213 protein-coding genes, 3 tRNA genes and 3 pseudogenes are annotated in these 197,673 nt (G+C 46.1%); 162 read left to right on the top strand and 57 right to left on the bottom strand.

The window, feature by feature from the left end; all coding sequences use genetic code 11:
* Positions 1 to 330 precede the first annotated feature (330 nt).
* Both JWV37_RS01085 and JWV37_RS01080 read left to right on the top strand, forming a co-directional pair.
* Positions 331 to 1,485, top strand: a complete 1,155-nt coding sequence (locus JWV37_RS01085) for a sensor histidine kinase (RefSeq protein ID WP_205457792.1) — start codon at positions 331 to 333, stop codon at positions 1,483 to 1,485.
* The gene (locus tag JWV37_RS01080; protein ID WP_205457791.1) at positions 1,478 to 2,164 is read left to right on the top strand and encodes a response regulator; all 687 of its coding nucleotides are present in this window, start codon (positions 1,478 to 1,480) and stop codon (positions 2,162 to 2,164) included. Before JWV37_RS01085 ends, JWV37_RS01080 begins: the two co-directional genes overlap by 8 nt.
* Here JWV37_RS01080 and JWV37_RS01075 read toward each other — a convergent pair.
* Positions 2,161 to 3,012: a biotin synthase gene (locus JWV37_RS01075; RefSeq protein ID WP_205457790.1), complete on the bottom strand. Its 852-nt coding sequence runs from the start codon at positions 3,010 to 3,012 to the stop codon at positions 2,161 to 2,163. The genes JWV37_RS01080 and JWV37_RS01075 overlap by 4 nt on opposite strands.
* Before the next feature lie 189 nt (positions 3,013 to 3,201).
* Here JWV37_RS01075 and JWV37_RS01070 point away from each other — a divergent pair, with 189 nt between their 5' ends.
* The 6 genes from JWV37_RS01070 to JWV37_RS01045 are packed head-to-tail and all read left to right on the top strand — an operon-like array spanning position 3,202 to position 9,282.
* On the top strand, positions 3,202 to 3,729 hold the full coding sequence (locus JWV37_RS01070) for an FmdE family protein (RefSeq protein WP_205457789.1): 528 nt from the start codon (positions 3,202 to 3,204) through the stop codon (positions 3,727 to 3,729).
* Between the two features lies 1 nt (position 3,730).
* Positions 3,731 to 5,287: an ABC transporter substrate-binding protein gene (locus tag JWV37_RS01065; protein WP_205457788.1), complete on the top strand. Its 1,557-nt coding sequence runs from the start codon at positions 3,731 to 3,733 to the stop codon at positions 5,285 to 5,287.
* Positions 5,288 to 6,226 (top strand): ABC transporter permease, encoded by a 939-nt coding sequence (locus JWV37_RS01060; RefSeq protein ID WP_205457787.1) that lies wholly within the window; start codon positions 5,288 to 5,290, stop codon positions 6,224 to 6,226.
* The gene (locus JWV37_RS01055; RefSeq protein ID WP_205457786.1) at positions 6,223 to 7,053 is read left to right on the top strand and encodes an ABC transporter permease; all 831 of its coding nucleotides are present in this window, start codon (positions 6,223 to 6,225) and stop codon (positions 7,051 to 7,053) included. Before JWV37_RS01060 ends, JWV37_RS01055 begins: the two co-directional genes overlap by 4 nt.
* The gene (locus JWV37_RS01050; protein ID WP_205457785.1) at positions 7,046 to 8,680 is read left to right on the top strand and encodes an ABC transporter ATP-binding protein; all 1,635 of its coding nucleotides are present in this window, start codon (positions 7,046 to 7,048) and stop codon (positions 8,678 to 8,680) included. The genes JWV37_RS01055 and JWV37_RS01050 overlap by 8 nt, the downstream gene beginning before the upstream one ends.
* Positions 8,681 to 8,694: 14 nt before the next feature.
* Positions 8,695 to 9,282 carry a TetR/AcrR family transcriptional regulator gene (locus JWV37_RS01045; protein ID WP_205457784.1) on the top strand — a complete coding sequence of 196 codons (588 nt, stop codon included), beginning with the start codon at positions 8,695 to 8,697 and terminating at the stop codon, positions 9,280 to 9,282.
* A gap of 24 nt (positions 9,283 to 9,306) precedes the next feature.
* Here JWV37_RS01045 and JWV37_RS01040 read toward each other — a convergent pair whose 3' ends face one another.
* The 7 genes from JWV37_RS01040 to JWV37_RS01010 form a co-directional block, all read right to left on the bottom strand.
* On the bottom strand, positions 9,307 to 9,750 hold the full coding sequence (locus JWV37_RS01040) for a hypothetical protein (protein ID WP_205457783.1): 444 nt from the start codon (positions 9,748 to 9,750) through the stop codon (positions 9,307 to 9,309).
* Between the two features lie 121 nt (positions 9,751 to 9,871).
* On the bottom strand, positions 9,872 to 10,258 hold the full coding sequence (locus JWV37_RS01035; protein WP_205457782.1) for an ACT domain-containing protein: 387 nt from the start codon (positions 10,256 to 10,258) through the stop codon (positions 9,872 to 9,874).
* A complete protein-coding gene (gene selB / locus JWV37_RS01030) occupies positions 10,258 to 12,096 on the bottom strand; it encodes a selenocysteine-specific translation elongation factor (RefSeq protein ID WP_205457781.1) in 1,839 nt (612 codons plus the stop codon). Before selB ends, JWV37_RS01035 begins: the two co-directional genes overlap by 1 nt.
* On the bottom strand, positions 12,093 to 13,430 hold the full coding sequence (selA, locus tag JWV37_RS01025; RefSeq protein WP_205457780.1) for an L-seryl-tRNA(Sec) selenium transferase: 1,338 nt from the start codon (positions 13,428 to 13,430) through the stop codon (positions 12,093 to 12,095). Before selA ends, selB begins: the two co-directional genes overlap by 4 nt.
* The gene (locus JWV37_RS01020) at positions 13,427 to 14,101 is read right to left on the bottom strand and encodes a response regulator (protein WP_205457779.1); all 675 of its coding nucleotides are present in this window, start codon (positions 14,099 to 14,101) and stop codon (positions 13,427 to 13,429) included. The genes selA and JWV37_RS01020 overlap by 4 nt, the downstream gene beginning before the upstream one ends.
* Positions 14,088 to 15,692 (bottom strand): sensor histidine kinase, encoded by a 1,605-nt coding sequence (locus JWV37_RS01015; protein ID WP_205457778.1) that lies wholly within the window; start codon positions 15,690 to 15,692, stop codon positions 14,088 to 14,090. Before JWV37_RS01015 ends, JWV37_RS01020 begins: the two co-directional genes overlap by 14 nt.
* Positions 15,692 to 16,846 carry an ABC transporter substrate-binding protein gene (locus tag JWV37_RS01010; protein WP_205457777.1) on the bottom strand — a complete coding sequence of 385 codons (1,155 nt, stop codon included), beginning with the start codon at positions 16,844 to 16,846 and terminating at the stop codon, positions 15,692 to 15,694. Before JWV37_RS01010 ends, JWV37_RS01015 begins: the two co-directional genes overlap by 1 nt.
* A gap of 173 nt (positions 16,847 to 17,019) precedes the next feature.
* Between JWV37_RS01010 and JWV37_RS01005 the strand changes: the two genes are divergently transcribed.
* From JWV37_RS01005 to JWV37_RS00915, 19 genes are all read left to right on the top strand, one after another.
* Positions 17,020 to 18,705 carry a 4Fe-4S dicluster domain-containing protein gene (locus JWV37_RS01005; protein WP_240331931.1) on the top strand — a complete coding sequence of 562 codons (1,686 nt, stop codon included), beginning with the start codon at positions 17,020 to 17,022 and terminating at the stop codon, positions 18,703 to 18,705.
* Between the two features lie 95 nt (positions 18,706 to 18,800).
* Positions 18,801 to 20,033: a 4Fe-4S dicluster domain-containing protein gene (locus JWV37_RS12875; RefSeq protein ID WP_205457776.1), complete on the top strand. Its 1,233-nt coding sequence runs from the start codon at positions 18,801 to 18,803 to the stop codon at positions 20,031 to 20,033.
* Positions 20,030 to 20,650: a TorD/DmsD family molecular chaperone gene (locus tag JWV37_RS00995; protein WP_205457775.1), complete on the top strand. Its 621-nt coding sequence runs from the start codon at positions 20,030 to 20,032 to the stop codon at positions 20,648 to 20,650. The genes JWV37_RS12875 and JWV37_RS00995 overlap by 4 nt, the downstream gene beginning before the upstream one ends.
* A gap of 75 nt (positions 20,651 to 20,725) precedes the next feature.
* Positions 20,726 to 20,935, top strand: a complete 210-nt coding sequence (locus tag JWV37_RS00990; protein WP_205457774.1) for a hypothetical protein — start codon at positions 20,726 to 20,728, stop codon at positions 20,933 to 20,935.
* Positions 20,936 to 20,950: 15 nt separating this feature from the next.
* Positions 20,951 to 23,764 (top strand): molybdopterin-dependent oxidoreductase, encoded by a 2,814-nt coding sequence (locus tag JWV37_RS00985; RefSeq protein WP_205457773.1) that lies wholly within the window; start codon positions 20,951 to 20,953, stop codon positions 23,762 to 23,764.
* A gap of 11 nt (positions 23,765 to 23,775) precedes the next feature.
* Positions 23,776 to 24,339 carry a formate dehydrogenase FDH3 subunit beta gene (gene fdh3B, locus JWV37_RS00980; RefSeq protein ID WP_205457772.1) on the top strand — a complete coding sequence of 188 codons (564 nt, stop codon included), beginning with the start codon at positions 23,776 to 23,778 and terminating at the stop codon, positions 24,337 to 24,339.
* A gap of 26 nt (positions 24,340 to 24,365) precedes the next feature.
* Entirely contained in the window at positions 24,366 to 25,265 is a 900-nt protein-coding gene (locus JWV37_RS00975; RefSeq protein WP_205457771.1) for a formate dehydrogenase subunit gamma, read from the top strand.
* Positions 25,266 to 25,627: 362 nt separating this feature from the next.
* Positions 25,628 to 26,377 (top strand): TorD/DmsD family molecular chaperone, encoded by a 750-nt coding sequence (locus JWV37_RS00970; RefSeq protein ID WP_205457770.1) that lies wholly within the window; start codon positions 25,628 to 25,630, stop codon positions 26,375 to 26,377.
* 80 nt (positions 26,378 to 26,457) lie between these two features.
* Positions 26,458 to 26,649: a twin-arginine translocation signal domain-containing protein gene (locus JWV37_RS00965; protein ID WP_205457769.1), complete on the top strand. Its 192-nt coding sequence runs from the start codon at positions 26,458 to 26,460 to the stop codon at positions 26,647 to 26,649.
* A gap of 15 nt (positions 26,650 to 26,664) precedes the next feature.
* Positions 26,665 to 29,502: a formate dehydrogenase subunit alpha gene (locus tag JWV37_RS00960; RefSeq protein ID WP_205457768.1), complete on the top strand. Its 2,838-nt coding sequence runs from the start codon at positions 26,665 to 26,667 to the stop codon at positions 29,500 to 29,502.
* Positions 29,503 to 29,512: 10 nt separating this feature from the next.
* Positions 29,513 to 30,112 carry a formate dehydrogenase FDH3 subunit beta gene (gene fdh3B / locus JWV37_RS00955; protein ID WP_205457767.1) on the top strand — a complete coding sequence of 200 codons (600 nt, stop codon included), beginning with the start codon at positions 29,513 to 29,515 and terminating at the stop codon, positions 30,110 to 30,112.
* A gap of 14 nt (positions 30,113 to 30,126) precedes the next feature.
* Entirely contained in the window at positions 30,127 to 31,026 is a 900-nt protein-coding gene (locus tag JWV37_RS00950) for a formate dehydrogenase subunit gamma (protein ID WP_205457766.1), read from the top strand.
* Between the two features lie 124 nt (positions 31,027 to 31,150).
* Positions 31,151 to 31,933, top strand: coding sequence for a formate dehydrogenase accessory sulfurtransferase FdhD (fdhD, locus tag JWV37_RS00945; protein ID WP_205457804.1), 783 nt, complete (start codon positions 31,151 to 31,153; stop codon positions 31,931 to 31,933).
* Positions 31,926 to 32,660 carry a winged helix-turn-helix domain-containing protein gene (locus tag JWV37_RS00940; RefSeq protein ID WP_205457765.1) on the top strand — a complete coding sequence of 245 codons (735 nt, stop codon included), beginning with the start codon at positions 31,926 to 31,928 and terminating at the stop codon, positions 32,658 to 32,660. Before fdhD ends, JWV37_RS00940 begins: the two co-directional genes overlap by 8 nt.
* A 47-nt stretch (positions 32,661 to 32,707) precedes the next feature.
* Positions 32,708 to 32,890, top strand: a complete 183-nt coding sequence (locus JWV37_RS00935) for a sodium-dependent tyrosine transporter (protein WP_205457764.1) — start codon at positions 32,708 to 32,710, stop codon at positions 32,888 to 32,890.
* Positions 32,891 to 32,981: 91 nt separating this feature from the next.
* Positions 32,982 to 33,566: a sulfurtransferase-like selenium metabolism protein YedF gene (gene yedF / locus JWV37_RS00930; protein WP_205457763.1), complete on the top strand. Its 585-nt coding sequence runs from the start codon at positions 32,982 to 32,984 to the stop codon at positions 33,564 to 33,566.
* Positions 33,567 to 33,687: 121 nt separating this feature from the next.
* On the top strand, positions 33,688 to 34,719 hold the full coding sequence (selD, locus tag JWV37_RS00925; RefSeq protein WP_205457762.1) for a selenide, water dikinase SelD: 1,032 nt from the start codon (positions 33,688 to 33,690) through the stop codon (positions 34,717 to 34,719).
* Position 34,720: 1 nt separating this feature from the next.
* Positions 34,721 to 35,506, top strand: coding sequence for an AraC family transcriptional regulator (locus tag JWV37_RS00920; RefSeq protein ID WP_205457761.1), 786 nt, complete (start codon positions 34,721 to 34,723; stop codon positions 35,504 to 35,506).
* Positions 35,507 to 35,647: 141 nt separating this feature from the next.
* On the top strand, positions 35,648 to 36,250 hold the full coding sequence (locus tag JWV37_RS00915) for a LysE family translocator (protein ID WP_205457760.1): 603 nt from the start codon (positions 35,648 to 35,650) through the stop codon (positions 36,248 to 36,250).
* On the opposite strand, the gene JWV37_RS00910 is transcribed toward JWV37_RS00915, so the two are convergent.
* The gene (locus tag JWV37_RS00910) at positions 36,245 to 36,550 is read right to left on the bottom strand and encodes a hypothetical protein (RefSeq protein ID WP_205457759.1); all 306 of its coding nucleotides are present in this window, start codon (positions 36,548 to 36,550) and stop codon (positions 36,245 to 36,247) included. The two genes, JWV37_RS00915 and JWV37_RS00910, sit on opposite strands and share 6 nt — an antisense overlap.
* Positions 36,551 to 36,706: 156 nt before the next feature.
* On the opposite strand from JWV37_RS00910, the gene JWV37_RS00905 reads away from it, so the two are divergent.
* Positions 36,707 to 38,032 carry an FAD-dependent oxidoreductase gene (locus tag JWV37_RS00905; protein WP_205457758.1) on the top strand — a complete coding sequence of 442 codons (1,326 nt, stop codon included), beginning with the start codon at positions 36,707 to 36,709 and terminating at the stop codon, positions 38,030 to 38,032.
* A gap of 9 nt (positions 38,033 to 38,041) precedes the next feature.
* Complete coding sequence (locus JWV37_RS00900; RefSeq protein WP_205457757.1) at positions 38,042 to 38,227, top strand: YgaP family membrane protein; 186 nt, start codon at positions 38,042 to 38,044, stop codon at positions 38,225 to 38,227.
* Positions 38,228 to 38,276: 49 nt separating this feature from the next.
* Here JWV37_RS00900 and JWV37_RS00895 read toward each other — a convergent pair whose 3' ends face one another.
* Positions 38,277 to 38,600: a c-type cytochrome gene (locus JWV37_RS00895; protein WP_205457756.1), complete on the bottom strand. Its 324-nt coding sequence runs from the start codon at positions 38,598 to 38,600 to the stop codon at positions 38,277 to 38,279.
* Positions 38,601 to 38,684: 84 nt separating this feature from the next.
* Positions 38,685 to 39,323 (bottom strand): Crp/Fnr family transcriptional regulator, encoded by a 639-nt coding sequence (locus JWV37_RS00890; RefSeq protein ID WP_205457755.1) that lies wholly within the window; start codon positions 39,321 to 39,323, stop codon positions 38,685 to 38,687.
* 94 nt (positions 39,324 to 39,417) lie between these two features.
* Here JWV37_RS00890 and JWV37_RS00885 point away from each other — a divergent pair, with 94 nt between their 5' ends.
* On the top strand, positions 39,418 to 39,921 hold the full coding sequence (locus JWV37_RS00885; protein ID WP_205457754.1) for a hypothetical protein: 504 nt from the start codon (positions 39,418 to 39,420) through the stop codon (positions 39,919 to 39,921).
* A gap of 219 nt (positions 39,922 to 40,140) precedes the next feature.
* Entirely contained in the window at positions 40,141 to 41,331 is a 1,191-nt protein-coding gene (locus JWV37_RS00880; RefSeq protein ID WP_369407629.1) for a methyl-accepting chemotaxis protein, read from the top strand.
* Positions 41,332 to 41,333: 2 nt separating this feature from the next.
* On the opposite strand, the gene JWV37_RS00875 is transcribed toward JWV37_RS00880, so the two are convergent.
* Positions 41,334 to 42,191 (bottom strand): SPM autocatalytic domain-containing protein, encoded by an 858-nt coding sequence (locus tag JWV37_RS00875; protein ID WP_205457753.1) that lies wholly within the window; start codon positions 42,189 to 42,191, stop codon positions 41,334 to 41,336.
* A gap of 179 nt (positions 42,192 to 42,370) precedes the next feature.
* Here JWV37_RS00875 and dbpA point away from each other — a divergent pair, with 179 nt between their 5' ends.
* Positions 42,371 to 43,717 carry an ATP-dependent RNA helicase DbpA gene (dbpA, locus tag JWV37_RS00870; RefSeq protein WP_205457752.1) on the top strand — a complete coding sequence of 449 codons (1,347 nt, stop codon included), beginning with the start codon at positions 42,371 to 42,373 and terminating at the stop codon, positions 43,715 to 43,717.
* Between the two features lie 38 nt (positions 43,718 to 43,755).
* On the opposite strand, the gene JWV37_RS00865 is transcribed toward dbpA, so the two are convergent.
* Genes JWV37_RS00865 through JWV37_RS00850 form a run of 4 tightly spaced genes read right to left on the bottom strand, consistent with a single transcriptional unit; the run spans position 43,756 to position 49,356 of the window.
* Positions 43,756 to 46,830, bottom strand: coding sequence for an efflux RND transporter permease subunit (locus JWV37_RS00865; RefSeq protein ID WP_205457751.1), 3,075 nt, complete (start codon positions 46,828 to 46,830; stop codon positions 43,756 to 43,758).
* Positions 46,824 to 47,792: an efflux RND transporter periplasmic adaptor subunit gene (locus JWV37_RS00860; protein WP_205457750.1), complete on the bottom strand. Its 969-nt coding sequence runs from the start codon at positions 47,790 to 47,792 to the stop codon at positions 46,824 to 46,826. The genes JWV37_RS00865 and JWV37_RS00860 overlap by 7 nt, the downstream gene beginning before the upstream one ends.
* Positions 47,789 to 48,973 (bottom strand): TolC family protein, encoded by a 1,185-nt coding sequence (locus tag JWV37_RS00855; RefSeq protein WP_205457749.1) that lies wholly within the window; start codon positions 48,971 to 48,973, stop codon positions 47,789 to 47,791. The genes JWV37_RS00860 and JWV37_RS00855 overlap by 4 nt, the downstream gene beginning before the upstream one ends.
* A complete protein-coding gene (locus JWV37_RS00850) occupies positions 48,973 to 49,356 on the bottom strand; it encodes a FixH family protein (RefSeq protein ID WP_205457748.1) in 384 nt (127 codons plus the stop codon). Before JWV37_RS00850 ends, JWV37_RS00855 begins: the two co-directional genes overlap by 1 nt.
* Positions 49,357 to 49,447: 91 nt before the next feature.
* Between JWV37_RS00850 and JWV37_RS00845 the strand changes: the two genes are divergently transcribed.
* The 5 genes from JWV37_RS00845 (at position 49,448) to JWV37_RS00825 (ending at position 53,352) form a co-directional block, all read left to right on the top strand.
* Positions 49,448 to 50,110 carry a response regulator transcription factor gene (locus JWV37_RS00845; protein WP_205457747.1) on the top strand — a complete coding sequence of 221 codons (663 nt, stop codon included), beginning with the start codon at positions 49,448 to 49,450 and terminating at the stop codon, positions 50,108 to 50,110.
* A complete protein-coding gene (locus JWV37_RS00840; RefSeq protein WP_205457746.1) occupies positions 50,067 to 51,266 on the top strand; it encodes a sensor histidine kinase in 1,200 nt (399 codons plus the stop codon). Before JWV37_RS00845 ends, JWV37_RS00840 begins: the two co-directional genes overlap by 44 nt.
* A 1-nt stretch (position 51,267) precedes the next feature.
* On the top strand, positions 51,268 to 51,780 hold the full coding sequence (locus JWV37_RS00835; RefSeq protein ID WP_205457745.1) for a YgjP-like metallopeptidase domain-containing protein: 513 nt from the start codon (positions 51,268 to 51,270) through the stop codon (positions 51,778 to 51,780).
* A gap of 304 nt (positions 51,781 to 52,084) precedes the next feature.
* On the top strand, positions 52,085 to 52,801 hold the full coding sequence (locus JWV37_RS00830; protein WP_205457744.1) for an Abi-alpha family protein: 717 nt from the start codon (positions 52,085 to 52,087) through the stop codon (positions 52,799 to 52,801).
* A gap of 146 nt (positions 52,802 to 52,947) precedes the next feature.
* The gene (locus JWV37_RS00825; RefSeq protein WP_205457743.1) at positions 52,948 to 53,352 is read left to right on the top strand and encodes a hypothetical protein; all 405 of its coding nucleotides are present in this window, start codon (positions 52,948 to 52,950) and stop codon (positions 53,350 to 53,352) included.
* Between the two features lie 325 nt (positions 53,353 to 53,677).
* Here JWV37_RS00825 and JWV37_RS00820 read toward each other — a convergent pair.
* Positions 53,678 to 53,775, bottom strand: a tRNA-Sec gene (locus JWV37_RS00820).
* Positions 53,776 to 53,863: 88 nt separating this feature from the next.
* Between JWV37_RS00820 and JWV37_RS00815 the strand changes: the two genes are divergently transcribed.
* Positions 53,864 to 54,442 (top strand): BON domain-containing protein, encoded by a 579-nt coding sequence (locus JWV37_RS00815; protein ID WP_205457742.1) that lies wholly within the window; start codon positions 53,864 to 53,866, stop codon positions 54,440 to 54,442.
* On the opposite strand, the gene JWV37_RS00810 is transcribed toward JWV37_RS00815, so the two are convergent.
* Together JWV37_RS00810 and JWV37_RS00805 are read right to left on the bottom strand one after the other, a co-directional pair.
* A complete protein-coding gene (locus tag JWV37_RS00810) occupies positions 54,426 to 55,181 on the bottom strand; it encodes an acyl-CoA dehydratase activase (protein WP_205457741.1) in 756 nt (251 codons plus the stop codon). The two genes, JWV37_RS00815 and JWV37_RS00810, sit on opposite strands and share 17 nt — an antisense overlap.
* Positions 55,182 to 56,501 carry a double-cubane-cluster-containing anaerobic reductase gene (locus tag JWV37_RS00805; RefSeq protein WP_205457740.1) on the bottom strand — a complete coding sequence of 440 codons (1,320 nt, stop codon included), beginning with the start codon at positions 56,499 to 56,501 and terminating at the stop codon, positions 55,182 to 55,184.
* Here JWV37_RS00805 and JWV37_RS12765 point away from each other — a divergent pair.
* Complete coding sequence (locus tag JWV37_RS12765; RefSeq protein ID WP_275898322.1) at positions 56,500 to 56,625, top strand: hypothetical protein; 126 nt, start codon at positions 56,500 to 56,502, stop codon at positions 56,623 to 56,625. The two genes, JWV37_RS00805 and JWV37_RS12765, sit on opposite strands and share 2 nt — an antisense overlap.
* A 75-nt stretch (positions 56,626 to 56,700) precedes the next feature.
* Here the strand turns inward: JWV37_RS12765 and JWV37_RS00800 are convergent, their stop codons facing one another.
* The 6 genes from JWV37_RS00800 to JWV37_RS00775 all read right to left on the bottom strand — a co-directional run bounded on the left by JWV37_RS00800 (position 56,701) and on the right by JWV37_RS00775 (position 64,169).
* Positions 56,701 to 58,566, bottom strand: coding sequence for a PhnE/PtxC family ABC transporter permease (locus tag JWV37_RS00800; RefSeq protein WP_205457739.1), 1,866 nt, complete (start codon positions 58,564 to 58,566; stop codon positions 56,701 to 56,703).
* Complete coding sequence (locus JWV37_RS00795; protein ID WP_205457738.1) at positions 58,556 to 59,326, bottom strand: phosphonate ABC transporter ATP-binding protein; 771 nt, start codon at positions 59,324 to 59,326, stop codon at positions 58,556 to 58,558. Before JWV37_RS00795 ends, JWV37_RS00800 begins: the two co-directional genes overlap by 11 nt.
* Complete coding sequence (gene phnD / locus JWV37_RS00790; RefSeq protein WP_205457737.1) at positions 59,316 to 60,197, bottom strand: phosphate/phosphite/phosphonate ABC transporter substrate-binding protein; 882 nt, start codon at positions 60,195 to 60,197, stop codon at positions 59,316 to 59,318. The genes JWV37_RS00795 and phnD overlap by 11 nt, the downstream gene beginning before the upstream one ends.
* Positions 60,198 to 60,406: 209 nt before the next feature.
* Positions 60,407 to 62,860: an efflux RND transporter permease subunit gene (locus tag JWV37_RS00785; RefSeq protein WP_205457736.1), complete on the bottom strand. Its 2,454-nt coding sequence runs from the start codon at positions 62,858 to 62,860 to the stop codon at positions 60,407 to 60,409.
* Positions 62,861 to 63,451: an MlaC/ttg2D family ABC transporter substrate-binding protein gene (locus tag JWV37_RS00780; protein ID WP_205457735.1), complete on the bottom strand. Its 591-nt coding sequence runs from the start codon at positions 63,449 to 63,451 to the stop codon at positions 62,861 to 62,863.
* A gap of 4 nt (positions 63,452 to 63,455) precedes the next feature.
* On the bottom strand, positions 63,456 to 64,169 hold the full coding sequence (locus JWV37_RS00775; RefSeq protein ID WP_205457734.1) for an MlaA family lipoprotein: 714 nt from the start codon (positions 64,167 to 64,169) through the stop codon (positions 63,456 to 63,458).
* A gap of 185 nt (positions 64,170 to 64,354) precedes the next feature.
* Between JWV37_RS00775 and JWV37_RS00770 the strand changes: the two genes are divergently transcribed.
* Positions 64,355 to 65,419 (top strand): rod shape-determining protein, encoded by a 1,065-nt coding sequence (locus tag JWV37_RS00770; RefSeq protein WP_205457733.1) that lies wholly within the window; start codon positions 64,355 to 64,357, stop codon positions 65,417 to 65,419.
* On the opposite strand, the gene rimK is transcribed toward JWV37_RS00770, so the two are convergent.
* The 4 genes from rimK to JWV37_RS00750 form a co-directional block, all read right to left on the bottom strand.
* Positions 65,416 to 66,339: a 30S ribosomal protein S6--L-glutamate ligase gene (rimK, locus tag JWV37_RS00765; protein WP_205457732.1), complete on the bottom strand. Its 924-nt coding sequence runs from the start codon at positions 66,337 to 66,339 to the stop codon at positions 65,416 to 65,418. The genes JWV37_RS00770 and rimK overlap by 4 nt on opposite strands.
* Positions 66,336 to 66,773, bottom strand: coding sequence for an ATP-dependent zinc protease family protein (locus tag JWV37_RS00760; RefSeq protein WP_205457731.1), 438 nt, complete (start codon positions 66,771 to 66,773; stop codon positions 66,336 to 66,338). The genes rimK and JWV37_RS00760 overlap by 4 nt, the downstream gene beginning before the upstream one ends.
* Positions 66,757 to 67,809, bottom strand: coding sequence for a succinylglutamate desuccinylase/aspartoacylase family protein (locus tag JWV37_RS00755; protein ID WP_205457730.1), 1,053 nt, complete (start codon positions 67,807 to 67,809; stop codon positions 66,757 to 66,759). Before JWV37_RS00755 ends, JWV37_RS00760 begins: the two co-directional genes overlap by 17 nt.
* A gap of 63 nt (positions 67,810 to 67,872) precedes the next feature.
* Positions 67,873 to 68,406, bottom strand: coding sequence for a thermonuclease family protein (locus tag JWV37_RS00750; RefSeq protein ID WP_205457729.1), 534 nt, complete (start codon positions 68,404 to 68,406; stop codon positions 67,873 to 67,875).
* 184 nt (positions 68,407 to 68,590) lie between these two features.
* On the opposite strand from JWV37_RS00750, the gene JWV37_RS00745 reads away from it, so the two are divergent.
* Complete coding sequence (locus JWV37_RS00745) at positions 68,591 to 68,908, top strand: SUI1 family translation initiation factor (protein WP_205457728.1); 318 nt, start codon at positions 68,591 to 68,593, stop codon at positions 68,906 to 68,908.
* Between the two features lie 19 nt (positions 68,909 to 68,927).
* Here the strand turns inward: JWV37_RS00745 and JWV37_RS00740 are convergent.
* The 3 genes from JWV37_RS00740 to dnaG all read right to left on the bottom strand — a co-directional run bounded on the left by JWV37_RS00740 (position 68,928) and on the right by dnaG (position 71,686).
* Positions 68,928 to 69,003, bottom strand: a tRNA-Ala gene (locus JWV37_RS00740).
* Positions 69,004 to 69,066: 63 nt separating this feature from the next.
* Positions 69,067 to 70,047 carry an argininosuccinate synthase domain-containing protein gene (locus tag JWV37_RS00735; protein WP_205457727.1) on the bottom strand — a complete coding sequence of 327 codons (981 nt, stop codon included), beginning with the start codon at positions 70,045 to 70,047 and terminating at the stop codon, positions 69,067 to 69,069.
* Positions 70,025 to 71,686, bottom strand: coding sequence for a DNA primase (gene dnaG / locus JWV37_RS00730; RefSeq protein WP_205457726.1), 1,662 nt, complete (start codon positions 71,684 to 71,686; stop codon positions 70,025 to 70,027). The genes JWV37_RS00735 and dnaG overlap by 23 nt, the downstream gene beginning before the upstream one ends.
* A gap of 59 nt (positions 71,687 to 71,745) precedes the next feature.
* Here dnaG and JWV37_RS00725 point away from each other — a divergent pair, with 59 nt between their 5' ends.
* The 6 genes and pseudogenes from JWV37_RS00725 to JWV37_RS00700 form a co-directional block, all read left to right on the top strand.
* Positions 71,746 to 72,783: a tetratricopeptide repeat protein gene (locus JWV37_RS00725; protein WP_205457725.1), complete on the top strand. Its 1,038-nt coding sequence runs from the start codon at positions 71,746 to 71,748 to the stop codon at positions 72,781 to 72,783.
* Positions 72,761 to 73,189: a ribonuclease HI gene (gene rnhA / locus JWV37_RS00720; RefSeq protein ID WP_205457724.1), complete on the top strand. Its 429-nt coding sequence runs from the start codon at positions 72,761 to 72,763 to the stop codon at positions 73,187 to 73,189. Before JWV37_RS00725 ends, rnhA begins: the two co-directional genes overlap by 23 nt.
* A 3-nt stretch (positions 73,190 to 73,192) precedes the next feature.
* Positions 73,193 to 73,879, top strand: coding sequence for a ribonuclease III (gene rnc, locus JWV37_RS00715; RefSeq protein ID WP_205457723.1), 687 nt, complete (start codon positions 73,193 to 73,195; stop codon positions 73,877 to 73,879).
* Entirely contained in the window at positions 73,876 to 74,949 is a 1,074-nt protein-coding gene (aroC, locus tag JWV37_RS00710) for a chorismate synthase (RefSeq protein WP_205457722.1), read from the top strand. Before rnc ends, aroC begins: the two co-directional genes overlap by 4 nt.
* Positions 74,950 to 76,971, top strand: a complete 2,022-nt coding sequence (locus tag JWV37_RS00705; protein ID WP_205457721.1) for a KAP family P-loop NTPase fold protein — start codon at positions 74,950 to 74,952, stop codon at positions 76,969 to 76,971.
* Positions 76,925 to 77,242 (top strand): annotated as a pseudogene (locus tag JWV37_RS00700) (chorismate synthase); the annotation flags it as partial. The gene JWV37_RS00705 and the pseudogene JWV37_RS00700, both read left to right, overlap by 47 nt.
* Before the next feature lie 32 nt (positions 77,243 to 77,274).
* Here the strand turns inward: JWV37_RS00700 and JWV37_RS00695 are convergent.
* The 9 genes from JWV37_RS00695 to JWV37_RS00655 all read right to left on the bottom strand — a co-directional run bounded on the left by JWV37_RS00695 (position 77,275) and on the right by JWV37_RS00655 (position 85,918).
* Complete coding sequence (locus tag JWV37_RS00695) at positions 77,275 to 77,943, bottom strand: outer membrane protein (protein ID WP_205457719.1); 669 nt, start codon at positions 77,941 to 77,943, stop codon at positions 77,275 to 77,277.
* Positions 77,944 to 78,053: 110 nt separating this feature from the next.
* On the bottom strand, positions 78,054 to 78,725 hold the full coding sequence (locus JWV37_RS00690; protein ID WP_205457718.1) for a response regulator transcription factor: 672 nt from the start codon (positions 78,723 to 78,725) through the stop codon (positions 78,054 to 78,056).
* A complete protein-coding gene (locus JWV37_RS00685) occupies positions 78,680 to 80,521 on the bottom strand; it encodes a 7TM diverse intracellular signaling domain-containing protein (protein ID WP_205457717.1) in 1,842 nt (613 codons plus the stop codon). The genes JWV37_RS00690 and JWV37_RS00685 overlap by 46 nt, the downstream gene beginning before the upstream one ends.
* A 77-nt stretch (positions 80,522 to 80,598) precedes the next feature.
* Positions 80,599 to 81,012, bottom strand: a complete 414-nt coding sequence (locus JWV37_RS00680) for a GNAT family N-acetyltransferase (RefSeq protein ID WP_205457716.1) — start codon at positions 81,010 to 81,012, stop codon at positions 80,599 to 80,601.
* Positions 81,009 to 81,989 carry a DUF2156 domain-containing protein gene (locus JWV37_RS00675; RefSeq protein ID WP_369407628.1) on the bottom strand — a complete coding sequence of 327 codons (981 nt, stop codon included), beginning with the start codon at positions 81,987 to 81,989 and terminating at the stop codon, positions 81,009 to 81,011. The genes JWV37_RS00680 and JWV37_RS00675 overlap by 4 nt, the downstream gene beginning before the upstream one ends.
* Positions 81,990 to 82,136: 147 nt before the next feature.
* Positions 82,137 to 82,622, bottom strand: a complete 486-nt coding sequence (locus JWV37_RS00670) for an ankyrin repeat domain-containing protein (RefSeq protein WP_205457715.1) — start codon at positions 82,620 to 82,622, stop codon at positions 82,137 to 82,139.
* A gap of 1 nt (position 82,623) precedes the next feature.
* Positions 82,624 to 84,051, bottom strand: coding sequence for a catalase (locus JWV37_RS00665; RefSeq protein WP_205457714.1), 1,428 nt, complete (start codon positions 84,049 to 84,051; stop codon positions 82,624 to 82,626).
* Between the two features lie 191 nt (positions 84,052 to 84,242).
* Positions 84,243 to 84,794 carry a ribonuclease HII gene (rnhB, locus tag JWV37_RS00660; RefSeq protein ID WP_205457713.1) on the bottom strand — a complete coding sequence of 184 codons (552 nt, stop codon included), beginning with the start codon at positions 84,792 to 84,794 and terminating at the stop codon, positions 84,243 to 84,245.
* A gap of 50 nt (positions 84,795 to 84,844) precedes the next feature.
* Positions 84,845 to 85,918 carry an ATP-binding protein gene (locus JWV37_RS00655; RefSeq protein ID WP_205457712.1) on the bottom strand — a complete coding sequence of 358 codons (1,074 nt, stop codon included), beginning with the start codon at positions 85,916 to 85,918 and terminating at the stop codon, positions 84,845 to 84,847.
* A gap of 63 nt (positions 85,919 to 85,981) precedes the next feature.
* Here JWV37_RS00655 and JWV37_RS00650 point away from each other — a divergent pair, with 63 nt between their 5' ends.
* The 80 genes and pseudogenes from JWV37_RS00650 to JWV37_RS00260 all read left to right on the top strand — a co-directional run bounded on the left by JWV37_RS00650 (position 85,982) and on the right by JWV37_RS00260 (position 153,450).
* The gene (locus tag JWV37_RS00650; RefSeq protein ID WP_240331930.1) at positions 85,982 to 87,538 is read left to right on the top strand and encodes a B12-binding domain-containing radical SAM protein; all 1,557 of its coding nucleotides are present in this window, start codon (positions 85,982 to 85,984) and stop codon (positions 87,536 to 87,538) included.
* A gap of 162 nt (positions 87,539 to 87,700) precedes the next feature.
* Positions 87,701 to 88,012, top strand: coding sequence for a 30S ribosomal protein S10 (rpsJ, locus tag JWV37_RS00645; RefSeq protein ID WP_205457711.1), 312 nt, complete (start codon positions 87,701 to 87,703; stop codon positions 88,010 to 88,012).
* Between the two features lie 10 nt (positions 88,013 to 88,022).
* Complete coding sequence (rplC, locus tag JWV37_RS00640; protein ID WP_205457710.1) at positions 88,023 to 88,601, top strand: 50S ribosomal protein L3; 579 nt, start codon at positions 88,023 to 88,025, stop codon at positions 88,599 to 88,601.
* The gene (gene rplD / locus JWV37_RS00635) at positions 88,598 to 89,212 is read left to right on the top strand and encodes a 50S ribosomal protein L4 (RefSeq protein ID WP_205457709.1); all 615 of its coding nucleotides are present in this window, start codon (positions 88,598 to 88,600) and stop codon (positions 89,210 to 89,212) included. Before rplC ends, rplD begins: the two co-directional genes overlap by 4 nt.
* A 2-nt stretch (positions 89,213 to 89,214) precedes the next feature.
* A complete protein-coding gene (locus tag JWV37_RS00630) occupies positions 89,215 to 89,496 on the top strand; it encodes a 50S ribosomal protein L23 (protein WP_205457708.1) in 282 nt (93 codons plus the stop codon).
* Between the two features lie 2 nt (positions 89,497 to 89,498).
* Entirely contained in the window at positions 89,499 to 90,329 is an 831-nt protein-coding gene (rplB, locus tag JWV37_RS00625; RefSeq protein ID WP_205457707.1) for a 50S ribosomal protein L2, read from the top strand.
* A 2-nt stretch (positions 90,330 to 90,331) separates the two neighbouring features.
* Positions 90,332 to 90,613 (top strand): 30S ribosomal protein S19, encoded by a 282-nt coding sequence (rpsS, locus tag JWV37_RS00620; protein WP_205457706.1) that lies wholly within the window; start codon positions 90,332 to 90,334, stop codon positions 90,611 to 90,613.
* Positions 90,614 to 90,623: 10 nt separating this feature from the next.
* On the top strand, positions 90,624 to 90,956 hold the full coding sequence (gene rplV / locus JWV37_RS00615; RefSeq protein WP_205457705.1) for a 50S ribosomal protein L22: 333 nt from the start codon (positions 90,624 to 90,626) through the stop codon (positions 90,954 to 90,956).
* Between the two features lies 1 nt (position 90,957).
* Entirely contained in the window at positions 90,958 to 91,656 is a 699-nt protein-coding gene (gene rpsC / locus JWV37_RS00610; protein ID WP_205457704.1) for a 30S ribosomal protein S3, read from the top strand.
* A gap of 2 nt (positions 91,657 to 91,658) precedes the next feature.
* The gene (gene rplP / locus JWV37_RS00605) at positions 91,659 to 92,084 is read left to right on the top strand and encodes a 50S ribosomal protein L16 (RefSeq protein ID WP_205457703.1); all 426 of its coding nucleotides are present in this window, start codon (positions 91,659 to 91,661) and stop codon (positions 92,082 to 92,084) included.
* The gene (rpmC, locus tag JWV37_RS00600) at positions 92,071 to 92,256 is read left to right on the top strand and encodes a 50S ribosomal protein L29 (protein WP_205457702.1); all 186 of its coding nucleotides are present in this window, start codon (positions 92,071 to 92,073) and stop codon (positions 92,254 to 92,256) included. The genes rplP and rpmC overlap by 14 nt, the downstream gene beginning before the upstream one ends.
* Before the next feature lie 12 nt (positions 92,257 to 92,268).
* The gene (gene rpsQ, locus JWV37_RS00595) at positions 92,269 to 92,520 is read left to right on the top strand and encodes a 30S ribosomal protein S17 (RefSeq protein ID WP_205457701.1); all 252 of its coding nucleotides are present in this window, start codon (positions 92,269 to 92,271) and stop codon (positions 92,518 to 92,520) included.
* Positions 92,520 to 92,888, top strand: a complete 369-nt coding sequence (rplN, locus tag JWV37_RS00590; RefSeq protein ID WP_205457700.1) for a 50S ribosomal protein L14 — start codon at positions 92,520 to 92,522, stop codon at positions 92,886 to 92,888. Before rpsQ ends, rplN begins: the two co-directional genes overlap by 1 nt.
* 2 nt (positions 92,889 to 92,890) lie before the next feature.
* A complete protein-coding gene (rplX, locus tag JWV37_RS00585) occupies positions 92,891 to 93,124 on the top strand; it encodes a 50S ribosomal protein L24 (RefSeq protein WP_205457699.1) in 234 nt (77 codons plus the stop codon).
* 3 nt (positions 93,125 to 93,127) lie between these two features.
* A complete protein-coding gene (gene rplE, locus JWV37_RS00580) occupies positions 93,128 to 93,679 on the top strand; it encodes a 50S ribosomal protein L5 (RefSeq protein WP_205457698.1) in 552 nt (183 codons plus the stop codon).
* A complete protein-coding gene (locus tag JWV37_RS00575) occupies positions 93,672 to 93,857 on the top strand; it encodes a type Z 30S ribosomal protein S14 (RefSeq protein ID WP_205457697.1) in 186 nt (61 codons plus the stop codon). Before rplE ends, JWV37_RS00575 begins: the two co-directional genes overlap by 8 nt.
* A 10-nt stretch (positions 93,858 to 93,867) precedes the next feature.
* Positions 93,868 to 94,263 carry a 30S ribosomal protein S8 gene (gene rpsH, locus JWV37_RS00570; RefSeq protein ID WP_205457696.1) on the top strand — a complete coding sequence of 132 codons (396 nt, stop codon included), beginning with the start codon at positions 93,868 to 93,870 and terminating at the stop codon, positions 94,261 to 94,263.
* An 80-nt stretch (positions 94,264 to 94,343) separates the two neighbouring features.
* Complete coding sequence (gene rplF / locus JWV37_RS00565; protein WP_205457695.1) at positions 94,344 to 94,880, top strand: 50S ribosomal protein L6; 537 nt, start codon at positions 94,344 to 94,346, stop codon at positions 94,878 to 94,880.
* A gap of 10 nt (positions 94,881 to 94,890) precedes the next feature.
* Positions 94,891 to 95,247 carry a 50S ribosomal protein L18 gene (gene rplR / locus JWV37_RS00560; protein WP_205457694.1) on the top strand — a complete coding sequence of 119 codons (357 nt, stop codon included), beginning with the start codon at positions 94,891 to 94,893 and terminating at the stop codon, positions 95,245 to 95,247.
* Positions 95,248 to 95,273: 26 nt separating this feature from the next.
* The gene (gene rpsE, locus JWV37_RS00555; RefSeq protein WP_205457693.1) at positions 95,274 to 95,717 is read left to right on the top strand and encodes a 30S ribosomal protein S5; all 444 of its coding nucleotides are present in this window, start codon (positions 95,274 to 95,276) and stop codon (positions 95,715 to 95,717) included.
* A gap of 21 nt (positions 95,718 to 95,738) precedes the next feature.
* Positions 95,739 to 96,137 carry a 50S ribosomal protein L15 gene (rplO, locus tag JWV37_RS00550; protein ID WP_205457692.1) on the top strand — a complete coding sequence of 133 codons (399 nt, stop codon included), beginning with the start codon at positions 95,739 to 95,741 and terminating at the stop codon, positions 96,135 to 96,137.
* 1 nt (position 96,138) lies between these two features.
* On the top strand, positions 96,139 to 97,401 hold the full coding sequence (secY, locus tag JWV37_RS00545; protein ID WP_205457691.1) for a preprotein translocase subunit SecY: 1,263 nt from the start codon (positions 96,139 to 96,141) through the stop codon (positions 97,399 to 97,401).
* On the top strand, positions 97,401 to 98,168 hold the full coding sequence (gene map, locus JWV37_RS00540) for a type I methionyl aminopeptidase (protein WP_205457690.1): 768 nt from the start codon (positions 97,401 to 97,403) through the stop codon (positions 98,166 to 98,168). The genes secY and map overlap by 1 nt, the downstream gene beginning before the upstream one ends.
* A gap of 8 nt (positions 98,169 to 98,176) precedes the next feature.
* The gene (gene infA, locus JWV37_RS00535) at positions 98,177 to 98,395 is read left to right on the top strand and encodes a translation initiation factor IF-1 (RefSeq protein ID WP_205457689.1); all 219 of its coding nucleotides are present in this window, start codon (positions 98,177 to 98,179) and stop codon (positions 98,393 to 98,395) included.
* A gap of 158 nt (positions 98,396 to 98,553) precedes the next feature.
* Positions 98,554 to 98,667 carry a 50S ribosomal protein L36 gene (gene rpmJ, locus JWV37_RS00530; protein WP_205457688.1) on the top strand — a complete coding sequence of 38 codons (114 nt, stop codon included), beginning with the start codon at positions 98,554 to 98,556 and terminating at the stop codon, positions 98,665 to 98,667.
* A 3-nt stretch (positions 98,668 to 98,670) separates the two neighbouring features.
* Positions 98,671 to 99,039, top strand: coding sequence for a 30S ribosomal protein S13 (gene rpsM, locus JWV37_RS00525; RefSeq protein ID WP_205457687.1), 369 nt, complete (start codon positions 98,671 to 98,673; stop codon positions 99,037 to 99,039).
* Between the two features lie 15 nt (positions 99,040 to 99,054).
* Positions 99,055 to 99,447 carry a 30S ribosomal protein S11 gene (gene rpsK, locus JWV37_RS00520; RefSeq protein ID WP_205457686.1) on the top strand — a complete coding sequence of 131 codons (393 nt, stop codon included), beginning with the start codon at positions 99,055 to 99,057 and terminating at the stop codon, positions 99,445 to 99,447.
* A 59-nt stretch (positions 99,448 to 99,506) separates the two neighbouring features.
* On the top strand, positions 99,507 to 100,133 hold the full coding sequence (rpsD, locus tag JWV37_RS00515; RefSeq protein ID WP_205457685.1) for a 30S ribosomal protein S4: 627 nt from the start codon (positions 99,507 to 99,509) through the stop codon (positions 100,131 to 100,133).
* 15 nt (positions 100,134 to 100,148) lie between these two features.
* Entirely contained in the window at positions 100,149 to 101,162 is a 1,014-nt protein-coding gene (locus JWV37_RS00510) for a DNA-directed RNA polymerase subunit alpha (RefSeq protein ID WP_205457684.1), read from the top strand.
* Positions 101,163 to 101,165: 3 nt separating this feature from the next.
* Complete coding sequence (gene rplQ, locus JWV37_RS00505) at positions 101,166 to 101,516, top strand: 50S ribosomal protein L17 (RefSeq protein ID WP_205457683.1); 351 nt, start codon at positions 101,166 to 101,168, stop codon at positions 101,514 to 101,516.
* A gap of 113 nt (positions 101,517 to 101,629) precedes the next feature.
* Complete coding sequence (locus tag JWV37_RS00500; RefSeq protein ID WP_205457682.1) at positions 101,630 to 101,908, top strand: NifU family protein; 279 nt, start codon at positions 101,630 to 101,632, stop codon at positions 101,906 to 101,908.
* Positions 101,905 to 102,480: a tetratricopeptide repeat protein gene (locus JWV37_RS00495; RefSeq protein WP_205457681.1), complete on the top strand. Its 576-nt coding sequence runs from the start codon at positions 101,905 to 101,907 to the stop codon at positions 102,478 to 102,480. Before JWV37_RS00500 ends, JWV37_RS00495 begins: the two co-directional genes overlap by 4 nt.
* Complete coding sequence (locus JWV37_RS00490; protein WP_205457680.1) at positions 102,477 to 103,775, top strand: UDP-N-acetylmuramoyl-L-alanyl-D-glutamate--2,6-diaminopimelate ligase; 1,299 nt, start codon at positions 102,477 to 102,479, stop codon at positions 103,773 to 103,775. Before JWV37_RS00495 ends, JWV37_RS00490 begins: the two co-directional genes overlap by 4 nt.
* An 85-nt stretch (positions 103,776 to 103,860) precedes the next feature.
* Positions 103,861 to 104,226 carry an aspartate 1-decarboxylase gene (gene panD, locus JWV37_RS00485; RefSeq protein ID WP_205457679.1) on the top strand — a complete coding sequence of 122 codons (366 nt, stop codon included), beginning with the start codon at positions 103,861 to 103,863 and terminating at the stop codon, positions 104,224 to 104,226.
* Positions 104,226 to 104,543, top strand: coding sequence for a YbaB/EbfC family nucleoid-associated protein (locus JWV37_RS00480; protein ID WP_205457678.1), 318 nt, complete (start codon positions 104,226 to 104,228; stop codon positions 104,541 to 104,543). The genes panD and JWV37_RS00480 overlap by 1 nt, the downstream gene beginning before the upstream one ends.
* A complete protein-coding gene (locus JWV37_RS00475; protein WP_205457677.1) occupies positions 104,527 to 105,564 on the top strand; it encodes a DUF7488 domain-containing protein in 1,038 nt (345 codons plus the stop codon). The genes JWV37_RS00480 and JWV37_RS00475 overlap by 17 nt, the downstream gene beginning before the upstream one ends.
* Positions 105,565 to 105,572: 8 nt before the next feature.
* A complete protein-coding gene (locus JWV37_RS00470) occupies positions 105,573 to 106,442 on the top strand; it encodes a polyprenyl synthetase family protein (RefSeq protein WP_371829332.1) in 870 nt (289 codons plus the stop codon).
* A gap of 14 nt (positions 106,443 to 106,456) precedes the next feature.
* The gene (tkt, locus tag JWV37_RS00465; protein WP_205457799.1) at positions 106,457 to 108,376 is read left to right on the top strand and encodes a transketolase; all 1,920 of its coding nucleotides are present in this window, start codon (positions 106,457 to 106,459) and stop codon (positions 108,374 to 108,376) included.
* On the top strand, positions 108,377 to 109,024 hold the full coding sequence (locus JWV37_RS00460) for an HAD family hydrolase (protein WP_205457676.1): 648 nt from the start codon (positions 108,377 to 108,379) through the stop codon (positions 109,022 to 109,024).
* On the top strand, positions 109,024 to 109,827 hold the full coding sequence (locus tag JWV37_RS00455) for an undecaprenyl-diphosphate phosphatase (protein WP_205457675.1): 804 nt from the start codon (positions 109,024 to 109,026) through the stop codon (positions 109,825 to 109,827). Before JWV37_RS00460 ends, JWV37_RS00455 begins: the two co-directional genes overlap by 1 nt.
* A 98-nt stretch (positions 109,828 to 109,925) precedes the next feature.
* The gene (locus JWV37_RS00450; RefSeq protein ID WP_205457674.1) at positions 109,926 to 110,768 is read left to right on the top strand and encodes an ATP phosphoribosyltransferase regulatory subunit; all 843 of its coding nucleotides are present in this window, start codon (positions 109,926 to 109,928) and stop codon (positions 110,766 to 110,768) included.
* A gap of 8 nt (positions 110,769 to 110,776) precedes the next feature.
* On the top strand, positions 110,777 to 112,027 hold the full coding sequence (locus JWV37_RS00445) for an adenylosuccinate synthase (RefSeq protein ID WP_205457798.1): 1,251 nt from the start codon (positions 110,777 to 110,779) through the stop codon (positions 112,025 to 112,027).
* A gap of 36 nt (positions 112,028 to 112,063) precedes the next feature.
* Positions 112,064 to 112,489, top strand: coding sequence for a flagellar export protein FliJ (locus JWV37_RS00440; RefSeq protein ID WP_205457673.1), 426 nt, complete (start codon positions 112,064 to 112,066; stop codon positions 112,487 to 112,489).
* On the top strand, positions 112,486 to 112,998 hold the full coding sequence (locus JWV37_RS00435) for a MotE family protein (protein ID WP_205457672.1): 513 nt from the start codon (positions 112,486 to 112,488) through the stop codon (positions 112,996 to 112,998). The genes JWV37_RS00440 and JWV37_RS00435 overlap by 4 nt, the downstream gene beginning before the upstream one ends.
* A gap of 82 nt (positions 112,999 to 113,080) precedes the next feature.
* Complete coding sequence (locus JWV37_RS00430) at positions 113,081 to 113,821, top strand: DUF4126 domain-containing protein (protein ID WP_205457671.1); 741 nt, start codon at positions 113,081 to 113,083, stop codon at positions 113,819 to 113,821.
* A gap of 113 nt (positions 113,822 to 113,934) precedes the next feature.
* Complete coding sequence (locus tag JWV37_RS00425; RefSeq protein WP_205457670.1) at positions 113,935 to 114,489, top strand: DUF507 family protein; 555 nt, start codon at positions 113,935 to 113,937, stop codon at positions 114,487 to 114,489.
* Positions 114,486 to 115,616 carry a glutamine-hydrolyzing carbamoyl-phosphate synthase small subunit gene (gene carA / locus JWV37_RS00420; RefSeq protein ID WP_205457669.1) on the top strand — a complete coding sequence of 377 codons (1,131 nt, stop codon included), beginning with the start codon at positions 114,486 to 114,488 and terminating at the stop codon, positions 115,614 to 115,616. Before JWV37_RS00425 ends, carA begins: the two co-directional genes overlap by 4 nt.
* A gap of 21 nt (positions 115,617 to 115,637) precedes the next feature.
* Positions 115,638 to 116,312, top strand: a complete 675-nt coding sequence (locus JWV37_RS00415) for a sulfite exporter TauE/SafE family protein (protein WP_369407627.1) — start codon at positions 115,638 to 115,640, stop codon at positions 116,310 to 116,312.
* On the top strand, positions 116,312 to 117,529 hold the full coding sequence (locus JWV37_RS00410) for a PAS domain-containing sensor histidine kinase (RefSeq protein WP_205457668.1): 1,218 nt from the start codon (positions 116,312 to 116,314) through the stop codon (positions 117,527 to 117,529). Before JWV37_RS00415 ends, JWV37_RS00410 begins: the two co-directional genes overlap by 1 nt.
* A gap of 29 nt (positions 117,530 to 117,558) precedes the next feature.
* The gene (locus JWV37_RS00405) at positions 117,559 to 118,242 is read left to right on the top strand and encodes a response regulator transcription factor (protein ID WP_205457667.1); all 684 of its coding nucleotides are present in this window, start codon (positions 117,559 to 117,561) and stop codon (positions 118,240 to 118,242) included.
* A gap of 133 nt (positions 118,243 to 118,375) precedes the next feature.
* Positions 118,376 to 119,842, top strand: a complete 1,467-nt coding sequence (gene ccoN / locus JWV37_RS00400) for a cytochrome-c oxidase, cbb3-type subunit I (RefSeq protein WP_205457666.1) — start codon at positions 118,376 to 118,378, stop codon at positions 119,840 to 119,842.
* Positions 119,843 to 119,856: 14 nt separating this feature from the next.
* The gene (gene ccoO, locus JWV37_RS00395; protein WP_205457665.1) at positions 119,857 to 120,522 is read left to right on the top strand and encodes a cytochrome-c oxidase, cbb3-type subunit II; all 666 of its coding nucleotides are present in this window, start codon (positions 119,857 to 119,859) and stop codon (positions 120,520 to 120,522) included.
* A 9-nt stretch (positions 120,523 to 120,531) separates the two neighbouring features.
* Positions 120,532 to 120,735, top strand: a complete 204-nt coding sequence (locus JWV37_RS00390; RefSeq protein WP_205457664.1) for a cytochrome c oxidase, cbb3-type, CcoQ subunit — start codon at positions 120,532 to 120,534, stop codon at positions 120,733 to 120,735.
* A gap of 30 nt (positions 120,736 to 120,765) precedes the next feature.
* Positions 120,766 to 121,620 carry a cbb3-type cytochrome c oxidase N-terminal domain-containing protein gene (locus tag JWV37_RS00385; protein WP_205457663.1) on the top strand — a complete coding sequence of 285 codons (855 nt, stop codon included), beginning with the start codon at positions 120,766 to 120,768 and terminating at the stop codon, positions 121,618 to 121,620.
* Between the two features lie 9 nt (positions 121,621 to 121,629).
* Entirely contained in the window at positions 121,630 to 121,842 is a 213-nt protein-coding gene (locus JWV37_RS00380; RefSeq protein WP_205457662.1) for a DUF4006 family protein, read from the top strand.
* A 105-nt stretch (positions 121,843 to 121,947) separates the two neighbouring features.
* Positions 121,948 to 122,568: a TPM domain-containing protein gene (locus JWV37_RS00375; protein ID WP_205457661.1), complete on the top strand. Its 621-nt coding sequence runs from the start codon at positions 121,948 to 121,950 to the stop codon at positions 122,566 to 122,568.
* Complete coding sequence (locus JWV37_RS00370; RefSeq protein ID WP_205457660.1) at positions 122,549 to 123,061, top strand: FixH family protein; 513 nt, start codon at positions 122,549 to 122,551, stop codon at positions 123,059 to 123,061. Before JWV37_RS00375 ends, JWV37_RS00370 begins: the two co-directional genes overlap by 20 nt.
* 42 nt (positions 123,062 to 123,103) lie before the next feature.
* Positions 123,104 to 125,431, top strand: a complete 2,328-nt coding sequence (locus tag JWV37_RS00365; RefSeq protein ID WP_205457659.1) for a PD-(D/E)XK nuclease family protein — start codon at positions 123,104 to 123,106, stop codon at positions 125,429 to 125,431.
* Between the two features lie 2 nt (positions 125,432 to 125,433).
* Positions 125,434 to 128,136 carry a RecB-like helicase gene (locus tag JWV37_RS00360; RefSeq protein WP_205457658.1) on the top strand — a complete coding sequence of 901 codons (2,703 nt, stop codon included), beginning with the start codon at positions 125,434 to 125,436 and terminating at the stop codon, positions 128,134 to 128,136.
* 79 nt (positions 128,137 to 128,215) lie between these two features.
* Complete coding sequence (gene rplM / locus JWV37_RS00355) at positions 128,216 to 128,641, top strand: 50S ribosomal protein L13 (protein WP_205457657.1); 426 nt, start codon at positions 128,216 to 128,218, stop codon at positions 128,639 to 128,641.
* Positions 128,642 to 128,643: 2 nt separating this feature from the next.
* On the top strand, positions 128,644 to 129,033 hold the full coding sequence (rpsI, locus tag JWV37_RS00350; protein ID WP_205457656.1) for a 30S ribosomal protein S9: 390 nt from the start codon (positions 128,644 to 128,646) through the stop codon (positions 129,031 to 129,033).
* 256 nt (positions 129,034 to 129,289) lie between these two features.
* Positions 129,290 to 130,333 carry a PstS family phosphate ABC transporter substrate-binding protein gene (locus tag JWV37_RS00345; protein WP_205457655.1) on the top strand — a complete coding sequence of 348 codons (1,044 nt, stop codon included), beginning with the start codon at positions 129,290 to 129,292 and terminating at the stop codon, positions 130,331 to 130,333.
* A 60-nt stretch (positions 130,334 to 130,393) separates the two neighbouring features.
* Positions 130,394 to 130,573, top strand: a pseudogene (locus tag JWV37_RS12635) (phosphate ABC transporter permease family protein); the annotation flags it as partial.
* A 117-nt stretch (positions 130,574 to 130,690) separates the two neighbouring features.
* On the top strand, positions 130,691 to 131,650 hold the full coding sequence (pstC, locus tag JWV37_RS00340; protein WP_240331934.1) for a phosphate ABC transporter permease subunit PstC: 960 nt from the start codon (positions 130,691 to 130,693) through the stop codon (positions 131,648 to 131,650).
* A 9-nt stretch (positions 131,651 to 131,659) separates the two neighbouring features.
* A complete protein-coding gene (gene pstA, locus JWV37_RS00335) occupies positions 131,660 to 132,826 on the top strand; it encodes a phosphate ABC transporter permease PstA (RefSeq protein WP_205457653.1) in 1,167 nt (388 codons plus the stop codon).
* Between the two features lie 9 nt (positions 132,827 to 132,835).
* Positions 132,836 to 133,609 (top strand): phosphate ABC transporter ATP-binding protein PstB, encoded by a 774-nt coding sequence (gene pstB / locus JWV37_RS00330; protein WP_205457652.1) that lies wholly within the window; start codon positions 132,836 to 132,838, stop codon positions 133,607 to 133,609.
* Between the two features lie 58 nt (positions 133,610 to 133,667).
* Entirely contained in the window at positions 133,668 to 134,357 is a 690-nt protein-coding gene (locus tag JWV37_RS00325) for an ABC transporter permease (RefSeq protein WP_205457651.1), read from the top strand.
* Positions 134,358 to 134,519: 162 nt separating this feature from the next.
* On the top strand, positions 134,520 to 136,019 hold the full coding sequence (locus tag JWV37_RS00320) for a peptide-binding protein (RefSeq protein ID WP_205457650.1): 1,500 nt from the start codon (positions 134,520 to 134,522) through the stop codon (positions 136,017 to 136,019).
* Positions 136,020 to 136,069: 50 nt separating this feature from the next.
* Positions 136,070 to 137,086: an OmpA family protein gene (locus tag JWV37_RS00315; protein WP_205457649.1), complete on the top strand. Its 1,017-nt coding sequence runs from the start codon at positions 136,070 to 136,072 to the stop codon at positions 137,084 to 137,086.
* Between the two features lie 8 nt (positions 137,087 to 137,094).
* Complete coding sequence (locus tag JWV37_RS00310; protein ID WP_240331929.1) at positions 137,095 to 137,889, top strand: mechanosensitive ion channel family protein; 795 nt, start codon at positions 137,095 to 137,097, stop codon at positions 137,887 to 137,889.
* Positions 137,890 to 137,974: 85 nt separating this feature from the next.
* Positions 137,975 to 138,640, top strand: coding sequence for an HAD family hydrolase (locus JWV37_RS00305; RefSeq protein WP_240331928.1), 666 nt, complete (start codon positions 137,975 to 137,977; stop codon positions 138,638 to 138,640).
* A gap of 122 nt (positions 138,641 to 138,762) precedes the next feature.
* Positions 138,763 to 142,317 (top strand): pyruvate:ferredoxin (flavodoxin) oxidoreductase, encoded by a 3,555-nt coding sequence (gene nifJ / locus JWV37_RS00300; protein WP_205457646.1) that lies wholly within the window; start codon positions 138,763 to 138,765, stop codon positions 142,315 to 142,317.
* Between the two features lie 179 nt (positions 142,318 to 142,496).
* On the top strand, positions 142,497 to 143,177 hold the full coding sequence (locus JWV37_RS00295; protein ID WP_205457645.1) for a response regulator transcription factor: 681 nt from the start codon (positions 142,497 to 142,499) through the stop codon (positions 143,175 to 143,177).
* Positions 143,170 to 144,816: an ATP-binding protein gene (locus JWV37_RS00290; RefSeq protein ID WP_205457644.1), complete on the top strand. Its 1,647-nt coding sequence runs from the start codon at positions 143,170 to 143,172 to the stop codon at positions 144,814 to 144,816. Before JWV37_RS00295 ends, JWV37_RS00290 begins: the two co-directional genes overlap by 8 nt.
* Before the next feature lie 51 nt (positions 144,817 to 144,867).
* Positions 144,868 to 145,659 carry a sulfate reduction electron transfer complex DsrMKJOP subunit DsrO gene (gene dsrO / locus JWV37_RS00285; protein WP_205457643.1) on the top strand — a complete coding sequence of 264 codons (792 nt, stop codon included), beginning with the start codon at positions 144,868 to 144,870 and terminating at the stop codon, positions 145,657 to 145,659.
* The gene (nrfD, locus tag JWV37_RS00280; protein ID WP_240331927.1) at positions 145,656 to 146,834 is read left to right on the top strand and encodes an NrfD/PsrC family molybdoenzyme membrane anchor subunit; all 1,179 of its coding nucleotides are present in this window, start codon (positions 145,656 to 145,658) and stop codon (positions 146,832 to 146,834) included. The genes dsrO and nrfD overlap by 4 nt, the downstream gene beginning before the upstream one ends.
* A pseudogene (locus JWV37_RS00275) lies at positions 146,821 to 149,718 on the top strand (molybdopterin-dependent oxidoreductase); the annotation flags it as partial. The gene nrfD and the pseudogene JWV37_RS00275, both read left to right, overlap by 14 nt.
* Before the next feature lie 251 nt (positions 149,719 to 149,969).
* Positions 149,970 to 150,983, top strand: coding sequence for a Fe(3+) ABC transporter substrate-binding protein (locus JWV37_RS00270; RefSeq protein WP_205457641.1), 1,014 nt, complete (start codon positions 149,970 to 149,972; stop codon positions 150,981 to 150,983).
* Positions 150,974 to 152,527, top strand: coding sequence for an ABC transporter permease (locus JWV37_RS00265; protein WP_205457640.1), 1,554 nt, complete (start codon positions 150,974 to 150,976; stop codon positions 152,525 to 152,527). The genes JWV37_RS00270 and JWV37_RS00265 overlap by 10 nt, the downstream gene beginning before the upstream one ends.
* Positions 152,524 to 153,450, top strand: coding sequence for an ABC transporter ATP-binding protein (locus tag JWV37_RS00260; RefSeq protein WP_205457639.1), 927 nt, complete (start codon positions 152,524 to 152,526; stop codon positions 153,448 to 153,450). Before JWV37_RS00265 ends, JWV37_RS00260 begins: the two co-directional genes overlap by 4 nt.
* On the opposite strand, the gene JWV37_RS00255 is transcribed toward JWV37_RS00260, so the two are convergent.
* From JWV37_RS00255 to JWV37_RS00245, 3 genes are all read right to left on the bottom strand, one after another.
* Positions 153,440 to 153,634, bottom strand: coding sequence for a hypothetical protein (locus JWV37_RS00255; protein ID WP_205457638.1), 195 nt, complete (start codon positions 153,632 to 153,634; stop codon positions 153,440 to 153,442). The two genes, JWV37_RS00260 and JWV37_RS00255, sit on opposite strands and share 11 nt — an antisense overlap.
* A 72-nt stretch (positions 153,635 to 153,706) precedes the next feature.
* Complete coding sequence (locus tag JWV37_RS00250) at positions 153,707 to 153,943, bottom strand: hypothetical protein (protein ID WP_205457637.1); 237 nt, start codon at positions 153,941 to 153,943, stop codon at positions 153,707 to 153,709.
* Between the two features lie 19 nt (positions 153,944 to 153,962).
* Entirely contained in the window at positions 153,963 to 155,747 is a 1,785-nt protein-coding gene (locus JWV37_RS00245; protein WP_205457636.1) for a Na/Pi cotransporter family protein, read from the bottom strand.
* 113 nt (positions 155,748 to 155,860) lie between these two features.
* Here JWV37_RS00245 and JWV37_RS00240 point away from each other — a divergent pair, with 113 nt between their 5' ends.
* The 3 genes from JWV37_RS00240 (at position 155,861) to luxS (ending at position 158,553) form a co-directional block, all read left to right on the top strand.
* On the top strand, positions 155,861 to 156,172 hold the full coding sequence (locus tag JWV37_RS00240) for a DUF2325 domain-containing protein (RefSeq protein ID WP_205457635.1): 312 nt from the start codon (positions 155,861 to 155,863) through the stop codon (positions 156,170 to 156,172).
* A gap of 76 nt (positions 156,173 to 156,248) precedes the next feature.
* Entirely contained in the window at positions 156,249 to 158,000 is a 1,752-nt protein-coding gene (locus JWV37_RS12970; RefSeq protein WP_205457634.1) for a methyl-accepting chemotaxis protein, read from the top strand.
* Positions 158,001 to 158,046: 46 nt separating this feature from the next.
* A complete protein-coding gene (luxS, locus tag JWV37_RS00230; RefSeq protein WP_205457633.1) occupies positions 158,047 to 158,553 on the top strand; it encodes an S-ribosylhomocysteine lyase in 507 nt (168 codons plus the stop codon).
* Here the strand turns inward: luxS and JWV37_RS00225 are convergent.
* Positions 158,536 to 158,916 (bottom strand): DUF1294 domain-containing protein, encoded by a 381-nt coding sequence (locus JWV37_RS00225; RefSeq protein ID WP_205457632.1) that lies wholly within the window; start codon positions 158,914 to 158,916, stop codon positions 158,536 to 158,538. The genes luxS and JWV37_RS00225 overlap by 18 nt on opposite strands.
* A 117-nt stretch (positions 158,917 to 159,033) precedes the next feature.
* Here JWV37_RS00225 and JWV37_RS00220 point away from each other — a divergent pair, with 117 nt between their 5' ends.
* The 6 genes from JWV37_RS00220 to JWV37_RS00195 all read left to right on the top strand — a co-directional run bounded on the left by JWV37_RS00220 (position 159,034) and on the right by JWV37_RS00195 (position 162,518).
* Positions 159,034 to 159,546: an ATP/GTP-binding protein gene (locus tag JWV37_RS00220; protein WP_205457631.1), complete on the top strand. Its 513-nt coding sequence runs from the start codon at positions 159,034 to 159,036 to the stop codon at positions 159,544 to 159,546.
* A 167-nt stretch (positions 159,547 to 159,713) separates the two neighbouring features.
* On the top strand, positions 159,714 to 160,415 hold the full coding sequence (gene dut, locus JWV37_RS00215) for a dUTPase (protein ID WP_205457630.1): 702 nt from the start codon (positions 159,714 to 159,716) through the stop codon (positions 160,413 to 160,415).
* Positions 160,415 to 160,576, top strand: coding sequence for a hypothetical protein (locus JWV37_RS00210; protein WP_205457629.1), 162 nt, complete (start codon positions 160,415 to 160,417; stop codon positions 160,574 to 160,576). The genes dut and JWV37_RS00210 overlap by 1 nt, the downstream gene beginning before the upstream one ends.
* A complete protein-coding gene (locus JWV37_RS00205; protein WP_205457795.1) occupies positions 160,513 to 161,136 on the top strand; it encodes an EI24 domain-containing protein in 624 nt (207 codons plus the stop codon). The genes JWV37_RS00210 and JWV37_RS00205 overlap by 64 nt, the downstream gene beginning before the upstream one ends.
* A gap of 76 nt (positions 161,137 to 161,212) precedes the next feature.
* A complete protein-coding gene (locus tag JWV37_RS12965; protein ID WP_240331926.1) occupies positions 161,213 to 161,767 on the top strand; it encodes a lysozyme family protein in 555 nt (184 codons plus the stop codon).
* Positions 161,768 to 161,870: 103 nt separating this feature from the next.
* The gene (locus JWV37_RS00195; protein ID WP_205457628.1) at positions 161,871 to 162,518 is read left to right on the top strand and encodes a ferritin family protein; all 648 of its coding nucleotides are present in this window, start codon (positions 161,871 to 161,873) and stop codon (positions 162,516 to 162,518) included.
* On the opposite strand, the gene JWV37_RS00190 is transcribed toward JWV37_RS00195, so the two are convergent.
* From JWV37_RS00190 to JWV37_RS00175, 4 genes are read right to left on the bottom strand one after another with little or no spacing between them, the layout of a single operon-like run.
* Positions 162,515 to 162,967 (bottom strand): acyl-CoA thioesterase, encoded by a 453-nt coding sequence (locus tag JWV37_RS00190; RefSeq protein WP_205457627.1) that lies wholly within the window; start codon positions 162,965 to 162,967, stop codon positions 162,515 to 162,517. The genes JWV37_RS00195 and JWV37_RS00190 overlap by 4 nt on opposite strands.
* Positions 162,968 to 162,996: 29 nt before the next feature.
* Positions 162,997 to 164,388: a sensor histidine kinase gene (locus tag JWV37_RS00185; protein WP_205457626.1), complete on the bottom strand. Its 1,392-nt coding sequence runs from the start codon at positions 164,386 to 164,388 to the stop codon at positions 162,997 to 162,999.
* Entirely contained in the window at positions 164,382 to 165,053 is a 672-nt protein-coding gene (locus JWV37_RS00180; RefSeq protein WP_205457625.1) for a response regulator transcription factor, read from the bottom strand. The genes JWV37_RS00185 and JWV37_RS00180 overlap by 7 nt, the downstream gene beginning before the upstream one ends.
* A gap of 1 nt (position 165,054) precedes the next feature.
* Positions 165,055 to 165,723 (bottom strand): phosphate signaling complex PhoU family protein, encoded by a 669-nt coding sequence (locus JWV37_RS00175; RefSeq protein WP_205457624.1) that lies wholly within the window; start codon positions 165,721 to 165,723, stop codon positions 165,055 to 165,057.
* A gap of 137 nt (positions 165,724 to 165,860) precedes the next feature.
* On the opposite strand from JWV37_RS00175, the gene olsF reads away from it, so the two are divergent.
* From olsF to JWV37_RS00155, 4 genes are all read left to right on the top strand, one after another.
* The gene (gene olsF / locus JWV37_RS00170; protein ID WP_205457623.1) at positions 165,861 to 167,576 is read left to right on the top strand and encodes a bifunctional ornithine lipid synthase OlsF; all 1,716 of its coding nucleotides are present in this window, start codon (positions 165,861 to 165,863) and stop codon (positions 167,574 to 167,576) included.
* Between the two features lie 59 nt (positions 167,577 to 167,635).
* Positions 167,636 to 169,372 carry a diguanylate cyclase domain-containing protein gene (locus tag JWV37_RS00165; RefSeq protein ID WP_205457622.1) on the top strand — a complete coding sequence of 579 codons (1,737 nt, stop codon included), beginning with the start codon at positions 167,636 to 167,638 and terminating at the stop codon, positions 169,370 to 169,372.
* Positions 169,373 to 169,461: 89 nt separating this feature from the next.
* Complete coding sequence (locus JWV37_RS00160) at positions 169,462 to 170,763, top strand: ATP-binding protein (RefSeq protein WP_205457621.1); 1,302 nt, start codon at positions 169,462 to 169,464, stop codon at positions 170,761 to 170,763.
* Between the two features lie 12 nt (positions 170,764 to 170,775).
* Positions 170,776 to 171,117 carry a MerR family transcriptional regulator gene (locus JWV37_RS00155; protein WP_205457620.1) on the top strand — a complete coding sequence of 114 codons (342 nt, stop codon included), beginning with the start codon at positions 170,776 to 170,778 and terminating at the stop codon, positions 171,115 to 171,117.
* On the opposite strand, the gene JWV37_RS00150 is transcribed toward JWV37_RS00155, so the two are convergent.
* On the bottom strand, positions 171,114 to 172,256 hold the full coding sequence (locus tag JWV37_RS00150) for a hypothetical protein (RefSeq protein WP_205457619.1): 1,143 nt from the start codon (positions 172,254 to 172,256) through the stop codon (positions 171,114 to 171,116). The two genes, JWV37_RS00155 and JWV37_RS00150, sit on opposite strands and share 4 nt — an antisense overlap.
* Positions 172,257 to 172,302: 46 nt before the next feature.
* Between JWV37_RS00150 and ciaB the strand changes: the two genes are divergently transcribed.
* From ciaB to JWV37_RS00100, 10 genes are all read left to right on the top strand, one after another.
* Positions 172,303 to 174,150, top strand: coding sequence for an invasion protein CiaB (gene ciaB, locus JWV37_RS00145; protein WP_369407626.1), 1,848 nt, complete (start codon positions 172,303 to 172,305; stop codon positions 174,148 to 174,150).
* A 51-nt stretch (positions 174,151 to 174,201) separates the two neighbouring features.
* On the top strand, positions 174,202 to 175,986 hold the full coding sequence (locus tag JWV37_RS00140; protein WP_205457618.1) for an EAL domain-containing protein: 1,785 nt from the start codon (positions 174,202 to 174,204) through the stop codon (positions 175,984 to 175,986).
* 281 nt (positions 175,987 to 176,267) lie between these two features.
* Positions 176,268 to 177,308: a tyrosine-type recombinase/integrase gene (locus tag JWV37_RS00135; RefSeq protein ID WP_205457617.1), complete on the top strand. Its 1,041-nt coding sequence runs from the start codon at positions 176,268 to 176,270 to the stop codon at positions 177,306 to 177,308.
* Positions 177,305 to 177,970: a hypothetical protein gene (locus tag JWV37_RS00130; RefSeq protein WP_205457616.1), complete on the top strand. Its 666-nt coding sequence runs from the start codon at positions 177,305 to 177,307 to the stop codon at positions 177,968 to 177,970. Before JWV37_RS00135 ends, JWV37_RS00130 begins: the two co-directional genes overlap by 4 nt.
* Positions 177,971 to 178,067: 97 nt before the next feature.
* Positions 178,068 to 178,262: a helix-turn-helix domain-containing protein gene (locus JWV37_RS00125; protein WP_205457615.1), complete on the top strand. Its 195-nt coding sequence runs from the start codon at positions 178,068 to 178,070 to the stop codon at positions 178,260 to 178,262.
* On the top strand, positions 178,259 to 178,561 hold the full coding sequence (locus tag JWV37_RS00120) for a hypothetical protein (RefSeq protein ID WP_205457614.1): 303 nt from the start codon (positions 178,259 to 178,261) through the stop codon (positions 178,559 to 178,561). The genes JWV37_RS00125 and JWV37_RS00120 overlap by 4 nt, the downstream gene beginning before the upstream one ends.
* Positions 178,558 to 178,848: a hypothetical protein gene (locus JWV37_RS00115; protein ID WP_205457613.1), complete on the top strand. Its 291-nt coding sequence runs from the start codon at positions 178,558 to 178,560 to the stop codon at positions 178,846 to 178,848. Before JWV37_RS00120 ends, JWV37_RS00115 begins: the two co-directional genes overlap by 4 nt.
* A gap of 1 nt (position 178,849) precedes the next feature.
* Complete coding sequence (locus JWV37_RS00110; protein WP_205457612.1) at positions 178,850 to 179,593, top strand: hypothetical protein; 744 nt, start codon at positions 178,850 to 178,852, stop codon at positions 179,591 to 179,593.
* Positions 179,583 to 179,996 (top strand): helix-turn-helix domain-containing protein, encoded by a 414-nt coding sequence (locus JWV37_RS00105; protein WP_205457611.1) that lies wholly within the window; start codon positions 179,583 to 179,585, stop codon positions 179,994 to 179,996. Before JWV37_RS00110 ends, JWV37_RS00105 begins: the two co-directional genes overlap by 11 nt.
* A 79-nt stretch (positions 179,997 to 180,075) precedes the next feature.
* Entirely contained in the window at positions 180,076 to 180,327 is a 252-nt protein-coding gene (locus JWV37_RS00100) for a hypothetical protein (RefSeq protein WP_205457610.1), read from the top strand.
* Between the two features lie 129 nt (positions 180,328 to 180,456).
* Here the strand turns inward: JWV37_RS00100 and JWV37_RS00095 are convergent.
* The 3 genes from JWV37_RS00095 to mraY all read right to left on the bottom strand — a co-directional run bounded on the left by JWV37_RS00095 (position 180,457) and on the right by mraY (position 182,836).
* Positions 180,457 to 180,532 (bottom strand) — tRNA-Phe (locus tag JWV37_RS00095).
* A gap of 46 nt (positions 180,533 to 180,578) precedes the next feature.
* Entirely contained in the window at positions 180,579 to 181,775 is a 1,197-nt protein-coding gene (gene murD / locus JWV37_RS00090; protein ID WP_205457609.1) for a UDP-N-acetylmuramoyl-L-alanine--D-glutamate ligase, read from the bottom strand.
* Entirely contained in the window at positions 181,772 to 182,836 is a 1,065-nt protein-coding gene (mraY, locus tag JWV37_RS00085) for a phospho-N-acetylmuramoyl-pentapeptide-transferase (RefSeq protein ID WP_205457608.1), read from the bottom strand. Before mraY ends, murD begins: the two co-directional genes overlap by 4 nt.
* 86 nt (positions 182,837 to 182,922) lie before the next feature.
* Here mraY and gpmI point away from each other — a divergent pair, with 86 nt between their 5' ends.
* From gpmI to JWV37_RS00060, 5 genes are all read left to right on the top strand, one after another.
* Positions 182,923 to 184,398, top strand: coding sequence for a 2,3-bisphosphoglycerate-independent phosphoglycerate mutase (gene gpmI, locus JWV37_RS00080; protein WP_205457607.1), 1,476 nt, complete (start codon positions 182,923 to 182,925; stop codon positions 184,396 to 184,398).
* Positions 184,399 to 184,440: 42 nt separating this feature from the next.
* Positions 184,441 to 185,184, top strand: coding sequence for a 3-oxoacyl-ACP reductase FabG (gene fabG, locus JWV37_RS00075; RefSeq protein ID WP_205457606.1), 744 nt, complete (start codon positions 184,441 to 184,443; stop codon positions 185,182 to 185,184).
* Positions 185,185 to 185,250: 66 nt separating this feature from the next.
* Positions 185,251 to 185,481 (top strand): acyl carrier protein, encoded by a 231-nt coding sequence (gene acpP / locus JWV37_RS00070; protein ID WP_205457605.1) that lies wholly within the window; start codon positions 185,251 to 185,253, stop codon positions 185,479 to 185,481.
* Positions 185,482 to 185,541: 60 nt separating this feature from the next.
* Complete coding sequence (locus JWV37_RS00065) at positions 185,542 to 186,750, top strand: beta-ketoacyl-ACP synthase II (RefSeq protein WP_205457604.1); 1,209 nt, start codon at positions 185,542 to 185,544, stop codon at positions 186,748 to 186,750.
* 9 nt (positions 186,751 to 186,759) lie between these two features.
* Positions 186,760 to 187,695 (top strand): acetyl-CoA carboxylase carboxyltransferase subunit alpha, encoded by a 936-nt coding sequence (locus tag JWV37_RS00060; protein WP_205457603.1) that lies wholly within the window; start codon positions 186,760 to 186,762, stop codon positions 187,693 to 187,695.
* 63 nt (positions 187,696 to 187,758) lie between these two features.
* Here JWV37_RS00060 and JWV37_RS00055 read toward each other — a convergent pair whose 3' ends face one another.
* The 4 genes from JWV37_RS00055 to mnmG all read right to left on the bottom strand — a co-directional run bounded on the left by JWV37_RS00055 (position 187,759) and on the right by mnmG (position 192,492).
* Positions 187,759 to 188,628, bottom strand: coding sequence for a c-type cytochrome (locus tag JWV37_RS00055; protein WP_205457602.1), 870 nt, complete (start codon positions 188,626 to 188,628; stop codon positions 187,759 to 187,761).
* Positions 188,628 to 189,872: a cytochrome b gene (locus tag JWV37_RS00050; protein ID WP_205457601.1), complete on the bottom strand. Its 1,245-nt coding sequence runs from the start codon at positions 189,870 to 189,872 to the stop codon at positions 188,628 to 188,630. Before JWV37_RS00050 ends, JWV37_RS00055 begins: the two co-directional genes overlap by 1 nt.
* 17 nt (positions 189,873 to 189,889) lie before the next feature.
* On the bottom strand, positions 189,890 to 190,393 hold the full coding sequence (gene petA, locus JWV37_RS00045) for a ubiquinol-cytochrome c reductase iron-sulfur subunit (protein ID WP_205457600.1): 504 nt from the start codon (positions 190,391 to 190,393) through the stop codon (positions 189,890 to 189,892).
* 236 nt (positions 190,394 to 190,629) lie between these two features.
* Positions 190,630 to 192,492: a tRNA uridine-5-carboxymethylaminomethyl(34) synthesis enzyme MnmG gene (mnmG, locus tag JWV37_RS00040; protein ID WP_205457599.1), complete on the bottom strand. Its 1,863-nt coding sequence runs from the start codon at positions 192,490 to 192,492 to the stop codon at positions 190,630 to 190,632.
* Positions 192,493 to 192,620: 128 nt separating this feature from the next.
* On the opposite strand from mnmG, the gene ribE reads away from it, so the two are divergent.
* From ribE to fliR, 7 genes are all read left to right on the top strand, one after another.
* On the top strand, positions 192,621 to 193,229 hold the full coding sequence (ribE, locus tag JWV37_RS00035; protein WP_205457598.1) for a riboflavin synthase: 609 nt from the start codon (positions 192,621 to 192,623) through the stop codon (positions 193,227 to 193,229).
* Positions 193,211 to 193,930 (top strand): peptidoglycan editing factor PgeF, encoded by a 720-nt coding sequence (gene pgeF / locus JWV37_RS00030; protein WP_205457597.1) that lies wholly within the window; start codon positions 193,211 to 193,213, stop codon positions 193,928 to 193,930. The genes ribE and pgeF overlap by 19 nt, the downstream gene beginning before the upstream one ends.
* Positions 193,905 to 194,183 (top strand): hypothetical protein, encoded by a 279-nt coding sequence (locus tag JWV37_RS00025; protein WP_205457596.1) that lies wholly within the window; start codon positions 193,905 to 193,907, stop codon positions 194,181 to 194,183. Before pgeF ends, JWV37_RS00025 begins: the two co-directional genes overlap by 26 nt.
* 124 nt (positions 194,184 to 194,307) lie before the next feature.
* Entirely contained in the window at positions 194,308 to 195,108 is an 801-nt protein-coding gene (gene rpsB, locus JWV37_RS00020; protein ID WP_205457595.1) for a 30S ribosomal protein S2, read from the top strand.
* Positions 195,108 to 196,172: a translation elongation factor Ts gene (gene tsf, locus JWV37_RS00015; RefSeq protein WP_205457594.1), complete on the top strand. Its 1,065-nt coding sequence runs from the start codon at positions 195,108 to 195,110 to the stop codon at positions 196,170 to 196,172. The genes rpsB and tsf overlap by 1 nt, the downstream gene beginning before the upstream one ends.
* Positions 196,173 to 196,223: 51 nt before the next feature.
* Entirely contained in the window at positions 196,224 to 196,865 is a 642-nt protein-coding gene (locus tag JWV37_RS00010) for an ABC transporter ATP-binding protein (protein ID WP_205457593.1), read from the top strand.
* 1 nt (position 196,866) lies between these two features.
* Positions 196,867 to 197,634 carry a flagellar biosynthetic protein FliR gene (gene fliR / locus JWV37_RS00005; RefSeq protein WP_205457592.1) on the top strand — a complete coding sequence of 256 codons (768 nt, stop codon included), beginning with the start codon at positions 196,867 to 196,869 and terminating at the stop codon, positions 197,632 to 197,634.
* Positions 197,635 to 197,673: the final 39 nt, after the last annotated feature.

Here is a 197,673-nt window from a genome sequence, read left to right as displayed (position 1 = left end):
GCGAAAATCGCGAATTCGCTCCAAGACCTCAGGGTGGTTTGCTACCACATCGCGCATCGCATCTTCAAGGGTAAGTGCAAAAGCAGAACCCGCAACCAGTGAGCTGGCAACCAGTGCCAAAGCATAACGTTTCATGTCACATCCTTCGTATTAAAATTAATTTTCTTGTGAGAAACTGACCGAATCTCATTATTGGTTCCTAATGAAATTATATAAATTTCAAACCACGTTTTGGTCACATTTTGTCTGATTCTACCTAATAATGATGAGAGTTTTCAAATTCGTATAAGAAATGATGAAATTAAGTTCAGGTATGCTACATTTTTCCCCATGAAACCCCAACCCCTTCAATCAAATTCTGAAATCATTACCGCCGCCAAAGAGCGCAGAAAGAAGATTCTTCTTGCGATGTATGTGATGACAATTGGCGTTTTTTTTATCCATAATCTTACTGATATTTACCGTGCTAACTATACCGTTATTCTTGTGCGTTCTATTATGCTTTTACTGATGCTCGTGGCCTTCATGCGACTGTACCAAAAACAACAGTACGAAAAGGCTTCCTATGCCATTTTGCTTATTTTGGGCATCACTACCGTTGGTATTTCTGTGATGGGGAAATTTGATGATTTTACATTGGGATTCATTCTTCCATTTATTTTGGGGGCTTTTTCATTGTTTAGCTGGCAAAAGGGCTTGTGCTTTAGTGGTGCGCTATTGACAGTGCTTGTGGGTATTTTGTGGTTTAACCCAACGCTTTTTGCCACAAGTTCTTTTTTGCAAAGTGAAACAGCCTTGCTTAATTTTTTGTTTGTGGTGATACTGATTATAGCGTTTGGGTTTTATTATGAAACAACACGGGTGGATGCGTACAAGCGTTTGATGAACCTGAGCCATAAAAAAGATTTGCTTTATAACGAAATTCATCACCGTGTCAAAAACAACCTTAACATTGTCTCTTCAATGCTTGCTATTCAAGCGGAAAAAGAAGACCAACGGGTGAAAGAGATTATTCATGTGAGCAAGGAGCGTATTGAGGCGATGGCGATGGTACATTCGATGTTGTATGTCTCTAGTGACATTGAAAAGGTAAATGCGCAATTGTTTATCGAGAAACTCTCTTCTACTATTGAGCGCACGATGGGTTTACATGTAAAGACCAAGTTTGCTGTTTCTCCCTTGGAACTTACACTCAATGAGGTAATGCCTCTTGGGCTTATCGTTAACGAACTTTTGACCAATAGTTTCAAGTATGCTTTTGAGGGTATGGCTAATCCTTGTGTTATCATTGCCTTAAAAGAGAACAATGGTGTGGTAGAATTTTTATACCAAGACAACGGAAAAGGCCAAGAGAAAGAGGAAATCAAAGGCATTGGGTTAAAACTTGTTGAGCTTAATGTGAGGCAACTCAAAGGAACAATGGCGCTTAGTCATAAAAAAGGGTTTGGGTGTCAAATTTGCTACAAAAGAAGTAATCATGTATAAGATTTTGATTGTGGAAGACGAGGCGATTGCGGCGGAATACTTGCGAATGGTGCTTGAAAAACGCGGGTGGAGCGTAGTGGGTGTGGTGGATAATGGTGCCGATGCCCTAGAGGCCATTCGTGAGTTTAGTCCCCATCTTGTGCTTATGGACATCATGATTCGTGGCCCAAAAAGTGGGTGTGAGGTGGCCATGGATATCCGAAGTATTAGCCATTGCTCCATTGTTTTTTTAACCGCTTATGCCAATGAAGAGATGATTAGGTATGCCATGGATGTGGAGGCGGATGGGTACATTGTCAAGCCCTATGATGAGAAGGAGATTATTGCAACCTTGTCGCTATTGAGTGCTAAGGCAAACCGCGGATTTGGATTAAAGGTGAGCAAAATTATCGGCGGGTTTTACTTTAACCATGAGACAAACCTTCTTTACAAGGAGACTGAAGTGGTCAAGGTGGGTCCCAAGGGATTGAAGCTGATTCAGCTTTTGTGCAACAACAAAAACGGCTGTGTGCGCTACGAGGCCCTTTATGCTGCCATGTGGGATGGGGAGATTAATCTCAAAAAATTGCAAATGGTTGTGTATCGTGTGCGGGAGGTTTGTGGTGTTGATTTTATCGAAAACATCAACGGAGTAGGGTACCGCATTAAACGTAACCACGCCCTAGAGCCTCCACGCTAAATTTCTTTGCACGCCCCTGCTATCTCAAGCCCGAGAGTTTTTAGGGCTTCGAGTTCCGCCTTGGCATCTTCGCCTTGGGTGGTGAGATAATCTCCAATGACCATGGCGTTTGCCCCATAGGAAAAAAAAGTGTAATTACCTTTGCCAAAAACCCGTTCACGTCCTCCTGCGAGCATTATTTTTTGGGCATTAGGGATGCATGTTCGGGCTAAGGAGATGATTTTTAGGGCCTCTTCTTGGGAGAGGGTGGGTTGAGAAATAGGCAGGGCAGGATTAGGGTGAAAAAAGTTCAAGGGCACGTTTTTAGGGTTTAGCGAGGCGATGGAAGTGAGTAAGCTCACGCGATCCTCTTCACTCTCCCCAACGCCAAAAATCCCCCCGCACACAAGGTCTAGGCCTACTTCGCCCACGTGTTTACATGTACGGTAACGTTCTTGCCACGTGTGGGTGGAGCACAGTGTGGGGTAAAAGGCTTCAGAGGTTTCGAGGTTGTGGTTGTATGCTTGCACGCCCGCGGCTTTAAGGGTGTACAAATCTTCAGGGTCAGCGACGACACCATTGCAGGCGATGAGTTTGAGGCCTAAGTCTAAATCGGTGATGGCTTTGGCTGCGTCACACACCAACGCGAGGGTTTTGGGCGTAAGAGACTTTCCAGAACTAACCAAGCAAAAGCCCGTCGCGTAGCGCTCTTTGGCGCGTTTTGCTTCGTAGATGATAGTCCCAATGGGTTTTTTGCTGTAGCGGTCGATGGTGGCGCCATGGGAGATACTTTGGGCGCAAAAGGCGCAATCTTGTTCGCACGCACCGCTTTTGATATTGGAAATAGCACACAAAAAAATAGAAGACATGGTGTTCCTTTGGCTTTACATGTAAGGCAAAAACAGGAGTGTAACAAATCTTCTCTAAAAGCTCCCCAAGGCCACAAAAATAGTGACGAAATAACAAAAAGAACAGGCATAAATATTATTTAAAATTAAGCAATAATACAGTGCCACCGCGTTAGCATTAGGCAAAAATTCGTCAATTAAGGAATGCAAATGAACGCGCGTTGGGAAAAGTGTGTGGATTTTCACGGGCACGAATGCCCCGGACTTGCTATTGGGTTTCGTGCGGTGGAGGCGGCGCAAACGTGGCTAGGAATGCAAGGCTTTAGCGCCGATGAGGAGCTTGTGTGTGTTACTGAAAACGATGCGTGTGGTGTGGATGCCATTCAAGTGCTTTTAGGGTGTAGTTTTGGCAAGGGCAATCTCATTTACAAAGACGCGGGCAAGCAAGCCTTTAGCTTTTTTGACCGCAAAAGAGATAAAAAAGGCCGCGTGGTGTTTCGCCGTCCGTTAGATCCAAACATGGACAGGGTTGCCATGCAAGCACATATCTTGGAAGCTCCCTTGGAGGAGGTGTTTGAACTCAAAACCCCCTCTTTTGAGCTTCCCAAGCCTGCCCGCTTGTTTACATCTTTGGTGTGCGAAGCGTGTGGCGAAAGCGCGGCAGAGCTGAAAATGCGTCTACAAGAGGGCAAAAAAGTGTGTATTGATTGTTTCTCTCACTACACCAGAGGTTTTTAAAATGACGAAAAAACTCCTCCTTTTTTTGGTAGTTTCGCTAGCCATGGCCCAAGTGCCAGAGGTGAAAATAGCAGACTCCCAAGGGGCATTTGGTTACCCCAACCCCTACCATCACTACCCCAGAGGTCCGGGCTACGTGCGCATGAGTTACGTGTTTGACACCTTGGTGTGGAAAGACAGTTCCGGGTTCACGCCCGCCCTTGCCAAAGCGTGGACATACGACGCGCAAAGCCAAAGCTTTGTGTTTGAGTTGCAAGAAAATGCCTTATGGCACGATGGCGCGCCTGTGAGTGCGGAGGATGTAGCCTTTACTATTGGGTATTTTAAGCAATATCCTTATTACTGGATAGACACCCGCGCGATTGCTTCAGTGGAAGTGGAGGGCCCGCACCGCGTGCGCATCACTCTTTCTACGCCTTACGCCCCTTTTCTTTCCGACATCGGTGGGACGATGCCCATCTTGCCCAAACACATTTGGGAAGGAGTGGAAGACCCCAAGGGCTTCTTGGATGCCAAGGCGTTTGTTGGTTCAGGGCCTTACATGTACAAGGATTTTGACAAGACAAAAGGGACGTATCTGTACGAAGCCTTTGGGGAGTATTATGGCGGGACGCCCAAGGTTAAACGGCTCATTTACGTCAAAACCGATAAGCCCTTAAGCGCGCTTTTGAGTGGCGGTGTTGACATGGCGACTATTCGCCCGCAAATGCTTTCTCAGGTGGAAAAAGTACCGCATCTTAAGGTCATCGAAGATGAGCGTTCGTGGAATAAAAAGCTCATGGTTAACCACCGCAAAGCCCCTTTTAACTCCGTGGCCTTTCGGCAAGCCTTGGCTTACGGCATCGACCGCGAACGGCTCATCGCCCAAGCCCATCAGGGTCACCCAAAGCTAGCCTCCCTAGGGCTACTTTCTCCTGACCATGCCATGGCGAACCCCTCTTTGCCAAGCTACGCCTTTAATCCCTCAAAAGCCCTTGCCTTGCTAGGAACCCTAGGGTACGCCAAAAACGCCAACGGGGTGTTAGAAAAAGAGGGAAAACCCTTACATGTAAGCCTTCTTTCTTCGAGCATCACCTCAGGAGGACAAGCAGGAAGCGACCGCGACGGGGAGATGATTGCCGCGTTTTTGCGCGACCTTGGGATGGAAGTTGAACTCATTGGGCTAGAACAAACTACGCTAGATGCCAAGGTCAAAGCGTGGGAATTTGACCTTGCCGTTTCAGGACACGGAGGCATCGCAGGAGACGCAAAAATCCTCAATGAGATGATTTTACCGTGGGGCGGGGCGGGTTCGGTAAACAGCGCGCGGTATGACGCCAACCCGAAGTTCAACGCCCTTTTAGAAGCGCAACTTTTAGAGATGGATGAAGCCAAGCGCACGGCCATGGTGCAAGAGATTCAACTCCTGCATGCGACCGATTTGCCTGCCATTCCTTTGTACTACCCTCGGGCACTTAGTGTGTACGACACCCGCAAAGGAGTAGCGTGGTTTTACACCCAAGGGGGCATTGCCAAGGGGATTCCCATCCCTCAAAACAAACGGGCCTTGCTTCCCTAAATGGCGCGCACCTTCCTCTCGTACGCCCTTGCCCTTGGGGTGATGGCGTACCTTTCCTATGGACTGCCTTTGTGGCTTCCAGGGGATTTTGCCACGGCGATGTATGCGAGCAGCGACGTCGTGCTTTCCCCCCAAGAAGAAGCCCGTTTGACTCCTGTGCCTCCTTCTTTTTTAGCGTATGTGGACGCGTTTATGCGCGGAGATTTTGGCCTTTCGTTGGCCTACGGTGTGCCGATTAGTACGCTGTTAGGAGAAGCCTTGCCGTGGACGCTTTTGCTTGGACTTTGCGCCTACCTTAGCTCTTTTGCAGTGGCCTTTGTTTTGGGGGTAGAGAGTGCTTTTAGGCGTGCAAGCAAGGTGGATAGGCGGTTGAGCGGGGCCATGGTAAGTTTGGATGGGGTGCCTGAACTGGTGCTTGGGGTGGTGTTTTTGCTCTTTTTTGGGGCCCATTTGGGGTGGTTTCCCCTGCAAGGAGCGCTCACACCCTACAGTGATAAAAGCGGGATAGCCCATGTCGCAGACGTGCTAGCCCACCTGTGTTTGCCTGCAATGACACTTTTTTTGGCCTCCTTGTCGGGGCAATTTTTACTGGTGCGGGTGAGTGTGTTGCACGTATTGCCCGCCCCTTTTGTCTCCTGCGCGCACCTGCGGGGGATTGGGCCGTGGCGGGTGCGGTATAAATATGTGGCCTTAAATGCGTTGCTTCCCATTGTAGTACGCTTTGGGTTTCGCCTTGCTTCGATGGTAACAAGCCTCATCGTGGTGGAGACGATTTTTGCTTACCCTGGGATTGGGTCTTTGCTGATGGACGCAGTTGCCAAGCGGGATGTGCCGGTGATTCAAGTGGTTGTGACGTTGCTCTCTTTGGGGGTGGTTGGGATGAGCGTGTTGCTTGAAGGGGTAGCGTTTTGGTTAAAACCCAAAGGAAACCGCGCATGAAAAGCGTGCTAAGGGAGCCATTTTTTAAGGTAGGTGTGGTGCTTTTTGGTGCGGTGAGCGCACTTGGCATATTGGCCTTGTTTTGGCTTCCTCATGACCCCCATGCCTTTGTGTTTGAACCCTTGGCACGACCTTCCTTGACCCATCTTTTGGGGGTCAATGACGCAGGCATGGATATTTTCTCAGAACTACTAGTAGCAGTGCAAAATACCCTTGTGTTTGGGGTGTGGGTTGCGGGCATTTCAGTGGGACTTGGAGCGGTTGTGGGGATGGCAAGTGGCTACTGGGGCGGTTGGATAGACGCGGTGCTCATGCGCTTGTGCGACATCTTAATCGCCTTGCCTTCGGTATTGGTGCTGTTGTTGGTGGCGAGCATTGCAAGGCCAAGTGGAATGGAACTAGGCGCGCTACTGGGCGTGCTTTCGTTTCCCATCGGGGCAAAGGTGGTGCGTTTTCAAACGGCGCACCTGAAAGAGACCTTGTATGTTGAGGTGGCGTTGCAGATGGGCGCGAGCGGGTGGTATGTACTCAGGCGCCACATCTTCCCCGCCCTTGCGCCACTCATTGGTTTTTCCTGTGCGGGACGGTTTCGTTTTGCGGTGATGGCCCAAGCGACCTTGGCCTTTTTGGGGTTGTTGAGTCCCAGTGAAAAATCCTTTGGGATGATGATACGCCAGGGGATGCAGTACTATTATCTGGATATTTGGTGGCATTGGATTTTCCCGCCCGTGGTGCTTTTAGGCATGGTGTTGGTGGGGGTGACCTTTGTGATTTTTAGCCTAGAGGGTGTGTTGGATGGGCGTGTAAAAGGGGTGTTGCGTGGTTGAATTTGTGGATTTTTCGCTGTTTTATGAAGAAGAACACCATCGGCTCATCGCCCTTGAAGGCCTTACATGTAAGGTTCAAAAAGGAACGATTACGGCGATTATTGGCGAATCGGGTGCGGGAAAAACGAGCCTCGCCAAAGCCCTCATGGCCCATCTTCCCTCGAACGCAACGGCGCAAGGAAGCCTTAAAGTAGACGGCGTTTCATGGCTTGACCAAGAAAGCGCCCAGCAGCGGCTGTTTCGCCAACGCCACATCGCCTACATGCCCCAAGGCGGCAGTGAAAACTTAAATCCGCTACTCTCGGTGGGCGCGCAATTGCGTGAAGTGATGGCACCACGCTTTACATGTAAAGGATTGCTTGAATCGGTGGGATTAAAGGAGGAGGTGCAAGAGCGCACCCCAAGGGAGCTAAGCGGTGGGGAAGTGTCGCGGGTGCTTTTGGCTCTTGCCCTTGCCAGTGATGCCCCTTGTGTGGTACTTGATGAGCCAACAGCGGGGCTGGATGAAACATCAAAAAGGTCTTTAGAACTGCTTTTTAATTCCTTGCGTGCACAGGGAAAAACACTCGTGCTTATTACCCATGATTTGGAGCTAGCCCACCGCGTGAGTGACGTGACGTGGGTGTTGTACCTTGGGCAGTTGCTAGAAGTGTTGCCCTCTGTGGAGTTGTTTGAGCGGGCGTTGCACCCCTATACGATTGCCCTTTCGCGGGTGTTTCCACGGATGGATCGGGCCAAAGACATCGTCAAAATCAAAGGCGAAGCCACCTTTCGTTTGGTGCATCGGCACGATGCATCCCATGCGCACACATCCACGCCTGAGCATGTACATGTAGAAGCTAAGGGATGTGTGTATGCACCCCGCTGTACCCAGCCTGTACGGCGGTGTTTTGAGGAAAAACCCCTTTTGAAGGGGACGCAAAATGGGGCGCACGCGTGCTATTTTGAGGGGATGCGCGTGTTGATAGCCCTAGAGGCGGTGGGTTTTGCGTACCCACGCAGCGACACGTTTGTGTTACAAAACTGCTCACTCACCCTCAAACGGGGAGAGATTGTCGCATTGGTGGGGGATTCGGGTTCGGGGAAGAGCACGGTGGCAAAACTCATGGCAGGAATGCTTGCCCCCAAAGAGGGCAGGGTGGTCATGGAAGAACCTTTGCGCGTGGGCATGGTGCATCAGCATCCCATGCAAGCACTAAACCCCCGTTTTAGCGCCTATGAGAGTATCGCGGAGCCGTTGGTATTGGGGCGGTTTCCTAAGGAGCGTTTGGACGCGCGGGTGCGGGAAGTGGCCCTTGCGTGTGGGCTTGGGGAGGATGGGCATGTGCTGGATTTATTGCCCCATAAACTCAGCCTTGGCACCTTGCAACGGGTGTGTATGGCGCGCGCATTGGCGAATTATCCTGATGTGATTATCGCTGATGAACCCACAAGTGCGCTAGACCCAAGTGTGCAAGCGCGCGTTATGAAGACACTTTTGGATTTACAGGTGGAAACAGGGGTTGGCGTTTTATTAATTACGCACAATCTTGCCCTTGCGCGGAAAATTGCTGATATAATAGCCTTACTAAAAAACGGAAGGCTCGTCTACGAGGGAGATATGCCCACAGGAGTAGGTGGTCTGTAACGGGGGAGTGCCACGTGAAGCCAAAGGCGGATAAGACAGAACAGATTTTAGAAGGGTCCTTGCGGCTGTTTTCACAAAAAGGGTTTTTTGCAACGACGATGCCCGACATTGCGCGGTTTCTTAGCATGAGTCCAGGAAATATTTACAACTATTTTGCCTCCAAAGAGGAGCTGGCAAAGGCAGTCATAACGTACTCGTCGAAGATTTTGGGCGAAGAAGTGCGTAAGATTAATGAGATGTCGGTGGATTCGGAAGAGAAGATTTGGCGCATTGTGGCGATTTATTTTAGCATGGTCAAAGACCGCCCTGAGCATATTGACTATTTTTTGAAAGTCTACTTGGCCAACAAAGAGATATTTTCTAGTAGCATGAAAGAGTTACTCTACGAGTCGGTGTTCATCCAAGAATTGCGGACGATGTTTGAAGAGGGGGTGTTAAAACGGGAATTGCGCAATCAAGACTTTTTCTCGGTTTTGGGCATTTTGGTGGGGACGATGGCAGGAGTGGCGTTCATGTTTAGCGAAGATTTGTTGGAAAATGACATCATGCACTACACCAAAAGCATTTCAGAAAACATCTACGAAGCACTGCGTTTAAAGTAGACGAGCACCCAAAGCGGGTGCACGCTAACTTAAGAGCGAGTAAAAAAGATAACTGACGATAAAGCCAAAAGCCGAAGCGGTGATGAGGGGTGCACCGTACAAAAAGGTGGCAAATACTTTAACTAAAATGCTGCGTTTGAATTTGATTACCAAGATGATGATAGAGCCCAAAAAAGCGGTGAGGAAGATATACAAAAAAACATCCGCAAGGGTGAGCCCTTGGGTGAAAAACCCTGTATAACTAAAAAACAGCGTAAAAATAAACACTCCGCCCATGTAGGCGACGACATTGTTTTGCGTCTCATAGCGGGCAAAACTTTCTGCAAGGTTTCCCTCTTTGGGCACAAAACCGTCGTGTTCGTGTTGCCGTTTTGCGGTGATGGCACGCTTTTCAAAATAGAGAAAAACAAGCAAACTTACCACAATTCCGATGCCAACCAAAGGAATAAGAGAGAGAATGTGCGCCATGTGTGTCCTTTTTGTAAAAATCGCCCGCAAGCGAGCATAAAAGAATCATACGCGAGTTAAGGTTAGGCAACTCTTGAATAAAAACATTACGTTTTTTTGAAAGCTTGGGTTTAAGATGTGCTTACATGTAAAGCTGTTTTAAACACCCCAGCGCGGCTTCTTTTTTTTCATACGGGACGAAAATATAGTCGTGATAGTAGCCCGCGACGACGTTGGCGCTGATGTCTTGGTAGGCTAGGGCGGTGGAGACGGTGGCGGTGAGGCCGACGGCTTCGAGGCTTGAGTGTACGTCGAGGCGAATGCACGCAAAAACGCCCTCATGCAAAAGCCCGTGGGCGAGGGAGCGTTCTAGGATGAGCGTGGTGCCCTCATACTCTTCAAACACCATGCGTGCTTGGGCTTTGAGGGCGTGGGGCGGACCCTGTTGGGTGCAAAACACGTACGCGCCCTCTTTAAGCACGGGCGAAAGGGCGGAGAGTAGCTTTTGCAACTCTTTTTCACCACGCATTATTTCAATTTTCGTGCCATGCCCTCTTTGACCACGTCGTCAAAATTATCGAGGTAGTCAAGGTAGGCGATGAGGTATTTGCGTGTGAGGCCAAAGTGGTCTTTGGCGTTTTTCACATCCACAAACCCTTCGTTTTTCATGATTTCCCGCAGGCGCGTCATCATGCTAGTAAGCGCTTCGGTAGTGACAAAAAGGTTGTGGGCTAGGCGCACTACTTTGCGCGCAGTGGTGAGGCGCTTGAGGGCGTCATCGCCTGTTTTGCGGTCGATGTCTAGGGCGTCGTAGATGTTATAAGGTGCCTCGGGAGACGCGCCCGCTTCTTTTAAGATGGCAAACATTTTGCCCTCCACGTGGGCGTCGATGTCTTCGATGTTTACACCCGCTTTGACATATACGCCGCCTTTTTGTTCGATGCATCCGCGCTCACACAGGCCGTCCAAGGCTTTTTGGGCGATGCCCACACTAGCCCAGACCAGTTTAAGGGAGATAGACGTGGCAGAAAGCAAGGCGTAGGGGTTTTTGGCGTAGATTTTTTCCACCATCTCTTCGAGTTCCTGGAGGGCAAAAAACGGGTAAATGACCAACCCTTTTTCATCCACAAAAATTTCCTTAGGCATGCCCTCAGTGATGGCTAGTGCCTCTTGGTGAGAAAGCCCAAAACGCTGATAGGCTGAGATGAGCCCAAACCCGTGTTTGTGCACTTGGCTAAGTAGCATAAACGCTATGGGCAAATCTTTGCGGTACAAGGCTTCAAGCAAAGGGATTTTCACGCGCTTTTTGATGGGGTCGTTGATGGCGTTGATGACCCGCCCGCCCGCGATGGTGTGGCCTGATTGGGAGAGGACAAAGGGTTCTTCAAAGGTTAAAAACAGTGGTTCTTTGAACTGTACCTTGGAAAACCCCTGAGCAAGTTCCACTTCGCCCTCGTAGTGTAGCACTGTGGCTTCGACTTGTTTGGCCCCTGCGTGAAAGGTGACTTTGGTGTTGTGGGGAAGCATTTGCCCCTCTAGGCATTCTACCCACACGTCCGCTACGTCAAAGCCCCGCACGTAGCCTTTTTGGGTTAGAAGTGTCCCTTTTTTGATGTCATGATGAGAGAGTGCGCCCAGATTTACCGCGGCCCGCTCGCCGACTTTGGCCACATCCACGTCTTCGCCGTGTACTTGCAAGTTACGCACGGTCGCCTCTTTAGCAAGCTCACACACCCACACTTTTTTGCCTACTTCCAGTTGGCCTTCAAGGACTGTTCCGGTGACGACCGTGCCGATGCCTTTGAGGGAAAAAGAGCGGTCCACGTAGTAGCGAAACACGCCACGGTCTGGACGTTTGGCGGAAGGCAAATCTAGCAGGGTTTGGCGAAGGGTATCAATGGTGTGGGGTTGATGAATGCTTGTTGGCAACAGAAGGCTTACATGTAAGTGTTTGTAGACGTTTAAATGGTCGCGCACAAGGAGGAGTTGGTTTTCAAGTTCGCCAGGACTCACGAGGTCGCATTTGGTCAAGGCAATGAGGCAATGCTTTACATGTAAGAGATTCAAAATCTGCAAATGTTCTACCGTTTGGGGTTTGATGCCCTCACGCGCGTCAATGGCCACGAGTGCCGCGTCAAATCCAAACGCCCCTGAAATCATCGTTTTAACAAGCTTCTCATGGCCTGGCACGTCGATAAAGGCGATGTTGGTGTCGCCCTCTTTGAGGTTGGAAAAACTGAGATCGATGGTAATCCCACGGCGTTTTTCTTCTTCGGTTTGGTCGCCTTCAAACCCCGTGAGGGCTTTGATGAGTGCTGTTTTACCGTGGTCAACGTGACCCGCGGTGCCAATAACTAACTGCTTCATGCGTTCAGTACCTTTTTACAAATCTCCACAAGGGGTTTTTCATCCTCTTTAAGCAGGGCGCGAAGGTCGAGCAAAAAGCGGTCGCGCTCAATGCGTCCGATGACGTGCCTTTCTCTAAAACGCCGCTCAAGTGCTGTGGCTTCACCCTTTACATGTAAGGCTACGGTAGGAATGGGACGGTTGGGCATGGTACCTCCGCCCACGTACGTTTGAGAATGCACTATGTCGCATTTTTCCGCGCCAATCTGGCGGCGCATTTTTTTGGCTAAGGCTTCAAGGCTCTTAACGTCGCGCAAAAGCAAATCAAGGGTGGGGATGAGGTGGGTTTCGCCCCCAAGGTAGGCTTTGACGGTTTCTTCTAAAAGGCACAACGTGAGTTTGTCTACCCGAAGCATCCGCAAGAGTTGGTTTTTTTTGAGACGGTCGATGAGGGCTTTTTTGCCCACGATGATGCCCGCTTGTACCCCGCCAAAGAGTTTGTCGCCACTAAAGCTCACCAGTGAGGGGTTGTGAACAAGAAGCTTGGGCAAGCTAGGCTCGGCGTGGCTTAAGCCATAGGGCAAGTCTGCTAAGTACGCACTGCCTAGGTCGTAGTAGTCCAATACCCCTTTTTCCTTGGCGAGTCCTACGAGCTCTTCCAAACTGGCCTCTTCGCTAAAGCCTTCGATGCTAAAGTTGGAGCGGTGGACTTTCATGAGCATGGCGGTGTGCTCAGTGAGGGCGTTGGTGTAGTCACTCAGGCGGGTTTTGTTGGTCGCGCCCACTTCCACGAGGGTGGTGCCGCTGTTACTCATGACTTCAGGGACGCGAAAACTTCCCCCAATCTCTACCAGTTCGCCCCGTGAAACGATGGTTTCCTTGCCTTTGGCAAAGGTGTTGAGGATGAGAAAAACCGCTGAGGCGTTGTTGTTGACCACGAGCACATCTTCCACGCCCAAGAGTTCGCGCAAATGGCGGCTTACGTGGGCGTAGCGCTCACCCCGTCGGCCTTTTTGCACGTCGTATTCGAGGTTGGTGTAGTGGGTCAAAGCGGCGGTTGCGCGGGTTAAGAGAACAGGACTAAGGCAACTGCGTCCAAGGTTGGTGTGGACGATGACGCCCGTGGCGTTCACAAGAGGCACGAGGGAGGGCGAAAGGCTCTCTTCCATGCGCGCGCAAATCTCTTGGACAAGGGCGTTTTCATCGACATGGGTCACTGTGCCCTCAAGAATGCCTTGGCGCAAGGCTTCCACGGCGGCTTTGACACAAGGCGCAAGGCGCGTAGGGTTAAACGAAGCAAAGGCGTCGTGGGCCATGAGTTTATCAATCTTGGGAAGGGAGCGAAGTAAGCTCATGCGGTAGCCTCCGGAGCAGGCAGTTCGCACTCGTCAAAGCGGTATTTTCCGTTTTGGACTTTGGTGAGGATGCCCAAATCCGAGAGTTGTTTAAAAAGTTTAATGACGGTAGGTTTGCTCACGTCCACGCGCTCCATGATGTCTGCGTAAGAGTAGTTAAGGATATTGTCATCATCGAGGTTTTTGATGATAAAGCGGATGAGTTCCACTTGTTTGCCATCGGTCACCGCGGAGATGGTTTTGATGATGTTGTAAGAGCGGTGAATCTCGCGGGATTGGATTTTGGGCAAGAGCACATCGTGCAAGGAGTTGAGCAGTTCTTTGATGTTGATGGGTTTGACGATGTAGTTTTCCACTTTGAGTTTGATGGCTTCTAGTAGATATTCCGTGTCGGTGTAAGCGGTGGTAAGAATGGCGGGCGTGTCGTAGCCTTTAGCTTTGAGCTCTTGCAAAAACTCAATCCCATTGCCGTTTTTGAGCAAGATGTCCGAGACAATCACATCTACCTTTTTGGTTTGGATGATTTCCATCGCCTCTTGACAGGTTTGTGCAGGATAAATGTGATGCACAAAATCCACAAGCACATCGGTGGTGTGTTTAAGAAGGTCAATTTCATCCTCAAGGTAGAGAATATTAAAACGCCCGAGGCATTCAAAATCACGACGGTTCATGGGATTCCTTTTTGTGGCGGGGGATGTGAATGGTGAACATGGCGCACCGGTAGAGGGTTTTGGTGCCCATTTTGTGGTAAATATTTTTACATGTAATGCTTCCTTGCATGTGCTCTTCAACAATCTGCTTAGACATGTACAGCCCAATGCCTGTGCCGACACTTTGGTGTTTGGTGGTGAAGTAGGGGTCAAAGATGCGCGGCAAGATTTTTTCATCAACGCCACCTGCATTGTCGATGACGCTGATTTGGTGTTCTGCGGGAGTGGATTTGACGTAGATATGGATTTTTTTTGGGGTGGGTTTTTTAGACAAGGCATCTTTGGCATTGTTGATGAGGTTTAAAAAGACGTGGCTTAGTTCGTTTTTAAAGCCAAAAATGCGTACATTTTCACTCATAAACAGCTGCAGTTCTACCTCTTCTTTTTCAAGCAAATAGTAGGAGAGGTCGATGGCTTTTTGGATGGACTCCTTGAGGTCAAATCCCCGCTTGCTTTTGTTGGGGTTAAAAAAGGTACGGAAATCATCTAAGGTTTCAGACATGCCATTGGCGAGCACTTGCGCATCTTTGACACGCTCTTCAATGAATGCGCCCGTGAGTTTGCCTGCCATGTGTTTGGTCTCAAAACTCTGGATAATCATGGTCAGTGCCCCAAGGGGTTGGCGCCATTGGTGGGCGATGTTTTGCAACATCTCTCCAAGGCTTGCCATGCGGGATTGTTGGAACATGATTTGGTCTTTTTTGCGGTTAAGTTCCACCTCTTTAGCTACGCGCTTTTCCAAAGAGCTGTTGAGGCGTTTGAGTGCTTTGGTTTTATCGTCTACTTTGGCCTCAAGGGTCGCGTTGAGATTTTTAAAATGGTTAATAAGCAGCACCGAGACCAAAAGGCTCAATGCGAAGACAAACCCAATGAGCAAAACAAGCATAAAAATACTGGTTCGGAAAATCCGCTCTGTACGGATTTTTTCGTTGATGGCCTCTTTAAGGTGTGAGGTGATGAGACTTGAGACATAAATACTCAACGCATTGATTTCCAAAAACGTCTCTTGAGTGAGACTGTGCGCAAGGGTGATATTTTGTGCATGGTAGTGGGTCAAAATTTCTTGTGTGCGCACATTGATGGTATCCATTTTTGCTTGAACTTTGGTGGTGATGCCTTCTTGGTAGAGGCTTTTGGGGGGCGGGTCTTTTACTAAAAGAAAAAAATTCAACCACGCACTGGCAAAGCGTGTAACGCCGCCAACTTGGTGGTTTAAGTAAGCATGGTAATTGCCCCATTGTTCGTCTACAATGTGTTTGGCTAGGCCAATTACCTCTGTGGCGTTGGCTAAACTGATTTGCCCCAAGCGAAGGTCATAGAGGGTGTCGTGAATGTTGACCGCATAAAGGTCTTTAATCTCTTCGATTTCTACCAGCGGCAGGGTGCGACGCTGAAAGAGGGTTTCGTAGTCATATTTGAGGGCAAAAATAGAGATAAACATCAAAAAGCCAATGCTCACCATGCCACCAGCAATGATGACAATCAAAATACGGGTTTTGATGGAAAAGGTAATGCGGTCAAGGTAGGCGTTAAAGGCAGTGTAAAAGCCCATTAAAAACTCTTTCGATGGATAATGTGAAACCCTTCTTCATACACAGAAAGATAGACGCTTGCATGCATGTAAAGGTGGCTAAAGCGCATAGGAATGTCGCCCAGGTCCACAAAGGTTTGATTGTTAAGTGTAGTAAGGAGCTTTCCTCTGGTAAGTGGGTCATCCACGCGTTTTAGGGCAAGAGTAAGTGCCTTGGCTGCCAAAAAGCTTTCAAAAGAAGCAAGAGAGGGTTTATTGAGCGGTGCGTAGCGTTCGAGTAAGCGGGTGTACTCAAGGGCGGCCGCAGAAGCCTTTGGGTCATAAGAGGGCACCACTTGTGAAAACAAAATATTTTTAGTTTTGCCACTAAGCTCCGCAACAAGCGCATCAGCATTGACAAAAGAGATGGGGCAAAAGATAACCGTGTTCATCCCATTTTCCTTAGCCTGTTGAATGAAATGCGCACTTGGCTTGTACGCCCCTACAACAATAATAGCCTCTGGACTGGAAGATTGAATTTCGTGCAAGGCATGGCGAATCGAAAGAGTATTGCGCTTGTATGTTCCTTCCCCCACAAGAGAGAGACTATAGGTGCCTAAAGCGTTGACCGTAGCAATGTAGCCCTCTTCGCCAAAAATGTCATTTTGGTAAAAAATGGCAAAACGCGTCAACCCCTGAGATGTGTGCAAGTGCTCTACAAGGGCGTTGATTTCTTCTTGGTAGCTGGTGCGAAAATTGACAATATTTGGCGCAGAGGCGTCGCGCAAAAAACTAGCTCCCGTATAGGAGGCGATGAGGGGAAGTTTGTTGAGCATAATCTCAGGTAGGATTTTTTTGATAGTGGGCGTGCCTACAAAACCAAAGAGCGCAAAAGCTTGGTCTTCGTAGAGGAGTTTTTGGAGGTTATGTGCGGTATTTTGGGGTTCGTATTTGTCATCGTAGTAGATAAATTCGATTTTTCTTCCTTTGATGCCGCCCGTGGCATTCACGTGTTCAAACCATGCGTTGGCCCCTGCGACAACTTCCGTGCCAAGTTCTTTATTAATACCCGTAAGAGGAAGGGAAGCGCCAAGAATAATCGGACCATCTTTAGGTTGAACGGACCAATATGCCAGACCACCAAGGCCTAAAAAAGTGAAGAAAAAGAGAAGTCTTAGGAAAGTATGGTTTACCATGTGCTTTACAACCTGTAAATGTGCAATTAATGAGGATTATAACACGCCTAAACTTCAATGAATCTAACGTCAATATCGTGGATAAATAAGACATTTTTACTCTCCTTAAGTGGCTCTTAATGTGCTAACTATTACAATTCGGTAAACATTTATTGACCAAAAGGATGCGGAGCATGCTGGCAAAAGAGTATGTCTATTATGACCATTTAAACCTCGAAATTCCCCTTCAAGACCACATTGAAGTGGTTAAAACCCCTTTATTAGGGGAGCAGTGTCTTGTTACTAATCACCCCGATGTTCCCTCTCACTTAGTTGCCCCTGAGATAGATTTTTACCTTCAACACTCCCAAGATTCACTTTTAGATAAAGCACTTAACGCTTCCACTCTTTTTGAAGCCCGCGCGTTGTGCTACGATTTTTCCCAAGATTCGGATTTTTCCCAAGAAGTGGGGAAAAACATTTTGCTTGTGGGCGAAGAAGAAGCTTTAAGCGACCTCAAGCAAGCACTAAAGGCTAAAGGTTTTGCTGTGTTGGTGGTGCATCCAAGCGAAGTGGCGATGATTGAAGGCCATTTAGGTGCTTTACATGTAACCCTTCGCCAAGAAGATGCGCTTCATGAAGTGGACGCAGACCAAATGGTATGGTTTGAGGCCCCTGAATTTGCTTTGCGCCAAAGCGGTGTATTGAATCCAGAAAAAAACGACATCGCACAGATTGTCGAAGCCATCGAAGCCAAAACAGGCACCCATACCTACAAAAACTTCATCACTTATGACCCTTCCATTTGCCAGTATCATGAGCGCCGCGAAGAGGTTTGCGGTAAATGCGCCGAAGTGTGCCCCACGGTAGCCATTGTTAAACTTGACGACACTAAACATTTGCAATTTTCCCACATCGACTGTCACGGTTGCGGTGGCTGTATCAGTGTGTGCCCTAGTGGTGCGGTTGAATACGCCCAAATGCCCCGCCGTGCGTTTTATGAGATTGCCAAACTTTACCAAGATAAAACCGCATTGATTATCCCCCGCAAAATGGGGCTAGATGCTTTACATGTAAGCCTCCCTCAAAACGTGTTGCCTCTAGGGATTGAGGGTGAGAAATTTCTACACGAAGCCCATTTATTGACCCTTTTGCAAGAAAGCGGAAGTTCGGTAGTGTTTTACACCGATTTTATCTCCAAGGGCACGGGTGATGTGATTTCCATTTTAAACCAAGCCTATGAAAAAATGTATGGTACTAAAGCGATTTATGTTGCCATGAATGAAGCCGAGCTTATCCAAGCCCTCCAAGAGGTTGGCCCCATTGAGGGCACGCGTCATGGCATCCAAGAAGATGGCTTGCGCAAACGCGAAATCTTCTCCGCGCGCCTTGCATGGGCAGTGGGTGAGGGGGATTATGGCACCATCCAAGCGGGTGAACATGTGCGCTATGGGACGATCAATATCAATGAAGAGGCTTGTACTTTGTGCCTAAGTTGCGTGGGAGCCTGTAACGTGCGTGCACTCACAGCACATACCTCAGATAACAGCTTGCGCTTTGATGCGTCTATTTGTACAAGCTGTGGCTACTGCGAGGCGACCTGTCCTGAAAAGGATTGCCTAAGCATGGAGCGGGGCGAAATAGCACTCAACAAAGGGTGGTTTGGCCAGCGGATTATGGCTAAAGACACCCTATTTGAATGTGTTAAGTGTGGCAAACCCTTTGCAACAAGTAAATCTGTAAACCGTATCGCGGCAATTATGGCGCCCCTGTTTGCAGGAAACGATACCAAGCTCAAAAGCCTTTATTGCTGCGGCGATTGCAAGCCAAAAGTGATGTTTGAGGATTATTTGAAAGAAAGAGAAAAGGCGACGCTATAACAAAATTTTGACGGAGCCACTAGGCCACCGTCAAAATTTTTTACCTACTAATATGCAAAATCTGCATATTAGACACTGTTTAAAAAAGGAGTGCTGTGTATCAGGTTAAATATCTCTTTGTGATGAATCCCGAAATCCCAACAAGCCTTGAAAATGGGGGCGAGATTATGGTGATGGACCATGAAGGGGCCCATTATGTCAACGCTTTTATATCCAACGAACCTTCCTTGGGCGAGGTGTACGCGCCTGAAATCAACTGGTACGTGCTTCACTCTAAGGCGAGCCAGTCTGAACAGCATGAGGTTATGGAGTTGCTTTATGATTTGCGTCAAATGCGCCACTCTCTTGGAGGAAAGCGCACCCAAAGCGTAACAGTTCCAAGAAGCGTCGCCATAATCGGCGATGAGGAGCTTGAAAGTGTGCAAAGCATAATAACCTTAACCCAATACTATTTTGATGATATCCGCTGTGTAAGTCCACAAAATTTAGAATCAATTGGCGGAAAATTGGGCTGTTTTGAATTAAGGCAAAATGAAGAAGAGATGGCTACATTTGGGCAAATTATTGTGTGCGATGAGAGTGCAAACGTGCCTCATCTTACAGGGGTTGAGTGGGTTGGCGAGTATCCAGAACCAGAATACCTTATGAAAAATTTGCGCAACAGGGCTGGAATTTTTAATTATCCAAACCTTATCCGTTACGATAGCACCCTTTGCGACACAAGTACCTGCCAAAAATGCCAAGAGATTTGCCCAGTAAAAGCCATTAGTGTCAATACTCTTTTGGATGAGGTTACTATAGCGCAGCTTGAGTGCACAAGCTGTGGAGAGTGTTTGCATGGTTGCCCGACAAGAGCGCTAGATTACATCCCCTTTACCCAAGCAATGCTTCAAAAAACAGTCCAAAAATGTGCCCATAAGCGCTTGGTTGTCATCCCTGCTTGGGCGTTAGAATCTTTAAGAGGGATTGCCTTGCCAGAGGGGATTGTGCCTGTGGTGGTGCAAGGATGCGGAGGGTTTAGTGATTGGCATTGGCTTGTAATGCTTCAAAACCTTGGGGTAAATGTGGTCGTGTATGACTCAAAACTTCCAGAATCTACCAAAAAAGCAATCTATTGTGTCAATGAATTGTACCGTCGGATTTATGACAAAAAGGCGATTTTGTGGGCAAAATCACCACAAGAATTTGAAGAAGCATTATCTAAAGAACAAGCTTTAGTAAAAATGAGTTTTGAGGAGACAAAAGAGCCTCAAGAGGACTTCGATAGACGCTTAAGTGCTTTGGTGCAAGCCTTACATGTAAAGAATGAAAAAGGAGTTAATGAATGAAATCTGTGCAAAAAGCACCAAGGGATACGCAAGCCATGTCTGGCATTGACCAAGCCCGCACACTCTACTATGACTTTTTTGCGGGGTGTTTTTTGTACCCTCTTTTGGAGGGGCGAGCTGGGTTGCTTCAAGAACAAATAGGACTATTTAAAAGCTCTCCATTAGAAGATGTGGTGGCGCAAAATTTTGAACGTTTGCACGAAGAGTTGGAAGCTAACGGTGTGGAAAATTTGCTCAAAGAGTATGATGATATTTTTATGATTCCCATGAAGGGTGAAATGGTTTTGCCCTATGTTTCCCACTATAAAGAGGGACGCTTAAATGGGGAAATTTTAGTTGATATTCGCCAAACACTCAAAGCCTTGCCCATAAGACGCAATGAAAAGATTTTTAAGGAGACGGAAGACCATCTGGGCTATCTTTTTTTAATGATGCGTTATTGCGTCGAAGGAAAAGCGTTTGTTGTGGAAGAACAAGAGATTTTCAATACATACATCTCTCCTGTGATAAAAACATTTATGGATGAGGTAAAAGAGCACTCTTTGGCTAACCACTACAAAGACATTATCCAGATTTTGGAGGGATTTATGGCTTTTGAAAGGGAGTATCTTAAATAGTAGGCAATGCCTACGCAAGGTTTTTTGGAAACTTTGTGTGGGTATTTCCCAAATCTTATAAAGGAGGTTACGCCCGTGGAACACCAACCAAATCCAAGACGGTCATTCTTGGTCAATGCAGGTAAAACAACCGTATTAGCAGCTGCTGGTACGTCGTTGCTTGCATCCCAAAGCTTGGGAGCTGAAAAATCTTCAGCTACAGTGGTTAAAGGCAGGTCTAAAAAAGTAGAAGTGTTGTATCAAAAAACACGTCACTGGGAAGATTTCTACAAAAATGCGTATTAACCTAAGGAGAAAAAGATGAGCGAAACATGGAGTAGTTGCGGCATCAGCAGAAGAAAATTTCTGAAGATGAGTGCGATCGCAGGCGCAGCAGGTGCTACACAAGCACTAGGTGCCGACCAATCAAAGGTGACAAGACCTGCTAGCGGGCAGGAATTGAAGGAAAAGTACCCCTCTTCACAAAAAGTACGAACCGTGTGCACCTATTGTTCAGTCGGCTGTGGAATTATAGCAGAAGTTGTAAATGGAGTTTGGGTTCGCCAAGAGCCAGCAGCAGACCATCCAGTAAGTATTGGTGGACATTGTTGTAAGGGCGCGGATATGATTGACCGCGTTAGAAGCGAAAAACGTCTTCGTTATCCAATGGAGAGAGTAAACGGTGAATGGAAGCGCGTCAGTTGGGACGACGCTATGAATAAAATCTCTAAAAAAATGCAAGGCTTACGAGACAAATATGGTCCAGATAGCATGATGTTTTTAGGTTCTTCTAAAGTTTCTGGGGAACAATCATACTATTTACGAAAATTTGCAGCATTTTATGGAACGAATAATATTGACACCATAGCTCGCGTTTGACATGCTCCTACAGTCGCCGGTGTGGCGAATACATTAGGGTATGGCGGCATGACAAACCACCTAGGCGATATCCAAAATTCTAAATGCGTCTTTATTATCGGTGCTAACCCAGCGGTAGCCCACCCTGTCGGCATGGTGCATATTTTGCGCGCCAAGGAAACGGGTGCAAAAATCATTGTGGTTGACCCTCATTACAGCCGAACAGCTGCCAAAGCAGACATATTTGCCAGAATCCGCCCAGGAACTGACATCGCTTTTATGTACGGCATGATTCGACATATCATCAAAAACAATCTTCATGACAAAGAGTACATCGCTCAGCGTGTGTATGGTTTTGAGGAGACAGTCAAAGAAGCAGAACAGTACACTCCTGAAGTGGTAGAAGACATCACAGGTGTACCAGCGCAACAACTCATCGAGATTACGGAAACCATGGCACGGGCAAAGCCTGCTACGCTCATTTACAACCAAGGATTGACCCAACATTCCGTGGGTACTGGAAATACGCGCCAAACGGCTATTTTGCAACTCATTCTTGGAAACCTTGGAAAACCAGGCGGTGGATGTAATATTCTCCGTGGACACGATAACGTTCAAGGTGCTTCAGATATGTCCAACCTTGCCCACTCGCTTCCAGGGTATTATGGTTTGGCTGAGGGTGCTTGGAAATATTTTTGCTCTAACTGGAAAGTGGACTACAAATGGATGCAATCACGGTTTAAAACCCCTGAAATGCTCCACAAAACAGGCTTTAGTGTGGCTACGTGGCGTTTTGGTGTTTTGGATGAAGGCAATGCCAAAAACAATACAGGCACGCCAGTCCGTGGTATGATGAATATGGGAAGCGGTCTTTCTGCAATCTCTTTAACAAATGTCACAAAAGAGGCAATGGAAAAGCTAGAATTATGCGTCATCATTGACCCGTTTGTAAACGACATGGCTGCCATCGCAGAAATGAAAAACAACCTTTTCATCCTTCCAGCGGCGAGTCAGATTGAAACCAGCGGAACCGTAACCTCCACAAACCGTGGTACTCAGTGGCGTCATAAAGTGGTTGAGCCTATGTATGAGTGCAAAACTGACCATGATATTTTGTTTGAACTCTCTAAAAAACTCGGTTTTTACAATGAATTAGTACGTGCAATGGGTGATGGTAAAGGCAATTTCCAATGGCCAGAAGATGCAACCCGTGAATACACCCAAGCGATTCGCAGTATTGGTTTGCAAGGCATCACGCCTGAACGCATCAAAGCCCAAAGCGAAAACTGGCACATGTTTGACTCCAAAACATTGCGAGGAACAGGACCATTTAAGGGCGAGTATTTTGGTCTTCCTTGGCCGTGTTGGACAGAAAAACACCCAGGCACTCCAATCCTTTATAACAATAGCATTCCTGCAAGCGAAGGCGGTATGGGCTTTAGAACCCGCTGGACGCCAAAGGCACCAAGCGGCGAAAGCTTGTTGGCAGATATTGCCGTTGTTGGTTCCTCTAATGGGGTAAAAGGCCACGACCATATTACGGCTGCCAACGTTGAACAAATCACTGGAACCACTCTAACTCCAGCAGAAAAAGAGAAAGTGCAAGGAAAGAGCTGGTCCACGGATATGAGCAATATTTTGGTTGAAAAAGCACTTCAAGCGGGTCTTTGTCCTTATGGAAACGGCAAGGCAAGAACCCACGTGTGGGAGTGGATTGACCAAGTTCCAAAGCATCGTGAACCGCTTCATTCGCCACGGCCTGATTTGATTTCTAAGTACCCAACCTACAAAGACCAAGAGAACCATTATCGTGCATTCATTAAATACGAAAGTCGCCAAAATGAGAAAGTTTGGGCAAAAGAGTACCCGCTTCAACTCCTTTCTGGCCGTGTTGTAGCGCACCTTGGTACGGGCACGGAAAGCCGTGCATCTTTGTACTTGGCAGAAGTTGAGCCTGAACCATTGCTAGAAATCCACCCAGACAAGGGCCATGAATTGGGTCTTAGAGATGGGGATATGGTGTGGGTTTATGGAACTACCGGACTGCGCATTAAAGTTAAGACCAAATTTAGCTACCGCGTGGCTTATGATACGGTTTCTATGCCATATACTTTCTCGGGCATTTACCAAGGCGAATCAATCGTGGGTCGCTATCCAAAAGGAATGGAGCCGTACGCCCTAGGCGAAGCGGTAAACACCATCATTAGTTATGGATTTGATATTGTAACCACAACACCAGAGACAAAATGTACACTCTGCCGTGTTGAGAAAGCTTAGGGGGGTGGGCCATGTCAACAACAAACGTTAAAATGGAATTTTACTGCGATGAGAATCGTTGTATTGAGTGCCATGGTTGTGATGTAGCGTGCAAACAAGCCCATCATCTCCCTGTTGGGGTAAACCGTCGTCGGGTAATCACGCTTGATGAGGGGATTATAGGCAAGGAGAGAACACTCTCTATCGCGTGCCAACACTGCACCGATGCCCCGTGCGAGCAAGTGTGTCCGGTGGATTGTTTCTATATCCGTGCGGATGGAATTGTACTGCACGATAAAGAGACATGTATCGGATGTGGTTATTGTCTGTATGCGTGCCCTTTTGGCGCACCGCAGTTCCCACGCTCTGGTGTGTTTGGAACAAAAGGCTCCATGGACAAATGTACATTTTGTGCGGGTGGCCCAGAAGAGACATTGAGTGATGCGGAATATAAACTTTACGGACAAAATCGTTTGGCCGAGGGAAAATTGCCTGTGTGCGTGTCTATGTGTTCCACCAAGGCGTTGCTAGCAGGCGATTCGGCTTCTGTTTCGGATGTTATTACAAAGCGCGTTTTGCGACGTGGAAATCGTTAGTGCTGCGGTGCACTAGAGGGGGTGGCATGAAAAATTCTTTACGCACTCTGCTCCTTCTCCCCCTAATGGTCTCAGCGGTATTTGCCGCTGAGAACCCCATCTGGGGCGAGGGACGCATCACAAATATCTTTGGCTACGGCAAAGAGGGAAGCACCGGTCTTGGTCCTTTGTTCACCCTTTTACAAAACCAATACTTTGTCCCTATCTTTTTAGCCATCATCGTAGGTGTGCCTGCGGTTTTTTTACTGCACTATTTGGTCATCGGCCCTAAGGTTTTTCCTCATGGGGGAAAGAAGATTAAAGTCTTCAGCCTTTTTAACCGTGTTATTCACCAAATTGCAGCCATTAGCTTTATCGTCATTATTCCTACGGGTATCGTGATGGTGTTTGGAAGTTTCTTTGGGGGAGGGTGGTTTGTTACTTTGTGCAAAGATTTGCACGGACTCTTTACCATTCCTTTTGCACTTGTCGTGATTCCTATGTTTTTCATGTGGGTCAAAGAAGCCATTCCAAATACTGATGACATCAAATGGATGATGATTCTAGGCGGGTATCTCTCTAAGGAGAAAAAGCCCATTCCTGCAGGTAAGTTCAACGCAGGCCAAAAGATGTGGTTCTGGATAGCAACCCTAGGCAGTCTTGTCATGGTCATTACGGGTGTAATGATGTACTTGCTTGACTTTGACATGAGCATGCTTGTGAGTCTAACAGGCCTTAGCCAGATTGACTTGCTACGCTTAGCGGCTATTTTGCACAACGTGGTAGGCTTTGCTGTGCTTGCACTGTTTATTACCCATGTGTACATGTCTATGTTCGCCATTAAAGGTGCGGTACATAGCATCATCGATGGCCACATGGAAGAAGAAGAAGTGCGGATATTGCACTCTTCGTACTACAAAAAGTTACAAAAAGAAGGAAAAATTTAACAAAATACTTTGATTTGTTTTTGTTATAATTTGTATTGACTCTGTCCAAAAATATGCAAAATTTGCATATTTTTGGACCATCGAACTATGGGGAAAAATAGAAAAATATAAATACAAAAAAACAAAAAAGAAAACCACTCTTAACCATCGTTTTTACCTTCGATGGGTAGAGAAAAACCCCTATAAAACCCCTATGAACAGGACTTTTTAGCTCTTTTATTAAGAAAGCTTTAATGGAAGAGTCCCTACAATTCGGTAAACAGCCATTGACCAAGTGGATGCGGTGCATGCCGTCAAAGGTAATACGATACTCTCCTTTGCATTTGCGTTCAAACGACCGTCATGGGCGTAAAGGTAAAATAATGATTGATAAAACTTCCACCAACAAAGCACGTGCCCTTTATTATGGTCTACTGAGCAAGTTTCTTGTGTATTCTACGGAGGCTAATCGTTTTGAAGGCGTTGACGATGCGTTGGCGGTTATTGGGACCAATCCCCTTGATGAGCATTCAGGTGCTGCGGCAAAAAGAGTATTAACCACACTGGACACGCAAGGAACGCAACCCTTAATTGAAGAGTACGACGCACTTTTTCATGCCTTTGTAGGACGTGTGATTCGCACTTCAGCCTCTTTTTATGAAGAGGGGCATGAGGCGGGTAAAAAACTGGTTGAGGTGCGTGGATTTATTGCTAAAACAAAAATCCGCCGCAATGAAGCCACCTTTAAAGACAACGAAGATACATTGCCTTTCTTGTTGACGTTTATGCACGATTTGGTTGCGTTGAGTGTTGAGGGACACAAAGAATACGACAACATTCAGCATTGTTTGTTTGAGCAAATCATCAACCCTTTTGTGGATGAAGTTGTCGAGGCACTCTTTACTCACAACAAAAGCGATGTTTACAAAGATGTAGCCATTTTACTTAATGCGTTTATGGAGTTTGAACGGCTCTATTTTGAAGTGGCAAAAGTGCCCAAAAAAGAGGCTAAAAAAACAAAGCAAGAGTTGGCAGATGAACAAGAGATGCAGCGTCGTGCGGCCAACAAAGCCAAGCGTGATGCAGAGCGTGCAGTTAAAGCATCTTGCGAGTCAGGAGTCTGTGACGCGTAACCTCAAGGGGTTACCTTTGCTTTACATGTAAGGCAAAGGTAACTTCTTCGCGAAGTTAAATTCATCATAAGGAGGATTGTATGGTCGAGGCAAGACGTGGCTTTTTGAAAAAAGCAGCGGTCGCTGGTGCTGTTACTGCTGTTGCAGCAGTTGCCGCTTCAGGAAAGCAGTCATACAGTTCGGGTGGTGTTGTTGTAGGGAAATCTCCAAAGACAGAGATTCTTTACAAAAAAACGCAGGCTTGGGAAGCATATTACCAATCTGCCAAGTAATCTAAGGAGAGTTCGATGCAAGAGAACGCAACACGTGTTCTAGCGCACAAAGTCGGGCGACGAAGCTTTCTAAAAATGGCCGCAATAGCGGGTGCATTTGGAGCAACGTCGGGCTTTGCAAGTAGCGGAGCAACACGAAGCGCAACCGAGGAAGAGGTTAAAAACCCATTCCCAGGTTCAAAATTAGTCAAGACCATTTGTACGTCTTGTTCAGTTGGCTGCGGTGTTATCGCCGAAGTTCAAAACGGTGTATGGGTACGCCAAGAAGTTGCCCAAGACCATCCTATCAGCCTTGGCGGTCACTGCTGTAAAGGCTCGGGAATGATCGATCTAGCACGTGCACAAACGCGTGTAAAATTCCCAATGGTCAAAGAAAATGGTCAGTGGAAGCGCATCAGTTGGGATGCAGCCCTTGATCAAATTTCTAAAAAAATGGCTGACCTTAAAAAAACAGACGGACCTGATGCGGTGCAATTTCTAGGCTCAGCAAAAATCAGTACCGAGCAAGCTTACTATTTTAGAAAGTTTGCAGCATTTTTTGGAACAAACAACACAGATCACCAAGCTCGAATCTGACATAGTGCAACAGTCGCCGGTGTGGCGAATACATGGGGTTATGGCGCTATGACCAACTCACTTGGAGATATCCAAAACGCAAAAGCTATTATTATTTTTGGTGCAAACCCAGCGGTAAATCACCCAGTAGGTTTTCAGCACTTTTTGAAAGCCAAAGAGCGCAACAATGCACAAATTATTGTTGTAGACCCTCGCTTTACACGAACTGCTGCAAAAGCAGATTTCCATGCAGCCATTCGTCCAGGAACAGATATCGCCTTTATGTACGGCATGCTTAACATCATTTTCCAAAACGGTTGGGAAGATAAAGAGCATATTGATAGCCGAACGTATGCTATGGACTTAATTCGCGAAGAAGCCAAAAAATGGACACCCGAAGTGGTGGAAGATGTCACAGGCGTCTCTGCAGAGAAATTAATTCAAATTACAAATGTGTATGCTAAAAACCGACCTGGTACACTGATTTGGGCGATGGGTTTAACTCAGCACAATATTGGTACAGGCAACACACGTCTCGCTCCAATCCTTCAGCTTGCTCTTGGCAACATGGGTAAAGAAGGCGGCGGTACTAATATCCTTCGTGGCCATGATAACGTTCAGGGTGCCACAGATATGGGTTGTTTGGCAGATAACTTGCCTGGTTATTATGGTTTGGCTGAAGGTGCTTGGAAATATTTCGCTTCCCAATGGGGTGTGGATTTTGACTGGCTTGTTTCCCAGCACAAATCAAAAGAGATGATGAGCAAACCTGGTTTCACCCTTGCCCGTTGGCATGAGGGCGCAACCGGTGGCGCAGACAGCACTGGCAACAATGCGGGCACACGCCTTAAAGCGCTTTTTGTTTTGGGTAATGGTATTACAGGTATTGCTCAGCAAGCAGAAATCAAAAAAGGGCTAGATGCTCTTGAGATGCTTGTTCTTGCAGACCCTTTTGTGAACGAAGCGGCTATTTTGACCGACAAGCAAGATGGCATATACCTTCTTCCTTCATCAACACAATTTGAGACCGAAGGTTCTGTAACGGCTACTAACCGAAGTGCCCAGTGGCGTTATAAAGTCATTGAGCCTTTGTATGAGTCCAAGCCTGACCATGAAATCATGTTTGAACTTGCCAAGCGCCTAGGCTTTTACGAGCAGTACACCAAAGCTATGCTCATGAAAGAGAACAAAAAAACCTTTACATGGCCTGATGATGCAACCGATGAAATCGCTCGCATTATTAAAACCATCGGCCTAACAGGCTGGACAGCCAAGCGTATCAAAAAGCATACGGACAACTGGCACATGTTTGATGAGATTTCAGGACGTGGCTTTGGCCCAATGAAAGGCGAGTACTATGGTCTTCCATGGCCTTGCTGGACAGAAACCCACAGCGGTAGTCCAATTCTTTATAACACCGACCGTCCTGTTGTTGAAGGCGGTATGGGCTTTAGAAACCGTTATGGCCTAGAGCACAACGGTGTAAGCCAGCTTGCAGGTCCTGCGGCTACAGTGAAAGGCTCCAAAGTCAAGGGCGGTTATCCAGAAATTACTAAGGATAACATCGAAGCAGTTCTTGGCATTAAGCTCTCAGATGCTGAAAAAGCAGCTATGGGCGCTAACTGGAAAGTAGATAAGAGCAATCTTATTGCGCAAAAATGTATGGAAGCAGGTGTTGCCCCTTATGGTAATGCCAGAGCGCGTTGTATTGTGTGGGAGTGGGAAAAACTTGACCACATGATGCCAATTCACCGTGAGCCGCTCCACTCGCCACGTACTGATTTGGCTAAAAAATACCCCTCTTTTGCTAATGATCGCAAAGGACATTACCGTGTAACAACAAAGTTTGCTTCGCTTCAGCAGAGCAAAGATTTTGCCAAAGAGTTCCCTATCAACTTGGTAACGGGACGTTTGGTTAACATGAATGGTGCAGGTATTGAAAACAGGGGCTCTAAGTACTTGGTTGAATTGACACCAGAAATGTTTGCGGATATTAACCCTGACTTGGCAGCAACGCATGGCATCCGAAACGGTTCGATGATGTGGGTACATTCACCTGAAGGTACGAAGATTAAGGTTAAGGCACGTTTTACACAGTCAGTACTGCCTGATCGCATCTTTTTGCCATTCCACTGGGCAGGGCATTTCCAAGGTAAGGATTTGACAGAGCGTTATCCTGAGGGCACCACGCCATATTCAAGAGGCGAAAGTGCAAATACGGTAACGAACTACGGGTATGACATTATTACACAAATCCCCGAAACCAAAGGCGGCCTCTGCCGCATCGAAAAAGCGTAGGGGGTGAGTCATGAGCGAAATTATGCAGCGAATGAAGTTTTACTGTGATGAGGCCCGTTGTATCGACTGCAACGGATGTAGCGTTGCGTGTGCGGAAGCCCACGAGCTTCCCGTAGGTGTAAACCGACGTAAAGAAATCACGCTTAATGAAGGGGTCGAGGGCAAAGAGTTCTCCCTTTCTGTGGCATGTATGCACTGTACCGATGCGCCATGTGAAGCGGTGTGTCCGGTGGATTGTTTCTATGTGCGAGAAGATGGAATCGTCCTTCACAGCAAAGAGACTTGCATTGGATGTGGCTATTGTCTATATGCATGTCCTTTTGGCGCACCGCAGTTCCCACGCGATGGTGCCTTTGGTACCAAGGGAGCTATGGATAAATGTACCATGTGTGCAGGCGGCCCAGAAGAGACTAACTCAGAAAAAGAGCGTCAACTCTATGGACAAAACCGCATTGCTGAGGGCAAAGTTCCTGTATGTGCGGCCATGTGTTCCACAAAAGCCTTGTTAGTAGGTGATGGTGAGTCTGTTGCTGAAATCTACCGCCAGCGCCTTGTTAGTAAAGGCAAAGGAACGCAAGGTATGCCTTATGGGTGGAGTACAGCGTACTAATGAAGGAGCAAAAGATGAAACACCGTCTTGGTGCTCTGCTCCTTCTCCCCCTAATGGTCTCAGCGGTATTTGCCGCTGAGAACCCCATCTGGGGCGAGGGACGCATCACAAATATCTTTGGCTACGGCAAAGAGGGAAGCACCGGTCTTGGTCCTTTGTTCACCCTTTTACAAAACCAATACTTTGTCCCTATCTTTTTAGCCATCATCGTAGGCGTGCCTGCGGTTTTTTTACTGCACTATTTGGTCATCGGCCCTAAGGTTTTTCCTCATGGGGGAAAGAAGATTAAAGTCTTCAGCCTTTTTAACCGTGTTATTCACCAAATTGCAGCCATTAGCTTTATCGTCATTATCCCTACGGGTATCGTGATGGTGTTTGGAAGTTTCTTTGGGGGAGGGTGGTTTGTTACTTTGTGCAAAGATTTGCACGGACTCTTTACCATTCCTTTTGCACTTGTCGTGATTCCTATGTTTTTCATGTGGGTCAAAGAAGCCATTCCAAATACTGATGACATCAAATGGATGATGATTCTAGGCGGGTATCTCTCTAAGGAGAAAAAGCCCATTCCTGCAGGTAAGTTCAACGCAGGCCAAAAGATGTGGTTCTGGATAGCAACCCTAGGCAGTCTTGTCATGGTCATTACGGGTGTAATGATGTACTTGCTTGACTTTGACATGAGCATGCTAGTAAGCCTTACAGGCCTTAGCCAGATTGACTTGCTACGCTTAGCGGCTATTTTGCACAACGTGGTAGGCTTTGCTGTGCTTGCACTGTTTATTACCCATGTGTACATGTCTATGTTCGCCATTAAAGGTGCGGTACATAGCATCATCGATGGCCACATGGAAGAAGAAGAAGTGCGGATATTGCACTCTTCGTACTACAAGAAACTTAAAGAAAAAGGCGAAGTGTAAGTCGCCTTTGCTTTACATGTAAGGGGCGGTGCCGGAGTGGGCGCTGCCTTTTTACACGGTTTTAGTAACTTACCTTAGGGGGTAATGTGCTAAGATTGCGTATTTTAAAAGAAGGAAACAGATGATGGAACCCGTATATACCACACAGATTACAAAAATCAAAGACGGCAAAAAAATAGAGACTGATGACACTCTTGTGCGTGAAATTAAACTCGAACTCATTGTTAATGGTGAACGCGTGGGTGCGGTGATGGCCACACCTGTAGACCAAGAAGCATTAGCGCTTGGGTACCTGATGAGTGAAAATATCATTGAAACATTTGATGATATTACACGCATGGAGCTGGTGAATGATGGCATGGGTGTAGAGATTGAAGCCAAAGTCAACGCCGCCAATATTGGCAAACTTAATGCTGAAGGGGTAGTCATTAGCGGTTGCGGGCGCGGCATGACAGCCAACATCGACCCCGAAGCCATTGAGGCAAAGGTCATTCACAACCCTTTAACTATCGAAGCAAGCCTTCTTTCAACGCAAATGAGCCAGTTCTATACCGAGTGTCCGCTGTATGAGCAAACAGGTTGTGTGCACACGGCCAAGCTTTTTCTTGATGAGAAAACCTTTTTTATCGGCGAAGACATCGCCCAACACAACACCATCGACAAAGCCATTGGCAAAGCGCGTTTAGCGGGTGCTGATGTTTCTAAAGCATTTTTGATGGTGAGCGGCAGACTCTCTTCAGAGATGGTCGCCAAAGCGGTCATGCACGGGATTCCTATCCTTGTCTCACGTACTGCGTCCACGTGTCTGGGACTCATGATTGCCAAGAAATTTAACCTTACATTGGTGGGCTTTGCCCGCAATGACCGCATGAACATCTACAACGCGCCGGAGCGCATCCATGTCTGAATTAGAGCGCCACATCAAAGAAAACCTTAACGAAGAAGGCAAGCTTACATGTAAAGATGCCTACAAGGTTGCCGCCAAAACAAAAGAAGCGGTGCGCACCGTAGGTGACACCGCCAAAGCCATGGGTGTGCGCATCAGTGATTGTGAACTGGGGCAGTTTGGAAAATTGGAAAAAGATGAGTTTAGTGACGAAGTTAAAACGCGCTTAGAGCCTTTGTTGGATGAAAATAAAAAAGTGTTTTGCAAAGATGCCAGAGGCACGGCCGCAGGCGTTGGGCTTAAAAAAGTCCGTGGAACACTGGATAAATGCAACATTGATGTGAAATATTGCGAACTGGGCTGTTTTAAAGAAAAAAAACGGGTCAGGCTTTATGTTAAAACCAAAACATGGATTGAGAACGAAAAAGGCGAACTGCTTTTTGGTAAGGGCAAAACCGAAGTTTTAGAAGATGTAGCGCAAACAGGTTCTATCTCAGGGGCGGCGGAAAAACTGGGGATGAATTACAAAAAAACGTGGAGTCACATTCAGATTTTGCAAAAAAGCTTCCCAAGCCCTCTTGTGGAAACTCAAAAAGGCGGCGGTGAAAGTGGCGGCACGACCCTAACTCCTGAAGCATATGCACTCATGGACGCGTACAAAACCTTGCAAGCAGACATCGAAGCGTACGCCAACGAGCGCTTTAAAGAGCTATTTTTAAAACCTCGCAATAAGCGGGAGTTTTCGTAGTTTTAGTCCAAACATGATAGAATCAGCGAAATTTAAAAGGAGTGACCATGTTTATTAAACTAAACGACCGTGTGTATCTTAACACTGAAAGAATTACCCGCATCAAGATAGACGAAGTGCAAGATGGCATTCGCATCCGTTTTTACGAAGGTGGCGTACAAGTGGCTAAAAGCCAGAAGTTTGACACCGTTGAAGCCGCGCAAGCGTGGATTGCTACCAATTTCAAATAACCCCTTTGCCCACAAAATGTGGGCAGCTTCTTTTTAGGCTTGAGTTCAAGCGCCAAACCCCTTACATGTAAACCACCATTTTGGAGTAATAATGCAAATCGATTGCCGCAATTTAGAATGTCCCCAGCCTGTCCTTGAGACCAAAAAAGCCCTTGAATCTTTGCCAGAGGACGCCGTCCTTGAAGTGCTTGTCAATTCCGTTGCCTCACGCGAAAACGTCATGCGTTTTGGGAAAAACAGCGGGTGTGAAGTGCGCGAGAGCGTCCAAGGCGATGCAACGCTCATCACCCTTGTGAAGGGCTACGGTTGCGACATCGTTCCTTCGGCTCCCAGTGGATTTTTGAACAAAACCCTTTTTATTAAAGATGACAAAGTGGGCGAGGGCGAGTTAGGCGGAATGCTCATGGTTGGTTTTTTAAAAACCGTGCTAGAGCAAAAAGCCTTGCCAAGCCGCATTATTTGTGTCAACAAGGGCGTCTTGCTCACTACTGCACCCGAGGGAAGTGACGTTATCGCCGTGCTCAAAGCTCTTGCTGATAAAGGCGTAGAAATCTACTCATGCGGCGTGTGCTTGGAGTTTTACAAGGTGCAAGATGCCCTCAAAGTAGGGGTGATTGGCAATGCGTACAGCACCATCGAAATGCTCCTAAACGCTCAGGATGTGATTAGCCTGTAAGGAAGCCAAAAGCACCAAAGGTGCGCGAACCCTCCGCTGAGGAGAACTCAGCGTTAGCGTAGTCTTTGGAGCTTTGCTTCAAAGGCGTGTCAGGAGTTTTGAAAAAACTCTAAGGAATGTCATGATTTTAAACAACCAAGCCAAGCTGACTAAATACGTCAAGGCTGCGGGTTGTGCTGCTAAGTTGGGTCCGGAGGATCTCACAAACACCCTTAGCGGCCTTTATGCCCCGCATCCAAACGTGCTTGTTGGCAGTGAAGGCAGTGAAGATGCCAGCGTGTACGCGCTCAACGAAACCCAAGCTTTGGTGCAAACGGTGGATTTTATCACGCCAGTGGTGGATGACCCCTTTGTGTACGGACAGATTGCCGCGGCAAATTCCCTCAGCGACGTGTTTGCCATGGGGGCAGAGGTGCTCAGTGCGTTGAACCTTGTGGGGTTTGATGGATGTCACCATCCCCGTGCGCTTTTGCGGGAAATCTTAGAAGGCGGACGCGACAAGGTGCTAGAATGCGGCGGGGTCGTTACAGGCGGACACACCATCGAAACCCCTGAAATGTACTATGGCCTTTCGGTGACGGGCATGGTGCATCCTAAGCGGTTTTGGCGCAACAACACGCCGCGCGTGGGCGATGTGCTACTCCTCACCAAACCCCTTGGCATGGGGATTCTCTCGACCGCTATCAAGGCAGATTTGCTAAGTGATGCCGAGGCGTGCGAAGCCGCGCAGATTATGGCGCAGCTCAACGTCCACGCTATGCGCGCATTGCGTCCTTTGGCGGTGAGTGCGTGCACGGATGTGACGGGTTTTGGACTGTTGGGACATGGTTTGGAAATGGCGGCAGATAAGGTCACGTTGTGCATCGCCCAAGGGGCGGTACCGGTGCTAAAGAGTGCCAAGACTTACGCAGACATGGGCATCATCCCCGCAGGAAGTTATGCCAACAAATCGCATGTTGAGCGTTTCCTTACATGTAAGGACGACGTGGACATCACGCTCTTTGACGCGCAAACTTCGGGTGGCTTACTGGTAGCCTTGCCTGAAAAAGAAGTACGGCAAAGCATCGCTGTGCTTCAGGATTTGGGTTACGTACACACGTGCATCATCGGCGAAGTATTAGCGCGCGAAGCGACACCCCTAAGGGTCGTGTAGGGTGCAAGCGGGCACCTTGCCTTTTGCGGAAGCGCGGTTTGCGACCCGCAGTTTTGAACATTTTAAATCCCATCTACACCAACGTCTTAGCATCGGGGCGGTGCTTGAGGGCGAGGTGGAGTTTACGTTAGGAGAGAAAGCGTTTACGCTACAAAGCGGCACGTTAGCCCTCATCAACCCCCACGTGCTTCATGCGTGCAATCCTTCTCCTTCTAAACCCCGCACGTACGGGATGCTTTACCTCGACACCGCGTGGTGCGCGTCCTTGCAAGGACGTGAAGTGTTTGCCCCTTTTCAAACCTCACTCCTTGAAGATGCTTCGTTGGTAGCGCACTATTTTGACACCCTTACCACCTTGCTAGACCCCAAGGGGTTTAGGATGGAAAAAGAGGAAAAACTGACGGAGTTTTTTGGCGCGTTGCTAGAGCGCGTGCGCTTTTTACCCGCAATGCCCAGTACTCCTTGCATAGCGCGGGCGCAAGAGATGCTTACATGTAACCTAGAAGAAGAGTTGCCCCTTGAAACGCTTGCCCACGCGGCGGGTGGGAGTGTGTACGGGTTGATTCGTGCTTTTAAAGCCAGTGTTGGGGTCACGCCCCACGCCTTTAGGCTCAACTGCCGCATCGAGGCGGCGCGCCGCTACCTCCAGCAAGGCCGCGTCATCGCCGAGGTTGCCCAAATGTGCGGTTTTTACGACCAAAGCCATTTTCACCACCACTTCAAAGCCTTCACCACCCAAACCCCCAAAGCCTACCAACGCAATTTTTTACAAGATTTAAAAGCCTAGATTTTTCTATACTTCATCGTTAACGCACAAAGCACCAAAGGTGCGTGGGCTTTCTGCGTAAGTGTGCGTAGCGTTAGCGTAGCTTTTGGAGCTTTGCTCTAAAAGCGTATTGAGAGTTCTGAAAGAACTCTAAGGAGTATTATGGAATTTTTCTTGGTAGCATGGGCGCATTTTTTGGCGTTGTTGAGTCCTGGGCCTGATTTTTTTCTCATCATCCAAACAGCCTTGCGGCTTCCGTTGCGCTATGCCTTTGGGGTGTGCTTGGGGATTGCCTTGGGCAATGGGGTGTATATCGCCTTGGCGCTCAGTAGTGCGGCACTGTTGACCCAGCACGAAACCTTTTTTGTAGTGGTGCGAAGCCTTGGTGGGGTCTATTTGTGTTACATCGGATGGCATCTTTTGCGCGCGCCAAAAGTGCGTGAGAGTGCTAGCAAAGCCTTACATGTAAAGGCATGGGGAAAACACGTGGCCCTTGGGTTTGGCTCTGCGGTGCTTAACCCTAAAAATGCTCTGTTTTATTGGGTGTTGTTCGGGGCGATGGTAAGCCCAGATACGGGGATGCAAATGCGTCTTTGGTACGGGGTGTGGATGGTGGCGGTGGTGCTTGGGTGGGACATGGTGGTGGCACTTCTTGCGGGTAATCGCCACACTAAAGCACGTTTGTATGGGGCAATAGGGTGGATTCAAAAAGGCTCAGGCGTGGTGCTTGGCCTTTTTGGGTTGGGACTTTTGGTGGGGCTATAGCTCCTCACACACGGCTACCACGTCGCTGTCTTTGGCGTAGTGGATGAAAAACGCCCTCAAGTGCTCCAAAGCTTCCGCATCTAGCGTGCCTTGGGGTATGTTGTAAGCGGTTAAAAACCCTTTTCCCTCTTTGCTCATCAGTGTTTCCCATTCTGCTTTAGTATGTGTTTTAGTAAAGGCATCTCCACGCATGTCCGTGATAGGTGAAACGACGTAACGGTAAAAAATCTGCCCCTTGTGAGGGTCACCTGCAAAAGCCAGCTGTGTTAGCAATAAAAAAGCTAAGAGTATTCTTTTCATCGTCATCCTTTGGAAATATAGGTGTAGTATATCAAACTTGATTAAACTTGTCAAAATACTTGACATTGATGAAAAAATAGATTATGATGCCGAGATGTTTTGGAGCAATTATTCCATAAAATAGTGATTTGTATTACTACATGTAAAGGTGAAAAAATGAATCGTAGAGACGCATTAAAGTTAAGTGTATTGGGCGCAGCGGCAGTGGTGACTAACGGTGTTGCCAAAGAAAATGAAGCACAAAAAACGTCAGTAGCGCCCCTAGCACACCCTCTTAATGGGAAGGCGCGTGTGGCCATCATCGGTGGAGGGTATGCAGGACTTAGTGTGGCCAAGGCCATCCGCGAGCACAATAAAGAGGCCGAGATTGTGATTTTTGAGTCTAAAAACGTCTTTGCCTCGTGCCCTTACAGCAACTTGTGGATCGGGGGCGTAGAGGGCACAAGCTATGAAGAGTTGTTGTTTTCGCCCTTGGAGCCCGCCATTACTTACGGCTACGAAGTGGTCAACGAAAAAGTCATTGCCATCGACCGCAAGGCCAAAACCCTCACAACCCTTGGAAACACGTACGCGTACACCCTGCTAGTCCTTGCCACCGGGATTGAGTACGATTACGCACCTTTTGGGCTAGACGCCGAGGAAGCCAGAGCGTGCCGCACGTTGTTTCCTGCCAGTTACACCGGCGGCGAAGAGCAATTGACCTTAAAGAAAAAAGTGGAAAACTTTACAGAAGGGGTCTTTGTCATCACCGTGCCCAAAGGCGCGTATCGTTGCCCTCCTGCACCCTATGAGCGTGCTGCGCTGATTGCTAGCTATTTTCAAGCCAAGGGACGCAAGGCCAAGGTGGTGCTTTTAGACCCAAGAGACAAGCCAACTACGAAATCTAAGGGCTTTTTGGAAGCGTTTGCGAAGTATGAAGGGTATTTAGAATACCTGCCTACGAGCAACATTACAAACATTGACCTTGCCAAAAAAGTCGTCGCTTACGATGTCTTTGATGTGAACACGAAGCAGTTTGTGAAACAAACCTTGGCCTTTGATGATGCCAATATCATCCCCGCCAACAAAGCCAGTGCTTTGTTAACTGGAGCAGGCCTTGCAGTGACAAGCACGGGATGGGGCAGAGTCGTGGCTCCAGGGTTTCAAAGCGTGAGTGACCCTGATGTGTACATCGTAGGCGACGTGCTTGGGGAGTACCCCTTTCCCAAAAGTGCCCAAATGGCAAACTCGTGCGGGCTCATTGCGGGCGAGCAGATTGGGCGACGTTTGAGCGGGCGTGACCCACGCGTGGGCGCGGAGCTTCCTGCGAATGTGTGCTACTCTATGGTCAGTCCAACCACAGCCATCGCCGTGACGCACCAAGCCTACTTAGAGGAAAAATCTGTTAAAGTAAAAGCCGAACTTTTTGAAAATGCCGACGAAGCTACGGCTGTTGCTACCAAAGATTGGTACAAGGGCATTACGGCAAGTATTTTTTCCTAAGGAATGATGATGACATGTGGGATTAAAAAACCAAGCAGAGCCTTTCGCATCAGCGCAGGCGTGATAATCGTCACGCTTGGCCTGATTTTTCAGAGCTATTGGGGTCTTTTGGGGCTTGTGCCTATTGTGTTTGGCGCTCTAAATTATTGCCCGTTGTGTAACGTAAAACACTACATAGTAAAGTGGCGAAACTAATGTTTTAGAGGCAAAAGAGTCTTTACATGTAAAGACTCTTTTTTTTTTACTATTTTGTTAACGTCTTCATGTAGTTTAAAAGATGTTTCATTTCTGCTCCGTTGGGGTCAATGGCCTTTCCTTCAAGGGGCATTTGAATACACATGTTGACAATATCTTCAAGCGTGCTAAATGTTTGCCCCATCATCACGTACTCTTTTCTATCAAAAAGTGGCGCATTGAGGCCTTCGCCTCCTGCGTGACAGGTCACGCAGGAGGCGTCGTTTTTACTGCCGCCAAGTGTGGGGCTGTTGAACAATTGTTCGCCTTGGGCAAAAGCAAGCGAACTGCCTCCTGCTATAAGTAAAAAAACGAGGGTGAATTTCTTCTTCATGGTGGTCTCCTTGGGATTGTTTAAGAGACGGTATCATGACAGAATAGACGGTTTTTGTCTGTGACTTTTATCACAAATCCACTATCAAAACCATTTTAAAAAAGAACTTTTTTGGACAGGGCATTTGGTGATTTTTCCTCGCGAAAGGGTTATCACCCCTTCTTTTTCGAGGGTTTTTAACAAACGACTAACCACTTCTCTTGAAGTGCCAATATGAGAAGCAAGTTTTTCATGGGTGATGGTGAGGGTTTGCTCAGGTGTATCTTGGAGCCATTGCATCAAGCGTTCATCGAGTTTTTTAAAGCGAATGTCTTCCACAAGTTCCGTAAACTCCTCCAATCTAATAGAAAAAAGAGAAAACACATAGTCTTGATAGGCCTGTTCTTGGCGGTAAAGCGTGTGAAGCACGTTAGCATCAATCATATACCCTTCCAATTCACTTTCACTAATGGCACTCCCGATGGCAGGAGTGTTACCAAAGGCACTGTTGATATTGACATTGCATTGTTCAAAAGGCTTGAGGTAGTATAGGGTGATTTCTTGTCCCGAATCATGTCTTCTAAAAACACGAATGGAACCTTCTACTAAAAATAAAATTTGTCTGCAAGTGTCTCCTTGATGAAACAGAAGGTGTTCTTTGGGGATGGTAGTCTTGGTGGCTGCTGCAAGCAAAATAGATTGATTTTCAAGAGAAAGGCGATTAAAAAAAGAAAAGCGGTGCATGCGTCTGTTCCTTGTAATGAAATTAAGGTTAGATTGTACCTAAAAAGGAAAGATACTTTTGTTATACTTCCTTATCTTTTTCAAAGGCCATTTCATGCACCCCTTCCACCAGTACGACACTCCTACAAAAACACTTTTTCATACCCGTTTGACGCAAGCCGCTACTGCCTTAGGTGGGGCCAATTTTTTGCTTGGCCTTATTGAAGCGATTCGCGCCACTAAGCCCCACGGGCTTTTACAAACCTCTTGCGACATTCGCACCGAACAGCTCATCATGAAATGGAACAAAGTGGTCTTTAAAGACAAGGTAGACTTGCTTGAAACCCTTCTTTTTGCCCCGCGCACTTCGCGCGACCTCTTGGAAGGCTTGGATGAAAAAAAGAAGAAAAACGCCCTCAATATGGCCAAAGCCCTTGCCCCTTTGCGCGTAAGCGTGAAACCAAAAAACAGCAAAGTTGGCGTTGGGTTTGAAGTGTCGCCCTTTGAAGGCCTAGAGGCTTCGGCGTTGCACCTTGACCCTGTGTTTGAATTGCTCTTTTTTAGAAATGTAGATTTTGCGCGCACGGTGCTAAAGTACACCCCTCCTGTAAGTAGCTAGCCATTTGAGTAGCAAAGGAGGTTCAAAGCCTCCTCTACATGTAAAGATGTCCAGTGCTATAATCTTTAAATTTTTTTAGATAGAAACATTAAGCTTATAATTAAAACTCCTTTTTTTGTCTCTAAAATTTGTTACACTACACGATGGCGTTCTTTTGAGGTTTTGCTAAAAGTATCATAGGATAGATTTGGCAAAACGTTTTACCAACAAGGAGTCATCGTGAGCGCTTCCCTTCTTCTCATTGGTGCTAATGACGCAACCACCCAAGAGCTCGTCTCTCTCGTGGATGCAACACTTAAAGGCGCCGTGACTTACCAAGCGGCAACTTTGCAAAATTACAAACAGTACGATGCTGAGGCGTTTGATTTGATTGTGTGTTTTGTAAACCGTTACGATGAAATGGTCAAAACCTATAGCAAAGAGCGGGTAACGGCTGTTGAATTTGTGCCGCCTACGGATTTTTTCGTGGCAGTGAGTCGCATCCCCGAAGGCGAAGAAGTGGTGATTTTTAACAACAGTTCTTCGGGCGCCAATGTCATGCTCAAATTTTTAAAACAGTACCAACTCACCCACGTGACTTACACTATCGTTCCTTTCGATGAGTGGGAAAGTGCTCAAGTGCGCGAAAAACTCTCTAGTGTGCGGTACGTGATCGGGACCGACGGATATGTGTCGCGCGGGAAGGCGTTGTACACTACTTATGGCAGTGGGCTCAAGCAAGATGCAGTCATCATTCCCAGTCCGCCACGCACTGCAACCCCTGCGAGTGTGAGTTCGTTGGCGCAAATTGTCACGAGTATCAATTCCCAAAAAATCCTGCAAGAATCCTGCGCGGTTTCGAGCACTTTGGCTGATCAGACCAAAGATATTTCCCACATCACCCAAGAAGCGTTTCGTTCCATTGAAGAGACGGCCAAAACCATTGCTTTGGTCCATGGCAAGCTTACGGGTGAAGTGCGAAATGTACAAGACACCAACGCGCTTGCGCAAAATCTCATGAACGCCGTGGAAGAGATAGGCTCCATCACCAGTTCCATTAAACACATTGCCAGTGACACCAACCTTTTGGCGCTCAACGCGGCCATCGAAGCCGCGCGCGCAGGAGAACACGGACGCGGGTTTGCGGTCGTGGCAAGCGAAGTGCGCAAGCTTTCCGACCAGAGCAACCGTTTGACGGATAATATTCATATCGCCATCAGGCAAGTGCAGCAAGTCGTCAACAGCATTGTGCCTGCCCTGCAAAAAACGGTCGATGAAATCGTCACGACCCAAGAAGAGATTGAGAAAATCAGCATTGCAGCTAAGGGTGAAAGTGAGGCCATGAAAGACATCACGCAAAAGTTGGATGTGATTGCTGATATTAGCCTCTCTCTTTCAACCAAACAAAGCTCTTCCAAAGAGAGAGTGTAGGGCTAAGTAGCGATATCTATTTCAAATACCGCAGCACTTTGGTGTGTTGCGGTAAGCGCCAAAGAGGCATGTTTAAACGCTGCCAATGGGGTAGTGGCGTTTGTTTTGTGTATGTAGTCCATAGGGGTTACATGTAAAGAAAGCGCCCCGATACCTACTTCTTCTAGGCTAAGGAGTTGCTCGCTTGATGCGCTTACGTGCCAGAATTTAAGCTGAGAAAAAAAACTGTCGTTTTTATCAATCCACCCATTGCCATCCTCATCCAAACGCGCTAATTCCTTAAATCCTTCGCCAGATGTTGGCCCAAAGAGTTCACGTCCGCCCTCAACCACTCCGTTACCGTTTTTATCAAGCACCAAGTAGCCGCTGTTGGCGTTTAAGTGGACAAGTTTTCCCTCGTTGCCTTGAAGGTTAAAGGCAAAGGTGGTGTGCGCAAGAGGCTGAGTCCCTTCCAGTGAGAGAACGAGGGGGTCGCGAAATACCTGTCCGTTTTGGATGAAAAAAGCGTCTTTTTCCATGAAATGCTGCTCCCAGCGCAGACTTAAAGAAGCCTCAAGCCTTTCCCCGCCCTCTAGCTCGATGTTGGCATGCATCTCTAGCACTTGGGTTTGGCGCTCTTCAAGGCTTGTTTGGTAATGGATGATGGGAGAAGAGGCATGAACGGGTGCGCTATGTGCGGTGGGTATTGGATGGGTGGTGTGAAACTGGGCTTCTTTTGCTTTACCAAGGGTTTGTTTGCCAAACATCTGTTCCAGTAACAACGCCAACATGCGGTAGCGTGGGTCGAGGTTGGCGTAGTCGTCGTCTAGGGCGTAAGAAGTGTCAAGGTTTACAAGAAGAGGTGCTTGGGGTGGGGGCATTGGGGCTAATTCGCCCTGTTGAACCCGTACAGTGGTGCTTTAAGCCCGTTCAAGGCGGTGGGAAGAAGCGGTGGTGAAGTGGCTTTGGGTGATGTGCATGGCATCTCCTTTGGTATCTTAAAGCTATATCGGCAAAAAAGAACGTCGATTTTTGGTATACTTCACCAAAAAGAGACCCCATGCCTTCCTTTGCTACCCTTCCTTTACCCGATTCCTTAGTTTCAACCCTAGAGAGTCTTGGGTTTGACGCCATGACCCCCATCCAAGAAGCCGCCCTTCCGCGCATCCTAGAAGGCCATGACCTCATTGCCAAGGCCAAAACAGGCAGTGGGAAAACCGCCGCTTTTGGCGTGGGCCTTTTGGCGCGCTTGGATGTAAAACGGTTCAAGCCCCAAGCATTGGTGCTGTGTCCTACCCGTGAGTTGGCCGACCAAGTGGCTAAGGAACTGCGCCGCATCGCCCGTTTTGCGCCTAATCTAAAGATTTTAACCCTGTGCGGTGGCACGGCGTTTGGGCCGCAGATTGGCTCGTTGGCCCACGGGGCGCACGTGGTGGTGGGTACGCCTGGGCGTGTGCTCAAGCACTTGCAAAAAAAGACCTTGGTGTTAGACGAAGCTACAACGTTGGTGCTAGACGAAGCAGACAGGATGCTAGACATGGGCTTTTTGGAAGAAGTAGAAGAGGTCATCGCATTTGTACCACGTGCGCGCCAGACCTTGCTTTTTTCGGCGACTTTTCCTGAGGACATTGTGGCGTTAAGCCAGCGGATTCAGCGTGAGCCTCAAAGCGTGGAAGTGGAAGCGCAAGATAACCGTGTAATAGAGCGCTTTTACGAAACCTCCACAAAGCCCGAAGCCCTCTTGCGCGCGCTTGCGACCTTTACGCCTTCCAATGCCCTTGTCTTTGTCAACACCAAAGTCGAAGCCAACACGGTGGCAGATTTTTTATTTAAACGAGGGGTGGACGCCCTTTCCTTGCATGGAGATTTGGAGCAGTACCAGCGCAACGACGTGTTGGTGCAGTTTGCGAACAACAGTTGTTCAGTCTTGGTCGCCACGGAAGTCGCCGCGCGCGGTCTTGACATCAAAGCCCTTGCCATGGTCATCAACTACGACTTGCCCCACACCCTAGAGTCTTACACCCACCGCATCGGACGCACCGCGCGCGCAGGGGAAGAGGGGTTGGCGGTGAGCCTTTACACCTCAAGAGAGTGGGAAAAAATCGCCCAGTACGAAGCGCCTTCTCGCCACTTTGAGCGCGAAGATGCCTTACATGTAAGCCGTGGTTTTTCCATGAAACCTCCCTTTCGTACCCTTGTGCTTGAAGGAGGTAAAAAAGACAAATTGCGCCCTGGCGACATTTTGGGTGCGCTCACGGGCGAGATGGGATTGGAGGCCAAAGAGATTGGCAAAATCGACATTTACGACAAGCAAAGTTACGTGGCCATTTCCCAAGCGCGGGTAGATGAAGTCAAAGAAAAACGCTTTAAAGTGAAGAAAAAAATCTTTCCTACGTGGGTGCTGTAGCCTTTACATGTAAAGAAAAAAGCTTTACATGTAAAGGACTATTGGTCTTCTTTTTGGAGTTTGTAATACACCACGGGGATGATAAACAGCGTTAAAATCGCCGAACTGACCAATCCCCCAATCATCGGCGCAGCGATGCGTTGCATCACTTCACTGCCCGCCCCTTGCGCCCACATGATGGGCAAAAGGCCCAAAAGGGTCGAAAGTACGGTCATAAGTTTGGGCCGAACCCGCAAAACCGCCCCCTCAAACACCGCTTGGCGCAAGGTTTCCTTGGTGCGCACCTTAAGGGTTGCCACCGCTTCGTTGAGGTAGATAATCATCACAATCGCCGTTTCAACTGCAATCCCAATGAGCGCCAAAAAGCCCGCAATAGTGGCGATGGAGAGGTTGAAGTTGAGATAATCCATGTAAATAAACCCGCCCACCACCGCAAAGGGCAGGGTTAAAAACACCAAGACCGCTTGCCCAAGGGAGCGAAGCCCCAAGAAAATAAGCACAAAGGTGAGCAAAAGCGCCAAGGGGATAATAAACTTTAGCCGTTCCATCGCCCCTTCTAGGTATTCGCTCTCCCCTGCCCATTCTGTGTAAAATCCCGTAGGAAGGGGCACATTGGCCAACAGCGCTGAGGCTTCTTCCTTGTAGGTTTTAGACGACGTCCCTTCGTTTAGGGTGATGTACACGTAGGTGACTTTTTTGCCCATTTCGGTTTTCATCATCCCAGGACTTAAGGTGTGTGCCAAGGTGGCAAAGGTTTCAAGGGGTTGGAACCCGTAGGGGGTTTTGATAGCGAGGGCTTTGAGGGCTTCAAGGTCGCTTCGGTGTTCAAGTTCAAGGCGCAAGGTGATAGGGTAGCGTTCGATGCCTTCAAAAAAAGTACTGATTTTTGCGCCCCCCACAGCAGCAGCGATGACTTCTAAAACCGCTTCTTTATCCATGCCATACTGGGCCAAAGGTTCGGGGTTGAGGGAGATGTCAAGGTAATACCCGCTGTTGCTTTTGTCGGCAAAAACACTGCGCGTGTCTTGGTGGGTGCCAAGGGCGGTCGCGATAGCCTGTGCGCTTTTTTCCAAAGCTTCGTCGTTGTCCCCGTAGAGTTTGATGCCCAAAGGCGTGCGCATTCCTGTGATGAGCATGTCGATGCGTCCACGAATGGGAAATGTCCACGAATTCACTAGGCCCGGCAGTTGCAATTTGGCGTTCATCTCCTCTTGTAAAGAGGCGTAGGTGACCCCTTCGCGCCACTGGGATTGAGGCTTAAACTGGATGATGGTTTCGATCATCGAAAGGGGTGCGGGGTCGGTCGCCGTCGCCGCGCGGCCCACTTTAGCAAAGGTACTCTCCACCTCAGGAAAGCTTTTAATGATGGCGTTGCTTTGCTTGGCATACGCCTTGGCTGTTTCGATGCTAATCCCGCTCGAAGTAACGGGCATGTACATGAGGGCTTGCTCGTGTAGTGGGGGCATAAATTCCCAACGCTGTTTGGTGTAAGTGTGGTAGCCAAAGATGAGTAGCCCCACAAATACGGCAATGCTGAGGTACCAAAACCGCATGGAAAATTTTAACAACACCCCATAAGCGGCGATGAAAAAGCGGTTAAGGGGGTTTTTTTCTTCCCTGTGGAGAGTGCCTTTGATGAAAAATACCATGAGCACAGGCACAAAGGTGATGGCCAAAATAGCCCCAATGAGCATGGCAAAGGTTTTGGTGTACGCAAGGGGTTTAAACAACGCTCCTTCTTGTCCGCCCAAGGAAAAGATGGGCAAAAAACTCACCACGATGATGAGCAATGCAAAAAAGATAGGCCGCCCCACCTGCTTGGAAGAGGTGATGATGGTCGCCACGCGCTCAGTCTCACTGATGCCTTTTTTGCCGCCGAGTTTTTTGTGCACGTTTTCAATCATCACCACACACGCATCCACCATCGCCCCAATGGCAATCGCGATGCCTCCAAGGCTCATGATGTTGGATTCAATCCCAAACAGTTTCATGAGCAAAAACGTCAGCGCAATGGTCAGCGGTAAAATGATAAGCACCACTAGGGCGCTACGCACATGGAGCAAAAAGAGCATCACCACCGCAAACACCACCACGCTTTCCTCCAAAAGGACGTTTTGGAGATTAGTGATGGCATTAAGGATAAGGTCGCTTCGGTCGTAGGTTGTGATGACTTCCACATCGTTTACATGTAAGCTTTCAAGGCGTTCTTTGACCGCTTGGATGACCTTATAAGCGTTTTCTTTATACCGCACCACCACGATACCCCCGACCACTTCCCCTTCTCCGTTAAGCTCCGCCAAACCGCTACGGTAAGAAGGCACAAGGGTTACGTCTGCGATGTCCCCTAGGGTCAAGGGGACGCCTTTTGGGCTACCCAAAGGGATGGCGAGCAAATCTGCGGCACTTTTGGCGTAGCCTTTGGCTTGCACCATGTGTTCAAACCCATTTTCCAAGAGGACGCCACCGCCCACGTCACGGTTGTTTTGGGCGATGGCGTTTTTGACTTGGCTAATGCCAAGGTCGTAACGCACAAGGTCATCTTGGCGCAGGGTGATTTCGTAGGTTTTAACAAAACCCCCCACACTTGCCACCTCACTCACCCCTTCCACGCCAAGCAACGCGTAGCGGTAGACATAATCTTGCAAGGTGCGCAACTCTTGCAAGGATTTTGTGTTGGAGGTGAGGGCGTATTCAAACACCCAGCCAATGCCCGTCGCATCGGGGCCTAAACGGATGGAGGCTTCTTGGGGTACGGTTTTAGCCACCGAAGCGATGACCTCACTCACGCGGTCTCTTGCCCAGTACAAATCCGTCGCATCGTCAAAGATTACGTACACCAAAGCGTTTCCAAAGGAGGTAAAGGCGCGCACGGTACTGCTTTTGGGAACGGAAAGGAGCGCGCTCGTGAGCTCATACACCACTTGGTCTTCGATGACTTTGGGGGACTGGCCGGGGAATTCAACGCTCACAATCACTTGGGGTGGGGTCAAATCAGGAAGCGCGTCGAGTGCGGTGTGTTTCATGGCCCACACGGAAAGCATCACACCTAAAAGCAAGGTGAGTAACACCATGGCTTTATTGCGCAAGCTTCCTTCGATGATGTGTTCTACCATGGGGCGTTTCCTCCAAAGTTTTGCACATCGCTGTCAAACATAAACAGGGCTTCAGCGACCACTTCTTCCCCCTCTTTAAGGCCGCTTAATACTTCAAACGTGCCATTGTTCAGGCGTAGGGCTTCAATGGCGCGGGGGTCGTATTCGCCTTCGTATTCACTCGCGACAAAGACAAAATGTTGCGCACCTTTGGTGATTACCGCACGGCTTGGCAGGGAAAGATACGTGCGCGCAGGAGTGCTAAAGGTGATGCGTGCAAAGGCGTTTTCAAACAAGGTGCCTTTGGGGTTTTCGACCACAATTCGCACAGGCACGCTTTTGGTTTGCGGGTCGATTTGTGGGATGATGCGCTCTAGTGTTGCGGTGTAGGGCGTGGGGTCCATGTCGAAAAAAACCTCCACTTTTTGAGCCAAAAGTGCAAAGGGGATGTCCCGTTCGTACACATTAGCATGAAGCCACAAGGTGGTGTAGTCGGTGATTTCATACAGCGGGCTACCCCGTGGAACAAACGCCCCTTCGGTAAGGTTTTTTTGGGTGATAATACCCGCATAAGGGGCAAAAACATCGACGGTAGGAAAGGGTGTTTTTCGGGTTTTGAGGCGTGCAATAGTGGCGGCATCTAGTCCAAGTAGGGTGAGTTTTTGAGCGATGCTCTCAACCATGGCAGGGTTGTTGAGGCGTAAAGCATGGAGGTATTCGGCCTGAGCGGTGGTTACCTCAGGAGAATAGACGCGCGCTAAGAGGTCGCCTTTTTGTACATGTAAGAAAGTTTGGTTTACATGTAAGGCTTCCACGTACGCATCGTACCGCAGGGCCACCGTTTTTACCGACGCCTCATTGGCCGTGGTGGTGCCGTAGAAGGTTTTGGTGGCCCCTTGGGTGGTGCGCGTCACGGGAACGGTTTGCACCGAAGCGGCAAAGGCGTGGGCAAAGAGTAAGCATAACAAGAGGACGTGTTTCATAAAGAAGCTCCTAAAAGGTAGGCGATGGTGAGCACCGAAGCGTTGTAAGCGTAGGTGGCTTGGTTGAGCCCAAGCTGTGCCTCAAGGCGTTTGGTGAGGGTTTCATAGAGCCTAAGCAAGGATTCGTTTTGGGAAAAAGCGGTGGATTGATAGAGCGCATACAAAGCGTTTGTCTCGCGGATGATGGCTTCTGTTAAGGCGATTTTATCACTCTGCAATGCCTTGGAAAGGAGTGCGTTTTCAAGGGCAAAACGCAGTTGTTCGTGCAAGGTGCTCGCGGCATGTTCGCTCGCGGCATGTTCTAGGGTTGCTTTGCGTGCCCGCAAGGTTTCTTTGCCATACAAGGGCAAGGCCATACCTAGCTCCACAAAGGCGTAATCTTCCCGTCCTTCACGGCGGTTGTAGCCCAGCTTTAGCATGAGGTCGGGGGTTTTCATCGCTTTTTCTAAAGAGAGTTGCGTGTTGCGTTGATGGCTTCTAAGGTGTGCTTGTTGCAAGCGTGGGTTTTGGGCCAAAAGGGCGTGTTCGTCCTCATAAGGGTAGGGCAACAGGCCCTCGGGCAGGGTTAGGCTTGGCAACGGAGCGTTTACGAGGCTTTGAAGTTCGTGTTTTAGGGAAGCCTTTTCTTGTGCTAGGGTGCGTTTTTGAAGCAAGAGGGTTTTTTGAAAAATCGCCGTGGTGTGGGCGGGGGAAAGGTGCGAGGCGGTGGGGTTGTAGCCAAGGTGCGCTTCTTGGGAAGCTTCTAGTATGTCCAAGATACCCTCCACCGCGTCCATGTCCGCTTCCGCGCGCCAAAGGGCGTGTTCGAGTAGGCCAATCTGACGGCTAAGTTGGCGTTTTTTTTCATCAATTTCAAGCCGTTTGAGGGCAACGTCGGCGCGGGCTAGGGTGGCTTGGAGGTCGCGCTTGGAACCTGTGGGGATGGTTTGCGTTAATGCGATGGATTCGTTTTGCATCCCTTGGTCACGGGTAAGCGGCTTGTCTAAAAAGATATCCATGACGCCCACGGAGAGGGTGGGATTGTCCCAAATCTTGCTTAAACCAACCGCTTCTTCAAGGGCCGCTTTTTGGGCTTTGAGGGTTTTGAGCTCAAAGTTGTGTTCATAGGCCAAGGAGACAAGCGAGCTTTGGGCCAACGCGTAGCCCGTGAGGGCTACGAGGAGAAAGAGCGCGCGTTGCATTAGAGGTTTACGCTAGAGCGCAAGCGCTGTTTTTTACCATCGGCGGTTTCGATGTAAATGGTGATTTGCCATGTGCCATTCATGGAAAGAAAAATGTTTGCTTCGTAGGCATTGCCCTTAAGTACCGCTTCGGCTTTTTCTTCCATGGCGTGCATGCCTGGCATTTCGGGCATGGAAGCGACAAAAGTCACTTTGGCGTCTGTGATGGTTTTGGAACCCTCAACGATGGTGATGTTCACGAGGTTGTCGCCGCGTGAAAGAGGCTTGGCACTGCTGTAGGTGACGCTTAGCGCCCCTGCGTTTCCTGTACGTGAAAAGGCATCAGCCCAAAGGCCACTCGCGCCTACCATAAAGACAAGCAAAAGTCCTAAAAATTGTTTCATAACTGCTCCTTGAAAAAGATGCAAGCAGTATAAAACCCGTGTGTGCAAGATTTGTGGAGTGGCGAGGCTTTACACAGTGTATAATACGCCCATGAAACTACTACTCCTTGAAGATGACCCGATTTTAAGCGAAATCATCGAAGAATTCTTGGTGGAACATGGCTTACATGTAACGCCGTTTTTCGATGGAAAAGAGGCCATAGAAGCGGTGTTTTCGCACCCTTATGATATTTTGCTTTTAGACATTAACGTGCCCTCTTTGGACGGATTTTCTTTGCTAAAAACCCTCAATGATGCCAACATTAAAATCCCTACTATCTTTATTACGTCACTAAATCAGATTGGCGAAGTGAAAAAAGGGTTTGCCCTTGGAGCGGAGGATTATCTAAAAAAACCTTTTGATTTGGAAGAGTTGTTAAGCCGCATTGAGCGGACGCAAAAGCTTCATGCCATCGGCCACTCTTTGCGGGTAGATCTTGGGGCGTTTCATGTCTACGACCCTGAAAATTTGTGCATCATCGGGCCTGAAGCGGCCCATCCTTTGCGCAACAAAGAGGCGCAATTACTGGAGTATTTGCTCGCCAACCAAGGGCGCATCGTGCGGTTTGAAGAGATTATTGAGCAGGTGTGGCGTTTTGAAGAAGTGCCCACCCATGCCACCGTGCGCAGTTATATCAAAACCTTGCGCAGTTACGGGCTTGAAGGGATGATTGAAAACATCAAAGGGGTGGGGTATCGCTTTAAGTGCCTATGAAAAACGCTCTTTGGTGCGTTTTTTGGTCATTTACCTAGGGTCTATGTACGTGTTTATCGGCGTGCTTGGGTGGATGGCGACCACCTTGCAGGTGCGCAACCTTTACGAAAACCACGCCTTACAAATGCGCTCTTTGGCCGCGTCCATTTCCCACAACATCGTCACGGCACACATGATGGGCGAAGCGGCTTTGCCTGCGTGTTTAGAGGAAGAGGTGCTTGAGCAGTGTTTTGCTCTTGATGGGGGATTTTCCTTGGCATTGTACCGCGACAAAAGCACGCCTTTGGCGGGGAGTTTTACCGAAACGGTGGATTTTTCACGGGAATTTTATTTTCACGAAGATGCGTTTTATGCCCTCGACCAAAGTGCTAGAGGGCATCTTGGGGTGGGGTATGTGGTGGTCAAGGAGGAGGGTATCGCCCGTTTACTGGGCGCTGTGCAACGGAGCATGGGCCTTTGGGTTGGCCTTAGCCTTGTCTTTGCCACAGGTCTTGGCGTGGTGCTTGCACGGCTGTTTTTAAAGCCTATCAAAGAAGAAATCGCCCATCTTGACCGCTTCATCAAAGACTCAACCCATGAGCTTAACACGCCCATCACGGCTATCTTGATGAGCATTCGTTCCCTTGGCGAAGTGGAGGAAAAAAAACGCAAACGGCTAGAACTCAGTGCAAGGCGCATCGCCACGCTGTATGGAAACCTAAGTTACTTACTCTTGCATGACAAAACCAACGAAGAAAAAACTACCGTCGATATGCGCGCACTCGTGGAAGAGCGGTTAGACTATTTTGGGGATTTTATCGCCAGTAAAAAGCTCCACTGCAAGAGCGACTTAGCGCCCGTTTCCTTACATGTAAACCATGAAGGCATGGTAAAACTCGTTGACAATCTTCTCTCTAACGCCATCAAATACAACCGTGTGGGCGGGAGTCTCACCCTAACACTTACGCCCAAAGGGTTCACAATCTCCGACACGGGCGTGGGCATCGCGCCCAAAGACTTACCCCACATCCTCAAACGCTACAAACGCGCCAATAGCGACAAAGGCGGGTTTGGCATCGGGCTAGACATCGTCAACACGATCTGCCAGACCAACGGTTTTACCCTGCACATCGCCTCCAAAGAAAACGAAGGCTCGGTGTTTGAGGTAGTGTTTTAAGATGGAAGCTCTTTTATCGCGCTTTCTTGGGCATTATCCCTCTCACCTTCAAGAAAGCGTGCGCCAACGCCTTGAAGCGGGCACGTTGGGTGAGTATGTGCAGGGAAAGTACCCAACGCACCATAGCGTGAAAGATGACAAAGCCTTGTTTGGCTACGTCAATGCGCTAAAACAACGGCATCTTAAAAAATTTCCACCCTTAAGTAAAGTCGTCTATGACACCAAAATCGACGTGGTGAAAAACGCTCTAGGCATCCACCGTTTTGTTTCGCGCGTCCAAGGGGGAAAGCTCAAAGCCAAAAACGAGGTGTACATCGCTTCAGTGTTTAAACACGCGCCCGAAGCATTTTTGGAGATGATTGTGGTGCACGAGTTGGCGCACTTTAAGTCCAAAGAGCACGACAAAGCCTTTTACCAGTTTTGCGCCCATCTTTTGCCCTCTTATCACCAAGTGGAATTTGACTTTCGCGTCTGGTTGGTAGTGCGAGCAGTGGAGAAAAAAGAGGGGATTTGAGGGTGGTGCGTTACGGTGAAGTCCAAAAAACAACAGCGAGAAAAGATTAAACGACACAATGGCCATTTAATACTTTTTTCCACCAATTAAACGATAACATGTTCAAATAACGCCAAAAATATTTTTAAACGGTCATTGAAATTTTAAAGATTTTAATGGATTTGATAAAAAACTAGTAAAAATATTGCATTGTGAAATATTTTATCAAATAAACCAACACTTTTTATGTCCATTTATTCGGGCGTATCAGACCGTTTTGTATATAATGTTTGTTGAATAAATAGTTATATTTTAAGGAACAATTGTGAATGAAGAAATTGTTGAAACAGCAAAAGCAACACAAGAAATAGCAAAAACAGCTCATAAAGGTTTAGAAGTAAGTGAAAAAGTTGGAGGTTTTTTTGCCAAGGTTCTTGGAGAACCGATTGAGACTGCAGCAGGTATTTTAGGAGATAAGTTAAAATTTATGCGATGGGAAAGACAAGTTCGCTTAATAGAACAAGTAGAAAAAATAAACCACGAACGAGGTATTAACGGAAAAGAAATTCCAGTATCTCCAAAACTTGCTATTCCAATTATTGAAAATGCTTCTTTAGAAGAAGATGATTTACTACAAGACCTTTGGGCAAAATTAATGTCTTCTGCACAAGGGAAAAACTCTTCAAGTGAAGTTCGCTCTGCATTTATTGATATTATCAAACAACTTGAAGTTATAGATGTAAAAATTTTAAATGCAATGTTCGATGGGTATGTTAATGCAGTTGGGCAAGACAATATTCAAAAAGAATCACCAAGAAGAATATCATTTTCTAAAAATAATATCATGAATGTATTAAAGATATCAGAATATGACTACGAAGATTCTATAGATAATTTAATGCGTGTGCGTTGTGTTTGTTCAGAAGTAAAAGTAATGAGTCACATGAATATAGGAGGAGAAAGTGCAACCATTGATAAAGGTTATGATAGCTTAAATCTCACTTCTTTAGGTGTAAAATTTGTTATCGCTTGTATCAAATAAATATAACAAATCAGTGGAGCCAATAAATTACCCTGCGGGAAATTTATTGGCTCAATTCAAACGTTATCTCGGACGCTACGCATCCGAGATAACGGTGGCGCGGGCTGAACACCCGCTTGTTATCTATATTACAACAAAGGAAAAAAATGAAACCGATAGAAAATATTTTTAATAATATTCAAACATTACAAGTGTCATCAAATGAGATGAAAAATTATATAAACTCGTTATCTAAAGAGGAGTATGCATCTTTGGCAACAGCTTTTATAATTGGACGTTCTGGTTGGGAAAGAAACTACACTGATACAAATGAATTTTACTCGTTTATTGAAGAAAATGAAGCTTCTGGAATAAAAGTAACTCAAAAAATGTTAGATGATAAATTTTTAATGAAAAAATCGAAACAACAGCAAGTACAACTAACTTATGAACATGAATTGTCAAGTTCTCCGAAAATTGATGGGGTATATAATCATGATTGGTTAGGTATGAAAACAAATTTAATTGTTGAGATAGAAAAAGGTTTGAGTATGTTAAGAGAAATCAACTAGCTAGATAACAAATCAGTGGAGCCAATAAATTACCCTGCGGACAATTCATTGGCTCATTTTAAATATTATACGTAAAAGATATTGTTCTACAAATTTGAATCGAAGCGAATATTAATTAGCCTAGCATCCCAATATTTTTTAGGAATGGACAAGAAGAGCTCAGAGGCATGAGCGGAGGGCAAACAAAAAAATGCAGCATTAACAACGTGAAGCATGAAATTCTGGATTTTAACAAGTCTTATTGGGCTCAGTTGGACTGAAATATTTAAGGTATAGCTTGGATTGGCGGATTTCTAGACACTATTGGAGTTTATTGAGTATGTAATGGCGAGAAGGTGCAGGAATCGAACCTGCCTCCAAACGGTCAACCGCCCAGACATCGGGTTTGAAGCCCGTGCTGCCCACCAGGGTCAGATACCCTCCATAAAGAAGAGGGGAAATTATAGCACAAGAAAAACAAAGAAAACCTTACAGCCCTTGGTATAATACTTCTCAAAAAAGGAGCGCGCACGTGAGAGGTTGGTGGTGGCTTGTGATGGTAGGAGCGTTGTTGGGTGGGTGTGTAACGCCAACAACATTTTTACACGGCACAAGCGTGTATGATGCCTACGCCATTACCGTTGACCGCCGTTCGCTGTGGACGATGGCTTCGGACAAGCGTATCAAGCTTTTTATCCAGTCCCGCTTGCTTCAAGAGAACACTTCAGATATTTATTATGTGGGGGTGGAGAGTTTTTATGGGACGGTGTACCTCCTTGGAGAGTACGAAGATGCGGCCCACAAAGAACGCTTGTTGCGCATCGCCAATGAGACCGAGGGTATCCGTGAAGTGGTTGCGTATTTTCACCCTAAAGCCACCCAAGGCGACTGCACGACATACCGCAATCTAGCGATTTTAAGCGACGTCAAAACCCGCCTTTTTCAAGACAAACACATTTACGGCTCCAATGTGCACGTCCACGCGGTGCAGTGCCATGTGGTACTTGCAGGTATTGTGCAGACCAAGATGGAGCGTGAACGTGCCGAGTGGATTGCCTACAACACCCCAGGGGCGCGTTCGGCGGTTTCATACCTTAGGGCGCTGTACTAAGACCACTCAGCGCCGCGCCTAATGCACCCATGAGTTGGGGGTGCGGGGCGGTGTAAAGGGGTTTTTCAAGAAATTTCCCTAGCAGATGCACCAAAAAAGGGTTGCGTGCCCCACCACCGCTAAAGGTGATGTGCGTGCTTGTACTGGCAAAGCGTCGCGCCATGCTCGCAAGGCGGTTAGCGATAGCATCATGCACCCCATAGCAGATGTTTTCTACCCGCTCTTTTTGGGCGATAAGGGAGATGAGTTCAGACTCGGCAAAGACCGCACACATGCTAGAGATGGTTAGTTCCTTGTCCGCGTCAAACCCCGCTTGGGCAAAAACATCCATCTCTAGCCCAAGGCGTGCCGCGGCAATCTCAAGAAACTTTCCCGTTCCTGCCGCGCATTTGTCGTTCATCTTAAAATCTACAAATCCGCCCCGCCCATCAAGTTTGATGACCTTGCTGTCTTGGCCGCCTAGGTCGATGACCATGTCGGTTTGAGCAAAGGCGTGGTAAGCCCCTCTGGCGTGGGCTTTGATTTCGCTAATGACAGGGCATCCAAAGGCATTTTCAAGCAGATAACGCCCGTATCCTGTGGCTACGAGCATGCGTACAGGATAGGGTTTGAGGGTTTCCTTGACGATGTCATCTTGGTTGATGATGGTAGGAATCGTGTGGGTGTGGCATACTTCTCCCGCGCTATTAACGCCCACGATTTTGGTGTAGGTTGAGCCAACATCCACGCCCCAGTACACTTACAAGCCTTTAAATGCACGTGCTTTTTGGCTAAAAGCAATGCTTTCTAAAAAGGCTTCCACGCGGGTTTTGATTTGCCCTGCATCTTCTGGCGAATAGTCTGACTCGATGGCAAGGGCGGGGATGCCCGCTTCTTCCATGGCGTCTAAGACCAGTTTAGACTCGACGTTGTAGGTGTGGCAAAAGGAGAGGGTGTAGTAGATGACCCCATCGGCTTGGCGCTCTTTAACCATGTTTAAAATCTTTTCGATGCGCCCTTCGTTAGGGGTGAAACAGGCGCAGTCAATCTTGCTGTAGCGCTCCATGAGGGCTTTGTAAAGCGCCTCTTCGTTTTCCACGCCGTCGATGTCTACGTTGTCTTTAAAATAACGGTGTCCGATGCAAGATTCTTCGTTGATGATGACGCCCCCAGTGGTTTCAACGGCATGGTGAAGTTTCCAGTTTGGCGGCGCAAAGGGCGTGCCAAGGACGATGAGGCGCGGGGTGTTGGCGGGAAACACGGAAGTTTTTTGGGCTATGCGTTCTTCTAGTTCGTCGCACAAGGTATTGACCTTTTGGGTGTAGCGTTTAGGGTCATCCAAAAAGCCCATCTGGGTGATAAATAAGGCGTCTTTACCGCTGATGGGCATGATGTCTGGGTGCATACCGCGCAAGGCATCTAGGCGCTGTAAAGCGGCACGTTTGGCGTTGATGATACGTACGCCTTCTTTCATGGCGTCCAAAGAGAGCGGCTCGCCCGTGACTTCTTCGATGTGTTCTTTGAACTCCTTAATCTCCTCTTGCCATAATGCCAAGTCTTTGTCGCGCTTCATGTGGGGGATGTTCATGACATGCACAGGGTGGTGTTTGTTGAGGATTTCCCACCCTTTTTTCTTGGCTTCACAGGTGGTTTCGCCGTAGATGAAGTCGGAAGATTGGGTGTAGGCACAGGTGCGCTGAAGTTTAAACCCATGGGCAGATTTGATGAGGGGGCAAATGTTGCGAGGAAGTTCCGTTTCGGCGTCTGCAATGGTTGCTGCCGAACCGCCGCACAGTCCGTAACAGGCCCCGCCAGCACCCGTGACAATCTCTTCGGGTACGAAAATACAAAAGGTGCCCACGGCGGGCTTTTTTTGCGCGCGCAAGGCGTTAATTTCGGCGATGCGCTCCCCTTGAATCTCACTCACAAACCAATCAAAATACGCCATCCCTTTAGGGCGATTTTCTTGGGACATGAAGAGGTTTTGGTAGGCGCCTAGGCCCATGCCCATCATTTTTGCATGACGTTCAACGTCAACTCCGATACTTTCCAACAAGGGTTTATGTGCTTCAACACCCATGAGTTTTCCTTTACATGTAAAGATGGTGAGCAAGATTGTGAGGGGGATTAACAGGGCAGGTGCGGCAGAAGCGTCAACTGATGTTTACCTAAACTTAGGCCGTGTTGCTCTTGGGGTATTGTAAGGAATTTGGGGTTAAAGGAATGTTAAAAAAAGGCAACAAAAACACTTTGGTAAAATAATGTTTCCAAAATATACCTTAGCCTGCCCGCGAAAGGTTCAGCGCGCGGGAGAGGCGGTCGATGCCCACCGTCAAGGCGATAATCATGAGCAAGTATGTTGCCGCTTTTTCAAACATAAACCACTCAAAGTGAAAACTAAACTGAAATCCAAGCCCGCCCGCACCCACGATGCCAAGCACCACCGCCATACGCACGTTAGACTCAAACTGAAAAAAGCTGTACGTGAGCCAGTCGCGCCACGCTACTGGCACGGCGACTAGCCCAAAACACACAGGCAATGACCCGCTAAAAGATTGCTCAAACCGGCGGTAGGGGATGTTGTCTATGCTTTCGCTAAAGACCCGAACCAACACGCCTGCGGTATGCAAGGCGATGGCAAGGGCACCTGCAAGGATGCCCGGCCCAAAAAAAGCGATGAACAAAAAGGCCCACATCACCTCAGGCACTCCCCGCGCCACCAATCCTGTGAGCCTTGCAAGCACCAGTTGGGTACGCCTCAGAACGTTTGCCCACCACGGCAAACGGGCCCCCGTAAACTGGGAAGATTCCCACATAAACGAAAAGGAATGGGGGTAGCTAAGCAGTGCCGCCGCGCCCATTCCCAGCAAGGTGCCCACAATCGCCATCGCCAAGGGCACGCCCGCAGAGGTGATGACTTTCCACACAAACCAGTTGTTTAACGCCGCGTTCCACCCTTGCCATGCCTCTTTTTTGTAAAATTCCCAAGGGCTATGCTTGACAAACAGCTCCACGCTTTTGCCTGCTTCTTTTCGGGCTTCCACTACACGCTCTTCCCCAATCCCCAGGGCGGCGAGGTCAAACTCAGGAGAGAGCATTCGCTTAAAAAAGCTCAAATGTTGCCACGCTTGGCCAGAAAAAAGTTCCGTGGCGGGGGCGAGAAAATTGCGCGGTTGTTGGCCTGGTGGGGCGTTGTTTCCCCAACCCATGAACCACAGTGACCACCCAAGCGCAACGGCCATGATGCCCACCGCAAGGTAGTTGCGCCCGATTTGCCGCCACAATGGTTCATCGTTTTTTGCACGAGGGTGGTTGGGGTCGGTGCGCAGTTGACGGCGAATGAGGTTGCTTAGCAGGTCCGCACTAAGGGTGAGGGCAAGAGTAAAGAGGAGTAAGGTGGTGACCTTTGACCATGCACCAAATTGGATTTGATACCAAATATCCGCCCCCAGTCCGCCCCCGCCCACGGCGCCGATGACCGCAGCGTTTCGGATGGCACATTCTGCACGCATGAGGGTAAAGCTTTGCACACTGCGCGCGGCAAGGGGCATGATGCCATAGGCCAAAATGCCCAACCTGCCTGAACCTAAAATGCGCACTTGCTCGTAACGCTTTGGCGCGACCGAGTCCCACAATTCGCTGTAAACCTTGGCTAAAATCCCTGTCATGCTAAGGGCTAACGCCAAGGCGCCCGTGAGTGGCCCTAGGCCAATGAGTGCCACCAAAATCACTGCCCACACAAAATCAGGCACCCCACGCAACACGTCTTGGATAAGCCGACTAAGGCTACATGTAAAGCGGCTTGCCCACCGTCCCAGCACTCCTTGTTTGTCGTGCCCAACACTTACAGCCTTAGAAGAGCCCATGGCTAGCACCAGTGCCGCTATGATGGCCAAAAAGGTTGCCAAAAGGGCTGCGCTAAGGGTTTGGAGGGTGAGCGCCCAGCAGTGTTGTAAAAACGCTTGGTCAAGCTCAGGAGAGGCAAACGCTAAAAGCCACGCCCCCATGCGTCCAAAAGCCATGGAGCGCTGGGCGCTATCGCGCAAAACGGAGATGTCCCACGAGACGGCGGTCAAAGCCCCCACTAAAAGAACGGCCACCACAACGATAGCCGCCCACGCACCCCACGGACGTTTAGTGTGCATAAAGCCCCGTGTATTCTTTGCCATAAAGGGCTTTGAGTAAGGGCTCATCTAAGGCGTCAGGTTTGCCTTCCCAAAACACGCTCCCCTCTTTAAGGGCGATAACCCGCTCAAAATGCCCTTCTAAAAGTTCCAAGGTGTGCAGGTTTACCAAAAGGGTGTTGCCTTGTTCTTGGGCCATGCGAGAGAGCAATTGGATGATTTCCCTGCCAAGACGCACGTCCAGTTGACTCACAGGCTCATCGGCCAAGACCACTTTGGGGCGTTGTACGAGCAAGCGGGCGAGGGCGACGCGCTGTTGTTGGCCGCCGGAGAGTTCTGTTGGCATGGCCCAAAGCTTCTCTTCAAGTTCCACTTGTCTGAGCGCTTCACGGGCGCAGGAAAGCTCTTGGGGCCACAAGAGCGACCACAAGGCTTTGGGCAGCGCCCAGCGCCCAAGGTTTCCCATGAGGACATTGTGCACTACGCGCAGTTGGGGGATGAGGTTGTCGGATTGGTAAAGCACGCCCACCTCTTTGCGCAAACGACGAAGGGTGCTTGTGCCGAGGGTTTTGGTGTCATGGTTAAAAAGGTTTACCGTGCCACTATCGGGATGTAAGACCCCGCAAAGGAGGCGAAAGAGGGTGGTTTTTCCCGCACCCGAGGGGCCGATGATGGCCACTCTTTCGCCGTGGTGGATGGTCAAGGAAAGCCCCTGAAGGGCGAAGTTGTTCCCGAAGGACTTGCTTGCCTTTTCGAGGGTAAAAACGGGGTTACTTTCCAATATCCACGCCTGATTTTAAAAGCTCCACGTAGCTCATCCATTCGCTTATGTTCGCGTCCACAAAGCCTTGAGACTTGAGATACCCTAGGGCTTTTCTCCCTTCTTCGGATGCGTGTAGGCTTAAAAGGGCGGCGTGGATGGCATCGATGGTGTCACGCCCTAAGCTTTTTTTGGTGGCAAAGCAGTAGTTGGTAAATTTGGGCGTGGTGTAGATGATGGGGGCTTTGGCCTTGATGGCATCGCTAGCGCGCTCATAGGGCGGTTGGCCAAGAGCGCCGATGTGAAATTCACCGTTGGCCACTTTTTGTACCACCACATCGTGGCTTCCGCTGTACGCAACGGTGCGAAAGACCTGCTCAGGACGTTGGCCGCTTTGGTCGGCAAAAAAACTGCGGGGCATGAGGTGGCTAGAGGTGCTGCTTTTGCTTCCGAAGGTAAAGTTCCAGTTTTTGCCTTTGGCCAGCTGAGCGAGTTCTTTGAGGTCTTTGACGGGGGCAATACCCGAGTCCGCATTAGCCACAAAGTAACTGATAAACCCTTTGTCTATGTCACGTGCGGCGACCACCTCAAGCTCATCGCCCATCATCATGTACGCTTGGGCCGTGGTGACCGCGCCAAACCACGCTAAATGTGCCCTGCCAGTAGCTAACGCCGTTACCGTAGCCGCGTAGTTTTCTACATGTACATACTCCGTGGGAATGCCCGTACTGGCTTGAATGTGTCTGGCAATGAGCCCAAAAAATTCACGCATATTTTCCGCGCTATCATCAGGAATAGCCGTGATGATGAGGCGCTCAGGGGCTTTGGCAAGCAAGGGGGAGGAGAGGGTAAAAAGGCCCAAACAAAGGGTGAGAAGAAATCGCTTTAACATAACTGCTCCTTGGGGTAAGTGACGAAAAAATAAGAACAAGAGGAGGGTAACAGAAGCAGTAGTGGCAGGGCAACGACTGATGTTTACCTAAAACTTAGGCCTATAAATTGCTCTTTGGGGATGAATTGTAGAAGAAGTAAAATTAAAAAGACGTTAAAAAAAGAATTGAATTGACGAAGAAATTTTCGCATCACCGAAGTTTTTTATGTTTACATGTAAGGTTGTGTTCCCCAAGGGCGAAAAACGATGAGTAAGCGGGGCAAGAGCAACAAGGCACCAAGAAGTACCATTGCCATCACAAGAACGGTCAAAAGACCAAAATAAATAGTAGGAATGAAATTAGAAACCACCAAGATAGAAAAGCCTAGAATGATAGCAAAAGAAGTGTAATACATCGCATACCCAATGCTTTGATGGGAACGCTCCATCGCCGCTTCGTAGTTCCAGTCGTGGGCAAGTTCCTCGCGGAAACGGTGCAAGTAGTGGATGGTGTCATCCACGCCAATCCCAATGCTAATAGCAGCAATGGTAATGGTCATCATGTCAAGGGGTAGCCCAGCCCAGCCCATAAGGCCAAACACAATGCTCATGGGGATGATGTTGGAAACAATGGCGATAAGCGCCACCTTTAAAGAGCCAAACAAAAGCCAAAACATACCAAGAAGCACCAATGCTACAAAGCCCAATGTTGTAATCTGAGATTCGTAGAGGCTTTGGAGCATATTGTTGTAGAGCACCATAAGTCCAGAAAGACGGTGGGTGGCGGTGTCGTCTTCTAGTAGAGCGTCAATGTCGTGGTTGATGCGCGCCAAAAGTGCGTCGCGTCGCAAACCCTCTTGAGAATCTATGACGCGTGTGGAAAAACGCACTTGATTGTGCTCGATGCTTAGGTATGGGTCTAGGATAAGTCCGCGAAAACGAGGAGGAAGTTCATTGTAAAGAAGCGCCAATTGAAAGCTATCTAACTGCTTTCCTTCGTTTAGAATTTTTCCAACGGATAGCAGTGTGCCAAGGGATTGGACACTACCAATCTCAGGTTGCGCGTCAAGGTAAGTATGGATACGTTCAACAATTTGCATTTTTCGCGCGCTAAACCAGTACTCTTCTTTGCTTTGCTTTTGAGCAAATTCTGCTTCAAAATCATCCAGCGCTTCAATCTCTAGTTCTTCTTTTTGAGTAAAAGTGATGAGTACGTCCAAGGGTGTGGTGCCACCGAGCTTTTGGTCGATAATTTCCATGCCTTTGTAAATCTCAGTACTAGATTTAAAGTAGTTAATAAAACTGTTTTCAACCTCGAGCCTACTGGCGCCCGAAACGCCCAAAAGAAAAATAAACCCACTTAAAAGCAAAATAGCATTACCTCGGGTTTTAACAAGATTGGCACACCAATGGGTGAGCGCAAAGCGGGTCTCAAAGGTGCTCACGGGACGTTTTTTGGGCAAGAGGGCAAGAATGGCTCCAAAAAGAACAAACGCAATCACTAAAGACGTTCCAATGCTCACGCTCATCATCCATCCTAGAGTGATAATGGGCCTGATGTTGGAAAAAATGAGTGAACCAAACCCTGCAATAGTAGTGATGATCGCAAAAAACGAAGGCGTTGCCTTGGAGGCGAGGGTGACAAAAACAAGGCGCTGCTGGGAGGTTTTGGTGTAGCGTAAGGCAAGTTCGCGGTAGCGCACCACTAAATGCAGCACAATAGAAACCGTAATGATGAGTTGTAGGGAGATAAAATTAGACGAAATGACCGTCACTTCCCAGCCAAAATAGCCCAATATTCCCGTGCTGGCTAATACTGAATACAAGCAGATGAGCAAAGGAAGCGCCACGAATCGTAGTTGACGGAAAATGGCCCACAGTGTTAGGCTAAGGAGAAGCAGTAGACTCACTCCATAAAAGAGAACATCGTGTTTAACGTAGGTAATAAGGTCATCAGCAATCATATTGACCCCGCCCAAAAACAAACTTCCATAGGGCGCATAATCTTCCATGATGGCACGAATTTGTTTGATGCTTTGGTGTTCGATTTCCCGTTGGGCGTCTCGATGAAATTTAATGTTCTGTAGTGTCTGTTTAAGCTCTTGACGTTGGACAGATGTTGGATGCTCAAGGGCTTCTAGGGCTTTTTTATGTTTTTCTAGCTGGGTGTAACGCAAATCGGGAGTGAGATTAAGAAGCAGTGCTGTGGTGGTAAAATCAGCACTGACAAGGTTGTCTTTGTAAAGAGGACTATGAAGAAACTCTTCTTTTGCAAGAGCATAATCCACCCGCTCGTCTTCTAGGGTTGGGATTCTCTTCACCAATTCGCGCACGGGCAACACAGGGCTTTGAAGTAAAGGAACGTTTAAAATAGAGACCACTGATGCAATGCGGTTTAGGGCAGAGAGCTCATCGGAGAGGTTTTTCAGTGCGTTTAGTGTTTGGGGTGCGAGAAGATCCTCGTGAGGTTTAAATGCAATAACAAGAAAATCGCCTCCTCCATAGCGTTCACCTACGGCGTTGGTAAAGAGTAAGTCTTCGTCATCTTCTAGCATCAAGGTTTTGGAAGAGGCGTCTATTTGGAGGTGTGACGTATATATGCCTAAAAATCCCACGCACAAAGTGACAAGTACAACACTTATAAAAGGGTATGTAATGATTGCGCGAAAAAGGCGAAGGAGCATTTAGGGTTCCAAATCCTCTTGTAGCCATCCGATTAAAGCTTCAAATGGATTGTCTTTTAAAAACCCTTCAAATTGAGATCGGTACGTTTGCACAATGCTTACACCTAAAATATCCACATCATAAATCAGCCATCCTCGCCCTTTGGCATCGTAGAATTTGTAATCTACTTGGTAATTGGCCTCTTTGCTGATGAGTTCTGTTAGTAAAAACACCCGCGTACTAGAGCCAACCACCACATCTTTGGCATCCTTAATGACAGCCACTTCATTAGAATAAAGCTCAAGTTTTTCAATAAAAGAGCGTTTAAGCCTAGCGACAAAGTGGTAGGTGAATTCTTTTTGTTCCGCCCCACTTAAAACGCGCCACTGTGCTGTTCCTAGGCTCAATCTTGCCATGAGGTCAAAGTCAAAAACAGGGTCAAATTCCTCAAAAATTTGACCAGAAAGTATACTTTTGCTAATGTTTTCTTGTTGGAGTAAGTCTGTGACAGATTGGATTTTGTGTTTCATAATGGGCGCTATTTGCTCTTTTTCAATCGCAGCAAAAAGACTAAGGCTTAAGCCCAGTAAGACAATAAAAATACGTTTCATAAGGCTATTCCTGAATAAGTTTTTCGCGGCGTGCTTCATAAAGGTCGCGCAAGTAGGGGTATAAATCAAGTGCGTCTTTGCGCAATGTTTCGTACTGGGGATAGGTTTGAGAAAGTTCATTTAGTCGATAAAAACCCTTGATAGCCAGTGCATCCGTGTCGGTTTTAATGTAAGTCATGGGGCTTACTAGCCAATCACCGGCCATGCCAAAGGTATCGCGCACATTGGAGGGGCCAAGAAAGGGCCAGACAACATGGGGACCGCTGTTTAGACCGTAAGTGCCCAAGGTTTGACCAAAGTCCTCTGCGTGCGTTGGGATGTCCAAATGTGTTCCTGCAACTTCAAAAAATCCACCGACACCCGCGGTGGAGTTAATGACAAACCGAAACAATTCATCGGCGCTCTTGGTGGCTTCTCCTTGAAGCAAGGCATTGATAAAACGCACAGGAAAAAGGAGATTATAAAAGAGATTGCTAATGCCCTCACGCAAGGGTTCTGGAGCAACGGTGGCATAGCCCTTGGCTACAGGAATAAGTGCATAGACGTAAAGATTATCATTGAATTGTGTCATCGCCCTGTTGTATCCCTCGAGCGGATCGTTTTTGGAGATGATGGCAAACTCTTCATCAAACTCGCTTTGGTCTGATGCATAAACAAGTGTTGTTGTTGCGAAAAAAAAGAGCACTAATCCCGCCAAAAATGAAGTTAATTTTTTCACGAAAACCCCTAGAGTACAAAGGAAATGAAGTCTATAAAAGGGACATTATAGCCATATTCGCGAAAGAATTCAAAAACACCCATTGCTGCCTTTACATGTAAAGGTATTTTAAAACACTTTAAACCATTTAAAACGCGATTCGTGTTAAGATTCTTTTGCAAAAATTTAAAACAAGAAGCCATGCCATGCTAAAAAAACTTATGGGACTATTTTCAAACGATATCGCTATTGATTTGGGCACTTCAAGTATTATTATTTTCTCAAAACGCGATGGCGTTGTGCTTAATGAGCCTGCTGTGATTGCCTTCAAAAAAGGGGTTTTGACCAAAGAGGGCGTGTTGGCTGTGGGTAAAGAAGCACAGCTTATGATGGGTAAAACTCCCCAAGCAATTGAGACTATTCGCCCCATGCGCGATGGGGTAATTGCGGATTTTAAAGCCACGGAGATTATGATTCGTGCGATGATAGAACGGGTGTACCAACGCAAACGGTTTATTAAACCACGCATTATCATCTGTTTGCCGCGCGAAGTGACGCAGGTGGAGCGCAATGCGGTCAAAGATGCGGCTATTGGCGCGGGAGCGCGCGAGGTGTTTTTGGTGGATGAGCCCATGGCTGCAGCTATTGGCGCAGCATTGGACGTTACTTTACCTATGGGACACATGGTGGTCGACATTGGGGCGGGAACGACAGAGGTGGGAGTGACCTCACTGGGCGGTCTGGTGCTGTGCAAAGCCAGTCGGGTAGCCGGAGACAGGATTGATAAGGCTATTTTAGATTTTGTGCGCCAAGAGTACAATTTGCACATTGGGTTGCGTACAGCTGAGAGCGTTAAGGTGGAAATCGGCGCGGCTTACCCCCTTAAGGAAAAGCTTGTGGCGACCATTAAAGGGCGCGATAACTTTGGCTATTTGGTGCGTTTGGAGCTTGATAGTGAAGAGGTGCGCAAAGCGATTGCTGAGCCTTTGCGTCAAATGGCTGCGACCATCAAGAGTGTGCTTGAGGTGATGCCAGCAGAACTCGCGGGAGACATCGTGGATAATGGCATTGTGCTTACTGGGGGCGGGGCATTGATTCGAGGGCTTGATTTGTATCTCAGTGAAGCATTGGCACTTCCTGTGCGCGTGGCCCATGAGCCATTGTTGGCAGTAGGAAGGGGTGTGGGAGAACTTTTAAATAACGAAGCGCTTTTGCAGCACGTATTTGGAAGGGAAAAAAGCCACATCCCCTCCAAACACATTCGTCTTTAGGCGCCGATAATATCTCTCGGTTTGCGTTTTTTGGGTGCGGGGGAAAGGTGAAGGCTGGCTTCAATAAAGTCCATGATTTTCCCTGCCACATTAACACCCGTGGCACTCTCTATGCCTTCAAGCCCCGGTGAGGAGTTGACTTCCATGACCAAAGGGCCGCGTTTTGAGGGAATCATGTCCACTCCGCAAATATCTAGCCCCATGGCTTTGGCTGCACTTAGCGCGGTGGCTTTTTCAGCACGACTGAGTTTAACGGCTACGGCAGAGCCTCCTTGGTGAAGGTTGGATCGAAAATCACCTTCCGCTCCTTGGCGCTTCATGGCGCCTATAACCTCGCCTCCTACCACAAACGCTCGAATATCAGTACCCGCGGCTTCTTCGATATACTCTTGCACAAGCAAGTTGACGTTCATGCCATAAAAAGCATCCAGTACCGATTTGGCGGCTTTTTGGGTTTCAGCTAGGACCACACCAACCCCTTGGGTGCCTTCTAAAATTTTAATGACAAAAGGCGTACCCCCGATAAGTTTGATGACGTCCTTGGGGTCTGATTGGTTGGAAGCAAAAACGGTTTTTGGCATGTCGATACCCCGCTTGGAGAGGATTTGCAAGGCGCGCAATTTGTCGCGTGATCGAGAAATAGCTAGCGAGCCGTTAACGCAAAAACTGTCTTGCATCTCAAAATGGCGCACCATGGCTGTGCCAAAAAAGGTGCGCGAAGCTCCAATACGTGGAATAACAGCATCAGGTCTGAGGATTTTTTTACCCCCGTAATTCATAAAAAGTTCGTCTTTCATAATTTCAACAGTAAATTTCAAATAGTCATAAATATGAGTTTCCCACCCTTTGGCACACGCTTCTTCGTACAAGCGTCTGGTGGAATAAAGCGTTTCGTTGCGTGATAAAATCGCCAGTTTCATGGCTGTTTCCTTTGTTTAAATGTATGTTTTAGTGCCACATCTACCAAAAAAAGTCCTTCTAAAAATTTTCTCCCAAGCAACATGGGTTTTGACATGTCGGAGCGGTCGGTCAGGGAGAGTACGATGGGGTAGATGTGAGAATGAATGGAAATTTCCGTTTTTATAAAAGCCCGTTTTTTAGAAATCCCATTGGAGCTTTTGACTTTTTTGAGTGCATAAATAGGAAAACGAAAAGGCTTGGAGACATAACTTGGGTGGTTGACATCAAGTACATGAAAGGAGACGCTATGGTCTTCATGTAAAGCAATGTTGGTGCAATGAAGTGCACTACTGTCTGCACCCGTGTCGACTTTTGCTTCCAATTCTTCTAGTCCAAAAGCCGGTAAAGCAACAAGCTCTACCCGACCAATGATGGCTTTATTCGGAGATGACATGTTGATCCTTTAGTTCCAAAAAGTCGTTTTGACTGATGGCGGCGTCTTGGAAATACTCGATGCGCTCTTCTGCTTTTTCGAGGTTTTCAAAGGCTGCCACGTGAAAGAGTGCGTCCCCTTCTTGTACCAAAGGAATCTCCGTGCGTCCGATGATGATGCCATTGTGGGGTGCGCGGACAAAGCTTGGAGCAGTGGACAAAGGTTTCTCGATGAGGGCGATGACTTCGTCTTTGCTCACCGTGTCCCCAAGGTTTTTTAGCGCGCGCATAATGCCACTCTCACTAGCGCGTACCCAGTTGCTTGATTGGGTGTAAAGGGGGTTTTTGCGTCGCTTTTTTTGGGACTCTTTTTGGGGAAGCATGCCTAGTTTTTTAAGGACTTGGACAATGCCATTTACCCCGATACGCACGGAAGATTCATCGACCCTAAGTGCTTCGCCCGCTTCGTAAAGCAACACGGGAATGCCCGCTTTGTGGGCGCAATAGCGCAAACTTCCCTCGCGGTAAGGAGCATTTAAAATGACGGGGGCTTCAAAGGCTTTGGCAAACTCCAAAAGAGCGCTATCTTCGTATGCTACGCGGGTTTGAGGCAGGTTGGAACGGTGTAAAGCCGCCGTGTGAAGGTCGATGCCAAAATCGCTTTTAAGCACTACTTCATCAAAAAAGGTTTTGGCAACCCGTGAGGCAAGAGAGCCTGTGGAGGAGCCTGGAAAACAGCGGTTGAGGTCACGACGGTCGGGCAAGTAGCGCGAGAGGCTGTTAAACCCATAAGGGTTGACAACAGGTGCCAAGATAAGGGTGCCGCGCAAGCGTTTGAGCAAGGAGACTTCCAATAAACGGCGGATGATTTCGATGCCATTGATTTCATTGCCGTGGATGCACGAACTGATGAAAACCGTGGGACCTTTTTTGCGCCCACGCTTTACATGTAAGGGCAAAAATGCGGGCGTGTTGTACAGGTTTGGCAAGGGGAGAGAAAGCTGTTTTTCTTCCCCTTCGTGAATGGGAATGTCGCCAATGATAAGTGCCGAAGCCACGTATGTTCCTTCAAAAAAAATTACGCTAATTGTACTTTAAAAGTGGTTACATGTAAGCAATCCCTAGGGGATGGGTGAAAGACACTCCATGATGCGCGGGTGGGTTTTCCAAAGGCCACGTACCTCTTTGTGGGCAGCTTTGGCAAATTTTTCCATTTCATTGGCATGGGGGGACTGCTTGCCAAGCGGAAAAAAAGCACCAAAGCCTTGGTCAAGCATGACGCCATTGATGGTGGGGTGCAGCTGGGCGTGGGCGGCTTTGGGGATGTGGATAAGGCAGTGTGCCCAGCTGTTATTTTTAGGGGAAAGAAGCTCGTAGGTATAGGTTTCGCCCAACACAAGCGTCGCTTTGATGAAGGCAGTGGCTTCTTGGCCTGCCTGCTTGAGAGAAGATTGGGGTAAATTGCAGCGGGTCGCTTGCGCCACAAGGCGGTCGTTGGCGCGGTCTTCAGGAGCGTCCAAAAAACCAAGTTGACAGATGGTTTGGCTCCCTTTAGCGTCTTTAAGCACAACGGTGTCGCCATCAACAATTTGCACTAATGTTCCCTCAAAACCCCAAGCTAGCAAAGGCAGCAAAAGCCACCAAAAAATTCGCATCAGTGCTTCCTTTTTTTGTTTAAACTATATCCAAATGACCTTTAGTAAAAGCCTAAACACGCTACAATTACAAAAATATTACGGAGTAAACAATGCAAGCAGTAATCTATTTTTTAGGCGTGATGGTAGCCCTTGGATTGGGCATGTGGGCGATTTTAGGCATCGCTAGCTGTCGGCGCAAGTAATGTTTGAAATGGGTGCAAAACTTGAAGAGCTCTCTTTGGCCCTTCAGGGTAAAGAAGAAAAGGCGGGAGCCAAAGAGGATGCAAAGCCTCAAAAAGCCCACCAACTTGTCTTTCGCTTTGAGCGGCGCAAGGGCAAGCCTGTGACCTTAGTGGGTAGGTTTGCCCTTGAGGAAGAGGCTGAAAAAGAGCTCTTACGCTTTTTAAAAAAGAAACTCGCCTGCGGTGGCACATGGGAAGAGGAGTGGATAGCCCTGCAAGGGGACGTGCAAACCAAAGTTAAAGCGGCACTTGAGGGTGAGGGGTGGAAGTTTCGGTAGTTTAAAATTAATTTTGTGATGGTGGAGTGTAGCGGGATCGAACCGCTGACCTCGACGCTGCCAGCGTCGCGCTCTCCCAGCTGAGCTAACACCCCACGGTTTGGAAGAACGCAATTATAAGTAAAATAACCTTAAAGAGGCTTTACATGTAAGGCCTCTTAGCGGATGAGGTATTTTTGTGCGGCAGCCTTTGAAGGAAGTGGTGAGAGGGTGAAAAAGGTTTGGTTAAAATGTAACGAATAGGACGCTTCGGGCGAGGTTTTGGCGTAGGCGAGCACGAGGCGCAAGGCAAGTTCGCAGTCGGTGGCACTGGCGTGCTTTTCAAGCAAGGCTGTTGGTCCAATCAGTTCACCAAGGTCGATAAAATCGTACTTGGAGTGGCTAAGCTTTTCCAATGCTTCGTTGTCTGCTTCGTCGCGCCCAATCACTAGTTTAGCGCCTTCTGGCAAGCGCAAATGTCGCCCGTGACGCAACAAGACGATGTCTTCAAGGGCAAATTCCCCATGGGCCACCACGTCTTTGATTTTACTGGCAAAATGGGCATGGGTGAGCAGGCACCCTCCTGCGGGGGCTTCGTAATCGTGCAGTCCGTAGGATTTTGCCAGTGCCATTTGTCGTTCGCGGTTGCGTCCGCTAATGTCTAGCAAGCGCGAACGGTCAATCCACCCCTCTTTTTCAGGCAAAGTTTCTTCCATGAGTTTGGCACACAAAGGGCGCACAATCAAGCCTTCGTCGTCTCCCGCGAGGGCGGTGACCGTGTGGATGGCTTTCATGCGTTGGCTCATGGGGCGTTGTCCCACCACTTCGCCCGTGATGATAAACTGCGCACCGTAATGAGGCAAAAGGTTTCGCGCCAAACGAAACATAAACCCATGGCAGTCGATGCACGGGTTAAAGTGTTTGCCGTAGCCGTGTTTTGGGGTAAAAAGCACTTCATCAAGATAGGCTTGGCGAGCGTCGTAGACTTCAAGGGTAGCACCCGCTTGCTCGGCACGTTGGCGCATGAGGGCGTGTTTGGCCTCTCCTGGGCCAAATCCAATGTTTACATGTAAGGCAATCACCTCGATGCCTTGGTCAGTGATGAGCTTCATAGCTAGCATGCTATCAAGCCCACCGCTAAAGAGTGCTAAAGCTTTCATACGGAACAAGTTCTCCCTTTTTAAGTTTAAACATAATGTGCTGAATTTTGCGGATTAAAAAACTTTTGGTCGCAAAATCCAGATGGTTTGCGCGCTTTACCCGCTCTAATTCTTCTTGGTAGTACGCCCCCAAAAAGTGCACCAAAGCCCCTACAAACTCCTCCTCTTGGGCGTAGGGTTTGATGTCTTCCCACAAAAGAATCCGTCGCAAGCTGGGGTGATCAAGCTGACCTGCCAAAAGGGCGCGAAACTCTTCGTAGTGAGTCTTAAACATAGAAGCATCCACGAGGTCAAGAACCGTGTCAATGAGGCTAGGTTCGGCCAAGATGGACTTGATGATGCTCAGTTCCAACACATCTTCAAACACCCTTTTTTGGGGCGCGTTCGTGGCTTTTTTTTGCTGAGGAACACGCACGAGATTTTCTTTGAGTCCGAGCATGTCTGCAAGCATCCCTTGGTAGGCGTTTGCTACCACCGCGGGTAAGCTTTTCAAAAAGGCCGTCGCTTCTTCGAGGGCGCGCTGTTTTTGGAGGGGGTCTTTGAGGTTAAAAGATTTGATAGTCCGCTCAAGGCAAAATTCCACAAAAGGTTGAGGCGCATCAAACAGCTTTGCCAAAAGGGCTTGCTCACCCCGTTGGACCATGTCCGCGGGGTCTAGGCCTTCTTTGAAAATCACCACGCCCCCTGCGATGTTGTGGGTGCTCAAAAGGCGCGAAGCCTTTAGCGCCGCAGCGATGCCCGCCTCATCCCCATCATAGGAAAGCACTACGCTGGGGTTTCCGCGCGAAAGAAGAGGCAAATGCTCGCTGGTAAGGGCGGTGCCAAGAGTGGCAACGGCGGTAGAAAAGCCCGCCTGATGGAGCATGATGACATCAAGGTAACCTTCGGTGACGATGATGCGCTTTTCTTTGAGGATGTGTTCTTTGGCGAGGTGGTAGCCGTAAAGTAAAAAAGATTTGTTAAACACCTTACTTTGGGGCGAGTTGACGTATTTGGCCACGTGGCCTGAGATGGTGCGCCCCCCAAAACCGACGATTTTCCCACTGGGTGAGTAGATGGGAAAGGTGATGCGCTCCATAAATCTGGCATAAGGGCGGCCGTTTTCACCCACGTCTGCCGCACCTACTTCCTTGGCGTCATTGACTGTGAAGCCATGTTCTTGCAAAAAGCGAAGAGTAGCGTGCGAAGGCGGGGCGTAGCCGATTTCAAATTTTTCAACAAGGGCATCGTAGATTCCTCTTTTTTGGAGGTAAGTTTTTGCTTCAGGCTCTTTTTCGAGGCATTGTTGATAGTAGAGGTTGAGGGCTTCGAGCACCTTTTTTTCTTCTCGCTTTTCGCCCATTTTATTGGTGTAGGTGAGGGAGAAATTGTAGATGCTTGCGAGCTTTTCGATGGCTTCGGGGTAGGTGAGTTTTTCGTATTCCATGACGAACTTAATGGCATCGCCCCCAGCGCCACAGGCAAAGCAATGGTAGATTTGTTTAGAAGGGCTTACATGTAAGCTTGGGCTTGAATCATCATGAAACGGGCACAAGCACTTAAAAGCGGCGCCTGATTTTTTGAGCTCAAGGTAGTGTCCCACGACTTCTATGACGTCAAGGCGTTGTTTGAGGGTTTGAATGGATTGTTCGTCTATCATAAGCGCAATTGTACTCAATCTTAGCTATAATCTAGCCCAATTCACGCGAAGGGTAGCTCTTGGAACCGTTTTTTATTGAGTACCGCGATCCGATGTTTGGGATTATTCTGCTGTTTACGTTCGTCTTTATCATCGCCTTTGTGAACTACTGGTGGGGTGTGTTTAAATCCAAAGAAGAAAAACAAAGCATCGAACAATTTATCAAGCGCTTTGAGATTACTACCGACGAAGACGGCTACAAAAAACTCCTTGAAGATTTTGCTGTGCCTACAGAATCCTTGGGACTTTTGGCACATTCTTACACTAAAAGTGGGGATTTTGAAAAGGCTATCGGCGTTTATTTGCTAGCCCTAAAGCGGGTCAAAAACCGCGAAGAAAAGCAGTACATTCTCACCGAACTTGGCACGACCTATTTTAAAGCGGGGTTTTTGCGCCGCGCTTCGGAAGTGTTTTTAGAAGCCTTGCGCCTGTATCCGCGTAACAAAACAGCCCTTAAGTACCTCACGGTAAGCTATGAAAAACTTAAAGAATTTGACCGGTCTTTAGAGGCGCTTGATGCCCTTGAAGAGATGGGCGCGGACGTGGAAGCCCAAAAAGCATACGTTAAGGCAAAGGGTATTTTGGCAGACAAGAGCCTGACTAATGAGGTCAAATTGGCTGCTTTACGTGAACTCAAAGAAAAATTTGCTCTTGCCCAACGCATGGTGTTTGAGTTTTGGCTCAAATACGATTTGCCTATAGACTGGGAAGAAGTTGGTACGTTTGAAGTAATGAAGATTGTAGATTTGTTGTGGTACCTTGACCCTTATTTGGTGCGCCCCGAAGCAGTTACAGCCCCCCTTGCAAGAGCGGTTTTTAAAGCCAGAGGTTATGCCATCACAAGCGATGCGTGCGAAGTGTTTGAGCTGGAAGTGTTGGGTAAACTTCAAGAAGCCGGCTACAAAAACGCGGGGCTTAGCTTTAGCTATTTTTGCGATGCGTGCAAGCAGACCTTCCCGGTGCATTTTTACCGCTGTCCCAGTTGCCATGCCCTTGGAAGTGTGAACATTGAACCTATTATTACGAAAGAACGCCTTGAAACACATCTCCCTTTTTAGTGATGGTTCTGCTCTTGGCAACCCAGGCCCTGGGGGATTTGGGACGATTTTGCGCTATGGGGATGTGGAAAGAATCGTACGCGGACACGAAGCACACACGACCAACAATCGCATGGAGCTTAGAGGGGTGATTGAGGGACTTCGCGCGCTAAAAGAACCTTGCATGGTAAGCATTATTAGCGATTCAAGTTACGTGGTCAATGCCATTAATGGCTGGTTGGAAAACTGGGTAAAAAAGAACTTCAAAAATGTCAAAAACGTAGACTTGTGGCAAGCGTATCTTGAGGTTTCAAAACCCCATCACGTGAAAGCAACGTGGGTGCGCGGACACGATGGGCACGAGGAAAATGAGCGGTGCGATGTGATCGCCAAAGAAGAAGCCACTAAAGCAAAACTATTGGGGTGAACCATGGAAAAGCAAGCCATTAGAGCACTAGAAGAGCGTCTGGGTTATCAGTTTCGGGATAAAAACCTGATAATCGAGGCACTCACACACAAGAGCTACAAAAAATCATACAACAACGAACGCTTAGAATTTTTGGGCGATGCGGTGCTGGATTTGATTGTAGGAGAGTATCTGTTTCGCTCTTTTTTGAATGTCCCTGAGGGGGATTTGTCAAAAATGCGCGCGTCGCTAGTGAGTGAAAAAGGTTTTGAAATGCTTGCCCAACATTTGGGGCTTGGAGATTTTATTTTTATCTCTTTGGCAGAAGAGAACAACAAAGGACGTATCAAAGCTTCTTTGCTTTCCAATGCGTTTGAGGCAGTGATGGGCGCAGTTTATCTGGAGGCTGGATTGGAGTGGACGCGGGAGTTTGTAGAGCGGTTATTGGAAGACGTGTACCCTAAAATCGACATGGACAGCATCTTTAAAGACTATAAAACCACCCTTCAAGAGCTCACCCAAGCCCGCTTTGGGGTGACACCAGAGTATGTGCTGTTGCGCTCTTTTGGTCCAGACCACAAAAAAGAGTTTGAAGTGGCGGCCAAAGTCCATGAGCGTACCCTTTCATGTGCCAGAGGCAAAAGCAAAAAAGAGGCTCAGCAAGAAGCCGCACGTTTGGCGTTAGAGGTTTTATCAAAGGAGAATGGGTGAATCATTTTGGAAAGCGCCTGTGTGTGAGCACCTTTGGGGAGTCCCACGGAGCAGGGATTGGTTGTGTGATTGAGGGAATGCCTGCGGGTGTGCCTTTACATGTAAAGAACATTCAAGCCTGGCTTGAGCGCAGACGTCCGGGTAAAACCCCCTACGCTACGGCACGCAAGGAGAGTGACACAGTCCAAGTCCTTAGCGGGGTGTTTGAAGACTTGACCACGGGTACGCCCATCGCACTGTTTATCCCCAATGAAAACCAAAAATCCAGCGATTATGGCGCGGTAAAAGAGCTTTTTCGCCCCGGTCACGCAGACTTAACTTACTGGAAAAAATACGGCCTCCGCGATTACCGAGGCGGTGGACGCAGTAGTGCCAGAGAAACCGCTGCGCGTGTGGCGGCCGCTGGCGTGGTTGAGGCTTTGCTTGAAGCGCTAAATATCCGCGTGCAAAGCGGGATTTGCGCTATCGGTGAAGTGTTGGGCGAGACCGTGGACTTTGAACATGCCAAGGCAAGCGAGATTTTTGCTCTTGACCCTACGTGCGAAGAAGCTCAAAAAGCGACCATTTTAGCGGCTAAAAATAGCCACGATTCGGTGGGTGGAAGCGCGTTGGTGCGTATTGTTGGTGCGCCCGCGGGACTGGGTGAACCGCTGTATGATAAGCTGGATGCCAGGCTAGCCGAAGCGATGATGGGCATCAACGGCGTCAAAGCTGTAGAAATAGGCGAGGGCATCAACGCCGCGCGCCTTAAGGGCAGCCAAAACAACGACCTCATGAGCGCAAACGGTTTTTTAAGTAACCACGCAGGAGGCATTTTAGGTGGCATTAGCTCAGGTGCGCCCATAGAACTGCGTGTCCATTTTAAACCCACGCCCTCCATCTTTCATGCCCAACCTACCCAAGACATCCACGGAAATAGCGTTACATGTAACCTCAAAGGCCGCCACGACCCGTGCATCGCCGTGCGCGGAAGCGTCGTCGCTGAAGCCATGGCGGTATTGGTGGTAGCGGACATGCTACTGCTGAATATGGGAAGCACCATAGAGCAAGTCAAAAAGCTTTACATGTAAATGAAAAATTCAAGCTTTCCTATTAATGCACATGATGAGGATAGGCTTGGTTTTAGCTCTTTTGCCAAAAGAGTTGCACAGGGAATTTTGAACTACGAACAGCAAGAAGCTTTTGTGATTTCCATTGAGGGAAAATGGGGTAGTGGCAAGACCTCGCTGGTTAACCTCATAGAAAATGAGATTCAAGAAGAGGTTGAGGTGATGCGTTTTAATCCTTGGCTTGTGGCGGATTTGCACCAAGTGGTTAAGCTCTTTTTTGATGAACTTATTACAGTTTTATCTCGCACTTCCTTTGATGTAAAATGGAATGAGCAAATCAAAAAAGACATCAAGACCCTTGTTTCTGTCATTGCACCTGAAAATGTAAGCGTTTCAACAGGGATGCTAAGCGCAACGTGGAAGTTAAAACCCAAATCAAGCCCTTCAAAAACCCAAAGCCTTGAAGCCATCAAGAAAAGCATCAATGGATACCTTCAGGGGCTGAAGAGAAAGATTGTCATTATTATCGATGACATCGACAGGCTTACCGATAAAGAAACAGAGTTTATTTTTAGGCTGGTTAAGGGTATAGCTGATTTTGACAATGTGATTTACCTTCTATTGTATGACAAAGAGATTGTTGCCCGTTCTTTGGAGACATTTAAAAAAGAATCAGGCGAAAAATACCTTGAGAAAATCGTCCAATACCCTCTTTGTGTGCCAAAACCTCATAATGTGACATTGCATGGAGTGTTGCATGAAAAGTTGGATGCAATTCTTGCGAGAGTTAAAGAAGACAGACGCAAAGTATTTTTTGATAAATATAAATGGGAACATGTAATTCGTGATATTGTACCGAAGTATATTCTTACGATGCGAGATGTCTATCTTCTTGAAGGTACTCTCTCTTTTGAGTATCCTATCATTGCTCAAGATGTGAATTTTACAGATTTTTTTCTTCTATCGCTTCTAAAAATAAAAAACAATCGGCTTTACAGTGAGATTAGGGATGACTTTAGCCAATGTGTTGTTAGTCCAAGTTGGAACCTTTTGGACAAAGATAAAATAAAAAAAGAGTTTGAAACAATGACCCAAAGGCATCTTGTTTTTGGTAATGTTTTAAATTTACTTTTCCCTATGCTGGATAGCAGTGAGTTTGCGTATGGTCAAGGCTTTTCAAACAAAGACCATGGAGATAAATACCTTGCTGACCCCTATTATTTTGAAAACTATTTTGCTTTTTCTGTTTCAGATGACAAGCTATCGTATGGTGAATTTAGGGAAACCGAAAAGCTTTTTCAGGGTGACGATTTCGAGGTGTTTAAGCAAGCATTTTTACACCTATATGAGGCAAAAAAAGGTGCGTTTTTTATTGAAATGGCAAATAAGATTACCTTAATACATTCCAAAAAAGAAGAGCAGAAAAATACTTTTTACAATGCCATAAAAATGCATGAATATTTTAGAGTGAAAAACAAAGATTCAACCATTGAAACACCCTTAGACTCGTTATTTTTGCACTTCTCAAAGAAGATGCTTAGTAATATGAATAATGAAGAATTCATGGTTGCCTTTTTCACTGACAATGTAAAGAGTGCAACCCCATTATGGGTAAAAATGGATATCTTTGTGATAATGGAAGGATATGAAGAAGAAGCGAAACAGCGTGTACATCAATATTTGAAAGAAAAATTGGCATTGTTGGATTTTTGGGCGTTTTTAAAAGAGGAGGAAATTTTTCGCTCAGTTCTTGTAAATAGAGAAGAATTTCAGGAAAAATTAGACCAAATAAAAGAAGAATTCAAGAAACTTATTTTCAAGGATAAGGAAACTTTTTTTGCTATTGTAAAAGGAGGAATGTATAAGGAATCGATTTCAAATTCTAAGGAATTTTGTAAATTAATGATTGACTTGAAAGAAATCGAAACCTATATTGAAAGCTTAGATGAAGATTTATTGACAGAAGAAGAAAACGAATTGTTGCAATTATGGAAGGGGCAGCCAAAACAACGACCTCATGAGCGCAAACGGTTTTTTAAGTAACCACGCAGGAGGCATTTTAGGTGGCATTAGCTCAGGTGCGCCCATAGAACTGCGTGTCCATTTTAAACCCACGCCCTCCATCTTTCATGCCCAACCTACCCAAGACATCCACGGAAATAGCGTTACATGTAACCTCAAAGGCCGCCACGACCCGTGCATCGCCGTGCGCGGAAGCGTCGTCGCTGAAGCCATGGCGGTATTGGTGGTAGCGGACATGCTACTGCTGAATATGGGAAGCACCTTGGCGCAGGTGAAAAAGGTGTACATGTAACAAGAAGGAAAAGCCCCTCTTGTTACAAAAAATTAAAAGAAGTAATTAATGGCAACCACAAAAGAGTGGTCAGAGTATTCGCCTTTGATGTCGGTGTAGTCGCCACTGTTGTTGGTGTACATGTGACGCTTTTTGGCATCTTCGGTAGCGTGGCGGTAAAGGTATTCGCCACTAAGAGAGAGGGATTTGCTAAGGTAATGTTCCACGCCAAGACCCGCTAAGACATACCCAAGGGTGTGGTTAAACGAACCGTTGTCCACAAAAGAGCTACCAAAAACCTGATGACTAGCCCTGAGCCAACCGTACCCTAAGCGCCCTGTGACGTAGGTTTCCGGTGCGATGGCGTAGCCACCTTTGTAGGAAAGGTCAAAAGAGGCGTTGGTTTTGAATCCGCCCCCTAAAGAACCCATGTTGTAAGTGCCTTTGGCGGTAGAGTCTTTATAGGAAGCTTCCACCCCATGAAATCCCCCCTCGACATGCATCCTCCAGCCCCCATGAAGCCCAAACATCAGCCCTGCTTTGTTGATGTCAGTGGAAAAGGTGTCTAGCCCGCCTGTGTCTGTGACGGTAGATTGTACCGTGGGACTATTGACACCTAAAATTGCCCCAAGGTAAAAACCATCCTTCCCAACTCCCCCAGCCTGTGCACTCGCGCCAAAAACGCACAGTGCTAAGCATAATTTTGATACAACATGTCCCATACGAACTCCTTTTTGTGGTTTACATGTAAAGCATTAATGTATTTTGTGTTTCGTTTCTGTGTTTATATAGTAGAAAAATTTTGTTCCAAAAGCGTTCCAAATGGACGAGTTTAGGTTAAGCGGTAGCCGAGGTTGGAGACTTTGACGATTTTTAAAGGGGCTATTTTTTGACGCAAACGGTGGATGAGGGTGCGTTTGGTGGTTTGGGAAACAGCTTTGAAAGGCCAAAGGGTGTTATCAAGCTCCGCTTCGCTAAGCACCGCTCCTTCTTTGAGGGCCAACAGGTGAAACAAGAGGGTTTCGTTGTGGGTAAGGGCAAGGGGTTTTTCGCAGTAGCTGAGGGTTTGGGTAAAAGGATTATACGTATGCTCGCCAAAGTGTAGTACCGTTTGGGTGTGGCGCAACAAGGCAAGTTTGACCATGGAAAGCAAGGCGATGGGTGCGTAGGGTTTGCAAAGGTACTGGGCAAAGGGAATGCGGGCCACCTCTTCAAGGGTTTTGGTGTCGTTGTAGGCGGTGAGAAAAACAACGGCGCACCCAAAGTGCGTGTGCAAGGTTTTGGCCACATCGATACCGTTTTCCTCTTCACCAAGGTTGATGTCACAAATGAGCACGGTGGGCGGCTGTTTTTTGGCGTAGTGGTAGGCTTCTTTGGGATTTTTAGCACTTGTGCACTGTGAAAACCCCGCGGATTCTAGGGTGAGCAGAATGTCCATCGCCACGATGGACTCATCTTCTACGACGAGGATGGGGGTGTGCTTGGCGCGAAGGAGAGTGTCCATGTGCATCCTTGTTGGGTGGAGTGGGTAAGTGTTCCGCCAAGCTGTTGGCGCGCGAGTGTTTGCACAAGGGTGAGCCCTAGCCCCTTTGTCTCTTTTTCCGTCAAAAACAGGTCGCCAGAATCAGAAACCACGATAGAGGCGCCCTGTGGCGAAGCAACAGCTTCAACGGCAATGCGTAAAGGGTCTTTAGCGCGTGCATGGCGGTAGGCGTTGCTAAGGAGTTCGTTGAGAATTAACCCACAGTAGATGAGGTCTTTAATGGGCAATACTCCTTTACATGTAAGGGTTAAATGGGTTTTTTGTTCAGGGTCATAGAGGGCTTGAACATGGGAAGCCAGCGCTGAAAAATACGTAGCGATTTCCAGTGTTTCTTGGGGGGATTCGCGGTTGAGGATTTCATGAAGAGTGCTAATGGTGCGCACGCGTCCTAGGGCCTCTTCAAGCATGGAAATTGCCTCTGTACTTTGGGCGCGGGGAAGTTGAAGATTTAAAAGGGAAACAATCATTTGCAAGTTGTTTTTTACCCGATGGTTTAGCTCTTTGAGTAAAACTTCTTTGTGTTCAAGGGCTTCTTTAAGACTGGCAGTTTTTTCTTCAACAGTGGATTGCAAGAGGGCTTTTTGTTCTTCTTTGAGGGCCAAGAGTGCGCGATCGCTCTCTTCTTTGGCCCTTTGCAAAAGGCGCAAACGGCTCGCAAGGGCAAAAGAAAACAGTAATGCCTCAAAGACGATGCCTGCTTCTGCAATGTAAGGGAGGGTATCATACAAGGTTGAGGTGCCAAGGTTTAAAAAGGCCATCAAAAGAAGCGACACAATAAGTACGCTCCAGCCCGCGGCAAAATAGGGTGCTAGAGGGTTGCGCTTGGCTAACAAGTAGTACCCAAATCCCAAAAGGGAAAAGACAAGCACCGCGTTAAGGGCTAAAAGTGGTTGAAAGAGGACAGGAAAAAAGCTTCCCAAGAGCGCGCCACCCACAAGCACGTACCGCAGGCTGAGCCAACGGTGAAAGCGCGGATAGTGCCGGTGCGTTTTAAAATACGCTCCCGTAAAAAGCATCATAAAAAACGTGAAAAGCGTGAACACCAAACCGCTAGCATCGCGCACCATGTCCATAAACCACGGCGGAAAAAGCATGTAGCCCACACCCGTATACATCATGTGGTGAAAGCTGATGGCGGCCAGATAACACACGTACCACCCGTAAGTAATGTCCTTTAAAAACACAAACAAAAACCCGTTGTAGAGCAACAACGCTCCCATGGCGCCAAAAAAGAGTGCTAGGACTACGGCATCAACGAGCATGTCGTAGCGTGCCTGCTCAAGGGAGAAAAGATGCCATTTTGCCTTGAGGGCGGTTCCAAAAGAGTATGTGTGTGCCAAAAGGATGACGTGTGTCTGTGGTGCTAGGGTGATTTCATAGGTAGGCTGGAGGTAAAAATGGGGTGCTTTTAGGGAGAGCGGTTGGCAAGTGGTGGCGCATTGAAACAATGCAATGTGTTCGTTGATGCGTGGAAAAAATTGCACAGCAAAGGTGCGGGATTCTTCGTGGGGGTTTTCAAGGCTTGCTTTGAGCCACAAATGGGACCGCTCATCAAAGCCAAAGGAAAGGATGGTATGCGGGGCTTCTTGCCAAGAGGATTGGTTGAGGACTTCTTGGGGTGTGTGGTCGGTCTCTTGGGTAAGCAGGTAATGGGTGTGGGGCATGAGAGAGTGTGCATCAAACGTTTCAGGCAAGACAAAGGGCTTGGCCCATAAACAAGCAATAGCAACAACCCACATCCCCACCATGCGCCCCATTGTTTCCCTTTTGTTAAAATCGGTTAAAAGATTATAACAAAAGGAGTGTTGCAAAAGCGTTCCAACTGCAACAAGGATTAGGGGCTAACGTACACCTTTGCATCGCACCCATCAGGGTAAAACGCCTTTTTTAGCCCTTTACATGTAAAGCCCAATTTTTCATATAGCGCGATAGCGCCAAGGTTGTCTGCGCGTACTTCAAGGCGCAAACGGGCGTTTACATGTAAGGCGTGTTGGAGGAGCATTTGGGCGATGCCCTGCCCGCGCGCACTGGGGTGAACCGCAAGAGAATAAACGCGCGGGATTTTACGGGGGAAGACGAGGATGTAGCCGCGTAGTTCCCCCCCTTCGTACGCCCCTATGATGCGCCCGCGCCTCAGATGATAGCCCATGGTGCGCTTGGTTAAAGGGCTGTCTTTTTCGCCAAAACACGCGTTTTCAATCTCCAGCAAGGCATGCAACTCTTCCCCGCGCGCGTGTTTGCAAATCATTTTTGGTAGATGGTGTACTTGGGGATGAGGCGGTCGGGTCGGTAGCTCATCTTCACTTTTTTGAGGTTTTCAAAACCCATGTCATCGCCCACGTTGATGTAGAGTGACCCGTAGGTGTCTTTTAAAATCTTAGAAAACTCACGGAAGACAAACTGTGCACAACCCAAAATCTCAAAGTCGGTTTTTTCGATGATGACGCTGGCGGTTTCGTGGTTGATGCGTTCCCCTACCGTAAAGCCTTTGACCTCTTCATCAATATACAGCACAATCCCAATGAGACCAAGCTCGTTAAAATGGCTAAGCATCCGTTTGACGGCGTGTTGTTCTTGGTAAATGCCCTCCAAAAACAGCTCCGCTTCTTCTTTGGGCATATAGCGGATGCGGTCGCCCACCCATTTGTGAAAGAGGAGCATGATGGGTTTGGCATGTTCTTCGGGGTCTAAAAGGGCGACACGAAAGTTGGGATAGGCTTTTTTAAATTTGTTAATCTCGTTGCGTTTGGTGTGGTACGCGTTGCCTTTGAGTTCGATGAGGTCGTCGCTTTTGTACAGGTAGTCTACCAATTTGCGCTCCACGAGAAAGTCCTGCAACACTTCGTAGATGATAGTCCCTTCTTCAAGGTCATTGACGAAGGTTTCAAGCATCTTTTCCGCCACGTAGTCGATGCGCGCGTAGTAGCGTGAGGCGTTGTTTTCATTCATGATGGCAAAGCATTCCATGACGGCATCGTAAAAATTCTCTTTCTTTCCAAGGGGCGGCAAGAGCATGGAAAGTTCGCTGCCCGTCATGGCAAAAAGGCAAAAAGAGTCGTTGATGATGGTGTAAAAACCGCTTACATTGGAAAGCCAAATGTAATTGGCTGCAAAGGTGTAGTCGCTGATGTTAATGTCCAGCTCTTGAAGGTGGTTTTCCATCAGGCTTTTGGCTTTCATGTCAAAGTGTTTAAGCTTGTGTCCGCGAACACTAAAGGTTGGCACGAGGGGTCTCCTGGGGGGGTGATTTTTTGGAATTGTACTCCAAAAAATGTCATTTGCAGTAGATTCCTTTTAAATCCCTAAATCAAGGGCTTTAAAAGGGGCTAATTTACTCAAAAAAGGTCTACATGTAAGGATTTTTTCGTGAAGTTAAGCGGAAGATTTTTTAGAAGAAAACCACCGTCCAAATCCCAAGAGAAAACGTTCAAAGACCGAGGGCTTTTTGCCCCCGTGTCTGATGAGGGTTTGGGCCAGTTCTCTGCGCCCAAAAAGAAGGGCAAAGGTGACGGGCGTGGCACCCAAACCGTTGTTTTCATAAGGGTTTGCCCCATGTTCTAACAAGAGTTTTGCCATGGCGTCGTAGCCCTTGAAGCACACCCCTGCAAGCGGGGTTTGTCCCCGGTCGTTTTTTTGGTCTACATTGGCACCCTGAAGCAACAAAGCCTGCGCCGTTTTGAGATGGTTATGGTAAGCGCTAAGCATCAACAGCGTGTTGCCTTTGGCATCACATAAGTTTACACTCATGCCCGCACCCACCATTGCCATGAGCGCCACCGTATGTCCTCCTCTGGCAAAATCCAGCGCCATATGTTGGAGCTCTTCGTAGCGTGCTTCTTCTTCGGGTGTAACGTGCATATTATTTTCCTAGTGCTGTTTGTACGCCCTTGGCGTAATCAGGCGAAACATGCTCAAAAATCTTCATCTGTCGCGCGACAATTTCTGCTGGAACCCCATCCATCGCTTCGGCAATATTGCTAAAAAGCTGGGCTTTTTGGCTTTCGTTCATGAGATTAAACAGCGCTCTGGCTTGGGAAAAATCGTCATTGCCATCACGGTGGTCGTAGCGGTCTGCGTCTCCTTCAAGAGCCAATGGTGGTTCGGCAAAGGCGGCGTTTTCTTTGGGCCCATCAAAACTGTTGGGTTCATAATATGCATCCCCACTAATGCCTGCGCTAAAGTTCATCGAGCCATCGGCGTTATAGGTGTTAACCTCCACAATGGGGCGATTAACAGGAAGCATTTCGTAGTGCGTGCCTACGCGGTAGCGGTGCGCGTCAGGATAGGAAAAAATCCGTGCTTGGAGCATTTTGTCAGGTGAAAAACTGATGCCTGGCACCACGTTTGAGGGTGAGAAAGAGGCTTGCTCTACCTCATTGAAGTAGTTTTTTGGGTTTTCATTAAGAGTAAGTACGCCCACGGGGATGATGGGATACTCTCCATGTGGCCACACTTTTGTCAAATCAAACGGGTTAAAGGCCGCATGCTTGGCTTGTTCTTCGGTCATGATTTGGATTTGGAAATCCCACTGGGGAAAATCGCCTTTTTCGATAGACTCAAACAAGTCGCGCTGGTTGCTCTCACGGTCTTTAGCGACAATGGCTTCGGCTTCGCGGTTAGTGAGGGTTTGGATACCTTGGCGGGTTTTAAAGTGAAATTTCACCCAAAAACGCTCGTTGTTGGCGCTGATGAGGCTGTAGGTATGGGAGCCGTAGCCGTTGATGTGACGATAACTTTTAGGAAGTCCGCGGTCAGACATCAAGATGGTGACTTGGTGGATGGATTCTGGACTCAAAGACCAAAAATCCCACATGGCGGTGTTGGAGCGCATGTTGGAATGGGGATGGCGCTTTTGGGTATGGATGAAATCGGGAAACTTGTACGCATCGCGAATGAAAAACACCGGCGTGTTGTTGCCTACTAAGTCCCAATTGCCCTCACGGGTGTAAAACTTCATGGCAAAGCCGCGTACATCGCGCTCAGCATCTGCCGCACCGCGCTCGCCTGCTACGGTAGAAAAGCGCAACAACATGCGGGTTTTTTCACCTTTTTGGAAGACGGTGGCTTTGGTGTAGCGGGAAATATCTTCGGTGATTTCTAACACGCCGTAAGCACCACTGCCCTTGGCATGCACCACGCGCTCGGGGATGCGTTCACGGTTTTGGTGGGCAAGCTTTTCGATGAGCTGATAATCTTGCATCAAAAGAGGCCCTCTCGCCCCTGCACTTTGGCTGTTTTGGTTGTCGGCAATGGGATTGCCTGCGGTGGTGGTTAACTGCTTGCTCATAAACCCTCCTTACTAATAAATTTTATTATCTAGGAATTTTACTCATAATGCCTTAAGGCCTACTGATAGAAAAAGGTTACCCTTTTTCAAATCAGCCCTTGAAAAAAAGCAAGTACTAAGAGTGCGTGGGCCTTCCGCCGAGGAAAACTCAGCGTTAGCGTAGCCTTCAGGGCTCTGCCTTGAAGGTGTATCTAAAATGAAAACGAAGGCTGCCTGAGCGACTTGATTTTAAAGCTGTGACGTTGCAAAGGGCTTGGCCCTAAAGATTGAATGCGCTCCATGTGGTGTGCCGAACCGTAACCTTTGTGTTTATCAAAGCCGTACTGCGGAAAGCGCGTGTGCATTCGTAGCATGTAGCGGTCTCTTGCAACTTTAGCCAAGATGCTAGCCGCACTTACTTCGGGGATACTTGCATCGGCTTTAACGAGGGTTTGAATCCCCTCTACCCCAAAAGTGCAATTGCCATCCATGAGGATGTCGTGCGTGTTAAAATGGGCTTTGATGCGGCTTAGGGCGTAGTGTAAACAGGTACTAAGGCCTAAGGTGTCTACTTTGGTGTGGGAAAACCACACAATTCTAAAAGACGCACTTTTGGTAATTTGGGCAAAGAGGATGTCACGGCGCTTGGGGCTTAGGGCCTTAGAATCTGCGAGCCCTTCAATAGGAGTATTTAAGACACATCCCGCGACCACTAAAGGCCCCGCAAGGCATCCTCGTCCAGCTTCATCTATGCCACATAACATCTGTTTCCTTTATCCTAATTTTACACAAAATCTTTACATGTAAAGCATGTTTAGCACTGAAGTGCCCACTCCCAAAACGGAATAATCTCGCACACGATTCCCTCTTTTTCGCCACTGCCTTCATTGCCAACACTTAAAACACTGAGGCGCTTAATGCCAAGACCGCGCAAATGTTCGACCATTCCCCCAAAGCGACGCAAGATAAGTTCTGGTGGCAAAAAAGGAATGCACACCAGCGCTTCTTGGGCTAAAGGCAAGTAAAAATCCACTACTGGGGTGTAGTAAATGGTCGTGTGTTTTTTGAGCAGTTCACAAAAGACAATGTTTTCAAAACGCCGTAAAAAATCTTTTTCAAAAGTGAGGGCATTTTTGAGGGCAAAGTCATTGAGGTAGACTTTTTTGGGCGTTTTGGGTGCGTCAAATTTGGAGACAAAATGCAACAACCCTTTGCGTTCAAACAGCGCTGCTGCGCTATAGAGACTGTCTTTAGAGAGCTTTACATGGGGTTTGAGGGATTGGTAGAGGTGGTGCAAAGAGAGCGGGCGCGATTGCGAGAGTGCCATGTGGCGAAACAGGGTGATTAAAAGAGGGTCGTACAAATCTAATAACAACGAAGTCTGCAGGGCTTTGGCAAGTTCGGTTTCACCTAGTGCCACATGGGCAGGCGATCTGCCGTGATTGGCGTAGAGGTTAAAAAGATGTTCGCTTGAAGCCGCTCCTTTACTAAAGGCCATAAACTCTTCAAAATCCAAGGCATCCACAAGCATGCGGGTAAATCCTTCTACATGTAAAGCAGTATCGGTGGAGCTAAGAAGAAGAGGAATGTCCTGGGGAAGGGCCAGTGCGGGCGTGTAATCGTCGATGACTAAAAGGGTAAGCGGGGTGGTTTTGCAAAACGTTTCTAGCGCGTCCCCTAGCTCTCTTGGGTCAAGGCGCACATCATGAAGGCTCAGGTAAAGAAAAGATTTAGGAGGAAGGGTGGAGAGGTAATCTAATAGCAGAGCTGTTTTTCCTGCGCCTTTAGGGCCAACGACAAGAGTGTTTGGGGTTTCAACGCGCACTTTTCGGTCATGAAAATGGTGAAATATAGGGGGTTTTTCGTACAACGTTTCAAGAGCTTTCACGGGAATTCCTTACATGAGTAACCCAAAAAGTATACCAAACCGATGGTAAAAAAATGAAGTATAATGTTGTCTCAAAACCTTACATGTAAAGAAAAACCGATGCACGATATTGTCTTAACCACCTTTAATGCCCGTTATGCCCACACCGCTTTGGGGTTGCGCTATTTGCTTGCCAACCTCAAAGAGTGGCAACCCAAAGCACGCCTCCTTGAATTTGTGATCAACACAAACGTGGCCGAAGCCGCCGAGGCAATCTTGGCATGCAATCCCAAGATTGTGGGCATTAGCGCGTATATTTGGAATGCCAACGAAGTGCGTGAATTGGTGGAAATTATCAAAAAAATCGCCCCACAAATCTGGGTGGTTTTAGGTGGGCCAGAAGCCAGTCATCTTCCCCATCGCGTGGATTTTGGCAAAGCAGATGTGATTATCCAAGGAGAAGGAGAGGTGGCATTTTACAATCTTGTAACGCAACTTTTAACCACGTCCGAGCCGCCGCAACACCGCATTAGCGCGTCCCCTGTGGACATGAAAACCCTCATCTTGCCCTATGCTTTTTACACCGACCATGACATTGCCCATCGCACCTGCTACGTGGAAGCTAGCCGCGGGTGCCCTTTTTCGTGCGAGTTTTGCCTCTCATCGTTAGACAAAAAAGTGCGCGAAATTCCCTTGCCACTCTTTCTTGATGCCCTTGAAACCCTGTGGAAACGGGGAGTACGAAATTTTAAATTCATCGATCGCACCTTTAATCTGAGCATTGCTACTGCGACCCGGTTGTTGGATTTTTTCTTAGCAAAAGAGGGGGAGTATTTTGTCCATTTTGAGGTGATTCCTGAACGATTTCCCGAGGCGCTCAAAGAACGCATTGCAAGGTTTGCTCCTGCTTCGCTGCAACTAGAGATCGGAATCCAAACCCTCAATCCTGACATCGCCAAAGGAATTCACCGAAAGCTTAACATCCCAAAAATTGCCCAAAACCTCGCTTTTTTACAAGAGCACACCCATGCGCATTTACATGTAGATTTGATTGTGGGATTGCCTGGAGAGGATTTGGGCAATTTTGGGCGCAACCTTGATATGCTTCAGTCCCTAACCCAGTGTGAAATTCAAATTGGGATGCTCAAAAAACTCTCGGGTACCACCCTTTCGCGTCACGATGAAGAGCAGGGAATGGTCTACGCCGACACGCCACCTTATGAGGTGTTGCAAACACAAGATGTTCCTTTTGCTGCTATGCAACGCATGAAGCGGTTTGCACGGTTTTGGGATTTGGTCTACAACAGCGGTAATTTCAAAAAAACTGCTCCAAAATTATGGCGTAACGGAAAAGTTTATGCGGGGTTTGGGGCTTTTAGCGGATGGATTTATAGCCAAACAGAATCCACATGGCAAATCTCTTTAGACAGGCTTTCTTGGCTAATTTTTACCTATTTAATCACCCAGATGCACGAAGATGAAAGCTTTGTAAAGGGGCTTATTATAGAAGACATTATGGCCGTTCCTGGGCGTAAGCTCCCTAAATTTCTAAGAGAAAATACCCCAGAAAGTAATGTTTTCAAAACTCAGCCCTCTCCTGCTAATAAACGCCAACGCAAACACACAGCACAAGCGCAATAATGTCTTCTCAAAAAGTAATCTTTTCCTTGCAAAAAGGAAAAGATTAGCCACTTTATTCCCTAAAAGTGCCTATATCCTTGACTTCGAGGTCATCTTTCAGTAAAATCTCAGTCCTTTTTAGGGTCGACTTACGAGCGACATGTTCTTTTTTAAGGGTAAATTATGGAAAAAATTCGACTTAAGCTGAAAGCTTATGACCACCGAGTTTTAGATCGATCAGTTGCAGCTATCGTAGAAGCTGTTAAGCGAACAGGCGCAGAAATTCGTGGCCCCGTTCCGATGCCTACTAAGATTAAGCGTTATACCGTGCTTAAATCTCCTCACGTCAACAAAGACTCACGAGAACAATTTGAAATGCGCATCCACGCTCGGATGATTGACATTGTCTCTGCAACCTCTGACACAGTTGATTCGCTGATGAAACTTGACCTCGCTCCTGAAGTGAACGTCGAAGTACGAGCTATGGGTAAGTAAGGAAGTGATGATGGAATATATCGTAGAAAAAATCGGAATGAGTAGAACCATTAGCGTGCCAAGCGTACCTGTGACCCTACTAAAAGTGCTAGAAGCGAAGGTGTGCGAGGTAGGTGAAAACAATACAGCACTTGTTGCCTATAGCGATGGCAAGAAAATGAACAAAGCAATCGCTGGTCAACAAAAAAAGTATAACCTCTCCGCAGAATACAACCGTTTTGCAACCTTAGAAGTCAACGCAAAAGAAGCGGGTGATTTGGACGTTGCTCCACTACAAGAAGCAAAAACATTAAAAGTAAGCCTCAACAGTAAAGGTCGTGGCTTTGCAGGTGTTATCAAGCGTCACGGCATGGCAGGTGGTCCTGCAAGCCATGGTAGCCGTTTTCACCGACACGGTGGTTCTATTGGTAACTGCGAATGGCCAGGTAGAGTCATGAAGGGTAGAAAAATGCCAGGACACATGGGCAATGCAAAAACAACCGTTCAAAACGAAGTTGTTTCATTCGATGCAGAAAATGGCGTACTCGTGCTAAAGGGATCCACTCCTGGATTTAATGGCGCTATGGGGCGGATAAGGATCGTAAAATGAGTCAAGCAATCGTATTAAATGAAAAATGGGAGCACGCTTCCAAAATCGCTCTTCCAGAGCGATACGAGCAAATCAATGCCCATAACCTTTACCTTTATTCTAAATCCTACATGGCAGCAGCGCGCGCTAACACAGCAAGTGCAAAAACACGTAGCGAAGTAAGTGGTGGTGGTAAAAAACCATGGAATCAAAAAGGCCGTGGTGGCGCACGTGCAGGTAGCTCACGAAGCCCTGTATGGGTTGGCGGTGGCGTTACGTTTGGTCCTAGCACCAACCGTAACTACATCCAAAAAGTAAATAAAAAACAAAAACGTCTAGCCCTTGAGTTTGCTTTGCATGAAAAAGCAGCCAAAGACGCATTGTTTATCGTAGATACCGTAGCGATTGAATCGGGTAAAACCAAAGAAGCAGCCGCTATTGTCAATAAACTTGGGGTGCGCGATGTTCTTATCGTCAAAGAATTGATGGATGAAAATACATTTTTAGCATTTCGTAACCTTAAAAACTGCTATGTCATCGAGCCAAATGAGCTAAATGCCTACCTCGTGGCAGCATTCCGCTCGGTAATGATTGAAAAAGCAGTCCTTGAAACTTTAGTGGGAGAGGCTTAATCATGGCAGATATTACTGATATCAGAGCAATTCTGTACACAGAAAAAACTCTGGGTCTTCAAGAAGACGGTATGGTTGTTATCCAAACCTCTCCTAAGATGACCAAAAACGGACTCAAAGCGGTTTTAAAAGAATATTTTGGGTTTACTCCTTTGCGTGTGAATTCATTGCGCATGAGCGGTAAAGTAAAAAAATTCCGTGGTCGCATTGGGAGCAGACCTGATTATAAAAAGTTCTATGTTAAGTTGCCTGAGGGCGCTCAACTTGAGAATCTGGAGGCATAATTATGGCGATTAAAACCTATAAACCTTATACCCCAAGTCGCCGTTATATCACTGGACTCAGTTCGGATGACATTACGGCAAAGCCAAGTGTACCTTCGCTTCTTAAAAAGCTTCCAGCATCTGCCGGACGTAATAGCAATGGCCGTATTACTTCACGCCATAGAGAAGCTGGTGCGAAAAAACTGTACCGAATTATTGACTTCAAACGTACAAAATTCGGCATTCCTGGTCGCGTTGATGCAATCGAATACGACCCTTACCGCAACTGCCGTATTGCTTTGATTACTTATGTTGATGGGGAAAAACGTTATATTATCCAACCTTCTGGTTTAAAAGTGGGCGATAGCGTGCAATCTGCAGAATCTGGACTTGATATTAAGCCAGGCAATGCGATGAAGCTTAAAAACATCCCCGTGGGTACCATTTTGCACAACATTGAACTCAAGCCTGGCAAAGGTGCGCAAATGGCACGAAGCGCTGGTGGCTACGCACAACTTATGGGTAAAGATGAAAAATACGTCATTATGCGTCTTCCAAGTGGCGAAATGCGCCAAGTGCTTGCTGAGTGTATGGCAACAATAGGTGTTGTTGGAAATGAAGATTTCATCAATATCGTGATTGGTAAAGCGGGTCGCAACCGACACCGTGGCATCCGACCACAAACCCGTGGTTCCGCGATGAACCCAATCGACCACCCACACGGTGGTGGTGAAGGTAAAACAAACTCTGGCCGACATCCTGTAACGCCATGGGGTAAACCAACTAAAGGTGCTAAAACACGTCGCAAGAAAGCCAGTGACAAGTTGATCATCTCTCGAAAGAAAGGAAAGTAACGATGGCACGATCATTGAAAAAAGGACCTTTTGTTGACGATCATGTCATGAAAAAAGTCCTCAAAGCAAAAGAGAGTAACGATACAAAGCCAATTAAAACTTGGTCACGACGTAGCACCATTCTTCCAGATATGATTGGTATTACGTTTCAGGTCCATAATGGAAAAAGCTTTATCCCACTCTATATTACAGAGAATCACATCGGGTACAAATTGGGCGAATTTGCTCCAACACGAACGTTCAAGGGCCACAAGGGCTCTGTGCAAAAAAAGATTGGTAAATAAGGGGCGATGAATGAGTAGAGCAGTATTAAAATTCATCCGTCTTTCTCCAACTAAAGCACGTTTAATTGCACGTGAAGTTCAAGGGCTTAATGGAGAGATTGCGCTAGCACGCCTAGAGTTTACTCCCAATAAAGCAGCACACGTTATCTCTAAAGTGATTGCTTCTGCAATTGCCAACGGTGGATTTGAACCAGAAGAAGTCGTTATTTCTTCTTGTCGTGTTGATGCGGGTCCCGTACTCAAACGTTTCCGTCCAAGAGCAAGAGGCAGTGCCAGTGGCATCCGCAAGCCGACCTCGCACGTGTTGGTGGAAGTAAGTAAGCAAGCAAAGAAGGAAGACTAAGATGGGTCAAAAAGTAAATCCAATTGGTTTAAGACTTGGGATTAACCGTAACTGGGAATCTCGCTGGTTCCCTAGCAAACAGACGCTTTCTGTGAATATCGGCGAAGATTATGCCATTCGAACGTTTTTGAAAAAAGAACTTTTTTACGCAGGCGTGAGTCAGATTTTAATTGAGCGTACAGCTAAGAAACTTCGGGTAACCGTTGTTGCAGCGCGCCCTGGCATTATTATTGGTAAAAAAGGTTCTGATATTGAAAAATTGAAAGAAAAACTTCAACAATTAATCAATAAAGACGTCAATGTTAACATTAAAGAAGAGCGTCGCCCACAAGCTTCCGCACAGCTTGCAGCAGAAAACGTTGCAATGCAACTAGAGCGCCGCGTTGCCTTTAGACGAGCGATGAAAAAAGTGATTCAGGGTGCTCAAAAAGCAGGCGCCAAGGGAATCAAGATTTGTGTTGCTGGACGACTTGGCGGTGCTGAAATGGCCCGAACCGAGTGGTATTTGGAAGGACGTGTACCTTTGCACACCTTGCGCGCAAAAATCGATTACGGTTTTGCGGAAGCACATACAACTTATGGAATTATTGGCGTAAAAGTTTGGATTTTTAAAGGTGAAGTGCTTGCTAAAGGTATTCAAGCAGAAAAACCTGAAGAGCCAAAGCGACCACGAAGTCCAAGAAACAGAAGAGGTAAGTAATCATGTTGATGCCAAAAAGAACAAAATACCGAAAGATGATGAAGGGCCGCAACCGAGGCAAAGCAAGCCGCGGCGCTTCCATTGCTTTTGGTGAAATTGCTATCAAAGCAATTGAAGCTGGACGGATTGATTCACGACAAATTGAAGCAGCACGTATCGCGATGACGCGCCACGTGAAACGTCAAGCAAAAACATGGATTCGTGTTTTTCCTGACAAGCCACTTACTGCAAAACCTCTTGAAACAAGGATGGGTAAAGGTAAAGGTTCTGTTGATAAATGGGTCATGAATATCAAGCCTGGTCGTATCATCTATGAAATGGCGGGTGTAAGTGAAGAATTGGCGCGCGAAGCGTTGACGCTTGCAATGCATAAGTTGCCATTCAAGACGAAAATCATCACGCGAGAGAGTGAAAATGAAGTATATTGATTTAACAGAGAAAAGCGCGACAGAGCTTCAGGGATTGTTAAAAGAAAAAAAGGTGCTGTTGTTTACGTTGAAACAGAAGCTTAAAACCATGCAGCTGACAAACCCTAATGAGATTGGCGATGTTCGTAAGGACATTGCTCGCATCAACACAGCAATTGCTGCTTTAAAGTAAGAGGGTCGAGACATGTCATTAAAAAGAGAAATTCAGGGAGTCGTTGTTCAAAAAACTGGCGATAAAACCGCCACTGTTTTAGTTGAGCGACGCGTTATGCACCCACGATACCATAAATTTGTCAAACGCTTTAAAAAATACCTCGTGCACGATGAAAGCAACGTAGCCAATGCTGGCGATACGATTGTTGCGGTTGAGTGCCGACCACTTTCAAAGCGAAAATCCTTTAGACTTAAGGCTGTTTTGGCCACAGGAGTTGCGTAATGGTACAAAGTTTTACACGACTTGCTGTTGCGGATAACAGTGGTGCAAAAGAGATTATGTGTATCAAAGTACTCGGCGGCAGTAAGCGCCGATACGCAAGCGTTGGCGACGTTATCGTTGCTTCAGTAAAAAAAGCATTGCCAACTGGCAAGGTCAAAAAAGGACAGGTCGTGAAAGCGGTGATTGTCCGAACCAAAAAAGAGATTCAACGCGAAAACGGTTCGTTGATTCGTTTTGACGAAAATGCCGCGGTTATTCTTGATAATAAACGTGAGCCTATTGGAACACGTATTTTCGGACCCGTAGGTCGTGAAGTACGCTATGCGAACTTTATGAAAATCGTTTCTCTAGCTCCGGAGGTACTGTAGTCATGGCACAAAAGTTTAAAATTAAAAAGGGCGATACCGTTAAGATTATCGCTGGTGATGACAAGGGAAAAACAGGAGAAGTGATTCAAATGCTTCCTAAAAAATCCCAAGTCATTGTAAAAGGCTGCAAGGTTGCCAAAAAAGCAATCAAGCCAAGCGACAAGAATCCTGATGGTGGTTTTGTAAACAAAGAAATGCCCATCGATATCTCCAATGTTGCAAAAGTGGAGGGCTAGGTTATGAGATTGAAAGAAAAATACGAAGCAGAAATTAAACCTGTTTTGGTAAAAGAGTTTGATATTAAAAACCCCATGCTTATTCCTGCGCTTGAAAAAATCGTTATCAGCGTGGGTGCTGGCGATTCTGCAAAAGATGCAAAAGTGATGCAAAGTATGACAGATACCATCTCTTTGATTGCTGGCCAAAAAGCAATGACAACGGATGCTCGAAAATCCGTTGCGGGTTTTAAAGTGCGCGAAGGATTTCCTGTTGGCATTAAAGTCACACTGCGCTCTAAGCAAATGTATGCATTTTTGGACAAGTTGATTTCTATTGCACTTCCACGTGTAAAAGACTTCCGTGGTGTTCCACGCAACGGATTTGATGGTCGTGGCAACTATAACTTTGGCCTGAACGAGCAAATGATGTTTCCTGAAGTGGTGTATGATAAAGTCATGAAAACCCACGGAATGAATATCACGGTTGTTACAACAGCAAAAACAGACAAAGAAGCCTTCAAGCTCCTTGAGCTTTTTGGCATGCCGTTTGCGAAGGGGAAAATCAATGGCTAAGAAATCAATGATCGCTAAGGCTGCACGAAAGCCTAAGTTTGCCGTACGCGCCTATACTCGATGCCAGATTTGTGGTCGACCTCATTCTGTTTACAAAGACTTCGGTGTTTGTAGAATATGTTTGCGTAAGATGGCCAATGAGGGATTGATCCCAGGCCTCAAAAAAGCTAGTTGGTAAGGAAGAGAAAATGATGAACGATATGATTTCCGATGCACTCACCCGCATCCGAAACGCTTCAATGCGCAAACTAGAGGTTACCAAACTGATTCATACCAATGCGGTTGAAGCCATTTTGGGCATTTTTCAATCTAAAGGCTATCTTGAGAGCTTTAACGTGGTTGAGGAAGGCAATAAAAAATTTATTAACGTTGTCTTGAAGTATGATGAAAAAGGCAATCGTGTTATTAATGAAATTAAACGTATCTCAAAGCCTGGACGCCGCGTGTATAAAGGCAAAGATGATATTAAACGTTTCAAAAACGGTTACGGAACCATTGTTGTAAGTACCTCAAAAGGCGTTTTAAGCAATGATGAAGCCCACAAGACAGGTGTCGGTGGCGAAGTGCTTTGCAGCATCTGGTAAGATGCTGCCCGTTACTTTTTATGGTATTCGGTATCCATTCGTAAAAGTAGACATATCGTAGACAAGTAAAAAGGATTCTAATGTCTCGAATTGGTAAATTGCCAGTTGTCATTCCTGCTGGAGTTGACGTAAAACTGGAGGGAAACAGTGTTGTGTTTACAAAAGGTAAAACAGAAAAAGTACTTGATACACGTGGACATGTCAATGTAAGTGTAGAGAGTGGCGTGCTTTCCTTTTCACCTAAAAGTGAAGAGCGTCAAGATAAAGCATTTTGGGGAACATACCGCGCCCTTGCTAATAATATCATTACAGGATTAACTGAAGGCTTTACAAAAAAGCTAGAAATCAACGGTGTTGGTTATCGTGCTGCTGTGAATGGTAATATCCTTGAGCTTCAGTTGGGCTTTTCACACCCCGTTAAATATGAATTTCCTCAAGATGTTCAGATTGTGGTTGAAAAAAATATCGTGACCATTACAGGCCAAGATAAGCAAGTGATTGGTCAAATCGCAGCGGAAATCAGAGGATTTAGACCTCCTGAGCCATACAAAGGCAAGGGTGTGAAATACGTGGGCGAGCGCATTATCCGCAAAGCCGGCAAAACGTCCAAAAAGTAAGGGGAGCTAAATGAAAGAAGTAATTTTAAAACGCAAATTAGCACTTCGCGCAAAGCGCAAAAAACGCGTTCGTGCTAAAATATCTGGAACTCCAGAGTGCCCACGCATCTCCATCTTTAAGTCTAATCGCACGGTATATGCCCAAGCGATTGAGGATGTTACATGTACAACACTTGCTGCTGCAGATGGAAAAAAACTTGGCTTGAAATCTAACAAAGAAGGCGCTGTTGCTCTTGGGCAAGCGTTGGCACAGAGTTTGAAAGCTAAAGGGATTGAAAAAGCTAAGTTTGACCGCAATGGTTACCTTTATCACGGTGTTGTCGCTTCTTTTGCAGACGCACTACGTGAAAACGGCATTGCGCTGTAACCCGATAAGTCACGAAGGATAAAATGATGGAAAAGTATAACAGAGAAGAGTTTGAAGAGGTTATCGTTAACATCGGTCGGGTTACCAAGGTCGTTAAGGGTGGTCGCCGATTTCGATTTACTGCCCTTGTTGTTGTTGGAAACCGTAATGGCCTAGTGGGGTTTGGATTCGGTAAAGCCAAAGAAGTACCCGATGCGATTAAAAAAGCCGTAGATGATGCCTTTAAAAACATCATTAATGTAAAAATCAAGGGTTCTACCATTGCGCATGATATTGAAGTCAAGTACAATGCAAGTAAGATTTTGCTTAAGCCTGCTAGTGAAGGTACGGGCGTTATTGCTGGTGGCTCAACGCGTCCAGTCATCGAGTTGGCTGGAATTAAAGACATTTTGACAAAATCATTAGGGTCTAATAATTCTGCTAACGTAGTGCGAGCGACTATTAAAGCGCTTAGCATGCTTAAGAGCTAACCAAAGAAAGAAGGAACGATTATGGCACTAGAAAACCTCACCCCTGCAGACGGCTCCACACACAATCGAAAGCGTGTTGGTCGTGGTCAAGGAAGTGGCATGGGTAAAACCGCCACAAAAGGAAACAAGGGTCAGCGCGCACGTGCGGGTTATAAGATCAAACGCGGATTTGAAGGCGGCCAACAGCCCCTCCAGCGTCGACTTCCTAAAGTTGGCTTTACTTCACGTGTGACAAAACCTTATGTGATTAACGTTGAAAAAGTCACCGTAGTTGCCCAATTGGAAAGCATCACAATGCAAAGCATTCGTGAAGTGCACAAAATGGCTAAAACAATTACCAAAGTAAAGCTTATTGGTGCAAGCGCTAATGGCCTTTCATCAAAGATTAAAGACGACAACGTAAGCGTTACTGGAAATTAAGATGAGCAAAGAACTAACCAACAAGATTCTTATCACGTTGGCGTTCGTGTTTGCCTACAGGATATTGGCTTATGTGCCAGTTCCTGGGGTGAACATTGACGTAATTAAAGAGTTTTTTGATTCTAACAGCTCCAATGCCTTGGGATTGTTCAATATGTTTAGCGGTAATGCCGCTGAGCGTCTTAGTATCATTTCTCTTGGTATTATGCCCTACATCACCGCTTCCATTGTCATGGAACTTTTGGCTGCAACATTCCCTGCTCTTGGTAAAATGAAAAAAGAACGTGATGGTATGGTTAAATACATGCAAATCATTCGTTATGCAACTATTGGGATTACAATCGTACAAGCCATTGGAGTTTCTGTTGGTTTGCAAAGCATGACAGGGCGCACGGGCGAAGCGGCTATTATGATCGACATGAGTACGTTCATAGCTGTAGCGACAGCGTCAATGTTGGCTGGAACAATGTTGCTTATGTGGATTGGTGAGCAAATTACCCAGCGGGGTATTGGAAACGGTATCAGTTTGATTATTTTTGCGGGTATTGTTTCAGGCATCCCTTCAGCCATTGGCGGTACGGTGAACTTGGTAAACACGGGTGAGCTAAATTTCTTGGTAGTTATTGGTATTTTGGTTGTTATTTTAGCAACCGTTGGCACCATCATCTACGTTGAAATGGGTGAACGTCGTATTCCAATTTCTTATTCACGTAAAGTCGTAATGCAAAATCAAGACAAGCGAATCATGAATTACATCCCCATTAAAGTAAACCTTAGTGGTGTTATTCCTCCTATTTTTGCTTCGGCTATCTTGATGTTTCCTTCGACCATTATGCAGGCAAGTACAAACCCTTATATCTTAGCCATTAATGATTTTCTTAACCCGAATGGGTATATGTTTAATGTTCTGACCTTCTTGTTTGTTATTTTCTTCTCTTATTTTTATGCGTCGATTGTGTTTAATGCAAAAGACATTTCAGAGAATTTGAAAAAACAAGGCGGGTTTATTCCTGGTGTTCGTCCAGGGGCAAGTACGGCAAACTTTTTGAACGAAGTGGCAAGTCGCCTAACCTTTACAGGTGCGATTTACTTGGGATTGATTTCCACCTTGCCATGGGTGCTTGTTAAAATGATGGGCGTTCCTTTTTATTTTGGTGGAACTGCTGTGCTTATTGTGGTGCAAGTGGCGTTAGATACCATGCGTAAAATTGAAGCGCAAATGTACATGAATAAATACCAAACACTAAGTGCCGTGGGTCTTTAATGGCAATTACGCTCAAAAAACCTAGCGAGATTCAAAAACTCGCTAGGTCAAATCAGTACGTTGCTCAAACCCTTGTCTATCTTCAACGTACTGTAGTCCCTGGCATGAGTTTGGCCCATGTGAATCAGCTTGGCGAAGCATTTTTAGCACGTTTACATGTAAGGCCGGCCTTTAAAGGCCTCTATGGTTTTCCAGGAGGGGTTTGTACCTCTCTTAATGAAGTCGTCATTCATGGTATTCCCAATGAAACGATTTTGCAAGAAGGTGATATTTTGGGCTTAGACATCGGCGCAGAGTGTGAGGGATGGTATGGTGATGCTGCTATTACGATGCCTATTGGAAAAATCTCTTCCGAAGACGAGGCTCTTATTGCTTGCGCGAAAGACGCTTTGTATTACGCTGTTGATATTATTCGCGAGGGGATGCGTTTCAAAGAGTTAAGCCATGCTTTAGAGGTTTTCATTGAAGGGCGCGGGTACGTTCCTTTGCGTGGTTTTTGTGGGCATGGGATTGGAAGAAAACCCCATGAAGAACCTGAAATTCCAAATTTTTTAGAGGGTGGCAATCCCAAGCAAGGGCCAAAGATTAAAAATGGTATGGTGTTTTGTCTTGAGCCTATGATTTGCCAAAAAGATGGAACCCCCATGGTTTTGGAAGACAAATGGTCCGTTGTTTCCAAGGATGGATTGCGCACCAGTCATTATGAGCATACTGTAGCGGTAATAGATGGAAGAGCACAAATTCTTTCACAAATAGCAAGCAATTAGGAGGAAAAATGGCAAAAGATGATGTCATTGAGATTGATGGCAGCGTGGTGGAGGCACTTCCCAATGCAACCTTTAAGGTTGAGCTTGAAAATAAGCATGTGGTGTTGTGCCATATTGCGGGAAAAATGCGCATGCATTATATCAAGATTATGCCAGGTGATAAGGTCAAGGTGGAGTTAACTCCTTACAGCTTAGATAAAGGGCGTATTACCTATAGGTATAAGTAAGCTAAAAGCTTATTTTAACTATAATATGCCCCTTTTTCTAAAACTGTGTGAAGAATTATTGAAAAATTGACCACTGCTTTTTCAATAATTGGTTCGTCTTTTACGTCGTCGAACCTGTGACAGTTGAGTTTAGTGGAATATACGTTCAGGAGACAGCGATGAAAGTACGACCTTCTGTAAAGAAGATGTGCGATAAGTGCAAAATTATCAAGCGGGGCGGCGTGGTTCGTGTGATTTGCGAAACCCCTAAACACAAACAGAGACAAGGATAGAGTATGGCACGTATTTCAGGTGTAGATTTACCAAAGAAAAAGAGAATTGAATATGGCTTGACCTATATCTTCGGTATTGGTCTGCATACATCACGATTGATTCTTAATGCAACAGGTATTTCGTATGACAAGCGTGTGTACGAGTTAAGCGAAGACGAGGTAGCGGCCATTCGTAATGAAATCCAAGACAAATACAGTGTCGAGGGTGATTTGCGCAAAAGTGTTGCAATGGATATTAAAGCGTTGATGGACCTTGGAAGTTACCGAGGACTACGACACCGAAGAGGTCTTCCTGTGCGCGGTCAAAAAACCAAGACCAATGCACGTACTCGCAAGGGTAAGAAGAAGACTGTCGGCGGAAAAGCGAAGTAAGGCAAGGAGAAATCAATGGCAAAACGTAGAGTAGTACGCAAAAAAGTAGTCAAGAAAAATATCGCTCGTGGCATTGTATATCTTTCAGCCACTTTCAACAATACCGTTGTAACAGTTACTGACGAAATGGGAAATGTTATTTCGTGGAGCAGTGCAGGAAGCCTTGGCTTCAAGGGCAGCAAGAAATCAACCCCCTATGCAGCACAACAAGCCGTAGAAGATGCGCTCAATAAGGCAAAAGAACATGGCCTCAAAGAAGTAGGTATCAAAGTTCAAGGCCCAGGAAGCGGACGCGAAACAGCTGTAAAAAGCATTGGTTCAACCGAGGGAATTAAAGTGGTTTTCCTAAAAGACATCACTCCTCTTCCTCACAATGGCTGCCGACCTCCCAAGCGTCGACGTGTATAGGTAAAGTGCGTAGTAAAAACGACAGCATTATGTTTTTAAGATTTTAGGAGAAATACAATATGGCACGATATAGAGGACCAGTTGAAAAACTAGAAAGACGACTTGGTGTGAGTCTTGCGCTCAAGGGTGAGCGTCGCCTTGCAGGAAAGAGCGCGCTTGACAAGCGTCCGTATGCTCCAGGGCAACACGGCCAACGTCGCGCAAAAATTAGCGAATACGGTTTGCAACTTCGTGAGAAGCAAAAAGCAAAATTTATGTATGGTCTGTCTGAAAAACAATTCAGACGCTTGTTTCAAGATGCGGCACGCCGTACGGGAAATACAGGGACTATTTTAATTCAGTTGATTGAGCAGCGCCTTGATAACGTAGTGTACCGCATGGGACTTGCTACGACACGCCGCTTTGCTCGTCAACTTGTTACTCATGGACATCTTTTGGTGGACGGTAAAAAAGTAGATATTCCTTCTTACCGTGTGCGACCAGGACAAAAAGTAGAAGTACGTGAAAAATCAAAGCAAAATCCTCAAATCGTTCGCGCGATGGAGCTTACTGCCCAAACAGGTATTGTTCCATGGGTAGACGTAGAAAAAGAAAAATTCTTTGGTATTTTTACGCGAATTCCTGAAAGAGAAGAGGTTGTCATTCCTGTCGAGGAACGACTCATTGTTGAACTTTACTCCAAATAACACAAAGGCGGTACGATGAAGAAGATTAAGACATCTGCGTACATGCCCACTGATATCGAAGTGGAAAGTGTTTCGGATAACTGTGTAAAAATTACAGCATCACCCTTTGAATCGGGTTTTGCTGTAACGTTGGCACACCCTCTTCGCCGATTGCTTTACAGCAGCACGGTTGGCTTTGCGCCAACGGCTGTAAAAATTGAAGGTGCTTCGCACGAATTTGATAGCATGCGCGGTATGCTTGAAGACGTAGCACTGTTTATCATTAACCTGAAAAACATTCGGTTTAAAATTAAGGGCGATGTCAATAAAGTGGTTGTGAACTATACCTTTGCGGGCCCTAAAGAGATTCGTGGTGTTGACTTAAACAGTGGTGACGTGGAGGTGGTAACACCCGAGGGTTATCTAGCAACTTTGAACGAAGATGCTGAATTGAATTTTTCCCTAGTGGTTGAACGTGGCATTGGGTACGTTCCTAGTGAATCTACTCGCGATAGCGCAGAAGCAGAATACATTGCACTGGACGCTTTTTTCACTCCAGTGAAAAAAGCAGTGTATGAGATTGAAAATGTTTTGGTTGAAGATAATCCGAACTTTGAAAAAGTTATTTTTACAATCGTTACTGATGGGCTTGTAACTCCTGTAGAGGCGTTTAAAAATGCTTTGAGTGCCATGTACTCACAAATGTCTATCTTTAATGGGCTTGTGGATATGGATGTGGGCTCAAAGATTGATGGCGCTGCTTCTGGAACAGAAGTTGCGAAACTTTTGCAAAGCGTAGAAGAACTCAACTTGAGTGCACGCAGCTTTAACTGTCTTGACCGCGCAGGTGTTAAGGTGGTGGGTGAGTTGGCATTCATGGACGAAACAGAAATGAAAGAATTAAAAAACCTTGGCAAAAAATCTCTTGAAGAGATTAAGGCCGTAATGGAAGAGATTGGCTTTCCTGTTGGAACCGTATTCTCAAACGAAACAGTTGAGACGGTTAAAAAACGGATCAGCGAGATTAAATCAGAAGCAACAGAGGAATAATCCATGAGACATAAACACGGATACCGCAAACTAGGACGCACTTCTTCTCACCGAAGCGCGCTTCTAAAAAATCTGAGCATCGCTATTATTAAAAGCGAAAAGATTGAAACAACGTTGCCTAAAGCTAAAGAGCTAAGAGGCTATGTGGAAAAATTGATTACCAAAGCACTTAAGGGTGACTTTAATGCACACAGGGCTGTATTTGCAGCATTGCAAGACAAAGAAACCACCAAAAAGCTTGTAGAAGAAATTGCACCACGCTACAAAGAGCGCAATGGCGGCTATACGCGCATTGTAAAAACCCGCGTACGTCGCGGTGATGCTGCAGAGATGGCATTTATCGAACTCGTTTAATTATCACTGGGGGCTTTGCCCCCAATCACTTCTTTTTAATCCTTTTCTTGCCATAATCTTGATACAATAATCTCATAACCTCACGGGTTGCACAAAAGTTGGGAGAAAAACAAATGATACCTTTTAGCGATGAAGAGCTGTTTCCAGTAGTTGAAAAATCATTGGAAAAAGTAAAACCTATGTTAGCACTCGATGGTGGCGGAATGCAGTTGCTTGCTGTAAAAAATGGTCGTGTTTTTGTTCAGCTTCAAGGTGCTTGCAATGGATGCTCGTCCAGTGGCCAAACACTTAAATATGGGATTGAGCGTCATCTTCGCATTGATATTCATCCTGAGATTGAAGTTATTAATATCGCTCCTGGAATGGAGAGCGAACTCGAAAGATACGAATGACAACCTACAAAGAGCGGGCCATTGATTGTTTTTATGACAAAGAGTTTCAGCGTGCCCTTTTTTATTTTTCTCTAGCACTAAAAGAAAACCCTGAAGATAAGGAACTTCGCATTTGTGCTATTTTGGCAGATTTGGCCCTAGAGCGCGAAGAAGAAGCAATGTCTTTGTTTGAGTATTACACCACTAGTGCTCAGGGAGAAAACGAAGAAAATGAAGCCATGCTTGAGGAAATTATTGACTCTTTGGAAGTAGGGATGGAAAAATTACTTGCCTTGTTTGAGGGTGAATTTATTGACCAAAAACTTCAAGAAGAAAATGGAATTGTTTATGATGATTTTATGAATCTTGTAGAAGAACAAGGGGATTTTAAAAAAGCATTTGAAGACATCATGTTTTCTACCAAAGTGCTAATTTCAAACAAAGAAGACTTTCTTCACTTTTTGGATTTATTGATTGACCATGGCTATATTGAAATGTCCCTCCAGTACCTTGAGAGCGCTGTTTCTCTCTTTCCAAATGACACACAATTTCACTCTTTATTCCGAAAGGCACAAGGGTATTTAAACCAGTGAAAATCCCCGTTCTTCATTCTCAATTTAGACACATCAGCGACTCCTCCTTAGAGTGTGATGCTGATACGGCCTTTGTCTGTACGGCTCAAAATAGCACATACGCCAAAGACGCAATCCAGCGTGGCGCACCCGCTGTTCTTGCTCCAGAGGAGTGCTATGGCCTGCTTAGTATTTCACCAGAGTTGAAAGTGGTGGGAATTACTGGCACCAACGGCAAAACAACCACTGCTGCGGCGATTTATTCTTTTTTACTTGATTTACATGTAAAGGTTGCCCTGCAGGGAACGCGAGGGTGCTTTGTAAACGATGCTTTGGTTGAGGCTCGCAGTCTTACAACCCCGCCCATTTTGCAAACCTTATGGCACATGGCACAGGCTTCAAAGGCGGGGTGTCGCTATTTTATTATGGAAGTGAGCTCTCATGCTATTGCTCAAAAACGGATTGAATCACTTCCTTTTACTTTGCGTATCTTCACAAACATCTCCCAAGATCACCTTGATTTCCATGGTTCCATGGAAGCTTACATTGCTGCAAAGAGCGCATTTTTTGCATGCGAGGGCATGAAGCTCATCAACCAAGACGAGCGTGTTTTGCGCTATAACCCTAAAAACGCTTTTACGTATGGGGTTGAGTCGCCTGCAGATTTTTCTGTTAAAGCCTATAGTCTTAAACAGGGTATTCGCGCAGTGGTTGCATGGAGGGGTAAAACTTTCTCTGTGGAATCTTCCTTGCAGGGAAATTTTAATCTTTATAATCTTCTTGCTGCCATTTCCGCCGTTATTTTATTGGAATCTCCTCAGGAGGAGGCTTTGTGTGAGGCGGTAGAGGGGTTTGGTGGCGTAAGTGGGCGCATGGAAGTTGTGCATGATAATCCTTTGGTGGTGGTTGATTTTGCACATACCCCCGATGGAATGGAAAAAGTATTAGATGCGATGAAACACCAACATCTTGTGGTTGTATTTGGGGCTGGTGGAAATCGTGATGCAATCAAACGGCCTTTGATGGGGCGGATTGCGAAACGTTATGCTTCACGAGTGTTTGTGACAAGCGACAACCCGCGTTTTGAAAATCCCCAAGAGATCATTGAGCAAATTCTTGAGGGTACGGGGCGTGACGTTGTTGTGGAAGTTGATAGGCGAAAAGCTATTGAGCAGGCACTGTGTTCTTTGTGTTCTGGCGAGGTATTGTTGATTTTAGGCAAAGGGGATGAAGAGTACCAAGAAATTGCTGGGATAAAATACCCTTATGATGACCGTGTGGTGGTGCGAGAGTGGTTTGAGGGACAAAAACACTAAGTTAAATTATGGTAAAATAGAACTTTTTTGAGAATGGTGCATTAAAAAAAGCCGCCAAATCTCTCTAATGTTTAAGGAAATACAAATGATGTTCGAGATGCTTTATAGCAAAATTCACCGCGCAACAGTGAGCGATGCAAATTTAAATTATGTTGGGTCTATTACCATCGATGCGCACTTGATGGAAACGGCAAAATTACGCGTGGGCCAAAAAGTAGATATTGTGAATATTAATAACGGCGAACGGTTTTCAACCTATGTGATTGAAGGGGTGCGAGGCAAAGGAGATATTTGTCTCAACGGTGCAGCCGCCAGAAAAGCACACGTGGGTGATAAAATCATCATCATCGCTTACGCTTCCATGAATGAGGCTGAAGCCGATGTCCATAAGCCCATTGCTATTTTAGTGGATGAGCATAACCAAATTGAGGAAGTGAGGGATTTTATCTAATGTTTGATAATCTTGATTTTTCAAAAATGGGTGCGATGTTTGAAGAGGCGCAAAAGCACGCCAAGACAATGGAAGAAGAGGCTGCCAATAAAGAATTTACCGCCAAAAGTGGTGGCGGTATGGTTAAGGTAACGATGAATGGCAAAGGACAAGTGGTTGATATTCACATTGACCCTTCTTTACTCGAAGATAAAGAGTCTTTGCAAATTTTACTCATCAGCTCCATTAACGATGCAAGTGCTATGGTGGAGGAAAATAAAAAACTGGCTGCTACGCAAATGCTCTCACGCTTAGGAGGATTTGGCCATCAAAACTAAACTGCTTGGGTTGGTACTAGTATTTTCGTTTTGCGCATGGGCGGAAGAAGCACCTACGGTGGGGGATTTTGAAGCATGTTTTAACCGCAATAAGCCTGCCTATGTAACTCTTGAGGGCGTGCGTGCCATCGCCATTACACCTACGCGCGCTGTCTCTTTTGAACGCCCGCGTTCGTTTGTAAAATATGACCCATTTTTAAACCTCTATGTTTTACGCAGCACTACCCCCCTTTCCCCTGTGCCTCAAAATGAAGAGAGAGCTTTAAAAAAGGGAGAATGGTTGGCTTCGGTGAGCCATACTTCAGCCGTTTCTATTGGAAAGCTTGGCGCCTTAACTTCTGGCCTTGATGGGTTTGATGGGTTTGATGGGTTTACGGCAAAGGCCACACGCGGCGCTATTGTTACGGGCGTGTGTTGTGATATGTATGGAGTAGCCCGAAATGAGGGAAATTTTATTGGGAATCGTTATTTGGAGCATATTGTCGCCTATGACACGGTTTATTACGGGGATGTGGGTGCGCGTTTTGCGCAGCAAGATACACACATTGTGGTAACACATGTTGATCCCTTTAGTAATAGTCCGTTGCGTCAAGGCGATCGCCTTGTTCGGTTAGATAAAAAGCAAGTAAATGAGTTGCAACACGTGCAAGAAACTTTTTTGTTTTCTCCTAAGGACACTTTGTTAAATGCTGAAGTGATGCGTGCTGGGCAAAGAATTACTCTCTCTTTACATGTAAAGCCCAGACGTCTTATTCCCTTGGCGCAAGAAACCTACCTTGAAGCCTTGGGGATGGTGTTTGATGGAGGTTTGGTGCTTAGGCGCGTTGAGGCGAATTCGCTAGCTCAAACCCAAGGGCTTGAAGCAGGAGATAAGCTTTTGCAAATCAATACCCAGCCCTTAAAAACTCCAACACAAGTACGCACACTTCTTGGTGCATTACCCAAAAATCAAACCCACCATATGCTCTTTGATCGCAAAGGGTTTCATTTTTTTATCACCCTTAAAATCCCTCAACAATAGGACACTGCGTGGAACTTTTAGAGCAAAATATTGCACAGTTTGAATCTTTTTTCCTTGCTAATTTACCCGAGGCTCCCAGTTTTCACCCCCACTACGAAGAAGCCCTTCAGGTAATGCTAAAAGCCGGAGGCAAACGGTTTCGCCCCATGTTGCTGCTAAAGGTTGTGGAGCATTTAGCGCCGCTGTTGGCTGAGCATGCCTTGCACGCCGCGGCTGCTGTTGAGATGTTGCACACGTATTCGTTGATTCATGATGATTTGCCTGCCATGGATAATGCTTCTTTGCGGCGAGGTCACCCTACTTTACATGTAAGCTTTGATGAGGTGACGGCTATTTTAGTAGGTGATGCGCTCAACACCCATGCCTTTGCTGTTTTGGCCAAAGCGCCTCTTAGCGCAGCGGTGCGCATTGCTCTTGTGGAGACCTTAGCGCTTTATGGTGGGGCTGGTGGAATGGTTTTGGGGCAAGCCATTGATTGCCATTTTGAAAACCAGCTTTTATCTTTAGAAAAATTGGAATTTTTACACACCAATAAAACAGCAAAGCTCATTGCAGCAAGTTTAAAAATGGGTGGCATTATCGCAGGATGTGATAATGCCACCGAAAAAGCCCTTGAAGCATTTGGGCTAAAGTTGGGGCTTTTATTTCAGATTCAAGATGATGTGATTGATGCGACACAAACATCCCAAGAGGCAGGAAAACCTACGGGAAACGATGGGGTAAAAAACTCTTTTACGAACCTTCTGGGCATCAAAGAGGCTGAACGTCAAAAAGAGGAATTGGCACAGATATTGTGCCGCGAGGCAGGAGAAATAGGAGGCGCGCTAGGGGATGATTTGGCGCGTATTGTTACAGCGTATTTTATTAAAGGAAAATAACAATGAACACAGAAATGCTACAAAAACAAGCCAACACTATTCGATTTTTAGCCGCAGATATGGTACAAAAAGCCAACAGTGGCCACCCTGGTGCGCCGATGGGGCTAGCAGACATTATGACTGTTTTAGCAAACCACTTGGTGCATAACCCCAAAGACCCAACTTGGTTAAACCGCGACCGCTTGGTCTTTAGTGGTGGCCATGCTTCGGCGCTCATTTACAGTTTTTACCATTTATGTGGATATGACATCACGCGTGAGGATTTGCAAAATTTTCGCCAACTTGGCAGTAAAACACCAGGACACCCCGAATACCACGATGTGCCGGGTGTGGAGGTGACCACAGGGCCACTCGGTCAAGGTGTTGCTAACGCCGTGGGTTTTGCGATGGCGGCAAAATATGCAGGCAACATTTTAAACTCTGACCAAGTTAATGTCGTTGACCACAAGGTCTACTGCTTGTGCGGCGATGGAGACTTGCAAGAAGGGATTAGCTACGAAGCGTGTTCTTTAGCGGGCTCTTTGGGGCTCAATAACCTTGTGCTTATTTATGATTCTAACAACATCACCATCGAGGGCGATACGTCTATTGCATGGAATGAAGACGTAAAAGCGCGTTTTGAAGCGCAAGGTTGGGCGGTTTCGCGCATCGATGGGCACAATTTTGATGAGATTGAGTTTGTGTTGAGTGAAGCTAAGGAAAAATGCAAACCCTATTTAATCATCGCCGACACAGTCATTGCTAAAGGGGCGTGTGAATTAGAAGGCAGCCACCATTCCCACGGTGCGCCTTTGGGTGAAACGGAAATTACTAATGCCAAAACCAAATGCGGATTTGACCCCCAGAAACAGTTTTGGGTAGATGAGGACGTGTTGGCGCGCTTTCGCGTAGCGGTTGAAAAAGGGGACCTTGCTCAGGCCCAGTGGAATGAAAAAATTGCCACCATGCTAAGCGAAGAGCAACGGTTGTTGCTTGAAAGCTTGCAGCATCCTGATGTGTCAAAAATCCAATGGCCCACGTACGAGGCAGGTTCGGGCGTAGCTACGCGTGATAGCAACGGCCAAATTCTCAATGCTATCGCCAAAGCCCTTCCTGGTTTCATGGGCGGCAGTGCAGATCTTGGCCCTTCTAATAAAACCGAACTCAAAGGCATGGGCGAGTTTCCTCATGGACGCAACATGCACTTTGGTATTCGCGAACATGCCATGGCGGCCATTTGTAATGCCTTTTCCTTGTACGGCCTGTTTATCCCTTACAGCGCTACGTTTTTCATCTTTAGTGACTACTTAAAGCCTGCTGCAAGGTTGGCAGCCTTAATGGGGTTGAAGCATTATTTTATCTGGACGCACGATAGTATTGGCGTGGGAGAAGATGGCCCAACCCACCAGCCCATCGAACAACTCAGCCAATTTCGCGCCCTTCCAAACTTTTTTGTCTTTCGCCCTGCAGATGCGGTGGAAAACGTTAAATGTTGGCAGGTGGCCTTGGCCCGTAAAGCACCTGCCGCCTTTGTGTGCTCACGCCAAAAGTTGGACGTTTTAAAAGATGACCGCGCCTTTGGAGAGGTGGAAAATGGCGCCTATTTGCTTAAAGAGCGTGAAGGTGCAACGGTAACATTGATGGCCAGCGGAAGCGAAGTCATGCTTGCTCTCAAAGCAGGATGTGAATTGGAAAAAGAGGGCGTAAGGGCCAACGTCGTCAGCGTGCCGTGCTTTGACTTGTTTAACTTGCAAGAAGACGCTTATAAGGCCCGCGTGGTAAACCCTAACACCAAAGTACTTGCCATTGAAGCGGCCGCAGGAGTGGAGTGGTACCGCTACGCCGATGCAGTGATTGGCATGGAAGGTTTTGGGGCTAGCGGAGACGCAGTAAAATTGTTTGAACATTTTGGCTTTACGGTTGAAAATATTAAGCGCGTAGCCCTGGGGCTTTAGATGGCACTTAAGGCGGTTTTTTTTGATTTAGATGGCACCTTATTAGACACTTTGGAAGACATCGCCAGGAGTGCAAATTACGCCCTCCAGACCCACGGCTTGTCGCCCCATCCTGTGGAGGCGTACAAGCTTTTTGTGGGCGAGGGCATGCGTGCTTTGATGCAAAAACTTGCCAGTCCAGACCTTACGGACGCTTTGCTAAAAACCCTTAAAGAGCATTACGCTACCCAGTGGAAAGCAACATCAATGCCCTATGCGGGGATTGAACACTTACTAGAAACCCTTACATGTAAAGGGGTGAAAGTGGGGATTCTATCCAATAAGGCCGACGTGTTTGTGGGGGAATGCGTGACGCATTTTTTCCCAAACCTTACCTTTTGTGGGATAGCCGGAGAGAAAGAGGGGATTCCGCGAAAACCCCATCCTGCGGGACTTTTTGCTCTTTTGGAAGGCTTACATGTAAGCCCTGAAGAGGTGTGCTTTGTGGGAGATACCAAAACCGACATGGAAACCGCCGTGCGCGCAGGGGTGGAGCCCTTGGGCGTGAGCTGGGGGTTTCGCGAGAAAGAAGAGTTAGTCGCCCATGGAGCCAAGCATGTGTTTGATGATGCTGGGGCATTGGAAGCCTATCTGTTAAGCCGCCTCTAATGGAGTGGTACCAAGCCGTAGTGTTAGCCCTTGTTCAGGGGCTCACGGAATTTTTGCCCATCTCAAGTTCCGCCCACCTGATTCTAATTCCCGAATTTTTACACTGGGAAGACCAAGGATTAGCCTTTGATGTGGCGGTGCATGTAGGCTCATTGATGGCAGTATTGGCCTATTTTTGGCGCGATGTGTGGGCGTTACTTCGGGATTGGTGTGTTTCTCTTTGGAAACGCCAAGCCACAGGAGAGAGCTCTTTGGCGTGGATGGTGATTGTGGGGACGATTCCTGTGGGTTTGGCGGGGTTGTTTTTGGGTGACGTGGTAGAAATACTCTTGCGCTCTCCCAGTGTGATTGCCTATGCAACCTTGGGGTTTGGACTTTTGCTCTATGTAGCAGACCGTAAGGGCGGAGCGCGAGAACTGGGAGAGTTGACCTTGATGCTTGCCCTTACTATTGGGGTTTTCCAAGCCCTTGCGCTGATTCCTGGTGCGTCCCGTTCGGGCGTGACCATCACCGCGGCGTTGTTATTTGGGTTTTCACGGGTAAGTGCCGCGCGTTTTTCTTTTTTACTTTCTATCCCAGTAATTGTGCTAGCGGGTGGACTCAAGGGCATGGAACTTTTGGCCCTTAAGGAGGGAGTTCAGTGGGAAATCTTGGCCTTGGGTGCGGGGGTTTCTGCTCTGAGCGCTTATGGGTGCATCACATGGTTTATGGGGCTCATTGCCAAAACATCTATGACGCCTTTTGTGGCGTACCGCTTGGGATTAGGAGTGTTGCTTTTAGGGGTTTTTGGATTTTGGGCATAAAGGGCATTCGCCTTTAAAGCCAATTTGGGTACAATTGTCCCTCTTTGCTTCAAAAGCGTATCAAGAATTTTGTAAAAACTCTAAAAAGAAAGTAGCGCATGATTTACGAACATGAAATTCCAGAAGGAAGCAGGCTCTATTTTGGCAAAAGCGCTGCACTTAAGCGCAAAATAGAAACTCTGGCAAGTGACCAATTGGTGGGGGCGGGGTTTGAGGAAATTATCACGCCTTTTTTCTCCTACCACCAGCACCATCAAATAAGTGAAAAAGAGTTATTGCGCTTTTCAAATCACGAGAATCACCTTGTCTCTTTGCGGGCGGATAGTACTCTTGATGTGGTGCGAATTGTCACGCGTAGGCTTGGGCGTTCCACCTCTCAAAAACGGTGGTTTTACGTGCAGCCTGTGTTTGCTTACCCCAGTTTTGAGTTTTATCAAATCGGCGGAGAGCTCATAGGGGAAGATGACCTCAGTACGAGCGTGGCGCTCTTGGGCGGTTTGCTTGATAAGCTCTCTTGTGGACCCTATTTGCAAATTAGTAATATTGCCATTCCTCGAGCAATCTCAACCATGTTTGATATTCCTTTGGACGTTTTAAAATCGGGCCATTTGGAAGCTTTACTGCAGCATGAGGAGCCGTGGCTTAGTGCCCTTGCAACCTTGCAAGACCCCAAAGACATTGACGCAGTGATTGCCTTGGTGCCTTCTGTGCTAAGGGAGCCTTTGGAGCAAATGAAACAATTAGTGCATGTATGCGGACGCCACCCTGTGGTACTTGCCCCGTTGTACTATGCGAAAATGCAATACTACGACCAACTCTTTTTTCGGTTTGTGCACCACAACAAGACCTTGGGAAGCGGTGGGTGTTATCAGTTTGAATCGCAGATTTCAAGCGGATTTGGCGTGCATACAGATGCCATTATAGAAACTTTGATGAGATAGGAATGAATATGTCAAAAGCGGATTTAATTGTCGGGATTCAGTGGGGAGATGAAGGAAAAGGAAAAATTGTTGACCGTTTAGCACAAGAGTATGACGTTGTGTGCCGTAGCCAAGGAGGTCACAACGCAGGACATACCATTTGGGTTGATGGGGTACGTTACGCGCTCCATTTGGTTCCCTCTGGCGTGCTTAACCCTAAAGCATGCAACATCATTGGCAATGGTGTTGTGCTTAATCCCGCCTCTTTGATAAAAGAGATGCAACAATTTCAAAACCTTGAAGGGCGTTTGTTTATCAGCGATAAGGCCCATTTAAATCTTTCATACCATGCCCATATCGACCAGGCCAAAGAGCGCCTTAAAGGCGAAAAAGCCATTGGTACAACAGGCAAGGGTATTGGGCCGGCGTATGCTGATAAAATTAGCCGCACAGGCCACCGTGTTGGGGAATTGCTCAATCCTCTTGCGCTTTGTGAAAGCATTTTGGAAACCTTTGAACACCAAAAGGCAATTATCGAAGCCCTTGGCGTTACTTTGCCTTCAAAAGAGGTCCTTTTGGAAGAGCTTGTGGAGTACAAAAATGCACTGGCCCCTTTTATTGCCAATACGACCCAAATGGTCTGGGATACCCTCGATGCTAACAAAACTATGTTGCTAGAGGGGGCGCAGGGGACTCTTTTAGACATTGACCACGGCACCTACCCCTTTGTGACAAGCTCCAATACCGTGAGTGCAGGGGCATGTACTGGTCTTGGACTAAATCCCAAAGATATTGGCACGGTGACTGGCATTGTTAAGGCGTATACAACCCGCGTGGGACACGGCCCTTTTCCCAGTGAAGACACGACCGAAGCGGGAAAAACCATGGCGGATGTTGGAAAAGAAGTAGGAACAACCACTGGCAGACGCCGAAGGTGCGGTTGGTTTGACGCTGTTGGCGTGCGCTACGCGTCGCGCCTTAATGGGTGCGATCAGTTTGCACTCATGAAATTAGACGTGCTGGATGGATTTGAAACAATAAAAATCTGCACTGCTTATGAAATCAACGGCAAAATCACCCAAACCATGCCCACATCCCTAGAAAACGTCACGCCTGTATACGAAGAGATGCCAGGCTGGGATAAGGTGGCTGGCGTTCGTGTTTTTGAAGCGCTTCCTGAAAATGCCAAGCGCTATATTCGTCGCATTGAAGAGCTCACTGGAACCAAGGTAGGTATCATTTCAACCTCTCCTGATCGCAATGATACGATTTTGCTCTAGGAGTTATGGCACGCTTAACGGCTAAAGGATGAGCCAATGGACCAAAAATTTAGCGCTATCGCAAAAGTAAAAAAACAGCTTTTAGACGCTAAAGAGGCCGCGCTCATGGAGGCACGCACAAAAGTATCGCGTATTGAAAAAGAGATTTTTCTTGTAGAAGAAGCCCAGCGGTCACAACAGGTTCCTGCCCAAGGAATGTTTTGTGACCTTTTACATGTAAAGGCTTTTGGGGAGCGGCTGTACCGGCAAAAACAGGATTTATATGAATCCCTAGAAGCTGCTCAATTAGAAGCAAACGCCTGTTTGCACCACTACCAAGAAGCAAGGCGAGATTTTGAAAAAATCAAATACCTTGAAGAAGAAGCAACTTCGGCAATGCTAAAGCGTTTAAAAAAACAAGAGCAGCTGACGCTTGATGAGGTGGCACTACAGCTGTATGCATTAGGAGGAAAAGTGCGATGAGGAAAATTCTTGGAGTGCTGCTAGTATTTCACATGGTTGTTTTTGCGCAGGTAACAGATTGTACTAAAATTTTTGAAGAGCGAAAAAGTGAACTGCAGCGTGAGGTGGAGCTCATCGACGAAGCCAAACAATCCTTTGAAGCCTTGAGAGCCGCCACCAATGCACTTTTTACTCAAAAAGAAGAAGCCCTTGCACGCGAACAGGCCAAGGTGGATGCGGTGCTTGCAGAGATTACTCAAAAGGAAATTGCTATCGAGGCAATACTGAAAGAAAATCAAGAGATTTTAGCAACCATTCAAGGGGAAAAAGAGAACAAATTGCGTGAAACCTATAACAAGATGAAGGATAATGCTGCCGCTGGAATTTTAGAAGCCCTAACGCGCCAAGAAGCCGCTGGGATTTTATTCACCCTGCCTCCTAAAAAAGTATCCCAAATTTTGGCAAAAATGAATCCCAACGTTGCTTCTGAAATTACAACCTTGTTAAGCAAAGGACCGCCGTTTCAATAAAATTTTTTAGGCTTTACATATAAGCTCAATCAAGGTTTTTGCAACCTTTTTTGTAGCCAATCTATTCAAACAAGGAGCCCTTATGGAACAGTATAATGACCTTATTCAGACAATCGCTCTGGCCATGGGCGCTTCTTGGGCGAGCGGTATTAACCTCTATGCGACGCTGTTGGTTTTGGGAATTGGGGCAACACAGGGCGCGATTGTATTGCCTCCCGCCTTGGAGGTGTTGTCAAATCCCATGGTCATTGGGGCGGCGGGCCTTATGTATATGGTGGAATTTATCGCAGATAAAACCCCAGGGGTGGATTCAGGCTGGGATGCGATTCATACCTTTGTGCGTATTCCTGCGGGTGCCTTGTTGGCAGCTGGGGCGGTTGGCGAAGTGGCGCCAGCAATGGCAATGGCTGCAGCAATTTTGGGTGGCGGTATGGCTGCTTCAACGCATGCTACCAAAGCAGGAAGTAGAGTCATGATTAACACTTCTCCTGAGCCTTTTAGTAATTGGGGCGCTTCTGTGGGGGAAGATATGCTAGTCTTTGCAGGCCTATGGACAGCACTTAACCATCCGGTTCTTTTTTTAGTGCTTTTGGTTTTCTTTGTTGGAATTATGGTGTGGGTTTTGCCTAAAATTGCACGGGCTATTAAGCGTGTTTTTGGATTGCTTGGGCGAATGCTTGGACTCGGGAAACAAGAGTTTAGTCAGCCCAAAGAAGGCCCTTATGAGACCCTTGAAAAACTAAAACACTTGTGTGACATCGGCGCCATAACAGAAGAAGAATATGAAAAAGAAAAAGCAAAGATTTTGCACCCCCCTTCTTAAGGGTAAATTTTTATTAGTGTTTTTAAAATGCGATAGGCTATTGCCCTTCCTTGTCTCAACAGATATTTACCTTTTATTGGGTAAAATTGCCAAAATTTACCGAAGGTGACATTATGAAAATCCGAATGCCTCATACCCCTTACATCGCCAATAAAATCGCCATCGATCTTCTTAATTGCGGGTTTGTAACACTCACTTCCGGACTCGAGCCTGTTGCCAAATTGGGCCAAGAGTTTTTAGCGCAAGATGTTCAGCGAGAGCTGGCTTTGGAAGAGCGTGTCAATGAGGTACTAGAAGAAAACGAAGATGACATCGAATTTATGCAAGTAGACCGACGCAATATGTTTTGGCTTGTGAAGAAAAAACTAGCCAAAGAGTATGACGTTGTCCTTTCCTATGAAGACCGTTACAATGATGTGGCACACCGCATTTTGGAATCTGCATGGAAAACAGGACTTATTGAGTACACCGTTTCGGAAAATCGTGTTAAAAATGTGATTTACAATGCCATTGAAGAGTACTTGAAAAATTTTGAAGGCATTGAAGATGTGGTAATTGAGCGCATTAGCCACTATAAACGCAAGCTTGTTCCAGGTTCAGAAGAGTATGAGTTGGTGTTTGAGCGCTTGTACGAAGAGGAATTACGACGCAGGGGGATGTTGCAATGAGTTTAAAGCCCGTATGGATTTATGTAGAAAATGGTCTATTTTTAGAAGCAAAAGGGTTTGGTGCTTCGGGAACACGCGTGGGAGAGATTGTTTTTAACACTTCCATGAGTGGTTACCAAGAAATTATGAGTGATCCAAGCTATGCGGGACAGTTTGTTGTATTTACGATGCCAGAAATTGGCATCGTGGGCACCAATGATGCAGATATGGAGAGTGCTAAGGTGCATGCTTCAGGAATGATTGTGCGCAAAACAAATTTTGAAGCTTCTAATTTCAGATCTTCTTCTTCCTTGCCTGACTTTTTGGAGGCACATAAAACCCTTGGTATTTGCGACATTGATACACGCTATTTGACAAAAATGGTGCGCGATGGTGGTCCAAGAATGATGATTGCCTCAACAGAAATTTCTTCAAAAGAAGAGTTAAAACGCCTTCTTGAAGAGGCGCCACGTATCGAAGAAGTCGATTATATCCAACAAGTTAGCACCAAAGAGCCCTATGTGCATAATTACGGAGCATGGGACGAAACGGCACTTTCGTACAAAGAGGCAACAAACTATTTGGGTAAAAAAATTATTGCAATTGACTTTGGGGTAAAGCGCAATATTCTCAACGAATTGTGTGAAGTGGGGCTTGAAGTGGAAGTTGTGCCTTCTACATGTAAAGCCGAGGAGCTGATTGCTCGTTATGAAGCTGGGGAAATTTCAGGTGTATTTCTCTCTAATGGGCCCGGGGATCCGTTAATCTTAGCCGAACCTATCGCTCAAATCAAAGCACTCATTAAAGCAAAAATTCCTCTGTTTGGGATATGCTTGGGGCACCAACTGCTCTCTATCGCCCATGGTTATCCTACATATAAGCTGAAATTTGGGCAGCATGGTGGCAACCATCCTGTGAAAAACAGTGCAACAGGCATTGTAGAAATTACAGCGCAAAACCACAATTATAATGTGCCAGATGCGGTGTGCGAAATTGCAACCGTGACGCATATGAATTTGTTTGATAAGACGATTGAAGGGCTTGAGTACAAAGAAACCCCTGCCTTTTCTGTCCAACATCACCCCGAAGCAAGCCCAGGGCCGCACGAAAGTAAGTATATTTTTCAAACCTTTGCTAAACGCCTCTAAGAGGAGCAACCCATCGATGCAGTGAACCTATACGCAATTATTGGCGTCGCTTTTTTTGGAAGCTTGGGCCACTGTATCGGCATGTGTGGAGGCTTTGTGGTGGCCTACACCAGTGCTAAAATAAACCCCTCATCCCCTATTCCTTCTCAGCTTTTAGCCCACCTTGCCTACAATTTTGGACGCGTAACATCTTATGTTTTACTGGGCATATTATTTGGACTAATGGGTGGCGTTATTGCTATTTCTCCAATAGTTTTAGGGTATCTCTATTTTTGTGTAGGTATTTTTATGGTGCTTATGGGACTTTCTCTTATGGGGAAAATCAAGTTTTTAACTTCATTGGAATCTTCCTTGGCGACCCATCCGTGGGTGCGTATTTTATTTGCACGGCTTATTCGTTCACCTTCTTTGGGGAGTTTTTATGGACTTGGTCTCCTTAATGGGTTTTTGCCTTGTGGTTTGGTTTATTTCTTTGCCGTTTCGGCGGTGGCAACCGCTTCATGGTTTTGGGGTGGGGTGGTGATGGCTATTTTTGGTTTGTCCACAGTGCCTGCATTGCTTGGCTTTGGGTATATTATTGGGTTTTTAAAGGGCGGCCATTTTAGGGAACTTATGATCAAGGCGGCAAGCTTTTTAATCATAGGATACGGTATTTATATGAGTTATATGGGCTTTATGGCAACACAAGGAATGTGATGAAACTTGAAAAATACCAAGAAGCAATTGAGACAAGCAATATTGTTTCTAAGACTAACATTGAGGGTATTATTACGTTTGTCAATGATGAGTTTTGCCGTATTTGTGGTTATTCAAAGAAGGAACTCATTGGAGCAAATCACAACATTGTGCGTCATCCTGATGTGCCCAAAGAGACTTTTAAAAAGCTTTGGGAAACCATCTTAGCTAAAAAAGTTTATAAATCCACCGTTAAAAACCGTGCTAAAAATGGGACAACGTTTTATGTGAACACAACGGTTATTCCAATGGTAAATACACAAGGGGTTATTGAAGAGTTTATTGCCATCCGCTATGACGTGACAGACACGGTGGTGCTAACAGAGGCACTGAAACGCAAAGAGGAGGAGCTAGAACAGCTCAACTCCACCTTGGAGGAGCGGGTTCAGTCTCAAACGATGCAACTTAAAGATTTAAACCGAAATCTTGAACGTCGCGTGAGTGAAGAGGTTGCTAAAAATCGCGAAAAAGAGCGGCTGTTGTTTACTCAGGCGCGTTTGGCTTCCATGGGGGAAATGATTGGCAATATTGCACATCAGTGGCGCCAACCGCTCTCGGAACTTGGCATTGATTTGTATAAGCTTAAGAAGTTGTTTGGACAAGGCGACCAAAATGCTTTTTTGGAAACCTACGAACACGGCAAGGGGGTGATTAAGAAAATGTCTCAAACTATTGAAGATTTTCGTAATTTTTTCAACCCCAATAAGCCCCGCGAGGATTTTTATATAAACGAGGTGGTTGATGACGCGTTGGCTATGCTTAAGGGAACATTGGGGAGTGAACAAATTGTGGTGCGTGTTACATCTGAAGATAAAGTATTGATTCATGGCTTTAAAAGTGAACTTATTCAAGTGCTCATTAATCTTATCACCAATGCTAAAGATGCTTTTTTAGAAAGTTCTTGTGAGCAAAAATACATTGATATTCATATTGCGCGCTTTGATGGCAGAACATTAATGGTGAGTGTTCGAGATAACGCAGGCGGAATAAATGAAGAAATTTTGGAAAAAATATTTGAACCCTATTTCACAACAAAGCAAGGAAGTTTAGGGACGGGCCTTGGACTGTATATGAGCAAAATGATTGTTGAAAACAGCATGAAGGGGAGTATTGAGGCACTTAATGCTGGCGAGGGAGCTTGTTTCAATGTTAAAGTTCCGATAAGATTAGAAAAATAATAAACTATTATTGTATTGAGGAGTTGTAGATGGGTGCGGAGCTAGGCAATTTAAAAAGTTTGGTAGTGTTGTTTGTGGAGGATGAAAATGACATCCGCGAGGCGCTTGCTGGAGCAATTGAGGATGAATTTTCAAAACTCATTACGGCGCGTGACGGCGAAGATGGGCTTAAAAAATTTAAAAAATACAAACCCGATATAGTTGTTACAGATATCTCTATGCCTATTATGGATGGCCTAGATATGGCCAGAGCTATCAAGGCCATCTCTAAAGAAACTCCCGTCATTATCTTAAGTGCCTTTAGTGAAAAGGAGCGGTTATTAAAAGCGATAGACGTGGGGATAGATAAATATCTTATTAAGCCCATAGACCCAGATGAACTCATGGAAACGCTTTTACATGTAGCCAAGGAGCGTTTTGCGACAAGTGAGGTCATTGAAGTAGGCGGCGGGTACCAGTTTGATAAATCTAAACGTGTTCTTGTCTTGCAAGGTGAAGAGATTGGCTTAACCAAAAAAGAGCTACTTTTTGTTTCTTTGCTTGTAAAACACTTGGGAACCTTTGTGCTACATGAGGAGATAAAACGCTCCGTATGGGCCAATAAAAACGTCAGTGACGCCGCCATCCGAACCTTCATTAAGCGCGTAAGAGAAAAAACAGGAAGGGGATTCATTAAAAATGTTCCTGGTCTTGGATACAAAATCGACACATGAAATAAAATTTAACATTACCGTTTCAATTTAACACAAATTTAATCTTATTAAGCTTGCTTGTATCAAAGTTGTTTTATACTTCTCGAATTATGTGATATTAGCGTGACATAAAAATCTTAGCAGGAGGAATTTAATGCAACCAAGCAGTGCATTGAACTACGACTACACTGTTGCCAAACTGTTTATGTATGCTTCCATTCTTTTTGGAATCATCGGCATGGTAATTGGTGTGTTGATTGCCTATCAAATGGCATATCCAGAACTGAACTACCTCGCGGGCGAGTATGGTACGTTTAGTCGATTGCGCCCTTTGCATACCAGTGGGGTTATCTTCGGGTTTATGCTCGCAGGTATTTTTTCTACATGGTACTACATTGGACAGCGTGTTTTAAAGGTATCGATGGCTGAATCGCCTTTTTTGATGCTTATTGGAAAACTTCATTTTTGGCTTTATATGGTCGTGATGCTTGTTGCGGTTGTGTCGCTTTTTGCGGGCGTGACAACCTCTAAAGAGTACGCAGAACTTGAATGGCCTATTGATATTGGCGTGGTCATTGTGTGGGTGCTTTGGGGCGTGAGTATGTTTGGCCTTATTGGTATCCGTCGCGAAAAGGCACTGTATATTTCCCTTTGGTATTTCATTGCAACCTTTTTGGGAGTAGCAATGTTGTATCTTTTTAACAATATGGCAGTTCCCACGTACTTTGTTTCAGGCATGGGAAATTGGTACCACTCTGTTTCTATGTACGCAGGCACTAATGATGCGATGGTGCAGTGGTGGTATGGACACAACGCGGTTGCCTTTGTCTTTACTGTAGCAATCATTGCGCAGATTTACTACTTCTTGCCAAAAGAATCAGGCCAGCCTATTTACTCGTACAAACTCTCTTTGCTTTCATTTTGGGGCTTGATGTTTGTCTACTTGTGGGCAGGAAGCCACCACCTTATCTACTCTACAGTGCCTGATTGGATGCAGACCATGGGGTCTATCTTTTCGGTTGTGCTTATTTTGCCTTCTTGGGGTAGTGCAATCAACATGCTCTTGACCATGAAGGGTGAGTGGGGCCAGATTAAATCTAATCCGCTTATTAAGTTTATGATTTTAGCCTCCACCTTTTATATGTTTAGCACCATTGAGGGGCCGATTTTATCTATCAAATCTGTTAATGCTTTGGCGCATTTTACGGATTGGATTCCAGGTCACGTGCATGATGGTACTTTGGGTTGGGTTGGATTTATGACTATGGCGGCGATGTTTCATATGGCGCCTCGCATGTTTAAACGAGAACTTTACAGCAAAAAACTTTTAGAAGTGCAATTTTGGGTTCAGACTACGGGCATTGTGCTCTATTTTACAAGTATGTGGGTTGCAGGGATTACTCAAGGGATGATGTGGCGTGCAACGGACCAGTTTGGTAATCTTGCCTATTCGTTTATTGACACAGTGACGGTGTTGTTTCCTTACTATGTTATTCGGGCAACAGGTGGATTGTTGTATTTGGTTGGCTTCTTCATCTTCACTTACAATATGTACAAAACCATGACTGCTGGGAAAGCGCTTGAGAAAGAACCTCAAAATGCTTCGCCCATGGCAGCGTAAAAGGAGGATGGATTATGTTTAGCTGGTTAGAGAAAAACCCTTTCTTTTTTGCCGTTGCCGTTTTTGTTGTGATTGCTTACGCGGGCATTGTACAAATTATTCCGCAATTCGCGGAACAAGCGCGCCCTGTAGAAACACGAAAGCCCTACAGTGTGCTTGAGCTCGCTGGTCGTCATGTGTATATTAAAGACAGTTGTAATGCGTGCCATTCGCAACTTATTCGTCCTTTTAAATCTGAAACAGACCGGTATGGAAACTACTCTTTGAGTGGAGAATATGCCTATGATCGTCCTTTTCTTTGGGGTTCAAAGCGCACAGGGCCCGACCTTATGCGCGTAGGAAACTACCGTACAACCGATTGGCATGAGAACCACATGTGGGATCCGCTTTCTGTTGTGCCAAGCTCCATCATGCCTGCATATAAACACATGTTTAAAAACAATGCAGATATTGAAACAGCTTATGCAGAGGCTTTTACTGTTAAACAAGTGTTTAAGGTGCCTTATGACACTGAGGGAATGCCAGCTCTTGGCACATGGGAAGAGGCAAGAGAGCAAGTGTTTGCTGAAGCAAAAGTAGTAGTCGATAGCATGCGAAATCAGGATGTTAAAGATGCTTTTGAGCGCGGCGAAATCAAAGAAATTGTGGCGATTATCGCTTACATGAATAGCTTAAAATAAGGCATGACAATGGAATTGGAAACACTTAAAGAGCTTCTTGGATACGGGTATTTTGCTTTTACTATTCTTCTTGTTTTTGCAATGTATGGGTATGCGTACCATATGTACAAGTCTGAAAAAACAGGACGAAAAAGTTATGAGAAATATTCAGACATCGTCCTTAGGGATGAAATTCACGATACGCCAGTTGAATCCTTTTCCAAACAATGCTAAAAGCGCTAACTACAAAGAGGAGCACTAAAAATGGAATGGTTTAATTTAAGTGACAACGTCAACGTGCTATCGCTGATTGGTTCGGCTGCAATCATCTTGGCTACGTGGCTTGTTGCAGCAAAATATTTTAAGCAAATTCGCAACGAAAAAAGCGAAGGCGAGTTGCTTGAACACAACTGGGATGGTATTGGTGAGTATAAAAATCCCCCTCCTTTTGGTTGGGCTGTTGTGTTTGTTTTGACAATTGTTTGGGCAATTTGGTACTTTTTAGTGGGCTATCCCTTGAACGCCTATTCTCAGATTGGAGAATACAACGAAGAGGTGCAAGCACACAATGCGCGTTTTGAGCAGAAGTGGGCCAACCCAGACCAAGCCACGCTTATGGGAATGGGTGAGGGTGTTTATTTGGTCCAGTGCGCACCGTGCCATGGTATTACTGCTGATGGCATGGGAGGAAAAGCAACCGATCTAACTGTCTGGGGAAGTGAAAAAGCCATTGTTGAGGTTATTCTTGATGGTGCAAAAGGCTTGAACTATCCTTTGGGTGAAATGCCTGGAGGGTTGCTAGATGAGGCAAGCGCCAAGGCAGTTGCTGCTTATATGGCTCAAGAAATTTCCCAGACAAACACATCGGCTAATCCCTCCTTGGTCTCAATAGGAGAGGCCCTTTGGCCTACATGCGCAGCGTGTCATGGGGATGATGGCAAGGGCATGGATGGCATGTCGCCGGATTTAACTATTTATGGCAAGCCCGCATTTGCAGTTGAGGTGCTTAGCCGTGGGAAAAAAGGGTATATTGGCGACATGCCTGCCTTTAATGATGGCCGTCTCTCTGATGTTCAGAAGTTAGCTGTTGGCACATATATCCTCTCTTTGACCAAATAAGGAGTAATGATGGAAAATACAAACAGACATATTTTTTCACTACATGGCATCACGGGAATGCTCATTGCCACCCTTTTGCTCATTAGTATTTTGGTTGGCTTGACATGGTGGGGAATCGTGGCACAACAAGCGGTGGCGGATAAGCCTTATGTTATCACTGATCCCTCAGCGATTAAGATGATTGACAAAGACAATGCAAAGCTTAAAGTCATAAAGGAGTAATGCTATGGCCGAACATATGGATAAAATTATTACCATCGGATTAATTATTAGTGCGCTTATTTGTGCATGGGCTGTGCTTACTCCTAACGCATTGTTTATTGGCTAATGCACACTTTTTTACGTAGCGGTCGCCTTTTGGTGACTGCTTTCTCTCTAATCTTTTTTTCCAGTGTGCTCTCTGCTGCTGGCGTGCTTGTTAATGAAGGCATTATAGGGGAGCGCGCAGTCCAAAAGATAAATGTTTTGGGTGAAGAGTTGCGCCAAAAAAGTGGCGTGAATGTTTATTTGGTGGCACTTCACTCTTTGCAAGGAAAAGTGATGGCTGATGTGGAGCTAGAGCTTTCCTCTAAGCTTACCGCTCCTTATGCTCTATTGATGCTCTCAAAAGAAGATAAGCAGGTCAACATTCTTAGTTCAGGAGGAGTTGAAGCGCTGTTTAATAAGGATGCAATCTTGAGTCCTTACCCTTGGAGAGGGACAATTTTGCCACTTTTAACCACTAAAAAAGGAAGCGATAATTACACCGCAGCAATGTTGAATGGGTATGCGGATATTGTGGAGCAAATCGCAGCAACACAGAAGATTACATTGGACCACGCTATTGGAAGTGGGAATAAAAATACACTCAACATTGTGCGTATCATTGTTTACGCTACGCTCATATGGGCTGTTGGTGTCGCTTTATACCGAAGGAGAAAACACCGCCATGCACGCAACAACACCTAAACAAAAAAAAGAACGCAATCTTTGGCCTCATGCCATTGTTGGTGCTATTATTTTTATCATTGTGGCGTGTGGCTGGACCGTGAAAATCGCCCTAGACAATCCTGTTCAGTTTGACCAAACTTACCTTGCTAAATACGATCAAGTAGATAGCAGCATTAATGAATTGCGCGCCAATCAACAAGTATTTGATGGTCAGTTTGAAGCAATATTTCCTCTTTTGAAAGTAGAAATAGACAAACCCACACAGATTCCCCTGCAGATTCTTCGCAAAGTGGGTGCGCTACCCGTGGAAGAGGCTACAGTAACACTTTTAATTACACGCCCTGATACCAATGCGTTTAACCAAGAGCCGCATGTCTCCAAGGGAGAAAATGGCATGTTTTTCTTTGGGCCTGTGGTGTTAGACAAGCCAGGTCGTTGGCAACTTTTGAGTAAAATTCAGATTGATGAATTTGAGGGTTTTGTGACCCATGAGGTGTTTGCAAGCAAGTAACTTTTTGCTACAATGGCTCACTTATCCCAAGAAAGTGAGCCCATGATTCATATCTTCCCTACCCACCGCGCTGTCCGTTCTTTTTATGCTTCGTTTTCTTCTCAAGACACATTTTTGCCAAAGGCAATGAGCATTGCTGAATTTTTTAAAAAAGCGTTAATTGTCGAAGGTAAAGTGCAAGCAGAAGAGGAGATGCGTCTTCTTTTGATGCAGCAAGCTGTTGCGTTTGATGCCTTTGAAACTCTTAATATCCCGCAGCATTTTATGGCTTTTGTTAAAAACGCTTCCTACGTGTTTCGTTTTTTTGAGGAGCTTAGTGCGGAAGAAAAAACGATTGCAGATTTAGAGGGTGCGGATGTTTACGCACAATTTGCCGAACACCTTGCTTTGCTTAAACAGGTGTATGAAAACTATACACACGCCCTAGATGCGCAGGGGTTATATGATACCATTACCTTTCCGCTTTATGCGCGTATGGATGAGACGTTTGTCTTTACATGTAAAGCTATTACAGTGCATTTGGAAGGGTACTTGAGTAGCTTTGAGTGGCGCGTACTGGAGGAGATGGGACGTCTTGTGCCCTTACATGTAAAGCTTGTGGCAACGCCTTATAACGAAAAGGTCTTACAAGTTTTGCGTGCCAGAGGCATTGATTTGAAAATCGGAGAAGAGGCGCAGATTCGACTTGGCGGTGACGATTTTAGCACGTCACCTTGCTCTTTGAGTGCTCCTTGTGCGAAAGTTTATCCGTTGGCTTCTCGGAGTTTGCAGGTAGGGTTTGTGCTTGATTGTGTTGCGCGTTTTTTGCAAGAAGGACTAGCCCCAGAAGAGATTGTTGTAGTACTCCCTGATGAAGGGTTTGCTTCTTTGTTGCGCCTGTATGACCGTGCCTATGTTTTTAATTATGCCATGGGAAAGCCTGCTAAAGAGCTTGATTTTGTAGTGCGTTTGCGGGCTAAGGCCCAAGATGTTCATCAAACAACCCAACCCTCTTTGCACAGAATGAGGCGGCTGGGCATTGAAGAAAACACGCGTGAAGCATGGAAGAAACAGTGGAAAAAACCCACAAACTTTCATACTTTTGTGGCACTTATTGGTTCTTTTGAAGCAGAAGAAAACACCATCAAAGAGCAGCTTCACGAAGCGCTTGCTTCCTTGGAGCGTGTTCTTAAGATTGCGCCAACGCTCACATTCTCAGAGGCGCTAACCTTATTTTTACGCCGCCTTGACAAGATGCGCGTGGATGATGTGATGGGAGGGCCTGTGACGGTGATGGGAGTGTTAGAGACCCGAGGTGTGCATTTTAAAGGGGTGATTGTGCCTGATTTTAATGATGATTTGGTGCCTCATCGCAGCGAAAAAGATATGTTTCTCTCTTCTACTTTACGCCATTATGCAGGGTTGCCAGACAAGGAAGACAGAGAGCAATTACAGCGTTATTATTACAGCCGACTTTTTACCCAAGCTTCCCATGTAGCAATAGGCTATGTGGAGAATGAAGAAAAACTCCCCTCGCGTTTTTTGCAAGCCCTGAGAACAAAAAAAGAGCGTTATGATGAGAGCCTTAGCCAGCTTCTTTTGCCTTTTGTAGCTCAAAAATCTCGCGAAGAAACGCCTGTGCTTCACCCCCATGCTCCTTTTGAGAAGCCTCTTTCGGCAACGCGCTTGAAGGTTTTGTTAACGTGCAAACGGCGCTACTATCACCGGTATATTCAACACATTAAAGAGCCTCCTCTTCCCAAGGATGGCATTGAGGCAGTAGATATAGGCAATGCCCTGCATGGCGCCCTTGAAATAGCGTGTGCCCATCCTGAGTTTGGTGCTTCGGAGGTGAAAAATCAGGCCCTTGTTGCACACGCCCTTGATGCTACATTTGGCACCAGTGCCTCATGGCGCTTAGAAAAAGAGATATGGCGGGAGCGTCTTGGGGTGTTTTGCGCCAATGAAGCAGAACGCCATGCCAAGGGATGGCACCCATGGAAGCTAGAAGAGTCTTTAAAAAGCATCTTTGAGGGGGTGCATCTTGAGGGAAAAGTTGATCGTATTGATAAGCACCTTGCGGGCAGACTTGAAGTGCTTGATTACAAAACAGGCAACACCCTTAAAAGCGGTCCAAAAGCCATTGCTACCATGGTGGATTTTCAAATGCAGTTTTACTATATGTTAGCATCTACGCAAGGGGAGGTGGAGCGAGTGGGGTATTATGACCTTTTGCAAGGAGTCTGTGTGGAAGAAGAAGGAATGGAGGAAAAACTTGCGCAACTTAGTGATATTTTAGTGGCATACCGTTTTGTAGAGTCTTTTGAAAAGACTGATAAACGTGCAGCGTGTTCTTACTGCCCCTACGTGCATTTGTGCGGAAGGGGTTAAGAATGAAGCCTAAACTTGCCCTAGAGGCTAGTGCCGGAAGTGGCAAAACCTTTGCTTTGAGCGTGCGGTATGTTGCTTTGGTTTTGCAAGGGGCGCATCCTTCTAAAATCGTTGCTTTAACGTTTACAAAAAAAGCCGCCAACGAGATGAAGGAACGCGTAAAGGGGATTTTGGAAGACCTTGCCTCAAAACCAGCGGAATGGGAAGCCCTCAGCGCATTATTAGAGTGCGATAAAGAAGCGGTCTTAGCATTGCAAAAGCGTGCTTTGCCAAAGTTTTTAAATGCGGCACTCTCCATTGAAACCATTGACGCGTACGTGGCGCGAATTTTGCGTAAGTTTTCGCTTCACCATGGGATTTTGCCCGATTTTTCCATCGGGGCGCAGCCTGAAATGGTGGCACTTTTGGAGGCCTTTTTGATTAAGGTTGAAAAAGAGGGCAAGCAAGAAGCGTTGGTTAAATTTGCTGCCGCGCTTAGGTTGTCACGCAACGATATTTTTTCGCTTTTTGGAATGCTTTATGAAAAAGAGTCCGAGCTGGCTGCCCTAACGTTTCCCCCGACCCCTTACCCCAGCGACCATGAGGTGCTAGAGGCGGCTGGGGCGCTGTACGCATTTTTGGAAAAAGCCAAGGCAACACCACGCTCTTTAAGTCCTTTTGCTCCCACAACCCTTAGGGGCTTATTGGAGAAAAGCTTTTGGGCGAAGGAGAGCTTGGATTATTGGGATTATAAAAAACTTCACACGCCAGAGCTTGAAAGAGCATTTGAAGCCCTTAAAGACGCTTATGGCGCTTACGCAAAACAACGGGAAGGGTTTTTGCTAGGCGAGTTGATGGCACTGTTTGAGATTTACAAGCAGGTGCGCATGGGTGTGGCCAAAGAGCGCAATGAGCTCACCTTTACGGATGTGACCAATAGTGTGTATCGGTTGTTACATGAGGGGCTTGAGCGCGATTTTTTGTATTTTCGTCTCGATGGAATGGTAGAACATTTGTTGATTGATGAGTTTCAAGATACGAATGTGGCGCAGTACGAGATTTTGGCACCATTGGTAGAAGAGATTATCGCGGGAGTGGGTGTTAAAGAGGCGCGAAGTTTTTTCTATGTGGGCGATGTGAAACAGTCTATCTATCGGTTTCGTGGGGGTTCTGGAGCACTATTTTACGAGGCGGCATCGCGGTTTGATGTGCCTGTGGAGGCGTTGCGTACCAATTACCGCAGTAAGCCTGAGGTGGTTGCTTTTGTGAACGAAGTGTTTGAAAATGTACTGCCTCACTACACGCCCCAGGCAACCCCAAGCCATGTCTTGGGTGGAATGGTGCAGGTTGTTCAAGTAGACAGCCCTCTTGAGGGAGTAGTGGAGCAAGTAGGCGTTTTGTTGAAAAAAGGGGTACGCGATGAAGAAATAGCGGTTTTAACCCAAACTAACGACGATGCAAGCGCTATCAAAGAGGCTTTGCAAGAAGCCTATCCTACTTTACATGTAAACACCCACGCTACCCTCAGGCTTTGTGATATTCCTTTCGTTCAAGCACTTATTGCGTGCGCCAAGTACAGTTATTTTCAGGCGCCATTGTTTTGGCACGAAACACTAGCACTAAGCCAAAGTGAGGCAAAGCCGCGTATTTTTAGGTTTGAGGGGCCGCTGGAGATTGTGTTTCGCCAGATGGTGGAGTATTTGGGTTTGGACGGCTCTCATCTTTGGATAATTGCTTTTTTAGAAGCGGTTGGGCGCTATGAAGACATCGAAGCGTTTTTGTTTGATTTGGAGCGCTTTGACGCGCAAGCCCCCATGCAAGAGAGTGTGGGAGTCAAGGTTCTAACGGTACACAAATCCAAAGGATTAGAGTTTGGCTACGCGGTTGTGTGTGACCGCCTCAAGGGAGAAAACACCCACCGCGATCCGTTACTTTTTTCTTATGAGGGGTCACGACTGACGGGAATTTCTTATGTGCAAAAGCAACGTGAACACGTTGATGCTTTGTATGGGCTAGCTAAAACCAAAGAAAAAGAGCGCCAAAAAGAAGACCAACTCAATGCGCATTATGTGGCCCTAACCCGTGGACGTACAGGCCTTGTGGTGGTTCAAAAATCCCAAAAATCTGTATTTGAAAGCCTTGGGCTCACTCCGTGCGCGCGAGGAGAAATTTTGCCCAGTTCGCAGTCAGCTCATGCTCCTTTTGAGCCTTTGCAAAAGCCCTTAAAGCTTCATTCGTTAGGCTCTCAAACTAAGGAAAAATCCCAAGAGGAAAAGGAAGACGGTGCAATGGAGGCGCGGCTTTTTGGGCAAGCATTGCACGAGGCCCTTGAGTGGATGCCTGCGTTTGAACCTTCATGGGTTATCCCCGCGCTTTTGCGCCTAAGAGGGCGCTATGGTGCCCTAGGTGAGATGGCGTGGAAGGGGCTTGAGAAGCGGATTAAGGGGCTTATTGCCCATCCAGAGTTTGTGGCATTGGTGGGCGAGGGTGTTGTGCACAAAGAACAGCCCTTGATGTACCAAGGGGAGCAAAAGCAGGTAGATATGTTAGTCGAAAGAGACGATAAAGTAATCGTTATTGATTACAAAAGTGGACGCGCAGGAGAAGAGGGGCATAAAAAGCAAGTGCTCGCATACAAAGAGGCGGTGGCGTCCATTGTCCATAAACCGGTAGAAGCGCGGCTTTTTTATGTGGGTGAAAATCAAATCGAAATAATTAGCTTATAGAATGCTGAAATTAAGTTATATATAAGGATAACTTGATTACAATCACGACTCTTAAAACACATTGGCAAAGGCATAACGTATGACAAAAGTAACCAAGCCACATGAAGTAAAACGAGACTGGATTATTGTTGATGCAGAAGGTAAGAAATTTGGTCGTATTTTGACCGAAGTTGCTACTCTTCTTCGCGGAAAGCACAAACCATCGTTTACTCCAAATGTTGATTGTGGGGATTATGTAATCATCATCAACGCAAGCAAGGCAGTATTTAGCGGAAACAAATTGGATGCAAAATTGTATCACCGACACTCTGGCTACTTTGGTAGCACCAAGAGCGAAAAAATGGGCGAGCTTTTTGCAAGCAACCCTGTAAAACTTTATAAGCTTGCGGTACGCGGCATGCTTCCTAAGACAAACTTGGGAAAAGACATGCTTAAAAAACTCAAAGTCTATGCAGGTAGCGAACATCCTCATACGGCTCAAGTTAGCTCGGTACAAGGAAAATAACGATGGCAAAAATTTATGCAACTGGAAAACGAAAATCAGCTGTCGCTAAAGTTTGGGTGAGCCCAGGTAGCGGTAAAATTGTAATCAATGGCATGGACCTTAACTCTTGGTTGGGCGGACACGAAGCCATCAAACTTAAAGTGGTTCAGCCGTTGCTTGTGACCAAGCAAGAAGCGTCTATGGACGTGGTAGCAAACACCCTAGGTGGCGGTTACTCTTCTCAAGCAGAAGCACTTCGCCATGGTATTTCTAAAGCCCTTGCGTCTATGGATGCAGACTTTAGAGCATTGCTTAAACCCAAAGGCCTTCTTACCCGCGACTCCCGTGTGGTGGAACGTAAGAAATTTGGTAAGCGTAAAGCACGCCGAAGTCCACAGTTCTCTAAACGTTAAGAACGTTCTTGCCGAACGCTTAACACGCTTTTTAAGCAAAGCTTTAAAAGCTACGCTAACGCTGAGTTCTGTTCGGCACAGGGCCCACGCACCCTTGGTGCTCTAATATCAAAATCTCTCAAGCCCCATTTTTTGGGGCTTTTCCTCTTTTTCTTCCCCTTCTTTTTTCATTACATGTAAAACCCTTTTGTATCCGTTTGGTAATTATTTCGCGTTACAATCTCCCCCGAAATTACATTTTCCCAAGGAGTTGTTGATGACACTTTTAAAAAGAACAGTACTGGCTGCTGCGGCAGTGGCAGTTGTTGTGGGTGCTGCCCAAGCGCGCGATCAGATTCGTATTACAGGTTCCTCTACGGTGTACCCTTTTTCTAGCTATGTGGCTGAAGAGTTTGGCGCAACTACTGGCAATCCAACGCCTGTTGTGGAGTCTACAGGTTCGGGTGGCGGGATGAAAATTTTCTGTTCAGGCAATGGTCTTGATACGCCAGATTTTACCAATGCAAGCCGCGCAATGAAACTTTCTGAGTTTGAACTTTGCCAAGCAAATGGTGTAAAAAACATCACAGGCGTAGTGATTGGATTTGATGGTATCTCTATCGCACAAAGCAAAACCAATCCAAAGCTAGACCTTACTCTTGAGCAAGTCTTTTTAGCGTTGGCTGAAGAAGTGCCTAGTAAAGACGGCAAAAGCCTCGTGAAAAACCCTTACAAAAAATGGAGTGACATCGACCCTAAACTTCCAAATCGCGAAATCAAAATGATTGGCGCTCCTACAACTTCAGGAACCCGTGATGCGTTTGATGAGATGGTGATGGAAAAAGCTTCCAAATCTTTTGAAGCCTATGGAAAACAAAAGGGAAAATACAAGAAAGTACGTAGTGATGGCGCATTTATTCCTGGTGGCGAAAATGACAATTTAATTGTACAGCGTCTTGAGCAAGATAAAGACGCTGTGGGTTACTTTGGCTATAGCTTCTTGGAAGAAAATCACGACAAAATAAGCGGCGTAACACTAGGTGGCATTGAGCCGAATTTCGACAATATAGCAAGCGGTAAATACCCTGTTGCTAGGAGCCTCTTTTTCTACGCCAAAACAGACCATTTCGGTAAAGTGAAGGGCATGGAAGACTATCTTGACTTGTTTGTGAGCGACATGATGATTGGCAAAGATGGTGTTCTTAAAACTATTGGACTCATTCCTATGCCAGAAGCTACCCTTAAAAAAGTACAAGCCTCCGTCAAGGCGCGCACGCCTTTGACTGAAGATATGGTAAAAAAAGGCGTTGTAACAAAGTAATTTTATCGTTACATGTAAAGGGTTTGTCCCTTTACATGTAAACTCTTTAAAGGGCAATTCGTGACACAACAAACACTTTTTCTTATTTTTTTTGGTGGGTTGGCGCCACTTTTATTTATAGCGTATGTGTTAGGCAGAGGGCGTGCTTCGCGCATTCGTGCCAAAGGCATAAAAATGCACTCTCAGCCCGACCAATACGGTTGGTTTGTTACCCTTTACACGGGCTTGCCGGTGATTATGGTGGGGGTTGTAGGGGTGTTTTTATCTCTTTTTGGGTGGCAGGGGTTGCCCCCTTTGATGTTGATTGCTGCGGCGCTTGGGGCAGGCGCCATTAGCCTTTACTTTCTTTTTTCTCGCATGGACGGACACACAAAAGCTAGGGATTTGGTGGAGCAGTTTATTCGCGGCGTTTTGATGCTCGCTAGCTTTATTTCCATTATTACCACCTTTGGTATTTTGATTTCTATTGTGTTTGAAGCGATGCATTTTTTCCAACGTGAAAGCTTTTTTAATTTTTTATTTGGCTTGGAATGGAACCCTGACAGTGCTTTTTTAGAAGGAGCAGGGCGAGGGCATGAAGAGGTTTCGGCTGCAAAATTTGGCGCAGTGCCCATTTTTGCGGGAACCTTTTACATCACTGCTATTGCCATGCTTGTTGCGGTGCCTATTGGGCTTTTTTCAGCCATTTACCTTGCCGAATACGCGAGTGAAAAAACCCGAAACCGCGTGAAACCTGCCCTTGAAATTTTAGCAGGCATCCCTACGGTGGTTTACGGGTTTTTCGCAGCCATCACGGTAGCGCCTTTGCTGGTAGCGCTTTTTGAGTCGCTAGGCATTCGGGCATCTTATGAGAGTGCGCTAGGTGCTGGGGTTGTTATGGGGATTATGATTATCCCCATCATTGCGTCGCTTTCGGATGATGTGATTAGCTCTGTGCCCCAAAACGTGCGCAATGGCTCTTTGGCTCTTGGGATGAATCAAGCCGAAACCATCAAATTTGTGGTGCTTCCCTCGGCGATGCCTGGCATCATTGCGGCAGTCCTTTTGGGTGTGTCGCGTGCTTTGGGGGAGACAATGATTGTGGTTATGGCAGCGGGGCTTCGACCAAACCTCTCGTGGAATCCTTTAGAAGACATGACAACGGTTACGGTAAAAATAGTTGAATCTCTCATCGGCGACCAAGCCTTTGACAGCTCGCTTACGCTAGCGGCCTTTGCTCTTGGGTTGGTGCTGTTTGTAGTAACACTGATTATTAATGTGATTTCAGTCTACATGATTCGCTCTTTCCATAAAAAATACAAAGTTTCGAGCTTATAAGGGGATAAGATGAAAGAAAATAACTATTTTTATATCCCACAAATTAAAAAACGCAACCAAAAAGCTGCGCGCTTTAAAGGGTTTGCTGCGTTGGCGCTAGCGTCTTCACTCTTCTTTTTGGGAATTTTTTTGTTTGATATGGTGCGTCAGGGGTTGCCGGCTTTAAATCAAGTCTACGTCAAAGTGGATGTGACAATCGACGAGGGAACCCTTAAGAATCCTTATGCTGAATTTGACCGCAATACGTTGAGTGTGATTTCGCGTGCGTGGGTGCGGGGTTTGCCTGCTATGGTGGAAAAGAATCCCGAATGGATGAACACCACCCAAACCCTATGGGCCTTGGGCGCGGCAGAAACCGACCAGTACATTAAAGGCAAACAGCACCGCCTTAAGCCTGCACAGATTGAACAAGTTGAAGCCTTGAGGGCAGAGGGAAAGGTGGAGTTGCGTTTTAACAGCATTTTTTTCTCAACAGGTGATTCTAAAATCCCTGAAAATGCAGGGTTTTTCTCTGCTGTTGTAGGCTCGGTGCTTACGATGCTTGTGACCATGGCCATTGCGGTGCCTATTGGGATTATGACGGCGATTTATTTGGAAGAGTTTGCGCCCGATAACCGTTTGACACAATTGATTGAAATCAACATCAATAACCTTGCGGCCATTCCTTCTATCTTGTTTGGTTTGTTGGGCTTGGCGATTTTTATCAACTTTTTTGGCGTACCGCGCAGTTCGCCACTGGTGGGTGGGATGACCTTGGCGCTTATGAGTTTGCCTGTGATTATTGTGAGTTCAAAAGCGGCCCTCAAATCCGTGCCTGAATCCATTCGCTTGGCGGGATTTGGGCTAGGACTAACCCGCTGGCAAATTGTCAAAGACCATGTGTTGCCCCTTGCTTTACCAGGGATGCTAACAGGTTCTATCATTGCATTAGCCCAAGCTATCGGCGAAACGGCACCGTTGATTATGGTGGGAATGATTGCGTTTGTGCCCGATGCTGCGACAAGTATTTTTGAAGCAGCGACGGTTATGCCTGCACAAATTTACACGTGGTCAGGGATGCCTGAGAAAATGTACGTGGAAAAAACAGCGGCGGGAATTTTGGTATTACTAACGATTTTATTATCTTTAAACACGGTTGCAATTTTCTTGCGCCGCAAATTTACGAAAAAATGGTAAAGGAAAAAGATGAACACTGAGGGCTTACATGTAAAGGTGCAATCACGCGATTTAAAGTTGTGGTACGGCGACAATCAAGCACTTAAGGGCGTGAACTTAGATATTTATGAGAACAAAATTACGGCGTTTATTGGACCCTCAGGTTGTGGAAAATCGACCTATTTGCGCTGCTTGAACCGGATGAATGATTTGATTAGCTCTGTGCGCATTGAAGGAAAAATAGAGATTGACGGCCATGATATTTACGACCCTAGCGTGGACGTGGTGGCGGTGCGCAAACGCATTGGGATGGTGTTTCAACAACCCAACCCTTTTCCTAAAAGCATTTACGAAAATGTAGCGTACGCACCGTTGATGCACGACATTGTCAAAAAAGGCCCCCAGTGCGATGAGCTCGTAGAAAAGTCTATCCGCAGTGCGGGTCTTTGGGAAGAGGTTAAAGACAAGCTAAAACAGCCTGGCACCGCGCTCTCAGGCGGACAACAACAGCGTTTGTGCATTGCCAGAGCCATTGCGGTACAGCCTGATGTGATTTTGATGGATGAGCCCACTTCTGCCCTTGATCCCATTTCGACCCAAATTATCGAAAATTTGATGGTGGAGCTCAAAGAGAAATTTACCCTTGTAGTGGTGACGCACAACATGCAACAAGCCGCTCGTGTAGCCGACTACACCGCCTTTTTTCACTTGGGTGATTTGGTGGAATACGGCGAAACGGAGCAGATGTTTGTTAATCCTAAAGAGGAAAAAACAGAGCAATACATCACAGGAAAATTCGGGTAATTTTGTTTTTTTGCATGCTATACTTCCTCCTTTAATGTTTTACATGTAAAGGAAAAAAATGGCACTGATTTCTTGGGGGTCCCTTGTTCTTATGGCGCTCCCTTTGGTGATGCTTGGTGTTGTCATGGCGCGTTGGGGTTTTAGCGTCAAGCCTCTTGGTGTCGCTTCGGTACGCATGGTGTTACAGCTTTTGGCCATCGGGTATGTACTTGTTTTTTTGTTTGAAGCGCCCAATGTGTGGGTTAGCGTGGCAGTTTTTAGTGTGATGCTTGGGGCTTCAACACTGATTGCTAAACGCCACTTAAAAACCTGTGGAGCGCGCTCTCTTGGCGCTTTGCTTGTGAGTATTGCGTTGGCTTCTTCTGGAATGTTGGCTTTGGTAATGCATGTTATTGGCACCACGCCATGGTACCATCCCCAATCATTCATCCCCCTTGCGGGGATGATCGTTGCTGCTAGCATGAATGCTCTGAGTTTGTATGCGGAGCGTTTGGCCAGCGAAAGGGAAAATCACCCTTTTGATGTGGCCAGAAACAGCGCCTTTGGTGCTTCGCTCATCCCACAATTTAACAGTTTTTTGGCCGTAGGGTTGGTTTCGCTTCCGGGTATGATGACAGGACAGATTCTCTCGGGTGTTTCGCCGATGGTGGCGGTACGGTACCAGATAGTTGTTATGGTGATGGTGTTGTGTACGGCAGGATTTTCAGTGGTGCTTTACACATTTTTTTCACAAAAATTAGAAGGTTAACTCTTTATTTACTTGAAGTTTAGAAGGTGTTTACTTCTGGGGACTATACTTTCAAAGTCCACAGAGACAAACACTCCTTTTTGTAGTACTAAGATTTTTCACCACGCTAGGCATCTGGGTTACCCGCCCCGGATGCCATTTTTTTTTGGTACAATCTTTCCCATGAAAACCTTCCTCTTTTTTCTCATTTTTCAAAGTCTCCTTTTGGCCTCAACACTCCATTTGTCCATTGCTGCAAATCCTAGTCGGTTTAATCCGCTTCTTGCTACAGATAGTGCTAGTAGCACCATCACGCGTTGGCTTTTTAGTGCTTTGGTGCGCTACGACAAAGAGGGCAACATTGAACCAGAATTGGCCCAAAGCTTTACGTTTCTTTCTCCCACACTGCTTGAATTTCGCTTGCGTAAAGACGTGCAGTGGAGTGACGGCGCGCCTTTTAGCGCCAAAGACGTGCTTTTTACTTACGAGACCATTCTTTCCCCTGAAATTTTTACCCCATATTCTAGTGGTTTTTCCCATGTGGAAACCGTGGAAATGGTGGATGAGTATACTTTACATGTAAAGTATAAATACCCTTATTTTAAAGCACTGGAAATTTGGATGATGGAAGTGCTGCCGCACCATTTACTCAAAGATGAAAAAGCAATGATGACGTCGCGTTTCAACCAAGCGCCTGTTGGTACAGGGCCGTATATTTTAGAAACCTTTGAGCTCTCTAAAAACATTGTCTTGCGCGCCAATCCGCACTATTTTGGAGGAAAACCTAAGCCTGAGCGCCTCGTGTTTCATTTTTTGCCTGACAATGCGACGGAGTTTATGATGCTCCGTTCACAAAAACTTGATTTGAGTAGCATTACCCCTTTGCAGCATGAACGCCAATTGGATACTTCATTTCATGAGTTTTACAACGTGCATGAGAGCATTGCGCACAGTTATGCCTATGTGGGGCTGAACCTCAAAGACCCAAAATTTCAAGATCACCGTGTGCGCCAAGCCCTTAGTCTTGCCATAGACCGCCAAGAGTTGGTGGATATTTTGTTGTTTGGGCATGGCGAGGTATCTACGGGGCCATTCTTACCTCGCACAAATGCCTTTGACCCCGACGTAAAAGCACCCCTCCAAGACATTCAAAAAGCCAAAGCACTTCTTGCCCAAGCGGGATACGGCGTGGAAAATCCTTTGGAGTTTACGCTAACGACCTCTTCGGGCGCACGCGCAGCGACAGCAGAAATTCTGCAATACCAGCTGGCTAAAGCGGGCATTAAAATGCGCATTCGGGTTATGGAGTGGCAAGCTTTTTTAAATACAGTGATTTTACCCCGCCGCTTTGATGCGGTGCTTTTGGCGTGGAGTGTGGGGCTTAAAAGCGATGCATACAGCATCTGGCACAGTGAATCTATGCGCAAGGGCGGATTTAATTTTGTAGGGTATGCTAACCCCCGTGTGGATGCGCTTATCAAAGAGGCAGAGCGCGTTGTCGATGAGGAAAAATTTGGGGGGATTTACCGTGAAATTTATCGCCAAATTGCGTACGATGTGCCTTATTTATTTTTGTATGTTCCCAAGTCTCTCAGTGTTGTCAACCGTGCTATTACACCGGTGGAGCCTTCGCTTATTGGTATTACCCACAACCTTACAGCGTGGGAAAAGTTGGTGCAATAGGTTTTTGGCTATAATGTGTCTTAGTACAACATTTTCTCAAAGGATATGTCATGAAAAAAATTGCTATCGCGTTAGTGGCGGCAACCGCGCTTATTGCCGGTGAGGCAGCTTATCATTACGAGGTAACACCGACCTTTGGTGGCGTGAAGCCTGAAGGAAACCTTGGTCTTAAGGACCAGCTAAATTACGGTCTACGTTTAGGAAGAAATGTGGAAGGATTTATCTTTGACCAAATTGAACTTGGCATTGAACACGCCCCTCGTGTGGGTATTAAAGGTTCAAGTTCAAAAACAGACATCACGCGCTATTTTGCTAATATTGTCAAAGAGTATGATGTAGCAGCCAAAACAAAGCTCTATGCTCTTGTGGGATTGGGATATGAGCATTTAAGTAAAGAATTCGCTAAAAATGACAGTGCTATGTTTGGTAATTATGGTGTAGGTGTAAAATACCAACTCATCAACGACCTATGGCTCAAAGCAGATGTGCGCCATGCTATCAAGTTTGACCACGGCGCCAATAACCTCCTTTATACAGTGGGCCTAGGCATTCCTTTTGGCCCAAAAACAACAAAACCTGCTCCTGTGGAACCTGCGCCAGTAGTAGCTCCAGAACCGATTCCTGTTGCTCCTGTGGTTGAGAAAGACACTGATAAAGATGGTGTTATTGATCGTCTTGATCAATGCCCCAACACGCCAATGGGTGTTGAAGTTGGGCTTGATGGATGTGCCAAAATGGTAACGTTACGCGTTACTTTTGGTTTTGATGATGCAAAAGTTCAGCCTGAATTTATGCATGAGATTGAGGCGGTTGCGGCTTTTTTGAAGGCACACGAAGTCTTTACAGTACGTCTTGAAGGCCACACGGATAGTAAAGGTTCTGAGGGCTACAATCAAACCCTTTCGCAGGCGCGTGCCCAAGCTGTTGCGGCAGAATTAACCCGCTTGGGCGTCAAAAAAGAACGCATCACTACCGTTGGATTTGGGGAACTTCAACCAGTTGCCACCAATGATACCGAAGAGGGCAGGGCACTTAATCGCCGTGTTGAAGCAAAATTTAAAGATTAGGAAACATGATGGAATGGGAATCAATCGCCACACTAGCAGGTGCGTACGGCCTGAAAGTATTGGGCTCTCTTTTTATCTTTTTTGTAGGAAAAAAATTAGCAAGTTTAGCCTCTTCACTTGCTAATAAAATGATGGAAAAGGCCAAGGTGGAAATTACTTTGGCCAAGTTTTTTTCCAATGTGATTTACGGGTTATTGTTAGTGGTGATTGTGCTTGCGGCACTTTCTAACATAGGCATTGAAACCACCTCGTTTGTGGCTGTTTTGGGAGCCGCTGGCTTGGCTGTGGGCCTTGCTTTTAAAGACACGTTTTCCAATGTTGGCGCGGGGGTTTTGCTTGTGGTGTTTCGTCCTTTTAAAGTGGATGATTTCATTAACGCTGCTGGCGAGTCGGGCACAGTGGAAGAGATTAATCTCTTTAGCACCTTTATGCGTACGGCAGACAACAAGCTGATTATTGTTCCTAATGGTCGCATTATTGGAGGCAATATTGTCAACTTTTCTGCCAAGCCAACGCGGCGTGTGGATTTGAAATTCGGTGTGAGCTATGGCGATGATTTGCGCCTAGTAAAGCAAGCGTTACGTGAGGTTCTTGAAGCGGATGAGCGCATTTTAAAAGAACCTGAGCCTTTTGTGGCGGTTTCGGAATTGGCAGATAGTAGTGTCAATTTTGTTGTGCGCGCATGGGTGAATAGCCCAGATTATTGGGGTGTATACTTTGACACTACGGAAAGAGTGAAGCTAGCTTTTGATGAAAAAGGCATCACTATCCCCTTCCCGCAAGTACAACTTCATAAAGAGTAACGAGTAGACCCAGCGGCAGTCTGGGTCTATCATACGTTTTTTATGCTCCATAGGTACAATGCCATTTACATGTAAAGGATTTGATTTGCAGGTTATTTTGTTTGATTTAGACGGAACGCTGATTGATTCAACCGAGGCAATTATCGGTGGATTTGCCGCTGCGTTTGAACGGCACGATTGTCCTAGGCCTTTGCATGAAGAGGTATGTGCGTTGATTGGACATCCTTTGGATGTGATGTTTTCGCATTTAGGTGTTGAGCCAGAAAATGTTCAAGCCTATGTGCGTGCATACAAAGAGCATTACCGTGTGGTTTCAAAGCCTAAAACAACCTTATTGCCTACCGCCAAAGAAGCACTTGCTTTGGCCCGTTCTTTTGCGACCCTAGGCGTTGTAACTACCAAAACGAGCCAATATTCCAGAGAGCTTTTGGAGCACATGGAAGTGATGCACTATTTTGATGTGCTCATTGGACGAGAAGACGTCACCCATCCCAAGCCTCATCCTGAGCCTGTGCTTAAAGCACTAAGCGCATTAAATGCTCCAAAAGAGACCAGTTGGATGATAGGAGATACGTGTATGGATATGGTGGCAGCAAAGGAAGCAGGGATACGCGGTGTAGCGGTTACATGCGGGTATGGGGCACTTTCACACCTCGAAAAATGTACGCTACATGTTACGAATTCACCCATTAAAGCAGTGGAAAAAATCCTGAAATTGAGTAAAAATGATACAATCCGAAACGTATCCTGAAGCTAAATTTCATGATTTTTTCATTTTGTTAATCTTTAGTGGGACTTAAGAGAGACAAAAGTAGAATAAATTCCATTTCTACGTAAGATGAGATCAAAAAATACATAATGCAAGGGGAACCTATGACAAAAGTCATGCGAACGATGGATGGCAACGAAGCAGCAGCTTACGCTTCATATGCTTTTACGGAAGTGGCGGGTATCTACCCCATCACGCCTTCTTCTCCGATGGCTGATTATACGGATCTTTGGGCGGCAAAAGGAAAGAAAAACCTTTTTGGCATGCCTGTTAAAGTAGTTGAAATGCAATCTGAAGGGGGTGCTGCTGGTACGGTTCACGGCTCACTTCAAGCAGGCGCACTTACTACAACTTACACGGCTTCTCAAGGCCTTCTTCTTAAAATTCCAAATATGTACAAAATTGCAGGGCAATTGCTTCCAGGTGTTATTCACGTTAGTGCCAGAACCCTTGCAACCCATGCGCTTTCTATCTTTGGAGACCACCAAGATGTATACGCTGCGCGCCAAACAGGTTTTGCGATGCTCTCTACGGGTTCAGTGCAAGAAGTCATGGACCTTGCAGGTGTGGCCCATTTGGCAGCCATTAAGGGACGTGTTCCTTTTATGCACTTCTTTGATGGCTTCCGTACCTCTCACGAGATTCAAAAAATCGAAGTGATGGATTATGCGGAATTTGACCGTTTGCTTGACAAAGAAGCCGTACAAACTTTCCGTGATGCCGCTCTTAATCCTGCATCTCCTAAAACACGCGGTACTGCACAAAACGATGATATTTATTTCCAAGGCCGCGAAGCACAAAACCCCTTTTATGAGGCCTTACCTGATGTTGTTGCAGGATACATGAAAGAGATTTCAAAAATCACAGGACGCGACTACAAGCCTTTTACTTTCTATGGAGCAAAAGACGCGACCCGCGTAGTGGTTGCCATGGGTTCTGCGACAGAGTGTTTGCGTGAAACGGTAGATTATTTGGTGGGTAAGGGTGAAAAAGTAGGCCTTATCGTCTGCCATTTGTTCCGCCCCTTTAGCATCAAATACCTTCTTGATGTGTTGCCCGAAACCGTAGAAAAAATCGCTGTACTTGACCGCACAAAAGAGTCAGGTTCTGTGGGTGAGCCACTCTATCTTGATATGCGTTCAGTGTTTTACGGACGCAAAAATGCACCTGTTATCGTTGGTGGACGCTACGGTCTTTCCTCTAAAGACGTAGACCCTGCACAAATGTTGGCAGTGTTTAAAAACCTCGAAGCAGACGAGCCTAAAAATGGATTTACAGTAGGCATTGACGATGATGTTACCTTTACTTCACTTCCTATTGGCCCCAAAATGAGCCTTGGTGGTGATGACGTGCGCGAATGTTTGTTTTATGGACTTGGTGCAGACGGTACGGTAGGTGCAAACAAAAACTCCATTAAAATTCTTGGAGACAAAACTGATCTTTACGCACAAGCGTATTTTGCTTATGATTCCAAAAAATCTGGCGGATATACGCGCTCTCACTTGCGGTTTAGTAAGCATCCTATTCGCTCTACCTACCTTGTTTCAACGCCGAGTTTTGTGGCCTGTTCAGTAGCCGCGTACATGGATTTGTATGACATGGTAGGGGGCATTCGTGAAGGCGGTACGTTTTTGCTTAATTCCATTTGGGATGCAGAAGAGACTGTAAGTCGCATGCCAAACCATGTTAAAAAAACACTAGCACAGCGTAAAGCAAAATTTTACATTCTAAACGCTACCAAGCTTGCGCGCGAGATCGGTCTTGGTAACCGCACCAACACGATTATGCAATCGGCGTTCTTTAAACTGGCTGACATTATTGATTTTGAACAAGCACAAACGTACATGAAAGAGTTTGCGCACAAATCCTACATTAGCAAAGGCGAGAAAATCGTTGAGCTAAATTACAAAGCCATTGACCAAGGGGCAAATGGGCTTATTGAAGTACCTGTTGACCCAGCATGGGCAGACTTGCTTGTAGAGAGTGGCAAAAAAGATGCTTATGAGGGCACGGATTTTGTAGAAAAAATCGCTAAGCCTGTGAACGCTGCCAAAGGTAATGACTTGCCTGTTTCTGTGTTTAAGGGTTATGAAGATGGCTCCTTTGAGCATGGAACAAGTGAATATGAAAAACGTGGCATCGGCGTTATGGTGCCTAAGTGGATTGAAGAAAACTGTATTCAATGCAATCAGTGTGCCTTTGTATGTCCGCATGCAGTCATTCGCCCTTTCCTTATCAATGACCAAGAAATGGCTAGTGCGCCTGCGGGTGTCAAAAACCATGCTATCGAAGCCAAAGGCAAGGAAGTTAAAGGCTACATGTACAAAATCCAAGTTTCCGCACTGGATTGTACAGGATGCGAATTGTGTGCCGAAGCGTGCCCTTCTAAAGAAAAATCTTTAGTAATGGTACCACTGGGCGAAGAGCTCGAAAAAGGCGAACAAGAAAACGCGGATTATTTGTTTAAAAAAGTGACGTACAAAGACGACGTCGCAGGCAAGCCAAACGCTAAAAACATTCAGTTTGCACAACCTTTGTTTGAATTCCACGCGGCGTGTCCAGGGTGTGGAGAAACACCGTATTTGACCCTTGCGACACGTATGTTTGGTGACCGCATGATGATTGCCAACGCGACAGGATGTTCATCCATTTATGGCGGTTCTGCTCCAACAACACCGTACCGCAAAAATGAAAAAGGTGAAGGCCCGGCGTGGGCAAACTCACTTTTTGAGGACAATGCAGAGTTTGGCATGGGGATGGAAGTGGCAGTAGAAACCATGCGCCACCGCATCGAAAATATTATGCACGAAAGCCTTGAGAGTGCGCCTAATGCTCTTGCAGCCTTGTATAAAGACTGGATTGAGTTTAAAAATAACGGTAAAAAAACCCAAGAAATCAAAGAAAAACTCATTCCGCTTTTGGAAGCCAACCAAAATGTAGCGGGCGTCAAAGAGATCCTAAGTCTCAAAGGTTACTTGGTGCGCCGTTCACAGTGGATTGTTGGGGGCGATGGTTGGGCTTATGATATCGGTTATGGTGGCCTTGACCATGTGCTTGCAAGCGGTGAAAATGTCAACGTCCTTGTGCTTGATACGGAAGTGTACTCTAACACGGGCGGCCAAAGCTCCAAATCTGCACGCGCAGGTTCTATCGCGCAATTTACCGCTTCGGGTAAACCGACGCAGAAAAAAGACCTTGGTTACATCGCCATGACTTATGGTAACATTTATGTGGCGCAGATTAACTCCAATGCATCACAGGCTCAAACCTATAAAGCACTTGAAGAAGCAGAAGCGTACGATGGTCCTTCGTTGGTGATTGCCTACTCACCGTGTATTGCACACGGGATTAAGGGTGGCATGGGAAGCTCAGGTAACCAAGGAGAGCTTGCAACAAAATGCGGGTATTGGCCAATTTACACCTACGATCCGCGCTTGGAAGCCGAGGGTAAAAACCCCATTAAAATCACAGGTAAAGAGCCTGATTGGGATGCATACGAAACCTTCTTGATGAACGAAGTACGTTATGTTTCACTCAAAAAATCCAACCCTGAAGAGGCAGATAAGCTCTTCAAGAAAAATAAAGCTGACTCTATGCGTCGATGGCGCCAGCTTTCGCGCTTAGCGAGCCTTGATTACTCTGACGAAGTCGCCGAGTAATCAAGCAGGTCAGAACCATCTTTGGGTGGTTCTGACCCCTTTACATGTAGAATAATTTCTCCTTCGTTCTAATACAAAAAATAGAATTACCAAAAGCAACAATACTTTGATCTTTCGTCTAAGATTCTTTTTTTATGTTAAAATTACTCCCTGCTGCATTTTGGAACAAAGAAAGCGCAATGAACAATATTTTATCTATTCTGGAGAACCGTACGGTTTTATACGCGGAAGATGAGCCTGGTATTCGTGCCAATGTAGTCCAAATCTTAGAACTGTTTTTTGACAAGGTTTTTGTGGCAAAAGATGGCAAAGAAGCGTGGCTTCTCTATGAAGAAGAGAATCCCGATGTGTTGATTGTTGATATCTGTATGCCGCTTATGGATGGACTTGAAGTGGTCGCGGCCGTGCGAAAGTCTAATCAGCTTATTCCTATCATCGTGTTAAGTGCACACCGTGACGAGGCAAACTTGTGGCGTGCGGTGGAGCAAAAAATTTCCAAATACCTCACTAAACCTTTTCGTAAAGAAGCGCTTCTTGAGGCGTTGCGCGTATGCGCCCTTGAGCTTTTGGGTGGAGTTTTACATGTAGAGCTTTCTTTGGATCTCGTCTACTCGCCTTGTGAAAAAAGCCTTACATGTAAAGAAGAAAAAATCCCTTTGAGCAATCAAGAAAGCAGGTTGCTTGAGTATTTTATCGCAAGGCGTGGGCAAACCCTCTCTTTTGAGGAAATCCAAGACCACTTATGGGGATACGAAGCGCCCAGCAAAGAAGCCATAAAGGCACTTATTAAATCTTTGCGGAAGAAAGCAGGAAAAGAACACATTAAAAATCACTATGGCATAGGGTATATTCTTGATTGAAAAACTGCGCTCTTTGCATGATAAGCTTTCCACAAAAGTTAAAACGATTGTTTTGGTGCTGGGGCTTTTTGTCTTGCTCTCTTTCGTTTTTGTCTATTTGCGCTACATGGATACCCGAACATTCACAGAAGAATCCCAAGCGTTTTACGTAGAACGCATCCAATCTGTTTACACCGAAACCCTCAAGCGTACGGAAAATTTTTATCGCAACAGAGGGTATGCTAACCTTAACTCTTTTGGCATCAGCGCTGCTTTAGAAGAGGAAAACACTACTCTTTTGCAAGAACTTTCTGAGTACCGATGGGAGGTGTTAAAAATGGAAAATCCCTACCTCTCTTCCATGGCATTTTATGATGCAAATGGGATGCTTTTAGCTAGCCTTGGCAGGGAGGCCCCTTTGAATGTTTCCTATCCAAATATTCCAGTGGGATTTTGGCTAGATGAGACATTGTGGTACCGTGTACTTGTACCGTGGAAGGCGTATGGCTACATTATGTTTGAGCTTGATCCACGCTACTTTTTAGCGGAAATCGTAGAGCTTACAGGGCTTGAGGGTTTTATTCTCATGAAGAACAACACTCTCGTGTCCCTTCATGAAAGTTCCGTTGAAAAGCTCTTTCAACACTCTTTAGATAACCACCATCAAGTGCGTAACACCTTTAGTGCCAGCACCTCTCTTTTTTCGACCCATCGCATTGTTCAAAATGATGCGCTTGGGGAGAACTTTTTTGAAGTGCTATTTTTTCAAGATATCACACCTGCCAAGCAGCGCTTAAGCCATGCTATTTTTGAAAGTGTGGTTATTATTATGCTTTTGGGCGTGGTTGCTTTTGTTGTTTTGCACTGGGGGTTTGATGTGCTGATTCGTCGCATTGAAGAGCTCAATGCTACCCTTGAAAGGCGGGTGGAGGAGGAGATTGGGAAGCGCATGGAAAAAGAGCAACTGCTGGTGCACCAAAGCAAGTTGGCAAGTATGGGAGAGATGATTGGTAACATTGCACACCAGTGGCGCCAGCCCCTCACACAGCTCAACACCATTTTAATAGCCATTGAACTTTTTTATGAACGGGGCAAACTCACCCCCTCAATACTACAAGAGAAGATTCAAGAAGCCCAAGGGCAGATTGATTTTATGTCCAACACCGTGGATGACTTTCGTCATTTTTTTGCTCCTCAAAAACAAAAAGAACGGTTTAATCTTTCTGATACAATCACTAGCACTCTTGCACTGGTGCAATCTTCTCTTGCTAACAATACCATTACATGTACCTACACCAAAGAAAAAGATCTTTTTGTAAAGGGCTACAGTAACGAAGTTGCACAAGTGCTTTTAAATCTCATTTCAAACGCCAAGGATATTTTACTTGAGCGCAACATTCAAAATCCCTATATTCATATTTCTTTGATGGAAAAAGAGGGTTTTGTGGCTATAGAAGTCAGCGATAACGGCGGTGGTGTTCATGTTGCACCTATTGAGAAGATCTTTGAACCCTATGTAAGCACCAAGCATGCTAGCATGGGAACTGGCATAGGGCTTTATATGAGTAAAATCATCATCGAAAAAAACTCCCACGGGCATTTACATGTAAAGAATACGCCCAGTGGCGCTTGCTTTACCATTCTTCTCCCTTCTCCCTAGTTTCTCCCTTTTGGTTGTTAGACTGCGATAAACCTTTATTAAGGAGAATCGATGCCAAACGACCCCTCAAGACGACGTTTTTTAAAGCAAGGTGGGATTGCGGCACTAGCAGGAGCCACGAGCGCACAAGCGTTTTCGCTCAAAAATCCTGGACGTGATGCCCAAGACCCAAGATACATTGGCGATGCAAAAGCCCATTATGCGATGGTGATTGACCTTCGCCAGTGCGTAGGCTGTCAAGCCTGTACTGCTGCTTGCAAAGTAGAAAATGCTGTTCCAAAAGAGCAGTATCGCACCTTTGTTAGTGAATTTGAAATAGGGACTTTCCCTCATGTGCGCAAAGGCTATGTGCCCCAATTATGCAATCACTGCGACAACCCTTCTTGTGTAAGCGTATGTCCCACAGGCGCAACGTTTAAACGCAAAGACGGAATTGTGGTGGTAGATAGTGAAATTTGCTGGGGATGCGGGTACTGTTTGAATGCCTGTCCTTATGATAAACGCTATTTTAATGCACAAACCAAAGTGGCCGATAAGTGCACCTTTTGCGCCCACCGTCTTCAAGATGGATTATTGCCTTCTTGTGTGGAGACGTGTGTGGGCGGAGCGCGCATTTTTGGTGATCAAAACGATCCAAATTCTGAAGTTTCAAAAATGCTTGCCACATTTCCAACTTCTGTTTTAAAACCCCATCAAGGAAATGCGCCTCAAGTGTTTTATATTTCCTTAGACAGTCGCCTTGAAGCCGTACATGAAGCTACACCCATGCTAGATGATGTGGTACGCAAGGAGCTCGGGTTGTTAGACAAAGAGTGGCCAAAATTACCAAGGGGGGTTTCATGATGGAGTGGATGAGTACTATTGCGGCAATTTCGCCCATGCGCGCGTGGGGCATTGATGTGCCAAACTATTTTTGGTTTACTGGAAGCTCTGCTGCGGCGTTTATTATCTCCAGCTTTGCTCATGTTTTTGGATTTAAACAGTTTAAGCCCATTGCTGGTTTTTCATTATTGCTAGCCTTTGTGCTTCTGGTTGCTGCACCATTTAACTTGATTGATGACTTAAAGCAACCTGGACGCTTGGTGAACTTCTTTCTTTATGGCTGGGAAAATTTTGGAACCTCGCCAATGAAATGGGGAGTTTTATTGCTAATAGCCTATCCTGTGCTTATTTTGGTAGAAGCACTGATTTTATACCGCCCTTATTTTATTAAACGCATGGAAGAAGGGCGGGGATTTTCTCGCACCTTTTACCGATGGCTTACTTTGGGCCGCGCTTCTTTAGATGCGCAAAGTTTGGAAAAGGACCATCGACTAGGCTTCACATTGGGCGCTGTTGGTATCCCGCTTGCCTTGTGTGTGCACGGATATACAGGCTACATCTTAGGGGCAGTGCATGCCAATACTCTATGGCACACGCCGCTCATGCCCGTTCTTTTTTTAGCTTCTGCGATGGTCTCTGGAACAGGATTGCTTTTGGTGCTTTTGCCTATTTTTCAGCGGTTCTTTTCTCTTTCTCAAGCTATTGATCGCTCCATGATGGCAACTTTAGCCAAGCTACTTGCATGGTTTATTGTGATAGACCTTGTGGTTCGGGCGCTGTGGTTGAGTTTTGCTATGCCCTTTGGGATGCAATCACGGGAACTACTCTATCAATTTTTTAGCCTTCATTTTAATATGGTTGTCTATGTGGAGTATGGCTTATGCCTCATTTTGCCTATGATTGTAGGCTTTAGCAAATTGCGCCATAATCTTGGCATTGTTATTGCAACGGGGGTTATCTCTGCGGTTGGTGTGTGGTTATTTCGCTGGAATACGGTCATCGGTGGACAAGAGATTCCCCGTAGCATGCCAGGGTTTACCCAGTACATTCCTGAAATTTTTGGACAAAACAGCATTGTCTCCGTAGCATCCAATTGGGGTATTTTTATAGCTCTTTTAGCCCTTGTGGCAGTTATTTTTCCTTGGGATGAGGAGATGGAAACACACTATCAAGGAGTAAATAATGGAAGCAAATAGACGAAAATTTTTAATCGGAACTTCTTTGGTGGCCGCTTCTGCTTCTATGGCTGGCTACAAAGAGATGTTAGGTACTGCGGTGACCATGGGGCGCAAAGGAAGAGCTGCAAAAGACGCCATCTATGCGGATGCGCAAGAAACCGAGGGGGTCATCGCTACTTCTTTTGACAAAAACAGCGCTTTTTCTCTTCGCAATGCGGTGTGTAATGGCTGTACTAGCCACTGTGGTATGCGCGTAAAAATTGACAACGCAACAGGAAAAGTAGTCAAGGCATCTGGAAATCCTTACAACCCCCTCTCTACTGATCCTTGGCTACCCTACAACACACCACTTGAGGAAAGTTTTGTCCTTCTTGGAAAAGAGACAGGGCACACTTACCGCTCCACTGCTTGTGCTAGAGGCAATGTGGTTTTTGATCGGCATTATGATAAGGGCAGAGTGCTGACTCCTTTGAAGCGTGTGGGAAAACGAGGTGAAAACCGGTGGCAGAGCATTACGCCTGAGCAGCTACTAAAAGAGATTGTTGAGGGTGGAGACCTTTTTGGTGAAGGCACGGTAAAAGGGTTGGCTGCCATTAGAGACCTTGAAACCCCTATGGACCCCAACGACCCCAAATGTGGTCCTAAAGCCAACGGTCTTTGTGTTTTAGGCACAGGCAACGAGGGACGACAAGCTTATATGGTGAACCGTTTTATCGGGGCTTTTGGAACACGCAACTATATGGGCCATACCGCTATTTGTGGTCTTTCTATGCGTTCAGGCGAAGCGGCGTATTTGGGAGATTTTAAAGGATACCCTCACTTAAAGCCTGACTTTGAGCACTGCGAATACCTTTTAACCATCGGCACAGCACCTGCACAAGCGGGAAATCCTTTTAAGCGCCAAGCAAAACTTTTAGCAAAAGCGCGCACGTTTGGCAAACTCAAATGTGTTACCGTTGCCCCCATGCTTACCAATGCCGATGCCCTAGCAGCAGGAGATCGGAGTGAGTGGATTCCCATTCAGCCTGGTGGAGATTTGGCCTTTGTGATGGGTTTATTGCGGGTTATGATTGAGGAAGAGCTCTATAATGCATCTTACCTAAAACTCCCTTCTGAAACAGCCCAAAAAGCTTTTAATGATGCTTCATGGACCAACGCCACCCACCTTGTGATTCAATCGGGTGAAAAAACAGGGCATATTCTAGCCCAAGAAGAAGCACCTCTTGTATTGGAAGAAGAAACAGGAGTACTTAAGCCTGCATCAGAAGTTCTCCAAGGGCGTTTGTTTGTGGATACGCAGGTGGAATTTCAAGGAGAAACTATCGGTGTCAAAAGTGCTATGAGTCTTTTAAGGGAAGCTGCTCTTGCGCACACCCTTGAAGAATACGCACAAGAAAGCGGTGTGAGTGTTGAGCGCATCGTGCGCACAGCCAGAGAGTTTGCTTCCCACGGGCGCAAGGCGGCTGTTGATTGTCACGGGGGAACCATGCACACAACGGGTTTTTACACCACCTATGCCATTATGATGCTTGGAGCGATGGTGGGCAACCTGAACTACCAAGGAGGCATGAGTGCTGGAGGCGGAAAATACAAGGACTTTAATGGAGCAAAATACAACCTTCTCGGTTTCCCAGGAAAAGTTGCAAGCCAGGGGTATCGTGTGGATAGAGCGCGTTTTGCTTATGAAAAAACCACTGAGTACGCTCAAAAAGTAGCCCGAGGAGAAAATCCTTATCCAGCAAAAGACACATGGTATCCTCTCACCAATGCCCTAGAGTCCGAAGTGATTTTTAATAGCGCCAAAGGCTACCCCTACAAGCTTGATGCGCTCATTAGCTGGAATGCGAACTTTATCTATGGACAAAGTGGTGCTAATGCCCTAGAAGAGCTTTTAAAAGACCCCAAAAAAGCAGTTCCTCTTATCATTGCGATAGACCCATTCATTAATGAAACATCACGCTTTGCAGACTACATCGTTCCTGATTCGGTGATGTATGAGACATGGGGCGTGGTGAGTCCTTGGGCTGGGTATCAGACTAAGGCAAACTCTGTGCGTTTTCCAACCATTGCTGCGCCTCAAGCCACCTTTGCCAACGGAGAGCCTGTTTCTATGGATAGCTTTGTCATTGAGCTTGGAAAGGCACTTGGGTTGCCCGGATTTGGCGAAGGCGCCATTGTGGGCAAAGAGGGAGAAAAGTACGATTTTAATAGACCTTCGGACTTTTATTTGCGCGCCTTTGAAAACATCGCTATAGATGGCAGTGGCGTCCCTGAGTGCAGTGATGAAGAGATTGAACTTGCGGGATTAGAGCCTTATGTTAAACTCCTTCAAAACACCTGCGGTCAAAACTGGCGCAAAACGGCCTATGTGATGGCAAGGGGTGGGAGATTTGAAGAAAAAGAGAAGGGATATGTTCACGGAAAGCTAGCCCATCCTTACAAAAAGCCTATTCAAATCTACAACGAGCCTTTAGGAACGGCTCGTCACGCTCTCACAGGCGAACCTTTTAGTGGCGTGCCAACCTTTATGCCAGCGCGACTAGCCCGAGGCGAAAAACTCTTTGCCCTTTATCCCAAAGAGAAGTTTCCTCTCAGTGCTTTTAGCTATAAGTCAAACGTGCTTTCTCAAGCCACTGCTTCAAGCCAGATGATTAAAGAAATACGGCCTACAACCTACATTGATCTTAACCCTCAAACAGCAGCCCAGCAAGATGTTTCGCACGGGCAAAAAGTACGGCTTGTTTCGCCTGGAGGAAGTGTTGAGGGGCGCGTGCGTTTGCGTCATGGAGTTTTGCCAGGAGCTGTTGCCATTGAGCACGGCGCAGGACGTGATGGTGAGGGCGCACTTGATGTGTGGATTGATGGACAAAAGATAGAAGGCTGTGCTTTGCGAAAAAGTGGGGCAAACATTAATAAATTGGGGATTATGGATAGCTCTAGAGAATTAGCCACACTTTCTGATTTCGTGATTGGCTCCAATGCCAGACAGGCGTTACCTGTGCGCATAGAGACTATTTAGTAGCATTACATGTAAGGGCCCTCTCCCTTACATGTAAACACAGAGCAAGTGCAAAAAAATTCTCCTTATAATGAAATTAATTATCAATTAAGTATTTCGCGTTATAATTGACGAAAAATTTTCCAAGGAGTTTTATGAAATCTGTAAAATATTTGGCAAGTGCCTTGCTTGTTGGCGCAAGCGCTTTGATGGCCGCTGGAGAAGTAAACCTTTACTCGCACCGCCATTACGACACAGACAGAGAGCTTTATAAAACCTTTGAAACCCAAACAGGTATCAAAGTAAACGTTGTGCATGCCAAGGCAGAAGAGTTGTTAGCCCGCCTAAAAATCGAAGGCGACAATTCTCCAGCAGATGTGTTTATTACTTCGGATGTAGGCAACCTATACGACGCTAAAGCCGCAGGCGTGCTCCAAAGTGTTTCCTCTAAAACCCTTAATGAAATCATCCCAGAACATTTGCGCGATACAGATGGCCAGTGGTACGGCCTCACCAAGCGCGCGCGTGTCATTATGTACAACAAAGAAAAAGTAGACCCTGCTACTCTTTCTACATTCGAGGCTCTTGGGGATGCAAACTTTCCTTATAAAATTGCTATGCGCACTTCCGCCAATGCGTATAACAAATCACTCATTGGGGCGATGATTGCCCATCATGGCGAAGCGGGCGCTTTGGCATGGGCCAAAGGTGTTGTCGCCAACATGGCACGCGCACCTAAAGGCAATGACCGCGACCAAATCCGAGCCGCTGCTAGTGGCGAAGCCGATGTGGCGGTAGCAAATACCTACTATGTAGGACGTTTTGTCACATCAAGCGATCCTGCTGATCGTGAAGTGGCGCAAAAAGTAGGCATTTTCTTCCCGAACCAAAACGACCGTGGCACGCACGTTAATATCAGTGGCGCAGGGGTGACTAAATCTGCCAAAAACAAAGAAAATGCCATGAAGCTTTTAGAGTTTTTGGTAAGCCCAGAAGCGCAAAAAAACTTTGCCCATGCCAACTTTGAATACCCCGTTAATTCTGCAGTTGAAATCAGTCCTGTTGTTAAAGCATGGGGTACGTTCAAAGAGGACACCTTGCCCCTAAGTGCTGTTGGTGAAAACGGCGTTAAATCTGTAAAAATTGCCCAAGAAGCCCAATGGAAGTAAATCGGCTTAAGCCCTTCATTGCCCCAATTTTTGGGGCAATTCTCTCTCTCCCCATCCTTTTTCTTCTGGCTTACGCTCTCTTGGAGGGAGTTTCGCTGGAGGCATTTTCAAACTTAAACTTGGCCACATACGCAAAAAGCACGCTTTTGTTGGTCTTAGGCGTGGGCGCGCTCGTCTTTGTGTTTGGAGGGCTAAGTGCATACCTTGTGGCGAGGTTTGAGTTTGTAGGAAGTCGATTTTTTTCCCTCTCTTTGGCTCTGCCTTTGGCGATTCCTAGCTACGTGGTCGGGTACGCTTATAATGGCATCTTTGAATACGCAGGCTTGCTCGCTCAGCTCACAGGTATCACGGGCCATTTTAGTATCCTTACTCTTTGGGGAGCCATTGTCATTTTTGGCCTTTCCATGTACCCGTATGTGTTTATCGTGGCGCGCGCGGCATTTTTGGGGCTTTCTAGTTCAGTGGATGAGGTGGTAAAACTCCAAGGCATTGGCCCTGTGCGGGCCTTTTTTAGAGCCTATTTGCCGCTGGTGTACCCTGCGCTTTTCATCGGCTTGTTTTTAACTTCTATGGAGGTTATCAGCGATTATGGCACGGTGTTGTATTTTGGGGTGGAGACCTTTAGTGTAGGGATTTTCAAACAGTGGTTTGGTTATGCAGACTTGCAAGGCGCCATCAAAATCGCCCTTGTGCTGATGGTGTTTGTCTTTACCCTTTTGCTTCTAGAATCCAAAGCCAAGGCCCGCATGCGTTATGCCACGGGAGGCTTTAGCGCCAAACCCCTCCAAAAACAACGCCTCAAAGGCCTTAAGGCGTTAGGCGCTTTTGCCTTTTGCGCTTTGTTGTTTACGTGCGCGTTTGTTGTTCCTGTGGCAGTGCTTGGGTATTGGGCTATTTTGGACCCGCGCAGTGGTAGTTTGGATTTGGGAGGCTACACGTTTGGCACCCTCTCCATTAACCTTGGTAGCGCCTTTGTGATTATGGTGTGTGCATTTGTGGTGCTGTTTTTTACGGTGGCTTACCGCACGGCTCTTGCTAAAATTGCTTACCGTGTTTCTCTTTTGGGATACTCTATCCCCGGCGCGGTTGTAGGGATCGGGGCACTGTTGTTGTTTAGCAGCATAGATAAAGCACTAGGGCAGTATTGGCTTGGTGGCACGTTTTTTGTGCTCATATTTGCTTACGTGGTGCGTTTTTACCCCGCAGGAGTAGGAGCGCTTAATAGCGGGTTTAGTAAGATAACAACAGAACTCCAAGAAGCCAGCAAGCTCTATGCCAAGGGTGAGTTTGCGCGCATGTGGCGTGTGAGTTTTCCGATGGTCAAGGGAGCGTTCATGAGCGGGTTTTTGATTGTATTTATTGATGTTAGCAAAGAGCTTCCTGCGACGTTGTTGTTGCGCCCTTTTAATTTTGATACCCTTGCCACGCGCATTTACGAACTGGCAAGCAATGAGATGCTTCCCGCCCTTGGGTTGCCCTCGCTGGTGTTAATTTCTATGACAACAGTGGCGGTGTTGTTGTTAAATTTGAGGATATTTAGATGAGTCTTTTACATGTAAAGCAGTTGGAAAAAACCTTTTGCGACGGGTCTGTTTGTGTGGCAAAATCCATTAACTTGGAAGTCAGTGAAGGGGAAATTTTTACCCTTATGGGTAAAAGTGGCTGTGGCAAAAGCTCTTTGTTGCGGATGATTTGTGGCTTTGAAACGCCTTGTAGCGGGGAGATTATTTTGGGCGGGAAAACCCTTTTTGGCAAGGGCGTGAACCTCGAAACCAAAGAGCGCGAGCTTGCCATTGTATTTCAAAATTATGCGCTTTTTCCGCACATGAGTGTAGCACAAAACATTCTTTTTGGGTATGAAAAAGAGGGTAAAACACGTCTGGGGGCATTGCTTGAAAAAACAGGCATCAGTGCCATCAAAGAGCGCTTTCCTCATGAGATAAGTGGGGGACAGCAACAGCGCGTAGCCCTATGTCGCGCGCTTATTCGTCATCCAAAACTGTTGCTTTTGGATGAACCTTTTAGTAGTGTGGACAGTGAATTGCGTGCGAGTTTGCGCGATGAATTAAAGCAGATGATTAAGGCTTTTGGTATCACTTCTATCTTTGTTACCCATGACCGCGAAGATGCGTTTCACATGAGTGACCGAGTCGCGCTCATGGCCCAAGGAGAAATCTTGCAAGTCGGTGAGATAGAAACCTTGTACAAGCACCCCAAGTCCAAACTATGCGCCCAGTTTTTAGGCAAAATCAATGTCTATGAAGAAGACGGAAAAGAGAAAATGTTTCGGCCTGCGGATATACATGTAAACCCAAAAGGGGCTTTAAGTGGCGAGGTAAAAGAGTGTGTGTTTCACGGGTTTTATTACGTAGTGCTGGTGCAAACGCAAGCCGGAGAGATGACACTCTTTACAAAAGAGCCGCACCCTCTGGCTGCGCCTATCGCTTTTGATGTGCTTAGCGGTTAAGTTGTGCGCTCATGGCTTCGTTGGATTTGACCACTTCGCCACTGCCATGAATGACATGAGGGATGCAGGGCGTACAGATGTGTACAAGTTCGCCCCCTTTGTTGGCTTGAATAAACACTGCTGAGGGATCTTGGTCGCTTGGGCGGCCACAGACGTTACATACTTGAATACCATTGATTTCCATGTTCTATCCTTTGAAAAATTTAGCGCAGTATAGCATGTTGGGGTATGCTTGGCATTGAGACGCATCAACCCTTTAGGTTTCTAAGAGTTTTTCACCTTTTTTAATCTGCTTTTTGAGCACATCGATAGATTCTTTCAAATCTTCGATTTCTGTAGGTTTTTTGGCTAGCTTGAGTTGTATTTTGAGTTCAGCGCGTTTAGCTTTTAGCTTGTGTAATAAATCCAAAATAGCCTCTTTTTTACTAGAAGTTTCAGGCTCAATAAGTCCAAACAGTTCTTGAACGCGTTCAATAAATTTACGTTTTCCCATTCATTTTCCTTTTGTGTGTTTACGCAACGTCATCTTCACTAAGCGTGATGACTTCACTAGTGTGTTCGTACAGGGCGTGGTTGGTGAATAAAATTTTAGCCATGGTGGTGAGATTGGCTGCGATGGCACTAGCATAGGCTGTGTCATTCATCAAGGAAGTGGCCATGGTGTTGGTGATTTTTTGCTCGCGGATGAGCTTGTCTAAAGAGCGGCCTGAGACTGCATCAAACGCCTTACTCTCTCGCTCGATTTTACCAAAAAGCAGGGTAAGCATTTCTTCCTCTTCGGTGTTAAGAAGCAGATTAATGTGGCGCAACTGTTTAATGAGGTTGGCGCGAATAAAATTGTACTCTTCGGCAATGTACGTGTTAGAAGAGCCAACATAACGTAGCATGTTGGATTGAAGGTGTTTGGCGTCTTTAATAGCTTCAGCTAGGCGCAATGAGGCGCGCCGAATCTCCATGATAGCTTCCGTGTCAGCCTCGTTTGCGTTGGTTTGCGCACGCACGGCAAAGGCGATAATTTTGCTGTAAACGGGTTTGAATTTACGCTCGTACAAGCTCTCCATGTCTTTGGGCATGGGGCGAGAGCGTTGTAAAATAATCTCATCAGGAGCGATACCTGAGGTAATGTCACCAGGCCTTACGCTTAAAGCATATGCAATGAGGCTTTGGCCGTTGATGTAGAGGTGTTTGGTCTCTTTAAAAAGAACTTCTTTGGCGGCGTTTGGAAATTCTAAGGCGGCCTCATTGAGATAAAGGGCGTCATCCACGCGCACTAAGGTTTGGGGCTTTTCTTTGATGAATGTGTTTAAAAGCCAAACCATTTTTTGGGTAAAAGGGAGCAAGGCGACAATGCCAATAAGGTTAAAAAGAGTGTGAAAAAGGGCAAGCTTAAGAGTGTAGTCTTGCGCTTCAATACCAAGAAAAGCGGCACCAAACTCAACGATGTCAACCAGTTGGTAAATAAATGTTATGGCCAATATGCCTGTAAGAAGATTAAAAATCAAATGGGCAACAGCCAGTTTTCTGCCCTCTAAGTTTGCGCCTAAGGAGCCAAGAATAGCCGTGACAGTTGTGCCCACATTTGAGCCAATGGCAAGGGCAAGGGCGTTTTCGTAGCTGATTTGGCCTGCGGCTAGGGCGGTGATGATGAGCACCAAGGTGGCATGGGAAGATTGCATTACCAACGTTGCTATGATGCCAATGAAGGTATAGAAAAAGACACCCTTAAATCCATTCATGGCGTATTGGGAGAGGTCAAGAGTCTCTTTGAAGGCCTCAAAGCCTTCTTTCATGTAATGGATGCCTAAAAACAAAAATCCAAGCCCACTGAGCACATACCCAAGTCCCCGCAAAGAGTTGTTTTTGCGAAAGATGAGTAGCATGCCAAAGACAAGCATAGGCATAGCATAAGCGCCGATGTCCACTTTGAGGCCAAATCCCGCCACGAGCCAAGCGCCTGTGGTGGTGCCTAAATTTGCCCCAAAGATAATCCCAATCCCCGCTCCCAGTGTAATGAGTCCTGCGCTTAAAAAAGAGATGGTAAGCACCGAGACCAAAGAGCTTGATTGCATGAGTGTTGTAGCGACAATGCCAAACCCAACACTTTTAGAGAGTTTGTCGGTGGAACGTTTTAAAACGCTTTCTAAAAGCCCACCCGAGAAAGCCTTAAATCCGTTTTCCAAAGAAAGCATGCCAAAAAGAAAAATAGCCACACCTGCGCTAATTTTTAAAAAATGTTCACTTTGGATAAACAAGTACCCAAGGGCAAACATAGCAAGAAAAGGAAATAAGCGTGTCATGAAATCTCCGTGGTATTTTATATGTCAATCATACCCAGTGAAAACTTAAGGGCCAAGCATTCTTTCAGCTTACTGTGAATATAATAACCATTATCAATAAAAAAGGGGTTGCAATGCAGATTTTGGTTGTCGGGGCAGATGAGATTCGTCCCATTAAATCGGTTTTGGAAGAGTTGGGCGCAAGCTCTGTAACCCATTGGGATGCGCGTAACGAAAATCGTGTTAACCGCAAATCCATCCCTTGCGACACAGGATGCGTGGTGATGCTTACCTCGTTTCTTAATCACAACACCATGAAAAAAATCAAAACCGAAGCCAAAAAACGTGGCATTCCTTTAGTGTGCGCTAAGCGAAGTGTAGGGTGTGTATACAGCGAATACTGCAAGGTTTTTGGTCTTAGTGAGGAGTTTTGCTGTAGAAAATAGTCTTTACATGTAACTGTTTGGCAATGAAACTTTTGTACTATTTTGGGCATTTATTTTCCCCAAAAGGAGAGACGCCATGTCTCGTTCGTTGCCTCTTGTTAAGCGCATCTCTTTCGCGCACAGTTTTTTAGCCACCTCTTTTGTTGTTGGCATTACGTTTACGTTTGCGGGTGTGCTTTTTTATTCCTACTTTCAAGAAGTTTCTCTCTACCAGCAAGCGCAAACCAAACAATCTCAAACTCTTAAAAATAATATTGATGCTATTTTGCAGACCAATACCACGACGCTAGATAATTTTTCTTCCATGAATCAAGGTGCTTTGGAGTTGGGTAAAAGCTATGAAGACATTGCATTGCTACGCCAGATAGGCCGTGAAATATCATTGTTGACCTTTCGCCCCAGAGAAGCGCGAAAAATGGAACGTCTTGCTAAAGAGCTCCAAGCGTGGGAGCAGACATCTACGGCAAAACATAAGTTTATTGAGGGCATTGCCAGTCAGCTAAAAATGCAAGCGATTGCTTTTGAAAACGACCCAAGTCCCCTTAACGCAACAGATATTCAAAAAAGCATTAGCGACATTACAGGAACAGTAATCAACATAGCCCTTGGGTTCAACACAACACTCTTGACCCAAATGCAAGAAGTAGGACAGGGTATCGAAGGGGTTAATGCTTCGCTTTTAGAAAATGAAAAAGATGTGCAAGCCTTGGAAGTTTCGCGTAAGCGCATGGAAGAAAAAGGCAAGGAAATTCTTTTTTTCGGGATGCTTGCTTTTGGAATTTTAGCCTTTTTGCTCGCGTTTCAAGCATGGCTTATGCGGCTTTTTTCCAAAGATGTTTCTCGCCTAACGCGCTACCTCAAAGAGGTGGTGGCGGGAGAGAGGGTGGACTTGTCTCAGCCTTTGGTATTTCACCCAGATTCCAAAGATGAGACAGATTTTATTTCCCGTTCGTTGCATGAGGTGTTTGGTACCATTAAAGCCGTTTTATCCACTGCCCTTCATGCCTCGGTTCAAACCCGTGAATCTTCCAAAGAGCTGCGTAGCTCCTCGGCACAACTAGTGGAAACCATTCACGCCCAAAAACAAGAAATTGATAATCTTGGTGGCATGGCAGGCGCTATTGGGGGTGACTTGGATGAGGCGATTGGCTTGGCAAAAGAGACAAAACGCTCCTTGCAAAGCAACCAAGAAGTGATGCAGGAGTTTGTAGAACACTTGCAAGAGGTCGGCAAAACAGTAAACCTCAGCAGTGAACACCAAAACAGCATCAGTGACAAAATGCACCACCTCTCCAGTCAAACCGAGCAAACCAAAGGAGTGCTTGGCATCATCGCCGACATTGCCGACCAGACCAATCTTTTGGCACTTAATGCCGCCATAGAAGCCGCGCGTGCGGGCGAACACGGGCGCGGGTTTGCCGTTGTGGCTGATGAGGTGCGCAAACTGGCCGAACGCACACGGGATTCCTTGGGTGAGATAGATGCTATTATGATGCTAATGCTTCAAGGCATTCACACCAACACCCAAGAAGTAGGAGCTATCAATAACGAGCTTGCAAGCATCGCTCAAAAAGCCGAAGAGTTGGTGCGGTTTGGTTTGCAAAGTGCTTCCCAGCTCGAAAGCGCCATCACAGTCTCTTCCAAAGTGGTGGAAATCAACGAAACCAACGCCCAAAAAACAAAAGCCTTTATAGATACCATGACGGGGATTGTGGCCCTTTCAAGTGGCAACGAAACCGAGGGGGAGAAGGTTGCGAAAATTGCCTCAGAGATTGCCCAAACATCCAAAGGCCTTCGGGATGCATTGCAACGGTTTGGTGTGGCGTAATTTTGTGTTACAATGGCCAAAATAAAAAGCACCAAAGGAAAAACCTATGCCACTTTTAGACAGCTTTACCGTTGATCACGTCAAAATGCCAGCCCCTGCTGTGCGCCTTGCTAAAAGCATGAAAACCCCAAGCGGCGACACCATCACGGTGTATGATTTGCGTTTTTGCAAGCCCAATCACGACATCATGAGTGGTGAGGGAATTCACACATTAGAGCACCTTTTTGCAGGTTTTATGCGTAACCACCTCAACTCCGCCCAAACCGAAATCATCGACCTTTCGCCGATGGGATGTCGCACGGGATTTTACATGAGCGTTATTGGTAGCCCCAAAGAAGACGCGGTGGTCAAAGCTTGGGAAGCATCCATGAACGATGTATTACATGTAAAGACTCAAGAGGACATTCCTGAGCTTAATCTTTACCAGTGCGGGACTTGCGCGATGCACTCTTTGGAAGACGCTAAAACCATTGCGACAAAAGTCCTTAAGCAGGGTATCGGTGTGATGGATAATGAAGCACTCAAACTTGACCTTTCAAAGATTGACGCCTAAAAAGGAAAAAATCGCTTCTTGGTGGGTTGCAACCCACCAAATCACCACAATCCACAAGAAGCTAATCCCTGTTAAAATTCCCACAAAAACCTTTTTGGCGCGTTTATGTTTGAGCACAATGACTCCCAGCCACGTGCCTAAAAATCCGCCAATCCCCGCCACGTAGTAAAGCAAGGTTTCTGGTGTGCGTTTTCTTTCGTGCCGTGCCGCGTAAGCATCAACTCCCATCAGCATAAAGGCAAACACGGTTGCTTGCAAAGCATACCACCCCAGCACAGGAACCGTAGGAACTGCCCAGTTAAGCAAAAAACTCACACCCGTAAGGCCAAACAAAACAAGTAAACGTACACCCAAACAGCACATAAAAACTCCTGCGGTGGCTCAAAATATTTTTAATACCTAATCATAAAAAGTCTATTTTATCACATTACCCTCTTTACATGTAACGCATTGTACCGATATACCCTCAAAGGATTAATCATGCAAATCGATACCATGCAAGGGGCGTATAATAGCCTTGATTTTACCATCAAAACCCGTTCTGGAGATACGTTGTCGTTGAACATGTATGACAATAAATCCATGCACTACAGTGCCTCTAAAGAAGGAAATGTTCAAACACGCGAATTGACCCTTTCCCATGCCTATGGATACAAATTTTCTTATGAGGGAAACGGCATTGACGCCCAAGACCAAAAAGAGATTGCACAAGCCCTAGAAGCTTTGCAACCGCGCATTCAAGAGTACCTCAAAAACGTTGAACAAAGTGGCATCCCTACCCCGCGAGACATTCTTAACACCGCTTTTGATTTCCGCCAAGAGTTGCCCACGCCCAAGGACGCAAACCACAAAAACGCCATCGCCCAAGGGCTGCTTGAGACGTTTGATAAAACTCTAGGGAGCATGGGCGCGCAACAAAAAGCCCTCGAGACTGCCCAAACGCTTTTTGAAAAGATGCTTGACCAGCTAGAATCCTTCTCTTTGTACGCCTGAGTCTACTTGGTTACTAAGGGTGTGGTATAATGCGCCCTTGAAAAGGAAAGCCGTGGCCCTAGCGTGGAGTGTTATGAAGGTTGTATTAACCCTGATTGGCATTTTTGCCGGGGGAATAGCTGTCACGAAACTGGTGGCACATTTGGCACGGTTTGCAAAGGACAAGCATGACACCCCGTGAAATTTTAAAAGAGATGTTTACTCTTCAACAAACCCTCAATGATGGCACCAACGGTGAAGGTTGGGAGAGCGGCTATACTAATCAAGGCAAATTTATCAGTTGGAAGCGTTGTATTCACATGGAGTGTGCTGAACTCATTGATAGTTTTGCGTGGAAACACTGGAAACACATCGCCAAACCCACAGACTGGGAAAATGTGCGGGTTGAGGTGGTAGATATTTGGCATTTTGTGATGAGTTTATTGTTAGAGCACTATTATAATGAAAACAAAGGTGGCGTAGACCAGTTGGTCGAAGATGTGGCCAACACGCAAGGCTTTAGGGATTTTTGCAAAGAAGCTTACGATCCTAATGGATTTGATGATTTAGAGCTTATTAATGATATTGAATCTTTGATTCACGGATGCACGGGCTATGAATTGGAATTGTTTGATGGCTTGTTGCGTCGGTACTTTGACGTAGCCTTGAAATGTGGCATTAATCTTGGAACCCTTTACCGTTACTATGTGGCTAAAAATGTTCTTAACCGTTTTCGCCAAGACAACGGCTACAAGGAAGGCAGTTACCAAAAAATCTGGAACGGCAAAGAAGACAATGTTGTCATGCTTGAATTATTGGGGGAGCCTATGCCCACCATTGACGCTCTTTATAACGCACTTTCCCAACAGTATAAAGCCTTGGGAGCGTAATGCTTTTAGTCCGCGCTTTGCGTGATTATACGAGCCCTTCTGTACTGGGAGCTTCTTTTGTGGCGCTTTTGACGCCCTTGGTGTTGCTAGGGTTGCCATTGGATTTGGCGGAACACACCTTTGGGATGCTCTCCAAGCCCTTGAAGCGGGCGAACCGCTAGCTGCCCAAGCCTTACCAGGCTGGCTTGAAGTGTTTTTGGCCTATAGTATCGTCCAATGGGTGGTTATCACGCTTTTTTACCTCCTTGGTGGGGTTTTGGCCCTTCTTTTGTCAGTAATTATTGCCCTTATTGTGATAGGGTTTTTTACCCCTTGGTTAGTGCGTTTGGTTCAAAAGCGCCATTACCCAACTCTCTCCTTGCCTCAAGGATTGCCTGTGGCTGTTGTTATCAAAGAGAGTATTGGAATTTTTGGAAAATTTTTAGGCCTATTGGCTCTTTCGCTTGTTTTGTTGGCTTTTCCATTTGTGAATATTGCGGCTTTACATGTACCGTTTTTTTACCTTTTTTATCGAATTTTAATGCTTGATGTGGGCAGTGCATTGTTGGATGCTTCGGGTTATGAGGTTTTTAAAGCAACCCACCGTTCTTCTACATTGGCGATTAGTCTTGTTTGTTTTGCTTTATCACTCATTCCTTTTGTAGGGCTTTTTTTGCAACCCCTCTTTGTTCTCTATTTTACGCATTATATGTTTCAAAATGTATTGCTTGTGAGCAAATAAATCAATTAAAGCCCATTGTTAACTATATATTAATTTTAAATTAGGTATAATCCATCCTTTTTATAAAGGATTACCCATGCACTACCTGATAAAACGGTTTGTGTGGTGGGTAGGGATACTGATTTTTGCCGCTTCGGCACTGCATGCGAGTGTGTTTAAACCTGAACAAATCAATACGCTAGCCCTCGTTAAAGAAATTGCCCTACGCTACCCCGACAAAACCGGAGAAACCTTTGCCAAAACGGCCATGGCCATCTGTCTGACTGAAACCAGTGCAGGTGTGTTTAAAATTGGTGATATTGGCAAAGACCCCAATATCTTCCAAGCCTCTTTAGGCGTCATGCAAGTACGCCTTGAAACCGCCCGTTTTGTTGCCCAAAAGTTAGATTTGCAAGAAATTAAAGCCATGAGTGATGTAAAACTTGTCAACAAACTCTTAGGTGATGACCATTTTAATATTGAGGTTGCGGTACAGTTTTTAGTGTGGTTAAGTGATTACACAAAGCACGATTATTTTCGTACTGTAAGCCGCTATAATGGGGGAAATGTAAATCATCCCTACTATGGACGCGTGATGCGCAACATGCAACTCATTGCTAAAGAAACTTCCCTGATGGTTGATTTGGACTAATCTTCATTGCGTGCAAATGCTTATGTCATGCCTTTCTTTACATGTAAGCGTTTCGTACTTTTGTTTGCGTTACAATACCCTATCTTATTTTTAAGGAGTGTTAATGCGACAATACGAAACCTACAAATGCAACAAATGCGGCAATGAAGTAGAGGTCCAAGCTGTAGGCGGTGGAAAGCTCACCTGTTGTAACGAAGCCATGGCGTGTGTGACCACTAATCTAACCGCTGTCAACCTCATGAAAGCCTTTGCGGGCGAATCCATGGCACGCAACAAGTACGATTTATTTGCCGACATGGCAGAAGAAGAAGGCTTGCACCGCATCGCTGTGCATTTTAGAGAGGCTGCCGCCAATGAGATGTGGCACGCCAGAGCAGAGTATAAAGAAGCCAACAAAATGCTGCATGGGTTTGAGCTTGATACGACTGCTAAAAACTTACTTTACGCAGCTGATGGCGAGCGTTATGAGCATGAGACCATGTACCCTGATTTTGAAGCCATTGCCAAAGAAGAAGGGCACAGCGCCGTAGCGCGTCTTTTTAGAGCCATTGGAAAAGTAGAAGTGGAGCACGAGCGTGAGTATTTGGAGCTTCGAAAAATGCTTGATGAAGAAGGATTTTTTGAAAGCGAAGAAGACGACGTGTGGGTGTGTGAAGTGTGTGGACATGTCCACCGAGGCAAAAAAGCCCCCGCAACCTGTCCGTTGTGCCGCGTGGGTCAAGAGTACTTTAAGCGGGAGTTTTTAGGTTAAATCCCATAACCTTTATTAAACACAGAAGTGTCTAGCGGGTAGTCCAAGTCTAAGGCTTCCCGCTGCTTTTGGCTTACATGTAAAGGTCTTTTGTTTCCCTCTTTATCGACACTTACATAGGTAATTACTGCGCTAGTGACATGCACGCAGGTTTGGCCGTTTTCGCTGGCACGCTCTGCGACCACTTCAACCCGCGTTTGAACCGAAGTGGTGCCTGCTTTGATAACCTTTGCATAACAACACAGCACATCCCCTACATGTACAGGTTCTTTGAAGGTCATGGAATTTACCGCAACTGTAACAACCCGCTCCGCCCCAAGCTCTCTCGTGGCCAAAGCGCCTGCGATGTCAATTTGTGCCATAATCCACCCGCCAAAGATATTGCCTGAGGGATTGGTGTCTTTTGGCATGGCGACAATCTTAATGCGGGGTTCGCCCATTCCGTACATGGTACTCCTTGTTTTTGGGGATTATACCACTACTTCAGGGTAAAGGAGAAGGTCGAACCCTCGCCTAAGGTGCTTTGGATGGCAAGTTCGCTTTCGTGAAGCTTGAGAATGTAGTGGACCAAAGAGAGGCCAAGGCCCATGGAGTTGTCCCACGAGTAGCGGTTAGTGCGGTAAAACTTTTTGGTAATGTTGGGAATTTCTTCAGGAGGAATGCCCTCGCCCTCGTCGCGAACATGACAGGTTTTGTCTACAACTTCTACGTAAATTTTATCCTCAGAATATTTTAGAGCATTATCTAAAAGGTTGTTAAGCACCATTTCAACCATGGTGGCATCAGCTGTTACAAATGAGGTGTCAAGGTGGGTGACAAAAGTGCGTTTAGGATAGCGCTCTTCAAAGCTTGCAACCACTTCTTTGGTAAGCTTTGAGAGGTCAAAAGCCGTTGGCGTAGGGGTTAAGTCCCCGTTTTCAAGCTTGGTTGCCAATGAGAGGCGGTTGATCATCGCGTTTATTTTTTGGCCATTTGAGACGATTTTCCCCAAGAAGCGTTCTCTGATTTCTTGGTTCATGCTCGCATCTTCCAAAAGGGTTTGAGCGTAACCGATGATGGAGGCGATAGGGTTTTTAAATTCATGCCCAACTGCGGCGATGATGTCACTACGCTGTTTGCTCAAGAGCCGAAGTTTGGCGGTGTGTTTGCGTTTTTGCTTGTCGCGTTTTGAGAGTTTGAAAGCAAGTAAATGCACGCGATTGGCAATCTCTTCAAACTCCTTGGCAAAACCCGCGTTGATGTGGGTTTTGTACTCTTTATTGGCAATGGCTTCGAGGCCATTGCCAAGCTTTCTTAGCTCATTTTTGATACGCCGATGAATAAAATAAGAGACCAAAACCCCCAAAGCCAAAACTCCCAAAAAGATAACAGCAGTTTGCAGCCAAAGAGACAAAAAGTTTTCGCGAATCTCTTGTGTGCTCATGCCAAGACGTACCACAAGAGGTGTGCCGCGGTAGTTGACTGTTTTTGCCACGTATAAAAAATCGTTATTGACCGAATCAGAATGACGCAAGTTTACGCCAAAAGGCTCTCTGAGTGCTTGAATGACTTCGGGTCGGTAGCGGTGGTTATCCATGGTGTTGATGTCTTTGCGGTCCGTTTCGGCTAATACGGTGCCATCTAGCCCGATAAGGGTAACCCGTTTGCCGATACCTCTTTTGATGGCATCGGCAAAGGCATCAAGGGTCTCTTCGTGGGAAGAGAAAGGAAGTTGAAGCTCAATGAGGTTGATGTGGGATTTGAGGGTTTTTTCAAATTCACGCAGTTGAATCTCTTTGAGGGTAAAATAACTTACTAGTGTTGCGAGAATGATTCCTCCAAAAAAAAGCCCCACAAGCCGCGTGTTGAAGTGCTGATGGAGGGTTAGCACAAGGTGTATCCTACGCCCCAGATGGACTTGATATAATTTTTCTCTTTGGTTGGATCAATCTTTTTTTTGAGGCGATTGATGGCTACATTGACGGTTTTGTCTTGGTAGTATGCCTCTTCTTCCCACACTTTTTCCAAAAGAAATTCACGGTTTAATACGCTGTTTTTGTGAGACATGAGTGCATGCAGGAGATCAAATTCTAATTTGGTGAGCTCAATCTCCTCTTTGCCAACAAACACTTCTCTGGTTTCAAGGTTAAGGGTAATGTCACGGTGAGAAAGGGTGCTAAGGGGTGCTGTTTGGGTGCGTCTTAGTATGGCATGTACGCGCAAAATAAGCTCATTCATGTTGAAAGGCTTAGTCAGATAATCATCCCCTCCGCGCAAAAAACCTTCCTCAACATTGGCGTCAGTGTCTTTGGCTGTGACGAAAATCACGGGCGCATTGATGCCTTTTTGACGGAGCTTTTGGACAAATTCACTCCCCTCAGCCCCTGGAAGGTTGCGATCAACCACCATGGCATCTACTTGCTCTTCTTCCAAAAATTTTTCTACGTTTTTAGTGGAGAGAAACCCCGCCACTTCAAAGCCAGCTTTTTGAAAATGGTATTCCATAAGCTCCAATAAATCTGCCTCATCTTCAATGATTAAAACGGTTGCGCCCATGTTAGTAAACGTCCAGTTCTCCGCCAACTTTAGCAAACATTAAAAGTTTTGAGATGTTTACGGCGCGATCAGCAATGCGCTCAAGCTTGCGCATGGTGCTGAGAATTTGAATGTGGTTGGTGTTGAATTCGTTGAGTTTGCTCAGTTCTGAGAGAATGTTTTTTTCTAAAATAGCATACAAATCATCCGTCTTGCTCTCCTCCACTTGTACCTTGCGGTAGATAGCCTCCACTTCGTCTTTGTTGTTGGTTTCAAAAGCTTTCATGGCAACCGTAATAGCCACTGTGGCACTTTTACATAGGTGCGCGCCGTATTCTTGGCAGCTAGGAAAACATGCGCCATTTTCCATGAGTGGGTGAATGCGCTTTGAGAAGGCTTTGATGTTTTCGCTAATGCGCACCATTTCATTGGTAGCTTTCAGGTAGGCGACTAATTCACGTAAATCTGTCGCTTCTGCGCCAAAAAGAGCCAAAGAGGTGACGATTTGATTGTCGATGTGGTTGCCTTTGGTGCCACTGTTTTTGAGCATCAAGCGCGCTGCTTCAAAACGCGAGGTGTCGCCCGTTTGAAGACCGTGCAGGGCTTTTTCAGCGGCAGTAACAAGGTCTTGGCCAAGGTCTGTTAGTAAGTTTCTAATTTCTTGGAGTTTCTGGTCGTGTTTAGGTAGCATGGGTTGTCCTTATGGCGTGATAAAGCCCAAATGATAAAGAAAAAAGATTACAGGGTGGTTACAGCCCCAAAAAAGGGTTATCGCTTTGTAATGGCTCACCGTTATAATGCTCCAATTTTGCTAATAAGGCGGTCTGCATGCTAGATGTTAATGCGTTAATCAACGCCCAGTCTTCACGGGTAAAATCCCTGCCTAAATGGATGCTAAAGCCTATCATCTATGGGCTTAAGAAACTATTTCACCAAGACGAAGTAAACCGTCAATTGGAGCGCATTGGGCACTTGGAGGGGTTTGATTTTATCGAGGCGGTGTTGGAGTATTTTAATGTCTCTTACACTGTGTCTAATAAGGAAAAACTCAATATCCCTGCTTCGGGACGCGTGGTGCTCATTGCCAACCACCCTCTGGGGGCACTAGACGCACTCTCTCTTTTGATGTTGGTGCGAGAGGTGCGACCCGATGTGAAGATTGTGGCTAATGAGTTGCTTTCACACGTTGACCAGTTGGCTTCTTTGCTCATTCCTGTGGATGTTTTGGGGGCGCGCTCCACAAAAGAGCACATTAAGGCACTTTATGGGGCTTTGGAAGAGGAAAATGTGCTGATTATCTTTCCCTCGGGGGAGGTTTCGCGGGCGCGTCCTACGGGTGTAAAAGACACCAAGTGGCAAAAAGGGTTTTTGAAGATTGCGAAAAAAACCCAATCTCCTATCGTGCCTGTGTTTATCAAAGCTCGCAACTCCTCTCTTTTTTACACTATTTCAATGCTTAGCAAACCGTTGGCAGCACTCTTGTTGCCCCATGAAATGTTTACCAAGCGCGGCGGCACTGTGGGGTTTCGGGTAGGAGAAAAGATACCCCATAAAGTTCTCAAAGAAAACCCCATTGATGACAAGCAAACCCTTCAGCTCCTTAAAAAACACCTTTACAGTGTGGGCAAAGGGAAGCGGGGCGTGTTTAAAACCGAATCGTGCATTGCCCATCCTGAAGAGCGTGCACGCTTGCGCAAAGAGCTTAAAAAAGCACAACTTCTAGGGGTGACAAATGACGGAAAACAGATTTATCTTTTTGATGCTTTTGTAGAATCTGCGTTGATGCGCGAAGTGGGCCGTTTGCGAGAGATGACCTTTCGCAAGGTAGAAGAAGGCACAGGAGATAAGCGTGATATTGATACTTTTGATTTGAAATACCGGCATATTATTTTGTGGGACGAAGAGGAGCTGGAGGTAGCAGGGGCGTACCGCATCGGCGAGGGGACGAAGCTCATGGAGCAAGGATTTAAAGGATTTTATGCCAATACATTGTTTGAATATATGCCCGCCTTTGAGCCCATCGTCAAAGAGGGCATAGAGTTGGGGCGTAGTTTTGTGCAACCGCGCTACTGGGGCTCGCGAGCCTTGGATTATTTATGGCAAGGAGTAGGGGCGTATTTGCGTGCGCATCCGGAGGTCAAGTACATGTTTGGTCCGGTGAGTTTGAGTAAAACTTACCCACGAATAGCCCAAGAGATGATGGTCTTTTTTTACAGTTTTTATTTCCCTCCATTTAAAGAATACGTACGCCCTAGAACCCCTTTTTTATTGAAGCGCGATGAAAAAGAAACCGTACAAAAATGCTTTACATGTAAAGACTATAGAGAAGATTTTGGGCGTTTAAAACGCCAGCTTCAAGCCATGGATTTGAGTGTGCCAACCTTGTATAAACAGTACAGTGAGCTGTGTGAAGAAGGCGGGTGTCAATTTGTTGGCTTTAATGTAGACACCCAATTTGGGGATTGTTTGGACGGGTTTATTGTGGTGGAGATAGCAAAAATTAAGCAGGCCAAAAAAGAACGCTACATGGGGCAAGGGGTCTAAAAGCATTTTCCTTTATGAAAATGGTGCTACAATAGGGAAATTCTCCCCAAAGGCGGCCCATGAAAAAGGCGTGGCTAGCGCTCTTTCTAACGCTCTTTTCTAACACACTTTATGCTAAAGAGCCCTTGCGCGTGTGTGTGGACCCTGATTGGACACCCTATGAAACATTGAGTTCAGGCGGGGAGTTTGTGGGAATTGGTGCAGATTTGTTTGCCTTGGTGGCCAAGCGTGCTGGGGTGGTTTACACTATTGTTCCCACGAAAGATTGGGAAGAGAGCATTGCCTTTTCTAAGGAAGGAAAATGTGATGCTTTGGCATTTTTAAACCAAACCCCTGCACGGGAGGAGTGGTTGGTTTTTACAGAACCCTATTTTACTGACCCCAATGTCATCATTACGCGCGAATCCCACGAGTATATTTCTAACCTTTCGGAGTTTTGGGATTTGCGCATAGCTCTTCCTTCGGGAACAAGCATCGAAGAACGGGTACGTCAAGATTTCCCCCATCTTGTCATCATTCCTGCAACATCCGAAAAAGAAGCTTTTGCCCTTGTGGCTTCTGGCGAGGCGGACATGACGCTACGTTCTTTAATGTTGGCTGTTTATACCATCAAAAAAGAGGGGTGGTTCAACCTTAAGGTAGCAGGTGAAGTGCCCCAATACACCAATCAATTTCGCATTGGTTTGCGCAAAGACCACGCGGCACTAAAAGAGACACTAAATCAAGGCATTAGCACCTTAAAACCTCAAGAAGTGCGCGAAATTGCCAATAAACATGTGGCTATTATAGTGGAAGGGAAGCCAGATTACGGGTTGGTTTTTAGGGTGCTTGTGGGTTTTGGCGTGGTGTTTGGCTTTGGCTTGTTGTGGCTAGGGGTGCAACGACGCACCAATGCCAGACTCGCCCAACAACTAGAAGAACAGCGTAAAATCGAAGCCGCACTGCGTGAAAGCCAAGAGGGCTACCGTGTATTGATTGAAGGGGCTAGGGAGGGTGTGGTAGTAACCCAGAGTGAAAAAGTGATGTATTGCAACCCCTCTTTTTTGGAGCTTGTGGGCTACACTAAAGAAGAAGTTGAAAATATGTCAATCCACACCTATTTGCATCCAGAAGACAAAGGGCGTGCCGCCCAAAACCACCATAGACGCATCGCAGGAGAAGAGGTAGAACAGCGGTATCCTGTGCGTTTTATCACCAAGCAACAAGAAACCATATGGGTAGAGATTAGTGGTGCGCGTATCATGTGGAAGGGAGAGCCTGCAGCCCTTAATTTTCTTGTGGACATTACCGAGCGTGTAAAAAAAGAAGCTTTCATGCGCCATATGGCTCAATATGACCAACTCACCGGCCTTCCTAACCGTTGGCTTTTGGATGAGCGCTTGGACGATACGCTACGGCTTTCAAGGCGTACGGGAGACTCTTTTGGGGTTATTTTTGTAGATTTGAACCGCTTTAAGCCCATTAATGATACCTATGGGCACGAAGTGGGCGATGCACTTTTGGTGGCTGTGGCAAAACGCATTAAAGCGTTGTTACGCGAATCAGACACAGTAGCTAGGGTAGGCGGAGATGAGTATGTGGTGTTGTTGCCTTTGGCTGCGCGACCAGAAGATGCCCTGCTTGTGGCCCAAAAAATTGAAAAAGCCATAGAAAAACCCTTTGTTTTATCGGGACATTCACTTAAGATTTCGTGCTCTGCAGGTGTTGCTTTTTATCCTCTTCACGGAAAAACGCGCATGGAGCTTTATCGGCATGCGGACCGAGCAATGTATGACCAAAAACATAGTCGCAATTAACGTTTTAATTGCAGGGGTTTTCAATTAAAACATGTTACAATCATGCCATTTTAGTGGGTAATCTTTACATGTAAAGAAAGGGGGTGGGAATGTCTCAATGGTTAAGTGCGGCAAGAGTGCTTGAAGAAAATACCAAAGAAGGAAATTATTTTGAAGCACAAAGCGGCATTTATGCCCTAAGGCGCGTGCAAACCCTCCTTGAGACAACCTTTCCCCAGATGATGTTTTTACTGGGCGAGCCTGGAAGCGGGAAGAGCTTTATGCTTCATCACCTAAAGCGCCTGTACGAAAAAAAACGCTTGTGCGTGCTGATTGAAAACCCTTTTCTAAGCCCTGCCCAATTGCTCCAACGGCTTCTTTCTTGTGCAGGCATTACCGCCACATCTCATGATGTAGAGGCTTTGCGCCTTCAGGCGGTTGAGGCATACACAGGGGTAGACCATCTCATTATGCTCGATGAGGCTCAGCTTATGAGTGCCCAATTGCGAGAATTTGTGAGGATTTTAAGTGATAGCAAGGTGTTTTATTTTTTGATTGCAATGCACCAACGCGAAGGAGAAGAGATGCTCTCCTTGGCCCATTTTCACTCACGCCCCCATCAGGTGATTTATTTGGGGGATTTGCAACCTAGCGAATGCGTCCCTTATCTTGCCAAAGAGTTACAATCTGTTGGCTTTTTTAACGTGGAAGCTTTGCTGGGAAAACGCCTTATGGAGGAGGCGTGGCGTTACAGCAGAGGAAATTTTCGCAATTTTAAAAAATGTTTTTACCACCTATTTTTATTGCTCGATTATGCCCAAACCCACCAAAAAAAAGAGTTCCTAAAACCCTCTTTGGTGCTTTTGCGTATGGCGGCTATCCGAGCGCGCGTTCTTGCTTCAGAGCTAAACACGGATGATTTTGACCAGCTTTTGCACGAAGCGCGCCGCAAAAGTGGCGGTAAGCATAAAGCATTGGTGGCCTCTTTGGTGATGGTGGTGGGAATGGGTGCTGTGTGGTACTATACCCATACGGCGTTATTTTCCCCACACGCAAAACGTGAAAAGTCTCTGGGTGTAGAATACGTAGCACCAAGCAGTGAAGTCGAACTTAAAACCCACGAAGAAACCTTCTCTTCCGAACCTTTACATGTAAAGGATGAAGCACTTCCCATGGAGCCTTTGGTGGAAGAGCAGACACAAGCCATTGCCACCCAAGAAGCAGAAGAAATCGCCCAAGAAGAAATAATTAAAGAAGAAATAATTAAAGAAGAGACGATCAAGGTAGAGCATAATACGGCATCCGTTTTGCAAAATCCAAATCTGCCTCCTCCGACTTCTTTGCCAAAAACAATTCGCATCCTCCCTTTCAGGGGAGTTTCAACAGCTACTGGGTTGGATGAGCAGTATTAAAGGAGAGACAAGATGGCGTTAATTGATTCGGATAAACCGATTATACCTTTGAGCAGTGTGGCGCAAATGCTTAGCGCAAAACTGCGCACGTTGCGCATGTATGAAGAGAAAGGGCTTCTACCTGTGCATGAGCATGGCAAAAAACTCTACTCCATCAATGATTTGCGTCTGATTGCCTTTGTGCACTACCTTGTGAGTTTTAAAAAAGTTAACGCCAATGGCGTGCGGTTTGTGCTGGAACTGCTTAATGAGCATTTAGACGGTGAGCAAAAAGAGGCGCTGCTAACTTCTGTGGAGGAGCTAATCGAAAAAGTCTCACCCAAGGAAATTGACAGCGAATTTGAAGATTTTTAGCCTTTTTTGAGGGTCTTTTTAAATCCGCTGATTAGGGATTCTGTTTGCATAGCAAGGTAGCTGCGTACTTTTGTTTTTGCAACAGGAGAGAGATGAAGAGTAAGGATGATTTTCTCATCAATGACGTTAAAGACAGAAGCTTTGGTTTTGATGGTCGTAATGAGGTTTTTTTGTGTGGGAAGCTGAAGCGTCACTTCTAGAAAATCATTGCCAACCCCCGCTTGCAAAAGGCGTCCGATTTGTGCTTGTGTTGTTTTAATAACAATAGAACCTTCTGAGATGGCCCCGAGTTCCCCTTCGCACACCCTTTTTTGGGCGTGTAACGCGCTCGCATAGATTTTGCGTTCAGGCTCTACACGCACCCCGCTTCGCTCCAATGCGGAAGTTTCTAAAAACTCTAGACGATTAAGCACAAGCAAAGAGGCTTTGGTGTCTACCTTGGCAATAGTCGCGCGTAAGGCATTAGGGATAAGGTCATGTTGCAGGTGCGTAAAAGATTCATTTTGGTAAAAAGGAAGTTTTGCTTTTTCTACTTCTATAATCAATTTTCCCTCACTATAGGCAATAATTGTGGCATTTTCAGAGACAGGAAGCCCTTTATAAAGATTATAAAGTTTAAGGGTTGGATGGGTTCTAAAGATAGGAATAAGCGCCTCTTGGCCATGTTTGTTTTCATAATAGTTAAAGGCTTTTGTGCCGCAAAAAACTTTTTTTTGGGTCGAGATTCTAGACAAAGCGTAATGCGCATCCACACGCTTTAGTACACTTCCTACCGAATCTTCTGCATCCAAAAGTGTGATGCCAATAGCATCAATCAGTGCTGGATACCGTGTGTGAATATCGCGCTTGATGTTGCTTAGGAGTGTTTTGGCGTAGTGAATTTTTGTCTCATGTAGCATAATCAAAAATACCCCGTCTCCTTGATGAATCAAAGGGCTCATGGCGGTTTGGGTGTGGAGAAATGCAAGGGCATTTTTAAAGGAAAAAGCATCCTCTAAGTCGATATTCATGGAGAGCTTAACCAGACAAATGGAGCGTTTTTCTTCTTTGGTGAGGGCTAGGCTTGCTTCAAGCAACGCGCGTGTGATGTAGGCATTGATGGCGGTATTGGTCTCTTCCACGTCGTTTCCTTGACCCATTTAGTGTAGTGCGTTATTATAGCGAGATTATTAAAAAGGACGGGATGTGAAACACTACGAAAAAGATTTAGAAACCCTTTACATGTACATCACAAAAGAACACCAACGCTTGGGGCAATTGTATGCCGTAGCAGAAGGTGGTGGAAGCGATGAAGACAAAGCGTTGTGCGCTCGGTTGCTCGAAATTGCAGGATTAGAACCAAGGACAGAAAATATCGTCGCGGTACTAGGCAGGGTGGTGGGCCTTCGGGATGAGAGCTTAGTGCAAGCGCTGGCACAAGAGGGCAAAAGTGAAGAAATCACACGCACAAAACACGCGATGTATGACGCTGTGCGGGAGATTTACCACGCACGCCACGAAGCAACACTGCTTTTTGTGGAAGAAAACCAGCTACTTGACCCTTTTTACCGCCGTTTGTTGCGGGGCGTGCATGAGGTTGGGGTGGCGCTAAGTGCGTGGCAACCCACATGGACACGTGTGATTATCGAAGGGGTGAACGAGCGCCTTAAAAAGCGCTACGGCACCACAGGTGCGGTGGTGGCAATGTTGGCTCAAAAAGGGTTGTTGGAAAAAGATGGTAAAGAAGATGCCGACCGCTCTTACTCAGTACTAGCAGAAGATGGGGAGGGCGGTTATAAAAGCCTCGCGTATGCTAAAGCTTTTCCTGAAGAGGTCGCGTGCGTGGCCGTGGCGCTAGAGGCGTTGATTGAGGACCTTGAGGGACTGGAAGATACTTTGTTTGATCAAAAAGAGGCGTGGCTTACCTATTTTGAAGCCTTGCGCCTTGCTTTTACGGAAACAGACAACGCACGCCTCATTCCTCTATGGCGAAATGTGGACCGCGCGTGGATGGACATCACAACGCCGTTGCAAGTGGGACACCCTTTGGAGTACTACGAAGACCACTACAAAAAAGCCGTGGCACTGGAGTGGGATGTGCGTTTGTGTAATCCCAAAGCCTTGCGCGAGGTCAAGGTAAAAGCCTCAGTAAAAGGGATGTACGCACGTGCTTTTGCCCCTTTTTTAAATCCCAAAACGCAGGGCATTTACGAAAAAAGTCTGGCCAATTTAGAGCGAGTGCAGTTGTATTTGGGACGGCCTGCGTTGTTTTATGGAGCAGAGCTTAGTGGGCTGTTTTCGGCCCAAGTGGTGCCCAATGATGAGGCCGTGAGCCAAGCTTTAGGGAAAAAGATTTTTGCTTTTGCGGATAACGTGTTAGATAGTGCGCGTGCTAAGCCGTTTTTGGAAATCCAGCGTGACGTGCTTGGCAAAGCGTTTATGCACGAAGAGCGCACGGTGCTGTTTCGCCAAGAAGCCTTGTGGCACCGGGTGTATGAAGTGAGTACCATCGGGCACGAATTTGGCCATGTGCTGTGGATGGATGAGACGACCGAGGCGGTCATGAACGGAGATGGGATGTTTAAAAACATCGAAGAGTTTAAAGCCACCCTTGGGGGACTCGTTGCTTTTTTTGAAGAAGACGAAGAGGCCTTACGGGCACCTTTGTTGCGGGACACCATCAAGCGTTCAGTGGGGCTCATTGGGTGGATGAAAACTCCTGAGGTGCAGCCGTATTATTGCGAAGGATTAATGCACTTGCACGGGCTTTTTGAAAGTGGTGTGTTGCACTTTGATGGAGCTTTACATGTAAGGATGGAACACTACGAAGCGGCGAAACGTTGGTACCAAGCGTGCTATCAAAGTTTGGGTGAGCATTATGTTGCCAAACGTTTGGCGGGAGAGTTTTTAAACCGCTATGTGGCACTTGATGAGACGGGTGTGTTTGTGCCCAAAGCCACAGCCGTGCGGGAGTTTGTGGAGTATTATTGGGCGCTTTATTGCCTTAAAGGGCGCACCCTTGACACGGAGGAAACCCGCGCCGATTGGATGTAATCAGCCTGTCACCGTTTTGAGGTAAGATGTACCAAAAAACGGGTTGGCAGCATGAATTTTGATAAAAAATGGCGCAAGCTTTTAGAGGTTGTGGATTATGCGTTTCAGCCCATTGTCAATGCGTACAGTGGGCATGTTTACGCGGTGGAAGCGCTTATTCGCAACGTCCAAGAAGCGGGCTTTGAGAGTATTGATGCGCTTTTTGATGCGGCGTACAACGAGCGTATTTTATTTGAACTTGAAATAGAATTACGCCTCATTGTTTTTAAAAAATTTATGCAAATCCCCTTTTATCATGAAATTAAACTTTTTTATAACCTCGACAACCGCACGACGGTTATGCCAGGATTTAAATCGGGTATGACCGCGCCCTTACTAGAAGCGTGCGGGCTTAGCAAAGAGGCTATCTGTTTTGAACTCTCCGAAAAGCACCTAGACCGTTCTTTTGTAAATATTGACCACTTGACCATGAATATTTATAAACAGCAAGGTTACCGCATGGCCATAGATGATTTTGGTGTAGGGTACTCGGGTCTCCAGACGCTTTACAGTGCTGAGCCAGATTTTATTAAGATTGATCGTTTTTTTGTGGATGGCATAGCCAGCAGTTCTAAGCGTCGGTTGTTTGTGCAAAGTATTATTGAGATTGCTCAAAATTTGGGGATTGGTGTCATTGCAGAAGGGGTAGAAACCCGCGAAGATTTCCTTACATGTAGAAACCTTGGGTGTAGTTTAATTCAAGGCTACTTTGTCGCCAAGCCGAGCAAGAAAATCGAACGGCTGTTGCGGCGCTATGGGGAGGTGGAAGCCTTGTACGAAAAAGAAAAACGTGATGCGCTGATGAGCAATGGAATTGAGGGAAAAATGGAGCGGCTAGACTATGTCAAAGAAAGTGACAGCTTGCATGCCATGCAGGAGTTTTTTACCAAACACAAAAAAGCGCGCTTGCTTCCTGTGGTGGGTGATGACATGGCGCCGCGCGGGGTGATTTTGGAAGAGAGTTTAAAAGAGTACACCTACTCGCCTTTTGGATGGGCGTTGCTCCATAATCAAACTAAAGGGTGCATCAAAAACCTCATCTCCCCTTGCCCCAGCGTGGAGCTAAACGACCCCTTGGAAAAGATTTTGCGCATCTATGCTCACAATGAGGGGAGTGAAGGGGTGCTTGTGGCGCAAAATGGTGTTTATGTGGGGTATTTGAGTGCGAAAGTGCTTTTGGATGTGGTGAATGAAAAAAACCTCCTCAATGCCCGCGATCAAAGCCCGCTGACAGGATTGCTTGGCAATCGTGCCATTAGTGAATACATCAGCACAGCGCTCATTAAGCCAGGCACTTGGGCACTTGTCTATTTTGATTTGGATAATTTTAAACCCTTTAATGACCACTACGGATTTCGCAACGGCGACCGCGTGATTAAACTCTTGGCAGACATCATTAAAAAAACCTCCAATAGGCTCGGGTTTGACGCCTTACCTGGGCACATTGGCGGGGATGATTTTTTCTTGGGCTGGCGCGTGGAGGGCACGTTTGAAGCCGCTGTTGAAGAGGTGCAAAACGTGGTGGCTAAGTTTGGCTTTGACGCGCAAAGTTTTTACTCTAAAGAAGACCGCGAAAAAGGGTATATTTTAGCCAAAGACCGCCATGAACAGGAGCGAAAATTTGCGCTTATTAGCGTGAGTGCAGCGATGTTGATGGTGCACGTGCGCGAGGGAGACACCGTGGATGAAGAGGCCATTACATGGTGTTATGCGGATTTGAAAAAAAGCGCCAAAGCCTGCATTGGCGGCGCTGTGGTTCCTGCTACGCTCTTTTCGCGAGGCCATTTTACGGCATAAAGTTTATGTTGTGTTGTGAGGAAGTAAAAACGGATTAGGGTGTTAAAAACAGGGGATTTTCAAAGAGGTGGTGGCTGGAGGCGGAATCTCGCCACCTAACATTCCTTAAGCTTTATATAAGCGTTTAAAGTCCCTAAAATAGGGCATCTTAATTTTATTTTAATTCCTTTTGGTTTATAATCTTTGATAAGAAGAGGACACCCAAAAGGACACCCGGAATGGCTATTAATCCAAAAGATTATAAAACAGTCGCTACAAATCTCAAAATTAATAAAAAGAACATGAGAGAGTTTTTATTTGACTTTAGAATAAATGAGAAACGATACCGAAAAATTGAAACACTTATAGAACGCACGGGCTGGAACAAGAAAGAGTACGAAAGAGAAGCCCAAAGACTATTAATTGAATATCGAAGAAGCATAGAAACAAACACGGGTAATCTTCAAATCAATGCAAACACAAAACTAAACGAACTTTGGGAGCTTTATTTTCAAACCCTTGACAAGTCGAAAAGCTGGACTGAGGCAAAAGCCAGTTTTTACAAACGCTACTTAAAAGAGCCTTTGGGTAAAAAGAAGCTTGATAGCATACAAGAGCATCACATTATGGCGATTATCCGAAAACTACAAACTGAGGGAATGGCTACACGCACTATCAATACCACCTTGGAGATATTGCGCCCTCTTTTTGATTTTGCCATTAAGAACAAAGCATTAAGAGATAATCCTACACGCTTTATCGTGCTAAAAAAAGACAATACAAAAAAGATAGTTATCAATGGGGCTGAAATGTTTAAACGCATTTTTGAGGGCATTAATGACTACTACAGCACTCAACCCTTTTACCGTGCCTTGTTTCTTTTTGGTTTTACGGGGAGGCGTAAAAGTGAGATACTAAAGCTCAAGTGGGAAAATGTAGATTTAGAGAATGGCTACTACTGGATAGAAGATACCAAAAATAACGAAAAGCAAAAGTACGAACTCCCCCGATTTATCAAAGAAGCACTTTTACAGATACCCGACACCCACACGGGCTTAGTGTTTAAAAGTCCAAAAACGGGAAAGATGATTGAAAATACAGACCGCCAAATGAATCAATTAAAAAAGCACCTCAACATGCCCGAATTAACACTTCACTACATGCGAAATGTTTTAGTAAGTGCTTTAGCTGAGAGGGGAACTGAGGCGATAACCCTTAGTGGAATGTTAGGACACAAAGACGCTACAACAATCAACAAATACTTATCTTTGAGTTATCACAATTCCAGTAAAAAAGGGAATGTAACGATGGGGCAAATCATAGATGCTGAGGTGGTAGAATGAGTGAAGAAAGTTTTTGTGATGTACTGAAAGACGCTTATGAGCAAATAATGCAAGAAAGTCATTTTGTTGATAAAGAAGGCAAAGAAATAGAATCTTTAATGCTTGGAGAATTAAATCTAGGCGATGACGATAATTTATGTTTTCAACACCTTGATAATTTTTTTCAAAATATCCCTCGAGAAAAATGGGAGAATGAAGCATATGAAATAGCCCGAATGCTTGAAGTATTGTCATTGCAAAAAGATAGCGAACTTTACAATGAAAGAACAAAAGAGCTAAGGATGAAAAAAGGCAGTCTATTAAAAAAAGATGATATTAAAGCACTTGAGGGAGCATTAACGGTTCTTGAAAAATTATTTCACATTGAGTACGATGGCAAAGTTATTAAAAGCGTTGATGATATTTCTAATGATATTTTTGATACATTCCCACCTAGCTATTTTAACGGTATAAAAACACTTGATTTTATCAAAAAGACAATGCTAGACATAAAGAGTGGAGAATATAATCAAGGTTTTTATTATGAACAGCAACCACCCGCAAAGCAAAAACTAAAAGACTATTTGGACAACTTGAACAAACAATACAACGCTAAAGGAGGCGGACATATTAAAAAGTTTATTGACGCATTGGACATACTGCAATATGCTAATCTAATCTAACATACTTTATACCTTATAGGTCGCATTATTAACACCTCTCAAATACGGTCATTTGAAATAATTCCATATAAATTCAAAATATGGGAGTATCAAACAAATGGTACAAAACACACACAACGAATGGTTAAGCCCCTCAGGCTTAGAGGCTGAGTACGAAATCAAAAAAAGCACTCAAGCTAAATACCGCATGGAAGCAAAAATTCCCTTTTGCAAGATTGGTAAATTTATCCGCTATAACAGGGCTGAGATTAACGCATGGATAGCCTCGCATAAAATGGAGGTGGCATCATGACCACTTACGAAAAATACATTATTTCAAACAATGCACGTGTATCTCAAGGACTTGGAGAACTATTTGACCCAAGAACGGCGCATAAGTTTTATGGCGTAGATTTTATTGAAGATGGGCTTTTGTTTGGTATTGATTTTGAAACCAGATTATCATGCGTTATTGATAGCATGGGTGCAAGCCCTTGGATAGACATTTTCTTTACAGACTTAGGAATAAAAAAGCTACTAAAGAAAAATAAGAAAATGCGCCAGTATGTAAAAGAGATTTATGCCGAAATGGTAGAGGACGGTGCGTTATGAGTAAAATACGAACGCACAAAAAGCGACTTATTGAAGAAATGCTAAAGCGAAACGATGTAACATGTGCCACAGTGACACATATTGCAAATGCAAATCAGTATTTTTGCGCCTTAGAAAAAGAGGGTATTGTTAAGAGTCAGTGGGGAATGCTAGGAGATTCTAAAGTCAAATTTCGTTTTATTTGTAGTGACAAAGTAGAGCTTGTAAAAAAGCGTTATGGAATTGAAATAGTGCACAAGAAAAGCAATTATCATTCCACCACCAAAAAACAACTTTTTGAGGCTTGAGATGAGTGGGGCGAAACCACTCACGCCCCTTGAGTTGGTGGGGCTTGGGACTGATTTTGAAGTGTTGGCAAATTACGCCCAAAATGGGGGTTATCGTAATGTAGGTAGTAATTCATTACGATTGGGGATAGATAGCATAAGGGTTACGCCTTTAAAAAGCACCATTGAAAAGATACTTACTCAAACGGGTTGGAATAAAAAAGAGGTGCAAAGCCACTCTAAAATTTCAGCCCACGCCAAAAGAAAAAAGGCTACTAAAGAGATAACCTCGGCGTTTTACATCATAACGCACACGGGCTTTAAAAATATTCTACTCGAAACGCCACATGCGCTCAACCAGTCAAGCAATTACAAAAAGTACAATCTCACGATTTTTGGACTCACTCAGCCTAAAAATTCTTTGAGTAGTGCCACGATTGAAGAGCTACAACGCCTCTTAAAACGCTTGGAAGTCATAGAGATTGATATTTGCCTTGATAGCACAAACGCTTTAAATTTAGAGGGGTTAAGAGCTTTTGGAGCATTAGACACACATTTTACAACCGCTTACCTCAACAACCCTAAAAACCTAACTTATATTACAAAGCTTTGCTACTATGACAAACAGGCAAAAGATGATTTGAAAAAGTCCCTTTATCGCTTAGAGCTTACATGCAAAACGAGGGGAAAAGTTGGCGCATTATTTATTCCTACTGACGAAATAGTGGAAATTTTAAACAAGATAAAGGCAACGCATGACCGATAAACAAAACAAATTTTTAGCACTTAGGGCTGAGGGATTGACCTTTGATGTTATCGCCAAAGAGCTAAAAACGAGTAAGCCTACATTGATTCAATGGAGTAAACTTTTTGAAGAGGAGATTAAGAGCCTGCAATTTGAAAGCTTTTTGAAGATAAAGGAGGCTTATAGCTACAGCGTAAAAGCAAAGTATGAAATGACCCTCAAGCAGTTAGGGAAGATTGATGAGGCAATTCTTGGAGCTGATTTATCATCATCTAGCATAAAAGACCTTTTCACGATTAAAAATAGCCTACTCTCTCAACTCGAAGCCATAGAGAAGAAAATATCAGTTAATGCACATGTTACTCAAACAGATGAATTTGGGAATAAAGAAACATTACGCCTCAAACTCAATGAAGCTGAATAACCTACAACCGCTTAGAGAACTCAAAGAACTTGAGGGCGTGCCGTCCTTAAAGCCCCTATTTGCTAAAAAAACAAGCATTGTGAAAAGCAATCTCTCTCAAATAGAGATTATTTTATACAGCACGAAGCTATGCTTATTCTCCATGCGTATTTTAAGAAATGAAATCACCGTTAAAAATAGAGCCAAAGTATTAAGCATGACATTAAAAGAAGTCCTTACTCTTAATAGGCTTTTGGCAAAAGATAACTATTATGAAGAAACCATTACCCACAAAGAAGCCAAAGAGGTATTTAAGCGAATAGGGTTAAAGCCTCGACATATTAAAACATAAACCCCGTTTTTTTGTTTATCGGTTAAAACTATTCATTGATGATTTTTGACTGAAATAGGACACCCAAGAGGACACCCAAAGAAAACTTAAGTGGTTTAAATGCCTAAATTTAGGGGTTTTTCAAAGAGGTGGTGGCTGGAGGCGGAATCGAACCGCCGACACGCAGATTTTCAGTCTGCTGCTCTACCGACTGAGCTATCCAGCCACTTTGAAAAGAAGTGAAATTATACCTTTTAAAGTTTAAGACAAGCTTATTTTAAGCCCCTTACTAAATCCATAAACATTTCTCCTCGTTCAACATACGAAGAAAATTGGTCAAGGCTTGCCGCCGCAGGGGAGAGAAGTCCCACGCCCTTGTTTGAAAGTGATTTATCTATCGCTTTTACTGCGTGGGCCAGTGTGTGGCAAGGGGTGGCGACGAGACCAAAGGTTGCGGCCAAGTCCATGAGTTTTTGGGTGTTGGTGCCAATGGCGTAAATCTTTACATGTAAAGATTGCATTGTTTCAAACAAGTGGGTCAAATCCACCCCTTTGTCATCGCCGCCTAGGATAATCTCAATGGGCTTATCCTGATAGCGTTTAAGGGCTTCAATGGTGGCGTCTAGGTTGGTGCCTTTGGTGTCATTGACCCACAAGCGTCCTTGGGCATCACGAAGTTCTTGGAGCTTGTGAGGGTCAAGGACAAAGGTGTCGAAGGCTTGTGGTGTGATGGTGCCAAATAAAACCCGTTGCACTACAAGGGCGAGCAGGGCGTCCATCAAGAAAGGTTCTTTAATAGACAAGCTTTCTGCTTCAAGGCCTAGAAACGCCGCTAAATCTTGAGAATTTTCATAGGGGATGAGGTGGGCATTGGTGGTGAGACTAGCGTAGCGTTTGGGTAAGATAGCAACAGAGCCCTCATGCATCATCTCAAGAGGTTTAAGCTTGGCTGTTTCGTAGGCTTCCATGCTGCCATGCCAACTGAGGTGGTCGGGCTTAATGGGGAGCACCACGTACACATTGGGACGCGCCTTGGAAGTATAATGGAGCGTAAAGGAGCTGGTTTCTAAAATCCACAAAGGAGCATCAAAAGAAAGTTCAGCCAAGGGTGTGCCGATGTTCCCGCCCGTAACAGCTCCTTTTTCTTTGAGTAAGTGCCCAATCATTTGCGTCGTAGTCGTTTTGCCATTAGTGCCCGTAATCCACACGCAAGGGGGCATATGCGGGAAAAAATAGTCGTATTCGCTCGTTACATGTAAGGCTTTTTGTACCAAGGGATGTGTGGGTGGAAAACCGGGACTTGGGAGCTCAAGGGCGCTTTGCAAAGGGTCAAAGGCGCTTGGAGGAAGCAAAGCATTGCCATAAGCATCCGTTTCTTTACATGTAAAGCTATCATCGTAAATATCCCACCCACCGCTTTTAGCCAAGGCTTGCGTGGTTTTCCCATAACCAAAAAGCGAGCGTTTCATCGCAATTTAAGGGCCGTAAGGGCGATGAGGTTGGAAAGCAGCGCGATAATCCAAAAGCGCACGATGATTTTATTTTCCGCCCAGCCTTTCATCTCAAAATGATGATGAATGGGCGCCATGAGAAAGATGCGTTTTTTGCGCGCTTTGAAACTTCCCACTTGTAAGATGACCGAGACGGTTTCAAGGACAAACACAAACCCGATGAGCAACAACAGCAATTCATTTTTAGAAATAATGGCCATGTAGCCAATAATCGCCCCAATACTAAGGCTTCCTGTGTCGCCCATAAACACTTCCGCAGGGTAGCAGTTGTACCACAAAAAGCCCATGAGCGACCCAATGAGCGCAGTAGCAACAATGACCACTTCGCCCGAACCCACGACCTTTGGCAAGAGCAAGTACCCGCCCAAGACCGCGTGACCGCTGAGGTAAATGAACACGCCAAGGGTGAGCATGGAAAAGATAGAAGGGACGGTGGCTAGGCCATCAAGTCCGTCGGTGAGATTTACGGCGTTAGAGGAAGAAACCATGACAAGCATCCAAAATAACAAGCTCATCCACCCTAAATCAAACAAAGGGAATTTGTAAAAAGGGAGGTAAAAATCCGTTGGAATCCCTGTGGCATAGAGTGTTAAGGCCGCTACTATTAGCCCCACGATGGCTTGCAAGGCGAGCTTGGCTTTGGGACTAAGGCCGCTTTGGTTGTTGTTGCCTAAAATTTTTGCGCTGTCGTCTTTAATGCCAATGGCCCCAAAGCCTAAGATGCACACCAAAGAAGCCAGTACAAAACCGTTATCAAGGCGCGCACACAGAAGAATCGCAAAGGTGGCCGTAAGGAGAAAAAAGAGTCCGCCCATAGTAGGGGTGTTGGATTTTTTTTGGTGAGTTTTTGGGGCAAGGTCATAGATGGGCTGACTAGCTTTTCGCCGTTTTGCCCAGCGAATAAACCAAGGTAAGACGACCACGGTACATGTAAAGGCCAAAAAGAACGCAAGTCCTGCCCGCACGGTAATATACTGAAGAAGGTTGATGGCATAAACATCATAAAGCCAATAAAACATGGAGATCCTAAAAGGGGCAATTTTGGTTTTTAAAAGCAACAGTTTAGTATACTCTTGCTTAAAACCTAAAAACACGAAAGCACTTTATGAACCAAACACATAAAACAATTTTAGTCATCACGGATGGCATTGGACATAACCCTTCGGAGGAGTTTAACGCCTTTGCCGCAGCCACAAAACCAACCTACGACAACCTTTTTGAAACCACTCCGCATGCGCTTATTCGTACTAGCGGACTAGCCGTGGGGCTTCCTGCGGGGCAAATGGGCAACAGCGAAGTAGGGCACATGACCATTGGCAGCGGTCGGATTTTGTACCAAAACTTGGTGAAAATCTCCATGGCATTAAAAGAAGGTTCTTTGAGGGAAAACCCTGCCCTAGCCCAGCTTTTGTCCCAATGCGAAACCATCCATGTTGTGGGGCTTTTGAGTGATGGCGGGGTGCACTCGCACGTGGAGCACTTTTTGGGCGTGGCGGATTTGGCCATAAACCAAGGGAAGAAAGTGTGGTTGCATCCCATTACTGATGGCAGAGATGTGAGCCCAAGTTCAGGACTTGGTTTTGTCAAAACACTTGAGCAGACCCACGCGGAGGCCATTGCTTCGTTGAGCGGACGATTTTATGCTATGGATAGAGACAACCGCTGGGAGCGCGTAGAAGCGGCGTACAATGTGATGGCAACAGCCAGTTCAAAGACCAATGAAACGCCTAGTGCCTACATGGAACGCATGTATGCCGAAGGCATTAGCGATGAGTTTATTGAGCCTGTGGCCTTTGAAGGGTTTGAAGGGATTAAAGCAGGAGATGGGGTGGTGTTTATCAATTTCCGCAACGACCGCATGCGTCAACTTGTGCGCGCGTTTGGTGTGGAGCATTTTGAGGAATTTACCCGCTCTTATGTGCCACTGCAAATCGTGACCATGACCCAATACGATGCTACCTTTCCTTTTCCGGTGATGTTTGCGCCAGAGCCATCCAAAGAGACCCTTGGCAATGTCATCGCTAAGGCGGGGTATTCACAGTTTCATACGGCTGAAACGGAAAAATACGCCCATGTGACCTTCTTTTTAAATGGCGGCACAGAAGAGCCTGAAGAGAACGAAACACGGGTGCTTATTCCTAGCCCAAATGTTACCACGTATGATTTGCAGCCCCAAATGAGCGCGCCCGAAGTTGGCCAGGCGGTGCTTAAGGCGATAGAAGCGGGGTATGATTTTATTGTGGTGAATTTTGCCAACGGCGACATGGTGGGCCATACGGGCAATTTTGAAGCAGCTAAAAAAGCGGTTGAAGCAGTAGATATAGAGCTTGGAAAAGTGCTGGAAAAAGGTAAAGCTAATGGATATAATCTTGTAATTACAAGTGACCACGGCAATTGCGAAGCCATGCAAGATATTTCTGGTGAGCGACTCACAAACCATACGCTATTTGATGTGTATTGTTTTGTAGTGGCACCTGATGTAGATGAGGTAAAAGCAGGGGGGCTTAGCAACATCGCCCCGACGGTTTTAAAGTTAATGGGTTTGCCTATTCCTAAGGGAATGGATGAGCCATTGGTTTAGGAATTTTACACGAAATTGAAGATAAAAACAAAAGGAGAAACATTGCGTTTTAGCGGAAAAAATGTACTGGTAACAGGGGCTAGCAAAGGAATTGGTGAGGCGATCGCCAGAGAGTTGGCAGCCCAAGGATTGAAAGTATGGATTAATTACCGCTCCAAACCCGAAGTAGCGGATGTTCTTAAAGAAAGCATCGAAAGTACCGGAGGAAAAGCGGCAGTGATTGGCTTTGATGTCACCAACGAGGAAGCCTACGTGGAAGCTATTAAGACCATTGTAGAAGCCGATGGTGAGCTTGCGTATCTTGTAAACAATGCAGGTATCACCAACGATAAACTTGCCATGCGTATGAAAACTGAAGAGTTTGCTGCCGTGGTTGATGCTAATCTTACTTCTGCATTTGTGGGGTGTCGAGAAGCGTTAAAAGTGATGAGTAAGAAACGTTTTGGCGCGGTGGTTAACATCGCTTCTATTGTGGGCGAAACAGGCAATGCGGGACAGGTAAATTATGCTGCTTCTAAAGGTGGAATGATTGCAATGACCAAAAGTTTTGCCCAAGAGGGCGCTCCACGCACTGTTCGCTACAACACGGTCACCCCAGGATTTATCGCTACAGAGATGACAGATAAGCTACCTGAAGAGATTAAAGAAGCTTACACGGCAAAAATTCCCTTAAAGCGTTTTGGCGCACCAAGCGACATTGCCCAAGCGGTTGCATTTTTGTTGAGTGATCATGCTTCTTATATTACAGGAGAAGTCCTCAAGGTGAACGGTGGCATGTACATGTAAAGGTCGAATGCACGGCTTTTAAGGTTTTTTTGATAGAATTAGGCAAAATTTTTTAAGGAGTCCCCTATGGCACTACTTGACGAAGTCAAAGAAGTAGTTGTTGAGCAATTAAATGTTAACCCTGACGAAGTGAAACCAGAGTCAAAGTTTGTAGAAGATTTGGGCGCAGATTCGCTGGATGTTGTTGAGTTGGTAATGGCGTTGGAAGAAAAATTTGATATTGAAATTCCTGATGCGGATGCTGAGAAAATTATCACTGTTGGCGATGCGCTAAAATACATCGAAGACAACAAGTAGTCTAACTTCGCCCGTCTTTTGACGGGCATTCCCCCTATCCCCTCGTTTAAGGAGCTTTCATTGAGACGTGTTGTTGTTACTGGAATCGGGATGATAAATTCCCTTGGATTAGACAAAGAGAGTTCTTTTAAAGCTATCGTTGAAGGCAAATGTGGCATTAAAAGCATTACATCGTTTGATACATCCAGTCATACTGTCAAAATTGCAGGAGAAATTCTTGATTTTGATCCGACAACCGTCATGGATGCTAAGGAAGTTAAAAAAGCAGACCGATTTATTCACTTAGGACTCAAAGCAGCCCAAGAAGCCATGGGCGATGCTGCTGTAGCAACCTTTGACCCAGAGCGCTTTGGAGTATGTTCTGCCTCGGGAATTGGTGGCTTGCCTACCATCGAGCGCAATACTATCGTAATGAACGAAAAGGGGCCAAGACGCCTCTCTCCCTTTTTTATTCCCTCGGCACTCATTAACATGCTTGGCGGGATGGTTTCAATTGACTATGGTATTCGTGGTCCAAATCTCTCTTCTGTCACCGCATGTGCGGCGAGTACCCACGCTATTAGCGAAGCTTTTAAGACGATTGTCGTGGGCGCAGCAGATAAGATGCTTGTGGTAGGTGCGGAGGCGACTATTTGTGGTGTGGGTATTGGTGGCTTTGCTGCGATGAAAGCCCTTTCTACACGCAACGATGACCCCCAAAGTGCTTCTCGCCCCTTTGATTTAGACCGCGATGGTTTTGTTATGGGTGAGGGTGCAGCTGCGTTGGTGCTTGAAACTTATGAAGATGCAAAAGCTCGCGGTGCTCATATTTATGGTGAGCTGGTAGGCTTTGGCGAGAGTGGAGATGCCCATCATATTACGGCCCCAACCCTCGATGGTCCTTTGCGCTCAATGCGCGCTGCTCTTCGCATGGCCAATGTGGATAAAGTTGATTATATCAACGCTCACGGTACATCTACGCCTGTTAATGACAAAAATGAAACAGCTGCAGTGAAAACCCTCTTTGGAGCCAATGTGCCAGTTATGAGTTCCACAAAAGGCCAGATTGGTCACTGTCTTGGCGCGGCGGGTGCGTTGGAGGCCGTTATTTCTTTGATGGCAATGCGTGATAGTGTTATTCCTCCAACTATCAATTACACCACCCCAGATCCTGCGTGTGATTTGGATTATGTGCCAAACACAGCACGCAGTGCAACGCTAAACGTGGTCATGAGCAACTCCTTTGGATTTGGTGGAACAAATGGCTCAGTGGTCTTTAAGCGGCTTTAAGGAGTAGTAATGGCAACCTATTTGGAATTTGAACGAACAATACAACAGATTGATGATGAAATTGCCAGTGCGCGCATAAAAGGCGACACTCATGCCGTTGAGATTCTGCAAAAAAATCTAGAAAAAGAAGTTGCCAAAACTTATAAAAATCTCAGTGATTACCAAAAATTGCAACTTGCACGTCATCCCGATCGTCCTTATGCCTTGGATTACATTCGTGCACTTTTAAAAGATGCTTATGAAATTCACGGGGATCGTGCTTTTAGGGATGATGGTGCCATTGTTTGCTATATGGGTTATCTTTCAGATCAGAAAATTATTGTTATCGGAGAGCAAAAAGGGCGTGGTACTAAAAATAAACTAAAACGTAATTTTGGTATGCCTAATCCTGAGGGGTATCGCAAAGCCTTGCGCGTGGCTAAAATGGCTGAAAAATTTGATATACCTGTGCTGTTTCTTATCGACACTCCTGGCGCGTATCCAGGCATTGGAGCAGAAGAGCGAGGCCAGAGCGAAGCGATTGCTCGCAACTTGTACGAACTAAGTGATTTGGACGTAAAGAGTATCGCTGTCGTTATCGGCGAGGGTGGTAGCGGTGGTGCCCTGGCTGTGGGCGTAGCAGATCGATTTGCCATGATGCGCTATTCGGTTTTCTCTGTTATTTCACCCGAGGGGTGTGCGGCTATTTTATGGAACGACCCTGCTAAACAAGAAAGTGCCACCAAGGCAATGAAGATTACTTCAGAAGATTTAAAAAATTACAATTTGATTGATGCGGTGATTGAAGAGCCTATTATTGGTGCTCATCGCAATAAAGAAGCTGCAGTAAAGGCGCTTGGCGAATATGTCATAGCCTCTTTGGATGAGTTAAATACACAAGATAAGCAAGCCCGACTAGAAGCACGCTATACGCGTATTCTTTCTATGGGTGCTTTTGAAGAATAATCCACTCTAAGGCACTGTACATGTAAACCCGAAACGGGTTTACATGTTATTCAAAAAGAGGTCTTATTTGACCTCTCTCCACACTTTGTTTTTCCACAGATAAGCAAAGATACTCAAAATGACAAAGTATCCCATAATATAAAGTCCAACGCGTTCACGCTCTTCTTTTTTACTATCCCCAATGCTTTCCATGTAGTCCACCACTTGAAGCTGCGCTTCTTTGGTTAGCCCAACACGTGGCATTGAGGTTCCTTCGAGATGTTTTTGTGGGTTATTGATGAAAGTCTCAAGAAAGCTGTGGCTACGTGCTCGGATCATAGGTGAGAGATCCGGTGGAATCGTTCCCATGTAAGCAAGAATGGCATCAGCCTCTGTAGGCATTAATTTGCCATTGTCATACTTCATGCCATGGCAACGCAAACACGCATCATCAAAGATTTCCACACTACTCATGCTAGCGGGTGCAATTGACTTTAGGTAAGCTACAATGTCAGCAATTTCTTGATCAAGGTCTTCTCCTAGTCCATAAAAACTTGTCATTGGATGCGGATTTGCCTCATTAAATTTGTGTTCAACCATGAGGGCTTTTGCAGGATTTTTGATAAGCGCTGCTAAAAATGTCTCATCGTAAATGAGTCCTGCACTGCTTAAATCAGGCGGCACAACACCAAAAGATTGGGAAGCGCTTTGGTTATCCATGCTAAAGGGCATGCCTTGGGACTCAAGGCCATGACAGCCGATGCATCCTGCCATCATGAAGGTTTCAGCGCCACGTGCTGCATCACCGACTTTCCCTGTGCGTTCCAAATCTTGAAACTGGAAATCAGCAGGTGTCACAGCAGGATGAAGTTTGCTATGCGCATAAGGCTCAACCCCAATGTATACGATTGCAGTAAGAAACACCACAACGGCTAAAATTTTTAATTCTTTCATTAGGCACCTCGTCTTTTTTCATTTTTGGTGATGAAGGGCAAGGCTACAAAAAGACCAATAAAAACCATAGAGGCAAAAAATCCTACCCACGCGTTAGCTCCCGTGGCGGGAAGTTTTCCATAAACTGTTAGGATGATCAAGTCTGCAATGAGTACCCAAAACCAGATATTAAATTTACCCCGTTGGCTTGCAGGTGCAACGATGGGGCTCTTGTCAAGCAAAGGAAGCAAGAAAAACGCTACGTTGGCAAAGCCAAAGGCAGCTAAACCAATATCAGAAGCAGAAAGTGGGCCAATATCAAAAAAGAAACCGCGCAAGATTTCATAACTCCACAAGAAGTACCACTCTGGGTAGATGTGGGCAGGAGTTTTCATGGCATTAGCAGGCTCAAAGTTGATGGGGTCCATAGCAAAATTGAAATGAAAACTCACCAAGTAAAAGAAGAAAACCATAAAAACAGAGACAATGTAAAAGTCTTTAGAGAGAAACATAGGCCAAAAAGGAACCACTTTAGACTCTTTTTTATTGCCCACTTTATATTTTTCGGCTTCTGCTTCAAAGTCTAGTTCTTCACCAAGTTCATTGCTGACGTGCGGAAGGCGCAAGGAATAAAAGTGAATCACAATAACAAGCATAATCACCAAAGGAAGCAAAAGAACATGGAGCATAAAAAAACGTGTAAGGGTTGCGTCTGCTACCGCAAAATCACCACGAATCCACACAACCAACGCTTCACCAATGACGGGCACACCGCCAAAAAGATTGGTGATAACTTGTGCTGCCCAATAGCTCATCTGGCCCCAAGGGAGCATATAGCCACTAAAAGCTGCTGCAGAAAACATCCCAAAAAGCATCATGCCGCTAATCCAAATGATCTCACGACCATTTTTGTAAGCACCATAGTAAATGGCTGTAAGCATGTGAATGTAAATTACTAAGAAGGTTGCAGAAGCCGCTACGCCGTGAATATGCCGCCACAGCCAACCGTATGCTACCTCATGCATGATGGTGTAGTTAACGCTGTCAAAAGCTTGATGCACATCGGGCTTGTAGTACATCAAAAGAAAAATTCCAGAAACAACCAAGAGTAAAAAGAGGGTGATGAGTACAACCCCCATTGCCCACAAAAAATTTATATTTTTTGGAATCCAATACTCCGTCATCAACACTCTGCCTAGTGTCCGAATAGCCAGACGCTGATCTAGCCAGTCTACAATACCGTTTGCTTTTTCAAATTGTGCCATAAGTCAATTCTCCTTTACTAGGCATTGCCGACGAGTTTGGCGTATTCTGGGCCTTCTTCGCCTAAAACAAGCTTGGTTCCGTCGATTTTAAAGGGAGGAATATCAAGAGGTCTTGGGGGAGGGCCAAAGGTGTTGACACCACTCGCGTCAAAAACGCCTCCATGACAAGCACAGATAAAATCTTGTGTTCGCGGTCTCCAGCTAGGAATGCAGCCAAGATGGGTACACAGGCCAATAACTACAGTATAGCTTGCGTCACCGACAACAACATCTCGCGCTGAATTCTTTGCTATGTCTGAACTTTTTTTAAGAATAAACACAGGTAGTTTTCGCCACTCAATAGTGCGGATTTCACCCATTTCCATAGGGGAGAGGTCCACGGTGGTAAAGCCTGCGGAGATAACACTTGGGAGGGGGTCCCATGAGGCCTTCATAGCACCTAAAGCAAAGACACCGCCAACCGCAGCGACTCCACCAAAGGCCATGCCAAGAAAGTCGCGTCTACTTTGCTCAACAGCCATTGTTTTCCTTTCGTGAGTATTTAAGATTTAAGGAAGATTGTATCTAACAGATAATTAAACTTTCATTGACTTTGGTCATTTTTTCTTGAAGTGTCATCATTCTGTTACGAAATCATCCCCACACGCAATCTTACCGCAAAAGTATAGCAAAAAAATGTGCTAATAAATAGCTATTAATTAAAATTATTGATTAATATTTATTCCTTTTTTTCAAAATAAGTTTCACAAAAAACGCTTTATTTGGAGTTTATCTTTATGTAAATATGCAAAATATCCAAAGCTGCTGGAGTGATTCCGCTCATTTGACTGGCAGCAAAAAGAGTCGGAGGCCGGTGTGTAAAAAGCTTTTCTTTGATTTCATTGCTTAGTCCACCTACGGCGTTAAAATCCATATTTTGTGGAATAATAACCTCCAATAAACCCTCCATTTTTCCAATTTGTTCTTGTTGTTTTTGGATGTAGTTTTCGTATTTTGCCTCTACGACAATTTGCTCTTTTGCCTCGGTTAAAAAAGATGCTGTCTCGGGGAGTAATAGAGGAAGTTTGTCTACGGTAAATGTTTTGCGTGCTACGATTTTTTGTAAGCACATGTGGTCTTTGGCTGCCTCTTCTTCCATGGTGTTTAATAGAGCTGTATTTTCTTTAGAGGGTGAAATAAAGCGCTCATGCAACAGTGCTAATCCTAGGGCTGTTTGTTCTTTAAGTTTTATTATTTTCTTATGACTATCCTCATCAATGAGGCCTAGTTTATAGCCGTAGCCACCCAAACGCAAGGAAGCATTGTCCTCTCGCAAGAGCAAGCGGTATTCGGCACGGGATGTGAACATGCGGTAGGGTTCTTTGGTGCCTTTGGTAACCAAATCATCAATCATAACACCAATATAAGCTTCATCCCTGCGTAAAATGAGAGGGTCTTTTCCTTCAAAGCTAAGGACAGCGTTAATGCCTGCCATTAGCCCTTGTGCCGCAGCTTCTTCATAGCCTGTGGTGCCATTAATTTGCCCAGCACAGTAGAGGCCGCGAACTTTTTTGGTTTCTAGGGTGTGATGAAGTTGCGTGGGGTTAATATAATCGTACTCAATGGCATAGCCGTAGCGGACGATTTTTGCATTTTCTAGTCCTTTGATACTGCGCACCATTTCTAATTGCGTATCAGGCGGCAAAGATGTGGTGAGGCCGTTGATGTAGTATTCGGTGGCCTCGAGGGTTTGGGGTTCAATGAAAAGATGGTGCCGTTCTTTGTCGCGAAAGCGGTTGATTTTGTCTTCAATGCTAGGGCAGTACCGTGGCCCAACACCTTCAATCTGTCCTGTAAATAAAGGAGCACGATGAAAATTTCCTTCGATTATTGCATGGGTGCGCGCATTGGTATAAGCGATGTAACAAGGGAGTTGTGTGGGGTTGAATGTTTCTTTTGGGGTGCGAAAGCTAAAAGGCGCAGGAGCGGTATCTCCAGGTTGTATTTCCATGGTTGAAAAATCAATGCTTTTAGCATCGATTCTTGGGCAAGTCCCTGTTTTGAGTCGACCAAGTTCTAATCCGAGTTCTTTCAAAGAAGCCGAAAGTTTATAAGCAGCAAACTCACCCACGCGCCCCGCTTCTTGGCGGATTTCACCCACATGGATAAGCCCACGCAAAAAAGTTCCTGTGGTGAGGATGACCTTGGAGGCGTGGTAATGGTTTTTGAGGTGGGTAATGACGCCGGTGACAACGCCTTCTTTGCTCGTGAGCGCTTCGGAAATCTCTTGGGCTACATCAAGGTTTTCGGTATTGAGAATGAGGTTTCGCATGATAATGCGGTAGCGGTCCATGTCAATTTGGGCGCGCGAACCACGCACAGCAGGTCCCTTGGACTCGTTTAAAATACGAAATTGAATGCCTGCTTGGTCGGTTACAAGACCCATTTGTCCCCCTAGGGCATCCAACTCTTTGACAAGGTGGCCCTTGGCTAGGCCTCCAATGGCGGGATTGCAACTAGCGGCCCCGATTTGTTCGGCCAAGATAGTAATCAAGAGGGTTTTTTTGCCCATGCGTGCACTGGCAAGGGCCGCTTCAATGCCTGCGTGTCCGCCGCCCACAACGATAATGTCATATTTCATGATAGATCCTAAAAGTAGTGGCGTACGTGCTAAAGCGCGTTGCCATGAGATAAATAAGTGCTGTGCTTAGGGGGCGGATTATACCATATCTTTGGTATAATAACCCTTTTTCTAACAAGGGGATAACCATGTTTACAGGCCTAATCCGTGAGAAAGCTTCGGTGGTTTCTTTCGCAGGAAACACGCTCACTCTCAAGGCGTCTTATTGTCCACGTATTGGTGATAGCATCGCAGTCAATGGAGCATGTTTAACCGCTGTGCATGTAGGGCAGGGCACTTTTAGTGTGGAACTTTCACCTGAAACAAGGGCGCATATTGCTCATGAAAACTTAACAGGCTTGGTGCACATTGAGCCAGCAATGCAAGTGGGTGACCGACTGGATGGGCACTTTGTCCAAGGGCATGTGGATGCCATTGGACAGATAAGCAGACTTGAACACAATGGCAATGCGCTAGAGATGTTTATCTCCCTTCCTGAGCAGGCGATGGTGTGTATGATTCCCAAAGGAAGTGTGGCGATTGATGGAGTGAGTCTCACAATTAATGACGTAATGGAAGAGGAAATTCGCTTGACACTCATTCCTCTGACGCTGCAAGACACTTTGCTTGGCACGTACCGCGTGGGAAGGCGCGTGAATATAGAAACCGACATGTTGGTCCGCTCCTTGCACCACATGCTTTCGCGAAAAAAACAAAAAGGTTGGGAAGAGGTGGAGCATTGGATGCGTCTGTATTAATCCACTTTACCGACCGTTTTGGCGGCGTAAGCGCGGCACCCTTTGAGAGCAATAATTTAGCTTACCATGTGGCAGACAATCCTTTACATGTAAAGGCAAATCGTACCTTTACATGTAAAGCCCTTGGTATTTCTTGGATGGCTGACATGGAGCAGGTACACGGAACGGCTGTTCGTATTGCAACGGAGCGCGCAAACCGCACGTTTGAAGCATGTGATGGGCTAATAACCCAAATGGAAAACCTCGCGCTAATGGTTTTGGTGGCTGATTGCATTCCCGTGCTGATGCATGACCCCAAAACGCGCACAGTTGCTGCTGTGCATGCAGGCAGAGCAGGTGCTTTTGGAGGGATTGTGCTCGAAGCTTTGAGGGCAATGCGCGAAACATTTGGCGTGCAACCTGAGCATTTACATGTAAGCCTTGGCCCAAGTATTGGGGGATGTTGTTACGAACTTGATGGTGTAGCACTAGAAGAGGCTAAAAAAAGGTTTGGCGCCCACGTGCACGGGCGTACTTTGGATTTGCGAGCTTTAGTGGAGGAGCAGCTTAAAGCTGCTGGAGTGCTTCATGTGAAGAGCACTTTTGGATGCACATGCTGCGATACGCGCTATTTTTCTTACCGACGTGATAAAACGACAGGAAGGCAAGCGGGTATCATTATGTTAAAGGGAGAAGATGAAAGCAAAAAAAGAAGCCTATGAAGTGTATGCCTTTGGTGCGGCCTCTGCGCTAAGCGATGCGGTAATGCAGCGCATTGTAGAAAAAGCCAAAAAATACGACATAACCACTTTTTCAAACCCTGATTTGTTAGCACATCTTTGCGACACTTCCAAGCCTCCGTGTAGGCTCTCAAGTCAAAGTTGCACCCATGTGGCGACATTGCTAGAATGGCTTATTCAAAGTCAAAACACAGCACAACTCTCTAGTGACTTCTCTGGCAAAAGTAAACCTTAAACTAATTTTGAGTAAAATCACGGCTCAATCTCACACACACCAATCCTTGTACGGTTGCAACTTCGGTTGTTAAGGGGTGTGGCGGATAAACCAAAATTCGGGCAACGCCCACTAAGGAGACATCATGGTAACCATGAAAGACCTGCTAGAATGCGGGGTACACTTCGGACACCAGACACGACGCTGGAATCCAAAAATGAAAAAGTTCATCTTCGGTGAACGCAAAAACATCTACATCATCGATCTTCAAAAAACGTTGCGATACTTTCGCTACACCTACACTGTTGTGCGTGACGCAGCCGCTGAGGGTAAAACCATCTTATTTGTTGGCACTAAAAAACAAGCCAGCCAGGCTATTAAAGAGTACGCTGAAAAATGCGGTATGCCTTATGTAAATCACCGCTGGTTGGGCGGCATGCTCACCAACTTCCAAACCATCAAACAATCTATTCGTAAGCTCGAAGTGATTGAAACCATGGAAGAAGACGGCTCTATCAACCTTTTGACTAAAAAAGAAGCACTAATGCTTCGACGCAAAAAAGAGCAGTTGCTTAATTACCTTGGTGGTTTGCGCAACATGAAAGTTGTTCCTGATATGATTTTTGTCATCGACACCGTTAAGGAAAAAATCGCCGTTCAAGAAGCCAATCGCTTACGACTGCCTGTTGTTGCACCTCTTGATACCAACTGTGATCCAGACGTAGTGGATTTCCCAATCCCAGGTAACGATGATGCGATTCGTTCCATTCAACTCTTTTGTAAAGAGATGAGCGAAGCCATTATTGAAGGTAAAGAAATTCGCGCTCAAGACGCAGTCAGTGAAGATGATGCGGTAGTGAGCGATGAAGAGAAAAAAGAGATTATTGACGAAGCGACTTCAGACGAAGCGCTTTTTAGCGAAGAAGAGACCGAAGGAGACGCGTAATGGCAATTTCTGCAGCAATGGTAAAAGAACTGCGCGAAATGACGGGTGCTGGGATGATGGACTGTAAAAACACTTTGGCTGAAACGGGTGGAGATATGGACAAAGCAGTTGATTTGCTCCGTGAAAAAGGCCTTGGAAAAGCAGCTAAAAAAGCAGACCGCTTGGCAAGCGAAGGCCTTGTGAGTGTGGAAGTCTCTGAAGATTGCACCATGGCAACGTTGAGTGAAATCAACTCTGAAACAGACTTTGTTGCCAAAAACGAAAGCTTCCAAGCATTAACCCAAAAAACAACAGCCCACATCCAATCTAGTGGCTTTTCAACTGTAGAAGAGTTGATGGAGTCTACCATTGGTGGTGTTAATTTTAAAGAGTATTTCAACACACAAATTGCGACTATTGGTGAAAACCTAGTGGTGCGACGTTTTGCAACCGTTAAAGCGGGTCAAAATGGTGTGGTTAATGGCTACTTGCACTCCAATGGCAAAGTAGGGGTGATTATCGCCGCAGCGTGTGATAGCGAAAAAACAGCCAAGGCTGCTACTGAGTTCATCCGAAGTTTGTGTATGCACGCTGCGGCTATGAAGCCACTGTACTTAAGTCACGAATCTCTAGACCTTGAGTTTGTTGAAAAAGAGACAATAGCACTCATTGCAGATATTGAAAAAACAAACGAAGAGTACGTGCGTCTTGGCAAGCCTCTTAAAAAAGTGCCTCAGTATGGAAGCCGTTTGCAACTTACCGATGCCATTATGGCTCAAGCAGAAGAGAACATCAAAGCGGAGCTTCGCGCGCAAAACAAACCTGAGAAGATTTGGGACAAAATCGTTCCTGGTCAACTTGAGCGTTTTATTGCAGACAACACCCAGCTTGACCAACAATTTACGCTTTTAAACCAATTTTACGTCATGGACGATAAAAAAACTATCGCTCAGGTAGTGGCTGAAAAAGCAGCTGAACTTGGTGGAAAAATCGAATTAGTAGAATACGTACGCTTTGAACTTGGTGAAGGCCTTGAGAAAAAGCAAGAAGATTTTGCTGCTGAAGTAGCCGCGCAGATTGGCTAACGTTTTAGGGCGGGCCTCTTGCGCTCGCCCCCTTCTTCTTAAAGGAGATTCGTGGCACTTTTAGAAGCCAAACATCTCTCTCATGCTTTTGATTACCCACTTTTTAATGACCTTTCTTTCACACTAGAACCTGCTCAAAGTATGGCTATTGTTGGCGTGAGCGGGTGTGGAAAATCAACACTTTTGCACATTTGCTCTACCTTATTGCCTCCCCAAAAGGGCGAAGTGGTTTTTGAAGGCGCTTCTTTATACGGCGCTGGCGCTGCTAATGCTTTACATGTAAGGCGTGAAAAGCTTGGTATTATTTTTCAATCCCATTATCTTTTTAAGGGGTTTACTGCTAAAGAAAACATTGAACTCTCCGCTTTGCTTTGTCGCACGCCACTGGATGAGTCTTTGATGGAGCGTTTGGGAATTTCCCATGTGTTGGGACAAAAAATTGGAGAACTCTCAGGCGGCCAGCAGCAGCGTGTTTCTATTGCGCGGGTGCTTTCCAAAAAACCACGCATAATTTTTGCTGATGAGCCCACGGGCAACCTCGACCAACACACCGCACGAGAAGTGATGGATGTTTTGTTTGAATATGTGCACACCCAGCAAGCTGCCCTCATGCTTGTTACCCACGATGTGGCCCTCGCTAAGCGGTGCGATTGCGCCTACGCTTTGGAAGATTTGACACTTGTAGCGCAATAAAATGGAATTTGTCCAGTACCTTGGTGAAGAAAATGTCGTACGCTTTTTATTATTATTTACGCGCATGAGTGGTCTTGTAGCCTTTTTCCCTTTTTTTAATCACATGCGAATTCCTGTTGAAATTAAAACGGCCGTGGTGCTTTTTTTGACTATTTTCCTTTTTCCTTATGCCACCGTTGCGCCTTTTGAGCTTGGATTGGTGCAGCTTGTGTTTGCTGTGATGATGGAGTTGTTTCTTGGGCTTATGGCAGGCCTTTTGGTCTATTTGATTTTTGCTATTTTAGAGCTTGCTGGACAGCAAATTTCTTTTGTGATGGGCTTTACGATGGCCAATGTTGTTGATCCTCAAACAGGGATAAGCGTTCCTTTGATGAGCCAACTGCTTACCCTGCTCGCACTTACCCTGTTTTTAGCTTTTGATGGGCACCATCTGATGCTACTGTTTTACCACCACTCTTTAGGAGAACTCCCTTTGGGGGCGTTTTACCCAACTCTTGATATGTGGGAATATATCAGCAAGGGTGTTATGGGGATGTTTTTGTTTGGGTTTATTCTCTCTTTCCCTGTTAAGGCTGTTTCGCTTCTTTCTGATTTAATTTTTGGGATGCTTATGAAGACGATGCCGCAATTTAACCTTCTTGTTGTGGGCTTTCCTATTAAAATTATGCTTGCTTATGTGGTGATGATTGCAGTGCTTTCCTCAATCATGGTTGTTTTTCGACGTGAAATTATTAATGTGTTGGAAACAATCCCTTTAATTTTCTACTAAGTTTTTTGCAAAAAAATGCAATTGTGAATACATTTTACC

This window comes from Sulfurospirillum tamanense, from assembly GCF_016937535.1.
Lineage (GTDB): Bacteria > Campylobacterota > Campylobacteria > Campylobacterales > Campylobacteraceae > Sulfurospirillum_B > Sulfurospirillum_B tamanense.
The sequence above is the reverse complement of the archived record's forward strand: the minus strand, read 5'-3'. Positions and strand labels throughout refer to the sequence as shown.

What these genes read in the sequence shown, in the direction of transcription:
- JWV37_RS01085 (WP_205457792.1), top strand. Translation starts at nt 331, where the DNA reads ATGAAACCCCAACCCCTTCAATCAAATTCTGAAATCATTACCGCCGCC.
- JWV37_RS01080 (WP_205457791.1), top strand. Translation starts at nt 1,478, where the DNA reads ATGTATAAGATTTTGATTGTGGAAGACGAGGCGATTGCGGCGGAATAC.
- JWV37_RS01075 (WP_205457790.1), bottom strand. Translation starts at nt 3,012, where the DNA reads ATGTCTTCTATTTTTTTGTGTGCTATTTCCAATATCAAAAGCGGTGCG.
- JWV37_RS01070 (WP_205457789.1), top strand. Translation starts at nt 3,202, where the DNA reads ATGAACGCGCGTTGGGAAAAGTGTGTGGATTTTCACGGGCACGAATGC.
- JWV37_RS01065 (WP_205457788.1), top strand. Translation starts at nt 3,731, where the DNA reads ATGACGAAAAAACTCCTCCTTTTTTTGGTAGTTTCGCTAGCCATGGCC.
- JWV37_RS01060 (WP_205457787.1), top strand. Translation starts at nt 5,288, where the DNA reads ATGGCGCGCACCTTCCTCTCGTACGCCCTTGCCCTTGGGGTGATGGCG.
- JWV37_RS01055 (WP_205457786.1), top strand. Translation starts at nt 6,223, where the DNA reads ATGAAAAGCGTGCTAAGGGAGCCATTTTTTAAGGTAGGTGTGGTGCTT.
- JWV37_RS01040 (WP_205457783.1), bottom strand. Translation starts at nt 9,750, where the DNA reads ATGGCGCACATTCTCTCTCTTATTCCTTTGGTTGGCATCGGAATTGTG.
- JWV37_RS01035 (WP_205457782.1), bottom strand. Translation starts at nt 10,258, where the DNA reads ATGCGTGGTGAAAAAGAGTTGCAAAAGCTACTCTCCGCCCTTTCGCCC.
- selB (WP_205457781.1), bottom strand. Translation starts at nt 12,096, where the DNA reads ATGAAGCAGTTAGTTATTGGCACCGCGGGTCACGTTGACCACGGTAAA.
- selA (WP_205457780.1), bottom strand. Translation starts at nt 13,430, where the DNA reads ATGAGCTTACTTCGCTCCCTTCCCAAGATTGATAAACTCATGGCCCAC.
- JWV37_RS01020 (WP_205457779.1), bottom strand. Translation starts at nt 14,101, where the DNA reads ATGAACCGTCGTGATTTTGAATGCCTCGGGCGTTTTAATATTCTCTAC.
- JWV37_RS01015 (WP_205457778.1), bottom strand. Translation starts at nt 15,692, where the DNA reads ATGGGCTTTTACACTGCCTTTAACGCCTACCTTGACCGCATTACCTTT.
- JWV37_RS01010 (WP_205457777.1), bottom strand. Translation starts at nt 16,846, where the DNA reads ATGGTAAACCATACTTTCCTAAGACTTCTCTTTTTCTTCACTTTTTTA.
- JWV37_RS01005 (WP_240331931.1), top strand. Translation starts at nt 17,020, where the DNA reads ATGCTGGCAAAAGAGTATGTCTATTATGACCATTTAAACCTCGAAATT.
- JWV37_RS00995 (WP_205457775.1), top strand. Translation starts at nt 20,030, where the DNA reads ATGAAATCTGTGCAAAAAGCACCAAGGGATACGCAAGCCATGTCTGGC.
- fdh3B (WP_205457772.1), top strand. Translation starts at nt 23,776, where the DNA reads ATGTCAACAACAAACGTTAAAATGGAATTTTACTGCGATGAGAATCGT.
- JWV37_RS00975 (WP_205457771.1), top strand. Translation starts at nt 24,366, where the DNA reads ATGAAAAATTCTTTACGCACTCTGCTCCTTCTCCCCCTAATGGTCTCA.
- JWV37_RS00970 (WP_205457770.1), top strand. Translation starts at nt 25,628, where the DNA reads ATGATTGATAAAACTTCCACCAACAAAGCACGTGCCCTTTATTATGGT.
- JWV37_RS00965 (WP_205457769.1), top strand. Translation starts at nt 26,458, where the DNA reads ATGGTCGAGGCAAGACGTGGCTTTTTGAAAAAAGCAGCGGTCGCTGGT.
- fdh3B (WP_205457767.1), top strand. Translation starts at nt 29,513, where the DNA reads ATGAGCGAAATTATGCAGCGAATGAAGTTTTACTGTGATGAGGCCCGT.
- JWV37_RS00950 (WP_205457766.1), top strand. Translation starts at nt 30,127, where the DNA reads ATGAAACACCGTCTTGGTGCTCTGCTCCTTCTCCCCCTAATGGTCTCA.
- fdhD (WP_205457804.1), top strand. Translation starts at nt 31,151, where the DNA reads ATGGAACCCGTATATACCACACAGATTACAAAAATCAAAGACGGCAAA.
- JWV37_RS00940 (WP_205457765.1), top strand. Translation starts at nt 31,926, where the DNA reads ATGTCTGAATTAGAGCGCCACATCAAAGAAAACCTTAACGAAGAAGGC.
- JWV37_RS00935 (WP_205457764.1), top strand. Translation starts at nt 32,708, where the DNA reads ATGTTTATTAAACTAAACGACCGTGTGTATCTTAACACTGAAAGAATT.
- yedF (WP_205457763.1), top strand. Translation starts at nt 32,982, where the DNA reads ATGCAAATCGATTGCCGCAATTTAGAATGTCCCCAGCCTGTCCTTGAG.
- selD (WP_205457762.1), top strand. Translation starts at nt 33,688, where the DNA reads ATGATTTTAAACAACCAAGCCAAGCTGACTAAATACGTCAAGGCTGCG.
- JWV37_RS00915 (WP_205457760.1), top strand. Translation starts at nt 35,648, where the DNA reads ATGGAATTTTTCTTGGTAGCATGGGCGCATTTTTTGGCGTTGTTGAGT.
- JWV37_RS00910 (WP_205457759.1), bottom strand. Translation starts at nt 36,550, where the DNA reads ATGAAAAGAATACTCTTAGCTTTTTTATTGCTAACACAGCTGGCTTTT.
- JWV37_RS00905 (WP_205457758.1), top strand. Translation starts at nt 36,707, where the DNA reads ATGAATCGTAGAGACGCATTAAAGTTAAGTGTATTGGGCGCAGCGGCA.
- JWV37_RS00900 (WP_205457757.1), top strand. Translation starts at nt 38,042, where the DNA reads ATGACATGTGGGATTAAAAAACCAAGCAGAGCCTTTCGCATCAGCGCA.
- JWV37_RS00895 (WP_205457756.1), bottom strand. Translation starts at nt 38,600, where the DNA reads ATGAAGAAGAAATTCACCCTCGTTTTTTTACTTATAGCAGGAGGCAGT.
- JWV37_RS00890 (WP_205457755.1), bottom strand. Translation starts at nt 39,323, where the DNA reads ATGCACCGCTTTTCTTTTTTTAATCGCCTTTCTCTTGAAAATCAATCT.
- JWV37_RS00885 (WP_205457754.1), top strand. Translation starts at nt 39,418, where the DNA reads ATGCACCCCTTCCACCAGTACGACACTCCTACAAAAACACTTTTTCAT.
- JWV37_RS00875 (WP_205457753.1), bottom strand. Translation starts at nt 42,191, where the DNA reads ATGCCCCCACCCCAAGCACCTCTTCTTGTAAACCTTGACACTTCTTAC.
- dbpA (WP_205457752.1), top strand. Translation starts at nt 42,371, where the DNA reads ATGCCTTCCTTTGCTACCCTTCCTTTACCCGATTCCTTAGTTTCAACC.
- JWV37_RS00865 (WP_205457751.1), bottom strand. Translation starts at nt 46,830, where the DNA reads ATGGTAGAACACATCATCGAAGGAAGCTTGCGCAATAAAGCCATGGTG.
- JWV37_RS00860 (WP_205457750.1), bottom strand. Translation starts at nt 47,792, where the DNA reads ATGAAACACGTCCTCTTGTTATGCTTACTCTTTGCCCACGCCTTTGCC.
- JWV37_RS00855 (WP_205457749.1), bottom strand. Translation starts at nt 48,973, where the DNA reads ATGCAACGCGCGCTCTTTCTCCTCGTAGCCCTCACGGGCTACGCGTTG.
- JWV37_RS00850 (WP_205457748.1), bottom strand. Translation starts at nt 49,356, where the DNA reads ATGAAACAATTTTTAGGACTTTTGCTTGTCTTTATGGTAGGCGCGAGT.
- JWV37_RS00845 (WP_205457747.1), top strand. Translation starts at nt 49,448, where the DNA reads ATGAAACTACTACTCCTTGAAGATGACCCGATTTTAAGCGAAATCATC.
- JWV37_RS00835 (WP_205457745.1), top strand. Translation starts at nt 51,268, where the DNA reads ATGGAAGCTCTTTTATCGCGCTTTCTTGGGCATTATCCCTCTCACCTT.
- JWV37_RS00825 (WP_205457743.1), top strand. Translation starts at nt 52,948, where the DNA reads ATGAAACCGATAGAAAATATTTTTAATAATATTCAAACATTACAAGTG.
- JWV37_RS12765 (WP_275898322.1), top strand. Translation starts at nt 56,500, where the DNA reads ATGAGTTTTCCTTTACATGTAAAGATGGTGAGCAAGATTGTGAGGGGG.
- JWV37_RS00805 (WP_205457740.1), bottom strand. Translation starts at nt 56,501, where the DNA reads ATGGGTGTTGAAGCACATAAACCCTTGTTGGAAAGTATCGGAGTTGAC.
- JWV37_RS00800 (WP_205457739.1), bottom strand. Translation starts at nt 58,566, where the DNA reads ATGCACACTAAACGTCCGTGGGGTGCGTGGGCGGCTATCGTTGTGGTG.
- phnD (WP_205457737.1), bottom strand. Translation starts at nt 60,197, where the DNA reads ATGTTAAAGCGATTTCTTCTCACCCTTTGTTTGGGCCTTTTTACCCTC.
- JWV37_RS00785 (WP_205457736.1), bottom strand. Translation starts at nt 62,860, where the DNA reads ATGCTCCTTCGCCTTTTTCGCGCAATCATTACATACCCTTTTATAAGT.
- JWV37_RS00780 (WP_205457735.1), bottom strand. Translation starts at nt 63,451, where the DNA reads ATGAAACGTATTTTTATTGTCTTACTGGGCTTAAGCCTTAGTCTTTTT.
- JWV37_RS00770 (WP_205457733.1), top strand. Translation starts at nt 64,355, where the DNA reads ATGCTAAAAAAACTTATGGGACTATTTTCAAACGATATCGCTATTGAT.
- rimK (WP_205457732.1), bottom strand. Translation starts at nt 66,339, where the DNA reads ATGAAACTGGCGATTTTATCACGCAACGAAACGCTTTATTCCACCAGA.
- JWV37_RS00760 (WP_205457731.1), bottom strand. Translation starts at nt 66,773, where the DNA reads ATGTCATCTCCGAATAAAGCCATCATTGGTCGGGTAGAGCTTGTTGCT.
- JWV37_RS00750 (WP_205457729.1), bottom strand. Translation starts at nt 68,406, where the DNA reads ATGCGAATTTTTTGGTGGCTTTTGCTGCCTTTGCTAGCTTGGGGTTTT.
- JWV37_RS00745 (WP_205457728.1), top strand. Translation starts at nt 68,591, where the DNA reads ATGTTTGAAATGGGTGCAAAACTTGAAGAGCTCTCTTTGGCCCTTCAG.
- JWV37_RS00735 (WP_205457727.1), bottom strand. Translation starts at nt 70,047, where the DNA reads ATGAAAGCTTTAGCACTCTTTAGCGGTGGGCTTGATAGCATGCTAGCT.
- dnaG (WP_205457726.1), bottom strand. Translation starts at nt 71,686, where the DNA reads ATGATAGACGAACAATCCATTCAAACCCTCAAACAACGCCTTGACGTC.
- rnc (WP_205457723.1), top strand. Translation starts at nt 73,193, where the DNA reads ATGGAAAAGCAAGCCATTAGAGCACTAGAAGAGCGTCTGGGTTATCAG.
- JWV37_RS00705 (WP_205457721.1), top strand. Translation starts at nt 74,950, where the DNA reads ATGAAAAATTCAAGCTTTCCTATTAATGCACATGATGAGGATAGGCTT.
- JWV37_RS00695 (WP_205457719.1), bottom strand. Translation starts at nt 77,943, where the DNA reads ATGGGACATGTTGTATCAAAATTATGCTTAGCACTGTGCGTTTTTGGC.
- JWV37_RS00690 (WP_205457718.1), bottom strand. Translation starts at nt 78,725, where the DNA reads ATGGACACTCTCCTTCGCGCCAAGCACACCCCCATCCTCGTCGTAGAA.
- JWV37_RS00685 (WP_205457717.1), bottom strand. Translation starts at nt 80,521, where the DNA reads ATGGGGCGCATGGTGGGGATGTGGGTTGTTGCTATTGCTTGTTTATGG.
- JWV37_RS00680 (WP_205457716.1), bottom strand. Translation starts at nt 81,012, where the DNA reads ATGATTTGCAAACACGCGCGCGGGGAAGAGTTGCATGCCTTGCTGGAG.
- JWV37_RS00670 (WP_205457715.1), bottom strand. Translation starts at nt 82,622, where the DNA reads ATGCACGTTACACCCGAAGAAGAAGCACGCTACGAAGAGCTCCAACAT.
- JWV37_RS00665 (WP_205457714.1), bottom strand. Translation starts at nt 84,051, where the DNA reads ATGAGCAAGCAGTTAACCACCACCGCAGGCAATCCCATTGCCGACAAC.
- rnhB (WP_205457713.1), bottom strand. Translation starts at nt 84,794, where the DNA reads ATGTTATGTGGCATAGATGAAGCTGGACGAGGATGCCTTGCGGGGCCT.
- JWV37_RS00650 (WP_240331930.1), top strand. Translation starts at nt 85,982, where the DNA reads ATGTTGTCTCAAAACCTTACATGTAAAGAAAAACCGATGCACGATATT.
- rpsJ (WP_205457711.1), top strand. Translation starts at nt 87,701, where the DNA reads ATGGAAAAAATTCGACTTAAGCTGAAAGCTTATGACCACCGAGTTTTA.
- rplC (WP_205457710.1), top strand. Translation starts at nt 88,023, where the DNA reads ATGGAATATATCGTAGAAAAAATCGGAATGAGTAGAACCATTAGCGTG.
- rplD (WP_205457709.1), top strand. Translation starts at nt 88,598, where the DNA reads ATGAGTCAAGCAATCGTATTAAATGAAAAATGGGAGCACGCTTCCAAA.
- JWV37_RS00630 (WP_205457708.1), top strand. Translation starts at nt 89,215, where the DNA reads ATGGCAGATATTACTGATATCAGAGCAATTCTGTACACAGAAAAAACT.
- rplB (WP_205457707.1), top strand. Translation starts at nt 89,499, where the DNA reads ATGGCGATTAAAACCTATAAACCTTATACCCCAAGTCGCCGTTATATC.
- rpsS (WP_205457706.1), top strand. Translation starts at nt 90,332, where the DNA reads ATGGCACGATCATTGAAAAAAGGACCTTTTGTTGACGATCATGTCATG.
- rplV (WP_205457705.1), top strand. Translation starts at nt 90,624, where the DNA reads ATGAGTAGAGCAGTATTAAAATTCATCCGTCTTTCTCCAACTAAAGCA.
- rpsC (WP_205457704.1), top strand. Translation starts at nt 90,958, where the DNA reads ATGGGTCAAAAAGTAAATCCAATTGGTTTAAGACTTGGGATTAACCGT.
- rplP (WP_205457703.1), top strand. Translation starts at nt 91,659, where the DNA reads ATGTTGATGCCAAAAAGAACAAAATACCGAAAGATGATGAAGGGCCGC.
- rpmC (WP_205457702.1), top strand. Translation starts at nt 92,071, where the DNA reads ATGAAGTATATTGATTTAACAGAGAAAAGCGCGACAGAGCTTCAGGGA.
- rpsQ (WP_205457701.1), top strand. Translation starts at nt 92,269, where the DNA reads ATGTCATTAAAAAGAGAAATTCAGGGAGTCGTTGTTCAAAAAACTGGC.
- rplN (WP_205457700.1), top strand. Translation starts at nt 92,520, where the DNA reads ATGGTACAAAGTTTTACACGACTTGCTGTTGCGGATAACAGTGGTGCA.
- rplX (WP_205457699.1), top strand. Translation starts at nt 92,891, where the DNA reads ATGGCACAAAAGTTTAAAATTAAAAAGGGCGATACCGTTAAGATTATC.
- rplE (WP_205457698.1), top strand. Translation starts at nt 93,128, where the DNA reads ATGAGATTGAAAGAAAAATACGAAGCAGAAATTAAACCTGTTTTGGTA.
- JWV37_RS00575 (WP_205457697.1), top strand. Translation starts at nt 93,672, where the DNA reads ATGGCTAAGAAATCAATGATCGCTAAGGCTGCACGAAAGCCTAAGTTT.
- rpsH (WP_205457696.1), top strand. Translation starts at nt 93,868, where the DNA reads ATGATGAACGATATGATTTCCGATGCACTCACCCGCATCCGAAACGCT.
- rplF (WP_205457695.1), top strand. Translation starts at nt 94,344, where the DNA reads ATGTCTCGAATTGGTAAATTGCCAGTTGTCATTCCTGCTGGAGTTGAC.
- rplR (WP_205457694.1), top strand. Translation starts at nt 94,891, where the DNA reads ATGAAAGAAGTAATTTTAAAACGCAAATTAGCACTTCGCGCAAAGCGC.
- rpsE (WP_205457693.1), top strand. Translation starts at nt 95,274, where the DNA reads ATGGAAAAGTATAACAGAGAAGAGTTTGAAGAGGTTATCGTTAACATC.
- rplO (WP_205457692.1), top strand. Translation starts at nt 95,739, where the DNA reads ATGGCACTAGAAAACCTCACCCCTGCAGACGGCTCCACACACAATCGA.
- secY (WP_205457691.1), top strand. Translation starts at nt 96,139, where the DNA reads ATGAGCAAAGAACTAACCAACAAGATTCTTATCACGTTGGCGTTCGTG.
- map (WP_205457690.1), top strand. Translation starts at nt 97,401, where the DNA reads ATGGCAATTACGCTCAAAAAACCTAGCGAGATTCAAAAACTCGCTAGG.
- infA (WP_205457689.1), top strand. Translation starts at nt 98,177, where the DNA reads ATGGCAAAAGATGATGTCATTGAGATTGATGGCAGCGTGGTGGAGGCA.
- rpmJ (WP_205457688.1), top strand. Translation starts at nt 98,554, where the DNA reads ATGAAAGTACGACCTTCTGTAAAGAAGATGTGCGATAAGTGCAAAATT.
- rpsM (WP_205457687.1), top strand. Translation starts at nt 98,671, where the DNA reads ATGGCACGTATTTCAGGTGTAGATTTACCAAAGAAAAAGAGAATTGAA.
- rpsK (WP_205457686.1), top strand. Translation starts at nt 99,055, where the DNA reads ATGGCAAAACGTAGAGTAGTACGCAAAAAAGTAGTCAAGAAAAATATC.
- rpsD (WP_205457685.1), top strand. Translation starts at nt 99,507, where the DNA reads ATGGCACGATATAGAGGACCAGTTGAAAAACTAGAAAGACGACTTGGT.
- JWV37_RS00510 (WP_205457684.1), top strand. Translation starts at nt 100,149, where the DNA reads ATGAAGAAGATTAAGACATCTGCGTACATGCCCACTGATATCGAAGTG.
- rplQ (WP_205457683.1), top strand. Translation starts at nt 101,166, where the DNA reads ATGAGACATAAACACGGATACCGCAAACTAGGACGCACTTCTTCTCAC.
- JWV37_RS00500 (WP_205457682.1), top strand. Translation starts at nt 101,630, where the DNA reads ATGATACCTTTTAGCGATGAAGAGCTGTTTCCAGTAGTTGAAAAATCA.
- JWV37_RS00495 (WP_205457681.1), top strand. Translation starts at nt 101,905, where the DNA reads ATGACAACCTACAAAGAGCGGGCCATTGATTGTTTTTATGACAAAGAG.
- panD (WP_205457679.1), top strand. Translation starts at nt 103,861, where the DNA reads ATGATGTTCGAGATGCTTTATAGCAAAATTCACCGCGCAACAGTGAGC.
- JWV37_RS00480 (WP_205457678.1), top strand. Translation starts at nt 104,226, where the DNA reads ATGTTTGATAATCTTGATTTTTCAAAAATGGGTGCGATGTTTGAAGAG.
- tkt (WP_205457799.1), top strand. Translation starts at nt 106,457, where the DNA reads ATGCTACAAAAACAAGCCAACACTATTCGATTTTTAGCCGCAGATATG.
- JWV37_RS00460 (WP_205457676.1), top strand. Translation starts at nt 108,377, where the DNA reads ATGGCACTTAAGGCGGTTTTTTTTGATTTAGATGGCACCTTATTAGAC.
- JWV37_RS00455 (WP_205457675.1), top strand. Translation starts at nt 109,024, where the DNA reads ATGGAGTGGTACCAAGCCGTAGTGTTAGCCCTTGTTCAGGGGCTCACG.
- JWV37_RS00450 (WP_205457674.1), top strand. Translation starts at nt 109,926, where the DNA reads ATGATTTACGAACATGAAATTCCAGAAGGAAGCAGGCTCTATTTTGGC.
- JWV37_RS00445 (WP_205457798.1), top strand. Translation starts at nt 110,777, where the DNA reads ATGTCAAAAGCGGATTTAATTGTCGGGATTCAGTGGGGAGATGAAGGA.
- JWV37_RS00440 (WP_205457673.1), top strand. Translation starts at nt 112,064, where the DNA reads ATGGACCAAAAATTTAGCGCTATCGCAAAAGTAAAAAAACAGCTTTTA.
- JWV37_RS00435 (WP_205457672.1), top strand. Translation starts at nt 112,486, where the DNA reads ATGAGGAAAATTCTTGGAGTGCTGCTAGTATTTCACATGGTTGTTTTT.
- JWV37_RS00430 (WP_205457671.1), top strand. Translation starts at nt 113,081, where the DNA reads ATGGAACAGTATAATGACCTTATTCAGACAATCGCTCTGGCCATGGGC.
- JWV37_RS00425 (WP_205457670.1), top strand. Translation starts at nt 113,935, where the DNA reads ATGAAAATCCGAATGCCTCATACCCCTTACATCGCCAATAAAATCGCC.
- carA (WP_205457669.1), top strand. Translation starts at nt 114,486, where the DNA reads ATGAGTTTAAAGCCCGTATGGATTTATGTAGAAAATGGTCTATTTTTA.
- JWV37_RS00410 (WP_205457668.1), top strand. Translation starts at nt 116,312, where the DNA reads ATGAAACTTGAAAAATACCAAGAAGCAATTGAGACAAGCAATATTGTT.
- JWV37_RS00405 (WP_205457667.1), top strand. Translation starts at nt 117,559, where the DNA reads ATGGGTGCGGAGCTAGGCAATTTAAAAAGTTTGGTAGTGTTGTTTGTG.
- ccoN (WP_205457666.1), top strand. Translation starts at nt 118,376, where the DNA reads ATGCAACCAAGCAGTGCATTGAACTACGACTACACTGTTGCCAAACTG.
- ccoO (WP_205457665.1), top strand. Translation starts at nt 119,857, where the DNA reads ATGTTTAGCTGGTTAGAGAAAAACCCTTTCTTTTTTGCCGTTGCCGTT.
- JWV37_RS00390 (WP_205457664.1), top strand. Translation starts at nt 120,532, where the DNA reads ATGGAATTGGAAACACTTAAAGAGCTTCTTGGATACGGGTATTTTGCT.
- JWV37_RS00385 (WP_205457663.1), top strand. Translation starts at nt 120,766, where the DNA reads ATGGAATGGTTTAATTTAAGTGACAACGTCAACGTGCTATCGCTGATT.
- JWV37_RS00380 (WP_205457662.1), top strand. Translation starts at nt 121,630, where the DNA reads ATGGAAAATACAAACAGACATATTTTTTCACTACATGGCATCACGGGA.
- JWV37_RS00375 (WP_205457661.1), top strand. Translation starts at nt 121,948, where the DNA reads ATGCACACTTTTTTACGTAGCGGTCGCCTTTTGGTGACTGCTTTCTCT.
- JWV37_RS00370 (WP_205457660.1), top strand. Translation starts at nt 122,549, where the DNA reads ATGCACGCAACAACACCTAAACAAAAAAAAGAACGCAATCTTTGGCCT.
- JWV37_RS00365 (WP_205457659.1), top strand. Translation starts at nt 123,104, where the DNA reads ATGATTCATATCTTCCCTACCCACCGCGCTGTCCGTTCTTTTTATGCT.
- JWV37_RS00360 (WP_205457658.1), top strand. Translation starts at nt 125,434, where the DNA reads ATGAAGCCTAAACTTGCCCTAGAGGCTAGTGCCGGAAGTGGCAAAACC.
- rplM (WP_205457657.1), top strand. Translation starts at nt 128,216, where the DNA reads ATGACAAAAGTAACCAAGCCACATGAAGTAAAACGAGACTGGATTATT.
- rpsI (WP_205457656.1), top strand. Translation starts at nt 128,644, where the DNA reads ATGGCAAAAATTTATGCAACTGGAAAACGAAAATCAGCTGTCGCTAAA.
- JWV37_RS00345 (WP_205457655.1), top strand. Translation starts at nt 129,290, where the DNA reads ATGACACTTTTAAAAAGAACAGTACTGGCTGCTGCGGCAGTGGCAGTT.
- pstC (WP_240331934.1), top strand. Translation starts at nt 130,691, where the DNA reads ATGGACGGACACACAAAAGCTAGGGATTTGGTGGAGCAGTTTATTCGC.
- pstA (WP_205457653.1), top strand. Translation starts at nt 131,660, where the DNA reads ATGAAAGAAAATAACTATTTTTATATCCCACAAATTAAAAAACGCAAC.
- pstB (WP_205457652.1), top strand. Translation starts at nt 132,836, where the DNA reads ATGAACACTGAGGGCTTACATGTAAAGGTGCAATCACGCGATTTAAAG.
- JWV37_RS00325 (WP_205457651.1), top strand. Translation starts at nt 133,668, where the DNA reads ATGGCACTGATTTCTTGGGGGTCCCTTGTTCTTATGGCGCTCCCTTTG.
- JWV37_RS00320 (WP_205457650.1), top strand. Translation starts at nt 134,520, where the DNA reads ATGAAAACCTTCCTCTTTTTTCTCATTTTTCAAAGTCTCCTTTTGGCC.
- JWV37_RS00315 (WP_205457649.1), top strand. Translation starts at nt 136,070, where the DNA reads ATGAAAAAAATTGCTATCGCGTTAGTGGCGGCAACCGCGCTTATTGCC.
- JWV37_RS00310 (WP_240331929.1), top strand. Translation starts at nt 137,095, where the DNA reads ATGGAATGGGAATCAATCGCCACACTAGCAGGTGCGTACGGCCTGAAA.
- nifJ (WP_205457646.1), top strand. Translation starts at nt 138,763, where the DNA reads ATGACAAAAGTCATGCGAACGATGGATGGCAACGAAGCAGCAGCTTAC.
- JWV37_RS00295 (WP_205457645.1), top strand. Translation starts at nt 142,497, where the DNA reads ATGAACAATATTTTATCTATTCTGGAGAACCGTACGGTTTTATACGCG.
- dsrO (WP_205457643.1), top strand. Translation starts at nt 144,868, where the DNA reads ATGCCAAACGACCCCTCAAGACGACGTTTTTTAAAGCAAGGTGGGATT.
- nrfD (WP_240331927.1), top strand. Translation starts at nt 145,656, where the DNA reads ATGATGGAGTGGATGAGTACTATTGCGGCAATTTCGCCCATGCGCGCG.
- JWV37_RS00270 (WP_205457641.1), top strand. Translation starts at nt 149,970, where the DNA reads ATGAAATCTGTAAAATATTTGGCAAGTGCCTTGCTTGTTGGCGCAAGC.
- JWV37_RS00265 (WP_205457640.1), top strand. Translation starts at nt 150,974, where the DNA reads ATGGAAGTAAATCGGCTTAAGCCCTTCATTGCCCCAATTTTTGGGGCA.
- JWV37_RS00260 (WP_205457639.1), top strand. Translation starts at nt 152,524, where the DNA reads ATGAGTCTTTTACATGTAAAGCAGTTGGAAAAAACCTTTTGCGACGGG.
- JWV37_RS00255 (WP_205457638.1), bottom strand. Translation starts at nt 153,634, where the DNA reads ATGGAAATCAATGGTATTCAAGTATGTAACGTCTGTGGCCGCCCAAGC.
- JWV37_RS00250 (WP_205457637.1), bottom strand. Translation starts at nt 153,943, where the DNA reads ATGGGAAAACGTAAATTTATTGAACGCGTTCAAGAACTGTTTGGACTT.
- JWV37_RS00245 (WP_205457636.1), bottom strand. Translation starts at nt 155,747, where the DNA reads ATGACACGCTTATTTCCTTTTCTTGCTATGTTTGCCCTTGGGTACTTG.
- JWV37_RS00240 (WP_205457635.1), top strand. Translation starts at nt 155,861, where the DNA reads ATGCAGATTTTGGTTGTCGGGGCAGATGAGATTCGTCCCATTAAATCG.
- JWV37_RS12970 (WP_205457634.1), top strand. Translation starts at nt 156,249, where the DNA reads ATGTCTCGTTCGTTGCCTCTTGTTAAGCGCATCTCTTTCGCGCACAGT.
- luxS (WP_205457633.1), top strand. Translation starts at nt 158,047, where the DNA reads ATGCCACTTTTAGACAGCTTTACCGTTGATCACGTCAAAATGCCAGCC.
- JWV37_RS00225 (WP_205457632.1), bottom strand. Translation starts at nt 158,916, where the DNA reads ATGTGCTGTTTGGGTGTACGTTTACTTGTTTTGTTTGGCCTTACGGGT.
- JWV37_RS00220 (WP_205457631.1), top strand. Translation starts at nt 159,034, where the DNA reads ATGCAAATCGATACCATGCAAGGGGCGTATAATAGCCTTGATTTTACC.
- dut (WP_205457630.1), top strand. Translation starts at nt 159,714, where the DNA reads ATGACACCCCGTGAAATTTTAAAAGAGATGTTTACTCTTCAACAAACC.
- JWV37_RS00210 (WP_205457629.1), top strand. Translation starts at nt 160,415, where the DNA reads ATGCTTTTAGTCCGCGCTTTGCGTGATTATACGAGCCCTTCTGTACTG.
- JWV37_RS12965 (WP_240331926.1), top strand. Translation starts at nt 161,213, where the DNA reads ATGCACTACCTGATAAAACGGTTTGTGTGGTGGGTAGGGATACTGATT.
- JWV37_RS00195 (WP_205457628.1), top strand. Translation starts at nt 161,871, where the DNA reads ATGCGACAATACGAAACCTACAAATGCAACAAATGCGGCAATGAAGTA.
- JWV37_RS00190 (WP_205457627.1), bottom strand. Translation starts at nt 162,967, where the DNA reads ATGTACGGAATGGGCGAACCCCGCATTAAGATTGTCGCCATGCCAAAA.
- JWV37_RS00180 (WP_205457625.1), bottom strand. Translation starts at nt 165,053, where the DNA reads ATGGGCGCAACCGTTTTAATCATTGAAGATGAGGCAGATTTATTGGAG.
- JWV37_RS00175 (WP_205457624.1), bottom strand. Translation starts at nt 165,723, where the DNA reads ATGCTACCTAAACACGACCAGAAACTCCAAGAAATTAGAAACTTACTA.
- olsF (WP_205457623.1), top strand. Translation starts at nt 165,861, where the DNA reads ATGCTAGATGTTAATGCGTTAATCAACGCCCAGTCTTCACGGGTAAAA.
- JWV37_RS00165 (WP_205457622.1), top strand. Translation starts at nt 167,636, where the DNA reads ATGAAAAAGGCGTGGCTAGCGCTCTTTCTAACGCTCTTTTCTAACACA.
- JWV37_RS00160 (WP_205457621.1), top strand. Translation starts at nt 169,462, where the DNA reads ATGTCTCAATGGTTAAGTGCGGCAAGAGTGCTTGAAGAAAATACCAAA.
- JWV37_RS00155 (WP_205457620.1), top strand. Translation starts at nt 170,776, where the DNA reads ATGGCGTTAATTGATTCGGATAAACCGATTATACCTTTGAGCAGTGTG.
- JWV37_RS00150 (WP_205457619.1), bottom strand. Translation starts at nt 172,256, where the DNA reads ATGGGTCAAGGAAACGACGTGGAAGAGACCAATACCGCCATCAATGCC.
- JWV37_RS00140 (WP_205457618.1), top strand. Translation starts at nt 174,202, where the DNA reads ATGAATTTTGATAAAAAATGGCGCAAGCTTTTAGAGGTTGTGGATTAT.
- JWV37_RS00135 (WP_205457617.1), top strand. Translation starts at nt 176,268, where the DNA reads ATGAGAGAGTTTTTATTTGACTTTAGAATAAATGAGAAACGATACCGA.
- JWV37_RS00130 (WP_205457616.1), top strand. Translation starts at nt 177,305, where the DNA reads ATGAGTGAAGAAAGTTTTTGTGATGTACTGAAAGACGCTTATGAGCAA.
- JWV37_RS00125 (WP_205457615.1), top strand. Translation starts at nt 178,068, where the DNA reads ATGGTACAAAACACACACAACGAATGGTTAAGCCCCTCAGGCTTAGAG.
- JWV37_RS00120 (WP_205457614.1), top strand. Translation starts at nt 178,259, where the DNA reads ATGACCACTTACGAAAAATACATTATTTCAAACAATGCACGTGTATCT.
- JWV37_RS00115 (WP_205457613.1), top strand. Translation starts at nt 178,558, where the DNA reads ATGAGTAAAATACGAACGCACAAAAAGCGACTTATTGAAGAAATGCTA.
- JWV37_RS00110 (WP_205457612.1), top strand. Translation starts at nt 178,850, where the DNA reads ATGAGTGGGGCGAAACCACTCACGCCCCTTGAGTTGGTGGGGCTTGGG.
- JWV37_RS00105 (WP_205457611.1), top strand. Translation starts at nt 179,583, where the DNA reads ATGACCGATAAACAAAACAAATTTTTAGCACTTAGGGCTGAGGGATTG.
- murD (WP_205457609.1), bottom strand. Translation starts at nt 181,775, where the DNA reads ATGAAACGCTCGCTTTTTGGTTATGGGAAAACCACGCAAGCCTTGGCT.
- mraY (WP_205457608.1), bottom strand. Translation starts at nt 182,836, where the DNA reads ATGTTTTATTGGCTTTATGATGTTTATGCCATCAACCTTCTTCAGTAT.
- gpmI (WP_205457607.1), top strand. Translation starts at nt 182,923, where the DNA reads ATGAACCAAACACATAAAACAATTTTAGTCATCACGGATGGCATTGGA.
- acpP (WP_205457605.1), top strand. Translation starts at nt 185,251, where the DNA reads ATGGCACTACTTGACGAAGTCAAAGAAGTAGTTGTTGAGCAATTAAAT.
- JWV37_RS00060 (WP_205457603.1), top strand. Translation starts at nt 186,760, where the DNA reads ATGGCAACCTATTTGGAATTTGAACGAACAATACAACAGATTGATGAT.
- JWV37_RS00055 (WP_205457602.1), bottom strand. Translation starts at nt 188,628, where the DNA reads ATGAAAGAATTAAAAATTTTAGCCGTTGTGGTGTTTCTTACTGCAATC.
- JWV37_RS00050 (WP_205457601.1), bottom strand. Translation starts at nt 189,872, where the DNA reads ATGGCACAATTTGAAAAAGCAAACGGTATTGTAGACTGGCTAGATCAG.
- petA (WP_205457600.1), bottom strand. Translation starts at nt 190,393, where the DNA reads ATGGCTGTTGAGCAAAGTAGACGCGACTTTCTTGGCATGGCCTTTGGT.
- mnmG (WP_205457599.1), bottom strand. Translation starts at nt 192,492, where the DNA reads ATGAAATATGACATTATCGTTGTGGGCGGCGGACACGCAGGCATTGAA.
- ribE (WP_205457598.1), top strand. Translation starts at nt 192,621, where the DNA reads ATGTTTACAGGCCTAATCCGTGAGAAAGCTTCGGTGGTTTCTTTCGCA.
- JWV37_RS00025 (WP_205457596.1), top strand. Translation starts at nt 193,905, where the DNA reads ATGAAAGCAAAAAAAGAAGCCTATGAAGTGTATGCCTTTGGTGCGGCC.
- rpsB (WP_205457595.1), top strand. Translation starts at nt 194,308, where the DNA reads ATGGTAACCATGAAAGACCTGCTAGAATGCGGGGTACACTTCGGACAC.
- tsf (WP_205457594.1), top strand. Translation starts at nt 195,108, where the DNA reads ATGGCAATTTCTGCAGCAATGGTAAAAGAACTGCGCGAAATGACGGGT.
- fliR (WP_205457592.1), top strand. Translation starts at nt 196,867, where the DNA reads ATGGAATTTGTCCAGTACCTTGGTGAAGAAAATGTCGTACGCTTTTTA.